At 68.2% G+C, this 227,882-nt stretch carries 206 protein-coding genes, 1 tRNA gene and 1 riboswitch (2 of these 208 running past the window's edge); of the genes, 117 read left to right on the forward strand and 90 right to left on the reverse strand.

The window, feature by feature from the left end; translation table 11 throughout:
* From M8A51_RS06160 to M8A51_RS06175, 4 genes are all read left to right on the forward strand, one after another.
* Positions 1–447, forward strand: partial view of a sensor histidine kinase gene (locus M8A51_RS06160; RefSeq protein ID WP_251777312.1) — the final stretch only. 1,092 nt of this gene lie to the left of the window's left edge; only the last 447 of its 1,539 coding nucleotides appear in the window; its start codon lies beyond the left edge, outside the window; it ends in the stop codon at positions 445–447.
* 231 nt (positions 448–678) lie between these two features.
* Entirely contained in the window at positions 679–1,617 is a 939-nt protein-coding gene (locus M8A51_RS06165; protein ID WP_251777313.1) for an esterase/lipase family protein, read from the forward strand.
* A 190-nt stretch (positions 1,618–1,807) separates the two neighbouring features.
* Positions 1,808–2,743: a lipase family alpha/beta hydrolase gene (locus M8A51_RS06170; RefSeq protein ID WP_251777314.1), complete on the forward strand. Its 936-nt coding sequence runs from the start codon at positions 1,808–1,810 to the stop codon at positions 2,741–2,743.
* Complete coding sequence (locus M8A51_RS06175; protein WP_251777316.1) at positions 2,743–3,696, forward strand: lipase secretion chaperone; 954 nt, start codon at positions 2,743–2,745, stop codon at positions 3,694–3,696. Before M8A51_RS06170 ends, M8A51_RS06175 begins: the two co-directional genes overlap by 1 nt.
* A gap of 48 nt (positions 3,697–3,744) precedes the next feature.
* Here M8A51_RS06175 and M8A51_RS06180 read toward each other — a convergent pair whose 3' ends face one another.
* Genes M8A51_RS06180 through M8A51_RS06190 form a run of 3 tightly spaced genes read right to left on the reverse strand, consistent with a single transcriptional unit; the run spans position 3,745 to position 6,540 of the window.
* Positions 3,745–5,046 (reverse strand): TRAP transporter large permease, encoded by a 1,302-nt coding sequence (locus tag M8A51_RS06180; protein ID WP_251777318.1) that lies wholly within the window; start codon positions 5,044–5,046, stop codon positions 3,745–3,747.
* Between the two features lie 10 nt (positions 5,047–5,056).
* A complete protein-coding gene (locus M8A51_RS06185) occupies positions 5,057–5,566 on the reverse strand; it encodes a TRAP transporter small permease (protein ID WP_251777320.1) in 510 nt (169 codons plus the stop codon).
* 2 nt (positions 5,567–5,568) lie between these two features.
* Positions 5,569–6,540, reverse strand: coding sequence for a TRAP transporter substrate-binding protein (locus tag M8A51_RS06190; RefSeq protein WP_251777323.1), 972 nt, complete (start codon positions 6,538–6,540; stop codon positions 5,569–5,571).
* Positions 6,541–6,794: 254 nt separating this feature from the next.
* Between M8A51_RS06190 and M8A51_RS06195 the strand changes: the two genes are divergently transcribed.
* Genes M8A51_RS06195 through M8A51_RS06210 form a run of 4 tightly spaced genes read left to right on the forward strand, consistent with a single transcriptional unit; the run spans position 6,795 to position 12,923 of the window.
* Positions 6,795–7,343, forward strand: a complete 549-nt coding sequence (locus M8A51_RS06195) for a winged helix DNA-binding protein (RefSeq protein ID WP_251777324.1) — start codon at positions 6,795–6,797, stop codon at positions 7,341–7,343.
* A gap of 49 nt (positions 7,344–7,392) precedes the next feature.
* Positions 7,393–11,040, forward strand: a complete 3,648-nt coding sequence (locus M8A51_RS06200) for a hydantoinase B/oxoprolinase family protein (protein ID WP_251777325.1) — start codon at positions 7,393–7,395, stop codon at positions 11,038–11,040.
* Positions 11,024–12,091, forward strand: coding sequence for a TRAP transporter substrate-binding protein (locus tag M8A51_RS06205; RefSeq protein WP_251777326.1), 1,068 nt, complete (start codon positions 11,024–11,026; stop codon positions 12,089–12,091). The genes M8A51_RS06200 and M8A51_RS06205 overlap by 17 nt, the downstream gene beginning before the upstream one ends.
* A 43-nt stretch (positions 12,092–12,134) precedes the next feature.
* Positions 12,135–12,923 carry a hypothetical protein gene (locus M8A51_RS06210; protein ID WP_251777327.1) on the forward strand — a complete coding sequence of 263 codons (789 nt, stop codon included), beginning with the start codon at positions 12,135–12,137 and terminating at the stop codon, positions 12,921–12,923.
* 100 nt (positions 12,924–13,023) lie between these two features.
* Here M8A51_RS06210 and M8A51_RS06215 read toward each other — a convergent pair whose 3' ends face one another.
* The 4 genes from M8A51_RS06215 to M8A51_RS06230 form a co-directional block, all read right to left on the reverse strand.
* Positions 13,024–13,401 carry a hypothetical protein gene (locus tag M8A51_RS06215; RefSeq protein ID WP_251777328.1) on the reverse strand — a complete coding sequence of 126 codons (378 nt, stop codon included), beginning with the start codon at positions 13,399–13,401 and terminating at the stop codon, positions 13,024–13,026.
* A 7-nt stretch (positions 13,402–13,408) separates the two neighbouring features.
* The gene (locus M8A51_RS06220) at positions 13,409–13,876 is read right to left on the reverse strand and encodes a penicillin-insensitive murein endopeptidase (RefSeq protein WP_251777329.1); all 468 of its coding nucleotides are present in this window, start codon (positions 13,874–13,876) and stop codon (positions 13,409–13,411) included.
* A 122-nt stretch (positions 13,877–13,998) separates the two neighbouring features.
* Positions 13,999–15,201, reverse strand: coding sequence for an ammonium transporter (locus tag M8A51_RS06225; RefSeq protein WP_251777330.1), 1,203 nt, complete (start codon positions 15,199–15,201; stop codon positions 13,999–14,001).
* Positions 15,202–15,445: 244 nt separating this feature from the next.
* Positions 15,446–15,850 carry a hypothetical protein gene (locus M8A51_RS06230; protein WP_251777331.1) on the reverse strand — a complete coding sequence of 135 codons (405 nt, stop codon included), beginning with the start codon at positions 15,848–15,850 and terminating at the stop codon, positions 15,446–15,448.
* Positions 15,851–16,150: 300 nt separating this feature from the next.
* Here M8A51_RS06230 and M8A51_RS06235 point away from each other — a divergent pair, with 300 nt between their 5' ends.
* From M8A51_RS06235 to M8A51_RS06255, 5 genes are all read left to right on the forward strand, one after another.
* Positions 16,151–16,603 carry an autoinducer binding domain-containing protein gene (locus M8A51_RS06235; protein WP_251777332.1) on the forward strand — a complete coding sequence of 151 codons (453 nt, stop codon included), beginning with the start codon at positions 16,151–16,153 and terminating at the stop codon, positions 16,601–16,603.
* Between the two features lie 24 nt (positions 16,604–16,627).
* Entirely contained in the window at positions 16,628–16,861 is a 234-nt protein-coding gene (locus tag M8A51_RS06240; RefSeq protein WP_251777333.1) for a helix-turn-helix domain-containing protein, read from the forward strand.
* 187 nt (positions 16,862–17,048) lie between these two features.
* On the forward strand, positions 17,049–18,155 hold the full coding sequence (locus tag M8A51_RS06245; protein WP_251777334.1) for a cytochrome P450 family protein: 1,107 nt from the start codon (positions 17,049–17,051) through the stop codon (positions 18,153–18,155).
* 112 nt (positions 18,156–18,267) lie between these two features.
* Positions 18,268–19,431, forward strand: a complete 1,164-nt coding sequence (locus tag M8A51_RS06250) for a patatin-like phospholipase family protein (RefSeq protein ID WP_251777335.1) — start codon at positions 18,268–18,270, stop codon at positions 19,429–19,431.
* Positions 19,432–19,701: 270 nt separating this feature from the next.
* Positions 19,702–21,093 (forward strand): MATE family efflux transporter, encoded by a 1,392-nt coding sequence (locus M8A51_RS06255; protein WP_251777336.1) that lies wholly within the window; start codon positions 19,702–19,704, stop codon positions 21,091–21,093.
* Here M8A51_RS06255 and M8A51_RS06260 read toward each other — a convergent pair.
* The 6 genes from M8A51_RS06260 to M8A51_RS06285 form a co-directional block, all read right to left on the reverse strand.
* Positions 21,090–21,965, reverse strand: a complete 876-nt coding sequence (locus M8A51_RS06260) for an NAD(P)-dependent oxidoreductase (protein ID WP_251777337.1) — start codon at positions 21,963–21,965, stop codon at positions 21,090–21,092. The genes M8A51_RS06255 and M8A51_RS06260 overlap by 4 nt on opposite strands.
* A gap of 14 nt (positions 21,966–21,979) precedes the next feature.
* Entirely contained in the window at positions 21,980–23,137 is a 1,158-nt protein-coding gene (gene rodA / locus M8A51_RS06265; RefSeq protein WP_251777338.1) for a rod shape-determining protein RodA, read from the reverse strand.
* A complete protein-coding gene (mrdA, locus tag M8A51_RS06270) occupies positions 23,134–25,209 on the reverse strand; it encodes a penicillin-binding protein 2 (RefSeq protein ID WP_251777339.1) in 2,076 nt (691 codons plus the stop codon). Before mrdA ends, rodA begins: the two co-directional genes overlap by 4 nt.
* 24 nt (positions 25,210–25,233) lie before the next feature.
* Entirely contained in the window at positions 25,234–25,752 is a 519-nt protein-coding gene (gene mreD / locus M8A51_RS06275) for a rod shape-determining protein MreD (RefSeq protein WP_251777340.1), read from the reverse strand.
* Positions 25,749–26,669, reverse strand: coding sequence for a rod shape-determining protein MreC (gene mreC / locus M8A51_RS06280; protein ID WP_251777341.1), 921 nt, complete (start codon positions 26,667–26,669; stop codon positions 25,749–25,751). Before mreC ends, mreD begins: the two co-directional genes overlap by 4 nt.
* Before the next feature lie 71 nt (positions 26,670–26,740).
* Positions 26,741–27,784 carry a rod shape-determining protein gene (locus tag M8A51_RS06285; RefSeq protein WP_251777342.1) on the reverse strand — a complete coding sequence of 348 codons (1,044 nt, stop codon included), beginning with the start codon at positions 27,782–27,784 and terminating at the stop codon, positions 26,741–26,743.
* A gap of 277 nt (positions 27,785–28,061) precedes the next feature.
* Between M8A51_RS06285 and gatC the strand changes: the two genes are divergently transcribed.
* The 3 genes from gatC to gatB are packed head-to-tail and all read left to right on the forward strand — an operon-like array spanning position 28,062 to position 31,306.
* On the forward strand, positions 28,062–28,361 hold the full coding sequence (gene gatC / locus M8A51_RS06290) for an Asp-tRNA(Asn)/Glu-tRNA(Gln) amidotransferase subunit GatC (RefSeq protein WP_251777343.1): 300 nt from the start codon (positions 28,062–28,064) through the stop codon (positions 28,359–28,361).
* A 10-nt stretch (positions 28,362–28,371) separates the two neighbouring features.
* Positions 28,372–29,853 (forward strand): Asp-tRNA(Asn)/Glu-tRNA(Gln) amidotransferase subunit GatA, encoded by a 1,482-nt coding sequence (gene gatA / locus M8A51_RS06295; protein WP_251777344.1) that lies wholly within the window; start codon positions 28,372–28,374, stop codon positions 29,851–29,853.
* 1 nt (position 29,854) lies between these two features.
* Positions 29,855–31,306, forward strand: a complete 1,452-nt coding sequence (gene gatB, locus M8A51_RS06300) for an Asp-tRNA(Asn)/Glu-tRNA(Gln) amidotransferase subunit GatB (protein WP_251777345.1) — start codon at positions 29,855–29,857, stop codon at positions 31,304–31,306.
* Between the two features lie 149 nt (positions 31,307–31,455).
* Here the strand turns inward: gatB and M8A51_RS06305 are convergent, their stop codons facing one another.
* The 7 genes from M8A51_RS06305 to M8A51_RS06335 are packed head-to-tail and all read right to left on the reverse strand — an operon-like array spanning position 31,456 to position 37,058.
* Positions 31,456–32,031, reverse strand: a complete 576-nt coding sequence (locus M8A51_RS06305) for a DUF3617 domain-containing protein (protein ID WP_251777346.1) — start codon at positions 32,029–32,031, stop codon at positions 31,456–31,458.
* Positions 32,032–32,065: 34 nt separating this feature from the next.
* Positions 32,066–32,548, reverse strand: coding sequence for a DUF2214 family protein (locus M8A51_RS06310; protein WP_251777347.1), 483 nt, complete (start codon positions 32,546–32,548; stop codon positions 32,066–32,068).
* Between the two features lie 21 nt (positions 32,549–32,569).
* A complete protein-coding gene (locus M8A51_RS06315; RefSeq protein ID WP_251777348.1) occupies positions 32,570–33,622 on the reverse strand; it encodes an AAA family ATPase in 1,053 nt (350 codons plus the stop codon).
* Positions 33,619–34,188: a nicotinamide riboside transporter PnuC gene (gene pnuC, locus M8A51_RS06320; RefSeq protein WP_251777349.1), complete on the reverse strand. Its 570-nt coding sequence runs from the start codon at positions 34,186–34,188 to the stop codon at positions 33,619–33,621. The genes M8A51_RS06315 and pnuC overlap by 4 nt, the downstream gene beginning before the upstream one ends.
* Positions 34,185–35,564 carry an AMP-binding protein gene (locus M8A51_RS26475; RefSeq protein ID WP_251777350.1) on the reverse strand — a complete coding sequence of 460 codons (1,380 nt, stop codon included), beginning with the start codon at positions 35,562–35,564 and terminating at the stop codon, positions 34,185–34,187. The genes pnuC and M8A51_RS26475 overlap by 4 nt, the downstream gene beginning before the upstream one ends.
* 4 nt (positions 35,565–35,568) lie before the next feature.
* Positions 35,569–36,132: a hypothetical protein gene (locus tag M8A51_RS06330; RefSeq protein WP_251777351.1), complete on the reverse strand. Its 564-nt coding sequence runs from the start codon at positions 36,130–36,132 to the stop codon at positions 35,569–35,571.
* On the reverse strand, positions 36,129–37,058 hold the full coding sequence (locus M8A51_RS06335) for a LysR family transcriptional regulator (RefSeq protein WP_251777352.1): 930 nt from the start codon (positions 37,056–37,058) through the stop codon (positions 36,129–36,131). Before M8A51_RS06335 ends, M8A51_RS06330 begins: the two co-directional genes overlap by 4 nt.
* A 95-nt stretch (positions 37,059–37,153) precedes the next feature.
* Here M8A51_RS06335 and M8A51_RS06340 point away from each other — a divergent pair, with 95 nt between their 5' ends.
* The 5 genes from M8A51_RS06340 to M8A51_RS06360 all read left to right on the forward strand — a co-directional run bounded on the left by M8A51_RS06340 (position 37,154) and on the right by M8A51_RS06360 (position 43,082).
* On the forward strand, positions 37,154–37,873 hold the full coding sequence (locus M8A51_RS06340) for a haloacid dehalogenase type II (protein WP_251777564.1): 720 nt from the start codon (positions 37,154–37,156) through the stop codon (positions 37,871–37,873).
* Entirely contained in the window at positions 37,870–38,646 is a 777-nt protein-coding gene (locus M8A51_RS06345) for a sulfite exporter TauE/SafE family protein (protein ID WP_251777353.1), read from the forward strand. The genes M8A51_RS06340 and M8A51_RS06345 overlap by 4 nt, the downstream gene beginning before the upstream one ends.
* 38 nt (positions 38,647–38,684) lie before the next feature.
* Positions 38,685–40,874 (forward strand): malate synthase G, encoded by a 2,190-nt coding sequence (locus tag M8A51_RS06350; protein WP_251777354.1) that lies wholly within the window; start codon positions 38,685–38,687, stop codon positions 40,872–40,874.
* A 102-nt stretch (positions 40,875–40,976) separates the two neighbouring features.
* On the forward strand, positions 40,977–41,735 hold the full coding sequence (locus M8A51_RS06355) for a class II glutamine amidotransferase (protein ID WP_251777355.1): 759 nt from the start codon (positions 40,977–40,979) through the stop codon (positions 41,733–41,735).
* Positions 41,736–41,918: 183 nt separating this feature from the next.
* On the forward strand, positions 41,919–43,082 hold the full coding sequence (locus M8A51_RS06360; protein WP_251777356.1) for a DUF4382 domain-containing protein: 1,164 nt from the start codon (positions 41,919–41,921) through the stop codon (positions 43,080–43,082).
* Positions 43,083–43,098: 16 nt separating this feature from the next.
* Here the strand turns inward: M8A51_RS06360 and M8A51_RS06365 are convergent, their stop codons facing one another.
* The 3 genes from M8A51_RS06365 to M8A51_RS06375 form a co-directional block, all read right to left on the reverse strand.
* Positions 43,099–45,024: a sensor histidine kinase gene (locus M8A51_RS06365; protein ID WP_251777357.1), complete on the reverse strand. Its 1,926-nt coding sequence runs from the start codon at positions 45,022–45,024 to the stop codon at positions 43,099–43,101.
* On the reverse strand, positions 44,990–45,655 hold the full coding sequence (locus M8A51_RS06370) for a response regulator transcription factor (protein WP_251777358.1): 666 nt from the start codon (positions 45,653–45,655) through the stop codon (positions 44,990–44,992). The genes M8A51_RS06365 and M8A51_RS06370 overlap by 35 nt, the downstream gene beginning before the upstream one ends.
* A gap of 94 nt (positions 45,656–45,749) precedes the next feature.
* The gene (locus M8A51_RS06375) at positions 45,750–46,760 is read right to left on the reverse strand and encodes a porin (RefSeq protein ID WP_251777359.1); all 1,011 of its coding nucleotides are present in this window, start codon (positions 46,758–46,760) and stop codon (positions 45,750–45,752) included.
* 199 nt (positions 46,761–46,959) lie between these two features.
* On the opposite strand from M8A51_RS06375, the gene M8A51_RS06380 reads away from it, so the two are divergent.
* The gene (locus M8A51_RS06380) at positions 46,960–47,457 is read left to right on the forward strand and encodes a (2Fe-2S)-binding protein (protein ID WP_259371881.1); all 498 of its coding nucleotides are present in this window, start codon (positions 46,960–46,962) and stop codon (positions 47,455–47,457) included.
* Positions 47,454–49,766: a xanthine dehydrogenase family protein molybdopterin-binding subunit gene (locus tag M8A51_RS06385; RefSeq protein WP_251777360.1), complete on the forward strand. Its 2,313-nt coding sequence runs from the start codon at positions 47,454–47,456 to the stop codon at positions 49,764–49,766. Before M8A51_RS06380 ends, M8A51_RS06385 begins: the two co-directional genes overlap by 4 nt.
* 3 nt (positions 49,767–49,769) lie before the next feature.
* Here the strand turns inward: M8A51_RS06385 and pyrF are convergent, their stop codons facing one another.
* On the reverse strand, positions 49,770–50,612 hold the full coding sequence (pyrF, locus tag M8A51_RS06390) for an orotidine-5'-phosphate decarboxylase (protein ID WP_251777361.1): 843 nt from the start codon (positions 50,610–50,612) through the stop codon (positions 49,770–49,772).
* 89 nt (positions 50,613–50,701) lie between these two features.
* Between pyrF and M8A51_RS06395 the strand changes: the two genes are divergently transcribed.
* Positions 50,702–51,424, forward strand: a complete 723-nt coding sequence (locus M8A51_RS06395; protein ID WP_251777362.1) for a FadR/GntR family transcriptional regulator — start codon at positions 50,702–50,704, stop codon at positions 51,422–51,424.
* Positions 51,425–51,437: 13 nt separating this feature from the next.
* On the opposite strand, the gene purB is transcribed toward M8A51_RS06395, so the two are convergent.
* The 3 genes from purB to M8A51_RS06410 all read right to left on the reverse strand — a co-directional run bounded on the left by purB (position 51,438) and on the right by M8A51_RS06410 (position 55,338).
* Entirely contained in the window at positions 51,438–52,811 is a 1,374-nt protein-coding gene (gene purB, locus M8A51_RS06400) for an adenylosuccinate lyase (protein ID WP_251777363.1), read from the reverse strand.
* Positions 52,812–53,005: 194 nt separating this feature from the next.
* A complete protein-coding gene (locus M8A51_RS06405; protein ID WP_251777364.1) occupies positions 53,006–54,052 on the reverse strand; it encodes a M48 family metallopeptidase in 1,047 nt (348 codons plus the stop codon).
* Complete coding sequence (locus tag M8A51_RS06410) at positions 54,049–55,338, reverse strand: YjgN family protein (RefSeq protein ID WP_251777365.1); 1,290 nt, start codon at positions 55,336–55,338, stop codon at positions 54,049–54,051. The genes M8A51_RS06405 and M8A51_RS06410 overlap by 4 nt, the downstream gene beginning before the upstream one ends.
* Positions 55,339–55,513: 175 nt before the next feature.
* On the opposite strand from M8A51_RS06410, the gene M8A51_RS06415 reads away from it, so the two are divergent.
* Positions 55,514–56,134, forward strand: coding sequence for a glutathione S-transferase N-terminal domain-containing protein (locus tag M8A51_RS06415; protein ID WP_251777366.1), 621 nt, complete (start codon positions 55,514–55,516; stop codon positions 56,132–56,134).
* 25 nt (positions 56,135–56,159) lie between these two features.
* Here the strand turns inward: M8A51_RS06415 and M8A51_RS06420 are convergent, their stop codons facing one another.
* The 3 genes from M8A51_RS06420 to M8A51_RS06430 form a co-directional block, all read right to left on the reverse strand.
* Positions 56,160–58,055 (reverse strand): sensor histidine kinase, encoded by a 1,896-nt coding sequence (locus tag M8A51_RS06420; protein WP_251777367.1) that lies wholly within the window; start codon positions 58,053–58,055, stop codon positions 56,160–56,162.
* Entirely contained in the window at positions 58,055–58,672 is a 618-nt protein-coding gene (locus M8A51_RS06425; RefSeq protein WP_251777368.1) for a response regulator, read from the reverse strand. The genes M8A51_RS06420 and M8A51_RS06425 overlap by 1 nt, the downstream gene beginning before the upstream one ends.
* Before the next feature lie 98 nt (positions 58,673–58,770).
* A complete protein-coding gene (locus M8A51_RS06430; RefSeq protein WP_251777369.1) occupies positions 58,771–60,402 on the reverse strand; it encodes an FMN-binding glutamate synthase family protein in 1,632 nt (543 codons plus the stop codon).
* Positions 60,403–60,538: 136 nt separating this feature from the next.
* Between M8A51_RS06430 and M8A51_RS06435 the strand changes: the two genes are divergently transcribed.
* The 12 genes from M8A51_RS06435 to metW all read left to right on the forward strand — a co-directional run bounded on the left by M8A51_RS06435 (position 60,539) and on the right by metW (position 70,615).
* Complete coding sequence (locus tag M8A51_RS06435) at positions 60,539–61,276, forward strand: UPF0149 family protein (protein ID WP_251777370.1); 738 nt, start codon at positions 60,539–60,541, stop codon at positions 61,274–61,276.
* Between the two features lie 142 nt (positions 61,277–61,418).
* Positions 61,419–62,354 (forward strand): dialkylrecorsinol condensing enzyme, encoded by a 936-nt coding sequence (locus M8A51_RS06440; RefSeq protein WP_251777371.1) that lies wholly within the window; start codon positions 61,419–61,421, stop codon positions 62,352–62,354.
* Entirely contained in the window at positions 62,347–63,477 is a 1,131-nt protein-coding gene (locus M8A51_RS06445) for a beta-ketoacyl-ACP synthase III (protein ID WP_251777372.1), read from the forward strand. The genes M8A51_RS06440 and M8A51_RS06445 overlap by 8 nt, the downstream gene beginning before the upstream one ends.
* Positions 63,477–63,872: a hypothetical protein gene (locus M8A51_RS06450; RefSeq protein WP_251777373.1), complete on the forward strand. Its 396-nt coding sequence runs from the start codon at positions 63,477–63,479 to the stop codon at positions 63,870–63,872. The genes M8A51_RS06445 and M8A51_RS06450 overlap by 1 nt, the downstream gene beginning before the upstream one ends.
* Positions 63,869–64,849 (forward strand): BtrH N-terminal domain-containing protein, encoded by a 981-nt coding sequence (locus M8A51_RS26480; protein WP_251777374.1) that lies wholly within the window; start codon positions 63,869–63,871, stop codon positions 64,847–64,849. The genes M8A51_RS06450 and M8A51_RS26480 overlap by 4 nt, the downstream gene beginning before the upstream one ends.
* Positions 64,849–65,772: an ABC transporter ATP-binding protein gene (locus M8A51_RS06460; protein ID WP_251777375.1), complete on the forward strand. Its 924-nt coding sequence runs from the start codon at positions 64,849–64,851 to the stop codon at positions 65,770–65,772. Before M8A51_RS26480 ends, M8A51_RS06460 begins: the two co-directional genes overlap by 1 nt.
* The gene (locus M8A51_RS06465; protein WP_251777376.1) at positions 65,772–66,926 is read left to right on the forward strand and encodes an ABC transporter permease; all 1,155 of its coding nucleotides are present in this window, start codon (positions 65,772–65,774) and stop codon (positions 66,924–66,926) included. Before M8A51_RS06460 ends, M8A51_RS06465 begins: the two co-directional genes overlap by 1 nt.
* On the forward strand, positions 66,923–67,198 hold the full coding sequence (locus tag M8A51_RS06470; protein WP_251777377.1) for an acyl carrier protein: 276 nt from the start codon (positions 66,923–66,925) through the stop codon (positions 67,196–67,198). Before M8A51_RS06465 ends, M8A51_RS06470 begins: the two co-directional genes overlap by 4 nt.
* The gene (locus tag M8A51_RS06475; protein WP_251777378.1) at positions 67,195–68,268 is read left to right on the forward strand and encodes a beta-ketoacyl synthase N-terminal-like domain-containing protein; all 1,074 of its coding nucleotides are present in this window, start codon (positions 67,195–67,197) and stop codon (positions 68,266–68,268) included. The genes M8A51_RS06470 and M8A51_RS06475 overlap by 4 nt, the downstream gene beginning before the upstream one ends.
* Positions 68,265–68,753, forward strand: a complete 489-nt coding sequence (locus tag M8A51_RS06480; protein WP_251777379.1) for a hypothetical protein — start codon at positions 68,265–68,267, stop codon at positions 68,751–68,753. The genes M8A51_RS06475 and M8A51_RS06480 overlap by 4 nt, the downstream gene beginning before the upstream one ends.
* Positions 68,754–68,778: 25 nt before the next feature.
* A riboswitch (SAM riboswitch) is annotated at positions 68,779–68,853 on the forward strand.
* Positions 68,854–68,891: 38 nt separating this feature from the next.
* Complete coding sequence (gene metX / locus M8A51_RS06485; protein ID WP_251777380.1) at positions 68,892–70,034, forward strand: homoserine O-succinyltransferase MetX; 1,143 nt, start codon at positions 68,892–68,894, stop codon at positions 70,032–70,034.
* Positions 70,031–70,615 (forward strand): methionine biosynthesis protein MetW, encoded by a 585-nt coding sequence (gene metW / locus M8A51_RS06490; protein ID WP_251777381.1) that lies wholly within the window; start codon positions 70,031–70,033, stop codon positions 70,613–70,615. Before metX ends, metW begins: the two co-directional genes overlap by 4 nt.
* A 97-nt stretch (positions 70,616–70,712) precedes the next feature.
* Here metW and M8A51_RS06495 read toward each other — a convergent pair whose 3' ends face one another.
* The gene (locus tag M8A51_RS06495; protein ID WP_251777382.1) at positions 70,713–71,384 is read right to left on the reverse strand and encodes a hypothetical protein; all 672 of its coding nucleotides are present in this window, start codon (positions 71,382–71,384) and stop codon (positions 70,713–70,715) included.
* A 243-nt stretch (positions 71,385–71,627) separates the two neighbouring features.
* Between M8A51_RS06495 and M8A51_RS06500 the strand changes: the two genes are divergently transcribed.
* Positions 71,628–73,346, forward strand: a complete 1,719-nt coding sequence (locus M8A51_RS06500) for a 7TM diverse intracellular signaling domain-containing protein (protein ID WP_251777383.1) — start codon at positions 71,628–71,630, stop codon at positions 73,344–73,346.
* Here M8A51_RS06500 and M8A51_RS06505 read toward each other — a convergent pair.
* A complete protein-coding gene (locus M8A51_RS06505) occupies positions 73,341–76,478 on the reverse strand; it encodes an NAD(P)-binding protein (RefSeq protein ID WP_251777384.1) in 3,138 nt (1,045 codons plus the stop codon). The genes M8A51_RS06500 and M8A51_RS06505 overlap by 6 nt on opposite strands.
* A 919-nt stretch (positions 76,479–77,397) precedes the next feature.
* On the opposite strand from M8A51_RS06505, the gene otnI reads away from it, so the two are divergent.
* The 4 genes from otnI to M8A51_RS06525 all read left to right on the forward strand — a co-directional run bounded on the left by otnI (position 77,398) and on the right by M8A51_RS06525 (position 81,567).
* Positions 77,398–78,192 (forward strand): 2-oxo-tetronate isomerase, encoded by a 795-nt coding sequence (gene otnI / locus M8A51_RS06510; RefSeq protein ID WP_251777385.1) that lies wholly within the window; start codon positions 77,398–77,400, stop codon positions 78,190–78,192.
* Between the two features lie 55 nt (positions 78,193–78,247).
* Positions 78,248–79,111 (forward strand): alpha/beta hydrolase, encoded by an 864-nt coding sequence (locus M8A51_RS06515; RefSeq protein ID WP_251777386.1) that lies wholly within the window; start codon positions 78,248–78,250, stop codon positions 79,109–79,111.
* Between the two features lie 82 nt (positions 79,112–79,193).
* Positions 79,194–80,669, forward strand: coding sequence for a M20 family metallopeptidase (locus M8A51_RS06520; protein ID WP_251777387.1), 1,476 nt, complete (start codon positions 79,194–79,196; stop codon positions 80,667–80,669).
* Positions 80,670–80,679: 10 nt separating this feature from the next.
* Positions 80,680–81,567 (forward strand): fumarylacetoacetate hydrolase family protein, encoded by an 888-nt coding sequence (locus M8A51_RS06525; protein WP_251777388.1) that lies wholly within the window; start codon positions 80,680–80,682, stop codon positions 81,565–81,567.
* A gap of 4 nt (positions 81,568–81,571) precedes the next feature.
* On the opposite strand, the gene M8A51_RS06530 is transcribed toward M8A51_RS06525, so the two are convergent.
* Both M8A51_RS06530 and M8A51_RS06535 read right to left on the reverse strand, forming a co-directional pair.
* Positions 81,572–82,744, reverse strand: coding sequence for an MFS transporter (locus tag M8A51_RS06530; RefSeq protein WP_251777389.1), 1,173 nt, complete (start codon positions 82,742–82,744; stop codon positions 81,572–81,574).
* A 54-nt stretch (positions 82,745–82,798) separates the two neighbouring features.
* The gene (locus M8A51_RS06535; RefSeq protein WP_251777390.1) at positions 82,799–83,527 is read right to left on the reverse strand and encodes a 16S rRNA (uracil(1498)-N(3))-methyltransferase; all 729 of its coding nucleotides are present in this window, start codon (positions 83,525–83,527) and stop codon (positions 82,799–82,801) included.
* An 83-nt stretch (positions 83,528–83,610) separates the two neighbouring features.
* Between M8A51_RS06535 and M8A51_RS06540 the strand changes: the two genes are divergently transcribed.
* Entirely contained in the window at positions 83,611–84,744 is a 1,134-nt protein-coding gene (locus tag M8A51_RS06540) for a DNA alkylation repair protein (protein WP_251777391.1), read from the forward strand.
* A gap of 111 nt (positions 84,745–84,855) precedes the next feature.
* Here M8A51_RS06540 and M8A51_RS06545 read toward each other — a convergent pair whose 3' ends face one another.
* Positions 84,856–85,179, reverse strand: coding sequence for a DUF4148 domain-containing protein (locus M8A51_RS06545; protein ID WP_251777392.1), 324 nt, complete (start codon positions 85,177–85,179; stop codon positions 84,856–84,858).
* A 186-nt stretch (positions 85,180–85,365) separates the two neighbouring features.
* On the opposite strand from M8A51_RS06545, the gene M8A51_RS06550 reads away from it, so the two are divergent.
* A complete protein-coding gene (locus M8A51_RS06550; protein ID WP_251777393.1) occupies positions 85,366–86,358 on the forward strand; it encodes a LysR family transcriptional regulator in 993 nt (330 codons plus the stop codon).
* Positions 86,359–86,415: 57 nt separating this feature from the next.
* Here M8A51_RS06550 and M8A51_RS06555 read toward each other — a convergent pair whose 3' ends face one another.
* Complete coding sequence (locus tag M8A51_RS06555; RefSeq protein ID WP_251777394.1) at positions 86,416–87,456, reverse strand: aminoglycoside phosphotransferase family protein; 1,041 nt, start codon at positions 87,454–87,456, stop codon at positions 86,416–86,418.
* Positions 87,457–87,613: 157 nt separating this feature from the next.
* Between M8A51_RS06555 and M8A51_RS06560 the strand changes: the two genes are divergently transcribed.
* Genes M8A51_RS06560 through rsmA form a run of 3 tightly spaced genes read left to right on the forward strand, consistent with a single transcriptional unit; the run spans position 87,614 to position 91,980 of the window.
* The gene (locus M8A51_RS06560) at positions 87,614–89,860 is read left to right on the forward strand and encodes an LPS-assembly protein LptD (RefSeq protein ID WP_251777395.1); all 2,247 of its coding nucleotides are present in this window, start codon (positions 87,614–87,616) and stop codon (positions 89,858–89,860) included.
* Between the two features lie 9 nt (positions 89,861–89,869).
* Positions 89,870–91,207, forward strand: coding sequence for a peptidylprolyl isomerase (locus tag M8A51_RS06565; protein ID WP_251777396.1), 1,338 nt, complete (start codon positions 89,870–89,872; stop codon positions 91,205–91,207).
* Positions 91,204–91,980, forward strand: a complete 777-nt coding sequence (gene rsmA / locus M8A51_RS06570; RefSeq protein WP_251777397.1) for a 16S rRNA (adenine(1518)-N(6)/adenine(1519)-N(6))-dimethyltransferase RsmA — start codon at positions 91,204–91,206, stop codon at positions 91,978–91,980. Before M8A51_RS06565 ends, rsmA begins: the two co-directional genes overlap by 4 nt.
* A gap of 687 nt (positions 91,981–92,667) precedes the next feature.
* On the opposite strand, the gene M8A51_RS06575 is transcribed toward rsmA, so the two are convergent.
* From M8A51_RS06575 to M8A51_RS06590, 4 genes are all read right to left on the reverse strand, one after another.
* Positions 92,668–92,811, reverse strand: coding sequence for a hypothetical protein (locus tag M8A51_RS06575; RefSeq protein ID WP_251777398.1), 144 nt, complete (start codon positions 92,809–92,811; stop codon positions 92,668–92,670).
* A 41-nt stretch (positions 92,812–92,852) separates the two neighbouring features.
* Positions 92,853–93,248, reverse strand: a complete 396-nt coding sequence (locus M8A51_RS06580) for a barstar family protein (protein ID WP_251777566.1) — start codon at positions 93,246–93,248, stop codon at positions 92,853–92,855.
* 27 nt (positions 93,249–93,275) lie between these two features.
* Positions 93,276–93,680, reverse strand: coding sequence for a ribonuclease domain-containing protein (locus M8A51_RS06585; RefSeq protein WP_407062212.1), 405 nt, complete (start codon positions 93,678–93,680; stop codon positions 93,276–93,278).
* A 240-nt stretch (positions 93,681–93,920) separates the two neighbouring features.
* On the reverse strand, positions 93,921–96,215 hold the full coding sequence (locus tag M8A51_RS06590; RefSeq protein ID WP_251777399.1) for an NADP-dependent malic enzyme: 2,295 nt from the start codon (positions 96,213–96,215) through the stop codon (positions 93,921–93,923).
* Between the two features lie 325 nt (positions 96,216–96,540).
* Between M8A51_RS06590 and M8A51_RS06595 the strand changes: the two genes are divergently transcribed.
* Genes M8A51_RS06595 through M8A51_RS06620 form a run of 6 tightly spaced genes read left to right on the forward strand, consistent with a single transcriptional unit; the run spans position 96,541 to position 102,344 of the window.
* Complete coding sequence (locus tag M8A51_RS06595; protein ID WP_251777400.1) at positions 96,541–98,625, forward strand: two-component system sensor histidine kinase NtrB; 2,085 nt, start codon at positions 96,541–96,543, stop codon at positions 98,623–98,625.
* Entirely contained in the window at positions 98,622–99,275 is a 654-nt protein-coding gene (locus M8A51_RS06600; protein WP_251777401.1) for a response regulator transcription factor, read from the forward strand. The genes M8A51_RS06595 and M8A51_RS06600 overlap by 4 nt, the downstream gene beginning before the upstream one ends.
* 34 nt (positions 99,276–99,309) lie before the next feature.
* Positions 99,310–100,269 (forward strand): thiamine-phosphate kinase, encoded by a 960-nt coding sequence (thiL, locus tag M8A51_RS06605; RefSeq protein ID WP_251777402.1) that lies wholly within the window; start codon positions 99,310–99,312, stop codon positions 100,267–100,269.
* Positions 100,266–100,832, forward strand: a complete 567-nt coding sequence (locus M8A51_RS06610; RefSeq protein WP_251777403.1) for a phosphatidylglycerophosphatase A family protein — start codon at positions 100,266–100,268, stop codon at positions 100,830–100,832. The genes thiL and M8A51_RS06610 overlap by 4 nt, the downstream gene beginning before the upstream one ends.
* Before the next feature lie 24 nt (positions 100,833–100,856).
* Positions 100,857–101,378, forward strand: a complete 522-nt coding sequence (locus M8A51_RS06615) for a CinA family protein (protein WP_251777404.1) — start codon at positions 100,857–100,859, stop codon at positions 101,376–101,378.
* 18 nt (positions 101,379–101,396) lie between these two features.
* On the forward strand, positions 101,397–102,344 hold the full coding sequence (locus tag M8A51_RS06620) for a 2-hydroxyacid dehydrogenase (protein ID WP_280926006.1): 948 nt from the start codon (positions 101,397–101,399) through the stop codon (positions 102,342–102,344).
* Positions 102,345–102,356: 12 nt separating this feature from the next.
* Here the strand turns inward: M8A51_RS06620 and holA are convergent, their stop codons facing one another.
* The 7 genes from holA to M8A51_RS06655 form a co-directional block, all read right to left on the reverse strand.
* Positions 102,357–103,445: a DNA polymerase III subunit delta gene (gene holA / locus M8A51_RS06625; protein ID WP_251777405.1), complete on the reverse strand. Its 1,089-nt coding sequence runs from the start codon at positions 103,443–103,445 to the stop codon at positions 102,357–102,359.
* A complete protein-coding gene (locus tag M8A51_RS06630) occupies positions 103,445–103,936 on the reverse strand; it encodes an LPS-assembly lipoprotein LptE (protein ID WP_251777406.1) in 492 nt (163 codons plus the stop codon). The genes holA and M8A51_RS06630 overlap by 1 nt, the downstream gene beginning before the upstream one ends.
* Before the next feature lie 5 nt (positions 103,937–103,941).
* Positions 103,942–106,614, reverse strand: a complete 2,673-nt coding sequence (leuS, locus tag M8A51_RS06635) for a leucine--tRNA ligase (protein WP_251777407.1) — start codon at positions 106,612–106,614, stop codon at positions 103,942–103,944.
* Positions 106,615–106,719: 105 nt separating this feature from the next.
* Entirely contained in the window at positions 106,720–107,148 is a 429-nt protein-coding gene (locus M8A51_RS06640; RefSeq protein WP_251777408.1) for an ExbD/TolR family protein, read from the reverse strand.
* A 1-nt stretch (position 107,149) separates the two neighbouring features.
* Positions 107,150–107,824 (reverse strand): MotA/TolQ/ExbB proton channel family protein, encoded by a 675-nt coding sequence (locus tag M8A51_RS06645; protein ID WP_251777409.1) that lies wholly within the window; start codon positions 107,822–107,824, stop codon positions 107,150–107,152.
* Positions 107,825–107,859: 35 nt separating this feature from the next.
* Positions 107,860–108,663: a 4-hydroxy-tetrahydrodipicolinate reductase gene (gene dapB / locus M8A51_RS06650; RefSeq protein ID WP_251777410.1), complete on the reverse strand. Its 804-nt coding sequence runs from the start codon at positions 108,661–108,663 to the stop codon at positions 107,860–107,862.
* Between the two features lie 42 nt (positions 108,664–108,705).
* Positions 108,706–109,245: an outer membrane protein assembly factor BamE gene (locus M8A51_RS06655; protein WP_251777411.1), complete on the reverse strand. Its 540-nt coding sequence runs from the start codon at positions 109,243–109,245 to the stop codon at positions 108,706–108,708.
* A gap of 110 nt (positions 109,246–109,355) precedes the next feature.
* On the opposite strand from M8A51_RS06655, the gene fur reads away from it, so the two are divergent.
* Positions 109,356–109,805 carry a ferric iron uptake transcriptional regulator gene (gene fur, locus M8A51_RS06660; protein WP_251777412.1) on the forward strand — a complete coding sequence of 150 codons (450 nt, stop codon included), beginning with the start codon at positions 109,356–109,358 and terminating at the stop codon, positions 109,803–109,805.
* Between the two features lie 244 nt (positions 109,806–110,049).
* On the opposite strand, the gene hprK is transcribed toward fur, so the two are convergent.
* The 7 genes from hprK to M8A51_RS06695 all read right to left on the reverse strand — a co-directional run bounded on the left by hprK (position 110,050) and on the right by M8A51_RS06695 (position 115,417).
* The gene (gene hprK / locus M8A51_RS06665) at positions 110,050–111,000 is read right to left on the reverse strand and encodes an HPr(Ser) kinase/phosphatase (RefSeq protein WP_251777413.1); all 951 of its coding nucleotides are present in this window, start codon (positions 110,998–111,000) and stop codon (positions 110,050–110,052) included.
* A gap of 37 nt (positions 111,001–111,037) precedes the next feature.
* Entirely contained in the window at positions 111,038–111,508 is a 471-nt protein-coding gene (locus M8A51_RS06670; protein WP_251777414.1) for a PTS sugar transporter subunit IIA, read from the reverse strand.
* A 238-nt stretch (positions 111,509–111,746) separates the two neighbouring features.
* On the reverse strand, positions 111,747–112,100 hold the full coding sequence (gene hpf / locus M8A51_RS06675; RefSeq protein ID WP_251777415.1) for a ribosome hibernation-promoting factor, HPF/YfiA family: 354 nt from the start codon (positions 112,098–112,100) through the stop codon (positions 111,747–111,749).
* A gap of 203 nt (positions 112,101–112,303) precedes the next feature.
* Positions 112,304–112,906: a PqiC family protein gene (locus tag M8A51_RS06680; RefSeq protein ID WP_251777416.1), complete on the reverse strand. Its 603-nt coding sequence runs from the start codon at positions 112,904–112,906 to the stop codon at positions 112,304–112,306.
* A 2-nt stretch (positions 112,907–112,908) separates the two neighbouring features.
* Entirely contained in the window at positions 112,909–113,868 is a 960-nt protein-coding gene (locus tag M8A51_RS06685) for an MlaD family protein (RefSeq protein WP_251777417.1), read from the reverse strand.
* Positions 113,865–114,635, reverse strand: a complete 771-nt coding sequence (locus M8A51_RS06690; protein WP_251777568.1) for an ABC transporter ATP-binding protein — start codon at positions 114,633–114,635, stop codon at positions 113,865–113,867. Before M8A51_RS06690 ends, M8A51_RS06685 begins: the two co-directional genes overlap by 4 nt.
* A 2-nt stretch (positions 114,636–114,637) precedes the next feature.
* Positions 114,638–115,417, reverse strand: coding sequence for an MlaE family ABC transporter permease (locus tag M8A51_RS06695; RefSeq protein WP_251777418.1), 780 nt, complete (start codon positions 115,415–115,417; stop codon positions 114,638–114,640).
* A 206-nt stretch (positions 115,418–115,623) separates the two neighbouring features.
* On the opposite strand from M8A51_RS06695, the gene M8A51_RS06700 reads away from it, so the two are divergent.
* From M8A51_RS06700 to M8A51_RS06710, 3 genes are read left to right on the forward strand one after another with little or no spacing between them, the layout of a single operon-like run.
* The gene (locus M8A51_RS06700; protein WP_251777419.1) at positions 115,624–116,001 is read left to right on the forward strand and encodes a hypothetical protein; all 378 of its coding nucleotides are present in this window, start codon (positions 115,624–115,626) and stop codon (positions 115,999–116,001) included.
* Between the two features lie 2 nt (positions 116,002–116,003).
* Positions 116,004–116,261, forward strand: coding sequence for a DUF5985 family protein (locus tag M8A51_RS06705; protein ID WP_251777420.1), 258 nt, complete (start codon positions 116,004–116,006; stop codon positions 116,259–116,261).
* A gap of 4 nt (positions 116,262–116,265) precedes the next feature.
* Positions 116,266–116,532, forward strand: coding sequence for a DUF5985 family protein (locus M8A51_RS06710; protein ID WP_251777421.1), 267 nt, complete (start codon positions 116,266–116,268; stop codon positions 116,530–116,532).
* A gap of 10 nt (positions 116,533–116,542) precedes the next feature.
* Here the strand turns inward: M8A51_RS06710 and M8A51_RS06715 are convergent, their stop codons facing one another.
* Positions 116,543–118,705: a response regulator gene (locus M8A51_RS06715; RefSeq protein WP_251777422.1), complete on the reverse strand. Its 2,163-nt coding sequence runs from the start codon at positions 118,703–118,705 to the stop codon at positions 116,543–116,545.
* The gene (locus M8A51_RS06720; RefSeq protein WP_251777423.1) at positions 118,696–124,956 is read right to left on the reverse strand and encodes a HAMP domain-containing protein; all 6,261 of its coding nucleotides are present in this window, start codon (positions 124,954–124,956) and stop codon (positions 118,696–118,698) included. Before M8A51_RS06720 ends, M8A51_RS06715 begins: the two co-directional genes overlap by 10 nt.
* A gap of 233 nt (positions 124,957–125,189) precedes the next feature.
* On the opposite strand from M8A51_RS06720, the gene serA reads away from it, so the two are divergent.
* The 7 genes from serA (at position 125,190) to M8A51_RS06755 (ending at position 132,646) form a co-directional block, all read left to right on the forward strand.
* Positions 125,190–126,419, forward strand: coding sequence for a phosphoglycerate dehydrogenase (serA, locus tag M8A51_RS06725; protein ID WP_251777424.1), 1,230 nt, complete (start codon positions 125,190–125,192; stop codon positions 126,417–126,419).
* A gap of 151 nt (positions 126,420–126,570) precedes the next feature.
* Entirely contained in the window at positions 126,571–127,305 is a 735-nt protein-coding gene (locus tag M8A51_RS06730) for a phosphatase PAP2 family protein (protein ID WP_251777425.1), read from the forward strand.
* Between the two features lie 147 nt (positions 127,306–127,452).
* Positions 127,453–127,671 (forward strand): hypothetical protein, encoded by a 219-nt coding sequence (locus M8A51_RS06735; RefSeq protein ID WP_251777426.1) that lies wholly within the window; start codon positions 127,453–127,455, stop codon positions 127,669–127,671.
* A gap of 16 nt (positions 127,672–127,687) precedes the next feature.
* A complete protein-coding gene (locus tag M8A51_RS06740; RefSeq protein ID WP_251777427.1) occupies positions 127,688–128,083 on the forward strand; it encodes a signal peptide prediction in 396 nt (131 codons plus the stop codon).
* A gap of 157 nt (positions 128,084–128,240) precedes the next feature.
* Positions 128,241–130,244, forward strand: a complete 2,004-nt coding sequence (locus M8A51_RS06745) for a TonB-dependent receptor plug domain-containing protein (protein WP_251777428.1) — start codon at positions 128,241–128,243, stop codon at positions 130,242–130,244.
* A gap of 11 nt (positions 130,245–130,255) precedes the next feature.
* Complete coding sequence (locus tag M8A51_RS06750) at positions 130,256–130,777, forward strand: YfiR family protein (RefSeq protein ID WP_251777429.1); 522 nt, start codon at positions 130,256–130,258, stop codon at positions 130,775–130,777.
* Between the two features lie 9 nt (positions 130,778–130,786).
* Positions 130,787–132,646: a putative bifunctional diguanylate cyclase/phosphodiesterase gene (locus tag M8A51_RS06755; RefSeq protein WP_251777430.1), complete on the forward strand. Its 1,860-nt coding sequence runs from the start codon at positions 130,787–130,789 to the stop codon at positions 132,644–132,646.
* Here the strand turns inward: M8A51_RS06755 and M8A51_RS06760 are convergent.
* The 3 genes from M8A51_RS06760 to M8A51_RS06770 form a co-directional block, all read right to left on the reverse strand.
* Positions 132,627–133,340 carry an RNA polymerase sigma factor FliA gene (locus M8A51_RS06760; protein WP_251777431.1) on the reverse strand — a complete coding sequence of 238 codons (714 nt, stop codon included), beginning with the start codon at positions 133,338–133,340 and terminating at the stop codon, positions 132,627–132,629. The genes M8A51_RS06755 and M8A51_RS06760 overlap by 20 nt on opposite strands.
* A 102-nt stretch (positions 133,341–133,442) precedes the next feature.
* Complete coding sequence (locus M8A51_RS06765) at positions 133,443–133,622, reverse strand: hypothetical protein (RefSeq protein ID WP_251777432.1); 180 nt, start codon at positions 133,620–133,622, stop codon at positions 133,443–133,445.
* Between the two features lie 336 nt (positions 133,623–133,958).
* Positions 133,959–135,773 (reverse strand): aminopeptidase P family protein, encoded by a 1,815-nt coding sequence (locus M8A51_RS06770; protein ID WP_251777433.1) that lies wholly within the window; start codon positions 135,771–135,773, stop codon positions 133,959–133,961.
* A 291-nt stretch (positions 135,774–136,064) separates the two neighbouring features.
* Here M8A51_RS06770 and corA point away from each other — a divergent pair, with 291 nt between their 5' ends.
* Positions 136,065–137,027, forward strand: coding sequence for a magnesium/cobalt transporter CorA (gene corA, locus M8A51_RS06775; RefSeq protein WP_251777434.1), 963 nt, complete (start codon positions 136,065–136,067; stop codon positions 137,025–137,027).
* A 19-nt stretch (positions 137,028–137,046) separates the two neighbouring features.
* On the forward strand, positions 137,047–137,514 hold the full coding sequence (locus M8A51_RS06780; RefSeq protein WP_251777435.1) for an HIT family protein: 468 nt from the start codon (positions 137,047–137,049) through the stop codon (positions 137,512–137,514).
* 18 nt (positions 137,515–137,532) lie between these two features.
* On the opposite strand, the gene M8A51_RS06785 is transcribed toward M8A51_RS06780, so the two are convergent.
* The 6 genes from M8A51_RS06785 to M8A51_RS06810 all read right to left on the reverse strand — a co-directional run bounded on the left by M8A51_RS06785 (position 137,533) and on the right by M8A51_RS06810 (position 142,615).
* Positions 137,533–138,516 carry an NAD(P)/FAD-dependent oxidoreductase gene (locus tag M8A51_RS06785; RefSeq protein WP_251777436.1) on the reverse strand — a complete coding sequence of 328 codons (984 nt, stop codon included), beginning with the start codon at positions 138,514–138,516 and terminating at the stop codon, positions 137,533–137,535.
* A complete protein-coding gene (locus M8A51_RS06790; RefSeq protein ID WP_251777437.1) occupies positions 138,513–138,968 on the reverse strand; it encodes a nuclear transport factor 2 family protein in 456 nt (151 codons plus the stop codon). The genes M8A51_RS06785 and M8A51_RS06790 overlap by 4 nt, the downstream gene beginning before the upstream one ends.
* 11 nt (positions 138,969–138,979) lie before the next feature.
* A complete protein-coding gene (locus M8A51_RS06795) occupies positions 138,980–139,213 on the reverse strand; it encodes a hypothetical protein (protein WP_368408528.1) in 234 nt (77 codons plus the stop codon).
* Between the two features lie 12 nt (positions 139,214–139,225).
* Positions 139,226–140,452 (reverse strand): SAM-dependent methyltransferase, encoded by a 1,227-nt coding sequence (locus M8A51_RS06800; RefSeq protein WP_251777438.1) that lies wholly within the window; start codon positions 140,450–140,452, stop codon positions 139,226–139,228.
* Positions 140,449–141,222, reverse strand: a complete 774-nt coding sequence (locus M8A51_RS06805; RefSeq protein WP_251777439.1) for a DUF1365 domain-containing protein — start codon at positions 141,220–141,222, stop codon at positions 140,449–140,451. Before M8A51_RS06805 ends, M8A51_RS06800 begins: the two co-directional genes overlap by 4 nt.
* A gap of 70 nt (positions 141,223–141,292) precedes the next feature.
* Positions 141,293–142,615: an NAD(P)/FAD-dependent oxidoreductase gene (locus M8A51_RS06810; RefSeq protein ID WP_251777440.1), complete on the reverse strand. Its 1,323-nt coding sequence runs from the start codon at positions 142,613–142,615 to the stop codon at positions 141,293–141,295.
* Between the two features lie 659 nt (positions 142,616–143,274).
* On the opposite strand from M8A51_RS06810, the gene M8A51_RS06815 reads away from it, so the two are divergent.
* From M8A51_RS06815 to sugE, 10 genes are all read left to right on the forward strand, one after another.
* Positions 143,275–144,147: a ferritin-like domain-containing protein gene (locus M8A51_RS06815; protein ID WP_251777441.1), complete on the forward strand. Its 873-nt coding sequence runs from the start codon at positions 143,275–143,277 to the stop codon at positions 144,145–144,147.
* Between the two features lie 163 nt (positions 144,148–144,310).
* A complete protein-coding gene (locus M8A51_RS06820; RefSeq protein WP_251777442.1) occupies positions 144,311–145,597 on the forward strand; it encodes a maltoporin in 1,287 nt (428 codons plus the stop codon).
* A gap of 106 nt (positions 145,598–145,703) precedes the next feature.
* A complete protein-coding gene (locus tag M8A51_RS06825; protein WP_251777443.1) occupies positions 145,704–147,374 on the forward strand; it encodes an alpha-glucosidase in 1,671 nt (556 codons plus the stop codon).
* Between the two features lie 31 nt (positions 147,375–147,405).
* Positions 147,406–148,683 (forward strand): ABC transporter substrate-binding protein, encoded by a 1,278-nt coding sequence (locus M8A51_RS06830; protein ID WP_251777444.1) that lies wholly within the window; start codon positions 147,406–147,408, stop codon positions 148,681–148,683.
* Between the two features lie 26 nt (positions 148,684–148,709).
* Positions 148,710–150,002, forward strand: a complete 1,293-nt coding sequence (locus M8A51_RS06835; protein ID WP_251777445.1) for an ABC transporter substrate-binding protein — start codon at positions 148,710–148,712, stop codon at positions 150,000–150,002.
* Positions 150,003–150,026: 24 nt separating this feature from the next.
* Entirely contained in the window at positions 150,027–150,989 is a 963-nt protein-coding gene (locus tag M8A51_RS06840; RefSeq protein WP_251777446.1) for a carbohydrate ABC transporter permease, read from the forward strand.
* A 5-nt stretch (positions 150,990–150,994) separates the two neighbouring features.
* Positions 150,995–151,864 (forward strand): carbohydrate ABC transporter permease, encoded by an 870-nt coding sequence (locus tag M8A51_RS06845; protein WP_251777447.1) that lies wholly within the window; start codon positions 150,995–150,997, stop codon positions 151,862–151,864.
* A gap of 22 nt (positions 151,865–151,886) precedes the next feature.
* A complete protein-coding gene (locus M8A51_RS06850) occupies positions 151,887–152,921 on the forward strand; it encodes an ABC transporter ATP-binding protein (protein ID WP_251777448.1) in 1,035 nt (344 codons plus the stop codon).
* Positions 152,922–152,985: 64 nt separating this feature from the next.
* Entirely contained in the window at positions 152,986–154,008 is a 1,023-nt protein-coding gene (locus tag M8A51_RS06855; protein WP_251777449.1) for a substrate-binding domain-containing protein, read from the forward strand.
* Between the two features lie 127 nt (positions 154,009–154,135).
* A complete protein-coding gene (sugE, locus tag M8A51_RS06860) occupies positions 154,136–154,450 on the forward strand; it encodes a quaternary ammonium compound efflux SMR transporter SugE (RefSeq protein ID WP_251777450.1) in 315 nt (104 codons plus the stop codon).
* Here sugE and M8A51_RS06865 read toward each other — a convergent pair.
* The gene (locus M8A51_RS06865) at positions 154,434–155,111 is read right to left on the reverse strand and encodes a glutathione S-transferase (RefSeq protein ID WP_251777451.1); all 678 of its coding nucleotides are present in this window, start codon (positions 155,109–155,111) and stop codon (positions 154,434–154,436) included. The genes sugE and M8A51_RS06865 overlap by 17 nt on opposite strands.
* Positions 155,112–155,231: 120 nt before the next feature.
* On the opposite strand from M8A51_RS06865, the gene M8A51_RS06870 reads away from it, so the two are divergent.
* Positions 155,232–155,636, forward strand: a complete 405-nt coding sequence (locus tag M8A51_RS06870) for a VOC family protein (protein ID WP_251777452.1) — start codon at positions 155,232–155,234, stop codon at positions 155,634–155,636.
* Positions 155,636–156,121 (forward strand): D-glycero-beta-D-manno-heptose 1-phosphate adenylyltransferase, encoded by a 486-nt coding sequence (gene rfaE2, locus M8A51_RS06875; protein WP_251777453.1) that lies wholly within the window; start codon positions 155,636–155,638, stop codon positions 156,119–156,121. Before M8A51_RS06870 ends, rfaE2 begins: the two co-directional genes overlap by 1 nt.
* On the opposite strand, the gene M8A51_RS06880 is transcribed toward rfaE2, so the two are convergent.
* The gene (locus M8A51_RS06880; RefSeq protein ID WP_251777454.1) at positions 156,102–156,692 is read right to left on the reverse strand and encodes a rhomboid family protein; all 591 of its coding nucleotides are present in this window, start codon (positions 156,690–156,692) and stop codon (positions 156,102–156,104) included. The two genes, rfaE2 and M8A51_RS06880, sit on opposite strands and share 20 nt — an antisense overlap.
* Positions 156,674–159,424, reverse strand: coding sequence for a bifunctional [glutamate--ammonia ligase]-adenylyl-L-tyrosine phosphorylase/[glutamate--ammonia-ligase] adenylyltransferase (gene glnE / locus M8A51_RS06885; RefSeq protein WP_251777455.1), 2,751 nt, complete (start codon positions 159,422–159,424; stop codon positions 156,674–156,676). The genes M8A51_RS06880 and glnE overlap by 19 nt, the downstream gene beginning before the upstream one ends.
* Positions 159,425–159,510: 86 nt before the next feature.
* On the opposite strand from glnE, the gene M8A51_RS06890 reads away from it, so the two are divergent.
* On the forward strand, positions 159,511–163,650 hold the full coding sequence (locus tag M8A51_RS06890) for a YhdP family protein (RefSeq protein ID WP_251777456.1): 4,140 nt from the start codon (positions 159,511–159,513) through the stop codon (positions 163,648–163,650).
* On the forward strand, positions 163,647–164,480 hold the full coding sequence (locus M8A51_RS06895) for a carbon-nitrogen hydrolase family protein (RefSeq protein ID WP_251777457.1): 834 nt from the start codon (positions 163,647–163,649) through the stop codon (positions 164,478–164,480). The genes M8A51_RS06890 and M8A51_RS06895 overlap by 4 nt, the downstream gene beginning before the upstream one ends.
* 4 nt (positions 164,481–164,484) lie before the next feature.
* On the opposite strand, the gene M8A51_RS06900 is transcribed toward M8A51_RS06895, so the two are convergent.
* From M8A51_RS06900 to M8A51_RS06920, 5 genes are all read right to left on the reverse strand, one after another.
* Positions 164,485–164,880, reverse strand: coding sequence for a DUF883 family protein (locus tag M8A51_RS06900; protein WP_251777458.1), 396 nt, complete (start codon positions 164,878–164,880; stop codon positions 164,485–164,487).
* A 110-nt stretch (positions 164,881–164,990) separates the two neighbouring features.
* Entirely contained in the window at positions 164,991–165,437 is a 447-nt protein-coding gene (locus tag M8A51_RS06905; RefSeq protein WP_251777459.1) for a response regulator, read from the reverse strand.
* Between the two features lie 130 nt (positions 165,438–165,567).
* Positions 165,568–166,206 (reverse strand): response regulator, encoded by a 639-nt coding sequence (locus M8A51_RS06910; RefSeq protein WP_251777569.1) that lies wholly within the window; start codon positions 166,204–166,206, stop codon positions 165,568–165,570.
* 177 nt (positions 166,207–166,383) lie between these two features.
* Positions 166,384–166,503 carry an entericidin A/B family lipoprotein gene (locus tag M8A51_RS06915; protein WP_251777570.1) on the reverse strand — a complete coding sequence of 40 codons (120 nt, stop codon included), beginning with the start codon at positions 166,501–166,503 and terminating at the stop codon, positions 166,384–166,386.
* A gap of 158 nt (positions 166,504–166,661) precedes the next feature.
* Positions 166,662–166,829: a DUF1328 domain-containing protein gene (locus tag M8A51_RS06920; protein WP_047197264.1), complete on the reverse strand. Its 168-nt coding sequence runs from the start codon at positions 166,827–166,829 to the stop codon at positions 166,662–166,664.
* A 147-nt stretch (positions 166,830–166,976) separates the two neighbouring features.
* Here M8A51_RS06920 and M8A51_RS06925 point away from each other — a divergent pair, with 147 nt between their 5' ends.
* Positions 166,977–168,485: a sensor histidine kinase gene (locus M8A51_RS06925; protein ID WP_251777460.1), complete on the forward strand. Its 1,509-nt coding sequence runs from the start codon at positions 166,977–166,979 to the stop codon at positions 168,483–168,485.
* A gap of 92 nt (positions 168,486–168,577) precedes the next feature.
* Here the strand turns inward: M8A51_RS06925 and M8A51_RS06930 are convergent, their stop codons facing one another.
* Positions 168,578–169,795: an FAD-dependent monooxygenase gene (locus M8A51_RS06930; protein WP_251777461.1), complete on the reverse strand. Its 1,218-nt coding sequence runs from the start codon at positions 169,793–169,795 to the stop codon at positions 168,578–168,580.
* 171 nt (positions 169,796–169,966) lie between these two features.
* On the opposite strand from M8A51_RS06930, the gene M8A51_RS06935 reads away from it, so the two are divergent.
* The 4 genes from M8A51_RS06935 to epsI all read left to right on the forward strand — a co-directional run bounded on the left by M8A51_RS06935 (position 169,967) and on the right by epsI (position 173,036).
* Entirely contained in the window at positions 169,967–170,467 is a 501-nt protein-coding gene (locus tag M8A51_RS06935) for an FxDxF family PEP-CTERM protein (RefSeq protein ID WP_251777462.1), read from the forward strand.
* A gap of 90 nt (positions 170,468–170,557) precedes the next feature.
* Positions 170,558–171,427, forward strand: a complete 870-nt coding sequence (locus M8A51_RS06940) for an EpsD family peptidyl-prolyl cis-trans isomerase (RefSeq protein WP_251777463.1) — start codon at positions 170,558–170,560, stop codon at positions 171,425–171,427.
* 20 nt (positions 171,428–171,447) lie between these two features.
* Entirely contained in the window at positions 171,448–172,347 is a 900-nt protein-coding gene (xrtB, locus tag M8A51_RS06945) for an exosortase B (RefSeq protein ID WP_251777464.1), read from the forward strand.
* A complete protein-coding gene (gene epsI, locus M8A51_RS06950; RefSeq protein ID WP_251777465.1) occupies positions 172,344–173,036 on the forward strand; it encodes an exosortase-associated protein EpsI, B-type in 693 nt (230 codons plus the stop codon). Before xrtB ends, epsI begins: the two co-directional genes overlap by 4 nt.
* A gap of 88 nt (positions 173,037–173,124) precedes the next feature.
* On the opposite strand, the gene M8A51_RS06955 is transcribed toward epsI, so the two are convergent.
* From M8A51_RS06955 to M8A51_RS06965, 3 genes are all read right to left on the reverse strand, one after another.
* Positions 173,125–174,585 (reverse strand): sensor domain-containing diguanylate cyclase, encoded by a 1,461-nt coding sequence (locus M8A51_RS06955; RefSeq protein ID WP_251777466.1) that lies wholly within the window; start codon positions 174,583–174,585, stop codon positions 173,125–173,127.
* A gap of 16 nt (positions 174,586–174,601) precedes the next feature.
* Entirely contained in the window at positions 174,602–175,993 is a 1,392-nt protein-coding gene (locus M8A51_RS06960) for an aminopeptidase P N-terminal domain-containing protein (RefSeq protein WP_251777467.1), read from the reverse strand.
* Between the two features lie 183 nt (positions 175,994–176,176).
* Positions 176,177–177,724, reverse strand: a complete 1,548-nt coding sequence (locus M8A51_RS06965; RefSeq protein ID WP_251777468.1) for a carboxypeptidase regulatory-like domain-containing protein — start codon at positions 177,722–177,724, stop codon at positions 176,177–176,179.
* A 291-nt stretch (positions 177,725–178,015) separates the two neighbouring features.
* Here M8A51_RS06965 and M8A51_RS06970 point away from each other — a divergent pair, with 291 nt between their 5' ends.
* Positions 178,016–178,987: a potassium channel beta subunit family protein gene (locus M8A51_RS06970; protein WP_251777469.1), complete on the forward strand. Its 972-nt coding sequence runs from the start codon at positions 178,016–178,018 to the stop codon at positions 178,985–178,987.
* A gap of 94 nt (positions 178,988–179,081) precedes the next feature.
* On the opposite strand, the gene M8A51_RS06975 is transcribed toward M8A51_RS06970, so the two are convergent.
* The gene (locus M8A51_RS06975; RefSeq protein ID WP_251777470.1) at positions 179,082–180,614 is read right to left on the reverse strand and encodes a carboxypeptidase regulatory-like domain-containing protein; all 1,533 of its coding nucleotides are present in this window, start codon (positions 180,612–180,614) and stop codon (positions 179,082–179,084) included.
* Between the two features lie 354 nt (positions 180,615–180,968).
* Here M8A51_RS06975 and M8A51_RS06980 point away from each other — a divergent pair, with 354 nt between their 5' ends.
* Positions 180,969–182,567 (forward strand): choice-of-anchor I family protein, encoded by a 1,599-nt coding sequence (locus tag M8A51_RS06980; RefSeq protein WP_251777471.1) that lies wholly within the window; start codon positions 180,969–180,971, stop codon positions 182,565–182,567.
* 29 nt (positions 182,568–182,596) lie between these two features.
* Here M8A51_RS06980 and M8A51_RS06985 read toward each other — a convergent pair whose 3' ends face one another.
* Together M8A51_RS06985 and murU are read right to left on the reverse strand one after the other, a co-directional pair.
* Complete coding sequence (locus M8A51_RS06985) at positions 182,597–183,295, reverse strand: hypothetical protein (RefSeq protein ID WP_251777472.1); 699 nt, start codon at positions 183,293–183,295, stop codon at positions 182,597–182,599.
* Positions 183,292–184,041, reverse strand: a complete 750-nt coding sequence (murU, locus tag M8A51_RS06990; RefSeq protein WP_280926011.1) for an N-acetylmuramate alpha-1-phosphate uridylyltransferase MurU — start codon at positions 184,039–184,041, stop codon at positions 183,292–183,294. Before murU ends, M8A51_RS06985 begins: the two co-directional genes overlap by 4 nt.
* A 175-nt stretch (positions 184,042–184,216) precedes the next feature.
* Between murU and tkt the strand changes: the two genes are divergently transcribed.
* The 3 genes from tkt to M8A51_RS07005 all read left to right on the forward strand — a co-directional run bounded on the left by tkt (position 184,217) and on the right by M8A51_RS07005 (position 189,286).
* Complete coding sequence (gene tkt / locus M8A51_RS06995) at positions 184,217–186,232, forward strand: transketolase (RefSeq protein WP_251777473.1); 2,016 nt, start codon at positions 184,217–184,219, stop codon at positions 186,230–186,232.
* An 81-nt stretch (positions 186,233–186,313) separates the two neighbouring features.
* Complete coding sequence (gene gap / locus M8A51_RS07000; protein WP_251777474.1) at positions 186,314–187,324, forward strand: type I glyceraldehyde-3-phosphate dehydrogenase; 1,011 nt, start codon at positions 186,314–186,316, stop codon at positions 187,322–187,324.
* Positions 187,325–187,528: 204 nt separating this feature from the next.
* On the forward strand, positions 187,529–189,286 hold the full coding sequence (locus tag M8A51_RS07005; protein ID WP_251777475.1) for a S8 family peptidase: 1,758 nt from the start codon (positions 187,529–187,531) through the stop codon (positions 189,284–189,286).
* Positions 189,287–189,311: 25 nt separating this feature from the next.
* Here the strand turns inward: M8A51_RS07005 and M8A51_RS07010 are convergent, their stop codons facing one another.
* The 3 genes from M8A51_RS07010 to M8A51_RS07020 form a co-directional block, all read right to left on the reverse strand.
* Positions 189,312–189,527 (reverse strand): hypothetical protein, encoded by a 216-nt coding sequence (locus tag M8A51_RS07010; protein WP_251777476.1) that lies wholly within the window; start codon positions 189,525–189,527, stop codon positions 189,312–189,314.
* Positions 189,521–190,309: a biotin--[acetyl-CoA-carboxylase] ligase gene (locus M8A51_RS07015; protein WP_251777477.1), complete on the reverse strand. Its 789-nt coding sequence runs from the start codon at positions 190,307–190,309 to the stop codon at positions 189,521–189,523. Before M8A51_RS07015 ends, M8A51_RS07010 begins: the two co-directional genes overlap by 7 nt.
* An 82-nt stretch (positions 190,310–190,391) precedes the next feature.
* Positions 190,392–190,943, reverse strand: coding sequence for an SET domain-containing protein (locus tag M8A51_RS07020; protein ID WP_251777478.1), 552 nt, complete (start codon positions 190,941–190,943; stop codon positions 190,392–190,394).
* Positions 190,944–191,043: 100 nt separating this feature from the next.
* Between M8A51_RS07020 and M8A51_RS07025 the strand changes: the two genes are divergently transcribed.
* The 3 genes from M8A51_RS07025 to M8A51_RS07035 all read left to right on the forward strand — a co-directional run bounded on the left by M8A51_RS07025 (position 191,044) and on the right by M8A51_RS07035 (position 195,282).
* Positions 191,044–191,592, forward strand: a complete 549-nt coding sequence (locus M8A51_RS07025; RefSeq protein ID WP_251777479.1) for a TlpA family protein disulfide reductase — start codon at positions 191,044–191,046, stop codon at positions 191,590–191,592.
* A 6-nt stretch (positions 191,593–191,598) separates the two neighbouring features.
* A complete protein-coding gene (locus M8A51_RS07030) occupies positions 191,599–194,187 on the forward strand; it encodes a DNA topoisomerase III (protein ID WP_251777480.1) in 2,589 nt (862 codons plus the stop codon).
* A 120-nt stretch (positions 194,188–194,307) separates the two neighbouring features.
* Positions 194,308–195,282, forward strand: coding sequence for an AEC family transporter (locus tag M8A51_RS07035; protein WP_251777481.1), 975 nt, complete (start codon positions 194,308–194,310; stop codon positions 195,280–195,282).
* 13 nt (positions 195,283–195,295) lie between these two features.
* Here M8A51_RS07035 and M8A51_RS07040 read toward each other — a convergent pair whose 3' ends face one another.
* The 6 genes from M8A51_RS07040 to M8A51_RS07065 all read right to left on the reverse strand — a co-directional run bounded on the left by M8A51_RS07040 (position 195,296) and on the right by M8A51_RS07065 (position 201,374).
* Complete coding sequence (locus tag M8A51_RS07040; RefSeq protein WP_251777482.1) at positions 195,296–195,772, reverse strand: GNAT family N-acetyltransferase; 477 nt, start codon at positions 195,770–195,772, stop codon at positions 195,296–195,298.
* 79 nt (positions 195,773–195,851) lie between these two features.
* Positions 195,852–198,026: a TonB-dependent siderophore receptor gene (locus tag M8A51_RS07045; protein WP_251777483.1), complete on the reverse strand. Its 2,175-nt coding sequence runs from the start codon at positions 198,024–198,026 to the stop codon at positions 195,852–195,854.
* A 173-nt stretch (positions 198,027–198,199) separates the two neighbouring features.
* Complete coding sequence (locus tag M8A51_RS07050) at positions 198,200–199,459, reverse strand: PepSY-associated TM helix domain-containing protein (protein ID WP_251777484.1); 1,260 nt, start codon at positions 199,457–199,459, stop codon at positions 198,200–198,202.
* A 4-nt stretch (positions 199,460–199,463) separates the two neighbouring features.
* Entirely contained in the window at positions 199,464–199,886 is a 423-nt protein-coding gene (locus M8A51_RS07055) for an ExbD/TolR family protein (protein WP_251777485.1), read from the reverse strand.
* Between the two features lie 13 nt (positions 199,887–199,899).
* Positions 199,900–200,631, reverse strand: a complete 732-nt coding sequence (locus M8A51_RS07060) for a MotA/TolQ/ExbB proton channel family protein (RefSeq protein ID WP_251777572.1) — start codon at positions 200,629–200,631, stop codon at positions 199,900–199,902.
* A 20-nt stretch (positions 200,632–200,651) separates the two neighbouring features.
* The gene (locus M8A51_RS07065) at positions 200,652–201,374 is read right to left on the reverse strand and encodes an energy transducer TonB (RefSeq protein ID WP_251777486.1); all 723 of its coding nucleotides are present in this window, start codon (positions 201,372–201,374) and stop codon (positions 200,652–200,654) included.
* 78 nt (positions 201,375–201,452) lie between these two features.
* Between M8A51_RS07065 and M8A51_RS07070 the strand changes: the two genes are divergently transcribed.
* From M8A51_RS07070 to M8A51_RS07140, 15 genes are all read left to right on the forward strand, one after another.
* The gene (locus tag M8A51_RS07070; RefSeq protein ID WP_407062210.1) at positions 201,453–202,649 is read left to right on the forward strand and encodes an imelysin family protein; all 1,197 of its coding nucleotides are present in this window, start codon (positions 201,453–201,455) and stop codon (positions 202,647–202,649) included.
* A gap of 5 nt (positions 202,650–202,654) precedes the next feature.
* Complete coding sequence (locus M8A51_RS07075) at positions 202,655–204,079, forward strand: di-heme oxidoreductase family protein (protein ID WP_251777488.1); 1,425 nt, start codon at positions 202,655–202,657, stop codon at positions 204,077–204,079.
* Positions 204,079–205,128, forward strand: a complete 1,050-nt coding sequence (locus M8A51_RS07080; RefSeq protein ID WP_251777489.1) for an imelysin family protein — start codon at positions 204,079–204,081, stop codon at positions 205,126–205,128. The genes M8A51_RS07075 and M8A51_RS07080 overlap by 1 nt, the downstream gene beginning before the upstream one ends.
* Positions 205,112–206,191: a DUF1513 domain-containing protein gene (locus M8A51_RS07085; protein ID WP_251777490.1), complete on the forward strand. Its 1,080-nt coding sequence runs from the start codon at positions 205,112–205,114 to the stop codon at positions 206,189–206,191. The genes M8A51_RS07080 and M8A51_RS07085 overlap by 17 nt, the downstream gene beginning before the upstream one ends.
* 42 nt (positions 206,192–206,233) lie before the next feature.
* Complete coding sequence (locus M8A51_RS07090; RefSeq protein WP_251777491.1) at positions 206,234–207,514, forward strand: glutamate-5-semialdehyde dehydrogenase; 1,281 nt, start codon at positions 206,234–206,236, stop codon at positions 207,512–207,514.
* A 2-nt stretch (positions 207,515–207,516) separates the two neighbouring features.
* Entirely contained in the window at positions 207,517–208,218 is a 702-nt protein-coding gene (gene queC / locus M8A51_RS07095; RefSeq protein WP_251777492.1) for a 7-cyano-7-deazaguanine synthase QueC, read from the forward strand.
* An 86-nt stretch (positions 208,219–208,304) separates the two neighbouring features.
* The gene (locus M8A51_RS07100; RefSeq protein WP_251777493.1) at positions 208,305–208,898 is read left to right on the forward strand and encodes a LemA family protein; all 594 of its coding nucleotides are present in this window, start codon (positions 208,305–208,307) and stop codon (positions 208,896–208,898) included.
* A gap of 29 nt (positions 208,899–208,927) precedes the next feature.
* Complete coding sequence (locus M8A51_RS07105; protein ID WP_251777494.1) at positions 208,928–210,850, forward strand: M48 family metalloprotease; 1,923 nt, start codon at positions 208,928–208,930, stop codon at positions 210,848–210,850.
* A 41-nt stretch (positions 210,851–210,891) separates the two neighbouring features.
* Positions 210,892–211,200: a c-type cytochrome gene (locus M8A51_RS07110; protein WP_251777495.1), complete on the forward strand. Its 309-nt coding sequence runs from the start codon at positions 210,892–210,894 to the stop codon at positions 211,198–211,200.
* Positions 211,201–211,211: 11 nt separating this feature from the next.
* Positions 211,212–212,483, forward strand: coding sequence for an NAD(P)/FAD-dependent oxidoreductase (locus M8A51_RS07115; RefSeq protein ID WP_251777496.1), 1,272 nt, complete (start codon positions 211,212–211,214; stop codon positions 212,481–212,483).
* 92 nt (positions 212,484–212,575) lie between these two features.
* A complete protein-coding gene (gene rsmB, locus M8A51_RS07120; RefSeq protein ID WP_251777497.1) occupies positions 212,576–213,919 on the forward strand; it encodes a 16S rRNA (cytosine(967)-C(5))-methyltransferase RsmB in 1,344 nt (447 codons plus the stop codon).
* A gap of 83 nt (positions 213,920–214,002) precedes the next feature.
* A complete protein-coding gene (locus tag M8A51_RS07125; RefSeq protein WP_251777498.1) occupies positions 214,003–214,557 on the forward strand; it encodes a DUF4390 domain-containing protein in 555 nt (184 codons plus the stop codon).
* Positions 214,558–214,704: 147 nt separating this feature from the next.
* Positions 214,705–216,996: a sensor histidine kinase gene (locus M8A51_RS07130; RefSeq protein WP_251777499.1), complete on the forward strand. Its 2,292-nt coding sequence runs from the start codon at positions 214,705–214,707 to the stop codon at positions 216,994–216,996.
* Between the two features lie 6 nt (positions 216,997–217,002).
* On the forward strand, positions 217,003–217,701 hold the full coding sequence (locus M8A51_RS07135) for a response regulator (protein WP_251777500.1): 699 nt from the start codon (positions 217,003–217,005) through the stop codon (positions 217,699–217,701).
* 18 nt (positions 217,702–217,719) lie between these two features.
* Positions 217,720–217,795, forward strand: a tRNA-Phe gene (locus M8A51_RS07140).
* 63 nt (positions 217,796–217,858) lie between these two features.
* Here M8A51_RS07140 and M8A51_RS07145 read toward each other — a convergent pair.
* On the reverse strand, positions 217,859–219,232 hold the full coding sequence (locus tag M8A51_RS07145; protein ID WP_251777501.1) for a putative glycoside hydrolase: 1,374 nt from the start codon (positions 219,230–219,232) through the stop codon (positions 217,859–217,861).
* A gap of 267 nt (positions 219,233–219,499) precedes the next feature.
* On the opposite strand from M8A51_RS07145, the gene M8A51_RS07150 reads away from it, so the two are divergent.
* From M8A51_RS07150 to secF, 9 genes are all read left to right on the forward strand, one after another.
* Complete coding sequence (locus tag M8A51_RS07150) at positions 219,500–219,967, forward strand: winged helix DNA-binding protein (protein WP_251777502.1); 468 nt, start codon at positions 219,500–219,502, stop codon at positions 219,965–219,967.
* A 278-nt stretch (positions 219,968–220,245) separates the two neighbouring features.
* The gene (locus M8A51_RS07155) at positions 220,246–221,238 is read left to right on the forward strand and encodes a TRAP transporter substrate-binding protein (protein ID WP_251777503.1); all 993 of its coding nucleotides are present in this window, start codon (positions 220,246–220,248) and stop codon (positions 221,236–221,238) included.
* 310 nt (positions 221,239–221,548) lie between these two features.
* Positions 221,549–222,520 carry a TRAP transporter substrate-binding protein gene (locus M8A51_RS07160; RefSeq protein WP_251777504.1) on the forward strand — a complete coding sequence of 324 codons (972 nt, stop codon included), beginning with the start codon at positions 221,549–221,551 and terminating at the stop codon, positions 222,518–222,520.
* A 268-nt stretch (positions 222,521–222,788) separates the two neighbouring features.
* Positions 222,789–223,250, forward strand: a complete 462-nt coding sequence (locus M8A51_RS07165) for a hypothetical protein (protein ID WP_251777505.1) — start codon at positions 222,789–222,791, stop codon at positions 223,248–223,250.
* Positions 223,217–223,954, forward strand: a complete 738-nt coding sequence (locus tag M8A51_RS07170; protein ID WP_251777506.1) for a GGDEF domain-containing protein — start codon at positions 223,217–223,219, stop codon at positions 223,952–223,954. Before M8A51_RS07165 ends, M8A51_RS07170 begins: the two co-directional genes overlap by 34 nt.
* Positions 223,955–223,965: 11 nt before the next feature.
* A complete protein-coding gene (locus tag M8A51_RS07175; protein WP_251777507.1) occupies positions 223,966–225,168 on the forward strand; it encodes a GGDEF domain-containing protein in 1,203 nt (400 codons plus the stop codon).
* 106 nt (positions 225,169–225,274) lie between these two features.
* Positions 225,275–225,598: a preprotein translocase subunit YajC gene (gene yajC, locus M8A51_RS07180; RefSeq protein WP_251777508.1), complete on the forward strand. Its 324-nt coding sequence runs from the start codon at positions 225,275–225,277 to the stop codon at positions 225,596–225,598.
* A 72-nt stretch (positions 225,599–225,670) separates the two neighbouring features.
* On the forward strand, positions 225,671–227,551 hold the full coding sequence (gene secD, locus M8A51_RS07185; RefSeq protein WP_251777509.1) for a protein translocase subunit SecD: 1,881 nt from the start codon (positions 225,671–225,673) through the stop codon (positions 227,549–227,551).
* 42 nt (positions 227,552–227,593) lie between these two features.
* A protein-coding gene (gene secF / locus M8A51_RS07190; protein WP_251777510.1) for a protein translocase subunit SecF crosses the window boundary here: on the forward strand, positions 227,594–227,882 show its 5' end (the start). Its footprint extends 743 nt past the window's final position; only the first 289 of its 1,032 coding nucleotides appear in the window; it begins with the start codon at positions 227,594–227,596; its stop codon lies beyond the right edge, outside the window.

Raw genomic sequence — 227,882 nt, forward strand, 5'->3', positions numbered from 1 at the left:
CCCGAGAGCGTCTCCGGTGCGCCGGGCACTCGCGTGCTTGGCAATCCGCTGCTGGTGAAGGAGCTGGCGCGCAACCTGGTCGACAACGCCATCCTTTACACCCCGGAAGGCGGGACCGTGACGGTGCGGGTGTTCAACGACCCGTTCGGCCAAGTCAGCGTGCTGCAGGTCGAAGACTCCGGCCCGGGCATTCCCGAGCAAGAGCGCGAGCTGGTGTTCCAGCCGTTCTATCGGGCTTTGGGCACCGATGTCGACGGCAGCGGGCTGGGGCTCGCGATCGTGCGCGAGATCGGACAGCAGCACGGGGCGGTGATCGCGATCGAGGACGCTCGCTGGGGCGGCGACGGCAGCCCGCGCGGCACGCGGGTGACGGTGCGCTTCCCGGCTGCGGCGCCGGGCCTGGAGCCTTCCGGCGAACCGGTTGCCGCGAACGAAGTGCACCCCTGAGCGCAACTCGTGCCCGCGGCGGGCCCTTCCCCCCGAGCTGAGGGGGAGCGGTGATCCCAGGCCCCTCTGATGGGCGGATGCCGGCGACCCGATCACTTTGCTGCGCCGCAGCTTTGGGTTATCCCCCGCATCGTCCTGACGTCTCACCGTCTTCAATGCCTCGACCGCGGTGGCGGGCGCTCACATCGCGCTCGGCCTGAACCGCGGCAACCGCGAGAAAAGGAGACCTTCGTGAAACGTCTGTTAGCCCGCGCGGCATGGGCCGCCGCCTGCCTGTGCGGCACGGCAGCGGCCCCGCTGGCCGCCCATGCGACCGACACCTACACGCAAACGCGCCATCCGATCGTGCTCGTGCACGGCCTGCTCGGGTTCGACAGTCTGGGGCCCGTCAATTACTTCTATGGCGTGCCCGACGCCCTGCGCAGCGGCGGCGCGACGGTCTACACGGCCAGTGTTTCGGCGTCCAACTCGTCGGAGGTGCGCGGTGAGCAACTGCTGCGCGAGCTGCGTGCATTGCACGCTGTCCACGGCCACCAGAGATTCAACCTGGTTGCACACAGTCATGGCGGCCACACCAGCCGCTACGTGGCGGCAGTGGCGCCGGAACTGGTCGCCTCGGTGACCACCGTGCACACGCCGCACGGTGGCAGCAAGACCGCCGACGGCGTCGAGGGACTGACGTCGTGGACCGGCACGACCGGGCCGGTGTCGGCGATCGCCGACGCGCTGTCGCGGCTGCTGAGCGCGCTGTCGGGCCGTCCCGAGCTGCCGCAGAACTCGCTGGCGGCGCTGCAGTCGCTCAGTACGCGGGGCGCGCAGGACTTCAACCGCCGCTTCCCACAGGGGCAGCCGGGCTCGGCCTGCGGGCAAGGGCCGGCCATCGTCAACGGCATCCGGTATTACTCGAGTGGCGGCACCTCAGTGCTGACCCACCTGCTCGACCCCGCCGACGGCTTCCTCGGTGCCACCAGCGTGTTCTTCGGCTTCGAGCCGAACGATGGGCTGGTCGGCCGGTGTTCGTCGCATTGGGGCGAAGTGCTGCGCGACGACTACCCATGGAATCACGTCGATGCGATCAACCACACCTTCGGGCTGAGGGCGTGGTTCACGCCCGATCCGGTGGCGTTCTATCGCGCTCAGGCCCATCGGCTGCGGCAGGCTGGGTTGTAAGCGGCGGTTCGTACTTGTGATCGCCGTGACGGCAGGCCGCGCCGCGCCGTCAGGCGCATCACTTTGCTGCGCCGCAGCTGCGGGCAAGTCCGCAGGGTCAAAAACGAACGATCGTTCTTTAATGCGCTCACCGCGCTCCTCGGACGCAGTAGCGCGAGGCGGCGCGGACATTCCACAAGGAGACATCGACGTGAAACGCTTGCTTGCGCGCACGGCCCTCGCGGCCGTCTGCCTCACCGCTCTCGGCACGACGGCGACGGCTCATGCCGCCGATACGTACACCCGGACCCGCCACCCGATCGTGCTGGTACACGGACTGTTCGGTTTCGATTCGGTCGGCATCGTCAACTATTGGTACCGCATACCGTCGTCGCTGCGTTCCGGAGGCGCCACCGTCTACGTGCCGCAGCAATCGGCCGCCAATGCCAGCGAGGTGCGCGGCGAGCAGCTGCTCGCCGAGTTGCGTCGGTTGAAGGCCGCCTACGGCCACGCAAAGTTCAACCTCGTCGGTCACAGCCATGGCGGGCAGACGGTGCGTTATGTGGCTGCCGTCGCACCCGAACTGGTCGCCTCGGTCACGACGGTCGGCACCCCGCACCAGGGCAGCCCCGTGGCTGACGCCGTCAAGCGCGGCACTGACGCGACCGGCAGCACGCAGGTGGTGGCCGGCATCGTCAATGGCTTCGCCGGCGTGATCAGCTTCCTGTCGGGCGCCTCGTCGCTGCCGCAGAACTCCGAGGCCGCAATGAATTCGCTGACGAGCGCCGGCGCCGCCAGCTTCAACGCACGCTTCCCGGCCGGTGCGCCGCCCACCTCCTGCGGCCAGGGGCCCTCGGCGGCAAACGGCGTGCGCTACTACTCTGCCGGCGGCACCGCGGTGCTGACCCACCTGCTCGACCCGACCGACGGCTTGCTCGGGGTCACGTCGCTGATGTTCAAGGGGGCGGCAAACGACGGCCTGGTCGGTCGCTGCTCATCGCACTGGGGCCAGGTGTTGCGTGACGACTATCCGTGGAACCACGTCGACCAGATGAACCACGCCTTCGGTCTGCGGGGGCTGTTCACGCCGGACCCGGTGGCGTTCTACCGGTCGCACGCGAACAGGCTGAAGCTGGCCGGGCTGTGATGCAGCACCTGCATGCGCGCACGGCGTGGTGGGCGCTGGGAGCCGCGGGTCTGGCGCTGCTCGGCGCGATCGGCTGGGAGCTGGCGTGCCCCGACGGCTGCACTGCTGCGGCGGCGCAGACCCAGGCCGAACCGGGCGGAGCACCGATCGGGCGCAGCGATGGCTTCAGCCTGATGGCCGCCGGCCCTGCAGGCCCTGCGCCATCACCGGCCGCCGGCCGTACACCGCAAGAGGTCGCCCACGCCGTGTTCTCCGAAGGCTCGTTGCGCGGCACCTTGCCGGACGGCGACTGGGGCGTCGATGCGAGCGGCCAGTTGCGTCCATCGATTGCGTTGCGCCGGCGCTTCGACTACTACCTCGGCGCGCTCGGCGAGGCCAGCGTCGACGAACTGGGCGCGCTGATGCTCGCCGACGCGACCCGTGATGTCGGCGTCGAGGCGGCCGGCCGCGTTCGCGAGATCTGGCAGCGTTATGTGCAACTGCAGCAGCAGCGCTATGACCATCAGGTCAGACTCGGCGATCGCAGCAGCTGGGAGCCGGCGCTCGCCGAACGCCAGCTGGCACGCCGGCGGATCCTGGGGCCTGAATGGGCCGAAGCCTTCTACCGCGAGGAAGAAGAAGCGCTGAGGCGCGAGATGGCGACGGCGGCGCCGGCGCCGGAACCGACCGCACATTCGCTGCTGCTCGGCGGCGCGCCGGGCACCGACCCCGAGGTGTTGCACCAGCAGCGGGTGGCTCAGTTCGGCCCTGAAGCCGCGCAGCGCCTGCGTGAGGAAGACGCCGAGTGGGCGCGCTGGCAGCAGCGCGTCGCCCAGGCATACCGCGAAGTGGAAGTGCTCCGGCGGGCACCGGAGCTGTCGGACCCGCAGCGCATGGCGGCCGTGGCGGCCTACCTCGAACGCCACTTCGACGAACGCGAACGCCTGCGCGTGCAGGCGTTGCTGGGGTTGTGAAAAATACTCGCGAGCAGCCGGCGGGCCGCTCGCGAGTTCCCCCCTCCCTTAGCCCATGATTTGTTTCGGCAACCAGGTGGCAATGCCCGGGAAGGCATAGAGCAGCCCGACGGCGCCGACCAGCAGCAGGAACATCGGTGCCGAGGCCCGCGCGATCCACGGCAGTTCCCTGCCTGTCATGCCTTGCAGCACGAACAGGTTGAAGCCGACCGGTGGCGTGATCTGCGCCATCTCGACGACGAGGACCAGGAAGATGCCGAACCAGATCGGGTCGATGCCGGCGGCATGCACGATCGGCAGCACCACGCCCATCGTCAGCACGATCACCGAGATGCCGTCGAGGAAGCAGCCGAGCACGATGTAGAACAGCATCAAAGCGAGCAGCAGCATCAGCGGCGACAGACCCAGCGAGCCGATCCACTCGGCCAGATGGCGCGGCAGGCCGATGTAGCCCATGGACAGCGTCAGGAAGGCTGCGCCTGCGAGAATCAGCGCGATCATGCAGTACAGGCGGGTTGCACCCATCAGCGAGTCGCGGAAGGTGCGCCAGTTCAACGAGCCCTGCACGCCGGACAGCATCAGGGAGCCGACCACGCCCAGGCCCGCGGCCTCGGTTGCCGTCGCCAGGCCGGTGTAGATCGAACCCAGCACCGCGACGATCAGCAGCACCACCGGGATCAGGCTGCGCGATGTCTTGATTTTCTCGAAGAAGCTCATCGAGCGGTCGGCCGTCGGCACTTTGTCCGGGTTCAGCAAGGCCCAGACCATCAGGTAGCCCATCAACAGTGCGGCGACCATCAGACCCGGAAAAACACCGGCGGCGAACAGGCGCGCAATCGACACGTCGGCGGTGACGCCGTAGACGATCATGATCAACGACGGCGGGATCAGCAGCCCCAGCGTGCCTGCTCCGGCCAGGGAGCCGATCACGATGCTGTCGGGGTAGCCGCGCGACTTGAGTTCGGGCAGCGCCATCTTCCCGACGGTGGCGCAGGTGGCGGCGCTGGAGCCCGAGACGGCGGCGAAGATCGTGCAGCCGATCACGTTGGTGTGCAGCAGGCGTCCGGGCAGCCGGTTCATCCACGGGGCCAGCCCCTTGAACATGTCTTCCGACAGCTTGGTGCGGAACAGGATCTCGCCCATCCAGACGAACAGCGGCAGCGCCGTCAAGGTCCACGACGAGGCCGAGCCCCAGATGGTGACCGCCATCGCGTCGCCGGCCGGCCGCGCACTGAACAGCTGCATGCCGATCCAGGCCACGCCGGTGAGCGTGAGCCCGATCCATACGCCGCTGCCCAGCAGTGCGAACAGGCTCGCGACCAGCAGCGTCATGATCAACAGGTCGTTCATGATGTACTTCTCATTCGTTGAGCTTCAGCTCGGCGGAAACCGGCGCGATGCGCTTGCCGCGTATTTCCTGCCACCACTCGTCGACAAAGGCGATGAAGAAGACCACGGTCCCGATCGCCATCGACAGCTGAGGGATCCACAGCGGCGTCGCGTCAAAGCCGGTGGAGATGTCGTTGAATGCGTGCGACTCCCACACCAGGCGCAGGCTGTAGAACGCTAGCGCGCCGCTGAGCAGCACCGCCGCGCTGAGGCTCCACAGCTCCAGCCCCCGGCGCCCCGTGGCGCCGAGGCTGTTGATCAACAGCGTGACGCGGATATGCTCGCCACGCTTGAGGGTGTGCGCCAGCGCCAGGAACCCGGCGCCGGCCATGCAGTAGCCGGCGTAAGCGTCGATGCCGCGCAGGGGCAGGGTCACGATACGGTCGAGCATGCTGGCCAGGACCATGACCAGCGTGCCGACCATCAGCAGCGCCGCCAGCCAGGCGGCGCCGTCATACAGGGCGTCGAGCAGCCGGCGCATGATCAGGGCTTCTGATAGGTGTCGACGATGGCCTTGCCCTCGGGGCCGGCCTTCTCGATCCACTCGGCCAGCATCGGCGTGCCGACCGTCTTGCGCAGCTCGGTCTTCAGTTGCGGGCTGGGCTCGGTGATCTCCATGCCGTTCTTCTTCAGCAGGCCCTGGTATTCGCGGTCCTTGGCTTCGGAGACTTTCCAGCCGCGGTCTTCGGCGGTGGCGGCGGCCTTCAGCACCGCGTCCTGCGTCGCCTTGTCGAGGCCGTCGAAAGCCTTCTTGTTGACGATCACCGCGTTCTTCGGGAGCCAGGCCTGGGCGTTGTAGTAGTACTTGATGTGCTCGTAGGTCTTGCTGTCGTAGCCGGTGGAGCTGGAGGTCATGAACGACTCCACCACGCCGGTGGCCATCGCCTGCGACAGCTCGGCAGCCTGCACCGTGACCGGCTGGGCGCCGATCAGCTCGGCGATGCGCGCAGTGGCGGGGCTGTACGCGCGCCACTTGCTGCCCTTCAGGTCGGACAACGAGGTGATGGGCTTCTTGGTGTACAGGCCCTGCGGCTGCCAGGGGACCGTGTACAGCAGCATCATGCCCTGCTCGCCCAGCTTCTTCTGCAGCGCGGGCTTCTGGGCCTGGTACAGGCGCTGCGCTTCCTTGTAGCTGCTGGCCAGGAAGGGGCGGCCGTCGAGGCCGAACACCGGCCATTCGTTCTCATAGGCGCTCAGCAGGATTTCGCCCAGCTGTGCCTGGTTGCCCTGTACGGCGCGTTTGATCTCGGGCGCCTTGAACAGCGAGGCGCCGGGGTGCACGGTGATCTGCAGCTTGCCGCCCGAAGCCTGTTCGACGTCCTTGGCGAACTGCATCAGATTCTCGGTGTGGAAGTTGGCGGCCGGGTAGGCCGAAGCGAGGTCCCACTTCGACTGGGCATAGGCATTGAGCGCCAGACCGCTGAGTGCGACGGCGGCAAGAGACGTCTTGAACATGGAAGCTCCTTGCAGGTGAAGGCGGCACTTGCCGCGGGTGTTGGCAAAGTTGCAAGATCGAGGCCAAGAACTTGCTGACTGAAATGTAAGGAACTGACGATGAAGTGATATCAGTGTTTTCCCGATACGTCGACATTTTGTTGGCATTTTGTTTTCAACTTGGGCTACAGTTCCACCCATCGCAGCGAGCTGATGATGCACCTCCAGGGTGCGAAATGCACAGCCGCAGTGCGATGAACCGAGAGGGTTCACACATGAATCGCAAGAGCAAGACGACCGCCGCAGACGAGACCGACGCCCCGCACCACGAGATCGTGTCGTCGGCGCATCTCGTGTCCCCGCGCAGCAAGGAGCTGAGCGAGTTCGAATTCGGCCTGATCGTCTCCAACAACGCGTTCTCGCGCTGGATCGTCCACTGCATGTCGGCTGCAGGCCTGCGCGAGCTGACGCCGCTGGACGTGCTGGTGCTGCACCACGTCAACCATCGTGCCCGCGACAAGCGTCTGTCCGACATCTGCTTCATCATGAATGTCGAGGACACGCACCTGATCAACTACTCGCTCAAGAAGCTGCAGGGCCTGGGTGTGGTGGCGTCGAGCCGCAACGGCAAGGACGTGACCTACGCCACCACCGAACTCGGCCGCAAGCATGTCGAGCGCTATCGCGAGATCCGCGAGAACTGCCTGATCAATGCGCTGAAGGCGGACGACGCGCTCAACCAACAGATCGGAGAGCTCGCACGCTTGCTGCGCGTGCTCTCCGGCGTGTACGACCAGGCGGCGAGAGCTGCCGCCTCGCTCTGATCCTCAACCTTTCTTCCCCCTACGGGAATCGCACCTCAGGGAGCCGCCCATGACCACTTCGACCCAACGTTGGCAGTTCTGGATCGACCGCGGAGGCACGTTCACCGACATCGTCGCCAAGCGGCCCGATGGCTCCTTGACGACCGCCAAGCTGTTATCCGAAAACCCCGAGCAGTACCGCGATGCCGCGGTGGAGGGCATTCGCCGCCTGCTGGGGCTGCAGCCGGACGAGCTGATCACGGCAGACAAGGTCGAGTGCGTCAAGATGGGCACGACGGTCGCCACCAACGCGCTGCTCGAGCGCAAGGGCGACCGCACGGTGCTGGTGACGACGCGCGGCTTCCGCGACGCGCTGCGCATCGCTTACCAGAACCGCCCGCGGCTGTTCGACCGCCACATCGTGTTGCCTGAACTGCTGTACGAGCGCGTGATCGAAGCCGACGAGCGCGTCGGCGCGCACGGCGACGAGGTGGAGGCCCTCGATGGTTCCGGACTGCGCCACGCGTTGCAGAAGGCCTACGACGAAGGCATCCGCGCTTGCGCGATCGTGTTCATGCACGGCTACCGCTACACGGAGCACGAGAAACTCGCCGCGGAGTTGGCGCACCACGTCGGCTACACGCAGGTGTCGGTCTCGCACGAGGTGAGCCCGCTGATGAAGTACGTCTCGCGCGGCGACACCACGGTGGTCGATGCCTACCTGTCGCCGATCCTGCGCCGCTACGTCGAGCAGGTCGCCAACGAGATGCCTGGCGTGCCGCTGTACTTCATGCAGTCGTCCGGCGGGCTGACGCAGGCCGACCGCTTCCAGGGCAAGGACGCGATCCTGTCCGGCCCGGCCGGCGGCATCGTCGGCATGGTGCGCACGGCGGTGTCCGGCGGCCACGAGAAGGTCATCGGTTTCGACATGGGCGGCACCTCCACCGACGTGTCGCACTACGCCGGCGAGTTCGAGCGTGCGTTCGAGACGCAGGTGGCCGGCGTGCGCATGCGCGCACCGATGATGAGCATCCACACGGTGGCGGCCGGCGGCGGCTCCATCCTCAGCTTCGACGGTGCGCGCTTGCGCGTGGGGCCCGAGTCGGCCGGCGCCAACCCCGGCCCGGCCTGCTACCGTCGAGGCGGGCCCCTGGCGACCACCGACGCCAACGTCATGCTCGGCAAGATCCAGCCCGAATACTTCCCGAAGGTGTTCGGCCCGCATGCAGAAGAGGCGCTGGACCGAGACGCCGTCGTCGAGAAGTTCCAGGCGATGGCCGACGACGTGCGGCGCAAGACCGCGCGCAAGGTGACTCCGGAAGAGCTGGCCCAGGGTTTCCTGCAGATCGCCGTGCAGAACATGGCGAATGCGGTGAAGAAGATCTCGGTCGCGCGCGGCTACGACGTCACGCAGTACACGCTGCAGTGCTTCGGCGGCGCCGGCGGTCAGCATGCGTGCCTTGTGGCCGATGCGCTCGGCATGAAGCGGGTGTTCGTGCATCCGCTGGCGGGCGTGCTGTCGGCCTACGGCATGGGCCTGGCCGACCAGATCGCGATGCGCGAGGCCGCGATCGAGCAGCCGTTGACGGCCGCCGGGCTGGCGGCGGCGCGCGGCACGCTCGACCGCATCGGCACCGAGGCGCAGGAAGAGATCGTGCGTCAGGGCTTCCAGCCGGTGCAGGTGCGCATGCTGCCGAAGGTGCATGTGCGCTACGAGGGCACCGACACCTCGCTGGTGGTGCCGCTGGGCAGCATCGACGAGATCCGTGCCGCGTTCGAGGCGGCCTACCGCACCCGCTTCGCCTTCCTGATGCCCGACAAGGCGCTGGTCATCGAATCGGTCTCGATCGAGGCCGTGGGCCCGGGCGAAACGCCCGAGGAGCTGGCGCAGAGCGCCGAGCGCCATCGTCCGACCGCCCACGCCGTGGTGCGCATGTACACCGACGAGGGCTGGCAGGACGCCACGCTCTACCGCCGCGACGACATGGCGCGCGGCGCGGTGATCGACGGCCCGGCCATCATCGCCGAGCGCACCGCGACCACGGTGGTGGAACCCGGCTGGCAGGCCGTGCTGACGGCACTCGACCACATCGAGTTGACCCGCGTGCTGCCGCGCAAGCAACTCAGCGCGGTCGGCACCGAGGTGGATCCGGTGATGCTGGAGGTGTTCAACAACCTGTTCATGAACATCGCCGAGCAGATGGGCCTGCGGCTGCAGAACACCGCTTACTCGGTGAACATCAAAGAGCGATTGGACTTCTCCTGCGCGCTGTTCGACGCGCAAGGCAACCTGATCGCGAACGCCCCGCACATGCCGGTGCACCTGGGCTCGATGAGCGAGTCGATCAAGACGGTGATCGAGCGCAACCCGGACATGTCGCCCGGCGACGTGTATGTGCTGAACGACCCGTACCACGGCGGCACCCACCTGCCCGACGTGACGGTCGTCACGCCGGTCTGGAACGACGGCGGCCAGCAGGTGCTGTTCTATGTGGCCTCGCGTGGCCACCATGCCGACATCGGCGGCATCACGCCGGGCTCGATGCCCCCGTTCTCGCGCACCATCGACGAAGAAGGTGTGCTGCTCGACAACATCAAGCTCGTCGAGGCCGGCCGCTTCCGTGAGGCCGAAATCATCGAACTGCTCGGCAGCGGTGCCTGGCCTGCGCGCAACCCTCAGCAGAACATCGCCGACCTGCGCGCGCAGATCGCCGCCAACGAGAAGGGCGTGCACGAGCTGCGCGCAATGGTCAAGCAGTTCGGCCTTGCCACGGTGCAGGCCTACATGAAGCACGTGCAGGACAACGCCGAGGAAAGCGTGCGCATGGCGATCACGCGCCTCGACCCGGCGTTGACGCGTGACGGCCGGTTCCTGCTGCCGCTGGACAACGGCTCGCAGATCCAGGTGGCCATCAAGATCGACCGCGAGAAGCGCTCGGCGGTGGTCGACTTCACCGGCACCTCGGAGCAGATGCCGAACAACTTCAACGCACCGCGCGCGGTGACGATGGCGGCGGTGCTCTACGTGTTCCGCACCTTGGTCGACGATGACATTCCGCTCAACGCGGGCTGCCTGAAGCCCATCGAGGTGATCGTGCCCGAAGGCTCGATGCTGAACCCGCGCCCGCCTGCCGCGGTGGTGGCCGGCAACGTCGAGGTGTCGACCTGCGTGACCAACGCGCTGTACGGCGCGCTGGGTGTGCTGGCCGGCAGCCAACCGACGATGAACAACTTCACCTTCGGCAATGACGAGTACCAGTACTACGAAACCATCGCCGGCGGCTCCGGTGCGGGCATCGATATCGGCGCCGACGGCCGTGCGGTGCGCGGCTTCGAAGGCACCAGCGTCGTGCAGACCCACATGACCAACTCGCGCCTCACCGACCCCGAGGTGCTGGAGTTCCGCTATCCGGTGCGGCTGGAGCGCTTCGAGATCCGCGCCGGCTCGGGCGGTGGCGGCCGCTTCCGCGGTGGTGACGGCGGCACGCGTGTCGTGCGCTTCCTCGAACCCATGACCGCCTCGATCCTTTCGAACGGCAGGTCGACGTCAGCCTACGGGTTGGCGGGGGGCGCTGCGGGCGAGCCCGGGCGCAACTATGTGCTGCGCGCGGACGGATCGACGCAGCAGCTCACGCACATCGGCTCCGTCGAAATGGCGGCCGATGATCAGTTCGTGATCGAAACGCCCGGAGGTGGCGGCTATGGAACAGCTGAATGAGGGAATTCGAGACCACATCATGAACCCCGGCCCCGGCGGCTCGGTGCGCCGCCGGGTGCTGCTGCAGGCGGCCTGCGCAGGGCCGCTTGCGGCCTGGTTGCCGCACTCGCGAGCGGCAGCCGCAGCCTCGTCGCGCACCTGGCGCCTGGCCACCGGTTACTCTGCCGACGGCTTGCATGCCCGCAACATCGAACTGTTCGCGCAAGAAGTGAAGGCCGCCACCGGCGGCACGCTGTCGATCGAGGTGCATGCGGGCGGCAAGCTCGCCAAGCTGCCGGACATCTTCCCCGGCGTGCAGGACGGCCGCTTCGAGGCGGGCGAGATCCTGCTCAGCGCGGTTGCCGGCACGCTGCCGATGGCCGGCGTCGATGCGATTCCGTTCGTGGTCTCGGGCTATGCCGATGCACAGCGCCTGGCCGAGCTGGCGCGCCGGCCGATCGACGACAAGGCGCGCGACTTCGGCCTGCGCATGCTGTTCGACGTGCCGTGGCCGCCCCAGGGCCTGTATTCGAACCGGCCGCTGCAGGCCATCGGTGACCTTCGGGGGTTGCGCATGCGCACCTACAACGACACCACGCGCCGTTTCGCGTCCTACGTGCAGGCCAAGGCCGTCGAGGTCAACGCGGTCGACCTGCCGGCGGCCCTCAGGTCGGGCCAGATCGACGCGATGATCACCTCTGCCGCTACCGGCGTCGAAAGCCAGGCCTGGACGGGCATGAAGCACTTCTACGACGTTCACGCATGGATCCCGAAAAACGCGGTGGCCGTCAGCCGGGCTGCGTTCGGCAGCCTGGCGCCCGAGCAGCAGCAGGCGGTGCTGGCGAGCGCCGAACAGGCCCAGCGGCGCGGATGGCAGATGAGCGAGGACGCCGCGCGGGCCGCCAAGCAGACGCTGGGTGGGCACGGCATGGCGGTCGAGCCGCCGGGGCCCATCCTGACGCGCGAGTTGAAGCGGCTCGGCGAGAAGTTCTCGCTCGAGTGGATCCGCGCCACCAACGGGCTGGGCAACGCGGTGTTCCTGCCGTACTTCACGCAGGCGGCCTCGCGTTGAGTCGCACAAGAGGGGCCCTCGTGGTCGGCATGCAGGAGCCCGATTGTTTCTTCTGAAGCTCGGGCTGGTCGCGACCTCGGTGCTGCTCGCGTCGCTGGCGGCGCGACGCTATGGCCATGGTGTCGCCGGTGCGCTGGCCGGCATGCCGGTGATCGCCGGGCCGATCATGCTGTTCGTGCTGGTGCAGCAGCCTGCTGGGCACGCGGCTGCCATTGCGCTGGCGACGCTGGTCTGCCTGCCGGCGACCATCGCGCATCTGGTGGTGTTCGCGCTGTGCGCAACTGTGGGTGCGCCCTGGTGGGCGGGCCTGGCCGCGGCCAACACGGCGATCGTCGGCGGCGGCTGGGCCTTGGCGCAGCTCACGCTGCCGGCCGAGGCGGTTTACGCGCTGGCGCTCATGGCACCGGCGGTCGGGCTGCTCGCGATGCGCCACTGCGCCCGCCGCGCGGGCTCGGGGCCGCCTGTGGGCGGGCCGGTGGCGATCCCGCGCAGCGAACTGGCCTGGCGCGTCGCCGCGGCGCTCGTGATGGCCGCAGCGATCATGCTCGGTGCCGACGTGCTGCCGGTGATGGTCAGCGGCTTGCTGCTCGCGATCCCTATCGCCGGGAACGTGCTGCCCTGCTTCACGCTGCCGCGTCATGGTGCGCAGGCCACGGTCGCCCTGCTGACGGGCTTCGTGCGGGGCCTGTTCGGCTTTGCCGCGTTTTTCGTCGTGCTGCATGCAACGCTACCCGGGGCCGGCAAGGCCATCGCCGCCTGTGCCGCGCTGGCAGCGGCCTTGTCGGCGGCGCTGGCGGTGCACCTGCTGCACCAACGCCTGGCGCGGCGTTAGCCGCTACCGTACCGGGCCTTTCACTCCGGCGATGAACAGGGCGTCGCAGTCGTCACAAGCGTAGTGCCAACGCTGCGAGCCGCACCGCAGCCAACGGGCCTCAACATACCGATCCGCCGACGCTGGCGCCTGTTTTCAGATCGAATCCGAAGTAGCAGGCGTACTCTCCTTTCGGCGAGCGCGTGCAGGTCAGCCGGTCGTCGTCGCGTGACCGGAACCGTTCCCCGGCCGTGCTGCTGCACGCGTCCGTCTTGTCTGGCCCCATCGCGTCGAACATCTCCCGAGCAGCTTGGCCACGAAGCTGGAACGCGATTCTGCTGTCTTGCTCAGAAGGCGGCACCGGGTCGCCCAGACCGCCGCCGAAGGTCGCAAAGCTCGCCTGCGCGGGTTTGTAAGAGAACTCCCACGCCGGGATGGCGGCAACAGACAAGCCCGTTGTAAGAGCGACAGACACGATGAGAGCTTTGCGCACGTGCATATCTGCCTCAGCCGATCACTTCGACGTGGAGATGATCGTCGTGGCCGCGCATCGGACTCACACGGGCGATCGACCCGTCATTGAAGAAAACACGGCGCACCATGCCGGTGGCGTACATCAGGTCGATGAGACGCTCGGTCGCGACGCGGTCGTAGGTCGACTCGGTATACCGCACCGGCAAGTGCTTGCGGTCCTTCCTGAGCGGGCGCATGTCCACTTCGAGGCCGCTGCGATGGCTTCTGTGCGGGGGAAATGACGCCCCATCGGCCAAGCTGATGTTGCCGATGCCGAACTTGCGATCGTCGATCGAACTCCAGGCGAACTCGAGCTGAAAGATGAAGGTCAGCATCTGGGGGTGGGCGTATTGCCCTGCTCCGCCCATGGGCGTCCCGTAGGTGTAGTAGCCGGCTTCCTCGGGCGCTTGGGGAAGCACGAAAAAGCTTCGGCGGTCGATGCCGACGACAGTGGTCTGCATGTGTTTTTCCTTCCTGTTGCTTGTTGTGGTGGGCGGTGTGCCTGCGGCGCAGGCAGGACGAAGCCGACCTGCTTGCGCCGCGGTAGCCTACAACGTGCTGTGCGGAAGGAGAAGGCCCGACCCTACCAGTTCACCTCCCGCTCCGGCGTGGCCGTGATGCGGTGGAGGCTCAGATCGGCGCCGTCGAATTCCTCCTCCTGGCTCAGGCGCAAGCCGAACAGCAGCTTGATCGCGCCATAGACCACCAGACCACCGAGCAGGGCCCAGCCGACGCCCATCAGCGTGCCGAGCAATTGCCCCAGGAAGCTGACGCCGCCGATGCCGCCGAGCGCGGTGCTGCCGAAGATGCCGGCTGCGATGCCGCCCCAGGCCCCGCACAGGCCGTGCAACGGCCACACGCCGAGCACGTCGTCGATCTTCCAGCGGTTCTGCGTGAGCGTGAAGGTGGTGACGAACAAGGCGCCGGCGATGGCGCCGGTGGCGAGCGCACCCGCCGGGTGCATCAGATCGGAGCCGGCGCACACGGCCACCAGCCCGGCCAGCGGCCCGTTGTGCACGAAGCCGGGGTCATTGCGGCCGGCGATCAGCGCGGCGAGGGTGCCGCCCACCATGGCCATCAGCGAATTGACGGCGACCAGGCCGGAGATCTTGTCGACCGTCTGCGCGCTCATCACATTGAAGCCGAACCAGCCCACGGTGAGCACCCAGGCGCCCAAGGCAAGGAAGGGGATGCTCGACGGCGGATGCGCCGAAATGGCCCCGTCCTTGCGGTAGCGGTTGCTGCGCGCGCCGAGCAGCAGCACGGCCGGCAGCGCGATCCACCCGCCCACCGCATGCACCACCACCGAGCCGGCGAAGTCGTGCAGCGGCGCGCCGGTGGCGGACTCGAGCCAGGCCTGGATGCCGAAGTTGCCGTTCCACACCACGCCCTCGAACAGCGGGTAGACCGCGCCGACGATCGCCGCGGTGGCGAGTAGCTGTGGGTAGAACCTGGCCCGTTCGGCGATGCCGCCCGAAACGATCGCGGGAATCGCCGCGGCGAAAGTCAGCAGGAAAAAGAACTTCACCAGGTCGTAGCCGTTGCGCTGTGCAAGCACGGTGGCGTCGCTGAAGAACTGCACGCCGTAGGCCACGGTGTAGCCGACGAAGAAGTAGGCGAGCGTGGACACCGAGAAGTCGACCAGGATCTTCACCAACGCATTGACCTGGTTCTTCTTGCGCACGGTGCCGAGTTCCAGGAAGGCGAAACCGGCATGCATGGCGAGCACCATGATGGCGCCCAGCAGGATGAAAAGGGCGTCACTGCCCTGTTTGAATGACTCCATGAGACCCTCTCGTTGTTGCCTGGCCGCTTGCAGACGACGCAACCCCCGCTGACTGCACCTGGATGGCGCGGCCAGCGGGGGCTGTCAGTAAAACGCACCAGTTCAAAGCAAGGTCTGTGCCTTTTTGGGGCGGAGCATTTCCCCGGAATGGGGCGTGGTGGGCACAAATTGAGGGCACCATGGAGAGGTGAACGCACGAAATGCGGGCGCGCGCGTGTGCGGCGCCCGGTCTTGGTGCCGCGCGTCAGGGGTTCGAGAACCGCGTCAGCACCTCGCGCAGTGCGGCGGGGTCATGTGCCTGGAGGCGGCGCAATGCAGTCGCAGCGGCCGCCGCCAGTGCCTCGCCGTGTTGAGCCTTGATGTGTTCGATCTCCTGGCACATGGTTTTCAATCCGGCCAGCCGTTGCTGTGCTTCGGCGTCCTCGGGCGGTGCCGATCGATCGGCCAGGTCGAGCAGCACGGCGGTCAGCATGCCCAGCTGGCGACCATAGGAGTGGGCCTCGAAGATCTTTTGCTCGATCGGGCCGACGCCGGCTTCGGGCGGAATGGCGTTGAAGAACCAGCGCGTGTCGGGGGCAATGTCCTGCGCGACGTCTCCGCTGAACGGCCAATGGACGTGTGGGGCCCACAGCCAGAACCATGGCAGCATGGCGCTTCCTCCAGAAGAATGACGAGGGGAGCCCGCAGTACCGCTCGACGGGGCAGGTTCAGCTTAGTCGGCTGCTCGATCGGGCGCATCGCCCTGTCGGGGGTGGCGCGCGTGCCGGCGACGTGACGTATGCGGCGCACCCGGCCACTTGATGCTGTTACATACGAGTGCAATCAGCAGCATCCCGACATAATCAGCGCTTTGCGAGTCGTCGGGCGCAAGCTCGAGAAGGTGAGCGTCTACACTCGGGCCCTGTTGCGGTGCTTGGTAGGAGTTCGCTTCGGTGGCACAGGAGAATCGATGAAGGCTTGGCAGGAGGAAGGCGTCCAGACCCTGCTGGCGGCCGGCTCGGAAACCGAGCGCTTCGAACGCCTGGTCGAGGCGGCGCAGGATCTCGGCTTCGAATTCTGCAGTTACTGGCTGCGCGTGGCTCTGCCTCTTTCCAACCCGCGCATGGCGATGTACAACAACTTCCCGGCCGCATGGCAGGAGCGCTACGAGCAGCGTGGCTACCTGGCGATCGACCCGACGGTGAAGCACGGCCTGTCGTCGTCCAAGATCCTGGTATGGGCCGACAGCGTCACCGCTGCCTCCAAGGAATTCTGGGACGAAGCCTCATCGTTCGGCCTGCGCGTGGGCTGTGGGGTGCCGGTGCGCGACACCCGGGGCCTCTTGAGCATGACGTCCTTTGCTCGCTCGGAAGGCGACATCACGAGCGAAGAACTCGTGGTGAACCTGCCGAAGATGTTTTGACTGGCGCAAGTGGCGCATGTTGGAATGAAAGACCTCATTGCTCCTCGGCTGTTGCCCGAGATCGACGTCAAGCTGAGCGAGCGCGAAGTCGAGGTGCTGCGCTGGACGGCCGATGGCAAGACGTCCAATGACGTCGCCGACATCCTTGGCATCTCGGAGCGGACCGTCAACTTCCACATCAACAACGCCATGATCAAGCTCGGCGCCAGCAATAAGACGGCCGCGGCGGTCCGGGCGGCCGTGCTGGGCCTGCTGTAGCGGCGTTCGCGTCGGGGGCCGCCGGGGTAGGCATGCACCGGACGGTTCGCCGCGGTCTGTGAACCCTGACAGTTGCCACTGCAGCGATGCTGCCTTGAAATCGCGGCTTTTCATCCGCCAAGCCCGTCCCGGCCGCGATCACCGGCCGGGGCAGGAAGCGACCCTTCGACGAAGGGTTCGCATCAGCATGCCGACGTCTCCACCCCACTTCCAGCTGGACCGCCCCTTGCAGTACGACCCCGGCTTGCGGCTCTGGGTCGTGCTGGGCGCCGACGCGGCAGATGACCTGCTTCGGCACCCCGCCTGCTGCCTGTGCGAATCGTCGCTGCTGGTGTCCACGCTCAGCTCGGTACCTGCGGCCGGGGGGACGTGCCTGCCGCGCGGTGAGCCGCATCGCGAGGTGGAACGCGTGGTCGCCGCGTTGCTGGACGGCGTGTCGCAACACCAGGTGCGCGAGGCGGCGCGCCGCGCCGGCACGTCACTCGCGGCGACCGGCCTGGCCCTCGGCCGCGCGGACGGCCTGCACGATCATGCCCGGCTGCTGCCGGGGCACGCGCTCGGGGCTCTGTTGGGCGCGAGCGACGATCAGCTTGCCGAGCTGGCGGCCCGGGCCGGGCGCTGCGGCCACGCCGGCGAACCGGAGGCCCCGCTCGGCTTGGCGCCGGCTGCCGCACGTGAACTGCTGGCGGTGATGCAGTCGATCGCCTGCCGGCCCGGGGGCCCGCTGCGCGGGACGGGCGTGCTCAGCCGGCTGGCCGACCTCGCCGCGCGCCGCCCGGAGGTGACGCTGGAACGGGCCGTGCTGCGGCTGGCCCAGCTGTTCTACCTGGTCCACAAGGCGGCGGCCGTGCTGATACGCAACACCGTCCGGGCCTTGTGTGCGGCGCCACGGGTGGCGGAACTTGCGGGCCGCGAGCCTGCGCTGCTGGCGTCCTTCGTGCGGGAGATGCGCCGGCGTGCGCCGCCGTTGAGGCATGCCTTTCGCGTGTGCGGGCGCGATCTGGCGGTCGGCAAGCAGACGCTCCGTGCGGGCGATGCGCTGGTCGCCGTGTGGGCCCCGGAGCCGGCTGCGTTCACGCAGGCGATACCGCCCGCCTTCCTGCCGGACCGCAAGAGCGCGAAGGTGTTCGCGTTCGGTGCCGAGCCGTTCGCGTCGGCCGGGCAGCTGCTGGCGGAGACCCTCGCCGTCGAAGCGGTCGCCGCATGGCTGCGCGCCGGCCTGGCGTTCGACGTCGGCCCGAGCCGCGAGACAGTGCGACCCGCCCAAGGCATCGCAACCCTCGGGCATTTTTGAGTTCTGCGGCCGGGCCACCCGGCGCTTCACTGAGAGCGTGTACCGTGTCGGCTGCAGGAAGGCGGCGCGGCGCGCGGCCGTCAGCTGATCCTGCGCCGACCCGGGAGTTTCAATGGATCAGGCTGTTTCCGCCGGCCGCGCGCGCCGGCGTATCGACCTCGCGCTGCAAGGCGGTGGCTCGCACGGGGCCTTCACCTGGGGCGTGCTCGATCGGCTGCTGGAGGAGGACGATCTCGAGATCAGCGGCATTTCCGGCACCAGTGCCGGCGCCCTGAATGCCGGCGTGCTGGTGACCGGCCTCGCTCGAGGCGGGCCGCCACAGGGACGGCAGGCCCTGCATGATTTCTGGCGCGACGTCAGCGTCAGCGGGCAGATCTTTTCGCCCTTTCCGGCGCACGGTCGCCCGCCCGGCGGCAACTTCAACTTCGACCAACTGCCCGCCTACCAGTGGATGAACGTGTTCTGGCGCTCGTTCAGCCCTTATGAATTCAACCCGCTGAATCTCAACCCGCTGCGTGACGTGGTGCGCCGGCACGTCGATGCGTCGGTGCTGAAGAACTGTCACCGAGCCGCACCCCGGGTGCACCTGTTCATCACCGCCACGTCGGTGCGTACCGGCCAGGCGCACGTGTTCACCGGCGACGAGCTGAGCGAGGACGCGCTACTGGCGTCGGCCTGCCTGCCCTTCATGTTCCAGGCCGTCGAGATCGACGGCGAGCCGTACTGGGACGGCGGCTACGTCGGCAATCCGGCCATCTTTCCGCTGATCTACCAGACCGACGCCCTGGACGTGCTGCTGGTCAAACTCAACCCGCTGCGGCGCGAAGGCACGCCGCGCCGCAGCGTGGAGATCATCGACCGACTCAGCGAGATCACCTTCAACACCAGCCTGATGGCGGAAATGCGTGCCATCGCGTTCGTCTCGCGCCTGTTGCGTGAGCACCGGCTGGACCCGGGGCGTTACAAGGACCTGCGCATGCACATGATTGCCGACGACGCCGGGCTGCTGCCCTTCAACGCGTCGAGCAAGTTCAACACCGACTGGGGTTTCCTGCAGAAGCTGTGCGAACTCGGCCGAAGCGCGGCGGACCGCTGGCTGCGCGAGCACAAGGCGGATCTGGGTGTGCGCTCCTCGCTGGATATCGAGCGTGAGTTCCTCGCCAAGCCGCTGCGCGAGGAAATGGCACCGGTGAAGGCTCGGCAGCAGCGCCCGCGCACCCGCTCGCGCCGTCTGATCGACGGGGTCAAGCGCCTGCTCGGCCGACGTCGCACCTGATCCATCAAAAAGAACCCCGGCCCTCCACGGGGAAGGACCGGGGGCGGGGACGCGCTCATGGCAGACGTCGTAACCCGTCGGTGCCGAGAGCGTTGCAATGAACCCCGTATACAACGCTCGCTCGCCGCGCTGCGGGACGCAAGGAACCGTCCTCTGCAAGCTCGGCCTGATTAGTGTACAAAGCGAACTAATTTCCGATATCCGGAATAACGAGAAGAACAGGTCGGCGACATTGCGCCGGTTCTCACCCGCCCCCCATCCGCTGACCTCATGCCCACCGCTCGCGTTGCGCGCGCCGGCGCGCCGCGCCCGGCCCTGTTCTCGATCACCTGGCCTTTGCTGGCCGAGCTGCTGCTGGGCATGCTGGTCGGCTTGGCGGGGCTGTGGATGGCATCGCGGATGTCCGACGAAGCCTCGGGCGCCTTCGCGCTGGTCAACCATCTGCAGGCCGCGTTCTTCATTCTCTTTCGCGTCATCAGCATGGGGGTCAGCGTCGTCATCACGCAGAACCTCGGCGCCGGCAACCGGCGCACGGCGGACGAGACGGCACGCGCCTCGCTCGGCGCTACTTCGTGGCTGGCGGGCATCACGGCGGCTGCCGTGGCAGTGGCGGCGCCGTGGCTGCTGCACTGGATGAATGCGCCGGACGGCGTGATGGCCCTGGCGGTGCCGTTCCTGACGATGGCGGCCGTTGCGCTCGCGCTCGATGCCTACAACGCAACGATGGCAGCGGTGATGCGCGCGCACCTGCATGCGCGCGACACGCTCTACAACATGCTGGCGATGCATGCGCTGCACCTGCTGCTGTGCGTGCCGCTGATGAGCGGCTTCGGGCCGTTGCCGCCCCTGGGGCTGGTCGGTTTCGCGCTCGCGATGGCGCTCAGCCGTGCCTTCGGCCTGGCCTGGCATTTGTGGCTGTGGCGTTGGCGGCTGCAACTGGTGCCCACCGCGCGCGACTGGTGGGCGCTGCGCTGGCGCCGGCTCGGGCCGGCCTTGCACATCGGCCTGCCGGGAGCCGCCGAGGCGGTCGCCTACCGGCTGGCGCTGATGGTCAGCATCGCGATGGTGGCCCGCATGGGCGCGGCGGAACTGGCCACGCACAGCTACACGATGCAGGTGATGTATTTCATCCTGCTGTTCGGCCTGGCGATCGGCTTTGCCAGCGAGATCCTGGTCGGTCACCTGGTCGGTGCCGGCGCATTGCACGAGGCGCACCGGCTCGTGCGCAAGAGCGTGCGGCTCGGTCTGGCGGTCTCGACGGGCGTCGCGTTGCTCGCGGCGATCGGCGCGCCGTGGTACCTGCGTCTGTTCACCAGCGACGCGCGCATCGTCGAGACGGCCACGCAGCTGCTGTGGCTGACGGTGCTGCTGGAGCCGGGGCGCACCTTCAACCTGGTCGTGATCAATGCGTTGCGGGCCACCGGCGATGCACGCTTTCCGGTATTGGCCGGCGCGCTGTCGATGGTGCTGGTGCTGGCTGGCGGCTCGTGGTTCCTGGGCGTGTATCTCGGCTGGGGCCTGGTGGGCGTGTGGATCGCGTATGCGGCCGACGAGTGGCTGCGCGGCTTGACGATGGCGGCGCGCTGGCACTGGCGGGGCTGGGTGCCGCATGCGCGCGAGACGCATCGGCGGGTGGGGCGTCAGCGGGCGGTGTCCGCCTAGCGCAGGAAGTCGAGCAGGCTGCTGTCGTCGAGCGACGCGTGGCCGGCGGCGCAGGCTTGCGCGAACAGGCTCGCCGCCGCGACGCCGAGCGTGGGCCGGACACCCGCTGCACCGGCGGCGTCCAGGGCCAGGCGCGTGTCCTTGGCCAGCAGCGCAGTGTGCGCGTGGACTGCGACGTCGCCCGCCAGTGCCCGGTGCATGCGGTCGCTGCCGATCCAGCTCTGCCCGCTCGATTGTTCGATCACCTCCAGCGTGCGCACGGCATCGAGTCCGAGCCGCTCGGCCAGCAGCACGGCCTGCGCGGCGGCCGCCAGGTTGATGCCGGCCAGCAGGTTGTTGACCAGCTTGGTGCGGGCGCCGTCGCCGATGCGTTCACCGAGCCGGAATACATGCCCCGACAACACGCCGAGCAGCGTGGCGTGCCGCTCGAAAACGGCCGTGCTGCACGCGACCATCAGGCTCATGCTGCCGTTGCGTGCTCGCGCGGGGCCGCCGGACATCGGCGCGTCGATGCAGTGGAGGCCCAGGGCGGTGAGCCGTTGCGCGCACGCCTCGGTGCAGTCAGGGGCGATCGTCGGGCACAGCATCACGCAGCGCTCCGGGGCCAGCGTGGTCGCGATGCCGTCCGGGCCGAACAGCACGGCCTCGGTCTGCGCGGCATCGACGACCGCGACGATCACGCAGTCGCTGCGCGCAGCCAGTTCGGCCGGTGTGGCGCAGACCACTGCACCGAGGGCCGCGAGGGCATGTTCCCGTGCGGCGTCGACATCGCGCACGGCGACCGGCCAGCCCTGCGACAGCAGCCGCTCGGCCATCGCGCCGCCCATGTTGCCGACCCCGACGATGCCGATGCGCTGCGCAGCTGCGGTCATCGCGACCTCCCGGTTCAGGACATCATCAGCCGCCGGCTCTTGGCGATCGACATCAGGATGCCGACGCCCAGGCCGAGCGTCACCATCGCGGTGCCGCCGTAGCTGATGAAGGGCAGCGGCACGCCCACCACCGGCAGAACCCCGCTGACCATGCCCATGTTCACGAAGGCATAGGTGAAGAAGATCAGCGTCACCGCGCCGGCGAGCAGCCGCGAGAACATGGTCGGCGCTTCGCCCGCGATGACCAGCCCGCGGAAGATCAGGAAGATGAAGCCGAGCAGCAGCGCCACGTTGCCGGCCAGGCCGAACTCTTCCGAGTAGGCGGCGAAGATGAAGTCGGTGGTGCGCTCGGGGATGAACTCCAGGTGCGTCTGCGTGCCCTTCATGAACCCCTTGCCGGTGAGCCCACCCGAGCCGATCGCGATCATGCCCTGCAGCGTGTGGAAGCCCTTGCCGAGCGGGTCCTTGCTGGGGTCGAGCAGCGTGCACACGCGGCCCTTCTGATAGTCGTGCAGCACCGGCCAGTCGACACCGGGCTGGCAGATGCGGTCCTCGGACAGCACCAGCGCCGAGATGGCAACCACGCCGGTGACGAGCACCGGAATGATCAGTTTCCACGACAGGCCGGCGAAAAAGATGACGTACAGCCCGCCCGACATCACCAGCAGCGAGGTGCCCAGGTCGGGCTGCTTCATGATGAAGCCGACCGGGACGGCGAGGATCATGACCGCGACGAGAAAGTCCGGCGTGCGCAACTGGCCTTCGCGCCGCTGGAACCACCAGGCCAGCATCAGCGGCACCGCGAACTTCAGCAGCTCGCTCGGCTGGATCACCGTGACGCCGACGTTGAGCCAGCGGGTCGCACCCTTGCGGGTGATGCCGAACAGCTCGACGCCGAGCAGGAGCGCGACGCCGACGATGTACAGCGGCACCGCGATGGCCATGAGTTTCTGCGGCGGGATCTGCGCGACGACGAAGACCACGGCCAGCGCGATCAGCATGTTGCGGCCGTGGTCGACGAAGCGGGTGCCGTGATCGAACCCGGCCGAATACATCGTCAGCAGCCCGGCCCCGCACAGCAGCAGTACCGCGAGCGCGAGCCAGCCGTCGAAGCCCAGGAAGATGGGCTTGGCGCGCTGCCACAGGGAGGGTCGTTCGAAGGCGACGTTCATCGGACGGCCTCGGGTGGCGTCGAAACGGGGGCGACCTGCGAGGCAGGCACCGGCGTGGCGGGGCTCGAAGCGGCGGGGTCGGGGTTGGACACCGGCAGCGCCGTCCCGCCCGCGGACGGCACGGCCGCGACGGGCAGAGGCAGCGGCACCTCGGACGCCACGCGCGGCGCGCCGACCGGGGCACCGGTCTCGCCGCGTTGTGTCGCGATGATGTCTTCCTCGCTGGGGTAGGTGCCGGTGAGCCAGTAGTCGAGCACCCGCCGCGCGATCGGTGCGGCGGCCTGCGCGCCGAAGCCGGCGTTCTCGACGATCACCGCCAGGGCGATCTTCGGGTCATCGACTGGCGCAAAGGCCACGTACAGCGAATGGTCGCGCAGGTATTCGGCCATCTTCGAGGCGTTGTACTTTTCGTTCTGGCGGATGCCGACGGCCTGCGCGGTGCCGGTCTTGCCGCCGCTCTGGTATTTGGCGCCCAGGAAGACCCGCGTCGACGTGCCTTCCTGGGTGACCGCATACATCGCGCGCTTGATCACGTCCACGTGCTCCGGCTTCAGGTCCAGCGGCTCGACCGGTTCGGAGCCGACCGGCCGGCGCTCGTGGGTGACGACATCGCGGATCTCGCGCACCAGGTGCGGCACGTGGCGCTCGCCTCCCGAGGCCAGCGTTGCCAGCGCATGCGACACCTGCAGCATCGTGAAGTTGTTGTAGCCCTGGCCGATGCCCAGCGAGATGGTCTCGCCGGCATACCAGCGCTGTTGTTCCGGCTTCTTGTAGGCCTTGCGCTTCCACTCGGTCGACGGCAGCACGCCGCGCACTTCGCCGTCGATGTCGATGCCGGTGATCTGCCCGAAACCGAACGGCGCGAGTTGCGAGTACATCAGGTCCACGCCCATCTCGTTGGCCAGCGAGTAGTAGTAGACGTTGCTCGACTTCACGATCGAGCGGTGCATGTCGACCATGCCGAGCCCGCCGTCGCCGTGGCTGCGGAAACGGTGATTGCCGAACATGAAAATGCCATTGTCGAGAACGGCCTCGTTGGGACCGCGCTTGCCGGAGTTCAGCGCTGCGATCGCCATGAAGGGCTTGAAGGTCGAGCCGGGAGGGTAGGTGCCGCGCAGCGCACGGTTCAGCAGCGGCTTGTCGGGCGACTCGTTCAGCGAGCGCCAGTTCTCGACGTCGATGCCCTCGACGAAAAGATTGGGGTCGAAGGTCGGCTTGCTGACGAAGGCCAGCACCTCGCCGCTTTTCGGATCGATCGCTACCAGCGCGCCGCGCCGTGCGCCGTACAGCTGCTCGACGAGCGCCTGCAGCTTGATGTCGATCGACAGCATCACGGTGTTGCCGGGGGTCGCCGGGCTGGAGCGCAGCCGGCGCACGGCGCGCCCGCCTGCGCTGGTCTCGACCTCCTCGAAGCCGGTGATGCCGTGCAGCTCGCGCTCGTAGCTCTGCTCGATGCCCAGCTTGCCGATGTAGTCGGTGCCGCGGTAGTTGGCAGCGTCTTCCGACTCGTCGATCTTCTCCTTCTCGGCCTGGTTGATGCGACCGATGTAGCCGATCACGTGCGCGCCGACCTCGCCGAGGGGATAGTTGCGGAACAGCCGTGCCTTGATGTCCACGCCTGTGAAGCGGTAGCGCTGCACCGAGAAGCGCGCCACCTCCTCGTCGGACAGCCGGGTGCGGATCGGCAGCGACTCGAAGCTCTTCGACTCGTCCATCAGCCGCTTGAAGCGGCGCCGGTCGTAGCTGGAGATCTGCACCACCTGCGCGAGCTCGTCGATGGTCGCGTCCAGGTCGTCGATCTTCGACGGGGTCAACTCCAGCGTGTAGGCCGAGTAGTTGTTGGCCAGCACCACGCCGTTGCGGTCGAGGATCAGCCCACGGTTCGGCACGATGGGCACCACCGCGATGCGGTTGTTCTCGGCGCGCGTGGACAGCTCGTCGTAGCGGATCACCTGCAGGTAGGCCAGCCGCGCGAAGATGAGACCGAAGCACACCAGCACCATCGCGCCGGCGAACAGCAGCCTCGCACGAAAGCGCGACAGCTCGAGTTCGACGTTCTTGAGTTCGGTCATCGTCAACGACCCACGGGGAGGGGTCTACAGCGGCCGGTTGGCGTCGGGGTCGGGCGGTCGACGCTGGGGCGCCAGCAGCATCCAGGTGGCCACCGGCCACAACATCGATTCGAACAGCGGCGCGAGCAGCAGTTCCCAGCCAGGAAACAGTCCTCCCGCAATCAGTCGAATGATCACGGAAACCGCGTGTGCCGCGAAGAACAGCGGCAGGATCTGGACCGCCTGCGACAGCACGGTAAACCACAGCAGGCGGCGGTGGATGGTGATGGCGAAGTACGACAGCAGCGTGTAGGCCAGGGCATGCTGGCCCAGCAGCGCGCCGTCATGCACGTCCATCATGACGCCGAAGGCGAAGGCCGCACCCACGCCGACGCGGCGCGGCTGGTGCACGTTCCAGAACACCAGCGTCAGCGCCAGCAGGTCGGGCATCGCGGTGGTCTTGCCGATCGGCACCAGGTTGACCGCGAAGGCGAACAGCAGCGAAAACCAGATGAAGACCGGGTTGACCGGCAGCAGCAGCTGGTCGGAACCGCGCGGCATCATCGGACGGCCCTCGCTTTCCGGGCCGGGCCGGGCTCCGCCGCGTCTTCGGGCGGGCGCTCAGGCAACTGTGCGCCGATAGGTTGCACGACCAGCACATGGCGCGCACTGACGGGCGAGGCGACCGGCACCAGCGCGATCTTCGCGAAGGCCGAATCGGCGCGGCGGTCGACCTTGGTCACGCGCGCCACCGCCAGGCCCGGCGGGTAGACGCCATCGACGCCCGAGGTGCTCAGCAGGTCGCCTTCCGCCACGTCGGCGTTGGTTGCCATGAAGCGCAACTCCATCGCGTCGCTGGCCGGGTCGCCGTAGGCGACGCCGCGCACCATCGTGCGGGTGTTCAGCACCGGGATCAGGGCGGCGCGGTCGGTCAGCAGCGTCACTTCGGACGTCAGCGGGTAGACGCGCGTCACCTGTCCCAGCACGCCGTTCTCGTTGATCACCGGCGAGCCGCGCGCGACGCCCTGGGTGCTGCCGATGTCGATCACCACCCGGCGGCTGAAGGGGTCGGGCGTGTCGTAGAGCACCTCGGCGGCCTGGGTACGGGCCTGCACGGCGGGGCGCAGCTGCAGCAGCGCGCGCAACCGGGAGTTTTCGCGTTCCAGTAGTTCGACCCGGCTGACACGGGCGGCCTGCTCGGTCAGCTGACGGCGTGCCGCTGCTTCGTGGGCGCGCGCTTCCTTGATGCCGTCGAAATAGGCACTGCCGGACACCGCCATTTCCACCGGCACCAGCAGCGCACGCTGGATCGGGTGCAGCACCGTCGCGACGACGGCGCGCAGCGGCTGGGTGATGTTGAGCCGTGTGTCGGCCACCATCAGGAAGAAGGCGAGCGCCGAGAAGAACATCAGGCGCGTCAGCGCCGACGGCCCTTGCTTGAAGAAGGGCGGTGGGGTCCGATCCAGGGTGCCGAGCGGCATGTCGGGACTCTACTGGCCTTGAGGGCGAACGTGTCCGGCCACGGGGGAGCGGACACGCTTCGAGTCTCGGCTCACTCCGAGGTGAAGATGGCGCCCAGACGCTCCATGCGTTCCAGTGCCATGCCGCAGCCGCGCACCACGCAGGTCAGAGGGTCTTCGGCCACCAGCACCGGCAGGCCGGTTTCCTCGGCCAGCAGGCGGTCGAGGTCGCGCAGCAGCGCGCCGCCACCGGTCAGCATCATGCCGCGCTCGGCGATGTCGGCGCCGAGTTCGGGCGGTGTCTGCTCCAGCGCGTTCTTCACCGAGGAGACGATCTGGTTCAGGGGGTCGGTCAGCGCTTCGAGGATCTCGTTGGAGCTGATCGTGAAGCTGCGGGGCACGCCCTCCGAGAGGTTGCGGCCCTTGACTTCCATCTCCTTGACCTCGGAGCCCGGGAAGGCGGAGCCGATTTCCTTCTTGATGGCTTCGGCGGTGGGTTCGCCGATCAGCATGCCGTAGTTGCGGCGGATGTAGTTGATGATGGCTTCATCGAACTTGTCGCCGCCGACGCGCACGCTGCCCTTGTAGACCATGCCGCCCAGCGAGATGACGCCCACTTCGGTGGTGCCGCCGCCGATGTCGACCACCATCGAGCCGGACGCCTCGGACACCGGCAGCCCGGCGCCGATGGCTGCGGCCATGGGCTCCTCGATCAGGTAGACCTCGGAGGCGCCGGCACCCAGCGCGGATTCGCGGATCGCGCGGCGCTCGACCTGGGTCGAGCCGCAGGGCACGCAGATGATGATCCGCGGGCTGGGCTTGAGCACCGAGCGCGGGTGGACCATCTTGATGAACTGCTTGAGCATCTGCTCGGTGACCGTGAAGTCGGCGATCACGCCGTCCTTCATCGGCCGGATGGCCTCGATGTTGCCGGGGACCTTGCCGAGCATGGCTTTCGCCTCGGCACCGACCGCCTGGATGGTTTTCTTGCCGTTGGGGCCGCCTTCGTGGCGGATCGCCACCACCGACGGTTCGTCGAGCACGATCCCCTTGCCGCGCACGTAGATCAGTGTGTTCGCGGTGCCCAGGTCGATGGCGAGGTCCGTCGAGAAGTAGCGACGAATGGATTCGAACATGTTGCGTGTCGAGCAGGTCGGGCCGGGGCTGTGAGCAACTGGCGTCGCAGCCGGGGCGACCAAGTGTTTTTCGGGTTTTCTCCGGAACCGCTCCGGGGCGCGTCCCATGCGCCCTTTTGCGCGCTTTTCAGCACGAAACCGGCGCAGATCGCTGGGTAGGAGGTGGTCCGGGACCACCGGCGCTCAGCAATCGGGCCGGCTGTGGATAACGGGCGATAATACCCGATCCACCCCGCGCCGATCGCTGCGGGAACCACCCAAAAACCAACTAATTTACATGGCCCTGACTTCAGATGACGTCAGCCGCATCGCCCATCTCGCCCGGCTGGAGCTGAGCGGCGAGGAACAGGCGGCGATGCTGCAGCAGCTCAACGGCTTTTTCTCCATCGTCGAACAGATGCGCGCGATCGACACCACCGGGGTCGAGCCGCTGTACACGCCGCTGTCGGCGGTGCAGGACGTGGCCTTGCGCCTGCGCGCTGACGCGGTGACCGAGGCCGACCAGCGCGAGGCCAACCAGCGCAGCGCCCCGGCCGTGGAAGACGGGCTCTTCCTCGTGCCCAAGGTCATCGAGTAAGGGGTCGGCGATGGATCTGCACCGCATGACGGTGGCCGAGATCGGCCGCCAACTCGAGGCGCGCGCCGTCTCGAGCGTTGAGCTGACGAAGCACTTCCTTGCGCGCGTTGCAGCGCATGAACAGCTCGGCGCCTTCCTGTGCACCGACGAAACCGTCGCGCTGCGGCAGGCCGAGGCCGCCGACGCGCGCCGCGCAAAGGGCGAGGCAGGGCCGCTGGTCGGCGTGCCGGTGGCCCACAAGGACATCTACGTCACGGCCGACTTCCCCAGCACGGCGGCGTCGAAGATGCTGGCCGGCTACCGCAGCCCGTTCGACGCGACGGTGGTGGCCAAGCTGGCCGTGGCCGGCACCGTGACGCTCGGCAAGCTCAACTGCGACGAGTTCGCGATGGGCGGCAGCAACGAGAACTCGGCCTACGGCGTGGCACGCAACCCATGGGACACCCGCCGCATCACCGGCGGGTCGTCGGGCGGCTCGGCTGCCGCGGTGGCCGCGGGCCTCGTGCCCGCAGCCACCGGCACCGACACCGGCGGCTCGGTGCGCCAGCCGGCCTCGCTGTGCAATGTCACCGGCATCAAGCCGACCTATGGCCGCTGCTCGCGCTACGGAATGATCGCGTTTGCGTCCAGCCTGGACCAGGCCGGGCCCATGGCACGCACCGCCGAAGATTGCGCGCTGCTGCTGACGGCGATGAGCGGCTTCGACGAGCGCGATGCCACGTCGGCGGACCAGCCCGTGGAAGATTTCACGGCGGCCGTTCGCGCCGCGCGCGCCGGCGCCACCGCCGCACAGCCGTTGAAGGGCTTGCGCATCGGCCTGCCGACGGAGTTCTTCGGCGCCGGCGTTGCGGCCGACGTGACGCAGGCGGTGCGCGCCTCGCTGGCTGAGTTCGAGAAGCTCGGCGCGACGCTGGTCGACGTGTCCTTGCCGCGGACCGAGCTGTCGATCCCGGTTTACTACATCATCGCGCCCGCCGAGGCGAGTTCGAACCTGAGCCGCTTCGACGGCGTGCGCTATGGGCACCGCGCGCAGGCGTACAAGGACCTGCTCGAGATGTACAAGAAGAGCCGGTCCGAGGGCTTCGGCCCGGAGGTCAAGCGTCGCATCATGATCGGCACCTATGTGCTGAGCCACGGCTACTACGACGCCTACTACCTGCAGGCGCAGAAGCTGCGCCGCATGATTGCCGACGACTTCCAGGCAGCGTTCAGGCAGTGCGACGTGATCGCCGGCCCTGTTTCTCCGACCGTGGCGTGGCAGATCGGCGGCAAGACGGACCCGGTCGCCAACTACCTGGCCGACATCTTCACGCTGCCCGCCAGCCTGGCCGGCCTGCCCGGCATGAGCGTGCCGGCCGGCTTCGGCGAAGGCGGCATGCCGGTGGGCCTGCAGCTGATCGGCAACTACTGGAAAGAGGGCGAGTTGCTGCACGCTGCGCATGCCTTCCAGCAGGCCACCGACTTCCACCTCTGCGCACCGGAGGGCTATTGAGATGAGCACGAAGAGCAAACTGGTGCGCGGCTACGAGGTGGTGATCGGCCTCGAAACGCACGCGCAGCTGTCGACGCAATCGAAGATTTTTTCCGGCGCCAGCACGCAGTTCGGCGCTGCGCCCAACACGCAGGCCTGCCCGGTGGACCTGGCGCTGCCCGGCACGCTGCCGGTGATGAACCGGGCCGCGGTCGAGCGGGCCATCCGTCTCGGCCTGGCGGTCGGTGCGCATGTGGCACCGTTGTCGATCTTCGCGCGCAAGAACTACTTCTACCCCGACCTGCCCAAGGGCTACCAGATCAGCCAGTACGAGATCCCGGTGGTGCAGGGCGGCACGATCGAGTTCTACGTCGGCGACGAGCCGCACACGGTGCGGCTGACCCGCGCTCACCTGGAAGAGGACGCCGGCAAGTCGCTGCACGAGGACTATCACGGCCAGACCGGCATCGATCTGAACCGCGCCGGCACGCCGCTGCTGGAGATCGTCTCCGAGCCCGACATGCGCTCGTCGGCCGAGGCGGTCGAGTACGCGAAGGCGCTGCACGCGCTGGTGGTGTGGCTGGGCATCTGCGATGGCAACATGCAGGAAGGCAGCTTCCGCTGCGACGCCAACGTCTCGGTGCGCCAGCCGGGCGCGCCGTTCGGCACCCGCCGCGAGATCAAGAACCTCAACAGCTTTCGCTTCCTGCAACAGGCGATCGACTACGAGATCCACTGGCAGATCGACCAGATCGAGGACGGCCTGGCGATCCAGCAGGCCACCGTGCTGTTCAACCCGGACACCGGCGAAACCCGCTCGATGCGCACCAAGGAAGACGCGCACGACTACCGCTACTTCCCCGACCCCGACCTGCCGCCGCTGGTGATCGCACCGGAGTGGATCGAGCGCGTGAAGGCCGAGATGCCCGAACTGCCGCGCGTGATGGCCGAGCGCTTCCAGCGCGACTATGGTTTGCCGGCCTACGACGCGACGATGATGACGCAGTCCAAGGACTTCGGCCGCTACTTCGAGACCGCTGCGCAGGCCTGTGAGCAGCCCAAGCTGGTGGCCAACTGGCTGATGGGCGAGGTGTCGCGCCGCTTGAACGCGGAAGGGCGCGAACTGGCCGCGAGCCCGGTCAGCGCCGGAACGCTTGCCAGGATGATCGGCCGCATCGCTGACGGCACCATCTCGAACAACGGCGCCAGGCAGGTGTTCGAGGCGCTGTGGACCGGCGAGGGCGCCGACGTCGACGCGGTGATCGAGGCCAAGGGCCTGAAGCAGATGTCCGACACCGGCGAGCTGGAAAAGATCCTCGACGAGGTGTTGGCCGCCAACGCCAAGTCGGTCGAGGAATTCCGCGCCGGCAAGGAAAAGGCCTTCAACGCGCTGGTCGGCCAGGCGATGAAAGCCACCAAGGGCAAGGCCAACCCCGCGCAGGTCAACGAGCTGCTGAAGAAGAAGCTCGGCTGACGCCGACGCACCAAGACAAAGGCCGGCGATCGCCGGCCTTTGTCGTTCCCCGCGCACCTTGCACCCCATCCGAGCGACGCCGCGGATCCGGCTCCGCCGGTCCGCTGGTGTCGCCCCTCGAGGGGCCGCCGCAGGCGGTAGGGGGGGTCTTACTTCATGGGTTTGATGCCCTTGCAGTCAGCGCCCAGCCACTTCGCCGCCTGTTCCATCTTCATGCTCATCGGCTGGCCATTCACCGTGCCTTGCATCGTCATCGACGTCCGGTAGCCCTCGGGCGTGATGTCCCAGCCGCGGCCTTCGCCTTTCACGCCGCCCTGCGGGCCAGTGCACGTGAAGGCGAACTTCGCCTCGCTCGACGACACCGGCGCCACCTCGTGCTCGCACTTCATGTTGGGGTCGGGAGCCTGTGCGGTCGGGTCGCGCTCGGCCATCTCCTTGGACAGGCAGTAGCGTGTGACATTGGGCTTGTCGGTCAGGCCCACGCCCTGCTCGCGCATGATCTTCTCCATCTGCGCACGCTGCGCCGGCGGCATCTGCGCCATCATGGCCTGCATCTCGGCCTGCGACGGCATCTTCTGGCCGGCGACCTGGCCGCTCTGGTGGGTCTGCTGCACTTCCCACAGGCCGGGCTTGCGCTTGGTGAGGGTTTGCGCCTGCACGCCGATGCACGCGGCGCACAGCGCGGCAAGGGCCAGGGACCGCGTCAGGGAGCGGAAGGTCTTCATCGGGGTGTCCTTTCTTCAAGGCCGTCAGGGGAGGTCACCGGGTCCAGATGCCGCGTGCGAGCATCGTCGCGGCCAGCGGGATCAGGATCAGCAGGTGCGCTTCGATCATCACCCACTTGCGTGCCTGCTTCACTTCGGATTCGGGCGGCAGCGTGCCGTTCGCGTCGACCGTCTTGCGCCAGCGCGCGAACATCAGCGTCGGCTTGATCGACAGCAGGCCGATCACGACGAACAGCGTGAACTTGAGGTGCAGCAGCGGCTGGCTCCAGTACCAGCCGAACCCCTTGATGCCCCACACCGTGCGGGCCAGCCCGGTGGCCAGCACGGCGAGCGCCGTCAGCATATAGACGAAGTCGATCTTCGCAAGCCGGCGGACGACCGCGGCGTTCATCCATTCGGTGCGGCACAGCGCGGCCTCGCTGGTGAGGAACACGACCAGCGAGAGGATGGCGACGATGTGCGCATAAGCGAGCAAGGATTCGAGCATGTCCAGTGCGACGTGGTGGCGACGGGGCATTGTGGAGGCCGCCGCCTTGCTTTACAACGCCGGCCGGTGGCGGGCCGGTTCGGGCGGCCCGAGCCGGTCGACCGCGAGAGCCATGCGTTCATCGAGAGAGCCGGTCAGACGCGTGTAGCGGACGCCCGCATCCGCCAATGCCGTCTCGTACCAACGCTGCTGCCAGGCACGGAAGGCGTCGTCGCGGCGCGTGCCGTCCTGCACGAAGTCGAAGTCGGGCTCGCAGAGCAACACCTGTGCGTAGCCGCGCGCGGCAGCCGCGACCAGCGCGGCGGGCTGCTCGCCGAACATCGCCACGCTGTAGCACAGGGTGGTCAGCGGCGAGGTGTCGCAGAACAGGAACTGGTGGGCCTCGGCAAGCAGATCCTGTTCCCGCTGGATCTGTGTCTCGGCGATGTGCAGCAGGTCTTGCGGCGTCAGTTGGCCGCCGCGTGCTTCCCAGTGCTCACGGCCGTATTCGGGCGCCCACACCGTGGCGTAGTGCTGCGCCAGCCGGGCGGCGAGCGTGGTCTTGCCGGTGGATTCTCCGCCCAGCAGGCACACGCGCTGGACAAAGCTGCGGTAGACGCACGCGGCCATGTCGTGGCGGTGGCGGTGAGGGTGGCGGCGCAGTTGCGTGCCGCAGATCGGAAACCGCACGCGGTGGAGGTCGAACAGCGCCGGCTCCACCGGCCCGCCCTGCCGGTGCGCGATGGCCTGCGCCGTCGGCTGCACGTAGGCTTCGCTGCCGAACAGCACGTCGATGCGCAACTGCAGCACGTCGGTGAGCAGCGCCGCCAGGTAGGGCTGGTGCAGCGAGTCGGCTGCACCATTGGGCAGCAGCGGCGCGAAGCCGGGTGCCAGTGCGTGCAGCGTGGCGTCGTCGAGCACGATGCTGCGTGCCTGCGGGAAGCGCTCGTGCAGCCACTGGCGGCGCCGTAGCGCGTCGCAGGGCTCGAACTCGGGCACGCTGTAGCCGAGCACGACGACCTCGTCGCACTGCGACAGCGCGTGGTGGATCAGCGCCTCGTGGCCCAGGTGCAGCGGCGAGAACTTGCCGACCACCAGGCCGGTGCGCCATCGGGCGGGGCTCATGCCTGCTGCTCCCGCTGCATCCGGCGATGCCAGTGCCACCACCCGTACCACGCATTGCACCAGTAGGCCGCATACAGCATCGCGGTCACGTGGAGGCCACGCGACAGGTACAGCGGCACGGCAAGGGTGTTGACCGCGAGCCAGCAGGGCCAGGTCTCGAGACGGCGCTGCATCAGCAGCAGTTGTGCGAGCACGCTGAAGGCGGTGACGGCCGAGTCGGCCAGCGGTGCTGCCGCATCGGTGTGGTGGCGCAGCAGTGCGGCATATGCCAGCGTGGCGAGCAGCGCGACCGACGCGGCCGCCGCGGTGTGTTGCCACCCGGCCCGGGTGACGGGCAGTGCCGGCCGTGTGCCCACCCGGCTCCATCGGTACCAGCCCCAGGCGCTGGTCGCGATGAAGAAGCCCTGCAGGCCGGATTCGGCGTACAACCGGGCACCGTGGAAGACGACCGCGAACAAGGCGCAACCGAGCATGCCGGTCCACCAGGTGTGCACGCTGTTGCGGGCCGCCAGCACGACGGAAACCGTGATCAGCAGATTGGCGGCGAGTTCGATGTCGAGGGTCACGAAGACTCCAGATCGCTGGTGTACTGCACCAGCTTGTCGCCGGGCGCCAGCGCAACGATATCGATGGGCAGCGCGGGGCCGAAGGGCCGGCACAGTGCGGCCCGCAGGGCATCGCGATCTGCCCGCGGCGGGTCGACCTTCAGCAGCAGGCTGCCGTCCCCGCGCTGATGGAGCGCCCAGCGCACCAGCGCGCAGCCTTTCAGGGCGTGGGTCACCTCGATGTTGTTGAGCCATTGTCCGTCGGGGCGTCGGAAGCGCACCGGCGGCCGGCCTTGCAGGTCGAACAGGGCCGGCCCGTGGCGCGTGCGCCCCAGACGGGCATGGTCGCCGGTGCGGTAGCGCAGCAGCGGCAGCCACGGGTTGAAGCCGCCTGTGAGCACGATCTCGCCGTGCTCGCCTTCAGGCAAGGCGCGCCCGTCGGCGTCGACGATCTCGACGAACAGCCGTGACTGCAGCAGCACGTGGGCTTCGCCGTCGGGGGCGCGCACGGCGATCGGGCCGGCCTCGTTCATCGAGTACAGGTCGAGTACCGGGGCTTGCAGTTGCGCCTCGAACTCGGCACGCAGTCCGTCGGACAAGGCCATCGACGTGGACAGCACCGCACGCGGACGGTGCGACAGACCCAGCCGGCACAGTTCGGCCAGCGACACCGGATCGCCGGAGATCAGCTCCGGCCGCAGGTCGTCGAGGTAGCGCCGGCGGTCGTCTGGCGAGCGCCAGTCGGCAGGATGCAGGTTGAGCTTGACGACGCCGCATTCGTCACTGAGCGGGTTGACCGAGACGTAGGTGAAACACCGCTGCTGGAAGCCCGCCAGCACGATGCCGATCTCGCCGCGGCCGGCCCGCGGCACGATGCCGTACAGCCGCAACGCCCGGCAATGGTGGCTGAAGTAGGCTGCAGCGACCCGGGGGTGAGACGGCACCTGGATCGGATGCCCGGTGGTCCCGCTGGTGGTGAAGCACAGCAGGCGCGAGAGTCTCGCGCCGCGGGGCACGAAACCGGCCACGTTCGCCGCGAGATCGGCACGGCTGGTCGTGGGTATGCCCTGCCACGAGGTCGGCAGCGAGCCGCGTGCAAGAAAAAAAGGCACGGTCGCGCCGCAGCGCCGGGCGTGGCGCCACGCCCAGCCCGGCGGGGTGCGGGGATCGGGCCCCGATGCGTGCAGGATGCGCAAGTGGTGCCAGCGCACCATCCAGCGGTCGGCGCGTGTGAGCCGATGTCCGCTGCGGTGACGGAACACCGGCGCGTGAGGGTGTTGCACCAGGCGCTGCAGCAAGGCAGCGGACGCCGGCGACAGCCCGGGCAGCCGCGCGGCGTCCCGCCAGGCGGCGTCGGCCCCCGGAGGCTGCTCGCAATGGGTGGGGCCGGGCGTCACGGTGTCACTCGCGGGTGTACTTGTCGGCGCCTTCCTGGGCCTCGTCGCTGTCGAGGCGGGCACGGATGGAGGCTTCGCGTTGCGCATCATCGTGCGGCGGAGGCACGGGGGCGCGATCCGTTCCGCGGCGCGTGACGATGCGTGTGGCGAGGGCGACCGCGAAGGCGGCCGTACCGGCCAGGAACAGCGCGTCGCTCACGGCCTGCGAGAGGTTGAAGCGGTCCAGGCCCGCATGCACGCCGGCCAGCAGCAGCAGGGCTGCGGCCCACACCAGCGTCAACGAGACGGCATGGCTGCGGGCGACCCAGCCGGCCAGCAGCGCGCAGGCGGCGATGGTGAATGCCCAGGCCGTCCACGCTTGTCCCGTGAGCCACCGTGCCAGCGACAGCGTCAAACCCGGCGCCGCGAGCCAGAAGGCCCACGCCGCGAGTTTCGCCGCCCGGTCTGCGCGCGCGCCGCCGATCATCGCCGCACCGAGCAGGACCGCCAGCGCCAGCACCCATTTCGCCGGGTGGTCGAGCGTCGAAAGGCCGCGCAATGCGTCCCAGGCGTCGAACATCGGTTTCATGCGCCGCCCGGCTCACTGCTGCTGCGCGACCAGTACCGTTCGTCGCCGTAAGTGTGTTTCAGGAAGTCGATCCACAGCCGCACGCGTAGCGGCAGGTGCTTGCGCTGCGGAAAGACCGCGAAGATGCCGTTCGGCGGCGCTGCGAACTCGTCCAGCAGGCTGACCAGGCGGCCAGCCGCCACCTCTCCTTCGACTTCCCAGGTCGACCGCCACGCGATGCCCATGCCCGCGAGGCACCAGTCGTGCAGCACCTGCCCATCGGAACAATCGAGCCGCCCGGGTGGCCGCAGATGCGTCAGCTCGCCGTCGATCATGAAGGCCCAGCCGCGCGTCTGGCTGGCGTCGGAACTCAGTGTCAGGCATTCGTGCTGGTTCAGCTCGCCCGGGTGCTGCGGCCGGCCGCGCCGCTTCAGGTAGGCCGGCGTCGCCACGCACATGCGCCGGTTGTCGGCCAGTCGCAGGCTGACGAGGCTGGAGTCGGGCAGGTCGCCGACGCGCACGGCGCAGTCGACGCCTTCGTTGACGATGTCGACCACGCGGTCGCTGAGGTTGAGCGACAGCGACACGTCCGGATGCAGCGACAGAAAGCGCGGCACCAGCGGCGCCACATGGCGGCGGCCGAAACCGGCCGGCGCGGTGATGCGCAGGTGGCCGCTGGCCTTGACGCCGCCTTCGGAGACGCTGGCCTCGGCGTTGGCCAGGTCGACCAGCAGGCGCGAGCAGTCCTCGAGGAAGGCGCTGCCTTCGTGGGTGAGCGTGATGCGGCGGGTCGTGCGCAGCAGCAGCTTGACGCCGAGCCGTGCCTCGAGCGCGTCGATGCGCCGGCCAATCACCGCGGGCGCCACGCCTTCGGCGTGGGCGGCGGCGGTCAGGCTGCCTTTGGTGGCGACGGCGACAAAGGATTCGATCTGCTTGAGCCGGTCCATGGTGCGGGCGAGATTAAGCCGCTAAAAGTAAAAAATCAAGCACGTTTCGTGTTCTGAATCGCTGCCCAGGTTCGGAATAAAGTGCGGGCATGAAGATGCCCCCGGTCCACGCCGTCCTGTTCGATGCCTACGGCACCTTGTTCGACGTCTACAGCGTCGGCTTGCTTGCCGAGCAGCTGTTCCCCGGGCAGGGACAGGTGCTCGCGGCGTTGTGGCGCGACAAGCAGATCGAATACACGCGGTTGGTCAGCATGGCGGACCCGGCCGGGGGCCGCTACCGGCCGTTCTGGGAACTGACACGTGCGGGACTGCGCCACGCCTGTGCGCGGCTCAAGCTCGACCTGACACGCGAGCGCGAAGACCAGCTGATGAACCAGTACCGCCACCTCAGTGCCTTTCCGGAAAACCGCGAGGTGCTGCAGCAGGTCCGCGCGCTCGGCCTCGTCACCGGCATCCTGAGCAACGGCGATCCGGCGATGCTCAAAGTGGCCGTGAAGAGCGCCGGGCTGCAGAACGTGCTCGACACGGTGATCAGTGTCGAGCCGCTGCGCTGCTACAAGCCCGACCCGCGCGTGTATGCCCTCGGCCTGCAGACGCTGTGCGCGGCGCGCCCCGACACCACCGCCAGGAACGTCCTGTTCGTCTCGAGCAACGGCTGGGACGCGGTCGGGGCGACCTGGTTCGGCTACACCACCTTCTGGCTGAACCGGGCGGGCCTGCCGCCCGAGGAACTGGACACCCGACCGAGCTTCGAGGGCCGCAGCCTGCACGAGTTGCTGCCACTGCTGCAGCGCGTGAACGGGGGCAGCGCATGACGCCCGTCGACGCGATGCTGATCGGTGCCGGCGCCTTCGCTGCCGGCGCGGTGAATTCGGTGGCCGGCGGCGGCACCTTCTTCTCCTTCCCCGCGCTGCTGGCTGTCGGCGTGCCACCGGTGGTTGCCAATGCCAGCAACTCGGTGTCCCTGTGGCCGGGCAGCCTGTCCGGCGCCTGGGCCTACAAACGCGAGCTGGCCCCGCTGTCGCGCTATCTGCTGCCGATGGGCGTGGCGTCGCTGGCCGGCGGCATCGCGGGCGGGCTGTTGCTGTTGCAGACGCAGGACGGCCAGTTCGCGCGGCTGATCCCGTGGTTGCTGGGCTTCGCGACGCTGTTGTTCGCCTTCAGCCCGCAGCTGGCCGCGTGGCTGGCGCGCTGGCGCGAGCGGCGAAGCGCGCCCGCGGGCGGAACACCGGCCGGCTGGTTCACGCAGCTGCTGGTGTCCGTCTACGGCGGCTTCTTCGGGGCCGGCATGGGCATCCTGATGATGGCCAGCCTGGCGATCTCGGGCCATGACGACGTGCAGGAAATCAACGCGATCAAGAACCTGCTGTCGGCCGTGATCTACAGCGTCACGGTCGTCACCTTCATCGCCGCCGGCGCTGTCAGCTGGCCGCACACGCTGCTGATGATCGCCACCGCCAGCGTCGGCGGCTACTGGGGCGCGAGCATGGCACGCAAGGTGCCCGCGCTGTGGTTGCGCCGGCTGGTCATCGCCGTGGGCGCCTTCCTGACCCTGTACTACTTTCATCGGGCGGCCGTCGCGGCCTGAACGCTTTCCACACTCCAGACCTTCAAGAGGACCCGACCATGACCCCACGCACGACCGTACACCGGCTCGAAGTCGCCCACGAGCTGTACCGCTTCATCGAAGATGAAGTCCTGCCCGCGACCGGTGTCGACGGTGCGGCTTTCTGGGCAGGGTTCGACGCGATCGTGCACGAGCTGGCGCCGAAGAACGTGGCGCTGCTGGCCGAGCGTGATCGCCTGCAGACCGAACTCGACGCGTGGCATCGGGCTCACCCGGGGCCGATCCGTGACATGGCCGGCTACCGTGCCTTCCTCGAGAACATCGGCTATCTGATGCCCGCGCCGCGCGGCGCGAAGGCGACGACCACGCAGGTGGACGCCGAACTCGCCCTGCAGGCCGGCCCGCAGCTGGTGGTGCCCATCCTCAACGCCCGCTATGCGTTGAACGCAGCCAATGCCCGTTGGGGTTCGCTGTACGACGCGCTGTACGGCACCGACGCCATTCCCGAGACCGGCGGTGCCGAGAAGGGGAGCAGCTACAACCCGGTGCGCGGCGCGAAGGTGATCGAGTTCGCGCGCAATTTCCTCGATGAAGCGGCGCCGCTGGCAAGCGGTTCGCACCGCGACAGCACCGGCTACCGGGTCGAAGGCGGCCAGCTGTCGGTCGCGCTGAAGGACGGCCGCACCACCGGTTTGAAGGATGTGTCGCAGTTCATCGGCCACCAGGGCGACGCCGCCCAGCCGAGCGGTGTGCTGCTGAAGCACCACGGCCTGCATGTCGATCTCCGCATCGATCGTCTATCGGCCATCGGCAAGACCGACCCGGCCGGTGTCGCGGACCTTGTGATCGAGTCCGCGCTGTCGACCATTCTCGACCTCGAGGACTCGGTGGCGGCCGTCGACGCCGCCGACAAGGTGCTGGCCTATCGCAACTGGCTCGGCATCCTGCAGGGCACGCTGACCGAGCAGGTCAACAAGGGCGGCAAGACCATCACGCGCACGATGAACCCCGACCGCGAGTACGTCGGCGCGGACGGCCGGCCGGTCGTGCTGCACGGCCGCTCGCTGCTGTTCGTGCGCAACGTCGGCCACCTGATGACCAACCCGGCCGTGCTGTACGGCGGCGGCAAGGAGATCCCGGAAGGCATCCTCGACGCGGTGGTCACGACGACCATCGCGCTGGTCGACCTGAAGCGGCAGAGCGGCCTGCGCAACTCTCGCACCGGCAGCGTCTACATCGTCAAGCCCAAGATGCACGGCCCGGCGGAAGTGGCGTTCGCCAGCGAGCTGTTCGGCCGCGTCGAGCAGCTGCTCGGCCTGCCCGACAGCACCGTGAAGCTCGGCATCATGGACGAGGAACGCCGCACGAGCGTCAACCTCAAGGCCTGCATCGCCGCCGCGGCGAGCCGGGTGGCCTTCATCAACACCGGCTTCCTGGACCGCACCGGCGACGAGATGCACACGGCCATGCAGGCCGGCCCGATGATCCGCAAGAACGACATGAAGGGCAGCAAGTGGATCGCCGCCTACGAGCGCAACAACGTGCTGGTGGGTCTGGGCATGGGCCTGCGCGGGCGTGCGCAGATCGGCAAGGGCATGTGGGCCATGCCCGACCTGATGGCCGCGATGCTGCAGCAGAAGTCGGTGCACCCGAAGGCCGGTGCCAACACCGCCTGGGTGCCGTCGCCGACCGCGGCCACGCTGCATGCGCTGCACTACCACCAGGTCGATGTCTTCGCGATCCAGCAGGAACTGGAGAAGACCGACGCGGACGCCGCGCGCGACGCGCTGCTGGGCGACCTGCTGACCGTGCCGGTGGCAGAGCAGCCGGACTGGTCCGATGCGGACAAGCAGCAGGAACTCGACAACAACGTGCAGGGCATCCTCGGCTACGTGGTGCGCTGGATCGACCAGGGGGTCGGCTGCTCCAAGGTGCCCGACATCCACAACGTCGGCCTGATGGAAGACCGCGCCACGCTGCGCATCTCCAGCCAGCACATCGCCAACTGGCTGCTGCACGGCGTGGTCAGCAAGGAGCAGGTGAACGCGACCTTCCAGCGCATGGCGGCGGTGGTCGACCAGCAGAACGCCGGTGACCCGCTGTACCGGCCGATGGCGGGGAATTTCGACACCTCGGCTGCCTATCGGGCCGCGCAGGACCTGGTGTTCAAGGGCGTCGAGCAGCCGAGCGGCTACACCGAGCCGCTGCTGCATGCGTGGCGGCTGAAGGTCAAGCAGACGCAGGGTTGATCCGGGCCCGGTCCTGACAAGAACGGCACTCTCGAGGTGCCGTTTTTCGTTTGGGGGCCACGAGTACGATGGAGCGTCTTTCGCACCGCGCCGCCCATCATCATGTGCCAGCTGCTTGCCATGAACTGCAACACCCCGACCGACATCGTGTTCAGTTTCACGGGGTTCGCGACGCGCTCGCAGGAGCATGCCGACGGCTTCGGCATCGCGTTCTTTGAGGGCGCGGGTGTCCGGCTTTTCGTCGACCACCAGGCCGCACTGCACTCGCCGGTGGCCGAGCTGGTGCGGCGCTATCCGATCAAGAGCACCAACGTCATCGCGCACATCCGCAAGGCCACGCAGGGGCCGGTGGTGCTGGAGAACTGCCACCCGTTCGTGCGCGAACTATGGGGGCGCTACTGGGTGTTCGCGCACAACGGCGATCTGAAGGGGTTCACGCCGAGATTGCATGCGGCGTTCCGCCCGGTGGGCACGACCGACAGCGAGCAGGCGTTCTGCTGGCTGATGCAGGAGCTGGCGAAGAACCACGCGTCGGTGCCGACGCCCGAGCAGCTGACTGAGACGCTGCGCGAACTGGTGCCGTTGGTGGCGCGGCACGGTACCTTCAACTTCATGCTCAGCAACGGGCATGCGCTGTGGGCGCACTGCTCCACGCGGCTGCACTACCTGGTGCGCCAGCACCCCTTCGGGGCGGCGAAGCTCCAGGACGAGGACATGTCGGTCAACTTCGCCGACGTGACGACGGCACGTGATCGCGTCGCCGTCGTCGTCACCGAGCCGCTGACGGCCAACGAGGATTGGGTGACCTTCGCTGCGGGCGAACTCAAGGTGTTTGTCGACGGCGAGCCTTTGCCCGTATAGATGGCCTACAGAAGTGGGCAGCCACCTGTTTGATCGCCGCTCCATCGGTTCGCGCACAACTCGATACATCTCTTGAATTGCTGTCGCGCCTCATGCATGGAATGATTTCCCATCTATTCCATTTCGATGAGGGTCCTCATGGCGTTCGGCTTTCCATTCATTGCCCGCTTGACGAGCGCTGCGATGCTCGTCGGCCTCGGGGTGCTGACCGCGTGCGGGGGCGGTGGCGGCGGTTCTTCGGGCGGTGGTGAAGGCACGGTGCGCATGTCGTTGACCGATGCGCCGGCCTGCTACGAGCACGTCTACGTCACGGTCGACCAGGTGCGGGTGCACGAAAGCGGCGCTGCCGATACGGACGACGGCGGATGGGTCGACATTCCGCTGGCCGCGCCTCAGCGCATCGACCTGCTGACGCTGACCAACGGCGTGCTCGCCGAACTCGGTCAGGCCAGCCTGCCGGCCGGCGCCTACAGCCAGATCCGGCTGGTGCTCGCCGACAACCCGGCCAGCGCTCCTTATGCCAACGCCATCGTGCGGGCCGGCGACATCACCGGCACCGAGATTCCGTTGAAGACACCCAGCGCCCAGCGGAGCGGGCTCAAACTGAACACGCACCTCCAGGTCGAGGCCGATCAGGTGCTCGACGTGGTGCTCGACTTCGATGCCTGCAAATCCATCGTGACGGCCGGGAACTCGGGCAACTACCTGCTGAAGCCGGTGATCGCGGTGATTCCGCTCGTCGGGACGGCCGGTGAGGCCGTCGAAGGGTACGTCGCGCCGGCGATGGCCGCCGATGCGACGGTTTCGGTCCAGCAAGGCAGCGTGGTGGTCAAATCCACGGCACCGGACGCCGCCACCGGCAAGTTCGTGCTGTCCCCGGTGCCGGCCGGCGATTACACGCTGGTCGTCAGTGCGCCGGGGCGGGCCACCGCCATCGTGACCGGCGTGCCGGTCACGACCGCAGCGCGCACCGCGCTCAATGCAGCGTCGGCGCCGATCGATCCGCCGATGTCGGCGATGGCGACGGCCGACGGCAGCGTCACGGTCGAGCCGGTGCCGGACGACGGCATCGATGCGACGGTGCGGGCGCTGCAGTTGCTGACGTCCGGCGTGACCCTCGAGATCGCCGCGCAGCCGGTTGACGCCGACACCGGTGCCTACGCCTTCGCGCTGCCGCTGGCGGCCCCTGTGACCGCAGGCTATGCGCCGACGCTGGCCTTCTCTGCCGACAGCGCTGTCGCGTCCGACTACCGGCTCGAAGCTTCGGTGCCCGGAGAGGCCCCGCAGACCGTCGACGTCACGCTCACCGCCGCCGGCGCCACCACGCCGTTCGGCTTCGGGCCCTGACGTCGGTCCCTTCCTTTCAGCCGCGCTGCACCGGCAGCACCAGCGTCACGCAGGTGCGGCCCGGCTGAGAAGCGAACACCACGTCCCCGCCCAGCGTCTGGGCACGCTTGCGCAGGTTGCGCAAGCCCTTGCTGGCGGTCGGCGCGTTGCCGACCGCGCTCGCATCGAAGCCGATGCCGTCGTCGTCGATGTGCACCTCGACCGCGTCGCCCGTCTTCCTCAGCGCGATCGTCACCTTGCGCGCCCTGGCGTGCTTGAGAATGTTGGTCAGTGCCTCCTGCACGATGCGCAGCACCTGCAGTGCGGCCGTCGCATCGAGCCAGGGCAGCGGCGGCAGGTCGTCGACCTGCCATTCCAGCTGCAGCCCGGCTGCCTCCAGCCGCTTGCCGAGCCGGTAGCGCAGCGTGGCCAGCAGCGTGACGAGATCGTGGCCGATCGGCTCCAGCGAGTCGATCACCAGCCGCAGGTCGTCGACGCACTCGCGCAGCACGGCGGCCACGGCCTGGATGTCGAGCTTGCCCTGCTCGACGAGCACCAGCGACGACATCAATGCCGAACCCATGCCGTCGTGCATGTCGCGCATCAGGCGCTGGCGTTCCAGCAGCATGGCCTGCTCGCGTTCGACGTCGCGCAACCTGCGGTGGTTCTCTTCCAGCTGCGCAGTGCGCTGGGCAAGCCGCTCCTCGAGCGATGCGTTGATCTGCTCCACTTCCTCGATCGCGCCGCTGTAGCGGCGCAGCACGGCATAGAGAAAGGCCGCGAACACCAGCAGCGTCGCGTACGGCATCAGGTACAGGCTCTCGGGCGAGATGCGCAGGCTCACGAGCAGGATGTCGTGCACGCCCATCGCGATGCAGACCCACATCGTCAGTGTCAGCACCCGCAGTTCTCGGCTCTTGTAGCGCACCGCGATCCAGGTGATGAAGGCGGTCACGAAGATGGACACCAGCGCATTGACCGACTGCTGCAGTACCAACGGGTCCCAGGGCGACGGCGGGATCGTCAGCAGTGCCGACAACGCCGTGAAACCGACCAGCAGCCATTCGATCAACGGATAGCGCCGGTAGTGAAAACGCAGCGCGAAGAGATAGGTCAGCACCATCACCCACGACATCGACGCGTTGGTCAGCCACCAGAACCAGTCGTGCACGATGCCGCCGCGCGGCAGGTCGGCGTGGTAGTGCAGGTTGCGCACCCACCAGGCGGCCGACACCAATGCGAACAGCAGGTACGCCGACTCGTTGCGTCGCCGCATCCACACGCCGAGCGAGAACAGGCCCAGCACCAGGATGGTCAGGCTGGTGACCTGCGGCCCGGTGACGTGCAGCAGCGTGCGGCGGTCGGCCATCGCGCGGATCTCGTCGGCGGGGCCGACCCACAGCGTCGACAGCGAATGGGTCATGTTGGCGCGCAATGGCACGCCGACGGTGACATCGACGTCGATGGCGACGCCGGGGCTGGTGAACACGACGTCGTGCGGGATCGGCACGTACAGCGGCCGGTTCCACTGCGAGCCCCAGTTGCGGCGGTTGGCCGACAGCAGCCGGCCGTTGACGTGCACCTCGACCGGGCCGCCCTGCACGCGCGCGCTGTACAGCGCCAGCGGCGGCGATGCGCCGCTCGGCGGCAAGCTGTAGCGCACGTTGTACCAATGCATGACCCAGTCCCGCGGGCCGTTGAACAGCGTGATGGCTCCGCGCGGCGTCGCGACCGGCAGCTTGACGACCTCCCAGCCGGGCTCGGACAGGTCGGGACGGACGATGCCAGCGTCCGGCAGTGCCGGGCCGAGCGGCACGATCTGGCGCTCGGCGAGGCGGAACTGCTGGGCAGGGGGAATTTCCTCGGGCCCGGTGTCCTGGGCAAGTGCCGCGCTGAGCAGCAGGCCCAGCACCAGGCCTACCAGCGTTCTAGTCGCGCAGCAGGCCCAGCTTGCGAGCTTCATACACCGCTTCGGACTTGGAATTGACCTGCAGCTTGCGATAGCTGCGTTTCACATAAGTCATCACCGTGTGCTTCGAGACGCTCATCATCTGGGCGATCTCTTCGTAGGTGAAACCCTTGGTGGCCAGCGTCAGCACGGCGAGTTCGCGGTCCGACAGTGCCGGTGCACCTTCGGCCGGGGCTGCACCGGCACCGGCACCAGCGCCGGCCGGCGCCAGGCGGCTCAGCAACTGGCGCGCGATGACCGGGCTGATCGGGCTGCCGCCGGCGTGCAGCGCACGGATCTGATCGGCGATGTCCTCGGGCAGCGTGTCCTTCAGCAGGTAGCCCGTCGCGCCGGCTTCCAGCGAACCGACCACGTGCTGCTCGTCGCCGAACACCGTGACGACCATCACGTCGCATTCCGGCAGATGACGCGCGCAGTAGCGGATCAATTCGATGCCGCCGATGTCCGGCAGCCCCAGGTCGACCAGCAGCACGTCGGGTCGTGTCGCTTTCAGCAAGGCGAGCCCGCCCGCGCCATCGGCGGCCGCCCCGGCCAGCTTCAGGTCGGGGGCCGACTCGATGGCCTGCACGAAGGCCTGACGGAAACGGGCGTCGTCCTCGACGACGGCCACGGAGAGTTGCCACATGTCCCCAGTGTAGGGGGACTGCAAAGCCGAGCCGGTCCCTCGTTGAAGGGACAGTGCGACAGGTGCTGCCCCGGGCTCGCCTGTCAATCGACTGTCAGTAACGGTGCCGGATACCGACCGCGAAGCTGTTGCCGGCGTCCTCGCCCTTGACCCTGTCGTGCATGTAGATGGCGTAAAGATCGGTGCGCTTGGACAGGAAGTGGTCATAGCCCAGCGAAGCGGTGTTGCGCTTGATGTCGTCGCCGGCCGTCGGCTCGCTGTTCGCGTGGCCCCACGACGCCAGCACCGAGCCGGCACCGACCGGGGCACTCGCACCGAGCTGGTACAGCTGGTTCTTCGGCACCGTGCTGCCGGTATCGTCCTCCTTGACCTGCGTGTATTGCCCGTAGGCCTTCGCGATGCCGAAATCGTACGAGCCGTTGAGCTGGTAGGTGGTTTCCTTGCCGGCGGCGAACGGCACCTTGACCTGTTGCGCAGCGAATGCCAGGCCGAGCGGGCCGGCGAAATAGGTCAGGCTGCCGCCGAAGTTCGCGCCCTGCGCGGCTTCCCTGATCGAATAGAGCAGGCTCGCGCTCAAGCCGCCGAATCTCGGCGACAGGTAGGCGACCGAGTTGCTCCAGCCGGTGTCACCGGCCACCTGGCCGGTGCCGCCACCGAAATGGTTGCGGATGGCGGGCGAGAAGCCGAACGAGTCGCCGAACGGGTTGAACACCAGCGTCGTGACGAAGGTCGGGTTGGTGTTGCGCCCGTAGCGCAGCGTGCCGAGGCTGCCGGCGAAGCCGACGTAGGCGCTGCGCGCCCAGAATGCGTCGGGCCCGAAGCGTCCGGCCTCGCCGGTGTCGGCCCGCAGGAAGGACTCGATCGCGAACTGCGCGCTCAGGCCACCGCCCAGGTCTTCCGCGCCCTTGATGCCGATGTAGCTGGTCGTCATGCCGCCGGAATCGACCTTGCTGAGCCTGCGGGTGCCGCTGTTCTCGAGCGAGCCGACGAACACATCCATGAGTCCGTAGAGCTGTGCGCTGGACTGGGCATGCGCGTCCCAGGCAGCCGCCGTGAGGCAGGCGACAACGGTGGCACGTACCGGCGTGGAAAGGCGGAACTTCATGAGGCATCTCCAATGCGTGTCAAGGGTCGGCCGACGTGTAAGCAAACGCTGGGCCACTCGCAGGTTCATGGCACGGATGTCAAAACTGCCATGCGTGTGCAGCATTTCTGTGCATGGGAAGATTCCGCGTCGAACGAGCGTGCGTCACGGGGCGACAATCGCCCAGGCACCTCGTTGGGGATACAGGAGAAGACACGCGATGGAACTCGACATCAACGGACAGCGCCGCACGGTGAGCGATGACGTGGTCGATCCCGCGATGCCGCTGTTGTGGGTGCTGCGCGACGTGCTCGAGATGACGGGCACCAAGTTCGGTTGCGGCATCGCCGCGTGCGGTGCGTGCACCGTGCGCGTCGACGGCGACGCCGTGCGTTCGTGCGTGACGCCGGTGTCGGCGGTGCAGGGCCGGGCGGTGCAGACGATCGAAGGCCTGGGCACGGTCGAGCAGCGCCACGTGCTGCAGCGTGCGTGGGTCGAGCATCAGGTGCCGCAGTGCGGCTACTGCCAGTCGGGCATGCTGATGGCCGCTGCGGCGCTGCTCGGGCGCAACCCGGATCCCAGCGACGCCGAGATCGACGCCGCCATGACCAACCTGTGCCGTTGCGGCACCTACCCGCGCGTGCGCGCCGCCATCAAGAGTGCCGCGCTCGAACTCGGCTCCCCGCTGCGCGGGCGGCGCACATCGAGGCGCGCATGAAGCGACGGACCTTCCTGCTCAGTGCCGCCGGTGCCGGCGGCGTTCTGCTCGTCGGCTGGGGGCTGCTGCCGCCGCGCAGCCGGGTCGGCAACCGCAGCAGTCTGCCGGTGCACGGCGAGCAGGTGGGCCTGAACGGCTGGATCAAGATCGATCCGAACGGACAGGTGGTGCTGGCGATGCACCGCAGCGAGATGGGCCAGGGCGTGCACACGGCGCTGCCCATGCTGGTCGCCGAAGAACTCGACGTGCCGCTCGACCGCGTGAAGCTGGAGCCGGCCGGCAGCGACACGATCTATGGCAACGTCGCGATGTTCGTTGGCAGCCTGCCGATCCACCCGGCTGACCGCGAGCCGGGAGACGACAACACTGGCGTGCTGATCACCGAGTGGATGGTGGCCAAGCTGGCCCGCGAGCTCGGCGTCAATGCGACCGGCGGTTCGAGCAGCGTGGCCGATGCATGGGACGTGCTGCGCACGGCCGCTGCCACCGCGCGCGCACAACTGCTGGGCGCAGCATCGCTGCAATGGCGGCTGCCGGTGTCCGAGCTGCGCATCGTCGAGGGCGTCGTGAGCCATGCGTCGGGCCCCAGCGCGCATTTCGGCGAACTGGTCAAGCAGGCTGCCGCGCTGTCGGTCTCCGAAGTTCGAGTGAAGCCGGCTCAGACGTGGAAGCTCATAGGCCGCAGTGCGCCGCGCACCGACGTGCCGGCCAAGACCAATGGCAGCGCGCGCTTCGGCATCGATGTGCGGCTGCCCGACATGCGCTATGCGGTGATGCGCATGAGCCCCATGCTCGGCGGCGGCTACGGCCGCGTCGGCGTCGACGAAGCCCTGCGCATGCCCGGCATCGAACGGGTGGTGAAACTCGGGCCCATCGCCGGCGCCACTGCCGGCGTGGCGGTCGTCGGCCGCACCTACTGGCACGCGAAGCAGGCCGCGATGGCGATGCCGATCGACTGGCATGCGCCGCCGCATGACCCCGAGCGCGGGCTGCTCGAGAGCCGTACGATCGAGCAGTCGCTCGAAGCTGCAGCGCGAGCGGCCCAGCGCGATGGCGAAGGCTTTGCGTTTCACCGGCGCGGGGACGTGCAGGAGGCCGAGCGTTCGGCGACGCGCGTGGTCGAGCAGGTCTACCGCGCGCCGTATCTGGCGCATGCCACGATGGAGCCGATCAACTGCACGGCGCGCGTGCACGACGGCAAGGTCGAGGTATGGGTCTCGACCCAGGCGCCGACGTTGGCAAGGGACGTTGCGGCGCGTGTCGCGGGCGTCGACTCCGCCGACGTGACGGTGCACGTGCTGCTGCTGGGCGGCGGCTTCGGCCGCCGGCTCGACGTCGACTTCGTCGGCCAGGCCGTACGCGTGGCGATGGAGATGGGCGGACGGCCGGTGCAGCTGATCTGGCCGCGCGAGGAAGACCTCACGCACGACTTCTATCGTCCCGCCGCCGTGGCAGTGATGCGCGCCGCACTCGACGCCAAGGGTCTGCCGCTGGCGCTGCAGATCGCCAGCGCCGGCGACGCCATCACCCCGCGATGGATGGAGCGAGGGCTGCCGGCCCTGACCGGCCCGTTCGATCTGCCGGACAAGACCACCAGCGAAGGCCTGTTCGACATTCCCTACCAGGTGCGCCATCAGCGCGTGGCCCATGCTGCGACGAAAAGCGGTGTGCCGATCGGCTACTGGCGCTCGGTCGGCCACTCGCACAACGCCTTTTTCAGCGAGGGCTTCATCGATGAACTCGCGTTCGAGGCCCGGCAGGATCCGGTGGCCTTTCGTCTGGCGCTGCTCGACGACAAGCCGCGCCACCAGGCCGTGTTGAAGCTGGCCGCTGAAAAGGCCGGCTGGGGCACGCCGCTGCCGGCCGGCCGGGCACGCGGCGTCGCGCTGCACGAAAGCTTCAACTCCATCGTTGCCGAGGTGCTGGAGGTCTCGCTCGAACAGGGCCGGCCGCGCGTGCACCGTGTGGTGTGCGCGATCGACTGCGGCGTGGTCGTGAACCCCGGCATCGTTGCGCAGCAGATGGAAGGCGGTGTGATCTTCGGCCTCACCGCAGCCATGCACGGGCGTATCGACATCCAGCGCGGCGCGGTCCGTCAGCAGAATTTTCCCGACTATCCGCTGTTGACGCTGGCCGACACGCCGGTGATCGAAACCTACATCGTGCGCAGCAGCCGTGCGCCGGGCGGCGTCGGCGAGCCGGGAACGCCGCCGGTGGCACCGGCCTTGGCAGCGGCGCTGTTCGCGCTGACGGGGCAGCGGTTGCGCAGCTTGCCCTTCCTGCCGCTGGCTGATCGGGCAACCGCCTGACTGTCAGGCGCCGCGCGCGGCGTTCAGCTCGTCCCGTGTCGCCAGTGCCGCCTGCCGCGCGGCCGCGGCAAAATCGTCCCCGCTGCTCGCATACAGCACCGCGCGCGACGAATTGACGATCACCAGCCCGGTGATGCCGTTTGCGTCGGCACGATAACCTGCCTGCACCGTGGCGCGCGCATCGCCGCCTTGTGCGCCGACGCCGGGGATCAGCAGCGGCACCGTCGGTGCCAGCTCGCGCACGCGGGCGATCTCTTCCGGGTAGGTTGCGCCGACCACCAGGCCGAGCTGGCCGTTGCGGTTCCAGTCTCCCTGCGCCAGCGACGCCAGGTGCTCGTAGACGCGCGGCTGGCCGTCGACGTCGGCCAAGCGCCGGTTCTGCAGATCGGAGCCGCCGGGGTTGGAGGTGCGGCACAACAGGATCGCGCCCTTGCCCGGGTGGCGCAGATAGGGCTCGACCGAGTCGTAGCCCATGAAGGGCGACAGCGTCACTGCGTCGGCGCCGTAGCGCACGAAGGCCTCCTTGGCGTACTGCTCGGCGGTCGAGCCGATGTCGCCGCGCTTGGCGTCGAGGATCACCGGCACCTGCGGCGCGACGGCACGCATGTGTGCCATCAGCTTCTCGAGCTGCGCCTCGGCGCTGTAGGCCGCGAAATACGCGATCTGCGGCTTGAACGCGATCACCAGGTCCTGGGTGGCATCGACGATGGCTGCGCAGAATTCATAGATGCGCGACGGATCGCCCTTCCACGCGCCGGGAAATCGGGCCGGCTCCGGGTCGAGCCCCACGCACAGCAGGGAGCGGTTGGTGCGCTCGGCGGCGCGCAGCATGTCGATGAAGTCCATGGGCCGCATTTTATGGACCTGCCCCCGGGGGCCGCGCAAGGCCCCTAGAATCATCCGATGTTTCTCTCACCCGCAGGAGGGCAGCAGGTATGAGCACCGGCATTGCTTCGTCTTCATCGCGCCGTTCCCTGGTCGACGTGGCGGTCGACAAGATGCGCGAGCGACTGGAGCGCGGCGAGTGGCGCGTCGGCGAGCGCATTCCGGTGGAAGCCGAGCTGGCGGCCCAGTTGGGCGTCAGCCGCAACACGGTGCGCGAGGCAGTGCGCGTGCTGGCCTTCAGCGGCGTGCTCGAGGTGCGCCAGGGCGACGGCACCTACATCCGCTCGGCGGTGGACGCCAGCGACGTGCCGCAGGACCTGAGCCGCGCAACGTTGCGCGAGCATCTGGAGGTGCGGGCCATGCTGGAGGTGGAGGCGGCGCGCCTGGCCGCGCGGCGGCGCACGCCGGAAGACCTGGAGCGCATCCGTGCGGCCTTGTCGCTGCGCGGCGAGCATCTGAACCGCCGCCGCCCCAGCGTGTTCGTCGAGCACGACCTGGCTTTTCACCGGGCGGTGGTCGACGCGGCGCACAACCCGGCGCTCGGCAAGCTGTATCACTTCTTCGAGCGTGCGGTGCGCTCCACGGTGCGGGCGACGCTGGAACTCGGCGGCCTGCCGGAGCCGGACTACCTCGCCCACGTGGCTGTGTGCGACGCGATTGCGCGGCGCAACGAGGCCGCGGCGGTGGATGCGGCGCGTGCGCTGCTGCAGCCGATACTCGAAGCGCTGGACCCCACGCCACCTCAGCCTGCAGCGCCCCGGCGGCCCCGCTGACACCGGAGCCGGCTCAACTGCCGATGCGGCCTGCGAGGCCAGCCGCCAGGCCGGTGTAGTTGGCCGGCGTCATGGCGGCCAGGCGGTCCTTCTCTGCTTGCGGCAACTCCAGCGTCTCGATGAACTGCTGGATCGCTGCACGCGTGATGGCCTTGCCGCGCGTCAACTCCTTCAACCGCTCGTACGGGTTGGGCAGGCCATAGCGGCGCATGACGGTCTGGATCGGCTCGGCCAGCACCTCCCAGGCCGCGTCCAGGTCGTCATGCAGCGCCTGCGCATTGACTTCCAGCTTGTCGAGCCCGCGCGCGAGCGAGTCGTAGCCCAGCAGCGCATAACCCAGCGCGACCCCCATGTTGCGCAGCACCGTCGAGTCGGTCAGGTCGCGCTGCCAACGGCTGATCGGCAGCTTCTGGCTCAGGTGTGTCAGCACCGCATTCGCGAGGCCGAAGTTGCCTTCGGCGTTCTCGAAGTCGATCGGATTGACCTTGTGCGGCATCGTCGACGAGCCGATCTCGCCGGCCTTGGTGCGCTGCTTGAAGTAGCCCAGGCTGATGTAGCCCCACACGTCGCGAGACCAATCGATCAGGATGGTGTTGGCGCGCGTGACCGCGTCGAACAGCTCGGCCATGTAGTCGTGCGGCTCGATCTGGATGGTGTACGGGTTGAAGGTCAGGCCCAGCTGCTGCTCGACGACCCGGCGCGAGAACGCCTCCCAGTCGAACGCCGGGTAGGCCGCCAGGTGTGCGTTGTAGTTGCCCACCGCACCGTTCATCTTCGCAAGCAGCTGCACGCCCGCAATGCGCTCGCGCGCGGTGGCCAGGCGCGCCACGACGTTGGCGATTTCCTTGCCGACGGTGGTCGGGCTGGCGGTCTGCCCGTGCGTGCGACTGAGCATCGGCATGGCGGCCAGGTCGTGCGCCAGGGCCGTCAGCTTCGCGATCAGCCGTTCGAGGGCGGGCAGCAGCACCTGCTCGCGGGCACTCTTGAGCATCAGTGCGTGCGAGGTGTTGTTGATGTCCTCGCTGGTGCAGGCGAAGTGCACGAATTCACCGGCCGACTGCAGTTCGGCGTGGCCTTCGAAGCGCGACTTGATCCAGTATTCGACCGCTTTGACGTCGTGGTTGGTGGTCTTCTCGATGTCCTTGATCGCCTGCGCGTCGGCAGCGGAGAAGCCGTCGACCAGACTCCGCAGGTGCGCACGGGCGGCCGGCGACAGCGGCGCGAGCTCGGCAAAGCCGGCGTCCGACAGCGCGATGAACCACTCGACCTCGACCTGCACCCGGCGGTGCATCAGGCCGAACTCGCTGAGCAGCGGGCGTAGCGCCGCGACTTTGGCGGCATAGCGGCCGTCGAGCGGCGACAGGGCGGTGAGGGGGGAGAAGTCCATGGCGGTGGGCGAGCCGGGCAGCTCGGCGAAGACGCGGAAAGAAGGCGTGATTTTAGGCGCTCCGCCTGCCCGGCCCCGGAGCGAGGCGCATCGGTGCCGCAGCCTCCTTCGCGCAGCCGCGCCGACGTCGATGCGTCGGCGGACAAGCAGCCCGCGCCGGTCCACGGCACCAGACCCCTGCGCAGGGCCGGGCCTCAAGGCGTCGCGGCCGCTTCGCGAAACATCGCCACCCGCTCCGCGTCGGGCGGATGGCTGGCGAACGCGATGCCCAGCGCCGAAGGCTCGCGGTCGCCGGTTTTTTCGGCCATCTTGTCGAAAAAGCGCACCATGGCCAACGGCGAGATGCCGGCGGCCTTCATCAGACGGATCGCGTCGCGGTCGGCTTCACGCTCGGCATGGCGCGAATAAGCCGCCTGGCCGAGCACCACCGGCGCGGTCGCGAGCCAGCCGCTGAAGTCGCCGAAGGCGACGCTCGCTACGGCCCCGAGGAGGGTGGCCTGGACCAGCGCGCGCATGCCGTGCCGGCGTTCGACGTGACCCAGTTCGTGCGCGAGCACGCCGACGATGGCGTCTGCGTCGCCATCGACCAGCTTGACCAGTTCGTCGGTCATGACCATCGTGCCGCCCGGCAGCGCGAAGGCGTTCGGGCCGATGCGGCTCTGGTGGAAGTGCAGTTGCCAATCGGGGGCGCCGCCGTCCGGGTAGGCTCGTTGCACCGCCTGTTGGAAGGCCTGGCGGTAACGCTGCTGATCGGCCTGCGGCAGTGCGCTGGGTTGCAGCAGGTGGGAGCCGATCGACGCGTAGGCCGATGCACCGATCGTCTCGTCGACGACGTGCGGCACGAAGCTCACCACTCCGCGCGCCGCCCACGGCAAGCCCCATTGGTAGCCCAGGGCCACCAGGCCGAGCAGCAGCACGACCGAGGCGAACACCCAGCGCCAGCTCTGCTGGACTTGCGACACCAGGCCGTCGTGCTGGCCGGCTGCCTGGACCCATGCGTCCCATGCGGCGGCATCTGGTGCGTGCAGCGAGGCACCGTCGTCCAGGTGTGCGATGCGCTTGCCGTGGCGCGTGCGCTCGGGCCACTGGACGTCGCGCAGAGGGACGCTGCGTTCGACGCCGTCGCCTCGCAGATGCAGCATCCCATCGCCGATGCAGGCCTGCACCCGCAGCGCGCGTGCGCGGCGCCCGTCGAAGTAATCGAGTGCCAGCGTCGGAGCGGAACGGTCGGACGCGTTCACAGGCCGATGTCGAAGCCGAGCAGTTCGTCGCCCATGTCGGCGGCGGCGTCGCCGGTGCGGGGCTTGAGCGCCATGTAAAGCTCATCGAGATCGATACGCGAGACCAGCGTCACGGCTTCCAGTCGCATGCGCCGGCTGGCGATCGTCGCCCACGGCCAGTACAGCCCCAGCGTGATCAGCACCAGCAGGTAGTTCTTGAGCTGCAGGCCCAGGTAGCGCGACAGCGCCAGCTCGCTGCGAAACCGCAGGTAGCGGTTGCCGGTCTTGGTCCACAACAGGTTCTGCAGCCGCACCGTGAAGTAGGGGCCGACGACGATGTAGAGGTACAGGCCGCCGAACAGGAACAACGCCCAGGCGAACGTGGCGAGCGCGACCATCAGTGCCGAGTACCAGCCCTTGTCGGCAAGGACCCCGCCGAGGGTCAGTGCCACGGCGATGCAGAACGCCACCGGCACCAGCAGCACCAGGCCCAGCGTGCGCAGGTAGATGCCGTAGATGGTGCCGGCCCCCACGCGCAACTCGCTCTGGAGCTGTGCGACGCGGTAGTGGTCGTGCTGGTATTTCTTCTGGCGCCAGTGAAAGTAGGGCAGGGCCAGCAGGCCGACGCCCAGCAGCGCGAGGATGGCCAGGCCGACCGTGGCGGCCGCCGCTGCATCGGCCTGGCCGCCCTCGGGGTCGGCCAGCATTCCGAGCGCCGACGGCAGCAGCAGGAAGATCAGCAGCGGCACCGCCAGCGCCTTGTACGCGTCGGCGGCAGAGCCGGCGAACGCGAAGCGCAAGCCGCGCCAGCTGGTGTGGCCGAGCCGGAACTGCAGCGCCGCGCGAAACAGCACCGGCCATAGCAGGCTCAGCGCCAGCGCAGCGACGAAGCCGGCGATCGGCGAGAACTCGCCGGCCTGGCCATAGGCCACCAGCAAGACCCCCGCGAGCAGCGTGCCGCGCAGCATGCGCCTGGGCTGTCCGTGGAAGTCGAGCGCATGGCCCGCGACCACCGTGTTGCCGTAGAAATAACGCAGCTTGCGCACCTTGGCCCAGGGGTAGTAAAGGCCCAGCGTCACCAGCGTGAGCAGCAGGTTGACGATCCAGATGCGGAAGTATTCGGAGCCGGAGCCGGTGAACTCCAGCGGGATGTGGTGCGCGTGTGCGGGGTGCAGCAGCCGCGAGAAGACGCTGTTGACCGGCGGCTCGGCACCGATGGAGCTCACCATGCCCGGCATGCCGCCGCTGTCGACGACCACGCCGAGGTCGGGCATCGCCTGCGGCCCGGATGCAATGCTCGTGTTCATTTTTTCGCTCCTCCCCGCGGGTTTTTCACCTCGATCCGGGCGACTGTAACACCGGGATTCCAGCGCCGGCGCCCTTCGTGTCGTGTTGACGACAGCCCCAAGAAGGGGGTGGCAGCTGCCCGGAAGCGAGGTCCAACACCCCCTAGAATCAGCTCCACACCATCGCAGTCACACCATGAAACTGATCGGATCGCTGACCAGCCCCTACGTGCGCAAGGTGCGCATCGTGATGGCGGAGAAGAGGCTGGACTACAAGCTCGAACTCGAAGACGTCTGGGCCGCCGGCTCCGGCATCACCGAGTCCAATCCGCTGGGCAAGGTGCCCTGCCTGGTGATGGAGGGTGGCGAGGCGGTGTTCGATTCGCGCGTGATCGTGGAATACCTCGACACGTTGTCGCCGGTGCAGCGGCTGATCCCGGCCTCCGGCCGCGAACGCGTCGAGGTGCGCACCTGGGAAGCGCTGGCCGACGGCCTGGTCGACGCCAGCATCCTCGCCCGGCTCGAACTGACCTGGCCGGGCCGCACCGAACTGCAGCGCAGCGCGGCCTGGGTCGACCGGCAGATGCACAAGGTGCACGCGAGCATCAAGGCGATGGGCCAGGGGCTCGGCGACCGGCCCTGGTGCGCCGGCATCCATTTCACGCTGGCCGACATCGCCGTCGGCTGCGCACTCGGGTATCTCGATTTCCGTTTCCCGCAGATCGACTGGCGGCGCGACCACCCCAACCTTGCGAAGCTGTACGACAAGCTGTCGCAACGCCAGAGCTTCGTCGACACGCAGCCTCCGCAGAGCTGAACCACCTTCCCCGGAAAACGCCGCGTCAAGCGGCGTTTTGCTTGGAGACCGCGGCAGGCACCGGTGCCGAGAAGCTCAAGCGCACGGACCAACCTTCCGGGTGTGGGCCGATCTCGATGTCGGCGCCGAGATGTTGCGCGCGCTGGCGCATGTTCGCGAGGCCGCGCTTGCCGCTGGGCATCGCCGGCAGGCGGCGCGTGCCCGGCGTCGAACGCTGCAGAAGGCCGTTGTCGAGCACGGTCAGCTCGATGCGGTGACCGGCGCGCGCGAGCGTCAGCCACACGACGGTGGCCTGCGCGTGCTTGATGACGTTGGTGAACGCTTCGCGCACGATGCGCAGCACCTGCAGCGTGTCGCCTGGCCGCAGCTCGGCGTCCACCGCCTCGTCGTCGACGTTCCAGACCAGCCGCACGCCGGCCGCGCGCAGCGACGGCTCGACCCGGAAGCGCATCTCGGCCAGCGCCTCGCCGATGCTGCACTGCTCGGCCTCGAGCGAGTCGAGTGACAGCCGCAGTTCGACCAGGCAGTCGTCAAGCGCCTGGCGCAACTGGTGCAAGGTGGGCGACTCGATGCCGTCGGCGCTCGGCGACAGTTGCTGTGACAGTGCGATCGCACCGACCAGCCTGCCGCCCAGGCCGTCGTGCATCTCGCGCAGGATGCGGTCGCGCTCGGCACTGGCCGCCTGGTGGCGCTCGACCTCGCGGCGACTTTCGAACGCCAGCTGCAGCTCGTTCTGCTTGCGCTCCACGGCGTCCTGCAGGTTGCGGTTGATGTCCCGCAGCCGGGCAAGCGTGGACGAATAGTCCTCGACCAGGCGCCAGGCCATCACGAACAGCAGAAAGAAGATCGCGTAGCGCGACCAGGTGTAGGCGTCGTAGTCCTGCTGCAGCCGGAACACGACCCAATCGCGTGCACCGAAGATCGCCCCGACCACCGCCGAGAAGCACAGCAGCGCGCCGGTGCGCGAGCGCTCGCGCACCGTGTAGTGCGCCAGGAACACTGCCATGCTGACCGTCACGACGAGTATCAGCAGCAGGTGCGCGGTGCGCAATAGCGGCAGGTTGAAGAGCGCATTGCCCAGCGACAGCAGCAGGGCCGACCCGACGAAGCCGGCCATCAGCCGCCGTGCGATCGGCGTGTCGCGCTGGATGACCGTGAGCAGCGACATCGAGATCGACGCCACAAAAACGCTGTAGCTCAACTCGAACGCCCAGTGCAGCGGGCCGGCCCAGATGCCGGGAGCGTGCACGTTCAAGGCACTGACGCGCCAGGCCCACACCAGGTTGGCCAGGGCGAACCAGCCATACATCGGCAGGCGCGTGCGCCAAGCCAGCAGCAGTGCCAGCATGCCCATCACGAGGCTGGCGCTGATCACGAACCAGCTGCCGCGCACCTGCGCGGTCATGGCCTGCTCGTACAGCGGTTCGAGTTCGCTGTCGTTGCCGACCCAGACGGTCGAGAGGCCGGCTTCGCGCTTCGGCTGCCCGATGACCTCGATCACCAGCGTGTTGCCGCTGGCACGCAGCAGCGTGCGCGGCAACCGGATCAGGTGCGGCTCGTTGTTGTAGTTCGGCAGCGGCAAGGTATCGCCGCCGACTTCGAGCACCGACTGGCCGTTGAAATGCACTCGGAAAGCGTTGCCGGCACGGCGCAGGAAAAGGGAAGGCCGGTCGACCTGCAGTGCCGAGTCGGGCACGCTGAGCCGGTAGCTGGCCCGCCCATTGCGGCGCGGCGCCGTGTGTTCCCAGCCATCCGGCAGGCGCACCGGGTGCTCGATGGCGCCGGGCTCGGTGAGATCGATCAACCAGGCCGAGCGCACGTGGACGGGGGCGGCACCGGCAGACGTGGCAGCGAGCAGCGCCAGGACCCACGCCAGGACCAGCGCGGCGACAAGCCGGCCCAACCCGAACAGGCGAATCATCAGCCTGCCAGGCGCATCGCGGCGGGCTGGTGGCGGATCTGCAGCTTCGCGTAGATGCCGCGCACGTGCGTGGCGACGCCATGCGCCGTCATCATCAGGCGTTCCGCCACTTCTTCGGGCACATAGCCCTGCGCCACCAGTTTCAGGACCGCTTGCTCGGCACCGGACAGCCGGTCGGCGCTTTGCCTCGCGCCGTCGAAGCGCTTGAGCAGGTAGCGGGCGATGGCCGGCGAGATCGGCGATTCGCCATGCGAGGCGCACTGCACGGCCTGCACCAGTTCGCGATCCGGGCACCCTTTCAGGAAATAACCGTCGGCCCCGGCCTCGATCGCGTGGATCACCCGGCTTTCGTCGCCAAACACCGAGAACACCAGGATATGCGGGTGCCAGCCGGCGTGCCGGTGTGCGTTCAACTCGCGGATCAGCTCGGTGCCGTCGCCATCGGGCAGGCCGAGATCGGACAGCAGCACGTCCGGCCGGCGCTCCGGCAGCTCGGCGCGCGCTTTCGACAGGCGGTCGGCATGGCCGACGCAACGGATGCCGGCTGCACCATTGAGCGCGTCGAGCACGTGGCGAGCCAGCAAAGGGTCGTCTTCGACCAGGTAGACCGAAAGCACGGGGAGGCTGTCCAGGGGGTGGTCCTGTAATGTAACGGCCATCCTAATCAAGCCTTCCCGCGCCGGCATCCCCATGGATTGGGGGATACCCGGTCTTTCTACAGCTGCGCCATCGGCTGGAACGAATGAGCCTGCGCCAAGGGCCAGTACCGCGCGAAGACCTGTTGTGGCAATTCCGCGACGAGCAGCGCGCCCGGCGCCACGAAGGGCAGCAGCCCTGCCAGCAGTTTGACCTCGTGGCGCGCGGTGCGGTGCACGATGTGCGCGGCGGTGATTTCGTTGGGATGGCCGAGCCCGGCCGCCTGCACCAGCTCCTTCAGCGCGATCAGCGTGTTCTGGTGGTAGCGGTGGACGCGTTCGGCCTTGTCCGGCACCACCAGCGCGCGCTGGCGCCGGGGGTCCTGCGTCGCCACGCCGCTCGGGCAGTGCCCGGTATGGCAGGCCTGCGCCTGGATGCAGCCGAGCGCGAACATGAAGCCGCGTGCCGAGTTGCACCAGTCCGCACCGAGCGCCATCATGCGGGCGATGTCGAAGGCGCTGATGACCTTGCCGGCGCAGCCGATGCGTATCTGCTGGCGCAGGTTCAGCCCGACCAGCGTGTTGTGAACCAGCAGCAACCCTTCCTGCAGCGGCGCGCCGACGTGGTCGGTGAACTCCAGCGGTGCGGCACCGGTGCCGCCTTCGGCGCCGTCCACCACGATGAAGTCGGGCGTGATGCGCGTTTCGACCATGGCCTTGGCGATGGCGAACCATTCCCACGGATGGCCGATGCACAGCTTGAAGCCGGTCGGCTTGCCGCCCGACAGCCGGCGCAGCCGCTCGACGAACTGCAGCAGCTCGATCGGGGTCGAAAACGCACTGTGAGCGGCCGGCGAGATGCAGTCCATGCCTTCCGGAACGCCGCGTGCGGCGGCGATCTCGGCGGTCACCTTCGCGCCTGGCAGCACGCCGCCGTGGCCCGGCTTGGCGCCCTGGCTCAGTTTGATCTCGATCAGCCTGACCTGCGGTTCGCGTGCAGCCTCGGCGAACTTGTCGGGATTGAAGCTGCCGTCCTCGTTGCGACAACCGAAATAACCGGAACCGATCTCCCAGATCAGGTCGCCGCCGTTCTCGCGGTGCCAGCGGCTGATCGAGCCTTCGCCGGTGTCGTGCGCGAAGTTGCCGCGCCGTGCACCTGCGTTCAGTGCCAGCACCGCGTGGGCGCTGACCGAGCCGAAGCTCATCGCCGAGATGTTGAACACGCTGGCCGAGTAAGGCTGCGCGCACTGCGGCCCGATGGTGATGCGGAAGTCGTGTGTCGGCAGTTGCGTCGGCACTGCCGAGTGGTTGATCCACTCGTAGCCATCGGCCCCCACATCGCGCTGCGTCCCGAAGGGCCGCTTGTCGGGCTCGCCCTTGGCGCGCTGATAGACCAGCGATCGCTGCTGGCGCGAGAACGGGGCGGCCTCGTTGTCGCTCTCGATGAAATACTGGCGGATCTCCGGCCGCACGAACTCGAGCAGGAAGCGCAGGTGTCCGATGACCGGGTAGTTGCGCAGCACGGAATGGCGGCCTTGCCGCACGTCGTGCAGGCCGGTGACGAGCAGCGCCGCGAACAGCAGCACCCACCAGCCGCCGGTGTCGAAGCCGACCCAGACGAAGGCGGCCAGCAGGAAGCCGATGGCGCTCGCGAGCCAGGCGAGGTAGCGGATCGGGAAATGCCGGTCGAGGGCGATCAGCCAGTACGGCATGGGGTGCTCCGAAGTCGCGACGCGGCATCGTATGCCGTGCAGCAAAAAGCTGGACGGTCAACGGGGCGAAGCGTTTCCGGCCCGGCGTGCTGAGACAATCCGGGATTGCCCGCTGGACACGCCGATGAAACCCAACATGCCCCCCCTGACCGACGCTGAACTCGACCAGCTCGAGGTCCTGCTTGCCGAAATGTCCGAACGCAGCGAGGCCGTGCCGGACCTCGAGCAGCTCGATGGCGTGCTGGCCGCGATGGCCTGCGGCCCGACGCCCAGCGCTCCGGCCGAAGCACTGCCGCAGGTGATCGGCGAGGCGCTGCCCTTTGCCGACGAATCGCAGCAGGTGCTGGTGATGGACCTGATCGAACGCCGCTGGCAGGACGTGCTGCGTGCTGTCGAGGCGCCGGTGCAGCGGCTCGACGATGACCGGGCGCTGAACCCGCTGCTGACCGACTGGGAGGCGGTGATCGCGCACACCCCCGAGGAAGAGCGCGCCGCCTTCGGAGAGGTGCCCGGACTGGGCGCCGTGTGGGCCAGCGGCTTCCTGCAGGCCGTCGATGCCTTCGAGGACGAATGGCTGCTGCCGGCCGACGACGAAGGCAACGAGTTCGTCGACGGCTGCCTGCAGTTGTTCGAAGTGCTGGCGAGCGACGAGGCCGAACTGGCCCCCGAGCAGCGCGAGATGAGCCGCGACGAGCGGCTGGCCGATGCGATGTGGGCCGTCTACGACCTGCGCGACTTCTGGCGCGAGCGCGCGTCGCGCCGGCCGGTGGCCCAGGTGCGCAAGGAAGCCGGCCCGGGCCGCAACGACCCCTGCCCCTGCGGCAGCGGCAAGAAGTACAAGAAGTGCCACGGAGACCCGACCAAGGCCTCCTGAGGGCGCTCGCTGCGGCGCGAGCACCCGAGTTGGGGAGGGTCGAAAGCAGGCCGAACGCCTATAGTCCTGGGCTTTGTATCCTGCTGTTGCGTTTCTCGTGAACCTTGAGCCTGCTTTCGCACCCGACTCCCGCAAGAAGCGAGTGCTTGTCGTTCGATACTCGCAAACCGGCCAGCTCGATGCTGTGGTCGAGAGCCTCCTTGCGCCGCTGCAGGCCGACCCGAAGGTCGAAGTGCATGTCGAAACCCTGAGGCCCGAACCGAGCTATCCGTTTCCCTGGTCCTTCTTCAGCTTCCTGGACGCTTTTCCCGAATCGGCCCACATGGCGCCGCCGGCGCTGGCGCCGCTGTCGCTGCATGGGGACGAGCATTTCGATCTCGTCATCCTGCCCTACCAGGTCTGGTTTCTCGCGCCTTCGCTTCCCGTCACGGCGTTTCTCAAGCACCCGATCACGCGTCGGCTCCTGAAAGGCAAGCCAGTCGTGACCGTGGTCGCCTGCCGCAACATGTGGCTGCTGGCGCAGGAAAAGATGAAGTCGCTGCTCGGCGCTGTGGACGCGCGGTTGATCGACAACGTCGTGCTGACGGACCCGGGCCCGACGCTGGCAACCTTCATCACCACGCCGCGCTGGCTGCTGAGTGGAAAGAAGAGCGGCTTCTGGGGACTGCCGCCGGCCGGTCTGAGCGACACACAGGTGCGTGGCGCCAGGCGTTTCGGACTCGCACTGCGCGATGCGCTGCACGAAGGGCGCGAGCAAGGGTCGCAGCCGCTGCTGCACGGCCTTGTGGCGGTGCGGGTCGAGCCTCGGCTGTACTTCAGCGAGAAGACCGGAACCCGGAGCTTCTTCCTCTGGGGCAAGTTGCTGCGGGCGGTCGGTGCACCGGGAAGCGCGCGACGGCGCCCTCTGCTGCTGCTCTACGTTGCCTTCCTGGTCACGATGATCGTGACCCTCGTTCCGGCGAGCCTGGCCTTGCAGGCCTTGCTGCGCCCTGCCTTGCAGGGGCGGCTGAATAGAATCCGCACCCAGTTCGAGCTGCCTTCCGGATCCGCCGACCATCGCATGGCCCAGTATGAATGACGTGTTCCTGACCCGCACGGGTGCCTTCCTGCCCTTTGCACCGGTTGACAATGAAGAAGTCGAGGGGGTGCTCGGCCAGGTCGGAAGCAGACCGTCGCGGGCGCGCCGCGTGGTCCTGCGCAGCAATGGCATCCAGTCGCGTCACTATGCAATCGACCGGGCGACGGGGGAGCCGGCAATGAGCAACGCCCAGCTCACGGCGAGCGCGATCCGCGCGCTGGGTGACATTGGTGCGGTCGACGTGCTGGCGACCGGCACCTCGCTGCCCGACCAGCTCATGCCCAATCACGCGGTCATGGTCCATGGCGAGCTGGGATGGCCACGGTTGGAACTGGTGTCGTGCGCAGGGATTTGTCTGGCCGGCACGGCGGCGCTGAAGCATGCCTGGCTCTCGGTGCGCGCAGGTGATGCGGTGCGGGCCGTAGCCACAGGGTCCGAACTGGCTTCTCCCATACTGCTTGCCCGCAATTTCGAAGCCGAAGTCGAGCACAAGGTGCAGGCATTGCATGACCGGCCCGAGATTGCGTTCGAGAAGGATTTCCTGCGCTGGATGCTGTCTGATGGTGCGGGGGCCGTGCTGCTGGAGCGTGAGCCGCAGGGGCCGTTGTCGTTGCGCGTCGAATGGATCGAGCTGTCGTCGGCTGCGCACGAACTGCCAGCCTGCATGTACGCCGGTGCCGACAAGAACGAGGATGAATCGCTGCGGGGCTGGCTCAGCTTCCCCTCCGAGCAATGGCGGTCGAGTTCGGTGTTTGCCGTCAAGCAGGACGTGCGCCTGCTCAACGACCACATCGCACGTGCCACGCTGCGCGACCCGTTGCAGCACATCGTTCGCAAACGGAGCCTCGAGGCGAGCCGGATCGACTGGTTCCTGCCCCACTTGTCGTCGTTCTACTTCATGCCGGCCATGGAGCGTACGCTGGCGGAGATCGGGCTGCCGATTCCGCGCGAGCGCTGGTTCACCAACCTGGCGAGCAAGGGCAACACCGGCTCTGCATCACCGTACATCATGCTCGACGAGTTGTTCCGTTCGGGCCGCATCCAGTCGGGGCATCGGTTGCTGATGTTCGTTCCCGAGAGCGGCCGCTTCTCCAGCGGGTTCGTCTTCATGGAGGCAGTCTGATGGACGTCGATGCCGTACCGCAGGATGGCAACGTGACGCTGGGTGGGCACCGAAAGGCGGTCTATGCACGAGATGCACGAGGCCGCATGGTGATCACCACCTCACGCGGGTGGGAAGCCGAAGAGATCGTCACGAGCCATGCCGTCGAAGTCATGAAGCAGCAGGCGCATGCCGCTCTCGAACGCGCCAGAGCCGGCGCGGCGTCGCCGTTGGAGTACTGGATGTACGCGCGACGCATGGATGTTGCTCTGCTCGCGCAGACCACCGGGTTCTGGCAGTGGCGCGTGCGCCGCCACATGCGCCCGGACCGATTCGCGCAGCTGCATGAGAAGCATCTGCAGCGCTATGCCCAGGCGCTCGGCCTGTCGGTGCAGGACCTGAGGAGCGTTCCGTGAGCTTTGCACACCAGCACGCGGCGCACTGCGAAAGCGGGGTGATTTCCAGCCTGTTGCGTCACCACGGCGTGCCGATGACGGAAAGCCTCGCCTTCGGACTGTCGTCCGCGCTGTCGTTCGCCTATCTGCCGTTCGTCAAGGTTTCGGGGCTGCCGTTGATCGCCTACCGCATGCCGCCGAAGTCCATCATCAAGGGGTTGCTGCGGCCGCTGGGCGCCGATTTTCGCTTCGAGGCCTTCCGCTCCGAGGCAGCCGGCCAGTTGAGGCTCGACGCATTGCTGGCGCAGGGGCACGTCGTGGGGTTGCAGACGTCGGTGTACTGGCTGCCGTATTTCCCTCAGGACATGCGTTTCCACTTCAACGCGCACAACCTGCTGGTGTACGGGAAGTCGGACGGCGACTATCTGATCAGCGACCCCGTCTTCGAGGAACCGGTGCGATGTGCCAGCGCGGACCTGCAGCGGGCCCGCTTCGCCAAGGGGGTGCTGGCGCCCAAGGGCTTGCTGTACTACCCGCGGACCCTCGGCGCGAAGTCGGTGGAGCCCGTCGCGGTCCGCTCGGCGATCCGCAAGACTTGCCGGATCATGCTCGCACCGGTGCCCATCGCCGGCGTGCGCGGCATGCGGATGTTGGCGAAAAAGCTGCGTCGCCTGCCGGCCGACCAGCCTGGCAGCGCCGACTTCATCGGGCACATCGTGCGCATGCAGGAGGAGATAGGCACGGGCGGGGCCGGTTTCCGCTTCATCTACGCCGCTTTTCTCCAGGAGGCGGCCGCACTGGCAGAGTTGCCCCGGCTTGCCGAGTTCTCGGAACGCTTGACGACGATCGGCGACGGCTGGCGCGCATTTGCGCTGACTGCGGCCCGGATGGTCAAGGGGCGCGAGCCGCTCGACCCTGGCAAGGTGGCCGACAAGCTGCTCGAGCTGTCGGCTCGGGAAGAGGCCTTCTTCCGCGCCCTCAAGGCCGAGCTCGGCTGATGCTGGCGCTCGATCGGCTCGCGTTCCGCTATGCCGCGGCGGCCCGACCTGCGCTGGACGGCATTTCGCTGCGGGCGCAGCGAGGTGAGGTTCTTGGCCTGCTCGGGCCCAACGGGGCCGGCAAGACGACACTGATCTCCCTGTTGGCGGGCCTGTTGACGGTTCAGCACGGCGAGATCCTGGTCGACGGCGAGCCGCTGGCGCTCGTTCGCAAGCGCCATCCCACGCGCATCGCCATCGCACCCCAGGAATACGCCTTCTATCCCATGCTGACGGTTCGCGAGAACCTATGCTGCTTTGCCGGCTCAGCCAGGCTGACAGGGGCGCGGCTCGGGGACCGTGTACGTGCCGGCCTTGCGTTTGCCCAGCTGGAGCGGTTCGCCGACGTTCGGGCGGAGCGGCTGTCAGGGGGGCTGAAGCGCCGGCTGAACCTCGCGATTGCATTGCTGGCGGAGCCGGAACTCGTACTGTTCGACGAACCCACCGTAGGAGTCGATCCGCAATCGCGCGCCTTCGTGCTGGAGTCGATCCGATCGCTGGCGTCGCAGGGCGTGGCAGTGATCTACGCCTCGCACTATATGGAGGAAATCGAGGCAATCGCCGAACGCGTCGCGATTCTCGACCATGGCAGGGTGCTGCGCGACGGCACGCTGGACGAGTTGCTGTCCGAGGGGGCCGCACACCTAGCCATCACGCTCGAAAGCGGTGGCGTCGAACAAGCCCGAGCGCTGCTGTCGCGTTTCGGCGAGCTGCTGGACGGCGACGCTCCATTGCGCCTGCGGCTCGCCGAGGCCCAGCGCGTGGCCCCCGTTTTCGCGGCACTGGAAGCTGCCGGTCTGCGCGTGCGCCACGCCCAGTTCGGTCGCTGCGACCTCGAGCAGCTTTTCATGTCGCTGACTCACCGTTCCCTGCGGGAGGCATGATGCTCGGTGCGCTCGTCAAGAAGGAATTGCTGGCGCTGTCGCGCGACCTGCATGGGCTGGCGGCACTGTTTCTGATGCCGGTGATCTTCATCGTCATCATGTCGCTGGCGCTCAAGGACGTGTACAACCCGCCGCTGCGCGAACTGGCCTACGCTGTCAAGGTGCACGACGAAGGAGAGCTGGCGCAGGCGCTGCTGGCCGTCTGGCAGGAACGGCATGGTGAGCCCCGCGCTTTGCCGGTCGACTGGGTTGGGCCGCTGCGATCCGGGCAACTGAAGTACGTGCTCGTGGTCGAACCCGGGCTGTCGGAGGAGCTGGGTCGTGCGGCGCTGCCGCGCCGGTCGGTGCTCCATCTGGTCACGGAACCCGGCATGGACAGCAATCTGTTCAATGCCTTGCGTGCGGAATTGACAGCAATCGCCGGAGAGATCAAGTTCCGCGCGGTGGTCTCCGCTGTCGACGCAGATGCACCCGATACCGCTTCGATGCAGGCCCTGGTGGACGCGCAGCGCCATGCGAGCACGGGGCCACGTCCGACGGCGGTACAGCAGAACGTGCCGGCATGGCTGGTCTTCGGCATGTTTTTTGTCGTCACTTCGGTCGCGGGGTTGTTCATCCAGGAACGCAGCAGCGGCACGCTCGCACGGCTGCACAGCCTGGGGGTCGGCCGCATCATGCTGCTCGCATCGAAAGCGGTGCCCTATCTCGGGATCAACGCCGTGCAGGCGGCTTTGATGCTCGCGGTGGGCGTATGGCTGATGCCGGTTCTCGGGGGCGATGCGCTGTCGCTGGCTGGCGTCGACTGGGCGGCGTTGACGCTTGCCGTGGCAGCAGTCAGTGCCGCTGCGGTGGGGCTGGCGCTGGCCTTGTCGTGCCTGGTCCGCACGCACGCGCAGGCGTCGGCCGTCGGCCCCATCCTCAACGTGCTGATGGGCGCGGTGGGCGGCATCATGGTTCCAAAGTTCGTCATGCCGGGCTTCATGCAGCAGCTGGCGGGGTTATCGCCGATGAACTGGGGACTGGAGGCGCTGCTGACCGTGCTGCTTCGAGGCGGTGACGTCTCGGCCACCTTGCCGCATGCGGCTCGTCTGGGCGCCTTTGCCGGCGCCATGCTGGTGCTGGCCCTGTTCCTGTTCCGACGGACTCTACGATGACGCCGACATCACGCGACGACTTGATCGCCGTTCTGAAGAAGCTGGTGCTGGAGGCAGCCGAGAAAGAGGCTCCGCGTGGCGGGCTCGGCGACCACGAAACGCTGTTCGGCCCGGAGTCCCGGTTGGCGCTCGACTCTCTGGACGCCTTGCAGGTTTCGATGGCCTTGCAGGAGCGCTTCGGCGTCCGCATGGCCGACAGCAAGGAGACCCGGCGCGCGCTGAACTCCATTGCGACGCTCGCCGACTATTTGCGCGAACGCGGCGCGGCATGAAGCCAGTCTATGTGCGTGGCCGAGCACTTTCGTGCTCGCTCGGGCTCGATCTGCGCGCCTGTGCCCGCGCGGTGCGCAGCGTGCCACCGTCACCCGCACGCGTCGAGGTGGCACCCGGCATGTCATGGCCGTTTCATGCCATCCCCGACGAAGGCGGCGACTGGCTCGAACGCGCGCGTCGCATCGTCTTGCGGACCGTCGCAGATTGCAGTGCCGCTGTCGATCCTTCGGGGGCGTTGTTCCTCGCATCGTCTTCCATCGACATCGGCGCACGCGAGCAAAGCGGTGACTATTCCCCCAACTTCCACGCTTTCGCCGAACAGGTGGCCGACTGGATCGATTGGCGGGGGCCGGTGTTTACCGTGTCGACGGCCTGTACGTCGGGCATCAATGCGCTGCTTGGCGCCGCCCGCTTCGTACAGGCGGGCCAGACGCCGACGGCGCTCGTGCTGGGCGTGGAACTGCGCAACCGGTTGACGCTGGCGGGTTTCGGTGCGATGCAGTTGCTGGCGCCTCGGCAGGCGCTGCCGTTCGGCTTGCAACGCGAGGGCTTGATGCTCGGCGAGTCCGTGGCGGCCGTCTCGCTCGGCACCGAGCCTTCGCGCTGGCGTGTGGCGGGCGGTGCCAACGTCGTCGACGGCAGTGATACCGCTGCGGCCGTACCGGCGGCGATTGCCGCCATGTGCCGGCAGGCTCTGGAGACCGCTGGCCTCCAGCCGTCCCAGATCGGCCTCATCAAGCTGCAGGCCGCCGGCAGCCCGGGCAACGACGCCATCGAGGCTGCAGCCTTGCTGCGGTTTTTCGAGACGATGCCGCCGCTGGTGTCGTTGAAAGCGCATCTCGGGCACACCCTTGGCGCTGCGGGCGTCGCCGAGACGGCCTTGCTGATGGCGTGCATCGAGGGCCGCGACTGGCCGCTGATCGGCTACCCGCTCGACCCCTCGCTCGGCGTCGGACTGGCCGAGCACGCCCCAGAGGCGGCGCGTCACATCCTCGCGTACATCCTGGGATTCGGTGGCGGACACGCGGCGGTGGTGCTCGAGGACTGCACTGCCCAGGAGGCCGTGTGAACCGCTGTCGCACCGCGGCGCACTTTGTCGCAGCTCCGCCGCCGGCGGGGTGGCAAGAATGGCTCACGCAGCGCCTGGGCCGGCGCCCTCGGCGCATCGGAGCCTGGAGCGAACTGGCGCTGTATGGCGCGGTGCAGTGTCTCGACCTCGCGGGCGAAAGCACCTTGCCGGCCGGCGTCGCGCTGCGGGTGGCAAGTTTGCGGGGCCCGATGCGGGCCGCACGCGCCTGCATAGAGCAAAGCACTTCCGGTCTGCCGATGCCGTTTACCTTTCTTCAGAGCCAGCCCAGCCAGTTGCTCGCGGCGTTGAGCCACTATCTCGACTGGCAGGGCGACGCCCGGCTGGTCGTGGCGCGGGAGCCGGCAGCCGTGCTCGCGCTGGCGCAACTCGAGGCCGGGCCATCCGGCGTGCTGCTCGGCTGGGTCGAAGAGGAACACCAGGGACACGGGATGCAGACGCAATGGTGGCGGCTGGTGCCGGAGTGACGCGTCTGTGGGGCAAGGCGATATACTGCCGCCCAGCGCCGATTTGTTCCGGCTTGCGGGCGCTCAAAAAATGCAGCTAAAGGGGGGCAGACGAGACCCGGCCTCACCTTCAGTGGCGCCGGGTTTTGTTTTGCAGTCATGACTTCCATCGGCCACGTCGCTCCCCTGTCGATGCGTTTCGACCAGCCGCTGCCGCTGCGCAGCGGCGCCAGCTTGCGCGATTACACCCTCGTCTACGAAACCTACGGGACGCTCGATGCCGATCGGGGCAACGCGGTGCTGGTGTGTCATGCGCTCAACGCGTCGCACCATGTCGCCGGCACCTACGAAGGCCAGCCGAAGAGCGAAGGCTGGTGGGACAACCTGGTAGGGCCCGGCAAGCCGCTGGACACCGACAAGTTCTTCGTGATCGGCGTCAACAACCTCGGCTCCTGTTTCGGCTCGACCGGGCCGATGCACGTCAACCCATCGACCGGCCAGCCCTACGGCGCCGATTTTCCCGTGGTCACGGTCGAGGATTGGGTGCTCGCGCAGTCGCGTCTGCTCGACGCGTTGGGCATCGAGCAACTGGCGGCAGTGATCGGGGGCAGCCTGGGCGGCATGCAGGCGCTGAGCTGGACGCTGCAATTTCCTGGGCGCGTGCGCCACTGCGTCGCCGTGGCGACGGCGCCCAACCTGTCGGCGCAGAACATCGCGTTCAACGAGGTCGCGCGGCGCGCGATCGTGACCGACCCGGACTTCCACGGCGGACACTACCAGGCGCATGACGCGATCCCGAAGCGTGGCCTGCGCGTCGCACGGATGATCGGCCACATCACCTACCTGAGCGACGACGTGATGGAGGAGAAGTTCGGCCGCGAGCTGCGGGCGGCCGAACTGGGCTACAGCACCCAGGACATCGAGTTCCAGATCGAGAGCTACCTGCGCTACCAGGCCGACAAGTTCAGCGAGTACTTCGACGCCAACACCTACCTGCTGATCACGCGCGCGCTCGACTACTTCGACCCGGCCGGACAACACGGCGGCGACCTGGCGCGCGCCATGTCGGTCGCCACCGCGAAGTTCCTGCTCGTCAGCTTCAGCACCGACTGGCGCTTCTCGCCGGCGCGTTCGCGCGAGATCGTCAAGGCGCTGCTCGACAACCGGCGCGACGTCAGCTATGCCGAGATCGACGCTCCGCACGGGCACGACGCGTTTCTGCTCGACGATCCGCGCTATCACGGCGTCGTGAGGGCCTACTTCGATCGCATCGCTGCGGAAAACGAAGGGGCACGGACATGAGCGAACGCAAGGACATGGAGCTCATCGCCGAGCTGGTCCCGGCGGGCTCGCGCGTGCTCGACCTCGGTTGCGGGCGCGGCGAGCTGCTGGCGCATTTGCGCGACCACAAGGGTTGCAGCGGCTACGGCATCGAGATCGACGACGCCAACGTGCTTGCTTGTACGCAGCGCGGCGTCAATGTGATCCAGCTGAACCTCGAAGAGGGTCTGGCGCTCTTCGGCGACCAGAGCTTCGACGTGGTGCTACAGCTCGACACGCTGCAACACCTGCGCAACACCGAATCGATGCTGCGCGAGACGGCCAGGGTGGGCCGTATCGGCATCGTGAGCTTCCCGAACTTCGCGCACTGGCCCAACCGATTCCGCGTGTTGTCAGGCCGCATGCCGGTCACCCGGGCGCTGCCGTACGAGTGGTACGACACGCCGAACATCCGCGTCGGCACCTACGCCGACTTCGAGGTACTGGCGCGCAAGAATGGGCTGCAGGTGCTGGACTCCTTCGGTATCCAGCGCGGCCGGCCGGTGCGGCTGCGGCCCAATCTGCTGGCCAGCGTGGCGGTGTTCAAGTTTGCGCGGGGCTGAATCGGGCGGGTGACAGGGCTGGTGTGCCGTCCCGCAAACTCGTTGCAACCCACTGCCCGCGCCCGACATTGATTCCGCCAACCTGCGGGACGGCACACTAGAAGCGCGCCTGCCAATAGGCCGCGAAACTGCTGCGCCGCACCTTCAGCAGCATGCGCGACTGATCGTCGAACTTGATGCGCAGCCCGCCGTGCGCGATGCCCAGGCGCGAGCCCTTGAACGGCGACCACTCGAAGCCCAGTCGCGCACGGCGCACCGAGATGACGCCGCCGTCGTTTCTGCGGTTCAGCGCCTCGGTGGCGGCGTAGACGCCGGCGTGGTCGGACAGGCGCCGGTACCAGCCCAGCTGCACCGAAGGCAGGACCGTGAGCGTCGCCTCACCGGCCGGCGCTTCGGCGTCCAGCGGGACCCGATATTCCGTCGCGCCGAGCGAGACGGTGATGCTGTTGTGCCCGCGCCGCAGCGTCCAGCCATAGCCGACGTGCCGTGCTCCCGCCGTGCCGGGGGTGCCGTCGTGCCAGTCCGCCGGTGCCGGCGGAAGCTCCACGGCGACCGGGCCGCTGCTCCAGCCCGAGCCGGCATCGGCCGAGGCGACCACCGCGTCAACCCCATCGAGGGGCGGCTCGTCGTCCGCCTGGGCCTGCAACGCGCCAGCCACGGCCAGCCCGGTCACGCAGCACCGCAGCACGCCTCGGAGCCCCTCCGCGGCGCGCTCGCCGCACCACTGCCGGGTCGGGGTGGGTTGGTGCCGTCGGCCTGAGGCTGCCATCACATCCTCCAATCGGTGCCACGCCTGCGCCGCCAGCGTCTCGCCTGTCGCCCCCCCGGTCTGTCGGACAAAGGAGGTCACCGGCTGTAGGAATGCAGGAAGGCCAGAGCTTCAGGCAGCCGCAGTCGAGGGCCGGCCAGCGCGTGCTTCCGGTGTTTTCGTGCGCTTACCCGCAGAAGTCCCCTCCAGCGCGCCAGGGTTCTGCGCAAAAATCAAGAATTCTTCGCGAACCTGCTGCTGCGCGTGTTTCCCTCTCCGCTGGGCCTCTGTGTCGTTGCCCTCCGCTCCCTGGCGGCCTGGCTGCTGCTCGCGCTGCTGGCCGGTGTCGCTGCGGCCCAACAGCCTGCGCCTGTCCCGATTTCGCCGCCCGCGCGCACCGACCTGCTGGAAGTCGGCCGGCTGTTCGTGGCCGGCCCCGGGGAGGTGTTCTCGCCGCAGGCCGAGGTGCGGGCCGAGCGGCTGCAGACCCTGCGGCGTGCCGAAGGCGTCGACCTGTTCGGCGGTGCGTACTGGTTGCACGCACGCGTGCGGCAGGACGTGGGGCCGCCGCAATGGGTGTTCGACCCCAACAACACCCTGATCGAGCACGTCGAGGCGCGGCTGTACGGCAGCGACGGCAGTCGGCAGGTGCTGCGCAGCGGCTACCGCGAGCAGAGGGAGTACGCGCTGCACTATGGCAAGGAAGTCGTGCTGGCGCCGGGGGTCGAGTACGAAGTACTGGTGCGGTTCGAGAGCCCCTACTTCGCGTCGGTGCCGCGCTTTCAGCTGCTGACCGAGACGGACTACCAGCGCAAGGTGCTGGAAGAGAACCTCGTCATCCTCGGCTCGCTCGGCGCGATGGTGGCACTCGCTGCCTTCAACTTGTTCGTCTTCGCGTTGACGCGCATCCGCAGCCACCTGTATTACGCGATGCAGCTGGTGATGGCCTGCATCGCATGGGCGCTGGTGTTCCAGTTGCCGGCCGAGCTGTTCGGCTGGCACGACCTGCGTGTGCACTACGTGCCGTTTTTCCTGCTGCCTGCGATCAGCGCGCTGTTCTGTATCGACTTCCTGGAGTTGCCGAAGCGGCACCCGAAGCTGCACCGCGCCCTACGTGCGCTGATCGCGGTGGCGTTGGTGCTGACCCCGCTGGCGGTGTTCGCCGTGCCGTACGCACACGCGACCGCTACGCTGCTGATCAGTGCCTGGCTGGTGCTGATGGTCACCAGCGGTGTCGTCTCGTGGTGGCATGGCTATCGGCCGGCGCGTTTCTTCGCGCTGGCGTTCGCGGCGATGTTCGTGCCGGCGTTGATCATCCTGCCCGGCAACATCGGCCTGATCCCCGACCTGGTCGAGAATGCCGAGATGCTGACCCTGTTCGGCGGCGTGATCGAGGCGCTGCTACAGGCCTTCGCGCTGGCGGACCGCATCCGCACGCTCAACCTCGAGAAGGACAGCTACGCGATGCAGCTCGGCCGGGCGCTGGAAGTCGCCCACACCGACGCGATGACCGGCATCGGCAACCGCTACGCCTTCGAGCGGGCCTTGAACGATCGCGGCACGCCGACGGAACACGAGCTGGTGCCGCACATGTTGCTGCTGATCGACCTCGACGGGCTGAAGCAGATCAACGACCGGCACGGCCACAGCCGAGGCGACGAGCTGCTGAAGGCGGTGGCGCGAGGCCTGAGCGAGCTGACGCAAGGCCGCGCCTCGTGCTTCCGGCTGGGCGGCGACGAGTTTGCGATCCTGGCACCGCATCACCTCGAGCACGAGCTGGAACGCAGCCTCGCGCTGCTGGAAACCGAACTCGTCGCACGCGGCTTCGAGGATGCGGGCATCAGCTACGGCATCGCACACTGGACCGCCAATGCGCGCGCGCTCGACCTGATCAACCTGGCCGACCAGAACATGTACCAGCACAAGGCGCGCCGCAAGCGCGCCCGTGCCGACCTGGTGGCAGGCGACTCGGCGGCGCTATAGATCCTTCTCGCCGCGGATGACCAGCGGCCACCCGCTGATCGCGCGCGAAGCCTGCATGCCGCCCATCACCGCGCCTTCGACGCAGCCCGCGTTCAGTCCGGTGCGCAGCCAGTCGCCGGCGAGGTAGAGGTTCGCGTAGCCCGAGCCGTCGGCCGGCAACCGCGCGGCGGTGCTGTCGACCACCGACAGCACGTAACGCTCCGAGGGATCGATGTTGGCGCGCCAGTACTGCGCGTCGAAGCGCTGTTCGCCGGTGCGCGATTGCGCATCGACCAGCACCGGCCACTCGAAGCTGCCGGCGGTGGCGATCGACGGCCACAGCGTATGGATACGCCGCGTCAGCTGGTCGATCGCGTTGTGCTTGACGGCGGCGCTGCAGCGTTCCGGGAAGGCGTGATCCGACGGCGGCGGGTAGTGCGCCATCGGCAATGCGCTGCAGAAGTACGAGACGTTCTTCGGCTGCAGCGCCGGAGGCCAGCTCTCGCGCACCAGCAACTGGTCCATCGGCGCCCAGGTGTCGAACGGTTCGCTGTAGCCGCTGAGCACCGGCGGCTGGCCGTCGCTGGCATAGCTGGCCCAGCCGATCTGGCGCAGGTCTTGGTTCAGCCACACCTGGTAGGCCTGCGTCGCGACGGTCTTCAGCGTGCGCGTCATGGTCTGCAGCGCCGGGCTGCGCTCGACGAGCCGGGAGCACAGTTGGGGCACGCCGTCGACCGAGATGCCGAAGACGACGAGATCGAAATCCTCACCGCGCTTGAGCGTCAGCTGTGGCAAAGGCCGGCCGAAGTGCTGTTCATAGCGCTGCGGCCAGTCGCTCCAGTTCGATTCGAGGTTGACGCGGCCCCGCTGCAGCAGCGCGGCCTGCTCGGGCACGATCTGCCCGTAGTTCGGCGTGCTGGGCCAGCAGGCCAGGCCCTCGACGTCGACCAGCGGGTCGTAGTGGTCGGCGCCGCGGGTCACGTCGACCTGGCGCGTCAGCCGGATCGTGTCGACCGTCATGGAACCGTCGGCCGCCGGCAGCAGCTCCTCGACCTTGTGGAAGAACTTGAACGTCACGCCACGCGCCTTCAGCAGTTGGTACAACGGCGTGAACACGGTGTCGCCCATGCCGGCCTGCATCTTCCACATCATGCCGCCGTGGTAGGCGATGGCAACCTTCATCATGCCGCGCAGCATCGTTCCGGCTTCGATGTTGGGGCGGTCGAAATCGCCGTCCTCGTAGGCGAACACCAGGTCGTAGAAGCCGCGCACCGGGGCCGAATGGACGGTGTACCGGGGATTCGCTCCGTGCTTCGTCAGCCAGTCGTAGAAGTCGATGTCGTTGATGACGTCGAAGCCGTGGACGAGCACGCCGTCCTCGATCATGCCGATCAGCGAAGTGACCGCGAGATCGATGCAGATATAGAGCCGGCGCAGCGTGTCGTTGCCGTCCAGTCGATGCAGCACCGCGTCCCACAGCCAGGCACGCAGCCCGCGCAGCGTCGCGTTCATCAGGTCGCGGTCGCCGCCGCCATGTTGTCCGAGGTCTTCGGGCAGCGACAGGGCCAGTGCGTGCAACGCCTCGGCGACGTGCTGGGCGTCAGCGGCCAGGTGCTCGACGTCGGTCTCCACGGCGGCCGCCAGCCGATGCAGCCAGTCGGGGTGCTCGCCGCTGGACATCGGCGGCGCCGGCAGCGCGGCCTCGTCGAGCGCGCCGCGCAACTGGTCGAACCACATGCGTACCCAGGCGTAGGCCGTGGTCGCCATCGCCCACAGCCCGAGGCTTTCGTTGCCATGGCCCGGTTCCCCCGGCTTGATCGGCGTGTCGATGGGCCAGGTCTTCCACTGGCCGTCGATCCATTCGGTCAGCGCGATGAAATGCTGCGGCTTGAAGGCGTCCTGCCAGGTGGCGAGCGGGGCGCCGGGCGGGCGGTCGAGCGCACCGTACGCCTTTTGCATCATCGCGAACGCGTTGTCGTAGAAGCCGAACCAGATGTGCAGGCCGTGCTCTTCGATGCGCTGGCCGTCCTCGGCATTGCGCCCGCTGGCGCCCTTGCCGCCCAGCCGCCAGCCCATCTGGTAGACGGTGATCTCGTAGCGGTTGCGCCAGCCGGGCTGCTCGGTCAGGTGGAAGGCGGCGGTCATTGCGCCGACCCCGCCGCCGAGGACGGCGACCTTCTGCGGGCGGACCTGCGAGTTGTCGACGAGCTCGGTGCCGGGCGGTACCTCGAAATCCATGTCCAGATGGAAGCCGAGCAGGGCCGGCTGCGTGCCGAGGGGCAGCCCGAGCGTGCGGTTCAGCGGGAAGCTGTCGTAGGGGTGCAGCGTGGCCTGGTAGGCCGGGCCGAGCAACTGCACCGAACGCAGCGCCGTCACCGTTGCGGGCGCGCTGACCACGGCCTGGTAGACGGCCTTCTCGCCGGCCGCGTCCGGGAACTGCTTCAGGAAGATCTGGTCGAGCTGCGGCGCGGTGAAGGTCTCGATGACCTGTTCCCAGCCCGCAGCGTCCAGGTCGAGCGCGTCCGCGTCGCTGGCCAGCACCTGCACCAGCTGCTTCACCAGGGAGCCGATGTCCGCCAGCGGTGTGTGCGCGGTGTTCCCCTGGCCGTGCACGTCGAGCAGCGGGTGCATCGCCAGTTGCGTCTGCGGTGAATAGGGTTGGAAGCCCTTGGCGGCCAGCGTGAAGCGCAGTGCCGGCTCGCCCGGCGCGGGCATGGTGTATTCGCAGCTGTACTTCGGGTAGCCGAACAGCTCGCGTCCGTTGATGAGTGCCATCGTGTCGTCGACCCAGATGTGCACCGGGTAAACGAACAGCCGGTTCACCCGGGACTGGCCCGGCAAGAGCTGCCCGACCAGCACCCAGGTAACGATGTCGGTTTCTTCGCCCCAGCCCTTGGCCTCGTCGACGGGGTTGGTGGAGTTGGCGTGCTGCACCTGGGTGAAGGTGAGCATCACGTAGGGCGACAGCACCTTGAAGCGCATGTGGCCGGCGGCCGGTGCGTTCAAGGTGATGTCGACGGTCTGTTGCAGCTGCTGCCGGTCTCCCTTCAGGAAGAAGCCGTACATGCGCGAGCTGCCCAAGCGCAGCGGCGGGTGCATCAGCACGTTGCCGCCGGAATAGATGTAGTCGGGCCGCTGTCGTGGCTCGGTCATGGTGGAGACCCTCATGCTTGTCGTTGTGTCGCGCGATGCTAAGGGCAGTCGTGACGTGCTGCCATAGGGTCAACAGCAGGCAGGGGCCCTTGCCCCACGGCCCAGCGGGATCGCCACGCAAGGAGCCTGGGAGGGCTGCATTCGGGTGGGTGCCGCGTCGGCAACGCGATCGGCACCCTGTTCATCGAGCCGGCGAAGCAGGACGCGATGCGCCGCGCGATCGAACCGCGGGGTCGGTGATCCGCAAGAACTTCCAGAGCGATCTGGAGGCGGTGAACTGCCTCCACGACTCCGTGCGGCAGGCGCATCACTTCAGCGAGGACAGGGAAGTGACGCGCAAACGAGGTCGTGCACCTGCTCGAGCAGTTGGTGTGCGTGCTGGGTGGGGGCGAGCCGGCCCGTTCACGGCCGGAGCGACCATCGAGCACACCCGTACGAATTTCAGGGTGATTCAGAACTTCTTGCCGGTGGGTCTCGATATCGGCGCCGTCGAGCCGGTGCATGCGAGTGCAGGCGTCCAGCGCCGTGAGCAGTCGCAACCTCGGCATGCGAATGTCTCAGGGACGGAACGTCGAGAGGCTCGGGCGTCAGCGTGGCGGAGTCGGAGAGCGGGGTTCGAGGCCGGCAGGAACGCACGAACGCGCGTTTGCGGCAAAAGAAAGCAGCTCCCGGTAATTGTTGCCTGCGGTGCTGAAAGAACCGCCAAGCTGCCGGGAGCTGCAATGTACAAAAGGCGCTCCGAACCGATACGCCCAAGCTAGGTGAGGGAGGGTCGGAGAGGGAGGAGCGAACCGGTGTTAGCTCGGAGCGCCATAAACCACTGAACATCCTTAAGCAACTCGTGTGCCCACTTTTTGAGGGCCGCTGCACCCGGCGTGGAGTACGCTGCCGGCTGCCAAGGACCACGCCCCGACACACGATGCCTCGCTACGCCGCCAACTTGTCGATGCTCTATCCGGAGCATGCTTTTCTGGACCGTTTTGCCGCTGCGGCGCGCGACGATTTTCGCGCGGTCGAGTGCCAGTTTCCCTACGAGTATTCGGTGTTGGCTTTGCGCGACCGGCTCGGCGCCTGCGGCCTGCAGCAGGTGCTGATCAATGCACCCGCGGGCAACCGGGCGGCAGGCGAACGCGGGCTGGCCTGCCTGCCGGGGCGCGAGGCCGAGTTCAGGGCGGGTGTCGAGCAGGCGCTCGAGTACGCGCAGGGGCTGCGCTGTCCCCTCGTTCACGTGATGGCCGGCGTCGTGCCGCCTGGCTGCGAGCGTGCCGACGTGCAGGCGCTCTACGTCGACAACCTCGCATGGGCCGCACAGCGTGCGCAGACGGCCGGAGTGCAGATCACCATCGAGCCGATCAACCTGCGCGACGTGCCCGGCTACTTTCTGAACCGGCAGGACCACGCCCACGAGATCATCGATCGCGTGGGCGCCGCGAACCTGAAAGTGCAGATGGACCTGTACCACTGCCAGATCGTCGAGGGCGACGTCGCGATGAAGCTGCAGCGCTACCTGCCCACCGGCCGCGTGGCACATCTGCAGATCGCCGGCGTGCCGCAACGCCACGAACCCGATCACGGTGAGCTGCACCACCCGTATCTCTTCGATCTGATCGACGCGCTGGGCTATGAAGGCTGGATCGGCTGCGAGTACCGCCCACGGCGCGGCGCGGCGCCGGGCGGCACGACTGCGGGGCTGGGGTGGCGTTCCGGGCCCTGAGGACGGGGGTCCAACCCCTGGTCTCGAACGACCGTGCTCTCTACACTGCGCCTTCATGAACCCGCTCGCCGTCACGCCGATCTCCAGCCTGGCTGAACTGACCGTCGCCGACGGCACGCAACTCGCGCTGCGCGCTTGGCCCGCTCCCGAAACGCCTGCCCGGGCCGCCGTGCTGATCGTGCACGGTCTCGGCGAGCACAGCGGGCGCTACGAGCATGTCGCGCAACGCCTGCGCAGTTGGGGCTTTGCCGTCACCGGCTACGACCATCGAGGCCATGGGCGGTCGCAGGGGCCTCGTGGCGGGCTCAGGCACCCGCACGACCTGCTGTCCGACCTGGCAGCCGTGGTGGACCACTTGCGTGCGCAAGGCGCGGCGCCGCTGCTCCTGCTCGGCCACAGCATGGGCGGGCTGGTCGTGGGACGGTTCGTGGCCGACGCGCTGCGGCCGGTCGACGGGCTGGTGATGTCATCGCCGGCACTCGACATCGGACTGTCTGCACTCAACCGCGGCCTGCTCGCCGCCTCGCATGCGCTGGCGCCCAACCTGCAGGTGCCGAACGGGTTGAACCCCACCTTCGTCTCGCATGACGAGGCGGTCGTGAAAGCCTATGTCGACGACCCGCTGGTGCACGACAAGGTGACGGCCCGGCTGGTCCGCTTCATGGTCGAAGGCGGTGTGCGCGTGCGCGAGCGTGCCGGGCAGTGGAGCGTGCCCACACTGCTGATCTGGGCGGGCGCCGACCGGTTGGTGGCGCCGGCCGGCAGCGCGGCGTTCGCCGAGCGGGCACCGGCGGGCGTGGCGCACTGCCACCGCTTCGATCACATGTACCACGAGATCTTCAACGAGCCCGACAACGAGGCCGTGTTCGACGTGCTGAAGCACTGGCTGGACCGGCGCTTCCCCGGGCAGGCGCGTTGAGCGCACGGTCTTGCCCGCTGCTTCGGTTCTCGTCGGCAAGCGAGGCCTAAACTCGACGTTCCTTTCTCCGCAGGAGCCCGCCGTGAACGCCCCCGACCGCCTGCCGCTCGATCCGCTGCAAGACCCGTCCGCGATGCAGACCTTCGTCGACGAGGTCTGGGACCGCGAGATCGTCCCCGCGCTGACCGATTACATCCGTGTCCCGGCCAAGTCGCCCGCGTTCGACGCCGACTGGGTGCAGCATGACCACATCGAGACGGTGGTGCGCCGCGCGGCCGAGTGGGTCGAAAGCAAGAAGCTGCCGGGCCTGAAGCTCGAGGTGGTGCGCCTGAAGGACGCGCAGGGCCGTCCGCGCACGCCGGTCATCTTTTTCGAGCTGCCCGCGACCAAGGCTGACAGCACGCAGACCGTGCTGATGTACGGCCACCTCGACAAGCAGCCCGAGTTCAGCGGCTGGCGCAGCGACCTGGGGCCGTGGACGCCCAAGTACGAGGATGGCAAGCTCTACGGACGCGGGGGCGCCGACGACGGCTATGCCGTCTATGCGTCGATCACCGCGCTGCTGGCGCTCGAGCGGCAAGGCACTCCACGCCCGCGTGTTGTCGGCCTGATCGAGACCTGCGAGGAAAGCGGCTCCTACGACCTGCCGGCCTACATCGACGCCCTGAAGGACAGGCTCGGCGACGTCAGCCTCGTGGTCTGCCTCGACTCCGGCGCCGGCAACTACGACCAGCTGTGGCTGACGAGTTCGTTGCGCGGCATGGTCAGCGGCGTGCTGAAGGTCGAGATCCTGACCGAGGGCGTGCACTCGGGCGACGCGAGTGGTCTGGTGCCGTCGAGCTTTCGCATCCTGCGCCAGCTGCTCGACCGGCTCGAAGACAGCAAGACCGGCCGGCTGCTGCCCGGCAGCTTCCATTGCGAGATTCCGGCCGAGCGTGTCGAGCAGGCCAAGGTGGCCGCTCGCATCCTCGGCGACGAAGTCTGGAAGCGGTATCCCTGGGCCTGCGGCGCCGACGGAGCGTTCGCGCTGCCCACCACCACCGACCCGGCCGAGGCGTTGCTGCGCCGCACCTGGCACCCGACGTTGAGCGTCACCGGCGCGCAGGGGTTTCCGTCGCTGCAGGACGCCGGCAACGTGCTGCGGCCCTACACCGCGTTCAAGCTGTCGCTGCGGCTGCCGCCGCTGGTCGACGGTGCGCAGGCCACGCAGGAGCTGAAGCGTTTGCTCGAGGTCGACCCGCCTTACCGTGCGAAGGTGACCTTCGAAGGCGACCACGGTGCGACCGGATGGAACGCGCCGGAGCTGTCGCCGTGGCTGCACCAGGCACTGGACCGCGCCTCGCAGGCTTTCTACGGCGCGCCGCTCGGCTTCATCGGCCAGGGCGGCACCATTCCGCTGATGAGCATGCTGCAGCAGGGCTTCCCGAAGGCCCAGATGATGGTGTGCGGTGTGCTGGGCCCGAAGAGCAACGCGCACGGTCCCAATGAGTTCCTGCATGTGCCCTACGGCAAGCGGCTGACCGCGGCCGTGGCCACGGTGATCGCCGCCCAACCCTGACAACCCGAGCATGAAGCTGTTGCGTCACGGCCCCCGCGGCCAGGAACGACCCGCACTGATCGACGAAGCCGGCCGGCTGCGCGACCTCACCGGCGTCGTCGCCGACATCACGCCCGAGACACTGACGCCACGAGGCCTGGCGGCCTTGCGCGCACTCGACACGGCCTACCTGCCGCTGGTGGGCGAGCCAGGGCGCCTCGCGCCGCCGTGGGCCGGCATTGGCAAGTTCGTCTGCGTCGGCCTCAACTATGCCGACCATGCCGCCGAGGCCGGCCTCGCGGTGCCGGCCGAGCCGGTGCTGTTCATGAAGGCGACCAGCGCGGTGATCGGCGCCAACGATCCGGTGGTGCTGCCGCAGGGCTCGGTCAAGGGCGACTGGGAGGTCGAGCTCGGCGTGGTGATCGGACAGCGGGCGCGCTACGTCAGCGAGGCCGAGGCGCTGCAGTACGTCGCCGGCTACTGCGTCGTCAACGACGTTTCCGAGCGCGCGTACCAGATCGAGCGGGGCGGCCAGTGGGACAAGGGCAAGGGCTGCGACACCTTCGGCCCGGTCGGGCCGTGGCTGGTGACCGCCGACGAGGTGCCCGACCCGCAGGCGCTCGAACTGTGGCTGGACCTCAACGGCGAACGTCGGCAGACCGGCAGCACGCGCACCATGGTGTTCGGCGTCGCGCAACTGGTCAGCTACATCAGCCGCTTCATGACACTGCACCCTGGCGACCTGATCAGCACCGGCACACCGCCGGGCGTCGGCATGGGCTGCAAGCCGGCACCGCGCTACCTGAAGCCGGGCGACGAGATGCGCCTGGGCATCGCAGGCCTCGGAGAGCAGCGCCAGCGCGTCCATGCCTGGGACCCGGTGTTGATCGACGAGCCGCCGCCGCGACCGGCGATGTAGGGTGTCAGGCGGCGACGGCCGCACGTCGGCGCCGCAGGGCCAGCCAGGCGATCGCCACGGTCAGCAAGGCCACCGGCAGCAACGAACCCCAGTTCAGCAGCTCCCAGCCCTGCGTCGTGATCAGCGCGCCCGAAGCGAACGACGTCACCGCGGTGGTCGTGTAGACCCAGAAGTCCATCGCCGCCTGCGCCGTGGTCTTTTCTTCCGGCCGGTAGGCCTCGGTCAGCAGCGTCGTGCCGCCGATGTAGAGGAAGTTCCAGCCCACGCCGAGCAGCAGCAAGGCCGTCAGGAACTGCATCAGGTCGACGCCCGACAGCGCGACCGCGATGCACGCCAGGTTGAGCACCACGCCGGCGGCCATGATCGGCAGCACGCCGAAGCGCTTGATCAGGTGCCCCGTGAAGAAACTGGGCACGAACATGCCCAGCACGTGCCATTCGATCACCAGTGCGGCGCTTTCGAAGGGGTGCTTGCACTGCGCCATCGCGATCGGTGTGGCCGACATCAGCAGGTTCATCACGCCGAAGCCGAGCGCGGCGGCAGCCACTGCGACGATGAACACCGGCTGGCGTGAGATCTCGCGCAGCGGTCGGCCCGGGCGCGTCGGGTCGGCCTTGGGCAACGGAGGAAAGTCGATGAAGCTCAACACCAAGAGCGACAGCAGCGCCACCCCCGCCAGCGCGGCATAGGCGCCGGCAAACGGCACGGCCAGCCAGTCCTTGGTGCGCGTGGCAAGGTTGGGGCCGATGATGGCACCGAGGATGCCACCGGCCAGCACCCAGGAGATCGCCTTCTCCTTGAGCGAGGGCGGCACCAGCTCCACGGCGGCGAAGCGATAGAGCGCTGCGTTCGCGTTGTAGTAGCCGGCCAGCGCGGTGGCGCCCACCAGCAGCCAGAAGTTGCTGGCGGCCGCCGCCGTTGCGCACAGCGCGGCCGTCAACACGGCCACCACCAAGCCGACCTGGAAAGAGCGCTTGCGGCCCCAGGCCCGCTGGGTGCGGGCCACCAGCGCAGTGGCCCCTGCGCTGCCGACCACATACGCGGTGACGGGCAGCGTCGCCATCCACATCGTCGGCGCCAGGGCCAGGCCCACCAGGCCGTTGATGGCGATGAAGGTGACGTTGTTCGTCATGAAGAGGCCGCTGCACAGGGTGAGCAGCCAGACGTTGCGGTTCATGCGAGCCTACTTTCGGAGCAGGCCTGCAGTGTGACGCAAGACGAGAGGTGGTGCTCAGCGCAGACCGAGCAACGCGAGCGCGGCCAGCGGTGCCGTCTCGGCGCGCAGCACGCGCGGCCCGAGGCTGGCGGCGCGAAAGCCGGCCTGCCGCGCCAGGGCTTCTTCGGCGGCCGTCAGCCCGCCTTCGGGTCCACTGAGGAACAGCGCTGCACCGGCGGCCGGCAGCGCGGCCAGCGGCTGTGCATGCTGCAGGCTCAGCACCGCACGCAGGCCGGCACCACCGGGCGGCAGCGCGGCACACCAGCCTGCCAGTGCGCGCACCGGTTCGACCCGCGGCACCCGCGTACGGCCGCATTGCTCGCTGGCACCGACCGCGACCGCGGTCCAGTGAGCGACCTTTTTCTGCGCGCGTTCGCCGGACAGCCTGAGCACCGAGCGCTCGCACACCAGCGGCTGGATCGCCGCGACGCCGAGTTCGGTGGCCTTCTCGACCAGCCAGTCCATGCGCTCGTTGGCCGGCATGCCGACCGCGAGCGTGACGTCGATCGGCAGTTCGCGGTCGACCGGTTCATGCCGTTCGACCTGCACGTCGACCTCGCTGCGGCCCATGCGCACGATGCGCGCCTCCCACTCTCCGCCGTCGCCGTTGAACAAGGTCACCGCGTCGCCCGGCTGCAGCCGCAACACCTGTGCATGGCGCGACGGCCCGGGCGGCAGGGGCAGGCTCGAGCCGGCGGCAAGGGGGGCGGACACGTGGAGGCGGGGCGTGGATCGGCTCGACATGGCGCGAGTGTGCCCGATGCTGACAGCTGCTGTCAGGGGGCTGCGCTACCCTGCAGGCATCGTCGACTCGCCTGCCGCCGACCATGAACGAAGACACCGCTGCTCCGTTGCTGAAAGACGGCTTCAACGTCGCCACGGTGGAGTGGATCGCCCGCTCGATCGCTGCGGTTCATCGCCCTTTCCCGTCGAAGCGCTTCGTCGCGGACTGCCTCGACGGCTTCGACGCCCTGAGCCTGATGGCGCGCGTCGGCCGCGTCGCCCAAGGCCTGGTGCGTCACCTGCCGGCGCCGTTCGAGCAGGCGGTTGCCGTGCTGCAGCAGGCGATGGGCGAGCCCGGCGCGCCGTCGCGCGAGGTGCAGGGCATGGCGGCGTTTCGCCATGCCCCGCATCTGCAGTTCGTCGCCGACGCCGGCATCGGGCACCCCGAGGCGGCACTCGACGCGCTGGCGTGGATGACGCGGCACTTCAGCGGTGAATTCGCCGTCCGCCCCTTTCTGCAGCGCGACCCGACGTCGACGCTGGCGTGCATGCAGCGCTGGTGCACCCACGACGACCCGCGCGTGCGGCGCCTGGCCAGCGAAGGATCGCGGCCGCTGCTGCCCTGGGCGCGGCGGGTGTCCCACCTGGTCGACGATCCGTCGCTGACGGTGCCGCTGATCGACGCCCTCGCGGGCGACGCCGACGAAGTGGTGCGTCGCTCGGCCGCCAACCATCTGAACGACATCAGCCGGCTCGACCCGGCGTTGGCGGTGGAGGTGGCGCGCGGCTGGATCGGGCGCGGCTGGCCGGACGGGGAGCGCACCGTGAACCGCGGCCTGCGCACATTGATCAAGCAGGGGCACCCGCAGGCGCTGGCGCTGCTCGGCTTTGCGGTCGACGACGCCTTCGTGATCGACGGGCCCGAGCTCGACCGCTGGCGTGTTCCGATCGGCGGCCGGCTGGCGCTGCGCTTTGCGTTGCGCCGTACCGATGCGACGCCGGCGGCGGCCTGCGTCGACTACGCGGTGTGCTATGCCAGCGCGAACGGCGCGGCGCGGCGCAAGGTGTTCAAGGGCGAGGTGCGGCAGGTCGAGCCGGGCCGCACCGAGAGCTTCGAGTTCGTGCGCGACTTCGTCGTGCGCACCACGCGCCGGCTTTATCCCGGCGCACACCGCGTCGAGGTGCTGGTCAATGGCCGCGTGCTCGGCGCAGCCGACTTCCAGCTCACCGAAACATAGTCCGTCGACGAGCGTGTCAGCTGGCGGCGCAGAAAAACGAAACCCGCCTCGCGGGCGGGTTTCGTCGGCATCCGGCCGGCCTCGTGGGCCGGCCGAACGGGGTGGGCTGCTTCAGCCGCCGATGTTGTGGTCGTCGCTCGACGGGAAGCGGTGCTCGCGCAGGTAGCTGATCGTTTCGTTGCGCACGTCGGCGCGGCTGCGCGTCACGCTGGTCGCTTGTTCCTGCGGGAACGCGGTGGCTTCGCCGCTGAACACCGACAGCCGGCCGTTCTGCGCACGGGCGGCAGCCAGCTCGGCCTTCACTTCAGCGCGCGTCTTGGTCGACGCGACGCTGGACGGGAATGCGAGTTCTTCCGCGGTGACTTCCTGGGCGAACGCGCCGGCGGCGGCAAAAGCAGACACGGCGGCGACAACGAGGGACTTCTTGACGTTCATTTCAGACTCCAAACACTGGGTTGACGGGGCGGGGAAGGAGGTCGTGCCGCCTGCCCGCGTCGGTGAGTCGCATCGCTTTGTTCGTTGGGCTCATCGATGGGGTGAACTTTAGGTATTAACCCTAGCCAGATAAACGGTCTTTCTTTCAATGAATAATTTCCGAATCCGCAACAAAGGGGGCGTCCCATGGACCGGCTGCATTCGATGCGCGTGTTCGCCAAGGTGATCGACGAAGGCAGCTTCGCAGCGGCGGCGCGTTCGCTGGACCTGTCTGCGGCGGTGGTGACCCGCCTCGTCGCCGACCTCGAGGCCCACCTGGGCGCGCGGCTGATCCAGCGCACCACGCGGCGCCTGGCGCTGACCGAAGTGGGCGAGACGTATCTGGAGCGGGTGCGCCAGATCCTCGGCGAGGTCGACGAGGCCGAAGCGCTGGCCAGTGCCGCGGTGGCCGAGCCGAAAGGGCATCTGCGGGTGCTGGTGCCGGGGGCGTTTGCGGTGCACCAGGTGGCCAAGCATCTGCCGAAATTTCGTGACCAGTGCCCCAAGGTCACCGTCGACCTGACCGCAGGCGGCCCGGTGGAGGCAGCCGACGAGGCCTACGACGTGTCCATCCTGATCGTCGGCCCCCGCCCGTTGAACGGCGAGTTCGTCGCACGCAAGCTGGCGCGCACCGAGGTGGTGGCCTGTGCGGCGCCGCAGTATCTCGACCGCTACGGGCGGCCCCATCATCCGAGCGAGCTGGCACACCACGAGTGCCTGGTCGCGAACTTGCCGAACGTGCCGCGCACCTGGCGCTTCGAGAGCTGCCCCTTCGGCGCGCCGACGCCTGGCGGCATCGAGATCGAGCCGCGCGCTGCATTGACGACCCACCACATCGACACGCTCTACGCCGCAGCGCTCGCCGGCCTCGGCATCGTCGGGCTGCCGTCGTTCATGGTCGAGGACGCTTTGCTCGAACACGCGCTGGAGCGGGTGCTGCCCGAGTGGCGCATCATGAGCTACACGATCTACGCCGCGATGCCGAGCCGCAAGTACGTGCCGGCCCGCACGCGGGCCTTCATGGATTTCCTGGTCAGCACCTTCGGCTCGGAAGACCGCGACCCGTGGCTGGCCGCAGCCGGCTGCGAGACGGCGACGCGCTCGCTCGATCACGTCGAGCTGCTGCCCGAGGTGGCCTGACGCCGCAGCCGGGGCAGTGCGGCGGTTCCCGCAAGTGCCACCGCCCCCTGGGAGCGCTCAGAAGGTGTAGCCGGCCTTGCGCTCTTCTCCGGCCAGGCGTTCGAGCAGCCGGGCCAGCGGGGTCAACGAGCTGTAGCGCGTGGTGACCCGGTGCGCGTAGCGCCACACCAGCGGCAGGTCCTTCAGGTAGCCGTCCTTGCCGTCCCGATGGGACAGGCGGCAGAAGATGCCGAGCACCTTCAGGTGCCGCTGCAGGCCCATCCACTCGAAGTCGCGCCAGAATTCGCCGAAGTCGGCCGCCACCGGCAACTGCGCCTTGCGCGCCTTCTCCCAGTAGCGCACGGCCCAGTCGATCTGCTGCTCCTCGTCCCACTCGATGTAGGCGTCGCGCAGCAGCGAGACCAGATCGTAGGTGACCGGGCCCCAGACGGCGTCCTGGAAGTCGATGATGCCGGGGTTGGCGGGCTCGCCGAGCCCGCCGCAGACCATCAGGTTGCGGGAGTGGTAGTCGCGGTGCACCAGCACGCGCGGCTGCGCCAGGGTGTTGCGCAGGATCAGCTCGAAGCTGCGCTCCAGCAGGATGCGTTCGTTGTCGTCCAGCACGACGCCGCTGTGCCGGGCGACGTACCAGTCGGGAAACAGTTGCAGTTCGCGCGTCAGCAGTTCGCGGTCATAGGGCGGCAGCGCATGCTCGGCGGCGATGCCCTGCATCTTGACCAGCGCGGCGGTCGCGTCGTCATAGAGCGCCGGTGCGCTGCCGGCATCCAGCTGTGCCAGGTAGGTCGTCGAGCCGAGGTCCGACAGCAGCATGAAGCCTTCGGCCTCGTCCCATTCGATCACCTCCGGGGCATTGAGGCCGGCGCCTCGCAGCAGACGCGCGACCTTGACGAACGGGCGGCAGTCTTCCTGCGCGGGTGGCGCATCCATCACGATCAGGCTGCCGTGCGCCGCATCGACCCGGAAATAGCGCCGGAAGCTGGCGTCGGCGCTGGCGCTGCGCACCGAGCGGGGGTCGATGCCATGGCGGCCCAGCCCGGCCAGCCAGCGTTCGAAAGCTACGCGGCGCCGGTCGTCGGCCCAGGTGATCGCAGGCGTCATGTGGGGAGTCAGGGAAGGTTGGCAGGGGTCACATCGCGCAACAAGCGGCGCAGTGCATGGCCTCGGCGGCACAGAAGGCTCATGGAATAATCGGCGATTCTACAAACCCGCCTCGCAGGCGGCCCGTCGTTCTCCCCACTTGGTCGTTGCCCGCGTCTTGGTCCGCCTGCCTCCCGCCCTGCCTGTTCTGCGGCCCGTTGCCGCTGCCTGCCTTCTGGCCGCCGCATGCTGCGCCCAGGCGCAGGCGCCTGCCAATCCCGTCGACGAAGAACAGCTGCCGGTCAACATCGAGGCGCGCGAACTCAAGGGCAGCCCCGACCGCGAAACCGTCGCCGAAGGCGATGTGCAGCTGACGCGCGGAGCGACCAGCATCCGCGCCGACCGCGTCGAGTACCGGCAGGCGGACGGCTCGGCGCGGGCCACCGGCAACGTGCGCATCAGCCGCGACGGCAACGTCTTCAGCGGTCCCGAACTGCAGTTGAAGCTCGACACCTATGAAGGCTATTTCGTCGAGCCGACCTATTTTTTCTCGGTGACCCAGGCGGGCGGCAAGGCCGACCGCATCGACTTCCTCGGCCGTCAGCGCCTGGCGGCCATCGGCGCCACCTACTCGAGCTGCACGCCCGACGACGAAGGCGACTACGCCTGGCTGCTGAGCGCGTCGCGCGTGACGCTCGACTTCGAGAACAACGAGGGCACGGCCGAAGGTGGCGTGCTGCGTTTCTACGGCGTCCCCGTCCTTGCGGCGCCTTATCTGAGCTTTCCGATTTCCGACCAGCGCAAATCGGGCTGGCTGCCGCCCAGCTTCAGCCTCGACAGCAAGAGCGGCTTCGAGCTGGCAGTACCGTACTACTGGAACCTCGCGCCCAACTACGACGTGACTCTGACGCCGTCGGTGATCACCAAACGGGGCGCGGCGCTCGGCACCGAGTTCCGCTACCTGCGGCCGAGCTTTTCCGGCGAGCTGACGACACACGTGGTGCCGGACGATCGCGTCTACGGCAGCAATCGCTGGTCGACACATCTGGATCATCGCGGGCAGTTGCCCGGCGACGGCCTGTATTCGATCGACGTGCAGCGCGTGTCCGACGACGACTACTGGAAGGATTTCGAGCGCAACATCTCGACGTTGACCGAGCGGCTGCTGCCCGGCGACGTGCGTGCCAACTGGTGGCGTGACGACTGGGAGTTGTACGCCCGCGTGCAGCGCTGGCAGGTGCTGCAGGACCCGACGGCCGAGATCGAGTCGCCGTACTCGCGCGAGCCGCAGGTCGGCGTGCGCCGGCAGCACGACTTCGGCTCCGGCCTGCGAGCGGCGTTCGTGGCCGAAGTGAACCGTTTTGTTCAGTACGACCCGGGCGATCTCGAGCAACGGCCGGATGCAACGCGTGCGCATGTGCTCGGCAGTCTCAGCTGGTCCATTGTCGACACCCCGGGGTGGTTCCTGACACCGCGCGTCAGCATCAATGCCGCGAGCTATCGCATCGACCGTGACGACGGCCGCCGCAACGTGTCGCGCGCGATCCCGACCTTCAGCATCGACAACGGCTGGGTCTTCGAACGGCCCAGCGAGTGGTTCGGCCGGCGCTATGTGCAGACACTCGAGCCGCGGCTGCTCTACGTCAACACGCCGTACCGCCGGCAGGACGACATCCCCACCTTCGACACCGCCGCGAAAGACCTGAACTTCACGTCGCTGTACACCGAGAACCCGTTCTCCGGTGTCGACCGCGTGGCCGACGCGCACCAGCTCACCGCCGGCGCCTACACCCGCTTCCTCGACGAGGCGACCGGTACCGAGGCACTGCGTCTGGGCCTGGCACAGCGCTACCTGTTCCGCGAGCAGACCCTCACCCCCGAGGGCACGCCGTCCAACGAACGCTTCGGCGACGTGCTGGTGGTCGGTTCGACGAACCTGATCCCGAACTGGACGCTGAGCGGCTCGGCGCAATACAACCCCGACATCGACCGCACGGTGCGCTCGACGCTGTCGGCGCGCTTTTCCCCCGGTCCGTTCCGCACCGTGGGCGGCAGCTACAGCCTGGTGCGCAACTCGAGCGAGCAGCTCGATGTCGGCTGGCAGTGGCCGGTGTACGAGGCCGACCGCTCGGCCTCCGGCGGCAGCGCCTGCGTCGGCTCGCTCTACAGCGTGGGCCGCGTCAACTACAGCATGCGCGACCGGCGCCTGACCGACACCTTGCTCGGTCTGGAGTACGACGCCGGCTGCTGGATCGGTCGCCTCGTCGTCGAGCGCCGCTCGATCAGCCGCAGCGATGCGACGACGCGCCTGATGTTCCAGCTCGAATTCGTCGGGTTGTCCCGCCTCGGCTCCAGCCCGCTGCGGGCCTTGAAGGACAATATCCCGGGCTACCAACTGCTGCGCGACGACCGCGCGCAGCCCTGAGACCGACTCATGACCTGTTTTCTCTTTTTCCGGCGCCGCGCCGCTTGCTGGGCGGCCGCCGTGCTGGCCGGCTGCCTGGCCCTGCCGCTCGCGGCCCAGGCACAGGCGGCCGCGCCGCCACCCACGACCGGCGACTACATCGTCGCGGTGGTCGACCAGGAGCTCGTCACCCACAGCGAGGTGCAGCAGCGCCTGGCTCGCGTCGAGCAGGACGCCACCCGCAACGGCACCCGGCTGCCCCCGCGCGAACAGTTGCGCCGCCAGATCATCGATGCGCTGATCGACGAGCGTGCGCAGCTGTCGCACGCCAAGATCGTGGGCCTGCGTGTCGACGAGGCCGAGGTCGACCGGGCGGTCGCGAACGTCGCGGCCCAGAACCAGCTGACGTTGCCGCAACTGCGCGACCGCCTGCGCGAGCAGGGCATCGACTTCGCGCGTTTTCGCAACAACGTGCGCGACGAGCTGCTGTTGACCCGGCTGCGCGAGCGTGAAGTGCAGCGCCGCATCAAGGTCACCGATGCCGAAATCGACGCCTACCTGCGCGAGCTGCGCGGCAACGCGGGGGCACAGACGGAGTACGACATCGCCCAGGTGCTGATCAGCGTGCCTGAAGGCGCCACGCCCCAGCAGGAAGCCGAGCGGCGTGCACGGGCCCAGGAAGTCCTCGACAAGGCCCGCGCCGGCACCCCGTTCGAGGAACTGGTGCGAGATCATTCCGAAGGTCCGAACCGCGAACAGGGTGGCCGCCTCGGCATGCGCCCGGCCGATCGCCTGCCCGACCTGTTCGTGCAGGCGGTCGCGGACCTGAAGGCGGGTGACGTGGCGCCGCAGCTGTTGCGCTCCGGCGCCGGCTTCCACGTGCTCAAGCTGGCCGACCGCAAGGACCGCCAGGGCCTGGCGATCACCCAGACGCGCGCCCGGCACATCCTGCTGCGCGTGTCGCCGCAGCTGTCGCAGCAGACCGCGCTGCGCCGGCTGGCCGACTACAAGCAGCGCATCGAGCGCGGCGAGGCCGGTTTTGCACAGCTGGCGCGCGAGGTCTCCGAAGACGGCAGCGCCCCCCAGGGCGGCGACCTCGGCTGGGCCAACCCGGGGCAGTTCGTGCCGGAGTTCGAGCAGGTGATGAACCAGCTCGCGGTCGGCAAGATCTCCGAACCCTTCGTGTCGCGTTTCGGCGTGCATCTGGTGCAGGTGACCGAGCGGCGCGACAGCCAGCTCGACGCACGCCAGCAGCGCGAGCTGGCCACCAACGCACTGCGCGAACGCAAGTTCGACCAGGCCTACGAAGAGTGGGCGCGCGAGATCCGGGCGCAGGCCTACGTCGAGATGCGCGAACCGCCCCAGTGAAGCACGTCCCGCGCAAGCGCTTCGGCCAGCACTTTCTTGCCGACACGGCGGTGCTCGACGCCATCGTGCGCGCCATCGCGCCGCAGCCCGGCGAAGCACTCGTCGAGATCGGCCCCGGCCTCGGCGCGCTGACCGACCCGCTGCTCGAGCGCTGCGAGCGGCTGACGGTGATCGAACTGGACCGCGACCTGGCCGCCCGGCTGCGCAAGCGCTCCGAACTCACGGTGATCGAGTCCGACGTGCTGCAGGTGGATTTTTGTGCGATTGGCGCGCAAGCGGGCCGCAAGCTGCGCGTGGTCGGCAACCTGCCCTACAACATCTCGTCGCCGATCGCCTTCCACCTGCTGGCCTACGTCGACGCGATCGAAGACCAGCACTTCATGCTGCAGAAGGAGGTGGTGGACCGCATGGCTGCCGCCCCTGGTCACAAGGACTACGGCCGACTGAGCGTGATGCTGCAGTGGCGCTACGACATCGAATCGCTGTTCGAAGTGCCGCCCGAGGCCTTCGAGCCGCCGCCGCGTGTCGATTCCGCCGTCGTGCGCATGGTGCCGCTGCCCGACCCACCCGCCATCGACCCCAAGCTGCTCGAGGAGATGGTCGCCGTCGCCTTCTCGCAGCGCCGCAAGCTGCTGCGCCACACCCTGGGCCGCTGGCTCGAAGCGCGCGGCCACGCCGAAGCCTTCGACGTGCAACGCCGCGCCGAGGAAGTCCCGGTCGCCGAATACATCGCGCTCGCGCAGCGCGTCTCAGGCTTCCTGCGAGCAAGCTGACCCAAAGGAAAAGCGGCCTCAAGGACCGCTCATCTCTCTTGCCGCCGCCGCGGCCCAACGTGCGCATATTGCGAGTGGTGCCACGGATCCGGCTCCGCCGGTCCGCCAGCACAGGCGCCCCATAACCAGCGGGCCAAAAGAAAAGCGGCCTCAAGGACCGCTCATCTCTCTTGCCGCCGCCGTGGGCCCAACCTGCGCATATTGCGAATGGTGCCGCGGATCCGGCTCCGCCGGTCCGCCAGCACAGGCGCCCCATAACCAGCGGGCCCAAAAGAAAAGCGGCCTCAAGGACCGCTCATCTCTCTTGCCGCCGCCGCGGCCCCAACCTGCGCATATTGCGAATGGTGCCGCGGATCCGGCTCCGCCGGTCCGCCAGCACAGGCGCCCCATAACCAGCGGACCAAAAGAAAAGCGGCCTCAAGGACCGCTCATCTCTCTTGCCGCCGCCGCGGCCCCAACCTGCGCATATTGCGAGTGGTGCCGCGGATCCGGCTCCGCCGGTCCGCCAGCACAGGCGCCCCATAACCAGCGGACCAAAAGAAAAGCGGCCTCAAGGACCGCTCATCTCTCTTGCCGCCGCCGCAGCCCCAACCTGCGCATATTGCGAGTGGTGCCGCGGATCCGGCTCCGCCGGTCCGCCAGCACCGCCCCCTGGGGGGCGCGCGCAGCGCGTAGGGGGGGACCCTTCTACGCCGCCGCCAGCCAGCAAGCGGTATCGAACGCGCTGCTCATCAGCGGCATGTTGGTGCCGAAAGCTGGATTGCTGCCGCTCTTCGAAGGCTTGGCGGCCGTCCCCGCCTTGCCGGCATTGATCTCGCTGTTCTGGGCCACTTCGTTGGCCCGCTCCCATGACCCGATTTCCTGGGAGCGGGCTACAGAAAAGAATAGAAGCACCTGAACGGTATCTTGCGGTCCGCCCAGTAGTCGGCGGCGTCGCGGAAGACGTCCAGCAACTGCTCGCGCGCCTCGCGGTCGAAGCGCGGGTTGTCGGGGATCTGTTCGAGCACGACGATGAAGCCCGGCTGCTGCCCGGCCTTGTGCACCAGGTCGGTCATGCAGTCGTACAGCGCGTCGAAGTTCTTGCCGAAGTGGGGCGGGAACAGGAACGACTGCGCGATGCTTTCCAGCACCTCCTGCTTGGTCTGGACGTTGCCCAGGTTCGCGTACAGGAAGTGCTGACCGGTGTCTTGCGCGGTCTGCATCAGGTCTTCCACGCGGAATGCGCGGATGGCCTGGACGATGTTCGGACGGACGGTCTGCAAAAGCATGGTCACGATCCCCTCTTTAGTCACGATTCATTCGACGATCCGGCGAAAGCTCGCATAGTGGTCGTCGGTGTAGTAGCAGTTGTCAGGGGATCGCCGGACTTCGCCGCCGCACACGATGCGCCGGGGCCCGCGGTGCCGAACACCGGGCGTCCTGACCGTGTACTCGCGGTAATAACCACGCGGATGGGCCGGCAGCAACCGCTCGCGGTTGAAGAAGACCGTTCCGTCCTTTTCGTAGGGGAAGGGGCCTCCCTTGCGAATGAGTCGGTGGGTTTCCTGTGCCTGCCTGGGCAGATCCGCGAACGCGACGGCTGGTAGACCGGCTGCTGCCTCCGGTGCCTCGCCCTTGGCGAGGGCGGGACACGGACCCAGTGCAACCAGGACCGCTGTGGCGGTAGTGACTCCTAACTTTTGGAGCGACTGCCACCGCAGTGACCGAGTAGCGGATGCCACGGGTTTTCCCTGAAAACTGAAGGCGAGATGGTACCGGTTCGGGGCTTAAACCACAAGGTCGTGCCTCATATTGCAGCAGTCTCCGAGCGCTGTGCAGGGATTTGTTGTGAGTGCTCGCTATCTGTTTTTGTTCTATTCTTCCTGGAAGCGAGGGGCGTTTCTCCGTTCCGAAACAAGGGCCGCAGCGCTGTTTGTGCGCTGCGGCACCCTGTTGGAACGTCAGCGCGCGGCGTTGGCGTCGGCGACCGTCAGCGCGGTCATGTTGACGATGCGGCGCACCGTGGCCGAGGGCGTCAGGATGTGCACCGGCTTCGCCGCGCCGAGCAGCACGGGGCCGATGGCGATGCCGCCGCCGGCGGCGGTTTTCAGCAGGTTGTAGCTGATGTTGGCCGCGTCGATGTTGGGCAGCACCAGCAGGTTGGCTTCGCCGGCCAGCGTGCTGTTGGGCATCAGTTCGCGCCGGTGCGCGGCGTCGAGCGCCACGTCGCCATGCATCTCGCCATCCGCTTCGAGCCAGGGGGCACGCTGGCGCACGATTTCCAGCGCCTGGCGCATCTTCAGCGCCGACGGCTGGTTGCTCGAGCCGAAGTTGGAGTGCGACAGCAGCGCCGCCTTGGGGTGCAGGCCGAAGCGCATCATTTCTTCGGCGGCCAGCACGGTGATCTCGGCGAGCTGTTCGGCGCTCGGGTCGTAGTTGATGTGCGTGTCGACCAGCATCACCTGCCGCGTCGGCAGGATCAGCATGTTCATGCACGCATAGACGTTCACGCCCTCGCGCCGGCCGATGACCTGGTCGATGTACGGCAGGTGCATCCCGGCAGTGCCCCACGTGCCGCACAGCATGCCGTCGACTTCGCCCTTGTGCAGCAGCATCGCGCCGATCAGCGTCAGGCGCCGTCGCATCTCGATCTTCGCCAACTGCGCAGTGACGCCCTTGCGCTCGGTCATGCGGTGGTAGGTTTGCCAGTAGTCGCGGTAGCGGTGGTCGAACTCGGTGTTGACGACGTCGTAGTCACGGCCTTCCTGCAGGCGCAGCCCGAAGCGCTCGGCGCGCTGCTGGATGATCTCGGGACGGCCAATCAGCGTCGGCCGTGCCAGGCCTTCGTCGACCACCACCTGCACCGCGCGCAGCACGCGCTCCTCCTCGCCTTCGCAGTAGGCAACGCGCTTGTGCTCGGCGCGTTTGGCCACCGCGAAGATCGGCTTCATCGTCGTACCGGAGGCATAGACGAAGCTTTGCAGCTTCTCGCGGTAGGCGTCCATGTCGGGCACCGGGCGCAGCGCGACGCCGGAATCGACCGCCGCCTGTGCGACCGCAGGCGCGATGCGCATCATCAGCCGCGGGTCGAAGGGTTTGGGGATCAGGTACTCGGGGCCGAAGCTCAAGGTGGCGCCGGCATACGCGGCTGCGACCACCTCGCTCTGTTCGGCCTGCGCGAGCTCGGCGATCGCGTGCACCGCGGCGACTTCCATCTCGTCGGTGATCGTGGTCGCGCCGGAATCCAGCGCGCCACGGAAGATGTACGGAAAACACAGGACGTTGTTGACCTGGTTCGGGTAGTCGGTGCGCCCGGTCGCCATGATGGCGTCGTCGCGCACCGCGGCCACGTCCTCGGGCAGGATCTCGGGCGTCGGGTTGGCCAGCGCGAAGATCAGCGGCTTGGCGGCCATGCGCTGCACCATCGCCGGCTTCAGCACGCCGCCGGCTGACAGGCCGAGGAAGATGTCGGCGCCGTCGATCACCTCGGCGAGCGTGCGCTGCTCGGTGACCTGTGCGAACTGGGCCTTGTCAGGATCCATCAGTTCGGTGCGGCCTTGGTAGACGACGCCGGCGAGGTCGGTCAGCCAGATGTTTTCGCGCGGCAGGCCCAGCTTGATGAGCAGGTTGACGCAGGCCAGCGCTGCGGCACCGGCGCCGGACGTGACGAGTTTCACGTTCCGGATGTCCTTGCCGACCACCTTCAGGCCGTTCAGCGCGGCGGCACCGACGACGATGGCCGTGCCGTGCTGGTCGTCGTGAAAGACCGGGATCTTCATGCGCTCGCGCAGCTTGCGCTCGACGTAGAAGCAGTCCGGCGCCTTGATGTCCTCGAGATTGATGCCGCCGAAGGTCGGCTCCAGTGCCGCGATCACGTCGACCAGCTTGTCGAGGTCGCGCTCGTTGATCTCGATGTCGAACACGTCGATGCCGGCGAACTTCTTGAACAGCACCCCCTTGCCTTCCATCACCGGCTTGGCCGCCAGCGGGCCGATGTCGCCCAGGCCCAGCACCGCGGTGCCGTTGGTGACGACCGCGACGAGGTTGCCGCGCGAGGTGTAGCGGAAGGCGTTGACGGGGTTGTCGACGATCTCTTCGCAGGCGGCAGCGACGCCCGGCGAGTACGCCAGCGCGAGGTCGCGCTGGTTCACCAGCGACTTGGTCGCGGCGATGGCGATCTTGCCCGGGGTCGGGAACTCGTGATATTCGAGCGCGGCGCGGCGCAGCTCGGCACGTTTTTCTTCGGGGCTGGGCATGAAGGTCCTTCGCGGTGATACGGGGCTGCCGGAGGCCACGCACGCGATGCGGATCGACAGCCGTTTGAAAGCTGGATGGACGCGCCCGGCGCGAGGCGGGGGAACGATTGTAGGAGTGCGCGGCGGCTGGCGTACATCGTGTGTCCGCCATTCGCGACATCGGTCCATGTGCGGTGTGCATGGCCCGTCCGGTCGCGCCGAGCAGTGTGGCAAACCGGCCGGCCGGGAGACATGCGCAAAAGTGCGTACGAGGGTTCGTGCTGCGGTTGGCAATAGTGGAGGGCGTGCGGTCGCCATCGAGGGCGCCGCGCGCCACAATCCCATGATGCCCGCCGAGCCTTTGCCGCCGCCCAAACCGCGCAGCCTGCGACGCGCCCTGCCATGGGTCGCGCTGGTCGGGCTGCTCGCGGTGGCGCAGACCGCCCTGGTGCGTCTGACCCTCGACTACGAATCGTCGCAGGCGCAGGAGCACGTCGAACGTACCGCGGCAGCGGCTGCCGCCGAGGTCAAGCAAAGCTTCGGGCGCGACTTGCAGAACCTGCAGGCGCTGCTGTGGAACGACCCGCCGTTGTCGCAGTGGCGCATCGACACCTCCGACCTGCTGCGCTCACGTCGCGAGCTGGTGCGCATCGAGCGGCGCGCGCTCGACTTCGAACTGCTGCACGCCGTCGACTCGCCCTACCGGCGCCCGGTGTTCACGCAGCTGCCGCGTGAAGACATCGACGTCGATGCCGAGGTGGCCTGCTCCACGGCCAAGCGGTTGTCGGGCCCGGCCTATTCGCGCAGCTACTTCGTGCCGCTGGCCGGCGGTCTCGGCGTCGAGCTGCTCGACGTGTGCCTGCCGATGCTCACGCGCGGCGAACTGAGCGGCTACATGGTCGCCTCCTATGCACTGCAGAGCGTGCTGGTCGAGGCCACCACCCCCGAAAACCGCAAGGGCCACGAACTGGCCTTCGTCGAGGGCGACGGCACCCGGCTGGCGCGCTCCGGCAGCATCGAGCGGGGGCGCGGCGTGTTCGTCGCACAGCGCATCATCGACCTGCCCGGCACGTCGTTGCAATTGCGACTCGACAGTGCCACCGGCGAGCCGGACCTGATCCCCAACCTCGCCACTGCGCTGGTGCTGGGCCTGTCGCTCGCGCTGAGCGCCGTCGTGCTGCTGCTGGTGCGCGACGTGCGCAAGCGCGCCGAGGCCGAAAGCAGCCTCGCCGAAGCACTGGCGTTTCGCAAGGCGATGGAAGACTCGCTGGTCACCGGCTTGCGCGCCCGCGACCTCGACGGCCGCATCACCTACGTCAACCCGGCCTTCTGCGAGATGGTCGGATTCTCGGCCCCTGAACTGATCGGCAAGATGACGGCGGAAGACCCACCGCCGTACTGGCCGCCGGAGATGGTCGCCGAGTACAGCCGCCGCCAGCAGGTGCGCCTGGCCGGGGAGGCGCCGCCGCGCGAAGGCTACGAGACCGTCTTCATGCGCCGCAGCGGCGAACGCTTCCCGGTGATGGTGTTCGAGGCGCCGCTGGTCGACGGGCAGGGCCGGCACACCGGCTGGATGGGGGCGATGCTCGACATCAGCGCGCAGCGGCGCGTCGAGGAGCTGTCGCGTCAGCAGCACGAGAAGCTGCAGGCCACCGCGCGGCTCGCCACCGTCGGCGAAATGGCGTCGATGCTGAGCCACGAGCTGAACCAGCCGCTGGCGGCGATCTCCAGCTATGCGACGGGCTCGATCAACCTGATGCAGGACGGCAGCGTCGACGCCGACACGCAGCGCATGATCCGCCAGGCCATCGAGCGCATCGCCGAGCAGGCCGAGCGCGCCGGCCGCGTGATCAAGAGCGTGCACGACTTCGTGCGACGGCGCGAACACCTGCGCGAAGCGATCCGTGCCGACCATCTGATCGAGACCGTGATGCCGCTGGTGGGCCTGCAGGCCCGCAAGAGCGGCACCCGCATCGAGATCGACGTGCCGCGGCCGCCGGCCGCCATGCCGCGCGTGGTGTGCGACCGCACGATGGTCGAGCAGGTGCTGCTCAACCTCGCGCGCAACGGCATCCAGGCGATGGAGGAGGTGCCGCGCGAGCACCGCGTGCTGCGCTTCCAGGTGCGCCAGCCGCATCCGCGCTGGGTAGAGTTCAGCGTGATCGACCACGGCGGCGGCGTTGCACCCGAGGTGGCCGAGCGCCTGTTCACGCCCTTTTTCACCACCAAGAGCGAAGGCATGGGCCTGGGCCTGAGCCTGTGCCGCACGGTGGTGGAGCAGCACGGCGGCGCTCTGGTGTTCGAGAACCTGCCGCAAACCCAGGGGGGCGGCACGCAATTTCGGTTTACGCTTGCAGCAGAAGCCAACAGCGCTGCCAGCCGCGAGGCGGCAGCCGCCGGTGTACGACCCGAGCCCCATCTGAACCCATGAGCCACGCGCCCCAAGCCATTCCCACCGTCTATCTGGTCGACGACGAGGACGTGCTGCGCGATGCCCTTGCGTGGCTGCTGCGCTCGCGTCGGCTGCTGTCAGAGGGCTACGCCTCGGCCGAGGCCTTCGAGGCCATGCTCGAGCAGCGCAGCACGCACGGCCCGTATGTGCCGCGCGACCCCTGCTGCCTGCTGCTCGACGTGCGCATGCCCGGCATGAGCGGGCTGGCGCTGTTTGACCGGCTGATCGAGCGTGGGCTCACCGAGGTGATGCCGGTGATCTTCCTGACCGGCCACGCTGACGTGCCGACCGCGGTGGCGGCGGTCAAGCGAGGGGCCTTCGACTTCGTCGAGAAGCCGTTTTCTGACAACGCGCTGGTCGACCGTGTCGAGCAGGCGCTGGCTCGCAGTGCCGAGGTGATCGCGCAGCGGCGCGACGCACAAAGCGTGCAGCGCAAGCTCGCCGACCTGACCGACCGTGAACGCGACGTGATGCGTCTGGTGATCGCCGGCCGGCCGAACAAGCTGATCGCCGATGACCTGGACATCAGCGTGCGCACGGTCGAAGTCCACCGGGCCCGCGTGTTCGAGAAGATGGACGTCAAGTCCGCAGTCGAACTGGCCAACCTGCTGCGCGACGCCAGGCTGTAAGGCCGCCTTGTCCCGGCCGGCGCGACAATGCGGCATGGCTCTCGGTGAATTCGAACTGATCGAACGCTATTTCACGCGCCCGGTGCGCCGCGCCGCGCTGGGCGTGGGCGACGACTGCGCGCTGCTGCAGCTGCGCCCCGGCATGCAGCTCGCCACCTCCACCGATCTGCTGATCGAGGGGCGCCATTTCCTGTCGACCGTCGCCCCCGAGCGGCTGGGCCACAAGGCGCTGGCGGTCAACCTGTCCGACCTCGCGGCGTGCGGCGCCGAGCCGCTCGGCTTCACGCTCAGCCTCGCGCTGCCGGTGGCCGATGCCGCCTGGCTCGAGCGCTTCTCTCAAGGCCTGTTCGCGCTGGCCGACGCACACGGCTGCGAACTGGTCGGCGGCGACACCACGCGCGGGCCGCTGGCCGTCAACGTCTCGATCTTCGGCGAGGTGCCGACCGGGCAGGCCTTGCTGCGCAGCGGGGCGCGTACCGGGGATGACGTCTATGTCAGCGGCACGCTGGGCGACGCGCGGCTGGCGCTCGAAGCCTTTCGTGGCGGCCTCGTGCTGCCCGGTGACGCGTTCCAGCGCGTGCGTGTCGCGCTCGAGCAGCCGCAGCCGAGGGTGGCGCTCGGGCTGGCGCTGCGCGGGCTGGCGACCAGTGCCATCGATGTGTCCGACGGGTTGGCCGGTGACCTGGCGCATGTGTTGCGCCGCTCCGGCGTGGGCGCAACCCTGCGGCTGGACGCACTGCCGCGCAGCGAGGTGCTCACGGCGCAGCCCGAGACGTGGCAGCGGCAGTGCCTGCTGTCCGGCGGCGACGACTACGAACTGCTCTTCACGGCACCGGCGCACCGGCGCGACGCGGTCCAGGCGGCCGCCGAGAGCGCCTGCGTGCCCGTCAGCCGCATCGGCGCGATCGAGCCCGAGCCCGGGCTGCGCCTCGTCGACGGGCGCGGCCACCCGGTCGAATGGCAGTTGTCCGGCTTCGACCATTTCCGCACATGAATCCGCACGTCTCCGATATCCCCTATGCCGACCTGGGCCCCGATGCACCCGTGCGGGTGACGGCTGCCTTCATGCGTTCCCATCCGGCGCACTGGCTCGCGCTCGGCTTCGGTAGCGGGCTCAGTCCCGCGGCTCCGGGCACCGTCGGCACGCTGTGGGCCTGGCTCAGCTTCATGGTGCTCGACCTGTGGCTCACCGACCTGCACTGGGCCGTGCTGTTGCCGCTGGCGTTCGTGATCGGCTGGTGGGCCTGCACCGTCACTGCCGCGCACCTGCAGGTGAACGACCCGGGCAGCATCGTGTGGGACGAGATCGTCTGTTTCTGGACGGTGTTGTGGTTCGTCACGCCGGCCGGCCCGGTGGGCGGGCTGTCGGTGCTGTGGACGCAGCTGTGCGCTTTCGCGTGGTTCCGCTATTTCGATGCCGTCAAGCCCGGTCCCATTCGCTGGGCCGACGCCCGGTTCAAGGGGGGCGGCTGGCGCGGCGGTTTCGGTATCCTGTTCGATGACGTGGTCGCCGCCTTCTGCACCTTGCTGGTGTTCGCGCTCTGGCGATTCTGGTAGCGACGCGGCTCGAAAGGAACAGCCATGGGCAGCCTCGGACTCGATCGCCTGGTGGAAGTGCAGGCGCTGGACACGCTGCTGACGCAGCTCGGTCTGGCGTTGAGCGCGCGCGGGCTCAAGCTGGTGACGGCCGAGTCGTGCACCGGCGGGCTGATCGCCGGCACCTGCACCTCGATCGCCGGTTCCAGCGACTGGTTCGAGCGCGGTTACGTGACCTACTCGAACGAGGCCAAGACCGAGCTGCTCGGCGTGCCGGCCGAAATGATCGAGCGTCATGGCGCCGTCAGCCGCGAAGTGGCGATGGCGATGGCGCTCGGCGCCTTGCAGCATTCGCGCGGGCAGGTGAGCGTCGCGGTCACCGGCATCGCCGGGCCCGGCGGGGGCTCCGAGGCCAAGCCGGTCGGCACCGTCTGGTTCGGCTTTGCACGCGGCCAGGACTTCGTGCAGACCGAGGTCTTGCTGTTCAAAGGCGACCGCACCAAGGTGCGGGCCGCCGCCGTCAGGCATGCGCTGGTGCGTGTGCTGTCCTTCGTCGGCAATGACTGAACGGCCGGCGGCACACCCATGAGCTTGTTGCTGGCAGGCCGCTTCGAGCCGGTGGAACGCGAGGCCTGGTGCACCGAGCTGCGGCGTGCATTGCCCGACGAGACGCTGACGGTGTGGCAGCCCGGCCTGCCGGCCGGGCTGCGTGTAGCGGTCGATGTCGCGGTCGTTGCCAACCCGCCGCCGGGCAGCCTGCAGGGTCTGCCGAAGTTGCGGCTGGTGCAGTCGCTGTGGGCCGGCGTCGAGCGGCTGCTGGCCGACCCCGAGTTGCCGGCTGCCGTGCCGCTCGCCCGCATGGTCGACCCGGCGATGAGCGAGGCGATGGCCGAGACGGCGCTGTGGGCGGTCCTGTCGCTGCACCGCTGCTGGTTCGAGCGTCTCGACGCTCAGCCGCGTGGGCAGTGGGCACCGCACTCTCCGCAGCGACGGGCCGACGAGGTCGTGATCGGGGTGCTGGGGCTGGGTGAACTCGGCCGTACCGTCGCGCTGCGGCTGCAGGCCAACGGCTACCGCGTGCTCGCGTGGAGCCGGCGCGCCAAGGTCCTCGAGGGCGTCGAGACGCTGCACGGCGACACGGGCTGCGACGCGCTGCTGGCGCAGGCCGAGATCGTCATCAACCTGCTGCCGCTGACGCCGCTGACACGCGACTTCTTCTGCGCACGCACCTTCGCGCGCATGCGACCGGGTGCCAGCCTGGTGAACCTCGCCCGCGGCGCGCACGTCGTCGACGAAGACCTGCTGGCGGCACTCGACCGCGGCGTGTTGCACCGGGCGGTGCTCGATGTCTTCCGCACGGAGCCGTTGCCGCCGGGCCACCCGTTCTGGCGCCATCCGCGCGTCACCGTGCTGCCGCACGTCGCCGCGCAGACCGACCCGCGCACGGCTGCGGCCGTGGTCGCCGACAACGTGCACGCCCTGCGCGCAGGCCGCCCGCTGCGCCACCTGGTGGACCGCGGCGCCGGATATTGAGGCCGCCGAGGCTCAGGCGCGCAGCGCGAGCCAGCGCGGCGACGCGGTGGCGTTCGGCGGCGTGGCGGTGGCGTCGACCACCATCAATGCCAGGCGGCGCAGCGCCGCCCAGGGGTCGAGCGGCCAGTCGGGGTGGCGCAAACCCTTGACCAACCCGTCGCAGATGGCGGCCGCATCCAGCAGCGCCAGCAGGCTGGTGTCGCCGACGCGTGGCAGCGCACGCTCGAACAACTTTTCCTTCACGCCCCAGACGCGCTGCTCGCGCAGCGCGATCGGCAACGGCCGTCCGGCGGCCATGGCGTCCTTCACGCGCTTCAGCGCGCGGATGTCCTCCGCCAGTGTCCAGTGCACCAGCACGGCGGCCTCGCCTTCGGCTTGCAGGCCGTCGAGCATGCGCAGCACCCGCGCCGTCTGGCCGGCGAGCACCGCTTCGGTGAACTTGAAGACGTCGTAGCGCGCGACGTTGAGCACCGCGGCTTCGACCTGCTCGAAGCTCAGCTCGCCGGCCGGATAAAGCAGGCCGAGCTTCTGGATCTCCTGGTGCGCGGCCAGCAGGTTGCCTTCGACGCGGTCGGCGAAGAAGGCCAGCGTGCGCTGGCCGGCCTCGCCGCCCTGCACGCGCTGCCCCTGGCTGCTCAGCCGCTGGGCGATCCATTGCGGCAGCACTTTGCGCTCGACGGGGTCGACGCGCAGCGTGACGCCGGCACCGTCCAACGCGGTGAACCAGGCACTCGACTGCGTGGCCCTGTCCAACCGCGGCAGCACGACGATGGTGACGAGGTCGTCGCCCAGCGTTCCGCAATAGCGCTGCAGCGCCTCGGAGCCGTCCTTGCCCGGCTTGCCGCCGGGAATGCGGATCTCGATCAGCCGCTTGTCGGCGAACAGGCTCAGTGCCTGTGCGGCGCCGAGCAGTTCGCCCCAATCGAAATGCGCGCCGGCCACGGTGTGCACGGTGCGCTCGGTGTGGCCGGCGGCACGTGCGGCGGCACGGATGGCATCGCAGGCTTCCTGCGCCAGCAGCGGCTCGTCGCCGTAGACCGTGTAGAGCGGGCGCAGCTCGCGCTGCAAATGGGCGCCGAGCTGGTCGAGCCGGACCTGCATTACAGCTCGACCGCAGCGAGTCGCCGCATCACCTGCGCGACGATGTCGCGCCGCATGTAGCGCACCAGTTCGGCCTCTTCGCTTTCCTTGCCGAGCGCGTCGGTCTCGTTGTAGCTGAAGGGCTGGCTGAGCACCAGTTCGGTCTCGGGGATCAGCTCGCGTCCCGACGGCGTGCGCAAGCGGAAGCGCAGCCGCGTGCGCACGGTGATTTCGCGCACCTGACCGGCGGCCGTGGTGGCGCTGGCCGAGCGGCTGATGCCGTCGTCCAGCACGTCGAGCACAACCTGCGCGTCCTTGGCGGCCTCGACCACCTGCACCGCCGGGGCCGCGGCCAGCTGACGCCGCAATTCGTCGCCGATCTCCGAGTGGCGGGCGAAACCGAGCTGGATGCTGCGGAAGGCGAATTGCTGTGCGCCGCGCAACTGAAAGCCGCAGCCGGCGGCCAACAGCACCGGCACGGCGGCGATGAGCAGGGCGCGTCGTGTGGTCATCCGGCTCACACCACCACGTTGACCAGCCGGCCCGGCACGACGATGACCTTCTTCGCCGTTCTGCCTTCCGAGAACTTCGCGAACTCAGGGCTGGCGAGCGCCGCCGCTTCGATCGCGGCCTTGTCGGCCGAGGCTGGCACCATCACCGAGCCGCGGTGCTTGCCGTTGACCTGCAGCACCAGCTCCACCTCGTCCTGCACCAACGCGCCTTCGTCGACACGCGGCCACGGGGCGTCAAGCAGGTCGCCGTACTGGCCGGCGTAGTCCAGCTCCTGCCACAGCGCGTGGGTGATGTGCGGGCAGGCAGGGTAGAGCACGCGCAGCAGGATGCCGAGCGCCTCGTGCACGGCCCACGATGCGTAGTGGCGGTCGGCGTGGCCTTGCGCGTCGAAGCCTTCCAGCGTGTTGAGCAGCTTCATGCAGGCCGACACCACCGTGTTGTACTGCATGCGCTCGTAGTCGTAGGTGGCCTGCTGCAGCAGGCGGTAGACCTCCAGCCGCAGCTTCTTGACGTCCGACGGCGCTGCCGCGTAGATCAGCTCGGCGGCCAGGCCTTCGGGCAGCGCTTCGGCCACCTGTTCGCGGTGCGCCTGCGCATAGGTCCACAGCCGTTTCAGGAAGCGGTGTGCGCCTTCGACGCCGGCGTCGTTCCACTCCAGCGTCTGCTCCGGAGGCGAGGCGAACATCACGAACAGGCGGGCGGTGTCGGCGCCGTAGCGGTCGATCAGGTCCTGCGGGTCGACGCCGTTGTTCTTGGACTTGCTCATCGTGCCCACGCCTTCGTAGGTCACGGACGAGCCGTCGCTCTTGAGCCTGGCGCCGACGATCTTGCCGTGTTCGTCGTGCACATTGTCGACGTCGTGCGGCCAGAAGTATTCGACGCCGCCCTTGTCGTTGCGGCGCGAGTAGATGTGGTTGAGCACCATGCCCTGCGTCAACAGCTTCACGAAGGGTTCGTCGACCTGCACCAGGCCCAGGTCGCGCATCACCTTGGTCCAGAAGCGCGCATACAGCAAGTGCAGGATGGCATGCTCGATGCCCCCGATGTACTGGTCCATCGGCATCCAGTACTGCGCGCCGCCGGCCACCATCTGCTGGTCGTTGGTCGGGTCGCAATAGCGCATGAAGTACCACGACGAATCGACGAAGGTGTCCATCGTGTCGGTTTCGCGCTGCGCCGGCTTGCCGCACTTGGGGCAGGCGACATTCAGGAAGTCGGCGCGCCTGTTCAGCGGGTTGCCGCTGCCGTCGGGCACGCAGTCGGGCGGCAGCACGACCGGCAGGTCCTGCTCGGGCACCGGCACCGAGCCGCAGTCGTCGCAGTGGATGATGGGGATCGGCGTGCCCCAGTAGCGCTGGCGGCTGACGCCCCAGTCGCGCAGGCGCCAGGTGGTCTTCTTCTCGCCCAGGCCCTGGGCTGCCAGGGCGTCGGCGACCGCGTTCACCGTGTCCTTGTAGCCCTGGCCGTCGAAGGCGCCTGAGTTGACGGTGATGCCGCGCTGCTTGTCGCCGTACCACTCGGCCCAGGCCTCGGTCGAGAAGGTCTCGCCCTCGACGGCGACCACCTGCCGGATCGGCAGGCCGTACTTCTTCGCGAACGCGAAATCGCGCTCGTCGTGCGCCGGCACACCCATCACCGCGCCGTCGCCGTAGCTCATCAACACGTAGTTGCCGACCCACACCTCGACCGGGTCGCCGGTCAGCGGGTGCGCGACGAACAGGCCGGTCGGCAGGCCTTCCTTTTCCTTCAGCGCGAGTTCGGCCTCGGTGGTGCCGCCCTTCTTGCATTCCTCGATGAAGGCGGCCAGCTTTTCGTTCGAGGCCGCGGCGTGCTGCGCGAGCGGGTGTTCAGGTGCCACGGCGCAGAAGGTCACGCCCATGATGGTGTCGGCGCGTGTCGTGAAGACGTACAGCCTGCCGTCCTGGATCGGCTGCCCGTCGGCAGCGCGGATGTCGTGCGGGAACGCGAAGCGCACGCCCTCGCTCTTGCCGATCCAGTTCTCCTGCATCAGGCGCACGCGTTCGGGCCAGCCGGGCAGGTGGTGGGCCACCTGGTCGAGCAGCTCCTCGGCGTAGTCGGTGATCTTCAGGTAGTAGCCCGGAATCTCGCGTTTTTCGACCAGGGCGCCGGTGCGCCAGCCGCGGCCGTCGATCACCTGCTCGTTCGCGAGCACGGTCTGGTCCACCGGGTCCCAGTTGACGACCTGGGTCTTGCGATAGGCGATGCCCTTTTCGAGCATCTTCAGGAACAGCCACTGGTTCCACTTGTAGTAGCTGGGATCGCAGGTCGCGATCTCGCGCGACCAGTCGATCGCCAAGCCCATCGCCTGCATCTGCTTCTTCATGTAGGCGATGTTGTCGTACGTCCACTGCGCCGGCGGCACGCCGTTCTTGAGCGCGGCGTTTTCGGCCGGCAGGCCGAACGCGTCCCAGCCCATCGGCATCAGCACGTTGTAGCCGCTCATGCGCAGGTAGCGCGTCAACATGTCGTTGATCGTGTAGTTGCGCACGTGGCCCATGTGCAGCTTGCCCGAGGGGTAAGGCAACATCGAGCACGCGTAGAACTTCTTGCGGCTCGTGTCTTCGGTCACGCGATAGGCATCGCGCGACTGCCAGAGGGCTTGCGCGTCGGCTTCCACCTGGCGGTGGTCGTAGGCGGGGAGTTGTCGGGTGTTCATGGGGCTGGGCACGCCTGTTCGAGGCGCGCCGGTCCTGCTTCGGGCAAGGAAAGGGTGGCCGATTATAGGAACCGGGGCGAAGGTGCGGCCATCGCCGCGACGGGCCTATCGTGTGGGCGCTGTCGCCGGCTCGGCGACGAAGGCGATGCGGTTGAGGCCGGCCTTCTGCACCGCGCCGATCAGCTCGGCGACCTGGCCGTACGGCACGGCGCGGTCGGCGCGCAAATGCACTTCGGTCTGCGGGTCCTGCTTCGCGCGCGAGGCGATGCGGGCTTCCAGCTCCTGCGGCGCCAGCTTCTGGTCATCCAGGTAGACGCTGCCGTCCGGCGTCATGGCCACGGTCACGAAGCGTGGCGCCTCATCGGGCGCGGCGGCGTCGGTCCGGGGCAGGTCGAGCTTCAGGCTGGAGGTCATCAGCGGCGCCGTGATCATGAAGATCACCAGCAGCACCAGCATCACGTCGATCAGCGGCGTCATGTTGATCTCGCTCATCGGCCGCGGGCCGGCCGTGCGTTCGAGGCGGCCGAAGGCCATCTCAGGCGGCCTCGGTGGTGCTGTCGCGCCCGCCGGGGCCCGCGACCATCTCGCGCAGGTCGTGCGCGTAGCCTTCGAGCTCGGCTTCGCATCCGCCCACCAGCTTGCCGAACACGTTGTAGGCCAGCACCGCGGGGATCGCCACTGCCAGGCCGGCGGCCGTCATGATCAGCGCCTCGCCGACCGGCCCCGCGATCTTCTCGATCGTGATCTGGCCTTCGGAGGCGATCGTCACCAGCGCATGGTAGATGCCCCACACGGTGCCGAACAGGCCGACGAAGGGGGCGGTGCTGCCGATGGACGCCAGCAGCACCTGGCCGAATTGCAGGTGGCGCAGGCTGGCGTGCAGCGCGTCGCGCAGGCGGCGCGTGAGCTGCGATTCGAGGTGGCCGCTCGATGCCAGCGTGCCGGCGGCCGGCGTGCGCAGCGCAGCGTCGAGCAGCGGGCTGAGCAAGCCCTCGCGGTCCAGGCCGGCCAGGCGTTGCCGGCCGTCGACCACCGAGCCGGCGGCCCAGAAAGCCGGCACGGCGCGCTCGATGTCGATGCGCGCGCGCCGCAGCAGCCAGCCCTTCCAGAAGATCACGACCCAGGCACTCACCGACATCGCGAGCAGCAGCAGCGCGACCGCCCGGGTGACCGCGTCTGCCTCGATCCAGAAGTGTTCGAAGCCGCCCATGCCGGTTTTCGGTGCCTGACGAAGCTGCAGCCGGCTCAGGCCATGCCCAGCACGTCGTCCATGCCGTACAGGCCGGTGGACCGGCCGGCCAGGAAGCGCACCGCGCGCAGGCTGCCTTGCGCATAGGTGGCGCGGCTGGACGACTTGTGCGTGATCTCGATGCGCTCGCCGGTGCCGGCGAACAGGACGGTGTGGTCACCGACGATGTCACCGCCGCGCACCGTCGCGAAACCGATCGTCGACGGGTCACGCTCGCCGGTCACGCCTTCGCGGCCGTAGACCGCGCACTGCTTCAGGTCGCGCCCGAGCGCAGCGGCCACCACCTCGCCCATCTTCAGCGCGGTGCCGCTCGGCGCATCGACCTTGTGGCGGTGGTGTGCCTCGATGATCTCGATGTCGTAGCCCTGGTCGAGTGCGCGCGCGGCCATGTCGAGCAGCTTCAGCACGACGTTGACACCCACGCTCATGTTGGGAGCCATCACGATCGCGATGTCGCGGGCGATCTCGGCAATCTGCGCCTTCTGCGCCTCGCTGAAGCCGGTGGTGCCGATGACGGCCTTCACGCCGCGTGCGCGGCAGGCCAGCAGGTGCGCCAGAGTGCCCTCCGGGCGGGTGAAGTCGATCAGATACTGCGCCTGCGTCAGGCCGGCCTCGACGTCTGCACCGATCGCGACACCGGACGCCTGCCCCAGGAAGGCGCCGGCGTCCTGCCCGAGCGCCGGGCTGTCCGGTTGGTCGAGCGCCGCGGCGAGCCGGCAGTCGTCGGCGGCGAGCACGGCTTCGATCAGCGTGCGGCCCATGCGGCCGGAACTCCCGGCAATGGCGATGCGGTGGGTCATGGCTTGCAGGTGTCGGGGAAAGAAGCGGTGGGCCGGCGAGCGTCAGCCGCCGGACGGTTCGAGCGGCGGGTAGGTGCGCGCGGGCGCCGCACGGGGCGCTTCTTCGGCCGGGCGCGGCGCCGGGGGCGGCAGCGCCTTGAGCTGCTCTTCGGTCAAGGCCAGCTTCGGCGGGTCGCCGCGGCGCTTGAACGTGTCGATCGAGTCGACGAACTCTTGCTCGCTCGGCAGTTCGTCGGCTTCGACCCGCGCCAGCTGCTCGCCGTCGAAGTAGGCCGTGACGCGACGCCGCTGAGGCTCGGCGCCCTGGCGCCGGATCGTGAACATGTAGTCCCAGCGATCGGCGTGGAAGATGTCGGTCAGCAGCGGCGAGCCGAGGATGTCGCGCACCTGCGTGCGGCTCATGCCGGGGCGGACGGCGGCGGCCATCTCGCGCGTGACGACATTGCCCTGCACCACTTCGATGCGGTAGGGGGTGATGACGCCGAGGAAGCTGTCGCTCGACTGCAGCGAACTGCACGCCGCGAGGGCCCCGAAGGCCGCGATCAGGCCGGTGCGGCCGGCCCAACGAATGATGAGGAACATAGGGGTATGTGCGGGGGAAGCACGGGAGTGGCCCGCAACCTCGATATGATGCGCGGATTCTACCGGGTGGGCCTTGCTGTGCCGCCCCTGGACGCGGACGGAGCCGCACCATGACCAACGTCGACGAACTGAAGAGCAGCGGCCTGAAGGCCACCTTGCCCCGCCTGAAGATCCTCGAGGTCTTTCAGACCGGCAAACAACGCCACATGACGGCCGAAGACGTCTACAAGACGCTGCTGGCCGAGGGTTCGGACATCGGCCTCGCCACGGTCTACCGCGTGCTGATGCAGTTCGAGCAGGCCGGCCTGCTGTCACGCAACCACTTCGAGGCCGGCAAGGCCGTCTTCGAACTCAACGAAGGCAAGCATCACGACCACCTGGTGTGCGTGGTGTGCGGGCGCGTCGAGGAGTTCTACGACGCCGAGATCGAACGCCGCCAGCAAGAGATCGCCAAGGAGCGCGGCTACGAGCTGCAGGACCATTCCCTGTCGCTGTATGTCGTCTGCACCGACTGCAAGGGCAAGGCCACCCTCGGTCACCACTACCACGCCGAACGCTAAGGGGGGCGGCCCACCCCCCTACGCGCTTCGCGCGCCCCCTCAGGGGGCGGCCCAAATGGACCGGCAAAGCCGGATCCGCGAGGCCACCGGGGCGATGACGCCTATGACGAGGCGACAGCGCATGCCTCACCGCCGGGATGTCAGCGCAGGCGCTTGCCGCCCGAGTGCCGCCGCGGATCCGGCTTTGCCGGTCCGCCAGCGGCGCCCCCTTGAGGGGGCGGCCGAAGGCCGTAGGGGGTGGCCCCTATTCACCCCGCAGCATCGCCTGCTGGTGCCGCTCGATGAATTCCTTGTAAGTGTCGATGCCTCGCAGCTGCAGGATGGTGTTGCGCACCGCTGCTTCCACCAGCACCGCGAGGTTGCGGCCGGCGTCCACCGCGATCACCACCTTGCGCACCGGCACGCCGAGGATGTCTTCGTAGAGCGGCTCATAGGGCAGGCGCTCGAAGTCCCGTTCGAGGGTTTCCTTGCGCACCAGGTGCACGATCAGCTTCAGGCGCATCTTCCGGCGCACTGCGGTCTCGCCGAAGATCGCCTTGATGTCGAGCAGGCCGATGCCGCGCACCTCGAGCAGATTCATCAGCAGTTCGGGGCAGCGGCCTTCGATCGCGCTTTGCGAAACGCGGTACAGGTCGACCGCATCGTCGGCCACCAGGCCATTGCCGCGCGAGATCAGCTCCAGCCCCAGCTCGCTCTTGCCCAGGCCCGATTCGCCGGTCAGCAACACGCCCAGCCCGAGGATGTCCATGAAGACGCCGTGGCGCGTGGTGCGCTCGGCGAAATGCATCGACAGATAGCTGCGCATCACGTCAATCACGAAGCCGGCGGACTCCTGGGTGACGAACAGCGGGATTTCGGCGCGCTCGCACATCGCCACCAGCTGGTCCGGTGGCGTCTGCCCGTCGGCGACGACCAGCACCGGCGGCTCCAGCGTCACGATGCGCGAGATGCGGCGAGCCTGGTCCTCGGCGTTGGCGTCGGCCAGGTATTCGACCTCCCGGCGGCCGACGATCTGGACGCGGTAGGGGTGGATGTAGTTGAGGTACCCGACCAGGTCGGCGGCGGACTGGGCGTCGCGCACCGCCACTTCATCGAACCGGCGTTCAGGGTGGGCATGGCCGGCGATCCACTGCCACTTCAGGGTGGGGCGCTGGGCTTCGAAAAGGGCCTCTGCGCTGATGACGGTGGGTTTCAATCGGCGCGCCCGGGCAGCAAGCGAAGCGAGGGTGGCGTCACGCCACCGACTTCAACGGCTCCCAGGAAGAGATCATTTCGTGCACCTTCACGGCGTCCTGTTCCGTCTTGAGGCGCTCGCGCAGGTCGCGGTCGGACAGCAGCTCGGCGATCTCGGAGAGGATCTCCAGGTGCCGTTGCGTAGCAGCCTCGGGGACCAGCAGGAAGATCAGCAGGCTGACGGGTTCGTCGTCCGGTGCGTCGAAGGGGATGGCTTGCTGTACTCGCAAGACCGCTGCTTGCGGGTTCTTCAGCCCCTTGATGCGCCCGTGCGGGATCGCGACGCCGTGGCCCAGCCCGGTGGAGCCCAGGCGCTCGCGTGCGAAGAGGTTGTCCGTCACGGTGGCCCGCGCAATGGCGTGATGGTTCTCGAACAGCAGGCCGGCGTGCTCAAAGGCCCGCTTCTTGCTGGTGGCGTCCACGTTCACCAGCACGTTGCTGGCGGGCAGGATGGCGGCGAGACGGTTCATCTGGGGTCACGGCGCACGGGCCTTCAACCTTGGATCAAGGCTTGGGCTGGCGCGGAGTCAGTGACAAAGCGTTGCATTATAGGAAGCTGAATGGCAGCTCTATCGGATAGAGGGCCGACCTCATGGCTTGGTTCCGATTGTGCTCTGCTTGTTGCGATGCAGCAAGCAGACGGTGTGGCAACTGTCACAAATGACAAGCGGCCCTGAGGCCGCCTGTCGGGAAAAGCGTGATCGAACCTTACTGCGGGGTTTCGGTGATGGCGCCGTCCATGCGCTTGGGCGACTCATGATGATGGTCTTGCAGGCGGCCCTTGTGCTTGACGACCTGGCGATCGAGCTTGTCCATCAACTGATCGATGGCCGCGTAGAGGTCCTCGTGAGAGGTTTCACAGAAAATGTCCTTGCCTTTCACGTGGACGTTGACCTCGGCCTTCTGCCGGCGTTCCTTCTCCTTCAGCTTCTCAACGCTCAATAGCACGTTGATGTCCACCACCTGATCGAAATGCCGGGTGACCCGGTCCAGTTTCGTGAGCACATACTCTCGCAGGGCAGGCGTGACTTCCAGGTGATGGCCGCTGATCGTCAGATTCATAAGTCCTCCTTTCCGAAGGGTTGAGGAAACGACGTGTCTTGCGGGACCAGTGTGCCGCCGCCTTCCGGACATGACAAGCGCGTGACGGGAATACCCGAAATAGGCTTGTTCCCAATCAACCTGCAGGTCAATTTGAGGGATGATGCGCAGTGCTCCGGCACGCCGCGAACCCGGTGGTCTTCCGGTTGCGATGCGCCTGTCGCTCAGGGCATGGCGCGCACGCGATCGGCAACTGTTCTTGCCAATGCTTGCAACAGCTGCGTGATCGACTGCGCGTGGGCCTCCGGTGTGTCCGAGGCTGCCGCCACCGTTTCGCGTTGCCGCCCCGATGCCATGACCCGCGGGCTGGGCTGCAGTTGCGAGACCGACCATCGCGCTTCGGCCTCGAGCTCGCGGCGCGAGCGCGAAAAATCGAGCGGGCGCAGGTGCAGCGACAGGCTGATCTCCGGTTGAGCCTCGGCGCAACTGGCTTCGCAGATCGTCCAACCCGGCAGTGCGTCGCGCAGTGCGGCGGCCAGTTCACGGGTGACGCCGACCTCCAGCCGCTCGGCCCACAGAACGCCGGGCCATGCCTCCAGCGTGCTGCTTTGCGCGCGGTAGCGGACGTGCCGCGTTTGCAAGTACTCGGGGATCTCCGTGCGGCGCACGACCAGTACTTTCGCGGAGGTGCCGGCCGCCGGCGCCGGTGACGCAGGTGCCGCCGCGGGCAGCGTCAGCAGGACCGCAGGCGGCGTCTTGTTGGCGCAGCCGGCCAATGTGACGGCAAGGAGGCCGGCCGCGACGGTTTGGAGGGCGCAGCGTTTCATGTTCAATCTTTGCCGAAGATCACGGCGTTCGGTTTTTCTTCCAGGACTTCGCTCCATTCGCGCAGCCCTCTCGCGGCGAGCGCCAGGTCGCGCACGGCAGAGTCGAGGTCGGCTCGCAGCGAGGTGCCCGGTGCGGTCAGCTCAGCGACACGATTCATTGCCAGACGTGCACTGTCGGCAGCGTCACGTGCACTGGCCAATGTCTGCTGAAGGTCCGGTCCGGCGCGGGTGACGGTTTCCCGGGCGCTGTCGGCCAGCCGGCTCACCGAGTCAAGCGTGCTGTCAGCGCGACTTTGCATCCGATCGAGGGCCGTGGACGCCGAGGCGAGCGTCTTGCGTGCCTCGGCGGCAGTGCCTGCGATCTCGGTGCTTGCGGTGTCGAGGGTCGTGCCGGTCTTGACGAGCGTCTCCTGCAACAGCTTCAGCGTGGCCCGCAAGTCCTGCACCGTCTCGCGCAGCGGCAGCTCGGCGACCTGGTCGATCAGCGCGTCGAAGCGGTCGCCGAGCGTGGGGATCTCCGGCACGGGGCCGGAGCTGACGAACACTGCCGGGGTGTTCGGAGCGAAATCGAGTTCGATGTACTTCTGGCCGGTGACGAAACTCTGTGCCAGCAGGCGGGCGCGCAGGCCGCGCTGCACCAAGGCGGGCAGGTCGGGCGGTGCGGCGTCCGCGCTGCCCGAGAACTGCACCGCGTCGGCGCGAATCGACACAAGCACCGGGATGCGGGCGTTCAGCGTCTGGTCGTCCACTTCGATGCCGATCGACTCGACGCGGCCGACCGGCACACCGCGGAAGGTGACGGGCGCACCGACGTACAGGCCGTTGACGCTGCCCTTGAAGTAGACGGCGGCGCGCAGTTCCTGCTGGAACAGCGCGTTGCCGCTCAACCAGATGATGCCGATCACCAGCAGCACCAGGGCGCCGATGACGAAGCTGCCGACAAACAAGGCGTGACGTTTCATGAGGCGGTCGCAATCTCCGGCTGGGGCTCGGGCTCCTCGCGGTGCAGGAACGCACGCACCGTCGGGTGTGGCGCATGATCGCGCAATTCCTTCGGGCTGCCCCGGGCGATCGGGTGGCGGCTGTCGGCGTCGAGAAAGATGCCGTCATCGGCCACCGCGAGCAGGCTGGGCAGCTCGTGGCTGACCATCACGACGGCGGCACCGGTGCGCTCGCGCACGTCGAGAATCAGGTCGTCGAGGCGCTTCGAGCTGATCGGGTCGAGCCCGGCCGATGGTTCGTCGAGGAACAGCAGTGGCGGCTCGGTGGCGAGCGCACGCGCCAACCCCGCGCGCTTCTTCATGCCGCCGCTGATGTCGGCCGGCCGGTAGTCGGCGAACTTCTCCAGCTCGACCCACTCGAGCACTTCACGCGCGCGTGCGTCGCGCTGCTTCGCATCGAGGCCGGTGTGCTGCTCCAGCGGCAAGCAGACGTTCTCGAGCAGCGTCATCGACGACCACAGGGCGCCGCTCTGGAACAGCATGCCGAAGCCCCTGCGCATCTTCGCGCGCGTGGCTTCGTCTGCGCTCCAGAAATCGACGCCGTCGTATTCGACACGGCCGGCTGCCGGGTGCAACAGGCCCACCAGGTGCTTGAGGAGCGTGCTCTTGCCGCAACCGCTGCCGCCCATCACCGCGAAGACGGTGCCGCGCTCGACGTCGAACGAGACGTCGCGTTGGATCAGCCGGTCGCCGAATCGCATCTCGAGGTCCCGTACCGCCAGCAGCATGTTCACACTCCCAGCGCGTTGGCGCACACCGCGAACACCGCGTCGAGCGAGATGATGCCGACGATGCTGAAAACCACCGCCCGCGTCGTGGCCGTGCCGACGCCGGCGGCGTTGCGCTGCGCGTACAGCCCGAAATAGCAGCCGGTCATGGCGACCAGCGCGCCGAACACGAAAGACTTGATCAACCCGAGACCGACGTGGGCCCATGACAGGGCCTGGAACGTCCGCTCGAAGTAGGCGGCCGGCGCGAGGTCGAGCATGCCGACGCCCACCAGCATGCCGCCGACCAGGCCGGTGGCGCAGCCGTAGACGTACAGCAGCGGCATCAGTAGCAGCAGCGCGAGCACACGCGGCAGCACGAGATAGTCCACCGCCGGCAGCCCCAGTACTTCCAGTGCGTCGATTTCCTCGTTGGTCTGCATCGTCGCCAGCTCGGCAGCAAACGACGCGCCGGTGCGACCGGCCATCACGACGGCGGTGATGACGGCAGCCATCTCGCGCGATACCGCGATGCCGACCAGGTCGGCGACGTAGATCCCGGCGCCGAACTTGACCAGCTGCACCGCACCGACGAAGGCGAGGATGGCGCCCACCAGCACGTTCACGACCGTGACGATGGGCAGCGCTGCGGCGCTGCAGTCGGCCGCCACGCGTGCGAAATCGCGCGCCGGAAAGCGCCAGCGGCCGCGCAGACCCGCCGCCGCGGTGAGCAGTACCTGCCCGAGGAAGGCCACTGCGCGCAGCGGCAGCAAGGCGGGGGCGGTGGCAACGGCGTGACGCATGGGCTCGGATTGTGAGGGGATCGTGGGCTGTGTGTCGATGCGGCAGCAGGGGCCGCCATCCATCGGGCGGTGCGATAACGACCTCGAGAAGCAAGAGAAATTCGATGCAGTTCGTTACGGATGCTTGCTTCTCGCCGTGTGAACGGTATAACTCGGTGCCGCGAACTCCGCCTCGTCAGCCGGTCTGCCGGGGTCCGCGCTTTCCGATGCAAGACCCGATCCCACCCGACATCCAGGATTTCGTGCTACGGCACATCGACTCCATCGCGCACATGGAGGCGCTGCTGATGCTATGGCGCGAAGCCTCTCAAGGCTGGCAGTCGGATGCGGTGGCGGCCCGCCTGTACATCCCCGTGAGCGACGCCGACGAGGTCCTGGAGCGGCTCGCGGGACTGGGGCTGCTGCGCAAGGAGTCCGGCAGTTTTCACTACGACTGCGACTCGCCGCAGACGCACGAGATGGTCGGCCGCCTGGCGGGCCTGTATGCGAGCCATCTGATCCCGATCACCAACCTCATCCACGCCAAGCGCGAAAACCGCATCCAGCAATTCGCCGATGCCTTCAAGCTGAGAAAGGGCGATTGACGATGGCCAGTGTCATCTACTTCCTGTGTGCGCTGACGGCGGCACTGTGCGCAGGATTCCTGCTGCAGGCCTACGGCCGCGGGCGCTACCGTCTGCTGCTGTGGAGCGGCCTGTGCTTCGTCGGTCTGGCGATCAACAATTTCCTGCTGGTGCTCGACAAGCTGGTGTTTCCCACCACCGACCTGTCGCTGTTGCGCAGCGCGACAGCCCTGGCCGCGATGCTCGTGCTGCTGTACGGGCTGATCCTCGATTCGGAGTGATGCAATGAACTCACTGCTGCTCGGCGCGATCGCGATGGCCTCGGTGGTGGCCTCGTTGTTCTTTCTGCGCTTCTGGCGCCAGACGCGCGATCGCTTCTTCCTGTTGTTCGCGCTGGCCTTTCTGGTCGACGCGGTCAACCGGGTCGCGCTCGGCCTTCAGCACGGCACCGAGGAACAGGAGCCGCTGTTCTACGGCGTGCGCCTGCTCAGCTTCAGCCTGATCCTCATCGCGATCATCGACAAGAACCTACGCGCGCGGCGCAAGCCCTGAACACCTCGCTTCAGGGAGACGCTGCGCGCGTGTCTGCGCCGGGTGCCGCACGCCGCTTCCACTGCATGATCTCGCGTCCGATGTCCATCGGGTTCGCCGGCTTCACCAGGTGGCGATCGAATCCCGACTGCAGCGCCATCTCGCGGTCTTCCTGCTGGCCGTAGCCGGTCAGCGCGATCAGCAGGGCCGACCGCGTCGACGGCATCTGGCGCAGCCGGCGCGCGACCTCGTAGCCGTCCAGCCCCGGCAATCCGATGTCGAGCAGCACCACGTGCGGCTGGTAGACCGGTGCGCAGGCCAGCGCCTGCAGGCCGTCGGTGACGGTCTTCACTTCGTGCCCGTCGAGCGACAGCACCACGGCGACACTGTCGGCCGCGTCCTGGTTGTCGTCGACGATCAGCACGCGCACGCCGTCGCCCTGAACGCCGTGCACCTCGAGGGCGGGAGGGCGGTGCGCCTCGACCACACTCAGACAGGGCAGGAAGACGCGGAACTCGGAGCCGGCGCCGAGCCCCGCGCTGTGCGCCTCGACCCGGCCCTGGTGCAATGCCACGAGCCGCTGTACCAGCGTCAGGCCGATGCCCAGCCCGCCCTGACTGCGGTCCAGCGTCTGCTCGCCTTGCTCGAACAGGTCGAACACCCTCGGCAACAACCGCGCATCGATGCCGACGCCGTTGTCGCGTACCGAGAGGCACAGCTCGCCGGCGTCTATGGCGGCCCGCAACTCGATGCTGCCGCCTTCCTCGGTGTACTTCGCGGCGTTGTTGAGCAAGTTGGCGACGATCTGGGACAGGCGGGCGAAGTCGCCCTGCAGCCACACGGGCTGCGGCGGCAACGACACCTCCAGCACGTGCCGGCGGGCCTCGATCAAGGGGCGCGTCGTCTCGACCGCATGCGCGACCACTGCAGCCAGCTCGGTCGGTTCGCGGTGCAGCGCGATCTTGCCCTGGTTGATGCGTGCCACGTCGAGCAGTTCCTCGACCAGCCGCGTCAGGTGCCGCACCTGGCGATCCATCACGTCGCCGGCCCAGACGATCTTCGGGTCGGGCGGGGCCACGCGGCGGACCAGCTCGATCGCATTGCGGATCGGTGCCAGCGGGTTGCGCAGCTCGTGCGACAGCATCGCGAGGAACTCGTCCTTGCGCCGGTTGACCTCCAGCAGCTCCGCCTGAGCCTGGCGGCGTTCCTCGATCTCGTTCTCCAGGCTGCGGTACAGCCGGGCGTTTTCCAAGGCGATGGCCGCACGGCCCGCCAACTCCTCGAGCGCTGTGACATGCCAGCGGCCCGCCTGCGACGTGACGGCCAGCAGCGCGCCGCGCATCTCGCGGCCCACCATCATCGGCACGGCAGCGGCGCCGAGCCCTGCAGCCGGCGTGTCGGCGAGCCAGTGCGGCAGCCATGGTGCTTCGTCCGCCTGCACCAGGCCTTGAGCCTGCATGCAGCGGTCGACCAGCGCCCGCGCGGCGGCCGGCACGGCCTCGTAGTCGCATTCCTGCGCGGGCGCGTCGTCCATTTGCACCAACGCATGACGCAAAGCACCGTGGTCGTCGGTGCGCACCAGCAGCGCCAGCCTGGCCGGCTCGGGCACCAGCAGCCGCAGCAGTTCGCGCGCGGCGACCTCGGCATCGAGCGAGCCGCCGAGCACGCGGCTGGCCTGCGCCAGGAAGGACAGGCGCCGCGACTGCTCCTCGGCGGCATGACGCGCCGCTTCGGCGGCGGCCAGCGCCACCCGTTCCTCGGCCTGGCGGCGCGCGCGCTGCTGCATCGCGTACAGCTCGACGAACACCTTGACCTTGCTGCGCAGCACCTCCGGCACCACCGGCGACAGGATGTAGTCGACGGCGCCGAGCGAGTAGCCGCGGGCGGTCTGCATCTCGTCGGCATACGCGGTGATGAAGATGATCGGCGTGTGTGCGGAGCGCTTGTAGCTGCGGATCAGACGGGCCGTTTCCAGGCCGTCGATGTCCGGCATGTTGACGTCGAGCAGGATCACCGCGAATTCACGCTGCAGCACCTCGCGCAGTGCGTCGCTGCCCGAACGCGCGAACACCAGGTGCTGCCCGAGGTCTTCGAGCACGGTGTGCAGCACCAGCAGCTTGTCGGGCAGGTCGTCGACGATGAGGATGCTGCCCGGCGGGTCGTCCCGCTCGTCCACCGCGGGTGTCAGCGGCACAGCCAGCTCCGCAGCACGGCCAGCAGATGCGGGGTGTCGACCGGCTTGGACAGGTAGTCCCAGGCGCCTGCCTGCAGGCACTTCTCGCGGTCGCCCTTCATCGCTTTCGCGGTCACTGCAACGATCGGCAGTTCGCGCCCGCCGGGGAGCTTGCGAATCTCCTGGATGGTCGCGATGCCGTCCATCTCCGGCATCATGATGTCCATCAACACGATGTCGATGTCGCGCTGTTCCTGCACCAGCCGGATCGCGTCGCGCCCGTTCTCGGCCGAGACGATCCGCATGCCATGGTCATCGAGCACGGTCGCGAGCGCGAAGATGTTGCGCATGTCGTCATCGACGATCAGCGCTTTGCGTCCGTGCAGCACCTGGTTGTCGCGGTGCAGTTCCTCGAGCGCGTGACGCTCGGGCTCCGGCATCGACGCCAGGTCGCGGTGCAGGAAGAACGCGGTGTGGTCGAACAGCCGGATCACCGAGTCGGCCACGCGCGAGGCGGGCGGCAGGCGCCAGACCGGCGCGGCATGCGCGGCCTCGTGGGCGGGCGCATGCAAGACGAGCGGCAGCCCGGGGCCGCCCGCTTCGATCGTTTCACGCAGAGCGCCGGGGTCGAGCCCGCCGAGCCGGGCGTCCACCACCACCATGTCCGGGTCGCTCGACGCCAGCGCCTGCGCCAGCGCTGCGGCCTGCTCGACCAGCGTGACGTCCACGTCGCGCAGGCAGGCGAGGAACTCCTGCCGCTCGCGCGAAGCCGGCATCGCGACGACCACCCGTTGCGGGCGCCCGGCGTGGCGTTGCAGTCCGCCGACCGCCTGGTCGACCAGGTCCTTCGACTGCAGCGGCTTCGACAGGAAGGCAGAGGCCCCGGCGGCGTAGGCTCGTTCGCGCGATTCGTCGGTCGACGCGACGACGACCGGCACGTGGCGCAATCGGAGGTCGGCCTTGAGCCGGTCAAGGATGCGCCAGCCCTGCATGTCGGGCAGGAAGATGTCGAGGGTGACCGCGCTGGGCGTGTACTGCAGCGTCATGGCCAGCGCTTGCGCGCCGGTGCTCGCGACGATGCCCTTGTAGCCGTGCTGGCGGGCCGACTCGAGCAGCACTTTCGCGAACGTGAGGTCGTTCTCGACGATCAGCAGCAGGCGGTCGTCGGGGCCGGTGTCTTCCCGGTCGTCGTCGGCCTCGTTGGGGAACAGCGGCTCGTCGGCGGCGGACACGGGCTCGAGCGCCAGCTCCAGCGGCGTCGGGCGGAACGCCTCCGGCGCGGGCGCCGCGGACAGCCGCTGAGGCCGCGACGTGCGCTGCGGCATGTGGCTTTGAGGCAGGAACAGCGTGAATGCGCTGCCCTTGCCCGGCGCGCTGACGAGACGGATCTCGCCACCGAGCAGGCGCGACAGTTCTCGGCTGATCGCGAGGCCCAGCCCGGTCCCCCCGTACTTGCGGCTGGTCGAGCCGTCGGCCTGCTGGAAGGCCTCGAAGATGATCTGCTGCTTGTCGGGCGAGATGCCGATGCCGGTGTCGGCCACCTCGAAGGCGATCACCTGTGCCGCGCGGTTCAGTTCCTCGTGGTCGGCCGACCAGCCGCTGCGCGCGGCCGTCAGCGTGAACGACACCTGCCCCTGATGCGTGAACTTGAACGCGTTCGACAGCAGATTCTTGATGATCTGCTGCAGCCGCTTCACGTCGGTGACGATGCTCTTGGGCACCGGCGGCTCCAGGCGCACGAAGAAGTCGACCTGCTTCGATTCGGCGAAGTGGCGGAAGCTGCGCTCGATGTAACGCTGCAGTTCGTCGAGCCGCAGCTCGCTGACATCCACCGCCACGGTGCCCGACTCGATCTTCGACAGGTCCAGGATGTCGTTGATCAGCATCAGCAGGTCGTTGCCCGACGAGTGGATCGTCTTGGCGAAGTCGACCTGCTTGGTGCTCAGGTTGCCGTCGGGGTTCTTGCACAGCTGGTCGGACAGGATCAGCAAGCTGTTCAGCGGCGTGCGCAGCTCGTGCGACATGTTCGCGAGGAACTCGGACTTGTACTTCGACGTCAGCGCCAGCTGCTCGGCTTTCTCTTCCAGCGCTTGCCGGGCCTGCTCCACTTCCTGATTCTTGCGTTCGACCTCATGGTTCTGGTGCGCCAGCAAGCGGGCCTTCTCCTGCAGCTCCTGGTTGGTCTGCTGCAGCTCCTGCTGCCGGCTCTGCAGTTCCTCGGCCAGCGACTGCGACTGTTTCAGCAGGTCTTCGGTGCGGCTGTTGGCCTCGATCGTGTTGATCACGATGCCGATCGACTCGGTCAGCTGGTCGAGGAAGGCTTCGTGCACCGGGTTGAAGCGCTCCAGCGACGCGAGTTCAAGCACGCCGCGCACCTGTCCCTCGAAGACCACCGGCAGCACCAGCACGTCCATCGCGGCGCTTTCCGACAGGCCCGATGCGATGCGAAAGGCCTGTGACGGTACGTTGGTCAGCAGGATCTTTTCCTTGTCGAGCGCGCACTGCCCGACCAGGCCCTGGCCCAGCTCGATCTCCTTGCCGTGGGTGTGCTGGCCGCCCGATGCATAGCTTGCCAGCAGCTTCAGCTTGGAGGCGTCGGCCGCGCTGCCTCTGACGTAGAACTCGGCCTGCTGCGCGCCGACCACCGGTGCCAGCTCGGAGAGGATCAGCTGGCCCACCGTGACCAGGTCTTTCTGGCCCTGCAGCATGCGGCTGAACTTCGCGAGGTTGGTTTTCAGCCAGTCCTGCTCGGTGTTCTTCTGCGTGGTGTCCTTCAGGTTGCGGATCATCTCGTTGATCGTGTCCTTCAGGGCTGCGACCTCGCCTTGCGACTCCACCGTGATCGAGCGTGCCAGGTCGCCCTGCGTCACCGCGGTCGCCACCTCGGCGATCGCGCGCACCTGGGTCGTCAGGTTTGCGGCGAGTTCGTTGACGTTCTCGGTCAGGCCCTTCCAGATGCCCGCGGCACCCGGCACCTTGGCCTGCCCGCCGAGCTTGCCTTCGACGCCCACCTCGCGCGCCACGGTGGTCACCTGGTCGGCGAAGGTCGCCAGCGTGTCGGTCATCGAGTTGATGGTCTCGGCGAGTGCGGCGATCTCGCCCTTGGCTTCCACCGTGAGCTTCTGCTTCAGGTCGCCGTTGGCCACCGCGGTCACCACTTTCGCAATGCCGCGCACCTGCGAGGTCAGGTTGCCGGCCATGAAGTTCACGTTGTCGGTCAGGTCCTTCCAGGTGCCCGAGACGCCTCGCACCTGCGCCTGCCCGCCGAGCCGGCCTTCGGTGCCCACCTCGCGCGCGACGCGCGTCACCTCGGCGGCAAACGACGACAACTGGTCGACCATGGTGTTGATCACGTTCTTGATCTGCAGGATCTCGCCGCGCACGTCGACCGTGATCTTCTGCGTCAGGTCGCCCATTGCGATGGCCGTCGCCACCTTCGACACGTCGCGCAGCTGCACCGTCAGGTTGGAGGCCATCGAGTTGACCGAATCGGTCAGGTCCTTCCAGGTGCCGGCGACGCCCTGCACGTCGGCCTGGCCGCCCAGCTTGCCTTCGGTGCCCACTTCGCGTGCCACGCGCGTCACCTCGGCGGCGAAGGAGCGCAACTGGTCGACCATCGTGTTGATGGTGTTTTTCAGCTCGAGGATCTCGCCCTTGACGTCGACGGTGATCTTCTTCGACAGGTCGCCGGCCGCGACGGCCGTGGTCACTTCGGCGATGTTGCGCACCTGGGAGGTCAGGTTGCCCGCCATGAAGTTGACCGACTCGGTCAGGTCCTTCCACGTGCCCGCCACGCCCTGCACGTCGGCCTGTCCGCCGAGTTTTCCTTCGGTGCCCACCTCTCGTGCAACGCGAGTCACTTCAGCCGCAAAGGACCGCAGCTGGTCGACCATGGTGTTGACGGTGTTCTTCAGCTCGAGGATCTCGCCCTTGACGTCGACGGTGATCTTCTTGGAGAGGTCGCCGGCCGCGACGGCCTTGGTCACGTCGGCGATGTTGCGCACCTGCGAGGTCAGGTTGGAGGCCATCGAGTTGACCGACTCGGTCAGGTCCTTCCAGGTCCCGGCCACCCCCTGCACGTCGGCCTGTCCGCCGAGCTTGCCCTCGCTGCCGACCTCCCGCGCGACGCGCGTCACCTCGGCGGCGAACGACGAGAGCTGGTCGACCATGGTGTTGATGGTGTTCTTGAGTTCCGAGATCTCGCCCTTGACGTCGACGGTGATCTTCTTGGACAGGTCGCCGGCGGCGACGGCCGTGGTCACCTCGGCGATGTTGCGCACCTGCGAAGTCAGGTTGCCGGCCATGAAGTTGACGGATTCGGTGAGGTCCTTCCAGGTGCCGGCGACGCCCTGCACGTCGGCCTGGCCGCCCAGCTTGCCTTCGGTGCCGACTTCGCGCGCCACACGCGTGACTTCGGCGGCGAAGGATCGCAACTGGTCGACCATGGTGTTGATCGTCGCCTTCAGTTCGAGGATCTCGCCCTTGACGTCGACGGTGATCTTCTTGGAGAGGTCGCCGGCAGCGACGGCCTTGGTCACGTCGGCGATGTTGCGCACCTGGGACGTCAGGTTGCCGGCCATCGAGTTGACCGAGTCGGTCAGGTCCTTCCACGTGCCCGAGACGCCGCGCACCTCGGCCTGCCCGCCGAGCCGGCCTTCGGTGCCCACCTCGCGTGCCACGCGCGTCACCTCGGCCGCGAACGACGACAGCTGGTCGACCATGGTGTTGATCGTCGCCTTCAGTTCGAGGATCTCGCCCTTGACGTCGACGGTGATCTTCTTGGACAGGTCGCCGGCGGCGACGGCCTTGGTCACGTCGGCGATGTTGCGCACCTGCGAAGTCAGGTTGGAGGCCATCGAGTTGACCGAGTCGGTCAGGTCCTTCCAGGTGCCGGCGACGCCCTGCACGTCGGCCTGGCCACCCAGCTTGCCCTCGGTGCCGACTTCACGAGCGACCCGCGTCACTTCTGCCGCGAACGAGCGCAGCTGGTCGACCATCGTGTTGATGGTGTTCTTGAGTTCCGAGATCTCGCCCTTGACGTCGACGGTGATCTTCTTGGACAGGTCGCCGGCGGCGACGGCCGTGGTCACTTCGGCGATGTTGCGCACCTGCGAAGTCAGGTTGGAGGCCATCGAGTTGACCGACTCGGTCAGGTCCTTCCAGGTGCCGGCGACGCCCTGCACGTCGGCCTGGCCGCCGAGTTTGCCTTCGCTGCCGACCTCGCGGGCGACCCGCGTCACTTCGGCGGCAAAGGACCGCAGCTGGTCGACCATGGTGTTGACCGTGTTCTTCAGCTCGAGGATCTCGCCCTTGACGTCGACGGTGATCTTCTTGGAGAGGTCGCCGGCGGCGACGGCCTTGGTCACGTCGGCGATGTTGCGCACCTGGGACGTCAGGTTGCCGGCCATCGAGTTGACCGAGTCGGTCAGGTCCTTCCACGTGCCCGAGACGCCTTCCACACGTGCCTGGCCGCCCAGGCTGCCCTCGGTGCCGACTTCGCGCGCGACCCGCGTCACCTCGGACGCAAAGGAGCGCAACTGGTCCACCATCGTGTTGATCGTGTTCTTCAGGGTGAGGAATTCGCCCTTCACATCCACATCGATCTTTTTCGACAAGTCACCTTTGGCGACCGCGGTCGTCACGTCGGCGATGTTGCGCACCTGGTCGGTCAGGTTGCCGGCCATCGAGTTGACCGAGTCGGTCAAGTCCTTCCAGGTGCCCGCGACGCCCTTGACCTTGGCCTGGCCGCCGAGCTTGCCTTCGGTGCCGACCTCTCGCGCGACGCGCGTGACCTCGGCCGAAAAATTGCCGAGCTGCTCGACCATCTTGTTGATCGTTTTCGCGGTCCGCAGGAACTCGCCCTCCAGTGGGCGGCCTTCGACTTCGAGCGCCATGCTCTTGGACAGATCGCCTTGCGCCACCGCGCCGATCACGCGCGCCACCTCGCTGGTCGGGTGCACCAGGTCGTCGATCAGCGAGTTGATGCAGTCGATCGAGTCGCGCCAGAAGCCGTGCGCACCGTCCAGGGCGGCACGCTGCTTGAGCTTGCCTTCCTTGCCGACCACCTGGCGCAAGCGCGCGATCTCGTGCGCCATCTCGGCATTGCGCTCGACCACGTCGTTGAAGACCTCGGCGACCCGCCCGTGCAGCCCGCTCCAGTCGGACGGCAAACGCACGCTCGCGTCCCCTCGTCGCAAGGCGGTCAATGCGGACAGCAGTGACGCCAGTTCCTCGGAACCGCTCCCCACTGCAACGGCCTCGGGTGCGTTCATGACTTCTCCTTGCGACAAAACAGCGGTCCAACCCCTGCAAGCGGGTACTCTCGACGAGGGTTTCCTTGTGTCGTGTAACTATTTGTGTTTATTGCGCTGCCGATCGCACCGGTTGGCGGCTCGGTAAGCACGCCGCCGTCAGGGCGACGGCGGCGGCCCGCAACGGCGAGGGCGCCCGTTCGGCACACTGTGTGCCTGCCTATCACGCTTAACAACAGTAGGAGTCCGTGCGCATGCGCCTGTCGGTCGAGAAGGACAAGTTGAAATTCGTGCTGCTGGAGGGCATCCACCCGTCTGCCGTGGAAGCGTTGAACCGCGATGGCTACCAGCAAGTGGCGGCGTATCCGAAGGCGCTCGCCGGCGAAGCGCTGCTCGAGGCAATCGGCGATGCGCATTTCGTCGGCATCCGCTCGCGCACCCACCTCACCGAAGAGGTCTTTGCCCGTGCGCCCAAGCTGGTGGCGGTCGGCGCTTTCTGCATCGGTACCAACCAGATCGAGCTGGCGGCCGCCGCGAAGCGCGGCGTGCCGGTGTTCAACGCGCCGTTCTCCAACACGCGCAGCGTGGCCGAACTGGTGCTGGCCGAGATCGTGATGCTGCTGCGCGGCATTCCGCACAAGAACGCCGTGCTGCACCGGGGCGGCTGGGTCAAGAGTGCCGCCAACTCGTATGAGGTGCGCGGCAAGACGCTCGGCATCGTCGGCTACGGCCACATCGGCACCCAGATCGGCGTGCTGGCCGAGCACCTCGGCATGCGTGTCGTGTTCCACGACGTCGAGGCCAAGCTGCCCCTGGGCAATGCGCGCCCGCTCCCGACGCTCGACGATCTGCTCGAAGCGGCCGACGTGGTCAGCCTGCATGTGCCCGAGACGCCGGCCACGCAGAACCTGATCGGTGCTGCCCAACTGGCGAAGATGAAGCCGGGCAGCTACCTGATCAACGCTTCGCGCGGCACCGTGGTCGACATCGACGCGCTGGTCGACGCCTTGGATCGCGAGCACCTGCTCGGCGCTGCCATCGACGTCTTCCCGGTGGAACCGCAGGGCAACGATGCGGCGTTCGTGTCCCCGCTGACCCGGTTCGAGAACGTGATCCTGACGCCGCACATCGGCGGCTCCACGTCGGAGGCGCAGGAAAGCATCGGCCGCGAAGTGGCGGCCAAGCTGATCCGCTACAGCAACAACGGCTCGACCGTGTCTGCCGTGAACTTCCCTGAGGTGTCGCTGCCCGAGCAGCACGGCGGGACGTGCCGGTTGCTGCACATCCACCACAACGTGCCGGGTGTGATGGCCCGCGTGAACGAGCGGTTCTCGGCGGCGGGGATCAATATCGCGGCCCAGTATCTTCAGACCACCGAGCATGTGGGGTACGTGGTGGTGGATATCGATGCGGCGGCGAGCCAGGTGGCGCTCAATGAGTTGTGTGCGGTGGAGGGGACGATACGGTGCCGGATCTTGTATTGACGGGGTGGGGTTCGGGCCGCGAGGCCCTCCGGTTTGCTGCGTGCGCCGGTGTGCTTCATTGCGCTGCCGCGCCGGGAGTCCGCCCCGGCACGTAGCCACGCAGCCGTACCGAAGAAGCGACCAACCGCAACCACGCACCATGCGAGCCCACATGCGCAAGTTCCCCGCCACGGCGTGGCGCTCTGCCCAGTCCGTCCGGCAAGCGCTCGAGCGTCGCGCCCTGCTGGCGCCTCTGCTGCTGGCCCTGCTGGCGGCCTTTTCCGCCTGGGCCTTCATCGAACTCGCCGACGAGGTCATCGACGGCGAGACCGATACGCTCGACCGCAAGTTGCTGCTGGCCCTGCGGCACGCCGACGACCCCGGCGACCCGTGGGGGCCCTGGTGGCTCGAACTGACGATGCGCGACCTCACGGCGCTCGGCAGCACCGCCGTGCTCGCCCTCGTGACCCTGGCCGCGGCGGGCTACCTCGTGCTGATGCGCAAATGGGGCACCGCACTGATGGTCGCGTGCGCCGTCGGCGGCGGGCTGGCGGCGAGCCACGGGCTGAAATGGCTGATCGAACGGCCCCGCCCGGATCTGGTGCCGCATGGAGTGCCGGTGCTCACTCTCAGCTTCCCCAGCGGCCATGCAACGATGTCGGCGGTGGTCTACCTGACCCTCGGCGCCTTGCTCGCGAGCTTGCAGCCGAGCCGTCGCGCGGCGTTCTACCTGCTCGGCGTGGCCGTGTTGTTGACCATGCTGGTCGGCTTCAGCCGGGTCTACCTGGGCGTCCACTGGCCCAGCGACGTGCTGGCCGGCTGGTCGCTGGGTGCCGCCTGGGCAGCGGCTTGCCTGCTGGCGTCACAGTGGTGGCGGCGCCGGTCGGGGCAGGCCGGCGGGGCGTGAAAACATGGCAATTCGGTGCTTTTCGAGCCTGCAACCTGCGGCGCCGATGACCCCCGGCGGCCGTCCGGTTTGGCGTGAAGGGCCTCCAGGCTGGAAAATCACGCTTTAGTCCTCAATTGCACAGGTCTCCCTGGAGGCAACTCATTCATGACCAAGACTGTCACCACCCGCATCAACGACGATGGCCTGCGCTACCGCTCGAAGACGGTCGGTTCGCCGTTCGCGAGCAAGGCCAACACCCGTTCGTGCTTCAAGTGTGGCAAACACCGCACCCCTGACCAGTTGCAGTCCAAGAAGCTGCTCGGCAAGACCGAGATGGTCTGCAAGCCTTCCTGCAAGGAACTCGCCGAGGTCCTCGGCGAGTGATCGACACGGGGCTGCCATGACGCCGGCCGGGTTCGCGCGTTATGCCTGGGCAGCCCCTTCCACTGCCCTCGGCCTGCTGCTGGCGGCCGCCTTCTATGCGGGCGGTGCCCATGCGAGAGTGGTCCAGGGCGCGCTGGAAGTCGGTGGCGGCCGCATGGGCCGTCTGGCGGGCCGCCTGCCGCCGGCCGTGCGATTTTCGGCGCTCACCCTCGGCCACGTGATCCTCGGGCTCGACCGGGCCTCGCTCGACGCGTGCCGGCGGCACGAGCACGTGCACGTCCGCCAGTACGAGCGCTATGGTCCGTTCTTCCTGCCGCTGTATGCGGCCTCCAGCGCCTGGCAGTGGCTGCGCGGACGGCACCCGTACCTCGACAACCACTTCGAGCGCCAGGCGTTCCGGGAGACGCCTTGAGGCCGTGAAACCCGCCGGCCGCGCAGCGGCGGCGCGCCCGCGGGCCGCAAACGTGAGGGACAGCACACTGCGGCATGCCGGCGGCTCAAGTACGACCGTGCGATGCCGATACCGGGACAGGCGATCGCGGATCGTCGGCCACTTGCTGTCCCACGCCATGCGCTTGCAGTCCTTCGCGCCAGTTTCCTTTCTTCCCGAGCTGTCCGTTGTCTGCGTCGCGGCCCTGCTGGCGTGCGCGGCGACGCGCACCCATGCCCAACCTCGAGCGGCCGAGGACGACCTGTCCGTGCTCGAGCAATTGGTGACGCAGGAGGTGGACTCCGTCTCGAAGTACTCGCAGAACACGCTCGACGCTCCGGCGCACGTCACCATGGTGCGGCGCCGGGAGATCGAGGCGCGGGGGCACGAGACGCTGGCCGATGTGCTGAAGGTGGTGCCGGGGCTGTACGTGACGCACGATCGCGCGTACTCGGCGCTCGGCGTGCGCGGCTTCAACCGACCGGGGGATTTCAGCGCCCGCATGCTGACGCTGGTCGACGGCTACCGGGTCAACGATGTCATCTTCGACCAGGCGCTGCCCGACTACGAGTTCCCCATCGTGGCCGAATGGATCAAGCGCGTCGAGTTCATCGCCGGGCCCTCGTCGTCGGTGTATGGCGGCAACGCGCTGTTCGGCATCGCCAATGTCGTCACGCTCGACGGTGCCGACGCACCGGGCGCCAGCGTCAAGCTCGGGACCGGCTCGCGCGGCACGCGCCGCGCGGTGGGCCACTATGGAGCGGTGCTGGAGGGCGGGCAGGATGTTTTCGTCGGCGTGGCCCTGTACGGCACTGATGGCGACACCTTGCGCCTGCCGGCGTATGCGAGCGCCGGCAATCCCTCGGGACGCGTCTCGGGTCTCGACGGCATGGAGTACGGCAGCCTGCTCGGCAAGTACCGCGATGGCCCGTGGCAGTTCAAGTTCTCGGCGATGGAACGGCGCAAGGACCTGGCCACGGCAGCCTACGGCACGGCGTTCGGCCGCTCGGGTACGGATCACGTCGACCGCAATGCATTCATCGAGGCGGCTTGGAGTCCCGGCAGCATGGGCAACTGGCATCCCGAAGCCCGCGTCTCGTTGGGGCACTACGTGTTCAAGGGGCGCTACGTCTACGAAGACCCCGAGGTGCGCAATGTCGACGACCTGCGGGCCACCTGGCTGGCCAGCGAGTACCGGACAACGTGGCGTGGCTGGCTGAACCACACGATCGTGATGGGCGTCGAGGGCCGCAAGGCCCTGAGCGCCCGCCTGCACAACTTCGACGTCGACCCGAACGAGACCTACCTGTCGCACCACAGCCGTCCGTACACCGTCGGCGCGTTCGTACAGGACCAGTACCGGCTGTCCGAGCGCTGGTCGCTGACCACCGGGTTGCGGCTGGACGTGACCGAGGACTTCTCGCCGGAGCTGTCGCCGCGGGCGGCGCTGGTGTACCGGCCCGATGGTCACCGTGCGTGGAAACTGCTGGTCGGCCGGGCGTTCCGCACGCCCAATCTGAGCGAGCGCTACTACGAGGACGGCGGCTTCTCGCAGATCGCCAACCCGGACCTCGAGCGTGAACATATCGTGACGGTCGAACTGGCGATGGAGCAGGCGCTCGACGAGCGCACCCGGCTGTCTGCCAGCCTCTATCGCTATGAACTGCGCGACCTGATCGAGATGCAGCCGGTCGACGGCGAGGACTACGAGCAATACCGCAACGTCGGCTCGGCGCGCGCCGTCGGCGTGGAAGTGGAGGTCGAGCACGCGCGCCCGGGTTCGATCGAAGTCCGCGCCAGCGCGGTTTTGCAGGAAGCACGCGCCGGCGGGGAGCGCTTGAGCAATGCCCCGCGCTGGCTGCTGAAGGCTGGCACCGGCGTGCCGTTTGCCGGCAGGTGGCTGCTGGGCGTCGAGTTGAATGCCATGGGGTCGCGTCGCACGCGGGGTGGCGAGCGGCTGGATGCCCGCGTCCTGGCAGACGCCATGCTGCGCTGCCACATCTCGCCGCACGCAGAATGGCAGCTGCGCGTGACCAATCTCGGCGACGTGCACTACGACGACCCGGCGACGCCGGGCCTGGCCTTCGAACGCGTGCCTCAATCCGGTCGCCGGCTGCAGCTGAGCTGGCAGGGGCGCTTCTGAAGGCCGCCGCGATGAAGCCCTCCAGCCTGCTGATCTCTCTCGGTCTGCTGGCCGCGCTCGCCGGCCGTCCGGCAAGCGCGCAGACGGCCGGCAGCGAACCCGACGTCAAAGCCCAGATCGTCTACCGGGTGCTGCTGTTCGTGAGCTGGCCGCCGCAGCGGCTGCCGGCCGCCCAGCCGTTCGATCTGTGCTATTTCGATGATGACGCCTTGTCGGCGGCGCTGCTGCGTCTTGCCGGGCAGTCCGTGCACGGACGTGCACTGCGGGTGCGCAAAGTGCTTCCTCAACAGGCGGCGCAATGCCATGCCGCCTACGTCGGCGTGCAGGCGCCGGCCGCGGTCGCCGCACAAGGCGGTACGGCGGTGCTGCTGGTCGGCGACCGACTGGGGCTCATCGAGGAGGGAGTGATGCTGAACCTGCAGACCGATGGCGGACGGGTCGCCTTCGATATCGGTCTGTCTGCGGCGCGCCGGGCCGGTCTTCAATTCAGCGCCAAGCTGCTGCGTCTGGCGCGTTTCGTCAAGGACGATTGAGGACGCAGGATGGGTGCACGTTCGTTCATTGCCTACCACCGCGACGTGTGGATCGCCTGCGGCGCCATGCTGCTGGCGGTGTTCCTGCTGACCGCCGTTCAATACGTCGAGCTGGACAGGCGCTTTCGCACCGAGATGCGCACCCAGGCGCAGATCGTCGGGCAGAACACGAGCGCGGCCCTGATCTTCAATGCCGCGCCGGACGCCTTCGAAGCTCTGGCCAGCCTGCAGGTGGCGCGACAGGTGCTCAGCGCCGAGTTGCTGCGGCCGGACGGCACGGTGTTCGCGACCTACCGGCACGCGCGGCCCGACCATGGCTGGCTGCAGCGCTGGGCCGGCGTCGAGACCGTGCAGCACGCCATCACCGTCGGCGGCCAGACGGTCGGCCGGCTCGTCGTGCATGCCGACCGCAGCGGCATCCTGCGCGACCTGGCGAAGTTCTGGGCCGGCGGCGTGGCTGTGATGGCGATCGCGCTGGGGCTGTCGAGTTTCGTCTCGCGTGGCCTGCGGGCGACGGTGCGCGCCGCGCAGGAGCGCAACCGGTACCTCGCGCTGCACGACGCGCTGACCGGCCTGCCCAACCGCGCGGCGTTCCAGGACGCGCTGAGCGCGGCCGTCGAGCGTGCCAACCGGCAGGGGCGTCTGCAGGTGCTGATGTTCATCGACGTCGACAACTTCAAGCAGATCAACGACGCCACCGGTCACGGCGGCGGCGACCGCGTGCTGCGGGAGGTCGGCGAGCGCCTGCGGCGCATCGTGCGTCCGGGCGACATGGTCGCACGCATCGGCGGCGACGAATTCGGGCTGCTGATCGAGGCATCGTCGCATCCCGGCGAGGCGGCGTCGCGCATCGCGGCCGATCTGGTCGAGCAGGTGCCGCGGGCGATCGATTTCGAGGGCGAGACGCTGCGCGTCAGCATTTCGATCGGCATCGCGTTGCTGCCCCGCGATGCACGCACGGCTGACGACGCGATGCAGTGTGCGGATGCGGCGATGTACCAGGCCAAGCGCGAGGGCAAGGACGCGTTCCGCTTCTTCTCGGCGCAGCTCGGCGAGGAGATTCGCCGCCGTTCGGTGATGGAGGCCGAACTGCGCGCGGGCCTGGCCGCCGGGCAACTGCAGTTGCATTACCAGCCGGTGTACGACCCGGCCGGCCGCATTGCCGGGATGGAGGCGCTGGCGCGATGGCAGCATCCGGTGCGCGGCATGGTGCCGCCGAGCGAGTTCATCGCGCTGGCCGAGAGTACCGGTTTGATCGTCGAACTCGGGCTCGAGGCGCTGCGCGTGCTGCGCGCCGACATCGACGCCTGGAAGGCGCAGGGCCTTGCCGTGCCACGCGTCGCGTTGAACCTCGCGTCGACGCAGTTCCGGCGCGACGCCCACCGGCGTCGTTTCATGCAGGCGCTGGACACCCTGCAATTGACGCCGGAAGACGTGGAGTTCGAGCTGACCGAAACGGCAGTGTTCGAAGACATCGCCGACCCCGACTCGGTGCTGCGCGCGTTACGTCGCGGCGGCTACCTGCTGGCGATCGACGACTTCGGTACGGGTTACAGCTCGCTGAGCTTCCTGCGTCGGCTGAAGTGTCCGAAGCTGAAGATCGACCGCTCGTTCGTGCGCGACATCGAGCGTTCGGAAGAGGCGGTGCTGCTGATCGGCTCCATCATCGATGTGGCCCATGCGCTCAGCATGCAGGTGGTGGCCGAGGGGGTGGAGACCGAGGCCGAGCGTGAGCGTCTGCTGTCGCTCGGCTGCGATCTGCTGCAAGGGTTCCTGATGTCGCGCCCCCTGCCTGCGCAGGCCGTGCCTGCGGCGCTGCGCGCTGCGCCGGTTCAGCCGCAACAGCGGCTCACCACTCCCGCAGCTTGACGCGCAGGCGCCGGATGGCTTGCGCGTGCAGGTGGCACACGCGCGATTCCGTCACGCCCATCACCGCGCCGATGTCTCTCAGGCTCATGTCGTGCTCGTAGTACATGCTGAGGGCCTGGCGCTCGCGCTCGGGCAAATCCTCGATCGCGCGCACCAGCGCTTGCCGGCGGCGGTATTCGTTGACATGGCGCACCGGGTCGGCGTCGGGGTCGGCGACGTGTTCTTCCAGCGCGTTGCCATCGGAGTCCTCGTCGCCCATCACATCCTCGAGCGAGACGAACTGCGTATCACGCAGCGCCGCACGCAAGGACTGGTAGTCCGCGAGCGTCACGCCGAGCTCGTTCGCCACTTCCGAAGATTGCGGTGCGCGGCCGAGCCGCTGCTCGAGCCGCTGCACCGCGACGCTCGCGCCGCGCTGCTGGCGCCGCATGTCGCGGCTGGCCCAGTCGCCGGCGCGCAGCTCATCGAGCATCGCGCCATTGATGCGTTGTGCCGCGAAGGCTTCGAACTGCGGCCCTGCCAGGGTCTCCGTGCGCGACAGCGCATCGGCCAGGCCGATCATGCCGGCTTGCAGCAGGTCGTCGAGTTCCACGTTCGCCGGCAGGCGAGACATCAACCGCTGCGCGAGGCGGCGCACCATCGGGCGGTGCTGCCGCAGCAGCGTGTCGATCGTCGGGCGTACTTCGGTCAGCATGGCGGTCAGGCTCCGGGCAAAGCCTCGCCCTCGCGCGTCAGCGCGATGCTCGGCAGATCAGGTCGTCAGTAGGGGGTCAGGGCTGCCCCGAAGGGCGGCGCGTCACGCAATCGCGTCTTCGGAATCGCGCTCGAGCGGGTGGCCCAGCGGCGTCTGGTCCAGCGGACGGTAGACGCGGCTTTGCAAACGGGCCAGACGGTCGGAGCGCTGGACGGCTTGCAGCACGGCTTGCGGATCAGTCATCAACGCGAACGGGTTGGCGGCGGAATCGAGCGGCTGCATATCGAGGTCTCCTGGCATCGTCTGGGGCATGTCGAGAACTGTAGTCACTGGTCGTGGGATTCCACAGTGGCCGGGCACTAGACCGAATGTCAGGAATTTTCCGACAGGATGACAGCGTGATTGCGACGGCGAGGGCGTGCGGGTATGCGCGCATCGCGGTGAGGTGTGACGTGCTTCGCGGCCGGAAGTCGCGAATGGCGCGGGCGCGAGCTCCCCGTGCGGCAGTGCCATGGAGCTCGCCGCGACAGGAAACGCACCACTCGTTTCCCAACCATCCGCCGCTGCGGCAGGCACAGCCCCCGCGGGGCTGCAGTCCCTGGATGCGGCGCAGCGCCGTCAGCCGGCCAGCGGCTGCGTGCGCTCCACGAGCCAGGCCAGCGCCTCGCCGCCGACCAGCGGTGCCACCCTCTCTCTCACCGTTGCGTGGTACCCATCCAACCACGCCACCTCGTCGGCCCGCAACAGCGTCCGCTCCACGCACCGCGTGTCGATCGGGCACAGCGTCAGCGTCTCGAACCCGAGGTACTCGCCGAACTCGGTGTGGAGCGCCGGCACATTGAGCGCGAGGTTCTCGATCCGCACGCCCCACTGCCCCGGCCGGTACAGCCCCGGCTCGATCGAGGTCACCATCCCGGGCTCCATCGCCGTGTGAGGCTCCGGCGCCGCGTGATACGAGATCACTTGCGGCCCTTCATGCACGTTGAGGAAGTAGCCGACGCCATGCCCGGTGCCATGACCGTAATCCAGCCCGTGCTCCCACAAAGGCGCCCGCGCGATCGCGTCGATCAGCGGTGAGCGCAGGCCGCGCGGAAAGCGCGCACGCGACAAGGCGATCATCGCCTTCAGCACCAGCGTGAAGTCCCGCCGTTGTGCCGCGCTCGGCATGCCGACCGGCACCACCCGTGTGATGTCGGTGGTGCCGCCCAGGTACTGCCCGCCGGAGTCGATCAGCAGCAGTCCGTCGCCTTCGATCACCGCATGCGAAGCGGGTGTGGCGCGGTAGTGCGGCATCGCGCCGTTGGCATTGAACCCGGCTATGGTCGAGAAGCTAGGGCTCACGTAGCCCGGCCGTTGTGCCCGGGCCGCGGTGATGCGCTCGTCGACGTCCAGCTCGGTCAGCCGCTCGCCGCGTTGCAGCGCCTGCTCGAAGGCGGCGAAGAACGCCGCCAGCGCCGCGCCGTCCTGCGCCATCGTCGCGCGGATGTGCTCGGCTTCGGCGTGCGTCTTGCGGGACTTGGCGAACGTGGTCGGATTCACGGCCTCGACCACCCGCACTGCGGCAGGCACCGCCTGCCGCAAACCGAGCGTGATGCGGCGCGGATCGAGCAGCAGCGTGCCTTGAAGCTGTTGCAAGCGCAGCCGTGCCTGCTCATACGGCGAGAGGCGCACGCCGTCGCGGCCCAGCGCCTCGCGCACCGAGGGCGGCACCTTGGCCTCCTGCAAGAACAGCGTGGCCTCGTCGAGCCCGACCAGGGCGTGCGCGACGAACACCGGGTTGTAGGAAACGTCTGCTCCGCGCAGGTTGAACAGCCAGGCGATGTCATCGAGCGTGGAGATCAGGTGCCACTGCGCGCCTTCGCTCCGCATCGCCTCGCGCAACGACGCGAGCTTGTCCGCCCGCGACAGCGGCGCATGCGGCGGCAGGTGTTCGCGCACCGGCGGCGCGGGCAGCCCCGGTCGTTCGGGCCACACCTCGTCGAGCAGGTCGAGGTCGGTGCGCAACCGCACCCCTTTGGCGTCCAGCGCTCCCTGGAGCGCACGTGCGGCGGCCAGCCCGAGCACCTGGCCGTCGACGCCGACCAACTGGCCCGGTGGCAGGTTGGCGGCCAACCAGTCGACGTGCAGCAAACTGTTGCCGGCGGGGATCTTCATCAGCTCGATCCCGCTGCCGGCGAGTTCGGCTTCGGCCTGCACCCAGTAGCGGCTGTCGGCCCACAGGCCGGCGAACTGCGGCGTGACGACCAGCGTGGCCATCGAGCCGGTGAACCCGCTCAGCCATTCGCGCGCCTTCCAGCGCTCGGGCAAGTACTCGGACAGATGCGGGTCGGCCGACGGCACCAGCCAGGCGGACAGGCCGTGGCGTTGCAGGGCGGCACGCAACGCGGCAAGGCGTTGCCGGACGGCGGCGGGGCGGGCTTCGAGGGTGTCCATCGCGGTGTTGATCGGTGCAATGCAAACGATGACGCCAGCCTACTCCTTCCGGCCGCGCCCCGTGAGCCCTGGGGCCGGCGCACGGATTGCTGTTCGTCACGGGGCGATGACATAATCCGCGGTTGTTTCGAATCCCGGAGACTTCCTTGGACAGTTGTCACCCTCGGTGACCGTCCGCTCCAGCCAGCGCAGTGGCGCAGCGGTCGGGGCGAGACGGTTCGTTCCCAACGCCCTGATCCGCAGATCCCAGCCGGCTGCATGCTCTTGCGGCCGGCCTTGGTTGGAGATTCCATGCTCAACGTCTTCACGCTGTCCAACGGACGGCTCTACCAGGAAGAGATCGACCGCCCCGAATCGCTGGCACGCGTGCAGCCGGTGTGGGTCGACCTGGAGTCGCCGACGCCCGAGGAGAAAGGCTGGATATCCGGCCGCTTCGGGCTGCAGATCCCCGAGGACGTGACCAGCGAAGACCTCGAGGAATCGGCCCGCTTCTACGAAGAAGACAACGGCGAGCTGCACATCCGCTCCGACTTCCTGATCGAGGACGACGACGGCGCGCGCAACGTGCGCGCCGCGTTCATCCTGCGCGACAACGTGCTGTTCTCGATCCACAACGAGGACCTGCCGGTGTTCCGTCTGCTGCGCTTGCGCGGGCGGCGCATGCCGGGGCTGATCGAAGGCGCGAAAGACGTGCTGCTGAAGCTTTACGACATGGATGCGGAGTACTCGGCCGACTCGCTCGAAGGCATCTACGACGACCTCGAAGCGGTGAGCACGCGGGTGTTGAAGGCGGACGTCAGCGACACCGAAGCCGGCGAGGTGCTGGCCGCCATCGCGAGGTCGGAAGACTTGAACGGCCGCATCCGCCGCAACGTGATGGAAACGCGCCGAGCGGTGAGCTTCCTGATGCGCAGTCGGCTGCTGAACGCCGAGCAGTTCGAAGATGCACGCCAGATCATGCGCGACATCGACTCGCTCGACTCGCACACCGCTTTCCTGTTCGACAAGATCAACTTCCTGATGGACGCCACGGTCGGCTTCATCAACATCAATCAGAACAAGATCATCCGCATCTTCTCGGTGGCCAGCGTCGCGCTGCTGCCGCCGACGCTGATCGCCAGCGTCTACGGCATGAACTTCCAGCACATGCCCGAGCTGAGCTGGCGCTTCGGCTACCCGTTCTCGATCGCACTGATGGCCGTCTCGGTGATCGCGCCGTTCTGGTATTTCCGCCGCAAGGGCTGGCTGAAGTAGCCCGCGGGCACGGCACAGCGTGAACGTCTTCCAGCGCATCTTCGCCGGCGAACTGCGCGCCAGCTTCGTCCATGAAGGCGAGCATTGTGTCGCCTTCATGGACATCCGCCCGATGAGCCGTGGCCATGTGCTCGTGGTGCCGCGCCAGGCGGTGCGCACGCTGGCGGAACTCGACGCCGCCACGCGCGACGACCTGTGGCAGCTGGCCTACCGCGTCGCCGCCGCTCAGCAGCGCGCGCTCGGCAGCCGGGCGCAGCACTTCCTCGTCAACGACGGCGAAGGCGCCAGCCAGACCGTGCCGCATGTGCATGTGCATGTCGTTCCGCGCTACGGCGGCGACACGTTGCGAGCGATCGGCGGCCTGCTGTGGCACCTGACGACGCTGGCGCTGCCGCGACCCGATACCGCGGGGTTCCGACGCAGGCTGGACGAGCAGGCAGCCGCGTTGCGGGGCGCGCTGGCATCGATGCCCCCCGCAGCGCCCTGAGCTGCAGGCTGCCGATGCTCAGGCGCCGGCGGCGATGTGCTCGCCGAGCGACCTGCCGCTGAGCCACGCCCGCTCAGCACCTTGCGCGCCTTCTCGGGCGTGCCACGCATCTCCGCACGCGCCCAGCTGCAGTTCGGCGTTCCAGCCGTAAGGCGTTGTGTGCGGCAGCGCAACCTCGGCATGACGCCACAGTTGCGCCGCGGCGTATGAAGGGCGTGCGAGGCGCACCCCGACGGCGCGGGCAAAGGCATCCAGCAGCCGCTTCACGACGTCGGGCTCGCGCACGTCGAGGTTGTTCGCGCTCCAGTAGGCGTTCGCATGCAGCACCCAGCGCGTGCCGTCGAGGCGCGGCCGTCCCGGGCGTCGATCGTCGCGACGGGCCCGCTGCAGCACGTCATCGGGACTGTGAAGCTCGTCGTCGCGGATCGGCAGCGCGACCGGCCAGGCGGCGGTGACGGTCCAGCAGGGCTCGCTTCTGACCGTGCGCATCGCGTCGGCCAGCGCCGGGTCGCCACCGAGCAGCGGGACGCTCTGCTCGGCGGGCATCGCCACGACGACGGCGTCGAAACTCAGGTCCAACCCGAACGGCGCCGCCTGGTGTGGCCGCAGCAACCAGTGCGGGCCGTCGCGTTCGAGGGCCGCGATCTCCAGGCTGCCGGCGAACAGCAGCCCGTCGGCCAGGCGTGCGGGGAGCGATTGCATCGTGGGCTGGGCGATCCAGCGCCCCGGCGCCGACGGGTCCGGCGCCAGCCATCCGGCGTCCGACCAGGCGCGCAACTGCCCGGCGTAGCGTTCGGTGCCCGCGGCGAGCCACGGCAGCCCGTGGTCGAACGGGCCGGCCGGGCTGCGCAGCGTCGCGCAACGGCCGCCTGGCTCGGCGTGCCGGTCGAACAGCGTGACGGCGACGCCTGCCTCGTGCAGGGCGCGCGCGCAGGCCAGGCCGGCCAGCCCGGCACCGACGACGGCAATGCGACGTGTCGCGGACAGGGGGGCGGCGCTCATGCCGACTGCACCTTGCGCCGGAGCCAGCGCATCAGGCCGCCAACGAGCGGCAGCTTCTCGTAGAACTCGCCGGCGGCATCCCAGTAGTCCCGATGGTCGGCAATGCGGCCGTCGGCATCGAGCACGAGATGCGACGTGCCGTGCACCGTCTGCACCTCGGCACGGCGGCGGAAGCGGAACCGGAAGTTCCAGGTCAGCACGCAGTTGCGATCCTGCGTCATGGCATGCGTCACCTCGAACCGAGGCTCGTCGAGGGTCGTGTACATGTGGGAATAGATGCGACGGACGGCATCGAGGCCCCGCACCTCGTTGAACGGGTCCTTGAAGCGGCAATCGGTCGTGTAGATCTCGCTGAGCCGGTCGAGCGCAGCAGGGGTCATGGTTTCGAAGAAGTGGACGAGCCGCGCGGCGTGCGGTTCGTGCTGGGCGGGCGCGGGTGCGGGGGCTTGCATGACGCGAGAGCTTAACTCCCTGTCGCCCACTTCACCGCGGCGAAGTACAGGCGATCATGCAGGTGTTGCAGCGCCTTCAATCCGAGCGTGAAACGCTTCGGGAAGTGGATCTCGAATTGGCCGTCCTCCCACCCACGCAGCATCTCTCGCGCGGCGTCGGACGGCCGCATCAAGGCAGGCAGGCGGAACCGGTTCTGGGCGGTCAGCGGGGTGGCGTCGAGCGCCGAACAACGGATGCCGAGCATGGCCTGGGCGATTCAGGCGCGCAGCAGCGTGAACTGCATGACGCTGGTGTTGCGCTGTGCGAAGGCGGCCTCGCAGTAGGCGAGGTAGAACTCCCAGGTGCGCATGAAGCGGGTGTCGAAGCCGAGTTTGCGCACGCGCACGTCCTCGCTCAGAAAGCGCTCTCGCCAGCGGCGCAGCGTCTCGGCATAGTCGAAACCGAAGTCGAGTTCCTCGATCACCTGCAGACCCGCCACGCGCGCTTGCTGCCGGAAGGCCGACGGGCTGGGGAGCAAGCCGCCGGGAAAGATGTACTGCTGGATGAAGTCGGTCGACCTCACGTAGCGCTCGAACAGGTCGTCCCGGATCGTGATGGTTTGCAGGCAGGCCCGCCCGCCGGGCTTGAGCTGGCGCCGAAGCATCGCAAAGTAGCCGTCCCAGTACTCACGGCCGACCGCCTCGAACATCTCGATCGAGCAGACCGCGTCGTAGGGGCCGTCATCGATGTCTCGATAGTCCTGCAGCCGCAGCTCGACGCGCGATGCCAGACCAGCCTGTTGCAATCGCGCGCGGCCGTAGGCGAGTTGCTCCGGCGACAGCGTCACGCCGACCACCTGCGCACCGAACTCGCGCGCCGCCATCTCGGCCAACCCGCCCCAGCCGCAGCCGATCTCCAGCAGGCGCTGGCCCGGCTGCACATTGCACTCGGTCAGCGCACGGTGGTTCTTGGCTCGCTGCGCGCCTTCCATCGGCTGCTGCAGGCCGCCGTCGAACCAGGCGCTCGAGTACGACATCGTGTCGTCCAGCCACAGCCGGTAGAACTCGTTGCCGAGGTCGTAGTGCGCATGAATGTTCTTCCGCGCCTGCCGTCTGGAATTGCGGTTCAGCAGGTGGCGCAGCCGATACAGTGCGCGACCCCACCAACTGCCGTAGACGACCGATTCGAACTCCTCGCGATTCATGATGAAGAGATCGAGCAGGGCCTTCAGGTCGGGCGACGTCCATTCGCTGTCGATATAGCTCTCGGCAAATCCGATGTCGCCCGCCTTCAGGGCGCGCGCACACACGCCCCAGCCGTGCAGGCGGATGGCCGCGCATGGCGCATCGCCGCTGCCGAAGCGAGCGCTGCTGCCGTCGGGCAACTGGACGTCGAGCGTGCCGTGTCGCAGCCTTCGCATCAGCTGAAACACCATGCGCGCACTGCCGGGCGCAGAGTCGGGCAGCGGGGGACTGTCGAGCGAGAGGGTGGGGCTGTGATTCATCGCGAAACGAAGGCTCGAGGCGCCTTGGGCTTGCTGAAGAACGGCACGCGGCGCAGCCAGAGCCGGAGTGCCTGCCAGTGAATGCGAGCGATCAGGCCGAAGCTGGTGAGCGAAGTGCCCCACAACGCGTGCCGGATGCTGCTTGCGGTCAATGGCTGCAGCTCGCCGCTGACGCTGGTCTGCAGCAGCGGCCCGTGTGCATCGTCGTGGTCGATACGCACCACGGTGCGGTTCGGATGCACGGCAGCATCGGCGGCGGTACGCAAGAAGCGGAAGCGGTAGCGCCCCTCGACGCGGCAGAAGGGCGAGACGTGGAACATCTTCCGGGCCTCGAGCTCCACGCCATAGACCAGGCGAGGGCCGCTCAGCAGATAGCAGTGCCGTTCGCCGAAGGTGTTGTTGACCTCGACGACGATCGCCGACAGCGAGCCGTCCGCCCGGTGGCAGTACCAGAAGCTGACGGGCTTGAAGGCGTAGCCGAGCAGGCGTGGATAGGTATGCAGCCACACTTCGCCGTCGGCGTCCGCCACGCCTTCGGCCTGCAAGAGCGATTCCAACCACGTGAGACTGTCGGCGCGTCCGTCGCCATGGTCGCGGTCGTGGAACGACAGCAGCCCGAAACGGTTGCGCGCGAGCGCCGGGCACGGGGTGCGGCGCAGCGTACGCATCGGCAGCATCAGGAAGGCGCTCGGGTAGGCGAAGGCATGCCGCACCGGCCGCAGCCGCGTGTGCCGCACCTGGCCGAAGCCGATCAGCGGCACGTCGGTCATGGGCGCGCCCTGGATGTCCGGCGTCCCTCTCTCAGAGAGAGAGTCCCCCCTTCGCAGAGCCGGGAGCGGCTCATGCGGCGTTCCGCCGAGACCGTGCTGCGCCGTCCGCATCGATGCGATCCAGCAGGCGACGGGCGGCGTCGAGCCCGGACTTCAACCCGTCCTCATGGAAGCCGTAGCCGGTCCAGGCCCCGCAGTACCAACTGCGCAACACGCCTTGCAGGCGCGGCACCTCCTGCTGCGCGCGGATGGCGTCGAGGTCGAACACCGGGTGTCGGTAGTCGAACTCGCCCAGCACGTCCTGAGGCCGCGGCTCGCGGGCCGGATTCAGGCTGACGATCACCGGCCGTTCGAACGGCAAGGGTTGCAGCCGGTTCAGCAGGTAGTGCAGGCAGACCGCGGTGCGCTCGCGCGAGTCGTCGAGCGCACGTTCGTAGTTCCAGGCTGCCCAGGCGCGGCGACGCTGCGGCAGCAAGCTGGTGTCGGTGTGCAGCACCGCGCGGTTCGGCTGGTAGCGAATGCGGCCCAGCACCGCGCGCTCCTCGTCGGTGGGGCGCTCGAGCAGCGCCAGCGCCTGGTCGGCATGGCAGGCGAACACCACGTCGTCGAAGTGCTCGGCGCCGCCGTCGGTGGCAACCTGCGCACCGGTGTCGTTGCCGGGCAGGTGCCGGCGCACCTGATGCACCGGCGTTGCCAGCCGGGCGTCGCCGACAAGCGCGAGCATCTTGTCGACGTAGTGGCGCGCGCCGCCGGTCACCGTGTACCACTGCGGCCGGTGGGCGATCTGGATCAGCCCGTGGTTGTGGCAGAACCGGATCATGGTCGCCACCGGAAAGCGCAGCATCTGGTCGGTCGGGCAGGACCAGATGCAGCCGAGCATCGGCAGGAAGTACCAGTCGCGGAACGCGGCGCCGAACCGGTGCCGCTGCAGGAAGTCGCCGATCGGCTCGTGCAGCTCGCTTTCTGCGTCGCGCAGTGCGATGCCCTGCGTCAGCCGGTTGAAGCGCAGCAGGTCGACCAGCAGCCGCCAGAAAGCAGGCCGCAGCAGGTTGCGCCGTTGCGCAAATACCCCGCCGAGGTCGCTGCCGCTCCACTCCAGCCCGTGGCCCGGCACCTGCACCGAGAACGACATCTCGGACGGCGTGGTGTGGATGTCCAGTCCCTCGAACAGGGCGACCAAGTTGGGGTAGGTACGGGGGTTGAAGACCAGGAAGCCGGTGTCGACACCGTGTGTGACCGGGCCGCGCGGACCGTCGAGCGTCACGTCCACGGTGTGCGTGTGGCCGCCGAAGTACCGGCCGGCTTCGAACAGCGTGACGTCCGCATGCGGTTGAAGCCGCCAGGCGGCAGCCAGCCCCGAGATGCCCGATCCGATGACCGCAATGCGACGCATCGGCCGCCTCTCAACCGCGGTCGCCATGCGGGCGAAAAAAAAGCGGCACCGTCAGTGCGGTGCCGCCGGGAGAGAAAAACGCTGCGAAGCGCCCCAGAGCGAAGGAGGGAGGGAGGGAGGAGGAGGAAAAACGCTCTGGGATTGCATCCGGGTGATCCGGAAGGCTCCGCAGCTGTAAGGGGTACACGGTAGCGGCTGCCGTCCAGAGACGACCGCGGCTGCCGTTGGTGCGGCGCTCGAAGCGCCAAAGGGACTCCCGCCCTAGCCTGACCCGCATTGGAAGTGCCCTTCGCAGCGAAGTTCCGTGAATTGATTGCGATGTGAACAAACGGTTGCGATTTTCGCCGCCCCTGGCCACGCGGGGCGGCCCGGGGAGATCTTCGCGCAGGACGCGGTGCGATCTGCGGCCATCGAAGAGCGTTCGCCGATAGAGCCGCTCCGTCTAATTGAGACTGATCAGTTTAATAAATGCCCCATTCGGTTTTGTTTTCCTTTTTGGTCGTGTGGTTTCTCCAATGGGTCGCCATTTGCGTGAAAACCGGACCAGCAGTCCGCCCTTTTCATCAGCAGCTGGTCGACTTCCGGGACAATAAGGGGTTGCCCTGCAGTCAGGCTGTGGGGCTTGTGTGGAACATTGCTTTTCGTCAACAGGAACCGTCATGCTGTATCCCGAGCTTTTCAAGCAACTGGAAGCCGTCCGCTGGAACATGGACCGGGACATTCCGTGGGATCGCTTCGATGCGAGCAAGCTCAGCGAAGAGCAGGCTCAAACCATCAAGATGAACGCGATCACCGAGTGGGCGGCGCTGCCGGCCACCGAGATGTTCCTGCGCGACAACCGCGACGACAGCGACTTCTCTGCCTTCATGAGCGTGTGGTTCTTCGAGGAGCAGAAACACTCGCTGGTGCTGATGGAATACCTCAAGCGCTTCCAGCCCGACCTGGTCCCGAGCGAAGAGGAGTTGCACGAGATCCGCTTCGAGTTCGACCCGGCGCCTGCGCTGGAGACGCTGATGCTGCATTTCTGCGGCGAGATCCGGCTGAACCACTGGTACCGCCGCGCCTCCGAATGGCACACCGAGCCGGTCATCAAGTCCATCTATGAAACGCTCGCACGCGACGAGGCCCGCCACGGCGGCGCTTACCTGCGCTACATGAAGCGCGCGATCGGCCGCTTCGGCAACGAGGCCAAGGCCGCGTTCGCGAAGGTCGGCGTGCTGATGGCCAGTGCCCGCCGCACGGCGCAGGCCTTGCACCCGACCAACCTGCACGTGAACGAAAAGCTGTTCCCGCGCGACACCATCCAGAGCCGCTTGCCCAACCCCGAGTGGCTGGAGCACTGGCTCGACAAGCAGATCCAGTTCGACGCCGTGTGGGAAAACAAGGTGGTCGAGCGCATCCTGCACAACATGAGCCTGTTGATGGAGCGCAGCTTCCAGAGCGTGCAGGAACTCAATCGCTTCCGCAAGGAGCTGACCACGCAGCTGGCCGCGGCCGCGCGCGGCGCCGGCCCGCAGGCGCAGCCCACCTGACGCAGCAGCCTCACTGCCGTCATCCGAAGGGCGCTGCAGGCGCCCTTTTTCTCGCACTCTTTCTTCGCTCGGGTTAACCCCAATCAAATCCAAAGCGCTTTGAATTTACAGTCCAAACCGTTTTGAATGACTCCAAAGCGATTTGAATGGGCGAGGAGACAACATGAGCGCAAAGAGGAAGGCTGTCTGTGCAGCCGCACTGATCGGGGTGGCGGGGTCGGCCGCCGCGGTTCCGCTGGACTTCACCGGGTACTTCCGCAGCGGCGGGGGCACCAGTTCCAAGGGCGGCAAGGAGGTGTGCTTCCGCCTGCCCGGCGCCGAGATCGGCTTCTTCCGCCTGGGCAATGAATGCGACACCTACGCCAGCCTGAACTTCGGAGCCAACCTGGGCGAAGTGGACGGCACAGGCTTCAAGGCCGCGTTCACCATGGCCTACGGTACGCAGCAATTGGCCAACTGGGAGCAGAGCGCGCCGGCCTGGCGGCAGGCATACGTGGAGGCGAGCGACATCGGTGCCAGCCTGGGCACGCCCGTGCTCAAGGGCGCCTCGCTGTGGGCCGGCAAGCGCTTCTACAAGAATCCTGACATCCACATGCTCGACTACACCTACTGGGAGCCGGCGCAGGGCCCCGGGGGCGGCGTCGACGGCATCGACGCGGGCTTCGGCAAGTTCTCGTATGCGATGTTCCGCGTCGGTGACTTCGAAGGCTACGGCGCGGCGGGCGGCTACAACCCGGGTATCGTCAATGGCGGCGACCAGACGGCCACCGTGCACGACTTCCGCATCTCCGAGATGCCGGTCAACCCGGGCGGCGCACTGACGGTCGGCATCGACCTCATCCGCAAGAACAACCATTCCGGTGCGGCCGGCCGCCATGGCTACGGTTTGACCGTGAGCCACACGCAGAGCAACCTGTTCGGTCTGCCTGGCTCCAACAACGCGGTGTTGCAGGTGGCGCGCAATGCGGCCGCGCTGAAGGGCTTCGGCTTTGCCGGCAGCACCGCTAGGCGCAACGAGTGGTTGCTGTTCGATCACTGGACGATCGACTCCAAGGATCTGCCGGTCTCCGCGGCGCTCGTCGCTGGCATCCACCACAAGGAAGTCGAAGGTGTGACCACCAAGTCGTTCTTCGCCGGTGCGCGCCCCCAGTACCACTTCAACAACGTGCTCAGCATTGCCGGCGAGCTGGGGTACCAGCAGCTGAAGGAAGAGGGCGAACCGGCGCTCCGCCTGACCAAGTTCACCATCGCGCCGCAGTTCTCGATGGGCCGCAGCCTGTGGGCACGCCCGGCGCTGCGGCTGTACTACACCTATGCCAAATGGAACGACGCCGCACGCGACGCCGGCAGCGTGGTGTGCACCGGCCGCGATTGCGGCACGCCGGTCGACGCGTTCAGCCAGTCGACCAGCGGCGGCTCGTACGGCGTTCAGGTCGAGGCCTGGTTCTGATCGCTTTGCTTGGGGGCCGGGAAGGACTCCTCATCGCCTGGCCTTCTTCCGACAGGGCGCCGCCCGCGGCCCCTGTCCTTTTACAACCCACTCGACCGGTTCATCCGTGCCATCCCATATCGTCAGCCCCGCAGCCCCGACCGACGACGCCGAATGGTGGCGTGGCGCGGTGATCTACCAGATCTACCCGCGCAGCTTCCAGGACACCAACGGCGACGGCCTCGGCGACCTGGCCGGTGTCACGACGCGGCTCGGCTACATCGCCTCGCTGGGCGTCGACGCCATCTGGATCTGCCCGTTCTATCCGTCGCCGATGAAGGACTTCGGCTACGACGTGGCGAACCACTGCGACGTCGATCCGCGCTTCGGCACGCTGGCTGACTTCGACGTGCTAGTGCAGGTGGCACACCGCCTGGGATTGCGCGTGCTGATCGACCTGGTGCTCAGCCATACGTCCGACCAGCACCCGTGGTTCGAGCAGAGCCGTGCCAGCCGCACCGGCCCGATGGCCGACTGGTACGTGTGGGCCGACCCGATCGGCAGCATCGACGAGCAGCCGCAGCCGCCCAACAACTGGGTGTCGCTGTTCGGTGGCTCGGCCTGGCAGTGGGACGTGCAGCGCCAGCAGTTCTATCTGCACAACTTCCTCGGGAGCCAGCCCGACCTCAACTACCACCACCCGGCGGTGCAGCAGGCAGCGGCCCAGGTGGTGCGCTTCTGGCTCGACCGCGGCGTGGACGGGTTCCGGATCGATACCGCCAATTACTACTTCCACGACGCGCAGCTGCGTAGCAACCCGCCGGCCACGCACGTCGAGTTGCGCGCAGACGGGCTGCCGGAAGGAACCGCCTACGCCATGCAGCGGCATCTGCACGACAAGTCGCAACCGGAGAATCTCGCCTTCATGGAAAAGCTGCGCGCCGTGGTCGACCGCTACCCCGGTCGCTGCCTGCTCGCCGAGATCGGCGACGACGACGCGCTGGCGTGCATGGCCGAGTACACACGACCCGGACGCTTGCACATGGCGTACTCGTTCCACCTGCTCGGGCCACGTTTCAGCGCCGGCATGCTCGCCGGCATCCTCAACGATGTCGAAGGCCGGATGGGCGACGGCTGGCCCTGCTGGTCCATCGGCAACCACGACGTTCCGCGCGTCGCGAGCCGTTGGGGACTGCAGGCGCACGGCGGCGCGCCGTTGCGTGTGCTGATGGCGATGCTGCTGTGCCTGCGCGGCACGGCCTGCATCTACCAGGGCGAGGAACTCGGATTGTCCGAAGTCGACGTGGCGTACGACAACCTGCAAGACCCCTTCGGTCTCACGCACTGGCCCGAGCACAAGGGCCGTGACGGATGCCGCACGCCGATGCCATGGGATGCGCGTCAGCGCCTGGGCGGCTTCACGCAAGGCGAGCGCACGTGGCTGCCGACGCCGCCCGAGCACCTGGAGCGATGCGCCACGCGGCAGGAGGTCGACCCGGGCTCGCTGCTCCACGCCTACCGCCGCTTCCTTTCATGGCGAGGGCGGCAACCGGCACTCGTGCGGGGCAACCTGCAACTGCTGACACAGCAGGGCAACGTGATCGGCTGGATGCGCTCGCACGGCGAACAGCGGATCGTTGCGGCCTTCAATCTGGGGCCCGAGGCCGCGCATGTGCCGTGGCATCGGATCGGCGTGCGCGTGCACCCGCTCGTGGGACACGGCTTCGAGACCACCACGGACGACGAGGGCATACGCCTGCCGCCGTGGGGCGCGTACTTCGGGGCCGCCGGCCTCTGAACCACTTTCACCGACAACAATGGAGACAGACATGACCCACCAGCACCGTTCCTGCAGCCGCCACGCGGTGGCCGCTGCCGCACTGCTTGCCTGCGGTGCTGCGTCGGCACAGACCCTCACGATGTGGGTGCACGCCGGGCCCGGCCCCGAGCGTGACGCGTACATCGAATCGGTCAAGGCCTTCAACCAGGCCCACTCCGGTCTGAAGCTCGAACTGGTGGCGCTGCCTGAGGGCAGCTACAGCGACCAGGTCAACGCCGCTGCGTTGGCGAAGAAGCTGCCGTGCGTGCTCGACTTCGACGGGCCCAACGTCTACAACTACGCGTGGAGCGGCAAAATCGTTCCGCTCGACGGTTACACCGTGGGCGGCGCGATGAAGCTGGAGATGCTGCCCACGCTGGTGAAGCAGGGCACCTACAACGGCAAGCTTTACAGCGTGGGTCAGTACGACTCGGGCCTTGCGATCTGGGGCAACCGCAAGCTGCTCGAAAAGGCCGGCGTGCGCGTGCCGACAAAGGTCGAGGACGCCTGGACGCTGGCCGAGTTCGAGGAAGCGCTGAAGAAGCTCAAGGCCGCGGGCGTACCGACGCCGCTGGACATGAAGTTCAACTACGGCATCGGCGAGTGGCTGACCTATGGCTTTTCGCCGATCGTGCAGAGCTTCGGCGGCGATCTGATCGACCGCAAGGGCTACAAGTCGGCCGACGGTGTGCTCAACGGCTCCGCAGCGGTGAAGGCGCTCACTGCGGTGCAGGGGTGGGCCAAGAACGGCTGGATCAACCCGGCCACGCGGGACGATGGCGACTTCGCCAACAGCCGCGCTGCGCTGTCTTACGTCGGCCACTGGACCTACAACGACTACAAGAAGGCGCTGGGCGATGATCTCGTGTTGATCCCCTCGCCTAAGTTCGGCGCCAAGGCCGCCACCGGGGCCGGTTCGTGGAACTTCGGCATCTCGTCCGACTGCAAGCATCCACGCGAAGCGGCCAAGGTGCTGGAGCACCTGATGTCGCAGCGAGAAATCGAGCGCGTCACGTCGCTGAACGGCGCCGTGCCGGGCACGCGCAGCGCCCTGGTCAAGAGCGCCAACTACGGCGAGGCGGGACCGCTGCGCCTGTATGTGCAGCAGATCCTCGGCGGCGTGGCGGGGGTGAGGCCACAGACGCCGGCCTACCCCGCGATCAGCTCCGCGTTTGCAGAAGCCGTCAACAACATCGTCGGCGGGCGCGATGTGAAGCGCGAACTCGACCGCGCCGTCAAGAAGATCGATGAGACGATCGAGGACAACAAGGGCTACCCGGTGATGTGACGGCCGCCTCAGTGCTCGAGACGACGATGGACCGATCGAAAAACCGGCACGCCATGGTTGCGGCCCTGCTGTGGATGGCCGCCGGCGTCGCGGCCGCAGCTGACGAAGTGACGCTGTGGCTGCATGTCGGGGCCGGCCCCGAGCGCCGCGTCTACGAGGCGTCCATCGCCGCCTTCCATGCGCAGCAGAAGGACGTGCGGGTCACGATGGTGCCGCTGCCCGAAGGCAGTTACGCCGAGCAGGTAAAGCAGGCCGCCGATCAGCGCCGCCTGCCGTGCCTGCTCGACCTCGATGGTCCGCTCGTTTCGTATTACGCCTGGGCGACGCGGCTGGTGCCGCTCGATGACCAACCCTTCGTGCAGCGCCTGCGCAAGCAGATGCTGCGCACGCTCGAAAGCCAGGGCAGCCACCGTGGCCGCCTCTACAGCCTCGCGCAGTTCGACTCCGGCCTCGCACTGTGGGGCAACCGTCGCCTGCTCGAAGCGGCGGGCATCCGCATCCCGGCCCAGACCCGGTCCGCCTGGACGCACGAGGAGTTCGAGTCCGTGCTGCAGCGGCTGAAGGCGCAAGGCGTGCCGTGGCCGCTCGACATGAAGCTCAACTACGGCATCGGCGAATGGCTGACCTACGGCTTCTCCCCGATCGTGCAAAGCTTCGGCGGCGACCTGATCGACCGGCGCACCTATCGCTCGGCGCAGGGCGTGCTCAACTCGCCCGCCTCGGTGCGGGCCTTGCAGACCGTGCAGAAGTGGGTGCGTGCCGGCTACCTGAACCCCAAGCCCGTCGGCGACTCCGACTTCGTCGAAGGCCGTTCGGCGCTGTCGCACGTGGGGCACTGGGTCTACCAGGACTACCGGCGGGCTTTGGGCGACGACCTCGTGCTGATCCCGATGCCGCGCTTCGGCAGCCGCGCCGTCACGGGTGCCGGCTCGTGGAGCTGGGCAGTCACGCGCGACTGCGCGCGCCCCGACGCGGCCATGAAGGTGCTCGAACACCTGATGTCGCACGCCGAGGTGCTGCGGGTCACGCAGGCCAACGGCGCGGTACCGGGCACTGTCAATGCGATCGCGTTCTCGCCGCAGTACGGGCTCGGCGGCCCGTTGCGGCTCTATGTCGACCAGATCGTCGAGGGCACCGCCCGCGTGCGACCGCCCACACCCGCCTACCCGGTGATCACGCAGGCCTTTGCCAGGGCGGTGGCGCGCATCATCGAAGGGGCCGACGTGCAACGCGAACTCGATGAAGCCGTGCGCGTGATCGACGAAGAGATCACGCGGCATGAGGGTTATCCCAGCGATAGCCCCCTTCTGACCCACTGACCTGCCGCCATGCTCGAAAACCGGATGTCCATACGTCAACCCGCCGTCTCCATCGAACTGCCGCAGCGTGCCCGTCGGCGCCGACCGTCGCGAGACTCCGACGCACTCGTCGCGTGGGCCTTCGCCGCGCCAGCCGTGGTGTTGCTCGCGGCCTTCCTGGTGCTGCCGTTCCTGCTCGCGCTCGGGTTGTCGTTCACCGACCAACGGCTCATCACCAGCGATGCGATGGGCACCGAGTTCGTGGCTGCGCGCAACTACCTGCGGCTGTGGGACGACGAGTCGTTCTGGGCCGCGCTGCGCAACAACTTCTACTTCGTCGCGGTGGTGGTGCCGGTGCAGTCGGGCTTCGCGCTGCTGCTGGCCGTGCTGGTCAACCGCCGCATGGCCGGTTCGCGCTTCTTCCGTTCGGTGTACTTCCTGCCGGTGGCCACCACGATGGCGGTGGTGGCCGTGATTTGGTCGCTGATGTTCAGTGCCGACCAGGGCGTGATCAACCGCATGGTGCAATTGCTCGGCTTCGGGCAGGTGGGGCCGCAAGACTGGCTGCGCGACCCCGACCTGGTGCTGCCGGCGGTGATGCTGTTGTCCGTGTGGCAGGGCGTGGGCTTCCAGATGCTGGTGTTCCTGGCCGGGTTGCAGTCGATTCCGCCGGACCTCTATGAGGCAGCCACGCTCGACGGCGCAACGCCGTCGAAGCAGTTTCGCCACATCACGTTGCCGCTGCTGAAGAACACGACGATCTTCGTGATGGTCACCACCACGATCCATGCGTTCCAGCTCTACACGCAGGTCCAGATCATCGCCAACAGCGGCTCGGCGGCACCCATCGACCACTTCCGTACCGTCGTGATGTTGATGGTCCACGAGGGCTTTCGCAACGGCAAGATCGGCTATGCCTCCGCGCTGTCGGTGGTGTTCTTCGTGATCGTGCTTGCCGTCTCGTTGCTGCAGCGGGCACTGGTGAAGGAAGAGAGGGCCGTGGCGTGAACGGTGTGTCGACCCCTGTCGCCAGACATCGCGCCGCAGCGGCGCACTACGCGCTGAACGCCGTCCTGGCCGTGTTCTTCCTGTTTCCGCTCGTGTTCATGGTCGCATCGGCCTTCAAGGGCGACGAAGCGCAACTGCTGGCCGACATGGGCAGCCTCAAGGCCTTCGTGCCCTACGGAGATCTGTCGCTGCAGAACTTCCGCGACGTGTTCGAGCGCACGCCCTTCCTGCAGGCGCTCGGCAACTCGCTGCTGACCGTGAGCGTCACGGTGACGATGGGCCTGCTGGTCAACAGCATGCTCGCCTACGCGCTGGCGCGCTTCCGGTTCGCGGGGCGCAACCTGCTGCTGTCGGCCATCGTCGCGCTGATCATCATCCCGTTCGAGGCGATCGCGGTGCCGCTGCTGCTGCTCGTAAACCAGCTGCCGTGGTGGGACGGAAGCGTCGGCTGGCTCGACAGCTATCGCGTGCAGATCATTCCCTTCGTCGCGCATGCGTTCTCGGTCTACCTCTTCTACCAGTTCTTCATCGCGCTACCGAAGGACCTGGAAGAGGCTGCGGTGATGGACGGCGCCAGCCGCTGGCGCATCTACTGGAGCATCGTGATGCCGCTGTCCAGGCCGGTGATCGCGACTGTGGCCGTGCTGCAGTTTCTCGCGCGCTGGGGCGACCTGCTGTGGCCGGTGATGGCGGTGCGAGGCGACCAGTTCGCGACGCTGCCGCTGGCCATGCAGACGTTCTTCGGGCAGTTTCCCAGGCAGTGGGGCGACGTGATGGCATTCGCAGCAATGACGACCTTGCCGACGCTGCTGCTGTTCATCGTGTTTCAGCGCTGGTTCGTGCGCAGCGCGATCTCCAGCGCGATCAAGGGCTGACGGCCTGCAATCAATCACTCACATGGCAAACGTTTCACTCAGCGGTATCCGCAAGCAGTACGAGTCCGGCCCCGAAATCATCCGCGGCGTGGATCTGGACATACGCGACGGCGAGTTCATGGTGTTTGTCGGGCCCTCGGGATGCGGCAAGTCGACTCTGATGCGCATGATTGCCGGCCTCGAAGAGGTCACAGCCGGCGAGATCCACATCGGCGACCGTGTCGTCAACGACGTGCCGCCGGCCAAGCGAGGGGCGGCGATGGTGTTCCAGAGCTACGCGTTGTATCCGCACATGAGCGTGGCTGAGAACATGGGTTTTGCTCTCAAGCTGGCCGGCCGGCCCAAGCGCGAAGTGGCCGAAAGCGTACACCGGGCGGCGGAGATCCTGCAGATCACCCATCTGCTCGATCGCAAGCCCAAGGCCTTGTCGGGCGGGCAGCGCCAGCGGGTCGCCATCGGTCGCGCTATCGTGCGCAAGCCGGCGGTGTTCCTTTTCGACGAGCCCTTGTCCAACCTGGATGCTGCGTTGCGAGTGCAGATGCGTGTCGAGCTGACGCGCCTGCACCGCGAGCTGGGCAGCACGATGATCTACGTCACGCACGACCAGACCGAGGCGATGACGATGGGTGACCGCATCGCCGTCTTCAACCACGGAAGGGTGGAGCAGGTCGGCGAACCGATCGCGTTGTACCGCGAACCTGGCAACCGTTTCGTCGCCGGGTTTCTGGGCTCGCCGGCCATGAACTTCCTGCAGGCCACGCTGGCGCTGCCCGATGCGCCTCGTCCGCCCGGTGTCGCGTCCTGGGGCGTACGGCCCGAGTCCTGGGAACTGGTGGGCGAGGGGCAGGGCCTGGCGGCGCGGGTCGAACTGGTCGAGCACCTGGGTGACGTGAGCGTGCTGTACGCGAGCGTTGCGGGCCAGGAGGCGCACTTGACCGTCAAGCTGCCGCAAGGAGCCTTGCGCCACGACACCGGCCAGCCGCTGTGGCTGCGAGCCCGGCCCGACGAGGTGCATGCTTTCGACGCGCAGGGCCGCAGCATCGATGGCGCCGCGTGACGGTGCCTGCAGGCAAACCAGGGCGGGCTTTGCGACAATCGTGCGGGAGCCTTCCGCATCGCACATGGATCTCAAGCAACTTTCTGCCCGCCTCGGCCTGTCTCCTACCACGGTCAGCCGGGCGCTGAACGGCTACTCGGACGTCAGCGAGCGCACGCGCCAGCGGGTGATCGAGGCGGCACGCGAGGCTGGCTACCAGCCCAACCTCATGGCGCGTCGCCTCGCGCTCGGCAAGACCGATGCGATCGGCATCGTTCATCCCACGGGTGCTGGCCATCTCGGAGATCCGCGGTTCCTGGAAGTCGTCGATGGCCTCACTGAGCGCTTCGCGGCCGAGCAGATCGACCTCTTGATCGCCTCGGCGAGGCCGGCAGATGAAATCGCGACCTACGAGCGCCTGTCGCGCGGCCGTCGCGTCGACGGGTTCATCGTTCCCCACACACGATGCCGCGATCCGCGCATCGATTACCTGGGGCAGTGCGGCGCGCCCTTCGTGGCCTATGGGCGCACCGCGGACTCGAGCGGCTATGCGTGGTTCGACTTCGACAACGAGGCCGGCAGCCGCCTCGCGGTCGAGCGCCTGCACCGACTTGGCCATCGGCGCATCGGGTATGTCCATGCGCCGCTGGAACTGAACTTCGCATGGCAGCGTCACCAGGGTTTCGTCGCCGGCATGGAGCAAGCGGGTCTCAGCATAGAGTCTCGCTGGGTCGTGCCAGCGGGCTTCGGGCGGCGCGGCGGGTACGAGGCGATGCAGACCATGATGGCCGGCAGCGACACGCCGACCGCAGTGATCGTCGACAACAACTTGAGCGGCGTGGGCGTGGTGCGCTGCGTGCTCGATGCCGGGCAGGTGCTGGGGCGCGACATCTCGGTGATCGTCTACGACGGCACGCCTGCCGATTCCACCGTGCTCGAACTCGAGGTGACCGCGATCGAGCAACCGACGCCTCACGGTGCCGGCGTCAAGCTTGCCGAGCTGATGCTGGGCGTGACGCAGGGCCAGCCTTTGCAGGAACTGCAGGTGCTGTGGGCGCCCCGGATCGCACCGGGCAACTCCGATGGCCCGGCGCCTGGGACTCGATGACGGTTCGAGTTTCGGCTTACAGGCCCCAAGCCCCCTGCCGGCCTGGGTGGTTGGCACGCCACAGCCGTCGTCGCGGAAAGGGGCCGGCTAGACTGCCGCGCTCTGACTTTTCTCGAGAAAGCGCTGCATGCCCTGGACGCTCCTCTTCCTGGCCGGCCTGCTTGAAATTGGATGGGCCGTCGGCTTGAAGTACACGGAGGGGTTCAGCCGCCTCTGGCCCACGACGCTGACAGTCGCCGCGATGGTCGGCAGCGTCGTGTTGCTGGGCCTGGCCGTGAAACAGATTCCGCTCGGGACCGCCTATGCGGTATGGACCGGCATCGGTGCGGTGGGCACGGCGGTGTTCGGCATCCTGTTGTTCGGCGACGCTGCCACGCCGGCACGCCTGGCGTGTCTGGCGCTGGTGGCCTGCGGCATCATCGGGCTCAAGCTGGTGGGGTGATGCCGGCCCGGGCCTTGGCGGCTTGCGCGGCGCGTTCCTCGTCGGCCTTGCGGTCGGCGCTGACCTGCAGGGCGGCGGGCCGCTGGCCGATGAAGCGGGTGTAGGTCTTCCAGTCGACCCCGTGCTCCAGCAGCAGGTCGCTGCCGTAGACGATCTTCGTGGCCAGGCCGACCAGCGGCAGGTGCACGAAGGCCGCGCAGTCGGCCTGCGTGAACTGCTCGCCGCCCACATGCGGCGCGAACTTCGCGAGCCGTTTGAAGCCCGGGATGTGCTTGTCGAGCAGTTTGCGCACGCGGGCCTGATGGCTTGCGCTGACGCTGCCGCCGAAGAAGGCCTGCGGGTAGAGTTCGCGCGCGACCAGTTCGAGATGCAGTTCGATGAAGGTGATCAGCTCGCGCACCTTGGCGGCTTGCCACGGGTCGGCCGGCATCAAGGCCGGGACGGGCCAACGTGCCTCGATGTAGTCCAGGGTGGCCTGGCTCTCGCACAGACCGCCGTGCTCGGTGCGTATGAAGGGCACCTTGCCGAGCGGCGAGTCGCCCAGGATCTCGGGCCGGCCGGTACCCACCCGCTCCTCGGTGAAGGGCACGCCTTTTTCCAGCAACGCGAGCTTGACCTTGTTGTAGTAATTGGACAGCGCGAACCCGCACAGCACCAGCATCGTCGTCTCCTGCGATCGGGGAATCGATGCAGTCTAGAAGCCGCATGACGCGGCCGGTGTAGCGAAGGTGACACCGGCGATGCTGCCGATAATGGACGCATCCCCAGCCTGGAGCCCTGCATGAAACCGAAACTCAGCCTGGTCACCCTCGGTGTCGCGGATTTCGCTCGCTCGGTGGCCTTCTATCGCGACGGCCTCGGATGGGCGTTGCACGAAGCGAGCAATGACAGCGTCGCCTTCTTCGTCGTCGGCGAGCGGGTGATGTTCGGCCTGTTCGGTCGCGATGCGCTGGCCGAGGATGCCGGCGTCGATGCCGCGGGCGAGGGCTTCCGTGGCGTCGCGCTGGCGCACAACGTCGGCTCGCCGGCCGAGGTGGACGCCACGCTGGCCGAGGCGGTGCGCGCAGGCGCCACACTGGTCAAGGCCGGCGAGCCGGTCTTCTGGGGCGGCTACCGTGGCTATTTCGCGGACCCCGAAGGCCTGCTCTGGGAAGTGGCGCACAACCCCTACATGGATCTCACCTGATGTCTGCCGCTGCGCTCACGTTCCTCGACAAGCTGTGCCCGCCCGAGGAACTGGTGCAGGCCCTGGCGCGCCTGCCCCGACCGCTGGTCTTCACGAACGGCGTGTTCGACATCCTGCACCGTGGGCACGTGACCTACCTCGCGCAGGCGCGTGGACTGGGCGGCAGCCTGGTGCTCGGCCTGAACAGCGACGCCTCGGCCCGAGGGCTGGGCAAGGGGCCCGACCGGCCGCTGAACCCCGAAGCCGACCGAGCCTGCGTACTCGCCGCGCTCGAAAGCGTGAACCTCGTGACGCTGTTCGACGAGCCGACACCGCTCGGGCTGCTGCGGCGGGTGCGACCCGACGTGTATGTGAAGGGCGGCGACTATGACATCGAGTCGCTGGCCGAAACGGCGTTGGTGCGCTCGTGGGGGGGGCAAGCCTGCGCCATCCCGTTTGTCGACGGCTATTCGACCACGGCGCTGGTCAAGCGGATCCGCGGTTGACTCCGAGCGCGATGACCGCGCAGGCCAGGCCGGTCAGCGCACCGGTGGCATGCGCGATCACCGCGACCGGAAACCCCCATGCGGCGTCGGCCTGCAGCGGCACCTGCCACGGCGCTTCGAGCCACAGCTTCAATGCCACGCCGGCAAGCACGCCGAGGCCGATGCAGCGAGGCGCGCCGCGACTGCGACAGAGCATGTACGTTGCGGCGATCACGGCGCCGGCATGCAGCACGCCGGAGAGCCCGCCGTAGGCGCGGAGCTCGCCCACGAGCATCAGCGGCGCTTGCGTGAGCGGCCACGCGGCGCACCACGCCCAGGCGGCACCGGACGGCAACCGCGCCGATGCGCCCAGCCATGCGAGCAACGCCAGACCCGCCAGGTTCGCACCCAGGTGCAACGCCGTCCAGTGAACCGCCACCGCTGTGAACCATCGCCAGACCGACCATGGCGCGTCCGCCCGCCATGCCAGCGCGCCGCTCGGCAGCCCGTAGCCGGCCAGTGCCGCCACCGCGAGACCGGCTGAGAGCCCCAGCCAGGCGCGGGCCGGCGGCGTCACCCTTCGAAGACGCAACGCCACAGCGCGAGCACCGCATCACGCTGCGACGCCAGCGCCTCAGGCGCGAAATGCGTGTCCTGTTCGTCGAGTCGCGCCTTGTGCTGGGCGCGACGCAACTCGCGGTAGGCATCGGCGGCAGCGACACCGAGGCCGCCCGGCAGCAGCCCGGCGGCTTCGGCGCGTTGCAGCAGCGCGATGTTGCCGACGTTGTCGCGCAGCTCGGGATGGGCCGCGCCATGCGCAAGCACGAGGTACTGCACCGCGAACTCCACGTCCATCATCGCGCCGGGGCTGTGCTTGACGTCGAACCGCCCTCCCTTCACCGTGTGGGCTTCGCGCACCTTGTGGCGCATCGAGGTGATCTCGGCCTTCAGGGCAGTGTGGTCGCGGGGCGCAGCGATCACCGTGCGTCGCACGGCCTCGAAGCGCGGGCCGATGCTGGCATCGCCGGCGCAAAAGCGCGCCCGCGTGATGGCCTGGTGCTCCCAGGTCCATGCGGTGTTGCTGCCGCGGCCCGCCTGGTAGGCCTCGAAGGCCTTCAGCGACGTGACCAGCAGGCCCGAGTTGCCGTTGGGTCGCAGCGCGGTATCGATCTCGAACAGTTCGCCTGCGCTGGTGCGCAGGGTCAGCCAGGTGATCAGCTTGCGGGCGAAGGCGGCGTACGCCTCCGGCGCGCGCTCGTCGTCGTCGTCGAACAGGAACACCACGTCGAGGTCGCTGCCGTAGCCGAGCTCCTTGCCACCCAGCTTGCCGTAGGCGATCACCGCGAAGCGCGGCTGGTCGATATGACGCTGCTTCAGGTGCTGCCAGGCCCAGCGCATCGTGCATTCCACGGTGGCGTCGGCCAGCAAGGAAAGGTCGTCGGCCACCTGCTCGACGGTGATGTGGCCTTCGACGTCACGCACCAGCGTGCGAAACACTTCGGCATGGTGGGCGCGGCGCAGCGTGTCGAGCAGCGCTTCCTCGTCGGCCTGGCCGGAGCGTGCCCAGGCGTCGTGGCGCTGCTCCAGGTCGCGCACGAAGCCTTCCGGCTCGAAGCGCGTATAGATCAGCCGCGGGTCTGCCAACTCGTCGATGACGCCCGGGTGACGCATCAGGTAGCGCATCGGCCAGCGCGCCAGCCCCAGCAGGCGCAGCAGGCGCTGGTGCACTTCCTGCCGCTCGACCAGCAGCGCGACATAGCTGTCGCGCCGCAGCAGCGGCTCGATCCAGTCGACGAAGCGCACCGCGGCATCCATCGGGCAGTCGCCCTGCTGCACGGCATGGGCCGAGCGCAGGATCAGCTTGCCCAGGCGCTGCTTGGTCTCGTCGCGCAGCGCCCGCACGCGCGGCTGCTCGATCCAGGGACGTACGCGAGCGGCCAGTTCGGACGGCAGGCGCTCGAGGAAACTCTCGCTGTCCAGCGGCGGGGGGGGCACGCCGCAGCTGCCCTTGCAGCCGCCGTTCTTCGGCGCCTGGCCGTCGTGCAGCAGCGCATCGAATTCCATGGCGACGAACTCGCGCGTCTCGCACAACGTGTCGAGCAGCTCGCAGGTCTCCGCGTTGCAGATGAAACCCATGCTGCGCGCGATCCACGAGAGGTCGCCGTCGCCGGTGGGCAGCACGTGGGTCTGCTGGTCATCGAGGTACTGGATGCGGTGCTCGACACGACGCAGGAAGACATAGCCCGCGGCGAGCCGCTGCGCAGTCTCGGCCTTCATCACGCCGACGGCCGTCAGCCGCTCGAGCGCCTTGACGGTCGAGCGGGTGCGGATCTCCGGGAACTGCCCGCCGCGCACGACCTGCAGCAGCTGCACGATGAACTCGATCTCGCGGATGCCGCCGCGCGACAGCTTGACGTCGTTGGCACGCTCGGGGCGGCCGGCGGCGCGGCGCTGCGCCTCGTCACGGATCTTGCGATGCAGGCCGCGCAGGCCCTCGAACACGCCGTAGTCGAGGTAGCGGCGGAACACGAAGGGCACGACCACGTCGCGCAGCTGCGTCGCCCGCCCGGAGGCGACCGACTCGCGCGGCGCGACGACGCGGCTCTTCAGCCACGCAAAGCGCTCCCATTCACGGCCCTGGACAAGGAAGTACTCCTCCAGCATCGCCAGGCTGACGACCGGTGGGCCGGAGTTGCCGTTCGGCCGCAGCGCGAGGTCGACGCGGAACACGAAGCCGTCGTCGGTGGTGTCGCCGATCAGCGCGTACAGGCTGCGGGCGACCTGGGAGAAATACTCGTGGGCGCTGACCTTACCGCCGCCGTCCGGGCGGCCGGTGGTGTGGCCCTCTTCCTCATAGACGTAGACGAGGTCGATGTCCGACGACACGTTGAGCTCGCGCCCGCCGAGCTTGCCCATGCCGACGACCCAGAAGTCGATGCGTTCGCCTGCTTCGTTGACGGGCTGGCCGTAGCGCTCGTCCTGCTCGGCGCGGGCGGCGGCCAGGGCGCGGTCGAGCGTCACCTCGGCCAGCTCGGTCATCGAGCGGGCGATGTCGGCCATTTCGGCCGATTGCTCGACGTCGAGCACCGCCAGGCGCTCGAGCGTCAGCTGGCGCGCGACCCGCAGAGCCGACGGTAGCGGGCGGCCCTGCGTCAGCAGCGTGTCGATCAGCGCCTCCAGCGTCTCGCGCAGGGGCAGCCCGGGCGGCAGCAAGGGCTGCTCGGCCGCGTAGCGGCGGCGGATGCGCTGGACGAAGCGCGAGTGCTCGGCGGCGGTGGTCGGCCCGGGCGGGACCGCCGCGCTCGGTTGTTCGTTGAAACCCATCGGTGCTGCTCCGGGTCTATGCTAGATTGGCCGCGCCTCGTCCACGGGTACGCGGCGAGCAACACCCTTGCCGTTGCCGAGTCTTCATGTCCCTGTTTCCCTCACCGGCCCTGTTGGCGCCCACATGGCGCATTCTGCGCATCGTTCTACGGGTGGCCGGAAGTCTTGTGCTGTTGGCGTGGACGCTCATCCTGGTCGCATGGTTGACGCTCCACTGGGCGATTCTGCCGCGAATCGACCATTGGCGCCCGAGCATCGAGCGCGCCGCCACGCGGGCCGTGGGGCAGACGGTACAGATCGGCGCCATCCGTGTCGAATCTCACGGCTGGGTGCCCACGCTGGAGATGCTCGACGTGGTCGTGCACGATTCCGCCGGGCGCGAGGCGCTGCGGCTGGCGCGCGTGCGTGCCGCGGTGTCGGCGGCGTCGGTGCTGCACCTCGAACCGCGCTTTCGCCAGTTGCTGATCGACGCGCCCACGCTGGAAGCTCGTCGCGATGCGCAGGGCCGGGTGTTCGTCGCGGGCATCGAGCTGCGCGGCGAAGCCGGCCGTGCAAGCAGCCCGGCCGCCGACTGGTTCTTCAGCCAGGAAGAATTCGCGATCCGCAACGGCGTGGTGCGCTGGCTCGACGAGCAGCGCGAAGCCCCGGTGCTGGAGTTGCGTGCGGTCGACTTCGTGCTGCGCAACGGCTCCCGCATCGGATCGCGTCGTCACGACTGGCGGCTCGACGCGACGCCGCCCGAAGACTGGGGGGCCCGCTTCTCGTTGCGCGGCCGCTTCACGCAGCCGCTGCTGGCGCGGCCCGGCGAGATGCAGCGTTGGAGCGGCAGCGGCTACGCCGACCTGGCCCGTGCCGACGTGCAGAAGCTGCGCCGGTATGTCGACCTGCCGTTCGAGCTGAGCGAAGGCGACGGCGGGCTCCGCGTCTGGGCCGATGTGCGTGATGGTGCGCTGGTCGGCGCTACCGCCGACCTGGCGCTGCGTGCGGTCAACGTGCGCCTCGCGCCGGACGTCGAGCCGCTGGTGCTGGAGCAACTGCGCGGGCGTGTCCGGGGCGACGTTGACGGCGACACCTATACCGTGACGGCCAGCCACCTGGCCTTCCGCACCGGCGAAGGGCTGGACTGGCCCGCCGGCGATTGGCGCCTGCGCTGGCGCCGCCCGGGCGAAGGCAGCGCCGGCGACGGAGAATTCCAGGCCGAACGACTCGACCTGGCCATCCTGGCCCAGCTGGCCGGGCGGCTTCCGCTCGGTACCGCACTGCGTGACGAGCTGGCCGAGTTGCGGCCCCAGGGGCAGGTGCAGCGCCTGCAGGCGCGCTGGCAGGGGCCGCTCGACCGGCCCACCGGCTACCGTCTGCAGGCGCGGGTGCAAGGCTTGCATCTGGCCGCGCAGCAGCGGCCCGGGAATGCGCCGGAGCGCTGGGTGGGCCGGCCCGGCGTGGCCGGGGCCGACATCGAGTTCACCGCGAGCGATAGCGGCGGCGAGGCGGCGCTGCAACTGCACGACGGCGCGCTGGAGTTTCCCGGGGTGTTCGACGAGGCGCTCATTCCCCTCGACCGCTTGGAAGCGCGTCTGACGTGGGGCGTGCAGCGCGAGGGCCGTGCGGTGGGCGACCGCGGCTTGATGCCGAACGTCCAGCTCCAGGTGCGCGACGCCCGCTTTGCCAATGACGACGTCGAGGGCACGCTCACGGCCGGCTGGCAGACCGGCCAGGAACCGGGCATCGGCCCGAATGCGCGCCTGCCCGGCGTGCTCGACCTGCAGGGACGGCTCAGCCGGGCGGACGCGACACGCACCTGGCGCTACCTGCCGTCGGGCATCCCGGCGCATGTGCGCGATTACGTGCGGCGTGCGGTGATCGAAGGCACGTCGCGTCACGTCGACTTCGCGGTGCGCGGCGACCTGTCGCATTTTCCGTTCGCCGATCGCAAGCAGGGCACGTTCCGCATCGCATCGCAGATCGAGAACGCGCGCTTCGCCTACGCACCGGCGGCCGACGGTGCCAGCGCGGATTGGCCGGCCTTCGCAGGGGTGCACGGCCAACTGGTGTTCGAGGGCACGTCGATGCAGATCCGCGATGCCCGGGCCCAGCTGTTCGGATTCCAGTTGCAGCAGGTGCAGGGCGGCATCGCGGATCTGGCGCATGCCGCCGAGCTGGTGCTCGACGGCCACGGTCGCGGGCCGCTGGGCGACGCGCTGCGCTTCGTGCGCGAAACGCCGGTCAACGGCTGGACCCAGCGCGCGCTGGAACAGGCCAGCGGCAGCGGCGACGCCCAGCTCAAGCTGGGTGTGCGCATCCCGCTCGACGACGTCCGCCGCGCCCGCGTCAGCGGAGAACTCGGCTTGCTGGGCAACGAGGTGCAGGTGACGCCGGCCACGCCGCGCATGAGCCAGGCACGAGGCATGGTGCAGTTCTCGGACAGCGGCTTCTCCGTCAAGGGGGCGTCGGCGCGGGTGCTGGGCGGCGGCGCGAGCTTCGAAGGCGGCACCCAGAAGGACGGCGTGCTGCGATTCACCGGCCGCGGCGTCGCGAGTGCCGAAGGGCTGCGCCAGGCGCGCGAGCTGGGCGTGCTGCCTTATCTCGGCGAACACCTGAACGGCCAGGCGGCCTACCGGATCGGGCTCGCCGTCGTGCATGGGTATCCCGAGCTGTCGATCACGAGCGATCTGGTGGGTTTGGGCACGACGCTGCCGGCGCCGCTGGCCAAGCCCGCCGAGGCCGCCTGGCCCCTGGCGATACGCACGACGGTGGACGGCACGTCGCTTGCGGCGGGCCAGCCGGGGCGCGACCGCGTCGCGATGCTGCTGGGCGACGTGCTGGAGCTGCGCTACGAGCGCGAGTTGCGCGACGGCGCGGCGCAGGTGGTGGCCGGCAGCATCGGCGTCAACCGGCCGGCACCCGAGCCGGTTGCCGGCACCGCGGCGGCGGTGCGTCAGTCGCGGCTCGATCTCGACGCCTGGCGTGCGGTGGCGCAGTCGTTCGAAGGCAGTGGCGCGGCGGCCGGTGGCGACGGCGGCGATGCGGGCGGCTCGGGCTACGTGCCGTCGACGATCGCCCTGCAGGCCGACGAACTGACGGTCGACCAGCGCCGGCTCACCCGTGTGGTGGCCGGGCTGTCGCAGCAGGCCGGGCTGTGGCGCGTCAACCTCGACGCCGACCAGCTGAACGGTTATGTCGAATACCGTCCGCCGGGCGGCTCACGTTCGAGCGAGGGGGGGCGCGTGTACGCGCGGCTGTCTCGGCTGTCGCTGCCGGAAAGCGCAATACAAGGCATCGAGTCGCTGCTCGACAAGGAGCCGCAGGCGGTGCCTGCGCTCGACATCGTGGTCGACGACTTCCAGCTGCGCGGCATGAAGCTCGGGCGTATCGAGGCCGAGGCCAGCAACTGGCGCACCGCCGAGATCCGCGAATGGCGGCTCGACAAGTTCCGGCTGACCAACGCGGATGCGCGGCTGGAGGCCACCGGCCACTGGCGCGGCGTGGCCGGTGGCAGCACGGCCCGGCGTGCGGTGATGGACTTCGAACTCGACGTGGCCGACAGCGGGCAGTTGCTCGAACGCCTGTCGTTGGGCCCTGTCGCACGGGCCGGCAAGGGCCGTCTGCAGGGACAGGTCAGCTGGCTGGGCTCGCCGCTGTCGCTCGACTTCCCCACCATGGACGGCAGCTTCAACGTCGACATCCACCAGGGCCAGTTCCTGAAGGCCGACCCCGGCATCGCGAAGCTCGCGGGCGTGCTGAGCCTGCAGTCGCTGCCGCGGCGCCTGACGCTCGACTTCCGCGACGTCTTCCAGGAGGGCTTCGCGTTCGATGCCTTCACCGGCGACGTAAAGATCGAACGCGGGGTCGCCTACACCAACAACCTGCGGCTGCGCGGCGTGACGGCTGCGGTGCTGATGGAAGGGCGCGCCGATATCGCGCACGAGACACAGGACCTGCGGGTGGTCGTGGTGCCGGAAATCAATGCCGGCACCGCGTCGCTGGCGTATGCCGCCATCAACCCGGCGATCGGGCTCGGCACCTTTCTTGCGCAGTGGTTCCTGCGCAAGCCGCTGATGGAAGCCGGCACCCGCGAGTTTCACGTCACGGGCCGCTGGGACGACCCCAAGATCGAGCAGGTGCCGCGGAAGCGGGCGCAAAGCGCCGTTCCCGAGCGCGAACCCGACGCGGTGGTCGTTGTCGTCGGCCGCCATCCGCCGCTGGCCGAAGGAAAAACGCCCCGATGAAGATCGCCGCCGTGCAAATGGTCACCTCGTGTTCGGTACAGGGCAACCTGGAGCGCGCCCAGGAACTGATCGCCGAGGCGGCCGCTGCGGGCGCCGAGCTGGTGGCGCTGCCCGAGAACTTCGCTTTCATGGGCCGGGCCGATCGCGACAAGCTGGCGCTGGCCGAGCCGCTCGACCAGGGGCCGATCCAGGGCATGCTGAGCGGTGCCGCACGGGCGCACCGGATATGGCTGATCGGCGGCTCTCTCCCGCTGGCGACGGACGACCCCGAGCGGGTCGGGAACACCACGATCGTGTACGGCCCGCGCGGCGAGCGCGTTGCGCGCTACGACAAGATCCATCTGTTCCGCTATGACGAGCCGACCGTTGGTGGCGGCTCACGCGCCTACGACGAAGGTGTGGTGCTGCGCGCCGGGTCGCGGCCGGTGGCCTTCGCGGTACCGCGCGACGAGCACGACTGGCGCGTGGGCTTGAGCATCTGCTACGACCTGCGGTTTCCCGAGCTGTACCGCGCGCTGATGCAGCCGCCCTGCGATCTGATCGCGGTGCCTTCGGCCTTCACCTACACCACCGGACGGGCGCACTGGGAGCTGCTGTTGCGCGCCCGCGCCGTCGAAAACCAGTGCTACGTGATGGCGCCCGCGCAGGGCGGCGTGCACGAGAACGGCCGCCGCACCTGGGGTCACACGATGATCGTCGACCCCTGGGGCGAGGTCGTGGGGCTGCAGGACGAAGGCGAGGGGATCGTGCTGGCCGAGCTGGACACCGCGCGGCTGGCCGACGTGCGCGCCCGGCTGCCGGCGCTCGGGCACCGGTGCCTGGGCACCTGACGCATCAGCGCCGGCCGAGCATGTAGCCGACCGCGAGGCCGGCCAGTGCGGCCAGGCCGGCCACCTTCCACGGTTCTTCGTGGACGTAATCGTTGGTTGCGCTGGCGGTGTAGCGCACGCGCCGGCCGATGCCGTGGCTGGCCTCGGCCACCGCCTCGCTGGCTCGGTGCAGTGAGTCCTGCAGCCGGTCCTTCAGCGCCCGCAGCTCGGGCAGTTCGGCCATCGCCGGGTTGGCCACCAGCTCGGTGACATCGGCTTCGAGGTCGGCCCATTCACGTTGCAGCAGTGCAGCCGTGTCGTCGGCCGGAGGACGCGGGTAGCGGCGGGTGGATCGCTGAGCAGTGCCTTCGGAACGCGGCAGCGGCTGGACGGTCGAGTCCTTGGAAGTGTCGGTGGGCATGGGTGGGGCTCCTCTCGTCTGGAATGGCAATGATGCGGGCTGGGCCCGGGCAAGATCAAGCGGGTGAATGCGCGAGGCTGCACCGGCAGGCGGCGTGCCCAAGCGGGCCGTCACGCCAGGCGCGAGGCCACACGCAGTGCGTCGAGCGCCTGCGCGACGCCGTCGAATTCGTTGGACTTGTCGAAGAAGTGGTGTGCGCCGAGCGACAGGCAACGCTCCCGGACCAGGCGGGTGCTGGTGTTGGTGAGCACCATCGTCAGCGGGCGCCGATCTTGCTTATGCAATGCGGACAGCACGCCGAAGCCGCTGCCCTCACGCAACTGCAGGTCGACCACGACGGCGTCGAACTGACGGCGCGAGAGTTCCGACAACGCGTCCGCTTCGGTCTCGGCCTGTGCGGTCACCTCGAAGCCGTCGCACGTGGAGATGAGGTCGAGCAGGCGTTCGCGGATCAGCCGCGAGTCCTCGATCACCATCACCCGCAGCGGTGGTTGCGCTACACGCGCGGTGTCGTGGAACGACAGCGGAGCATCGGCGGTGACGGCGTGCGGATTCATCGGGACTCCCTCATTCGGCGGCCGGGGAGGCTGCCGTACAGCGGTCTGCGCAAAAGAACGGTAGATGCGAGACTACGCGGCCCGAAGGGTCTCGTCTGTAGGCCGGATGCCGACGCTTGCAGTTACGAGTTCATTGGATCAGGCCGTTCTTGACGGCGTAGTACGTCAGTTCGGCATTGCTGCCGAGCTGCAGTTTTTCCAGCAGGCGGCTGCGATAGGTGCTGACGGTCTTCACGCTGATGAACAGCTCGTCCGCGATCTGCGTGACCGACATTCCGCTGGCCAGCTTGCACAGCACCTGGAACTCGCGTTCGGACAGGTCCTGGTGCGCCGGCCCCGCGCCGGGCTGGTCGAGCCGGCTCGCAACCAGGTCGGCCGCGGTGGCACTGAGATAGCGGCGGCCCTGCAGCACCACCCGGATCGCACGCAGGATCTCATCGACGTCGGAGTCCTTCTTCAGGTAGCCGTTGGCCCCGGCGCGCAGCAGGTTGATCGCATACTGCTCCTCGGGGAAGGCGCTGACGATCAGCACCGGAATGTCTCCCAGGTGGTTGCGGATCAGGCGCAGCGTGTCGACGCCGGTGCGGTCGGGCAGCGAGATGTCCAGCAGCACCAGGTCCCACTCGCCTTCGCGCAGCAGCGTCAGCGTTTCGGCGCTGGTGGCGGCCTCGCCGGCGACGCAGAGGTCGGGCTCGGCGTCTATCAGTTGCTTGAGCCCGGCGCGAACGATCTGATGATCGTCCGCCAGCAGAATGCGTTTGCGGTCCACGGCGAGGCTGGGGGTGTGACGTGAGGCAGTCTGGCACAGCGCCTCGGACGGCGTCAAAGCCGTGCCGTCGGAGCTGCCTTTGATCGGGTGTTGCATGGAGCGTGTCGCAGTGGGTTGAACGACAAAAAGGAAGGCTGCGCGAGCGAGCCTTCCCCGAGTGGCGGCCGCACGGCCGGCTTACATCTTCTTCTTGGTGCTCTCGGCAGCGTCCTGCACCTTCTCGCCGCCGCGTTCCACGTCCTTGCCCATGCCCTCCACGGTGTTGCAGGCACTGAGCGCGAACATTGACGCCATCATGGCGGACACCAAGACAAACAAGCGATTCTTCACGGCATTTCCTCCTTCAAGGTGCGGCAACGGAAAGGGGCGGGCTGCGCCGCCCCGTGATATCCGGCAAACGGCGTGCCCGCTTCCTGGGAGCGCCGATTGCTTCAGCGAAGACCCGTCCGGCAAGGCTAGCCGCCCCGCTTGAACAGCCCGATCAGGAACGAGATCACCGTCAGCGCGACGAAGACGAAAAACAGGATCTTCGCGATGCCGGCGGCACCGGCGGCAATGCCGCCGAAGCCGAACAGGGCGGCGACGAGCGCGATCACGAAGAACACGGCGGCGTAATAAAGCATGGACATCTCCTGGGTGGCTCCGGCTGGCAGGAGCGCCGGCCCGCCGGGAAAACACAAGATTGATGGCTGAATCGTAGGAAGGGAAGACCCTGCGCGCTGTAGGTTTGCTTTGTCTCGAACTGTCGGAAGCCTCTTACACCTGCACCGATGTCCACCACACCACAACGATCAGCCCCCGCTGCACCGACACGGTGGCAAACCATCGCGGCGCATCTGAAGGCTGCTCGACACGAGGTCGAGGCGGCTGCCGCTCGCTCGGGCCAGGTGCCCGTCACGCTGCTGCGCCGCCTGGCGGTGCTGCGGCTGGCCGTGCCGATCACGCTGCTGCTGGGCGGTTCCATGTTGTGGGTCAACGAGCAAGGCTACCAGCGGCTGGAGGACATGTATGGCGACCTGAAGCGTGCGCGCAGCGTGGCGCAGGAACTGAACAACCTGTCTTTCCTGGCCGCGCGCGTCGACGCGACGCAGGCGGGCTACCTGCTGGCGCGCTCATCCGACAGCTTGGAGCGCCACCGCGCCACGTTGCGCGAGATCGTCTCGGCGCGTGAACGGCTGACCGGTGCCGATGGCGACGGACCGGTGCAGCCCGAGATGGAGGTCGTGCTGCGCTATATCGACGCCGAGCGGGCCGAGTTGCAGCGGCTGGACGCCTTGCCGCCGGTGACCGGCCTGACCGACGTGGACGCACGGATCCAGCCCAACCCGGTGTCGGACGGCACGCTGCGCGAGGCGCTCGGACGTCTGGTGCAGCAGGAGCGCGAACGGCTCGAGCAGGCCGAGACCGCCGCGGCCGCCGAGGTGCAACGCCAGCGCTGGTGGTCGCTGATCTCGATCGCCTTCGGTGTGTTGCTGCTGATCCTGCTGTTCCAGACCTATCGCACCGAACTCGACGAAGAGCAGCGCATGGCGCAAAGGCTGCAGCACGAGCGCGACCGGCTCGAGCGCGCGGTGCGGCAGCGCACGCGCGAGCTGTCGGAGCTGGCGACGCACCTGCAGCATGTGGCCGAGCAGGAGAAGATGCACCTGGCCCGGGAGCTGCATGACGAACTGGGCGCCATCCTGACTGCGAGCAAGATGGACGTCGGCATGCTGCTGCGCCGGCGGCTGGAGCCAAAAGAGACCGCCCTGCAGACGTTGATCCGGCTGCAGGAGACGCTGGAGCGGGGCGTACAGATCAAGCGCCGCGTGATCGAGGGGCTGGTGCCGACCACGCTGCGCAACCTCGGGCTCGCTGCGGCACTGGACGTCTTGGCCGAAGAGGTCGAGGCGAGCAGCGGGCTGGTGATCCAGCGTCGCCTGCCCGACGAACTGGCGCTGGACAGCGAGCGCAGCATCGCGGTTTACCGACTCGTGCAGGAAGCCTTGACCAACGTGCAGAAACACGCGAAGGCCTCCAGGGTCGAGCTGTCGATCGAATTGGACGACGACCTGCTGTCCCTGCGGCTGCGTGACGATGGCATCGGCATCGGCAGCGCGCGCGCGCAGAAAGTTAAGCTGAAGAGCCACGGGCTGCGCGGCATGAAACACCGCGTCGACGCCTTCCACGGCCGCTTCGAACTGGTGCCGGCTGCGGGAGGCGGCACCGAACTGCGCGTCGAACTGCCGCTGCAGGACGTGAACGAGGACGACCCGGACGTCACCGAGGAGGCCGCGTGAGACAGGATGCTTGTCTCGGCGCCGCATGAACCGAGTGATGCCGCTGAACCGGTTTCGCCCCGTGAGAGGCGGCCGGAGGCCGTGGGGGAGGCCTATCGCTTGCCGAACATCATCTGGCGTGCGAGCAGGGACTTGGCCGGCCCGAGCCGTTGCAGCGCTGCCAACCCCAGGCCGCGTGCCGTGCCGAACCCCGGCAACTGCCACGTGAAGCTGCGAGCGAGGAAGTCGGTCGCAGCGATCGTTCCCCAGCGGTCCGGCGCGCGGCGCAGCTCGAGGTTGCGCAATGCGGCGTCGATGCCCGCTTCGCGCCCCAGCAGTCTCACCAGCTCGAAGGCGTCGCGCAGGCCGAGATTCAGGCCCTGGCCGGCGACCGGGTGCAGGGTCTGCGCGGCGTTGCCGATGCGCACGGTGCGTCCCTGCACCAGCGTGCGCTCGGCATTGAGACCGAGCGCGAACTGCTTCAGCGGCGTGATGCCGGTGATGCGGCCGACGCGAGGGTGGAACACGTGGTTCAGTACCGCGACACGCTGGCTGTCGTCCAACTCTCGCACCGGGTCGTCGTCGCGGGGAACACACCACACCAGTGCAGCGCGGGGACCACCAGCGCCTGCGGGCAGCGGCAGCAGCGCCGCCGGCCCATGGGCCGTGAAGCGCTCGAAGGCCATGCCGGGCGGCGGGCCGTCGACGTTCACCTGCCCGACCCAGGCGGTCTGGCGATAGTCGTGCGTCAGCGACTTGCGCGCCTGGTCGGCGAACACGCCGCCTTCCGCCACCACCACGAGGTCGAAGCGTTCGGCGATGCCGGCATCGACCTCGACGCCGCCGTCGACGGCCTTCAGGTCGGCGACCTTGACACCGAAGCGTGTCGTCAGCCGGGCGGGCTGCAGGGCTGACGCGTCCAGCCAGGCCTGCTGCATCGGTGCCACCAGACTGCCATAGGTCAAAACGGCGCCCAGCATCGGCACGCCCTCGCGAGCGGCTTCGATCGTCACTTCCGGTTCGCCCCAGCGCGCCAGCAGCGGCGCCGGTTGCTGCTGCGAGACGTGCACGGCGAGGATAGGCTGGGCGTCGGCGGCCGGCCAGCAGCCGAGCCGCCGAAGTAGCTGCACACTGCCAAGCGACAGCGCCAGCGTGCGGGGGTCGCGGCCGATGTCGACCTCATGCGTACGCGCGTCGAAGAGAGTGATGCAAGCCTCGGGCAGTTCGCGGCTGGCAATCAGAGCGAGCGCCAGGCCGGCGGGGCCGGCGCCGACGACGGCGATGCGCGGCCCGTTGACGGCTGAAGAGGGAGGCAGGTCAAGTGTGGCCATGCCTGTGAGCATAGCGCCGCCGTACTTGCAGGCCGAGCGCTCGCAGATCGCACGGGGCCGCTGGAGGGGGGATGCGCCCCCCTTAACCCGGGGGGCGCTACGAAAGGGGAAGGCATTTACTATCCGTTGCACATTCACCGCCCTCGTTCGTTCCTCAAAGGGAGAGGCTTCATGAAGTTCAAATCGATCGTTGCGTCCACCGTGGTCGCGTTTGCGGGCGTCGGTCTCGCGCCTGCGGCGCATGCCGACGACCTCGGCCTGATTGGCTCGGCCTGGACCTGGTTCGGCAACTCGTTCGGCCGCACCCTGGCGAGCTTTACCGACTACTACACCTTCGAGGTAGATGGGACGTCGGGAGTCGTGGGCGGCACGCTCGAGCTCGATTTGGGCAAGCTCTACAACGTCAACGTGGCCTCGGTCAGCCTGAGCGGTGAAAGCCTGTCCGGCGATCTGGTCGACTTCGACCCGTCCAACGGCTTCACTTTCAGCAATCTGCTGGCCGGGTCCTACACCATGACCGTGAGCGGGAGCGCGCCCGGCGCCTTCGGCGGCTCCTATGTGGGTGCACTGCACGCCATCGCTTCGCCCGCACCCGAGCCAGAGGTCTACGCCATGGCCGCACTCGGCCTGCTCGGTGTCGGCTTCGCCGCCCGGCGTCGCAAGTCGCGCTGATCCTCGGTTTCGCGCCACTTCGTTCCACGCGGCCGCGACTGGGCACTGCGCTCAGTCCCGGCCGTTCGTCTTTCCACGGATCCGCTGCCCATGCCTGCCATCGCACGCGTCGTTTCCCGCCCGGTATTGACGGGCCTGATGTTGCTGAGCCTGGCCCTGCTCGCCGCCTGCGGCGGCGGCACCAAGCCCGCTCAGCCGACGCAGGTCGCGGCCAAGGTGAACGACGGCGAGATCTCGGTGCACCAGGTGCAACTGGTGCTCAGGCGCAACCCGCGGCTGGTGGCCGAGCACCGCGAAGCGGCCGGGCGCAAGGCGCTGGACAACCTCGTCGAGCAGGAACTCGCGGCGCAGGCGGCCCGTGAGGCGGGGCTGGAAACGGCGCCCGACGTGATCCAGTCCATCGAGGCGGCCAAGCGCGAGGCGCTTGCCCGTGCCTGGCAGGACCGGCTGGCCGAACGGGCCACGGCGGCCAGCACGGACGAGGTCGAGCGCTACTACGACGAGCATCCCGCACTGTTCGCGAAGCGGCAGATCTACAGCGTGCAGGAGTACGCCGTGCAAGTGGCCGGCGAGCAGCAGGCCGCAGTGGTCGCCGCGATCGATGCGACCCGCAGCCCACAGGAACTGCGTGACGTGCTGAACGCACGCGGACTGCGCTTCAACGCCCGCCCGCTGGTGCTGCCGGCAGAAGGCGTGCCGCTGCCGGTGCTCGACAAGTTGGCGGCAGCGTCGCCCGGCCTGTCGGTGGTCGATGTTCGGCCCGCGGCTCTGCAGATCCTGCATCTGGTCGCAGCGCAACCAGCGCCGCTCGAGCGTGCGCAGGCACGCAGCGCGATCGAGGCCTTTCTGCTCAACGAGCGCCGGCGCCAGCAGGTCGAACAGGGCATGACCCGTCTGCGCCAGGCCGCGCGCGTCGAATACGTCGGCAGCTTTGCGGCTGCCGCGTCTGCGGCGCAGTGAGGCCGGGGCGAGAGCCCGAAATGCAACCGGCTGCCGACTCCACCCTCGAACACCGTGCGGCCTTGCGGCCGTCTCGGCTGGCGGGCGGCATGGACGCGCCCTCGCTGTGGCTCGTCGTCGCCGGGCTGGGCGCGCTGTTCGGGCCCACGTACTGGGACCTGGCCTACGGCCGCTATGCCGGCTACAGCCAGGGCTACGAATTCCTCGCGCTGATCGTCAGCGGCTGGCTGCTGTTTCGCCGCCGTGAAGATGTCGCCGCGTTGCCCACCGTCGGCTCGCGCGGCGCGGCGGTGGCCCTCGGCATCGCGCTCGTGGTCTACGCATTTGCTCGCAGCCAGCAACTGCTGCGCATCGAAATGGCGGCGCTCGTGTTCGCGTTCGCGAGCCTGCTCGTGTGCGTCAAGGGCTGGGCGGCGCTGCGCCGGCTGTGGTTTCCGGTGTTCTTCCTGCTGTTCACGATCCCGCTGCCGTACTCGCTGGTGCTGCAGCTGACCGGCCCGATGAAAACGGCCGTTTCGGTGATCGCGACCTGGCTGTTGCAGGCGGCCGGTTACCCGGTGGGTCGCTCGGGCGTGGTCATCACCGCCGGGCAATACCAGTTGCTGGTGGCGGAAGCCTGCGCCGGCCTGCAGACGATGTTCACGCTCGAAGCGATGGGCTTGCTCTACGCGAACCTGATGGGCTACGGCGCCTGGCTGCGCAACGTGCTGTTGAGCGTTGCGGTGGTGCCGATGGCCTTTTTCGCGAATGTCGTGCGGGTGCTGCTGATCGTGCTGATCACCTACCACTTCGGCGACGAGGCCGGGCAGGGCTTCATCCACGGCTTCGCCGGGCTGGCGCTGTTCGCGGCGGCGCTGGCGGCGATCGTCGGCGTCGACGCGTTGTTCGGCCGCGTGTTGCCGGATCGGCAGGTGCGATGAGCCGGTCGCGCCGCCTGGCCCTGGGACTGGCCGCCGCCATGGCAGGCGCAGCGCTGCTGGCGGCAGTTGCACGGCCCACCGCGCGCATCGACGAGGCCCGCGCGTCGCAGCGGCTCGAAGACCTGTTTCCGCGCACCGTCGGCGCGTGGCGTGTCGACGAGCTTCATCGTGCGCTGGTGCGACCGGCCGAAGGCGGCGACAAGGCGTACGGCGTGTACGACCAGGTGCTCGAGCGAACGTATGTCGACCCCGCAGGACAGCGTGTGATGCTGTCGGCTGCCTATGGGGGAGAACAGTCGGTCGGCCTCGAGATACACCGGCCCGACGCCTGCTATCCGTCCAATGGATTTCATATCGACGGCCGGCACGTCGTCGAGCTGGCGGTGGCCGGTCAGGTCATTCCGGTCACCCGGTTGCACGCGCACAAGGTCGGTCGCTCGGAACCTCTGACCTATTGGGTCGTGCTCGGCGACGCCGTCGTGGCCGACGGCTGGGAGTTCAGGCTGCGGCAGCTGCAAACCGGTCTGCGAGGCCGTTTGCTCGACGGCATGCTGGTGCGGCTGTCGTCGATCGACACCGATGTCGAGCGTGCGTACGAATTGCAGGCACGCTTTGCCGCGGAACTGGCTGCCGCATTGCCGGCACCCGCGCGGCAGCGTGTCGTCGGCGACGCCTCGCCGCAGCGTTGAATCCCGTCAACACGAGGCTTCGGCCCTGTTCAGCGCCCGGAACGTCAGCGGCGCGGCCGCCTTGATTCAAGGTCTGCGGTGAGGTCTGTCAGCGCCTTTTGCGGCGGTCCTGCCCGGTGGAAAGGTAGTAGGCGCGCTTGGCCTCGTACATGCGTGCGTCGGCCAGCGCCACGGCACTTTCGAGCCGGTCGCCGCTTTCGCAGGTGGCCGTCCCGATCGAGAAGCTGAGTGGGGCGCCGGGGTAGAACTGGTTGTTCAACTCGACCAGCTTGAGCACGTTGTCGATCGCGTGCTGCGCGGCGCGCTCGTCGGTGCCGGGCAGCAGCATCGCGAACTCGTCGCCGCCGATGCGCGCCGCGCAGACGGGGCGGTCGGCCGCCTTTGCCAGGACCTCGCCGGCCCGGCGCAACAACGCGTCCCCGGCGCCATGACCGAGCTGGTCGTTGACGGGCTTCAGGCCGTTGAGGTCGAGGATGACCACCGTGACCGGGAAGGGCCCCTTGCGTTCCAGCCGGTTCAGCTCGTCGCTGTAGTAAGAGCGGTTGCGCAGCTTGGTCAGCACGTCGTGCTTGCCGAGGAACTCGAGATAGGCCTCGGCCTTCTTGCGTGCGGTGATGTCGGTCAGCGACACCAGCGCCAGCTCCCAGGTGGCCTCATGGCCCGGCAGCACCGAGAACTGCATGTACACGTTGACCGTCTCGCCGGCCAGCGTGTAGTTGACCGTCTCGCGCTGCTGGAACAGTTTGCCGTTCCACAGGTCGATCAGCTGTTCGGCGAAGTGTGCCTGCATGTCGTCCCGGAAGACCTCGTCGAGCCGCTTCAGGAGCGTCGGCTTGTCGGCGACAGCGAACATCGAGAGCGTCTGCTGGTTGACGTCGACGACACGGATCTCCTGCATGCAGCGCGTGACGAACTCGGGATGCACGTCGATGAAGGTGCGGAAGTCGGTGATGCCCTGGCGGCGCACGTCGTCCAGCAGGTGTTTCACGCTGCTGAAGTCCTCGACCCACAAGGACACCGGCGAATGCTCGAACAGCCCCCGCGCGTACTGTTCGCTGTGCAGCAACTCGCGCTGCGCCTGCATGCGGCTGGTGATGTCCTCGATCGACAGCAGCACGCGGTCCCAGGTGTGTTCGTGCCCGGGCAGCAGGGTCGCATTGAGCAGGATGTCGAGCCGCTGGCCCGACAGCGTGTAGTTGACCGTCTGGCTGCGAAAGCGCGTGGCGCCGTCCCATAGCGCTGCGAGCTCCTCGACGTGCTGCTCGAACATGTCGTCACGGAACACGCTGTCGAGCTGCGACACCAGGTGATCGACGTCGTCGGCGCCGAACAGCTCGAGCGTGCGGCGGTTGACCTTCAGCACGCGCAGGCAGCGCGAACATTCGGCGACCTTGTCGCGGTGGGTGTACAGATGCTCGCGCAGGTCGGTCACGCCGTCGGCGCGCCAGCGCTCGAACAGTCGCTTCAGCTCGCTGTAGTCCTCGAGCCACAGCGAAACGGGCGCCAGCTCGAACATGTCGGCGAATTCGCCGCCGGCCATTGCAGTCATCACCACCCTCCCTGCGTCAGGCCGCGCGCATCAGCGCCTCGATCTCGTCGGCATGCACCGGCACGCCCCGTGTGATCAGCTCGCAGCCCCCGGGCGTCACGACCGCGTCGTCCTCGATGCGGATGCCGATGTGCCAGTAGCGTTCCGGCACGTCCTCGGCCGGGCGCACATACAGGCCGGGCTCGAGCGTCACGACCATGCCCGGCTGCAGCACGCGCGACGGTTTCTTGACGACACGCCCGCCCAGGCCGTCGGGCTGCTCGACGGGCGCTTCGTCTTCCTGCACGTAGCTGCCCACGTCGTGCACGTCCATGCCGAGCCAGTGGCCGGTGCCATGCATGTAGAACTGGCGGTAGGCGGCCTGTTCGATCACGTCGTCGACGCTGCCGTGCTTGTCGGCGTCGAGCAGCCCGGTGTCGAGCATCCCCTGCGACAGCACGCGCACGGCCGCATGGTGGGCATCGCGCTGGCGCGCGCCGGGCCGCGTCGCGGCGACGGCGGCCTGCTGCGCGGCGAGCACGATGTCGTAGAGCTCGCGCTGCGGCGCGGTGTAGCGGCCGTCGAGCGGGAAGGTGCGCGTGATGTCGCTGGCGTAGCCGTCGAACTCGCAGCCGGCGTCGATCAGGCACAGCTGGCCGGAGCGCAGCTCGGCGTTGCCGGCGGGGTAGTGCAGGATGCACGCGTTGGCGCCGGCCGCGACGATGCTCGGATAGGCCGGCGACTGGGCGCCGCGGCGGCGGAATTCATGCAGCAGTTCCGCCTCGAGGTGGTACTCGTACCAGCGGCCGTCGAAGGCACTGCGCAGCCAGCGCGCGCTCTGCTGCATGGCCCGCACGTGCGCGGCAGCCGAGATGCCCGCCGCATGGCGCATCGTCGCCAGCTCGCCGGCGTCCTTGATCACGCGCATCTCGTCGAGCACGTGGCACAGGTCGAGCAGTGCGCGCGGCGGCTCCTGCCCCTGGCGCTCGCGCGAGCGCACGGTGGCGATCCAGTGCTCGATGCGGGTGTCCAGGCCCTCATGGACCCCGAACGGGAACCACACGGCGCCCTGGTTGGCCAGCAGCTGGGGCATCTGATCGTCCAGCGCTTCGACGGCGAAAGCCTGGTCGACGCCGAGCACCGCCGGGGCGGCGCCTGGCCCCAGGCGCACGCCGTCCCAGATCTCGCGTTCGGTGTCCTTCGCGCGGCAGAACAGCGTGGTGCGCCCGTGCTCGTCGATCACCAGCCAGCTTTCGGGCTCGCCGAAGCCGCTCAGGTAATGGAAATGGCTGTCGTACCGGTACGGGTAGTGAGAGTCGCGGTTGCGCGTGCGTTCGGCCGCGGTGGGCAGCACCGCGATGCCGCCGCCGTGCTGGCGCATCGTGTCGGCCACTCGCTGGCGGCGTGCAATGTAGGTTGTGCGGTCCATGGGATGTGCAGAGCCGATGTAGCGTCAGTCTAGTGTGCTGCCTTGCAAAAAAGCTGCGCAGCAGACGTCATTTTCTTTGGCGGCTTTTCTCCTGCAGGCGGCACCCGCTCGGGAAGCGTCTTTTCAGCAAAAGAAAAGCGGAGCCCGCAGGCTCCGCTTCGTGGGCACGTCGCAGGAGGCGGATCAGCCTGCCTCGCAATACCGCGGTTCGGACGTGGCCGCAGGCGCCGGCGGCGTTGCGCTCCAGCTCTGAACCGGCGTCACCGTGATGTTGCAGCGCTCGTCGACGGTGAAGTCGAACGCGCTCCACCAGCCGGTGATGTTGGTTTCACCGGCCGCCGGCGTGAACACCTGGCGTTCGCCTGCCGCGTTCAACTCCACACGCACCGGCGAGCCGGTCATGCCGGGCGTGTGCGTGCCGTCGTAGTTGTGCACCAGGTAGCGATAGGTGCCGACCATCAGGCGGCGCACGGTCACCACCTCGGGCCCGTAGCTCGTGACGTCGTCCACGTCCAGGTTGGCCCAGGGCGCGGCCGTCAGCGACCCTTCGTTCTCGAAGTACACGTGAGCGCCGTTCGGCAGGTACAGGTGGGAGTCCACGTCTTCCGGCTGCTGGCCCCAGGTCAGCTTCACGCTCACGTTGGACTCGGCGCTGCCGAGCACCAGGCAGTCTTCCAGGGTCACCGCCGCGGCGTGCGGGCCCACGGTCAGCGTGTTGCTCATGCGCGACTCCAGCGTCGAGGTCAGGATGGCGCGAGCGTTCGGCTTGATCGGGATCGTGAAGTTGCCTTGCGCATCGGTCAGCACGCTCGAGGTGCCGCTGTAGTCGATGCCCTCGGACGCCACGCGCGCGCCCTCGACCGGCTCGCCGCTTTCATTGCGCAGGCAGCCGGTCACCTCGATGGCGTCGTAGAGGCTGTCGGCGTTCCAGACGCTGAAGTGGCTCACGGTGCCTTCATAGTAGGTGCCGTCTCCCGACAGCACGGCAGTGCCTTCCTCGACCCAGTAGCCGGTGTCTTCGTCGAAGTGGAACAGCGGCACGGTGGCAGGGGGGGCCGGCGCGCGTGTCGCCACCGGGATGCGCACCGTGGCGGTCTGCCCCTCGGCCAGTTGCAGCTGGCGGCCCTCGGCATCGCGAATGTCGACCGACATCGCACCGAAGCTTTCCATCGGGCGCACGCCGTCATCGGTGCGGGCGGTGAAGTCGCCCGGCATCAACTCGACGTTGGCGGCCGGGTCGATCGGCGTCAAGCGCACCGTCGCCTGCCCGGTGGCAGCGCGCCCGGCTGGGTCGACCAGCGCGTTCGCCGCAAGCACCACCTGCGCCGGGCTGCCGGCCACGGTCGCCGTGCCGCCGGTGGCCACGGTGATCAGGCTCTCGCCGGCCACCGGCAGCAACTCGGCGTCCACCGTGCTGGTCTCGCCGTCGTCGACCGCCGTGACGCGCATCGCTTCGGCAAAGCCTGCCGCCTCGACGTGCACGACGGCGCGCTCGGTTTCGTCCACGTCGGTGAGGCGGTAGCGCCCGTCGGCACCGGTGAAGGTGCGCTTGTCGCCGACGCTGACGCGTGCGTCGCTCACCGGCTGCCCGGTGCCGGCATGCGTCACGCGCCCGCTGACGGTGCCCTCGTCATCGCCGCCCCCGCCGCCGCAGCCCGCCAGTCCGGCGGACAGCACCAGCCATCCCGCCCACCGCGTCCACGGCGAGCGCGCGCTCGAAATTCGATTCATGTGTTGACCCTGAGTTTTTTGGTTGATCCGGCCGGCAGATGCGCAGCCGCGCCATTGGCAAAGCTGCCATGGCGGACAAGAATATAAAAGAGATGAGCGAGTGCTTGCTCCCCCTCATGGGTACGTTGTGCGGGCATCTTGCACGTGCTACGCGCCCTGTGAGCGGGCGATCCAAGCCGAGACGACGATTGGGGGATTGGGCAGCCGTTAGCCTGTGCGAGGCGCCCGCTTCTGCCCAGCCGGCCGCACGGCTTGCGGGGAGCGGTTTTCCTTTGCACTGGAGATACACGCATGCAATACCGACGATTGGGGCGCAGCGGCCTGCAGGTCAGCGAGCTGTCCTACGGTTCCTGGGTCACCTATGCCAACCAGATCGACACGGCCGCTGCGCGCGAATGCATGGCCGCCGCGTACGACGCCGGCGTCAACTTCTTCGACAACGCCGAGGTCTATGCCGCCGGCCGCAGCGAGGTCGTGATGGGCGAAGCGCTCAAGGCGCTGGGTTGGCCGCGCATGAGCTATATCGTCTCGACCAAGTTCTACTGGGGCCTGGCCGAGGGGCCGAACCAGAAGAACACGCTCAATCGCAAGTACCTGATGCAGGCCATCGACGGCTCGCTGCAGCGGCTGCAACTTGATCACGTCGACCTGGTGTTCTGTCACCGCCCGGACCCCGGCACGCCGGTCGAGGAGACAGTGTGGGCGATGAGCGACATGATTCGCCAGGGCAAGGCGCTGTACTGGGGCACCAGCGAATGGAGCGCCGACGAGATCCGCGCCGCCTGGGAGATTGCCGAGCGTCATCACCTGCACAAGCCGGTGATGGAACAGCCGCAGTACCACTTGTTCCACCGCCTTCGCGTCGAACAGGAGTACGCCCGGCTGTACGAGGACATCGGCCTGGGCCTGACCACCTGGAGCCCGCTCGCCTCGGGCCTGCTGACGGGCAAGTACCGCGGCGGCATCCCGGCCGACAGCCGCGGCGCGATGGAGCACATGGGCTTTCTGCGCGAGCAACTGACCGACCCGGCGAAGAACGAGGCGGTCGCCGGGCTTGACGCGCTGGCGCGCGAGATCGGCGGTACCGTGACGCAGCTCGCGATCGCCTGGTGCGCGAAGAACCCGCGCGTCAGCACCGTGATCACCGGCGCATCCCGGCTGACGCAGCTGCGCGACAACCTGAAGGCTGCCGAGCTGCTGCCGCGGTTGGCGCCGGAGGTGCTCGCCCGCATCGACGAGCTGACGCTGGCGCTGGCCCGGTGACGCCCGCGCCGGACAAAAAAATGCGGGGCCGTGGGGCCCCGCTTGTCTTGCCTGACCTTCGGCCAGGAGCCGGGTCAGAAGCGCACGCTCGAGATCAGGGTGCCGTGCAGTAGGTCGGCGTCGACGAGCCCGACGGCGCGGGTGCCGAGGGGCTCCACGTGTTGACCGGCGTGATCGAGATGCGGCACTGGGCGTCGACCGTGAACGAGAACACCGTCCACCAGTCGTTGCCGGCGGCCTCGCCGCTCGGCGGCGTGAACACGCGCCGGGTCCCGTTGGCATTGAACTCGACACGTACCGGCGACTGCGTCATGCCCGGGTCGTAGGTCTCGGAGTAGTTGTTCACGGCGTAGCGGTAGGTGCCGACCATCAGGCGGCGCACCGTGACGACTTCCGGCCCGAAGCTGGTGGTGTCGTCGACGTCGAGGTTGGCCCACGGGGCAGCGGTCAGCGTGCCTTCGTCCTGGTACCAGATGTGCGAGCCGTCGGGCAGGTAGAGGTGCGAGTCGACGTCGTCGGGCTCGGCGCCCCAGGTCAGCTTGACGCTGACGGCCGAGGCGGTGCTGCTGAGGGTCAGGCAGGTGCCGAGCGTCGTGGCCGCCGTGTAGGGGCCGACCGACACCGTATTGGTCACACGTGTGCCGGCCAGCGAAGACAGTGTGGCGCGGCCGTTGTGCTTGATCGCGATCGTGAACTCGCCATTGGCGTTGGTGGTTGCGCTGGACGTGCCGCTGTAGTCGATGCCGTCGGAGACGATCCGGATGCCGGAGACCGGCTGGTTGTCCTCGTCGCGCACGCAGCCGGTCACGTTCACCGACGCATAGAGCCGGTCGGCGTTCCAGGTGCTGAAGTGCGACACGGTCCCCTCGTAATAGGTGCCGTTGCCGCCCAGCGTCGCGCTGCCTTCTTCTTCCCAGCGCCCGGTGCTCTCGTTGAAATGGAACAGCGGAATGGTGTTCGGCGACGTGGCCGAACGGGTGGCGACCGGGATGCGGATGGTCGCGGTCTGGCCCTGCGCCAGGTTCAGGCGGTCGCCGGCACTGGAGCGGATGTCCACCCGCATCGCGCCGAAGCTTTCCAGCGGCTGCACGCCGTTGGGCGTGCTGGCGGTGAAGTCGCCGGGCATCAGGTCGACGTTCACGGCCGGGTCGATCGGCGTCAGCTCGACGCTGGCTTGCCCGGTGGCCGGCGTGCCGTCGGCGGCCACCAGCGCGTTGGCCGGCAGCACCACCCGGGCCGGGGTGCCGGGCACCGTCGCCGTGCCGCCGGTGGACACCGTGATGACGCTCTCATGGGCGACGGGCAGCAGTTCGGCGGTGATCGAGCGCGATGCGCCGTCCACCACCGGCGTGATCCGGAAAGTGGCTGCGTAGCCCGGTGCTTCCACCTGAGCGACGGCACGATCGGCAGCCGCCACCTCGGGCAGCGTGAAGCTGCCGTCGGCACCGGTCTGCGTGCTGTACTCGCCGATCGTGACCGAGGCATTGGCCAGCGGGTTGCCGGTGGCCGCGTTGATGACAGTGCCCGTCACCGTGCCAACCGAAGCCGGGGGGTCGACGGGATCGCCGCCGTCGTCATCGTCATTGCCGCCGCCACCGCCGCCGCAGGCGGCAAGGCCGATCGTCATGGCTGCCGCCAGGGCCCACAGCCGCCACGGCTTGTGTGTCTTCTGTGCTGTTCGCATTCGTTTGCCTTGCTGAATCCGGGTTGAAGCTGCCGCTGCGGTCGTCGCTGCCCGTCGAGCGGCCGGGAAGATAGGCAGGTAACTTATGGTTACCCGCCGCTCGCGGACGATAGCGAATTGCGTGTCCTGCGGCTTCGACCATTTGGCCGAAGCAACGGCGTAGCGGAACCGTGGTAGCTCACGGGGACGGCGCGCCACACGCTGCGCAGGTTCGACCCGGACCCGCGCTCGGGTTCATCGCACTGTCACGAGGCCTTCCAACAATCGGGCGCTTTTGGGCCGGATACAGGAAGAAACATGAACACCACGTGGAAGCGCTGGGGCGCGGGTTGCCTGACGCTCGTGATGACCGCCGCCTTGCTCGCCTGCGGCGGTGGCGGCGATGATGATGACGACGCAGGCGAGGCGACACCCACCGCGCTGGCGCTCAGCGAGCTGGGGCGCTACACCTCGCCGCAAGGCGAAACAGCGGCTGAGATCCCCGCCTATGACGCCGCCAGCCGTCGCGTGTTCGTGGTCAACGGTGCGCTCGGTTCGCTCGACGTCCTCGACCTGAGCGACCCGGCCGCGCCGGCCCTGGTCCAGACGCTCGGCGTCGACGCGGTCGGCGCGGGTCTGGGCGGCATCAACAGTGTGGCAGTGCGCGGCGGCATCGTCGCGGTGGCCATAGAAGCCGCCGACAAGCAGCAGCCTGGCACGGTCGCCTTCTTGCGCGCTTCCGATCTGGCGTTGCTCGGCCAGGTCCAGGTCGGCGCGCTGCCCGACATGGTCGTCTTCTCGGCAGACGGCAGGACGGCGCTGGTGGCCAACGAAGGCGAACCCAATGCCGACTACAGCGTCGACCCGGAGGGCTCGATCAGCGTGATCGACGCCAGCGACCCGGCTGCCCCCGTTGCGCGCACGGCGGGTTTCGCGGCCTTCAACGGGCAGCTCGACGCGCTGCGTGCCGCCGGTGTGCGCATCTACGGCCCCGGTGCCACGGTGGCGCAGGACGTCGAGCCCGAGTACATCGCGGTGTCGTCCGACGGCAAGACCGCGTGGGTCACGCTGCAGGAGAACAACGCGCTGGCCATCGTCGACGTCGAGTCGGCCACGGTGCAGTCCATCGAGCCGCTGGGCTACAAGGACCACCGCGTCGCCGGCAACGGCCTCGACCCGAGCGACCGCGACGCTGGCGTCGACATCCGGGCCTGGCCGCTGCTCGGCATGTACCAGCCGGATGCGATCGCGGCTTTTCGCGTCGGCGGCCAGACCTACCTGGTCACGGCCAACGAAGGCGACGCGCGTGAATACGACACCTTCGCCGAAGAGACGCGCGTCAAGGACCTCACGCTCGACCCGGCCGTCTTCACCGATGCGCTGTGCGGCGGCCCGTGTGCCGACGACGACCGCCTCGGCCGCCTGAACGTGACAGCGGCGCTCGGTGCAGGCGCCGACGGCCACACCGCGCTGTATGCCTTCGGGGCTCGTTCGTTCTCGATCTGGGATGCGGCCGGCACGCTGGTGTACGACTCGGGCGACGATCTCGAGCAGCGCACCCGGGCGCTGCCCAACGTGCTGTTCAACGCCGGCAACGACGAGAACGCGCTCGACAACCGCAGCGACAACAAGGGGCCGGAACCCGAGGGCGTGGCAGTCGCGCGCTTCGGCGCGAAGACCTACGCCTTCATCGGGCTGGAGCGCGTCGGCGGCGTCGCGGTCTACGACATCAGCACGCCGGCGGCGCCGGTGTTCGCGACCTACCTCAACACGCGCGACGGCGACGCCGGCGACCTGGGCCCCGAGGGCCTGGTGGTGGTGCCGGCGGCGGACTCGCCCAACGGCAAGCCGCTGCTGATCGTCGGGCACGAGGTGAGCGGCACGACGGCGGTCTATCAGATCGACTTGGCGTACTGAAGGGGTGAAGGCCGGCGCACCGGCCGCGTTCAACGGGGCTCGGCGTCCGGCACGCGCGCCTGTCTGAGCGCCTTCAGGCGCTCGCGCAACTCGCGCTCGGACGGGTCGATCGGCGGCTTGCCGGCGCGCTTGCGTTCGTTGGCGACGCGATGGCGCAGGTCTTCGACTTGCTGCATCTGCAGCCGCACGAAGTTAGCGACGTTCTCGACCTTGCCCAAGCCGCCCGGCACGCCGGTGCGGGGCAGCTTGACGGCCTTGCCGTCGTCCGTTTCCAGTGCCAGATAGCAGGCGCCGAAGGGGCCGAACATGGCCTTTTCGTGGACGTGCACCTCCGCCAGGTGCGAAACCGGCACGCGGCGAGCCGACTGCTGCCAGCCACGCCGCCAGGTGACGAACTTGACGCTGGCGGCCACCCGCTCCCAGGTCCACAGGTCCCAGCCGATCGCCGCCAGCCAGGCCAGCGCCGCCAGCCCCGACAGCCACCCGAGGTCGAAGCTCCAGGCGGCCCAGGCCAGGCCGCCGGCCGCGGCCAGCGCAAGCCACAACGGAATCAGGTCCTTCTCGCCCGGCGTCCAGATCGAGCGCTCGTAGAGGAAGGAGTCGGTGTGCTCGCCCGACAGCGGCGTTGCCGCCAGCATCACCGCCTTGGCGATGCGCACGATCAGCTGCTCGAGCAGCGCCGCTGCAGCGACGTACGCCAGCAGGGCCCCCAGGGTCGCGAGGTTCATGGCGCCTCCTTCGGTTCGGGCGGTGGCCGGGAGCCTTCGCCGGCAGCGGCGTTCAGCGCTTCCAGTTGTGCGGGCGTGCCGACGTTCTCCCAGCGGCCCGGGTAGGCCTCGACGCCGATGCGGCGCTGCCGCATGCCTTCGTAGAGCAAAGGCCCCAGTTGCGCACGCGCACCCGGCTCGATGCCCGCACACAATTCGGCGCGCAGCAGGGCCAGGTTGCTGTACGTCCAGCGTTTGCCGTCCAGGCCGGAACCATCGGCCATGCCCAGACCGCCAGCGCCGATGCCGAAGTCCCCGCGAGGATGGAACGGCGGGTTGGGCACCAGCCACAGATGCGCCAGCCGTTCGCTGGCGGCAAAGTGTTGCGCGACCTGTGCGTCGAAGCGGAAATCGGGTGCGTAAATGTCGCCCGAGATCACCCAGAAACAGTCGCCGAGCCACGGCAGGGCCTTCGCGATGCCGCCGGCGGTCTCCAGCGCGCCGCCGTGATCACGGCCTTCCATCGAGTAGTGCAGCTTCAGGCCCCAACGCGAGCCGTCGCCGAGGGTGGCGGGAATCTGCTCTTCGAGCCAGGCTGTGTTGATGACGACCTCCTCGACCCCGTCGCGCGCCAGGGCTTCTAGATGCCAGACGATCAAGGGCTTGCCGGCCACCGGCAGCAGCGGCTTGGGGGTGTGGTCGGTCAGGGGACGCATGCGTTCGCCGCGCCCGGCCGCCAGCACGATGGCCTTCAGGTTCTTGCTCATGGAGCTTTCATCAGGCGTCGCGGCCGTGCCGCCACGCCTCAGGTTTCAATCGGGTTCCCATTCGCTGGCGATTATCGGGGCGCATTTACAATCCGGGATTCCTCTCAACCCCTACGCACCCCCGTTCAACCGGCTCGAATGAGACTTTTTTGGGGGTGCTTCTGACAGGTTCCGCATGGCCGACACGACCCTGATGGCCAACGCAATCCGTGCGTTGGCGATGGATGCAGTACAACAAGCCAACTCCGGACACCCGGGCGCCCCGATGGGCATGGCCGACATCGCGGTGGCCCTGTGGAGCCGCCACCTGCGCCACAACCCGGCCAACCCGCACTGGATGGATCGCGACCGCTTCGTGCTGTCGAACGGTCATGGCTCCATGCTGATTTACGCCTTGTTGCATTTGACCGGCTATGCGCTGCCGATCGAGGAGATCAAGGCTTTCCGCCAGATGCACAGCAAGACGCCGGGCCACCCCGAAGTCGGCATCACGCCGGGCGTCGAGACCACCACCGGCCCGCTCGGGCAAGGTATCACCAACGGTGTCGGCATGGCGCTGGCCGAGAAGCTGTTGGCGCAGGAATACAACCGCCCCGGCTACGAAGTGGTCAACCACCACACCTATGTCTTTCTCGGCGACGGCTGCCTGATGGAAGGCATCAGCCACGAAGCCTGTGCGCTGGCCGGTGCCTGGAAGCTGAACAAGCTCATCGCGCTGTACGACGACAACGGCATCTCGATCGACGGCCAGGTCACGCCTTGGTTCATCGACGACACGCCCAAGCGCTTCGAAGCCTATGGCTGGAACGTGATCGGCCCCATCGACGGCCATGACGTGCAGGCGGTGGACGATGCCATCGCCCGCGCCAAGCACAGCGCTGACAAGCCGACGCTGATCGTCTGCAAGACCATCATCGGCAAGGGCGCGCCGACGCGCGCCGGTACCGCGAAGGCGCATGGCGAGGCGCTGGGCTCGGAAGAGATCCGCGGCACGCGTGAAGCGCTGGGTTGGCCGCACGAGCCCTTCGTCGTGCCGCAGGCCGCCTATGACGCCTGGGACGGCAAAGGCCGCGGTGCCACGCACGAGCAGGCCTGGAACACGCTGTTCGAAGGCTACCGGCGCGAGCACCCGGAGCTGGCCGCAGAGCTGGAGCGCCGCATGCAGGGCGATCTGCCGAAGCACTACGCGCAGGTCGCGGTCGACACGGCCGTCAGCGCACACACCAAGGCCGAAACCGTCGCCAGCCGCAAGGCCAGCCAGATGGCACTTGAGGCCTTCACCGCCGAGTTGCCCGAGCTGCTCGGCGGCTCGGCCGACCTGACCGGCTCCAACCTGACCAACACCAAGTCGACGCCGGCGCTGCGCTTCGACGAGGACGGCCAGTCCAACGGCGGCCGCCACATCAACTATGGTGTGCGCGAGTTCGGCATGGCCGCGATCATGAACGGCATCGCGCTGCATGGCGGCTTCATCCCCTACGGCGGCACCTTCCTGACGTTCAGCGACTATTCGCGCAACGCCATCCGCATGGCCGCGCTGATGAAGCTGCGCGTCGTTCACGTCTTCACGCACGACTCCATCGGCCTCGGCGAAGACGGTCCGACACACCAGTCGATCGAGCATGCCTCGTCGCTGCGGCTGATTCCCAACCTGGACGTCTGGCGCCCGGCCGACACCGCCGAGACCGCCGTGGCCTGGGCCTGCGCGATCGAGAGCCGCGACCGCCCGACCGCCCTGCTGCTCAGCCGGCAGAACCTGCCGTACGCGCCGAAGACGGGCCTCGAAGACATCGCCAAGGGGGCCTACGTGCTGGCCGAGCCGGCCGAAGTCGGCCTGAAGAAGAAGGCGCAGGCCGTGATCATTGCCACCGGCTCCGAAGTGCAGCTGGCGCTGCATGCCCAGGCGCAATTGGCGGTCGAGGGCATTGCGGTGCGGGTGGTGTCGATGCCGTCGACCACGGTGTTCGACCGCCAGGGTGCCGACTACAAGCGCTCGGTGCTGCCCGACGGCGTGCCGCGCGTCGTGGTCGAGGCGGGCGTCACCGGCTTCTGGTGGAAATACCGCGTCGAGGCCGTGGTCGGTATCGACACCTATGGCGAATCGGCCCCGGCGGGGGTGCTGTTCAAGCACTTCGGCTTCACCGCCGAGAACGTCGCCGACACCGTCCGCGTGGTTCTGCGCCAGCGTTAAGGGATTGCCGCTCGGCTTGCGGCCGGCGCCGCGAGCCGTGGCGGCCGAGCGAGTTGACTGTCATCACAGGAGAAACGAGACATGACCATCAAAGTTGCCATCAACGGGTACGGTCGCATCGGCCGCAACGTGCTGCGCGCCCACTATGAAGGCGGCAAGAAGCACGACATTCAGATCGTCGCGATCAACGATCTCGGCGACCCGAAGACCAACGCGCACCTGACCAAGTACGACACCGCACACGGCCCCTTCCCCGGCGAGGTCAGCGTCGACGGCGACTACATGATCGTCAATGGCGACAAGATCCGCGTGCTGGCCAACCGCAACCCGGCTGAGCTGCCGTGGGGCGAACTCGGCGTCGACGTGGTGATGGAATGCACCGGATTCTTCACCACCAAGGAAAAGGCCGGCGCCCACCTGAAGGGTGGCGCGAAGAAGGTCATCATCTCTGCGCCGGGCGGCAAGGACGTCGACGCCACCATCGTCTACGGCGTCAACCACAACACGCTGAAGGGCAGCGACACCGTCATCTCCAATGCCAGCTGCACCACCAACTGCCTGGCCCCGCTGGTCAAGCCGCTGCACGACAAGATCGGCGTCGAGACCGGCCTGATGACGACCATCCACGCCTACACCAACGACCAGGTGCTGACGGACGTCTACCACGAGGACCTGCGCCGCGCCCGCAGTGCCACGCAGAGCATGATCCCGACCAAGACCGGCGCTGCCGCCGCGGTGGGCCTGGTGCTGCCGGAGCTGAACGGCAAGCTTGACGGCTTCGCGATCCGCGTGCCGACCATCAACGTGTCCATCGTCGACCTGAGCTTCATCGCCAAGCGCGACACCACGGTCGAAGAGGTCAACCAGATCCTGAAGGCGGCTGCCGAAGGTGAGCTGAAGGGCATCCTGGGCTACAACACGGCGCCGCTGGTCAGCGTCGACTTCAATCACAACCCGGCCTCGTCGACCTTCGACGCGACGCTGACCAAGGTCAGTGGCCGGCTGGTCAAGGTGTCGAGCTGGTACGACAACGAGTGGGGCTTCAGCAACCGCATGCTGGACACCACGATGGCCCTGATGGCGGCCAAGTAACGTATCGCTTGCGCCTCACGTCCATGAAAAAGGCCCGTTCGGGCCTTTTTCCCTTTTGGAGCAGGTCGAAGGCAAGCGGTTTGCTGCACAGTGACCGGTTGCCCTGCAGGCTTTTGTCGCGGGGTTGGTATCCGTGCGCAACAACCCCGGTGCACGCTCCCTTACTGGACGAACCTGCCGGTCGAGGTCCGGATAATGCCGTTCATGTCTGCTGCTGCCCGCCGTTGTCTGGCCCTGGCCGTTCTGGCCCTGTCGGCCGCCCCCTGGACCGCCCTTCAGGCCGCGCCGCCCGACGGCCCGTCGTTCGGCCTCATCGTCAAGCTGCGCGACGACCCGGCGCACGAGCAGGCCAAGGCGCTGGGCGCGCCGGCCGCGGCCGATGAGCCGGTACGGCGCGAACGCCTGAGCCGGGTGCTCGGTGCGCAGGCCGCCCAGCTTGCCCGTGCCGCCCCGGCCGGCGCGCGTATCGAACGTCCGGTCGGACGGGCGCATCTGGTGGGCTGGGACCGGCCGTTGAGCCCGCAGCAGGCCGAACAGGCCGCCGAGGCGCTGACGGCGAGCGGCGACGTCGAGTGGGTCGAGTACAACACCCTGGAGCGACGGCTGCTGGTTCCGAACGATCCTCGCTACAGCGAGCAATGGTGGTTGAGGGCCGTGGCGACCGGGCGCAACGGCGTGCCCGGCATGCCGACGGCATGGGATCGCAGCGTCGGCGACCCGGTGGGAGGCACGCCGTATGTGGCGGTCGCGGTGCTCGACACCGGCGCATTGTTCGGTCATCCCGACCTCTCCAGCGTGTGGCTGGGCGGCTACGATTTCGTCTCCGAAGTCGGGTACTCGGGCGACGGCAACGGCCGGGATGCCGATGCGTCGGACCCTGGTGACTACGTGACGCAGGCCGACCGCGATGGCAACCCGTCGCTCTTCAGCAACTGCGCGGTGGAAGAAAGCTCCTGGCACGGCAGCAAGATCGCCGGCCAGATCGCCGCTCAAACCAACAACCTGGTGGGCGTGGCCGGCCTCAACTGGCGCGGGCGCGTCGTGCCGGTACGCGTGGCCGGCAAGTGCGGCGCGACGGTCGCCGACATCGCGGACGCCATCCGCTGGGCGGCCGGCGCCACCGTCAGCGGCGTGCCGGCCAACCCGAATCCGGTCAAGGTGATCAACCTGAGCTTCGGCGGCACCGGCTCGTGCAGCGCCACCTACCAGGACGCGATCGACGCGGCACGCGCACGCGGCGCAGTGCTGGTGGCCGCTGCCGGCAACGAAAGCGGTGCCGTCACACGCCCTGCGAACTGCCGGGGCGTGGTTGCCGTGGCGGCGTTGAACCAGGACGGCTTCAAGACCAACTACTCGAACTTCGGGTCCGCGGTCACCGTGTCGACCGTCGGCGGCGATCCGCGCGATCTCGGAATCTGCGGCCCCTATCTTGGCGACGACGGACTGCTGACGACGTCGAACGCCGGAGCGCGCAGTCCGTCCACGCACGACTACGACGCCGTGGCCGGCACCAGCTTTTCGGCGCCGGTGGTGGCGGGTGTGATCTCCTTGATGCAGGCCGAGGCCTCCACCGCACTGACGCCCGATCAGGTCATCGACGGGCTCGAGCGCTCGGCGCGCCCGCACGTGCTCGCGCCCGATCTGGGCACCTGCGCGTCGGGCAATGCGGGCCGTTGCCAATGCACGACCAGCACCTGCGGGGCCGGCATCCTCGATGCCGAGCAGGCGCTGGTGTTTGCCGCCGACCCGACCAACTACACCGCGCCGAGCCGGCAGGCGGTGACGGTCGACAACGAGGACACCCAGGCTTGCGCCGATGCCGTCGACGACAACGGCGGCGGCGATCCGCCGGACGACGATGACGACGGAGGCGGTGGTGCCTTGGGCTGGGAATGGCTGGCGGCCCTGGGCTTGGCTGCCGCCTTGACCGCACGCAGCCGGCGCCGCGAAGCAGCTCGCTGAGAGCCCGGACCGATCGTCCCGGGCGTCAGGGAGGGGTGGTCGTCGTGCCGGTGGGGCGCTGCACCCGCTGCGAGGCGCTGGGAGGGCCGAGTTGTATCGCTTCCGGCCTGACCTGCTGCAGCAGCCGCTCGGGCTCGCGCTGGTGCGGCGGCGCCGAGACGATGCCGGTCAGCTGGCCTTGCGTCCACGCGTAGTAGCCGACGTTGGCCAGCAGCAGCACCAGCACCAGGAGCCTCAGCATGGCCTCACGCTCACTTCCCCGCTTTCGATCCGGCGTATCCCGGCGGCAGTATGCACGAGCAATGCACCATGAGGGTCGACGCCTGCCGCGATGCCGTCCGGCACGTCGACCTGCGTGGTGTGCACGGCACGACCGCACAACAGGTCGCGGGCTGCGTAGCGTTGAACGAACGGTCCGAAACCATCGATTTCAAACGCTTGCAGGGCTTGCCACAGAGGCAACGCCAGGCGTGCCAGTGCCGTCGGTGCGGTGAGCTGCCCGTCGAGTTCGCACAGCGCCGCTGTCCGATTGCGGCCATCGTCGGGCGAGGCCGGCTGGCCGACGTTCAGCCCGATGCCGATCACCGCATAGCGGTCCGGCGCGCCGGAAGGCAGCGCCAGCGTCTCGATCAGGATGCCACCCAGCTTGCGCCCGTTGCCGTGGTCGTCGACCAGCCACAGGTCGTTGGGCCACTTCAACTTCACCTGCTCGTGCAGCGCTTCTGCCACCGCGACGCCGACCGCCAGCGACAGGCCCGACCATTCTCGCGGCGCATAGGGCCGCCCGAGCGAGAGCGTCAGCGAGTCGCCGGGGGCCGACTGCCAGCCGCGCCCTTGCCGGCCACGGCCAGCCGTCTGGTGCTCGGCCACCAGCAGGCAAGGCGCCGTATCACCGCGCCGGGCGCGCTCCAGCAGATCGGTGTTGGTCGAGCCCGTCCGAGCGACCACCTCGACACTGATCGTCGGGGCCAAGGGCGACAGTTGCTCCCACAGGCGCTCTGCGGGCCAATGCGGCTGGGTCATGGGTGTTCGATGAGGGCTTGACCGCGGGGTGGCCGGCCTGCCGCCGCCGTGCTCCAGCGGTGGCCGAAGGCGGCCGGGGGCGTCAGCGCTTCGGGGCGAGCATGGTGCGGCGGCACTTCGGGCTGCCGCAGCGGCATTCATACTCCTTCTTCAGCTTGGGCGTGTAGCGCTCGTCGATGATCAGCCCGTAGTCGTAGAAGAGTTCCTCGCCCGGGGCGATCGCGCGCAGCGCCTTGATGAAGACGCGCCCCTCGACCTCGTCGGCTTCGCAGTTCGGGTCGCAGGCGTGGTTGATCCATCGCGCTGCATTGCCGCCGTACTTCGCGTCGATGACATGCTTGTCGTCGATGTGGAAGTAGAAGGTGTGGTGCGGGTCGGACGGGTCGTGCGGGTGGCGCCGCAGGGCTTCGGGCCAGGTGATCACCTCGCCCTTGTACTCGATGATCGTCTCGCCCTCGGCGATCGGCATGACTGCGAACACGCCCTTGCCGTGCACGCCGGAGCGCCGCACCTGGATGCGCCGGCCGGCGCTGTCGGTGCCATTCGCCTGGTCGGTTTTCGCCGCAGCGGGTGTGGCGGACTTGCGGCGTGTTGGAGCAGGAGACGACCGTGCTTGCGTCCGGGCTTGCGTCATAAGGGACTTTGGGTACATTGAAATTGAGCGCGCACGTGCGTGCGTGCGCGTGCGCGAGAGCCGGCATTGTAGGCGGGCCTCGCGACAACGGAAGCCAGCCATGAAGATCGACGCGTCCTCCACCGAACCGCTACCATGCGCGACGCCGCCCGACCCGATGCGGCGCGCGTGGCTGGGCAGCGGGTTGGCGTGTCTCGGCTTGCTGGCGGCGGGCCGGGCGGTGGCACAGCCCATGCCTGGTGTGGGCGCAACGCTGCGGTTGCCCGACCTGCATCTGGTCGGCGGCGGGCAATACGGCGAGGCGCAGGCGGCAGGCAAGGTGCTGGTGGTGTACTGGTGGGCGACGTGGTGCCCGTTCTGCGCGGTGCAGACGCCACGCATCGATGCACTGTGGCGCCGGCACCGCGAGCGTGGGCTGGAATTGCTGACGCTGTCGGTCGACAAGCAGGAGTCCACGGTGCGGGAGTACCTGGCGGCCAGGGGTTACCGCTTCCCGGTCGCCATGCTGGCGCCGGCCCTGGCATCCTCCTTGCCGAAGCCGAAAGGGTTGCCGGTCACGCTGGTGCGCGGCCGGAATGGAAAGATCGTGTTTGCCGAAGCCGGAGAGCTGTTTCCGGAAGACATCGAAGGCTTCGAGAAATTTCTTTGAGAGACGATGAGCAAGACACTGGTGATTGCCGAGAAGCCCTCCGTCGCGCAGGACATCGTCCGCGCCTTGACGCCGGTGGCCGGCAAGTTCGACAAGCACGACGAGTACTTCGAGAGCGAGAAGTACGTCGTGAGTTCCGCGGTGGGCCACCTGGTCGAGATCAAGGCCCCTGAGGAATACGACGTCAAGCGCGGCAAGTGGAGCTTCGCCCACCTGCCGGTGATCCCGCCGCACTTCGATCTCAACCCGATCGACAAGAGCAAGGGCCGGCTCAACGCGCTGGTCAAGCTGATCAAGCGCAAGGACGTGACCGACCTCGTCAACGCCTGCGACGCCGGGCGCGAGGGCGAGCTGATCTTCCGGCTCATCGTGCAATACGCGACACCGGCCAAGGGTGGCCTGAACAAGTCGATTCGCCGGCTGTGGCTGCAATCGATGACGCCGCAGGCGATCCGCGACGGCTTTGCGCAGCTGCGCAGCGACGAGCAGATGCTGCCCCTGGCCAGCGCGGCGCGCTGCCGCTCCGAGGCCGACTGGCTGGTCGGCATCAACGGCACGCGTGCAATGACCGCGTTCAACTCGCGCGACGGCGGCTTCTTCCTGACCACCGTCGGCCGTGTGCAGACACCGACGTTGTCGATCGTCGTCGAGCGCGAGGAGAAGATCCGCAAGTTCGTCTCGCGCGACTACTGGGAGGTGCGTGCCACCTTCGAGGCACAGGCCGGGCCCTACGACGGCAAGTGGTTCGACACGAAGTGGAAAAAAACCGAGGGCGACCCCGAGATGCGGGCCGACCGGCTGTGGGACGTGAAGACCGCGGAGGCCATCGCCAAGGCGGTGCGCAACAAGACTGGCACCGTCACCGAGGAATCGAAGCCCAGCTCCCAGGCGAGCCCGCTGCTCTACGACCTGACCTCGCTGCAACGCGAGGCCAACTCGCGCTTCGGCTTCTCGGCCAAGACGACGCTGTCGCTCGCGCAGGCGCTGTACGAAAAGCACAAGGTGCTGACCTATCCCCGGACCGACTCGCGCGCGCTGCCCGAGGACTACATCCCGGTGGTGCGCCAGACGATGGAGATGCTGGCCGACGACGAGTCCACCCGCACTTATGCGCCGCATGCAAAGAAGGCGCTGGCCGACGGCTACGTGAAGGCCAACAAGCGCATCTTCGACAACGCCAAGGTGTCGGATCACTTCGCCATCATTCCGACGCTGCAGGCGCCGAAAAACCTGACCGAGGCCGAGCAGAAGCTCTACGACATGGTCGTCAAGCGCTTTCTGGCGGTGTTCTACCCGGCGGCCGAGTACCTGGTGACCACGCGCATCACCACCGTCAAGCATGAAGGCTCCGAGTACAGCTTCCAGACCAACGGCAAGGTGCTGGTGAAGCCGGGCTGGCTGGCGGTGTACGGCAAGGAGGTGCAGGAAGACGACGCGACCCTGGTGCCGGTGAGCGCCGGCGAGACCGTGCGCAACACCGACATCAAGGTCAACGCGCTGAAGACCCGGCCGCCGGCACGCTATTCGGAAGCGACGCTGCTGTCGGCCATGGAAGGCGCTGGCAAGCTGATCGACGACGACGAGCTGCGCGAGGCGATGCAGGAAAAAGGCCTGGGCACGCCGGCCACGCGCGCGGCCATCATCGAAGGCCTGATCCTCGAGAAGTACATGGTGCGCGAAGGCCGCGAGCTGATCCCCACCGCGAAGGCCTTCCAGCTGATGACGCTGCTGCGCGGCCTGGGCGTCGAGGACCTGACCAAGCCCGAGCTGACCGGCAACTGGGAATACCAGCTCTCCCAGATGGAGCGCGGGCGCCTGAGCCGCGAGGCCTTCATGGACGAAATCGCGCGCATGACCGAGCGCATCGTCCAGAAGGCCAAGGAATACGACCGCGACACCATCCCCGGCGACTACGCGACCCTGAAGACGCCGTGCCCCACCTGCGGCGGGGTGGTCAAGGAGAACTACCGCCGCTTCACCTGCACCGGCAAGAGCGGCAACGAAGAGGGCTGCGGCTTCTCGATCAGCAAGATCCCCGGGGGACGCAGCTTCGAGCTGCACGAGGTCGAGCAGTTCCTGAGCGACCGGAAGATCGGCCCGCTGGAGGGCTTCCGCTCCAAGGCCGGCTGGCCGTTCACCGCCGAGCTCAAGCTCGCCTACGACGACGAGCTGAAGAACCACAAGCTCGAGTTCGATTTCGGCGAGGACGCGCGCAAGGAATCAGAGTCCGGCGAGGCGGTCGACTTCAGCGGTCAGCAGTCGCTGGGTGCCTGTCCCAAGTGCCATTCCCACGTGTACGAGCACGGCACCAGCTACGTCTGCGAGAAGAGCGTCGGCCCGCATGCCACCTGCGACTTCAAGAGCGGCAAGATCATCCTGCAGCAGCCCGTGGCGCGCGAGGAAATGAGCAAGCTGCTCGAAACCGGCAAGACCAGCCTGCTGGAGAACTTCGTCTCCAACAAGACGCGCCGCAAGTTCAAGGCCTTCCTGGCTTGGGACAAGAAGGAGGGCAAGGTGGCGTTCGAGTTCGAGCCGCGGGCGGCCAAGGCCCCGGCGAAGAAGGCGGCGGCGAAGAAGGCCACGGCGAAACCCTGAGCCGTCGGTGAGCCACTGAGCCGGTCGGTTTGATGCTGCATGCAAACCGGCTGGGCAGCGCAAGCTTGCAGCGGGCTGAGCGCCTGCTGCGGCAGGAGGGCTCATGCATACTGCGCCGCCATGACCCCGGCCGTCTTCCTCAAGCTGCTCGCCATCTTCGTCGTGATCGCGATCGGCTGGACCGCCGGGCGGGCGAAGTTCTTCGGCGGCGGCGAGGCGGCGCGGGCACTGTCGAACACCGCTTTCTATCTGTTCGCGCCGGCGCTGCTGTTTCGCACGACGGCGCGCATCGACTTCGGCACCATGCCGTGGTCGGCGCTGGCCGCCTTTTTCGTGCCAGCGGTCGGTTGGATGCTGGCGATCTACGCGTGGCGCAAGTGGCGACAGCGTCGCGGCAGCGGCATGGTGGCGGCCGAGCCGAGCGTGCGCGCGATCAGCTCGACCTTCGGCAACACTGCCCAGCTCGGCATACCGCTGGCGGCGGCGTTGTTCGGCGAGCACGGGCTGTCGATCCACCTGGCGATCGTCAGCGTGCACGCCCTGACGCTGCTGAGTGTGCTGACCCTGCTGGTCGAACTGGATGTCGCGCGTTCGGGCGCGGCGCCCGCCAGCCTGTGGCGCACGCTGTTCAACACGGCGCGCAACACGGTGATCCATCCCATCGTGCTGCCGGTGATGGTCGGCATCGCCTGGAATCTGCTCGACGTGCCGATCCCTGCCGCGATGGACGAGATCCTGGTGATGCTGGGCCAGGCCGTGGTGCCGGTGTGCCTGATCGCGATCGGCATGTCGCTGGCCCACTACGGCATCCGCGGTTCCGCGCAGGCAGCGGTCTGGATATCGGCCGCGAAGCTGCTCGCGATGCCGGCGTGGGTGCTGCTGGCCGGCTACTTCGTGTTCGGGCTGCGCGGCCTGCCGCTGACGGTGATCGTCACCGCCGCGGCTTTGCCGACCGGCGCCAATGCACTGATGTTCTCGCAGCGCTATGCGGCGCAGGAAGCCGAGACGACCGCGGTGCTGGTGATCTCGACGGTGGTGTTCGTCGCAACGGCGCCGCTGTGGCTGTCGCTGCTGCACCTGATTCCCGGCGGGTGAATTCGCCCGATGGTCATGGTGGGCCGGGGCGGCTGAGCATGTCGATGTGCGCGATGCCATCCTCCTCGTACGGGCCGCTTACCGTCTCGAACCCCAGGCTGCGGTAGAAGCTCTGCAGGTGCGCCTGCGCCGAGATGCGGATCGCCGCACCGGGATAGGCATGCCGCGTCGCTGCGATCGCCTCGCGCATCAGCACACCGCCGAGCGAGCGTCCCCGCCATGCCGGCGCGACGATCACGCGGCCGATGGCCGGTTCGTCGAATTTCAGCCCTGGCGGCACCACGCGTGCATAGGCGGCCAGCATGCCGTCGGCCGACTGCCCCAGCCCGTGCAGGCACTGCGGGTCCAGCCCGTCGATGTCGGCATACAGGCAGGCCTGCTCGACGACGAACACGTCTTGTCGCAGGCGCAGCAGCGCGTGCAGGTCGTGGACCGACAGCTGATCGAAGCGCAGCCAGCGCCAGTTCGGGGAATCGGAGGAAAAAGACATGAGGCGCAATGTCGCGGGACGCGGGACCTCCATTCTCCCTCGCTCCTGTGGAGCTCCCTTCCCGTTCCGCCTCTGACGCTCAGTACTTCCAGTTGAGCGAAAGCGTTGCGTGACGCGGTGCACCGTAGAAGTTCTGCGCCCAGTACAGGCTGGAGATGTACTTCTTGTTGGTGACGTTGTTGACCTTCAGCACCGCGCTGAGATTGCGCGTGAAGTCGTAGCGCGCCATCACGTCGAGCAGCGCGTACGCCGACTGCTCGGCTTCGGCGCGCTCGGTGCGGCTTTGCCAGTTCACACTCATGCCAAACTTCAACGCGTCGAGGGTGGGCACTCGGTAGGTGGTGGACACACGCAGCGTACGGCGCGGGACGAAGGTGCGCGCGTTGTCGCCGGTGTCGTCGTCCTTCAAGCGCAGCTGCGTGTAGCCTGCGCTGATGTCCCAGCCCGGCGTGACCCGGCCCGCCATGTCGAGTTCGAACCCCGTCGAGGTGGCATCGACGGTCGGGTAGTAGAAATAGCCCCCGGTATCCGGGTCGTCGTTGAACAACGAGTCACCCACGGTGTTCTGCTGCTTCACCTGGAAGACCGACAACGAACCCGTCAGGCGCTGGTCGAACCATTCGCCCTTGATGCCCACTTCGGCGTTGCTGCCCTCGACCGGCGGTACCACCTGGCGATCGAAGTCGGTCTTGGACTGCGGATTGAAGATCTTGGTGTAGCTGGCATAGAGCGAGTGCTGAGCGTCGAGGTCATAGACGACGCCCAGGTAAGGCGTGAGCTTGGTCTTGCGGTAGTTGTGCGGTTCGCCGTACTGCATGCCGCTGCTGGTCACGCGGGTGAGGTTGGCCCCCGTGAAGAGCTTCCACTGATCGGTCAAGTTGAAGCGCATGACACCGTAGAGACTGCGCCGGTAGTCCGTGAAGTCCGCGCTGCCGTCGACATCGTCGCCGAAGTCGGGCTTTGGAAAGTTGCCATCCAGCACGTCTTCATCGGAGATCGGCAGACCCACGTCAGCATAGGTCGAGCGCAACCTGTTGGCGCTGCGCGACCAGTTCACGCCCACCACCGCCTGGTGCTCGCGCCCGGCCAGCGAGAACGGACCGGTCAGATGCAGGTCCGCGAGCCACTGACGTTCGTTGTGTTCGTACTTCGAAGGGTAGGTGAACAGGGCGCCGGAACTGCCATAGATGTAGAGCATCTCCGCATCCGAACTCAGCTCACGGTGGGTGACAGTTCCTTTCACCTGCCAGCCGCTGTTCAGCGCGTGCGACAGCTCGGCGAAGGCGATGCTGTCGTTGGTGTTCCAGTAGGCCCAGTCCGCGCCGGTGCTGGATGAGCGGGGCAGCCCGTCCGCCACCATGTCGAGCGGGACGGCGCCCCACATCACCCCGTCCGGCCGGTTGCGTTGCTGTGTCACGCCAGCCGTGAGCACCGTGTCGGTGCCGAGGTCGGCTTCGATCACGCCGTGCAGCACCGTCTTGTCGATCGAGTAGCGGTCGAGGTAGGAGTCGCGCTGCTGGCCGGCGAGCACCAGCCGGCCGCGCACGGTGCCGGCTTTGTTCAACGCGCCGGAAACGTCGCCGTCCAGCCGGCGGTTGTCCCACGAGCCGACGGTGAGCCCGGCCGAGGCCTGGAACGTTGCCGTCGGGCGCTTGCGCACGAAATTCACGGTCGCCGACGGGTTGCCGGTCGACGACAGCAAGCCGTTCGCTCCCCGCAGCACCTCCACGCGGTCATAGGCCGCCGTGTCCACGTCACCCATCTGATCGCCCGTCGCGAACGGCAGACCCAGCCCGTCGACCTGGAAGTTGGAGATGTCGAAGCCGCGGGCGCTGAAATAGGTGCGGTCGGTCTCGACCCGCTCCACGCGCACGCCGGTCGTGTTCGAGAGCACGTCGTTGGCGCTGTGCAGCGAGAAGTCTTCGATCTGCGCTCGCGTGATCACGCTGATCGATTGCGGCGTCTCGCGGTTCGACAAGTCCAGCTTCGTCGCCGTGGTGCTGGCGCGTGTCTTGTACTCGCCTGTGCCTTCGCTCGGTGCAGCGATCGGTGCGCTGCCCTTGACCGTCAGTGTGGGCAGCACGCCGCCTTCCGCAGGGGCAGCCGGTGCCGGCGCGTCCTGCGCGTAGGCCGCAGACCCGGCAAGCAGGGCCAGCAGCATCCGGGCGGCCCGCGACAGCGGGGTGTGCGCAAGCGATGAGCGGGCAAGAGGGCGCGTCGACGGACGGGCGCGATGGTTGGCGCGTGCAGACAAGACAACTCCTTCAAACATCAAGAAAAGCGTCGAGAAAAACAAGGGCGGGCGCGAACACGCCGCGCGGTGCCGCGCGGCGTTCGGCATGGCTGGCAGGGACGCCCCTCGCGGGTTCCTGGCTGGCCTGAGTGCAGGCGCCGTGCGGCGTCTGCATGGATGGTGCGGGAACCCCCTCAGGCCACGTCTTCGGCGACCACGTTGCGCGACGATGGCCGGTCTTGCGCGGTGGTGCGTTCGGCACTGACCAAGCGCCGGCCCTGGCGCTTGCGCAGCCAGATCACGACCCCGGTGACGCACAGCAGTGCGGTGACCACGCCGAGCACGACGACCAGCAGCCGGTACGGCAACCCGAACACCTTGCCGGTGTGCAGTGCGGCCAGCCAACTGGTGAAGGTGTTGCCGGGGGCGATCGTCGGGTGCTCGAAGACGATCTCCTCGCCGTGTGCGTCTTGTGCCGAGAAGTACACCGAGGTGGCACCGTGATCGGACGAGAAGTCATGCGAGCTGCGCACCGCGTAGCGCCAGGCGCCGTGATCGCGCTCGAAAAACAGCGAGTCCTCGTGCTCGATCGTGAACCCGTCGCGATGCGCGTGTGCGGCCATCAGCTCGCGGCCACGCGCGCGCGCCTGCTCCCACGGCATGTTGGCCTGCATCACCGGATTGGCGGCCAGGTCGGGCAGCTTGTCGTGCGCATCCACCGTCGGCACCAGGCGCTTGAGCACCGGCATGTACAGCTCATGGCCCAGGTTCAGACTCACGCTGGAAACCGCGTACATCAGCAGCATGCCCCACAGCCACAGGCTGGCCGCGCGGTGCAGATCGAAGTTGATCCGATAGGCACTGCCGGACCATTTCACCAGCCAGGCCGGCTTCCAGCCTTTGAAGAAGCCCTGGCGCCGCCGCGGGAAGGTCAGGTAAGCGCCGACGAAGCAGTCGAACATCCACACGAACGAGACCACGCCGAACAGCCACATGCCCCAGGGGTAGGGAATCGTCAACGCGTAATGCAGCTGATAGACCAGCGGCATGAAGTGGACGCGGTCGAACACCCAGGCGCCGCGGTTGCGCATGCCAAGCACTGCGCCGGTGTAGGGGTCGGCGAAGATTTCGTACCAGACCGGCGCCTGGCTCGTGGCCGGGCCTTCCATGCGCCACGCATACAGCGCGGCGGTACGCCCCTCGTCACGGTGCAGCGGGTGGTAGTCGAAATGTGCACCGGGGACCTGCTGGCCGACGCGTTCGCGCAGCACCAGCGCGTCCAGCGGCGTCTCGTTCGGGCGCTCGTCGATCAACCGCAGGCCCGGGTTGAGGGCCGTGTCGATTTCGTCGTTGAAGGCCAGCAGCGCGCCGGTCAACCCGGCGATCAGCAGAAAGAAGGCGATTGCCAGCCCTGCATAGCGGTGCGCAAGCACCCAGAACGAGCGCTGGTTCATCGCCTTACTTTTCCGTTTCGGGTTCGCTGACGAAGCCCACCTTGGTGAGTCCGGCCTTGGAGGCGTCGGCCAGCGTTTCCGCGACGAAGCGGTAGGCCACCTCCTGATCGGCCTTCAGGTGCAGCTCGGGCTGTACCGGCTTGGCGCTTTCGGCAGCGAAGCGCGTGGCGGCTTCTTCGCGGGTGACGGGCTCCCCGTTCCAGTAGCGCGTGCCGGCCGCGTCGATCGCGAACTCCACCTTCTCGGGTTGCGGCGGGTTGACCTGCGCGCTGGCCTTGGGCAGCTCCAGCTTCACCGAGTGGGTGAGCAGCGGCGCGGTGACGATGAAGATCACCAGCAGCACCAGCATCACGTCGATCAGCGGGACCATGTTGATCTCCGCCATCGGCGCGCTGGCGGACTTGTTGTCGAAGCTTGCGAATGCCATGGCCGCTTCCTCGTCAGGCCGCGGCGGGGCGGTTGCGTTGTGCGCCGCCGGTGCTCAGCGGGCGCACGTTGTCACCCTGCAGCGACTGGCCCAGCGACAGGAAGGTGAACAGCTCGAAGGCGAACGCGTCGAGCTTGGCGGTGAGCACGCGGTTGCTGCGCGTGAGCCAGTTGTAGCCCATCACCGCCGGAATCGCGACGGCCAGACCGATGCCGGTCATGATCAGCGCTTCGCCCACCGGCCCGGCCACCTTGTCGAGCGTGCCGGCGCCGCTCATGCCGATCGCGATCAGCGCGTGGTACACGCCCCACACCGTGCCGAACAGCCCGACGAAGGGCGCGGTCGCGCCGATGGTGGCCAGCACGGTCAAGCCGTTCTCGAGCCGGGTGGTCTCTTCGTCCAGCACCTTCTTGATGGTGCGTGTCAGGAAGTCCTGGGCACCGCCGGCCTCTTCGAGCTTGGCCGCGCCGTACTTCGCATGGTGGGCCTGCGCATGCATCGCGTGCGAGGTCAGGTGGGCGAACGGGTCGTGCACGCCGTGCGTCGAGATCTCGTCGCGCACCGCATCGAGCGAGCTGGCGTTCCAGAAGAAGGTGAGGAACTGCTCGCTGCGCCGCTTGCGCACGTACTGGGTGATGCCCTTCAGGACGATCAGGTACCAGGACACGGCCGACATCAGCACCAGAATGGCCAGCAAGGTCTTGCCGACGACATCGGACTGCGCGATGAAGTGGGCGAAGCCCATCGGTTCGTTCGGGGTCACGTTCAATTCTCCAGGTCAAATCGAATGGGGGTCTGCACCCACACGGCCATGGCCTGGCCGTTTTCCTTGTAGGGCTTGAAGCGGGCGGTGCGCATTGCCGAGACGGCGGCGTCGTCGAGCCGCCTGAATCCGGACGAGGCGTGCACGTTGATCTGGGACGGTCGGCCGTCCGCCTCGATCAGGACGTTCAACGTCACCTGCCCGGACTCGCGCAGCCGCTTGGACTGCAACGGATAGTTCAACACCGGCTGGGTCAGATATTGCACGGCGCTGGCCGACACCGTCTTGGGCACCGCTGGGGGGGGCGGTACCGGAACGGGGGCAGGCACGGGCGCCGGCGGGGCCGCTTCCACCGGCGGAGCAGGCGGCTCGGGTAAGGGCGGCGGCGGCGGCACGACGAAGGGGGCCGGCGCAGGCGACGGCGGCGCGGCGACGACGGCCGGCGGCGGTTTCTTGGGCTGCACCTTGGGAGCGGGTGCCGGCGGGGGCGGCACTGGAGCCGGCGGCGGGGGCACCGGCGCCGCAGGGATGATGTCGACGAACAGCGGCACCGCGGCACCCAGCGCCTGGCGCACGGGCTCGAGTTGCAGCAGCGCCCAGCCGGCGGCCAGATGGGCCGCGACGATCACGCCGGCAGCAGCGGCCCTGGCGGCCGGTGGCAACTCGCTGCTCCCCGATGCCTCGCGTCGCGGCATGCCGCTGCCCGGCAGCGGGGGGGACGACAAGCTGGCTGGCATATGTGTATACAAATGAGAACGATTCTTATTATATTATCTTGTTTTTTGCGATCCAAGGGAAGCCCAATGACACTCCGCCTGTTGCACGTATTCGCATGGGCAGCTGCTGCCGTGGCAGCACCTGCCATGGCCCAGCACGCGGCGCCGGCCGGCACGCAGCAGTCGGTGCGCGCCGTCGACGCGCAAGCCGTCGTTCGTCATCACGCCCAGCTCGTGCACGCGGGCTACGAAGACAGCCTGAACGGCGCCGTCGCACTGCAGCGTGCGCTGCGCAGCTTCACCTCGGCACCGTCGTCGGCCACGCTGGAGGCCGCGCGCAAGGCCTGGCTCCAGGCTCGTGAGGTCTATGGCCAGACCGAGGCCTTCCGCTTCTACGGCGGCCCGATCGACGATGAGAACGGCCCCGAGGGCCGCATCAACGCCTGGCCGATGGACGAGTCCTTCGTCGACAGCGTGAAAGACCGGCTGGATGCCGGGCTGATCAACGACCGCAAGCAGCCGATCACCAAGAAGAACCTGGCAGCGCACAACGAGCGTGGCGGCGAAGAGAACATTGCGACCGGTTGGCACGCGATCGAATTCCTGCTGTGGGGTCAGGACTTCAACGACGACGGCCCCGGTCAGCGCACCCACGAGGATTTCGTCGACGGCAAGGCGCCGAACGCCGACCGCCGGCGGCAGTACCTGACGGTTGCGGCCGATCTGCTGGTCGACGATCTGCGCTCCGTCCTGCAGGCCTGGAAGCCGGGTGCCAAGAACAACTACCGGGCGGCTTTCGAGCGTGGCGGCAACGAGTCGCTGCGCAAGGTCTTCGTCGGCATCGGTACGCTGTCGCGTGGCGAGCTGGCCGGTGAGCGGCTCGAGGTGGCGCTCGCCAGCCAGGACCAGGAGGACGAGCACTCCTGCTTCTCCGACAACACGCATCGCGACGTGGTGGCCAATGCGCTCGGCATCCAGAACGTCTGGCTCGGCCACTACAAGCGGACCGACGGCACGGTCGTCTCCGGCCCCGGGCTGCGCGAGCTGGTCGCGGCGAGCGATGCGACGCTGGCCGAGCGCACCACGCGGCAGATCGCCGCCTCGCTCGCCGCGGCTGAAGCGATCCGGGCGCCGTTCGACCGTGAGATCGTCGGCGGCAAGGACGCGCCCGGCCGCGCGCGCGTACAGAAGACCGTCGACAGCCTGACGCAGCAGAGCAAGGACCTGGTGGAAGCCGCCAACGCGGTGGGCATCGCCCGCCTGACCGTGACGCTGCCGGAGTGAGCGCGATGATCCTGAGGCGCCTGGGACTCGGCGCGGCTTTCGCCAGCGCGGCAGCGGTGCTGGTGGTATCGCAGGCTGCGCCCGACGACGATCCGCTCGGCGAACGCACCGGCGGCGCGACCACCGTGTTCGCCGACGGGCGCAACGCCTTCTCGTTTCCGGCTGCCAACCTGCCGGACGACGAGCGCACGCGTTTCGTGATCGGCAATTCGTTCTTCCGCCGCAACTGGGTCGAGGCACCATCGTCGACCTCGGCGCGTGACGGGCTGGGGCCGCATTTCATCGCGCGCTCATGCGGCGGCTGCCATGTGCAGGACGGCCGCGGCGCCCCGCCCGACTTTCGCAACGGCCTGAGCGAGCCGCCGGTGGCGCTGCTGATGCGCCTGTCGGTGCCCGGCGTCAACGAGCATGGCGGGCCGGTGCCCGAGCCGGTCTACGGCGACCAGCTGAACAACGCCGCCGTGCAGGGCGTGAGGCCCGAGGCGCAGATCGACATGCGCTACACGCCGGTGCATGGCCGCTTTGCCGACGGCGCCCCCTACACGCTGCAGAAACCGGCCTACATCCTGCGCGATCACGCCTATGGTCCGATGCGCAAGGACATGATGATGAGCCCGCGCATCGCGCCGCAAGTCATCGGCGTCGGGCTGCTCGAAGCGATCCCCGAGCGCGAGATCCTGGCCAATGCCGAGCGGCAGGCGCGCGACGGCGGGCCGATCCGCGGCGTACCCAATCGGGTCTGGGATGCGCCGTCGCAACGCACGATGCTCGGCCGCTTCGGCTGGAAGGCGAACGTCGCCACGTTGGCACATCAGACGGCCGGCGCCTTTGCGGGCGACATCGGCATCACGTCGTCGCACTTTCCCGACGAGGCCTGCACGCAGTCGCAGACCGACTGCCGCGACGCGCCGCGCGGTGCCAAGGGCGAGGGGCCCGAGATCGACGACGAGACCTTCGCCAACGTGGTCTTCTACCAGGCCGTGCTCGCGCCGCCGGCGCGCCGAAAGCCGAACGACGCGCAGGTGCTGCGCGGTCAGAAGATCTTCCAGGACGCGCAGTGCGCAGTGTGTCACCGTCCGAGCTACACCACGGCGGAAGGCCCCTTCCCGCGGTTGACCAGTTCGGTCCTGAGCGGCCAGCGCATCTGGCCCTACACCGACCTGCTGCTGCACGACATGGGCGAGGGCCTGGCGGACGGTCGGCCGGATTTCCTGGCGAACGGCCGGCAGTGGAAGACCCCGCCGCTGTGGGGCGTCGGCCTGATCCGCGATGTCAACGGCCACCAGCGCCTGCTGCACGATGGCCGCGCGCGCGGGGTGCTGGAGGCCATTCTGTGGCACGGCGGCGAGGCGCAGGCCAGCCGCGACCGGGTGCTGAAGCTGTCGCGTGAAGACCGTGAAGCGCTCGTCAAGTTCGTGGAGTCGCTGTGATGCACGATGCGTATTCGTGGCGCACGATGATGGCTGCCTGCGCGATGTGGGCCGCCGGAGCGGTTCAAGCGGTGACCGCGGTGCCGTACTACACGCCGGCGCATTTTGCCGAAGGCCTGTACGCGCACTGGTACGTGCCGCGCTCGGCTGAACTGGCCCAGCGCAGCGGGGAGATGCAGCGGGCCGTGCAGCAGTGGTGCGAAGCGGCGCCTGCCACCGAGCGCCCGGCACGTGCCGCCGCGCGCACCGCCTGGCAGGCGGCGGCGCAGGCCTGGGACCGCTTGTCGGCCGTGGCCGTCGGCCCGCTCGTGCAGCGTCGCTCCGCGCGGCAGATCGACTTCCACCCGACGCGGCCCAAGCTCATCGAGCGCGGCATTGCCGCCGCACCGGCGGACGCGAAGGACATGGAGCGCGTCGGCACGCCGGGCAAAGGCTTTCCGGCACTGGAGTGGCTGCTGTGGCGCGAGCAGGTGGCCGCTCGCACGCCAGCTTGCCGCTACGCCGTGCAGGTCGCTGCCGAGATCGACCGCGAAGCGGTGGCGCTGCGCGATGCCTTCGCCGAAGCGGCGCAGCGCGGCTGGGAAGACGAGCAGGCGTCGCAGGTCATGGCGGAGGCCGTGAATCAGTGGGTGGGCGCCGTTGAACGGCTGCGCTGGGCCGACATCGGCCGCCCAGCCGCGAGCGCACACGGCCATGCGCCGGAATTTCCCCGGGCTGCGAGCGGCAGCAGCGGTGCGGCGTGGACCGCACGCTGGGCCGGCATCGAGGCGTTGACGGTGCAGGGCACCGAGGCGCCGCCCGCGCCCGGCAAAGGGCTGGTGCCGGTCGAGACCTATCTGCGCGGCCGGGGTCTCAACCCGCTGGCCGACCGGCTGCGTGCCTCGGTGCAGGGTGTGAAGGCCCCGTTGCAGGCGTTGGTGCAGTCGGCGGCGCCCGCTCAGGTGCCGGCGGCGACAGCCGCGCTCGGCGAGCTCAAGCGGGTGGCCGAAGGCGACGTGGCGGCCGCATTGAACGTGAACATCGGCTTTTCGGATGCGGACGGCGATTGATCTGCATTGGAATCGTCGCCACTGGCTGGCGGCCGTGGCCGCTGCCGCGCTCGGCGCGCGTGCGCCGCTGCTGGCAGCCAGGCCGAGCGGCGGCCGCTTTGCCGCTGCCTGGCAGGCCGCAGCCGGCTACCAGGTCGGCGTGCTCGAAGCGAACGAGCGGGCGTTGTCGATCCGGTCGGCGGTCGACGTCCCGACCCGCGCACACGCGCTGGCCGCCGAACCCGACGGCACGCTGCTCACGGTCGCACGCCGGCCGGGCGACTGGTTGCTGCGCTGGCGTCCCGACGGCAGCCTGCTGCAGTGGGCATGGATCGAGCCGGACCGCGCCTTCAACGGCCACGCGTTGGTCAGCGCCGACGGCAAACGGCTCTACACCACCGAAGCCGACCTGGACAGCGGCGACGGCCTGGTCGGCGTGCGCGACCGCGCCACGCTGCGCAAGCTGGCCGAGTGGCCGACCCACGGTGCCGACCCGCATGCGCTGCTGCTCGACGCCAGCGGCGACCTGATGGTCGCCAACGGCGGCATCCGCACCCGGCCCGAAACCGGACGCGCCAAGCTCGACCTCGATCGCATGGATGCATCGGTGGTCCGGCTCGACGCCGGCGACGGCCGGCTGCGCGGACAGTGGCGCATCGACGACGCGCGGCTGAGCCTGCGGCATCTCGCCTGGTCGGGCCGCACCTTGGCCATCGCGATGCAGGCGGAGCATTCCGATCCGGCTGCCAAGGCCGCTGCGCCGGTCCTCGCGCTGTGGGATGGGCGCTCGATACGCGCGGCGCAAGCGGCGGATGTCCCGCTGCTCGGCTATGGCGGCGACGTCGCGTGCGCCGGGCGTGCGGTGGCCGTCAGTTGCCCGCGCGCCGATGGCGTCGCCGTCTGGCACGCCGACGGCCGCTGGCACCGGCGCGTCCCGCTCGACGAGGCCTGTGCCTTGGCAGCCGACGTCGCCGGCGGCTGGTGGGCCGGCGGCGCGTCGTTGGCCATGGACGCGCCGAACGGCGTGCAGCGCGCCACGCCTGCCGGCATTCGGCTCGACAACCACTGGTTGCGGCTGGGTTGAGCCAGCGAGCGCGGGACGGCGCTGTTTGAGACAATCCGACCCATGACTGCCACCGACATCCAGGCCTACATGGCTCACGTGGGCACTGCGGCGCGCGCCGCGGCCAGCCGCATGGCCGCCGCCTCCACCGCCTCGAAGAACGACACGCTGCTGCGCCTGGCGGCGCTGATCCGGGCGCAGGCCGAGCCGCTGCAGGCCGAGAACGCCAAGGACGTCGCCGCGGCCGAGCGCAACGGCCTCGCCGCGCCGATGGTCGACCGGCTGCGCATCACGCCCAAGGTCGTCGAGCAGATGGCTCAGAACTGCGAGCAGGTCGCGGCGCTGCCCGACCCGGTCGGCGAGATGACCCACCTGCGCCGCCGGCCGACCGGCATCACGGTGGGCCAGATGCGCGTGCCGATCGGCGTGTTCGGCATGATCTACGAGAGCCGGCCGAACGTGACCGTCGAAGCGTCGGCGCTGGGCATCAAGAGCGGCAACGCCTGCGTGCTACGCGGCGGCTCCGAGGCGATCCACTCCAACCTCGCGCTCGCGAGGCTGGTGCAGCAGGCGCTGCGATCCACCGGGCTGCCGTCCGAAGGCGTACAACTGGTCGAGACCACCGACCGCGAAGCCGTCGGCCGGCTGATCGCGATGCCCGAATACGTCGACGTGATCATCCCGCGCGGCGGCAAGTCGCTGATCGAGCGCATCAGCCGCGAGGCCACCGTGCCGGTCATCAAGCACCTGGACGGCAACTGCCACGTCTATGTCGACGAAACGGTCGATCTCGACCTCGCCGTCAGCGTGACCGACAACGCCAAGACGCAGAAGTACAGCCCGTGCAACGCGGCCGAGTCGCTGCTGGTGCATCGCGGCGCCGCGGCCGCCTTCCTGCCGCGCATCGGCGCGATCTTCGCTGCCAAGGGCGTCGAGATGCGCTGCGATGCGGCCTCGAAGACGTTGCTGCAGGCGGTCGACAGCGCGAAGATCGTCGACGCGGCCGAGCAGGACTGGTACGAGGAATACCTGGCACCCGTCATCAGCATCAAGCTCGTGGACAGCCTCGACGAAGCCATCGAGCACATCAACCGCTACGGCTCGCACCACACCGACGCGATCCTGACCAACCACCACCCGAACGCGATGCGCTTCCTGCGCGAGGTCGATTCGGCCAGTGTGATGGTCAATGCGTCGACGCGTTTCGCCGACGGCTTCGAATACGGCCTGGGCGCCGAGATCGGCATCTCCACCGACAAGTTCCACGCTCGCGGCCCGGTCGGCCTCGAAGGCCTCACGTCGATGAAATACGTCGTGCTGGGCCAGGGCGAAATCCGGACGTGACCATGCACGATCCGCGCACCGCGCTCGTGCTGTTCTCGGGCGGGCAGGATTCGACCGTTTGCCTCGCCTGGGCGCTGGACCGCTATGCGCGCGTCGAGACCATCGGCTTCGACTACGGCCAGCGCCATCGTGTCGAGCTGGAATGTCGCCCCCGGGTCCTGGCCGAGGTGCGGCATGCCTTTCCGGCGTGGGCCGAGAAACTCGGCGCCGACCACCTGCTCGACCTTGCCTTGCTCGGCCAGATCTCCGACACCGCCCTCACGTCGGCACGCGCGATCGAGATGGCCGGCAACGGTCTGCCCACCACCTTCGTGCCGGGGCGCAACCTGCTGTTCCTGAGCTTCGCCGCGACGGTGGCCTACCGCCGCAGCGCCGGCGTGCTGGTGGGCGGCATGTGCGAGACCGACTACTCCGGCTACCCCGACTGTCGCGACAACACGCTGAAGGCGCTGCAGGTCGCGTTGAGCCTGGGGCTGGACCAGCCGCTCGTCATCGAGACGCCGTTGATGTGGCGCGACAAGGCGCAGACCTGGGCGCTGTCGAACGAACTGGGCGGCGGCACGCTGAACGACCTGATCGTCGAGCACACCCACACCTGCTATCTCGGCGACCGGTCGCAACGCCACCCCTGGGGCTATGGCTGCGGCCAGTGCCCGGCGTGCGACTTGCGGCGGCGCGGCTACGAAATCTACAACGCGGGCTGAGCCGCCCGATGGGGCGGCTTTGATCCCGGCTGCGGCTGTCGTAGAGTCGCGGGATAACGTCCATGCTGAGGAAGGAGAGCGGGTTCATGAGCACCACACAGATCGTCACCCTGGCCGTCATCGCCGTGCTGCTGTTCTGGGCGGTCGGCGCCTACAACCGACTGGTGCGGCTGCGCAATACCATCGGCAATGCCTTCGCGCAGATCGACGTGCAGCTGAAGCGGCGCTACGACCTGATCCCCAACCTGGTCGAGACAGCCAAGAAATACGTCACGCACGAGCGCGAGACGCTCGAAGCGGTGATCGCCGCACGTAACCAGGCCAGCACGGCGGCCGACCACGTGCGGGCCAGGCCGACCGACGCCGGTGCCATCGGCGCGCTGGCGATGGCCGAGCAGGCGCTCGGCGGCACGCTGGGACGGCTGATGGCCGTGGTCGAGAACTACCCCGAGCTGAAAGCCGACGAGACCCTGCGCGAGCTGTCCGAAGAGCTGACCAGCACCGAGAACAAGGTGGCCTTCGCGCGGCAGGCCTTCAACGACTCCGCGCTCGACTACAACAACGCGGCGCAGCAGTTCCCCACCAGCATCGTTGCCAGTGTGTTCGGCTTCAAGGAGGCGGGCATGCTGCAGTCGACCACGCAGGACGTCGAACGCCAGGCCGTGCGCGTGCAGTTTTGACGCCCGGGCCGGCCGTCCGCTGACCCGCCATGGCGATGCGCTTTCGCGATCATCAGGACGCCGCACGCACGGCCACGCGGCGCCTGCTGCTGCTGTTCGTCGGCGTGCTGTTGCTGCTGGTGCTGGCGGTCAACGGCGTGCTGGCGCTGATCTACCGGCTCAGCTTCCCCTGGACGATCGACTACCCGAATCTCTTCTTCGAGACCAACACCGCGCTGGTGCTGCTGTTCGTGCTTGGCGGCAGCTGGTTCGAGATGCTGCGGCTGCGCGAAGGCGGCGTGCACGTGGCCCGGCTCGCGGGCGGGCGCGGCATTTGCGAGCCGCACGGCAAGCCGCAGGACCTGTACGAGAAGCGGCTGGTCAATATCGTCGACGAGGTCGCCATTGCCTGCAACGTGAAGCCGCCGCAGGTGTTCGTGCTGCCGCGCGAGGACGCCATCAATGCCTTCGCGGCCGGGTGGGATCTCGACGATGCGGTGGTGGCGGTCACGCGTGGCGCATTGGAAAAACTCACGCGCGATGAACTGCAAGGGGTCGTGGCGCACGAGTTCAGCCACTTGGTGCACGGTGACACCCGCCTCAACATGCGGTTGATCGGCCTGGTGTGGGGCCTGCAGATGCTCTACAACTTCGGCCACTCGCTCGTCGAGCCCGACGAGGATGGCCGCCACCACCCCGGCTTCCTGTTCGGTCTCGGGCTGATGGCGGTGGGCTCGCTCGGCTGGATCGCCGGGCGGCTGCTGAAGGCGGCGGTGTCGCGCCAGCGCGAGTTCCTCGCCGACGCGTCGGCCGTCAAGTTCACCCGCAGCATGACGGGCATCGGCGGCGCCCTGCGCAAGATCGCCGACCAGGCGTGGCGGCGGCAGGACGCCTGGCACAACGCGCATGCCGAAAGCCTGTCGCACCTGTTTTTCGTCTCGCGACTGCGCTGGGCCCGGTTTGCGACACACCCTCCGCTGGGCGAGCGCATTCAGCGCATCTACGGCCATACGATGGGGCCGCTGCCGGCACGTGCGCTGCCGGCCGAAGACGACGACTCGCCCGATACCGAGCCGATGGGTGGCGCGATGGCCTTCGCCTCCGGCGTGCCGGGCGGGCCGAGCGCGGCGATGACGCCCGACGCCGAAGCTTTGCGCCACGACGCGCTGCAGCAGCCGGCGCTCGACGGGCCGGCTGCCCGCGAGCGCGAAGCCATCGCACGCATCCGGCGCTGGCAGGGCCCGGGCGAGCGCAAGGCGGCGGTGCTGGCGCTGCTGATGTCCCCCGCCAACCCGCGCGAGCAGAAGGCCTGGGAAACGGAAACCGACGGCATCGTCGTGGCCAACGCGGTGCGGGCGGACGTGGCCGACCTGACGCACGCGGCGCGCTTGCCGGTGCTCGAACTGCTGTGGCGGCGCACGGCCCGCACGCCCATGCCGGAGCGCCGATCGATGGTCGAAGCCGCTCGCCGCATGATGGGCGCCGATGGTCACGTCAGCCCGCTCGACCGGCTGCTGTGGCTGGCGATGCGCCATGTGCTCAGCGGCACGAAGACCGACCAGCCGGCGGCGACCGGCCGCAACGACATCGGGTCGCTGTCGCAAGAGGTTGCAGCGCTGACGGCGTTTCTCGCGAGAATCGTCGAGGCCCGCTCCACCGAAGGCCCGCGAGCGGACCAGGAACCGCTGTGGTACCGCGCCGTGATGCGTGCGCTGCTCGGTGATCGCGCCGTGCCGGCATGGCGCGCGCCCGATGCCAACGCACTGGTCGCGGCGCTGCGAGGGGTGGCGGCGCTGTCGTCGATGCAGCGGCCGGTGCTGCTGCGCACGTGGGTGGAAGCGGCGCTGCAACTGGCGCCGGACGGGCAACTGGGCCATGGCGCTGCCGATGCGTTCCGGCTCGTCGCGCTGTTGCTGGATACCCCTAGCCCCAAGGCGCTGGCCGACCAATACATTGAAATCGGCGAACCGTGACCTGCGTTTCTGGCGGGGCGCGAGAACAAGGAGAACCCACGATGAAAGCTCTACCCGTCATGGCTGCCATGACCATGGCCTGCGGCGCGGTGCACGCCGCCGACGCCCAGGCGCTGTACGTGCGCAGCCTGGCCGCTACCTGCGCCAACTGCCACGGCACCGACGGCCGCACGGTCGACGGCTCGGCAGTGCCTGCGCTGGCCGGCATGCCGGCGACATATCTCGTCGAGCAGATGAAAGCGTTCAAGGCAGGCACCCGCCAGGCAACGGTGATGCACCAGATCGCCAAGGGTTACGACGACCGGCAGATCGACCAGATCGCGGCGTACTTCGCCGCCCAGAAGAAGTGAGGAGGCACCCCATGCAACGACGTTCCCTCCTGCAAGGCGCGGCTGCGCTCGGCGTGCTCGGGCTCGGCGCCTGCGCCACCTCGTCCGCACCGTCGAAAGCCAAGGTGCTGGTCATCGGCGGCGGCTATGGCGGCGCCACCGCTGCGAAATACGTGCGCCTGCTGTCCGACTACAAGATCGACGTGGTGCTGGTCGAGCCGCAAAGCGCCTTCGTCTCGTGCCCGGTCTCCAACCTGGTGCTCGGCGGCAGCAAGACCCTGGCCGACATCACGACGCCCTACGACCATCTGCGCAGGCGCCACGGCATCACCATCGTCAAGGACAGCGTCGCGCGCATCGACCCGGCAAAGAAGGTCGCGGTGCTCGCGTCCGGCGCCAGCATCGGTTACGACAAGCTGGTGCTCTCGCCCGGCATCGAGCTGATGTTCGACAGCATCCAGGGCCTGAAGGCAGCCAACGAGTCGGGCCGTATCCTGCAAGCCTGGAAGGCCGGTCCCGAGACCGTCGCATTGCGCAGGCAACTTGAGGCCATGCCCGACGGCGGCGTCTATGCGCTGACCATCCCCGAGGCACCCTACCGCTGCCCGCCCGGGCCTTACGAGCGCGCCTGCCAGGTCGCCAGCTACTTCAAGGCCGCCAAGCCGCGCTCCAAGGTGCTGGTGCTCGACGCCAACCAGGACGTCACCTCCAAGGGGCCGCTGTTCAAGAAGATCTGGGCCGAGCAATACAAGGGCATCGTCGAATACCGTCCGCAGCACAAGGCGGTGGCGGTCGACGAGCAGGCCGGCCTTGTCAAGTTCGAAATCAACGACGACGTCAAGGCCGACGTGCTCAACGTGCTGCCGACCATGCGTGCCGGCGCCATCGCGGTGCAGACCGGCCTCGCCAACGCCAACGCGCGCTGGTGCCACGTGAATTACCTGAACTTCGAGTCCACCGCGGCGAAGGACATCCATGTGCTCGGCGACTCGATCCAGATCGCGCCCGGCATGCCGAAGTCCGGCCACATGGCGAACTCGCACGCGAAGGTCGCGGCTGCCGCCATCGTTGCCGAGCTGAGCGGCTGGCCCGTGAACCCGGCACCGATGCTGACCAACACCTGCTACAGCTTCACCGATGCCAGGAACGTGATCCACGTCGCCAGCGTGCACGAGTACGTTGCGGCCGAAAAAACCTTCAAGGCGGTGGCCGGCTCGGGCGGCGTCTCGCCGGGGCCGACCGAACTCGAAGGCGTCTACGGCTGGAACTGGGCACAGAACATCTGGGCCGACAGCCTGGGCTGACGTCCTTCTCGCCCGTTTGCAAGGCCGCTGTCCGCAGCGGCCTTTTCCGTTTGAAATGGGGCCGTTGCCAAGGTCGCCTAGACTGCCGGCCTGTGAATCGACCTTCCCCTCCTTCCGCGCCGGCCGCGTTGCCGCTGTCGCGCCTGCTGGCCCACACCGCCGACGCCGTGCAGGCCGTACGGGCCGGGCAGTCGCTCAATGACGCGCTGGCGGCCTGTCCTGCCGAGGCGCGCCCCGGCACGCAGGCTCTGAGCTTCCAGGTGTTGCGCTCGCTGGGCCGCGCACAGGCCTTGCGGGAGCGCCTTGCCAAGCGGGCGCCCGCGGCGTGGGTCGATGCCTTGCTGCTGTCCGCGCTGGGGCTGGCCTGGGACGCCGAGGCAGCGCCGTATGCCGAACACACCTTGGTCGACCAGGCTGTCGAAGCCGTCAAGCAGCGCGAACGCGCCCAGGCACCGTTCGTCAATGCGGTGCTGCGGCGCTTTCTGCGCGAGCGGGACGATCTGGTGCGTGCAACGGACGGCGATGCGGTGGCGCGCTGGAATCATCCCGGCTGGTGGATCAAGCGCCTCCGGCGAGACTGGCCGCCGCACTGGCAGACGCTGCTGGCCGTCAACAACGAGCGTCCGCCGATGACCCTGCGCGTGCACGCCCGGCGCGGCACACCTCAGGGCTACCAGCACCGGCTGCAGGAGGCCGGGTTGGGGGGCCGCATCGTCGGCCCGCACGCGATCCGGCTCGACGCACCGGTGGCCGTGAACCGGCTGCCGGGTTTTGCCGACGGCGACGTGTCGGTGCAGGATCTCGCCGCGCAGTGGGCGGCACCGCTGCTGGTCGGTTCGGGGGCGCAGGCCCTGCCTGCGGGTGCGCGCGTGCTCGATGCCTGCGCCGCGCCCGGGGGCAAGACGGCCCACCTGCTCGAACTGGCGGACCTCGACGTGCTGGCGCTCGACAGCGATGCGGCCCGTCTGGCCCGGGTCGGCGAAACGCTTGCACGCATCGGGCTGCAGGCCGAACTCAAGACAGCAGACGCGCGCGACCCTGCGAGCTTCTGGGACGGGCGGCTGTTCGACGCGATCCTGATGGATGCGCCCTGCAGCGCCTCCGGCATCGTGCGCCGCCATCCCGACGTGCGCTGGCTGCGGCGCGACAGCGACATCGAGGCCCTCGCGACCATCCAGCGTGACATGCTTCACGCGCTGTGGCCGTTGCTCAAGCCGGGAGGGCGCCTGCTGTACTGCACCTGTTCGGTGTTCCGGGCTGAAGGTGAGCAACAGATCGACGCTTTTTTGCAACGAGCATCCGACGCGCACGGCCTGCCGTCGCCCGGCCATGCGCTGCCCGTGCCCCACAATGGAACGGCGGCCGTCGTTTCGGGGACAGAGACGGCTGCGCACGACGGCTTCTTCTACGCCGTGCTGCACAAGCGCCCCGCCTAGAAAACGACTTCTCCATCGTGCATCGCGCTCACCGGGTCACCCACCAAGACAGCCTCGCTGCCGGCCCGGCAGCAGTTGCAGGGGTGCCACGCGTCCGGTGCTGGGTGGTGGCGGCGCTGTTCGCCCTGCTGTGGTGCGGATGGGCGTCGGCGGCCGGCATCAATCTGCGCGACGTCGAGCTGGGCCGCAGCGACGATGGCGTGCTGCTCAGCTTCACGGCCGGATTCGAGCTGCCCAAAACCGTCGAGGAGGCGCTGCTCAAGGGGGTGCCGCTGCATTTCGAGGCCGAGGCGCAGATCTACCGTTCGCGCTGGTACTGGCGCGACCAGCGGGTGGCCCGCGCCGGCCGCACCTGGAGGCTCGCCTACCAGCCGCTGACACGGCGCTACCGCGTCACCTTCGGCAGCCTGAATCAGAACTACGACACGCTGGACGAGGCGCTCGCTGCGATCCAGCGCACGACACGTTGGCGCATCGCCGACCTGTCCCGTTTCGAGCCCGGTGAACGGCACTACATCGAGCTCGATTTCCGGCTCGACACCTCGCAGCTGCCGCGTCCGTTCCAGATCGGCATCGGCGGTGAGGACGAATGGGACCTGTCGGCCGAGAGCACGCTGGTGATGGACGACCCGAATTGATGGCCCACCCCCTACGCGCTTCGCGCGCCCCCTCCAGGGGGCGACGCTGGCGGACCGGCGGAGCCGGATCCGCGGCGTCACTCGGCCGCACATGCGGGGTGCCGAGACAGCGCGCCTGGTTGTTCGTACGTTTTCGATGATGACGCTGTGACCAAAGCGACCCGCTGGGCCTGGATCATCTCGCTTGTCGCCATCTCCGGCGCAGGCCTGGTGCTGGTGTTCCTGCTCGCGCTGTCGACCAACAACCGGCGGCTGTACGAGCAGCACTTCGAATGGCTGCTGTGGCTCAACGTCGCGGTGGCTACCGTACTGGCGCTGGTCATCATGATTGCCGGCGTGCGGCTGACGCTGCGCATGCGGCGACGCAAGTTCGGCAGCCGGCTGCTGTTCAAGCTGGCCGGGATCTTCGCGCTCGTGGGCGTGATCCCGGGGCTGGTGATCTACACCGTGTCCTACCAGTTCGTCACGCGCAGCATCGAGAGCTGGTTCGATGTCGAAGTGGAGGCGGCGCTCGATGCCGGCCTCAACCTCGGGCGCGTCACGCTCGACACGCTGGTCGAGGACCTCGCCAGCAAGACGCGAGCGGCCGCCGACCGCCTCTCGAGCGAAGGTCGGGAGGCGGCGCTGGCGCTGGCGATCGAGCGTGTGCGCGATCAGCTGTCGGCACAGGATGCGGCACTGATCGGCGCCAGCGGCCAGCCCATCGTCAGTGCCGGCATCCAGCGCGACGTGCTTGCGTTGGCGCCCGACCGGCCGTCCGTCGCGCGGCTGCGGCAGGTTCGCAGCCAGCGCGTGATCGCCCAGCTCGAGGGCCTGGACGACGACACCGGCCCGCCACGCATCCGCGCACTGGCGCATGTGCCGTCGAGCAGCTTCAACCTGTCCGACGGCGACCGCTACCTGCTCGTCACGCAGCTGATTCCCGAGACCTTGGCGGCCAACGCGCAAGCGGTGCAGTCGGCCTACCGCGAATACCAACAGCGCGCTCTCGCTCGCGAAGGCCTGCGGCGCATGTACATCGGCACGCTGACGCTGTCGCTGTTCCTTGCGGTGTTCGGCGCCGTGCTGCTGGCCGTCACGCTCGGCAACCAGCTGGCTCGGCCGCTGCTGCTGCTGGCCGAAGGCGTGCGCCAGGTTGCGCACGGCGACCTGACGCCCAAACAGGTGTTCGCGTCGCGTGACGAGCTTGGCGGCCTGACGCGCTCGTTCGCCGACATGACGCAGCAGTTGTCGGATGCGCGCTCGCTGGTCCAGCGCAGCCTGAGCGAGCTCGAGTCCGCCAAGACCAACTTGCAGACCATCCTCGACAACATGACCGCCGGCGTGATCGTGCTGGACGCCGAAGGCCGCATCGACACCGTCAACCCCGGCGCGACCCGCATCCTGCGACTGCCGGTGGCCGCCTACCGCGGCCGTGCTCTGGCCGACGTGCCCAAGCTGCAGGACTTCGCGGCCGAGGTGGCACGTCTGTTCGAGCTGCACATGGCGGGCAACGAATCCGGCGAGCGCGACCACTGGCAGCAGTCCTTCGAGCTGCAGCCCGCGCCCGATGCCTTGCCCGAGCGCGGCTCGATCACGCTGCTGGTGCGCGGTGCCTGGCTGCCGCTGCAGGCGCGGCTGCTGGTGTTCGACGACATCTCCGAGGTCGTGTCGGCGCAGCGCTCGATCGCCTGGGGCGAGGTCGCGCGCCGCCTGGCACATGAAATCAAGAACCCGCTGACACCGATCCAGTTGTCGGCGGAGCGGCTGCAGCACAAACTCGAAGCCAAGCTCGAGGGCACCGACCGGCAGATGCTCGCCAAGTCGGTGGGCACCATCGTCAACCAGGTCAGCGCGATGAAACAGCTGGTCAACGAGTTCCGCGACTACGCGCGGCTGCCGTCGGCCGACCTGAGGCCGCTCGACCTCAACGCCATGGTGGCCGAAGTGATCGGCCTGTACGGTTCGGCGCTCGAGTCCGGGCATCTGCATGCCGACCTGGCGCCGGACCTGCCGCCTATCCTCGGCGACGCCAGCCAGCTGCGGCAGGTGGTGCACAACCTGCTGCAGAACGGACTGGACGCCATCGTCGAGCAACCGGACGGGCTGGTGCGGGTTTACACCGAAGTGCAGCGCGGCGACGATGGCGGGCTGCGTGCCGTGCGGCTCGTGGTCGCCGACAATGGGCCTGGTTTCTCCGAGAAGGTGCTCAATCGGGCGTTCGAGCCCTATGTGACCACCAAATCAAAGGGCACCGGGCTCGGGCTGGCGGTCGTCAAGAAGATCGCCGACGAACACGCCGCGCGCATCCGCCTGAAGAACCTCGGCGCGCAAACAGCCGCTTCGGAAGGCGCCGCCGTGAAGGGCGCGCAAGTTTCGATATCATTTTCAAAGATCGCTCCACCCAGCCCTGCCTCCCCGGACGGCCTTCCGCCTGTCGCCGTGGGCCCAGGGAGTTGAGACTGCATGGCCACCATTCTTGTTGTTGACGACGAACTCGGCATCCGCGCATTGCTGTCGGAAATCCTGAGCGACGAGGGCCACAACGTCGAACTCGCGGAGAACGCGGCGCAGGCCCGGGCCTTCCGCGAGACCCGCCGACCCGACCTCGTGCTGCTCGACATCTGGATGCCCGATGTCGACGGCATCACGCTGCTGAAGGAGTGGAGCGCCAGCGCCCAGCTGACGATGCCGGTGATCATGATGTCCGGCCACGGCACCATCGACACCGCGGTCGAGGCGACCAAGTTCGGCGCGATGGCCTTCCTCGAGAAACCGATCACGCTGCAGAAACTGCTGCGCGCCGTGGAGCAGGGCCTCGCCCGGCAGGCGCCACGCCCGGCGCAGCCCGCCCCGGTGCTGCATCAGCACGCGGCCCATCCGGTGCGAGACTTCGGCATCGACCCTGCGACGACCGGCGTGCCGCTGGCAACCGCGCCGCTGATGCTCGGGCCGCAACCCGAGCAGGTCTTCGTGCTCGACCGGCCGCTGCGCGAAGCGCGCGACGCGTTCGAGAAGGCGTACTTCGAGTTCCACCTCGCAAAGGAAAACGGCAGCATGACCCGCGTGGCCGAAAAGACCGGCCTCGAGCGCACCCACCTGTACCGCAAGCTCAAGCAGCTGGGCGTCGACCTCACGCGCAACAAGCGGTCCGGCGGAAACTGATATACTGCTCGACTTTCTGGCCTGGTAGCTCAGTTGGTAGAGCAGCGGATTGAAAATCCGCGTGTCGGTGGTTCGATTCCGCCCTAGGCCACCAAAGAAATTCGAAGCCCCGTGCAGCTGCCAAGCGCACGGGGCTTTTTCGTGGGGCGTGCGCGGATCACTCGCGCACCAGCACCAGCCCTTCCTTGGGCCCCAGGGTGAGCTGTGACACCGGGGTGCCGTTGTTGACGGCCGGGTCCTGGCGGGCCAGCAGGCGCCGCCAGCCCGGCTCGAGCTGCACGCTGCGGGCATCGTCGTTCGGGTTCACCAGCACCATCGCATGCTCGAAGCGGCGGCGGTGCACGCCGTTGGACCAGGCGGTGAGCGTGGGGGCATCGAGCGGCGCACCGAAGGCGACCTCGTACTCGTCGAACCATGGCACCGAGCTGTAGCCGACGGCCGGGTCGGTGAACGAGAACTGGCCGTCGCCGAGCAGGCACGAGGTGAAGGCGTAGCGGAAGAAGCGCCAGTCGCCGGGGCTGCCGTGCACGTTGAAGCCGACCAGCGCGGGCGGGCGCAGGTGGGCGGCGGCGGAGAAGTAGCGCTGCATCATCAGCCGCCAGCCGTCGGGGCGCCCTTCGAGCGAGTAGCTGGCCCCCATCATGCCTTCGAGAAACGCCGCCGACAGCCGGCCCTTGAACTCCGGGTACGACAGGTCGTTGTCGACGTTGCCCATCTGGATGCGCCCCGGCGCGTGGGCCTCGGCGGCGGCCCAGTGCAGGGCATGGCCCTGGCGGTAGGCGGCGGCGACGGCCGGGTCCTGGCTGCTGACGTTGTGGCCGTCCAGGCGCCAGTTGGCCTGTCTGACGCGCGAATGCTTCATCACGTTGTCGAAGTACCAGATGTCGAACTCGGGCACGCGCAGGAAATAGGTCTGGGCGTTGCGCCGGGCCAGCCATTGGGGGTAGCGCTCGCCGTGGGCGTCGGGGGCGCTCCAGTTGGTGAAGTTGATGTCGTAGGCCCCGTACGAGGTAGACCACTGCGTCTGGGCGCCGGTGACGGCGTCGCGCAGCCACCAGTCGGTGGCGGCGAGCTTGGCGAGAGTGTCATGGTTGGAGGTCTTGCTCGGGTCGTCGGTGTGCTCGTTGAGGATGGTGTACTGGCCGACCTTGAGTGACGGGTTGAGGGTTTTCAGTGCGACGACGGCGCTGCGGATCTTGGAGCCGTCGGTGTCGCCGCGCCAGCCGGGGTGGAAGCCGAGGATGACGGTGTCCAGGCGCGCGAGCTGCTGCTGGTAGGCCGGGTCGTCGTAATGCTTGGCGCCGATGTTGGCGCCCAGCAGCGGTGCGGCACCCGGTGGGCGCACGTAGGTGCCACCGACCGGGGTGGGGGCCGGTGCAGATGCAGGCGAGGGCATGGCGGGGGCCGATGGCGTTTCCGTGTTCGTGTCGGCATGCCTGCCACCGCAAGCGGCCAGAGCCGCCACGCCGAGTTGCAGGGCGATCAGCGTCAGTCGGCGCTGTCCCCCGGGATGCAATGCACAAATCCCCATGTCCCCTCCACGCGTTTGGATCGATGCCAGCCCTGGTGGGCGCCGTGGGCCGATCGGCGCGACGGCGACGTCGCCACATCGGTTCTTTTTCTTTACTTCCACGAATTGACGACTATATATGGACAAATTAGCTGTCTGTGCATTTATAAATTGAACGCAACATAACAACAAATCGGAATCGACATGCGGGTCGGAAATCTTGTTCGAGAAGTCGGCGCACACCTTCTGCACGGTGTGCGCCGCTTCGATGATCGACGGAGCTTGAACATGGACCGCCGCCCCAAGACCTTGCCGCTGGAACTCGCCCTCGCCGTTCTGCACAGCGCCTTTTCGCGCTGGACCGTCCATTGCATGTCGGCCGCCGGGCTGCCGGAACTGACGCCGCTCGACGTGCTGGTGCTCCATCACGTCCACCACCGCGGGCGGGGCAAGCACTTGTCCGACATCTGCTTCGTCCTCAACGTCGAGGACACCCACGTCGTCAACTATTCGCTCAAGAAGCTGCAAGGCCTGGGCGTGGTGCGGTCCGACCGCAAGAAGAAGGAAGTGGCCTACGCCACCACCGAGGTCGGCCGCAGCCTGGTCGAGCGCTATCGCGAGATCCGCGAACGCTGCCTGGTCGACGCGCTGGCCTCGGACCGCGAACTGAACGGCAAGGTCGGCGACCAGGCCCCGCTGCTGCGTGCGCTGTCCAGCGTGTTTGACCGGGCGGCACGAACTGTCGCGATGCTGTGATGCCCAGCCCTGTCCGAAGCGCTGCCTCCTGGTGCCGGTACGTCTGCCGCCACCGCTGCACGCCCGTCAGACGCCTCTCGCGCCGTGTGTGCAATCTCACGCTCGCGTTTCCGGGGGGACGGGCGGCATCAAGCGTGGCAGGTTGCTGTCGCATATACAAGGAAGCACCGTGAAGCCCCGGCCGACGAGTGCGCTCGGGGTTCGCCGCGCCGGCTTGGCCGGTGCTCCGCAAAGGTTGCCGCCACGGCAGGTCATTTCGGGTCGAGAGGAGTCGGATCATGAAACTCACACGCCGTCGCGCGCTGTCCACGCTGGGGGGATGGGGCCTGCTGCCCCTGCACGCCTGGGCGCTCGCCCAGCGCCATCAACTGTCGGGCGCCTACGGAGAAGCGGTGTTCCACACGCAGAACCTGCAGACGTTCGTGCGCCAGATCGCTGACCGCACCTCGGGGGGCCTGGAGATCGAGGTGGTCCCGAACTCCAAGCTCAAACCGATGGCCGAGGTGATCCCCGCGCTCGAGCGCAAGGAGATTGCCTTCGGCGAGGTGCTGATGTCGGCGTACGGCGCCCAGCATCCCGTGCTGGGCATGGACGCGTTGCCGTTCATCGTCCGGGGCTTCGAGGATGCGGCTCGCATGTGGGACGTGACGCGGCCGACCGTCCGCGACTACCTGGCTGCGCGCGGCGTGCGCCTGCTGTATGCCGTTCCGTGGCCGCCGCAAGGCCTGTACAGCCGCATGCCAGTGAACAAGCTGGCCGACTTGAAGGGGCTGAAGTTCCGGGTCTACAACGCGGCCACGCAACGTCTGGCCGAGCTGTCGGGAGCGCAACCGGTCACCATCGCGGCCAACAATCTGCAGAAGGCGATCGAGGAAGGCGGCGTCGACGCGATGCTCACGTCCAGCACCACCGGGGTCGACAGCCAGGCATGGAAGGCCATGAAGGTGTTCGTGGACATGCGCGCCTGGATCCCCAAGAACATGTTGTGCATGAGCGAGGCGGTGTGGACGGGGCTCGACGATGCCGGGCGGCAGGCGATCGTGCAGGCCTCGACACAGGCGGAAGCCAATGGCTGGCGTCTGGCCCGAGAAGCCGACGACAGCGCCAAGAAGACGCTGACCGACCACAAGATGGAGGTGAACCTGCCATCGGTCGACTTGCGCCGCACGCTCGACCTGCTCGGCGAACGCTTCGGCCGCGAATGGGTGGGCAAGGCCGGCATGGGTCACGCCGGCGCGCTGGTGGACTACTACACGAAGCGCAATCGATAGTTGCCAACGGTCAGGACGTTGTTTCCTGATGCGCACCGACACGACCTGTCGACGCTTCACCTCGCTGTCCCGCAAGACCGTGGAACGAGCCCAGGTGGGAAACGGCCGGCGCACGTTGTTGCCGTGATCGTCGGGTGGCCGCACTCCGCTGCAGCTCGCCGTCAGCCGTTTTCGCGGAACTGTGCGACGTACGGCCTGCGCTCGACATTTGCTCCACGAACTTGCGGGACCAGCACACCGGCAGCGCGCTTGTCCCCGCTTCTTCCGGCGGCAACGGCCGCCCTCCACTTCCAAGCAAGGAGCTCCTTTCATGCACAAGTCTTCTCTCGCCGCTTTGGCGCTCGGCGGCCTGGCACTCACCGCCCACGCGCAAACCAAGTGGGATTTCGCCACGGCCTACCCCACGACCAACTTCCATACCGAGAACCTGACACGCTTCGCCAAGGAGGCGGAAGAGGCTGCGGGCGGCAAGCTGGCCATCGCCGTGCATCCCAACGCTTCGCTGTTCAAGGCGCCCGAGATCAAGCGTGCGGTGCAGGGCAACCAGGCTCAGGTCGGCGAGATCCTGCTGAGTGCCTACCAGAACGAATGGCAGGTGTTCGGGCTCGACGGGCTGCCGTTTCTGGCATCGAGCTATGGCGAGGCCCGCAAGCTGTACCGGGCCCAGAAGCCGGTGCTGGAGAAAAAGCTCGGCGAGCAGGGCATGATGCTGCTGTACGCCGTGCCGTGGCAGCCGCAAGGGCTGTACTCCAGGAAGCCGCTCAACACGCTGACCGACCTGAAGGGCAGCAAGTGGCGTGCATACAACCCGGCGACGAGCCGGATCGCCGAGTTGATCGGCGCGCAGCCGGTCACGGTGCAGGCGGCCGAGCTGTCGCAGGCGTTGGCCACCGGCGTCGTCGACTCTTTCATGACGTCGAGCGCCACCGGCTACGACAGCAAGACCTACGAGCACATCAAGTACTACTACAACGCCCAGGCCTGGCTCCCGAAGAACGCGGTGATCGTCAACAAGAAGGCTTTCGAGGGCCTCGACAAGGCGGCCCAGGATGGTGTGCTGAAGGCCGCAGCAGCGGCCGAGGAGCGCGGCTGGAAGATGTCGGAGGCGAAGGATCGCGAGTACCAGGGGCTGCTCAGGAAAAACGGCATGGAGATTGCCGAGCCTTCGCCCCAGATGAAGACCGACTTGCGCAAGCTGGTCGGCACCACCATGCTCAATGAGTGGGTCGAAAAAGCCGGTCCCGAGGGCAAGGCAATCGTGGAGGCTTACCAGAAGATGTGACGCACCCCGGCTCGCGCTGTGCGGGGGCCGGGCCTTGTGCGCCATCACACAGGAGCGCAGCACGGCGGGCCGGTTCCCCGCACTGCCGCTGCGCCCCCGTTTTCTGCTGCGACATCCGCTGGCGGGCGTGCAAGTTGCCACGTTCGTCGCGCCTGTCCCGACGCTTGCCTCTCGGTGTCGCAGAGACGACGCCTGCTACGTGCCGCCCGGCAGGTCCTGCACCGATAGCTACAAACGACGCGCCGTGCGATGACGGCCAAGGAGATGCATGGACGCTGGCACCCTACTCATCGTTGCGCTGTGCCTGAACGGCACGGTCGCGGTCGTGTGGGCGGTCATCGGGTGGGTCCTGAAGGTGATGCCCCATGCGGTGCTGCATTGGGCCTTCTCCAATATGGCCATTGGCACGGGTGTGCTGCTGCTGTATCACCGTGGCACCTGGCCGGATACGCTGGCGTTTTTCGGCAGCGATATTGCGCTGCTCTCCGGCTTCTTTGCGCTGTGCCGCGGCGTGCAGTGTTTCGCCGGGCTGCGCCGCACGGACCTCGAGTACGCCATCGTCCTCGGCGTGGGCGCCGTTGTCCTCGCCTACTACCGTGGTTGCCGGGCGGGGCGGGGTATCCGATGTCCGTCGTTGCGACCTGCTCGCTGGGTGCCTATGCCCTGCTGCGCACAAGCGGCGAAGCCTACGGGTACATGCGACGTGAGTTCGAGCGTCTGCCCAGTCTGATCACCGTTGCGCCAATGGTTCTCAGCGGGGTGCTGTTCCTGTTGCGTGCGCTGCGTGCAGCGTGGGGCATGCTCATGGGACAGGAGAACCCCGGAGACCTGAGCCGCACGGCGGCGTTCGGGACCTTCCTGATGGGCATGGTGTTCATGCAACTGCTGCAGAACGTGTCGCTGGGCGGCGTGGTGGTCACCCGGCTGATGGCCCGCATCAGGCATCTCAGCGACACCGACGCATTGACCGGCCTCGCCAACCGCCTGCGCCTGCAGGAGACGCTGAAGGGCGAAGCCCTGCGCCATCGGCGCAACGGTCATGCTTACTCGGTGGCGCTGCTCGACGTGGACCATTTCAAATCGGTCAACGACACCCACGGACACGCAGCAGGCGACCAGGCCCTGCGCGCCGTCGCAGAGGTGCTCAAGCGCACGGCGCGCACGAGCGACACGGTCGGCCGCCTCGGAGGCGAGGAGTTCTGCGTGGTGTTGCCGGAAACCGCCGAGACCGGCGCGCGGGCGCTGGCCGAGCGTGCCCGCGTGGCGCTAAAGGACGAAGCGATCGTCTTCGAGCAGCGGCAGATCCGGCTGACGGCCAGTTTCGGCGTTGCCACCTGCACCGACCCCCAGGAAGACTGGGCGGCCCTGCTCAAGCGGGCCGACGTCGCGCTGTACCGGGCCAAATCGGGCGGCCGCAACCGGATCGAGAGCTGAGGGGCAGTGCCATGCACAACCCGACATTGCTCATGGTCGCGCTGTCGTTGGGGGCGCTGCTCGCGGCAATCTGGCTGATCGGCGGCCTGGTGCTCAAGGTGGCGCGCAAGGCGACGCTGCACTGGGCGGTCTCCAACGCGGTCCTCGGGGGGGCCGTCACGCTGCTGTATCAGCGCGGTCACTGGCATGACAGCTTGGCCTTCTTCGGCAGCGACGTCGCGGTGCTGCTCGGCTACCTGGCGGTGCGCCGCGGCGTGCAGGTGTTCACCTCGCAGCGGCCCTCGGACCTCGAACACGCTGTCCTGCTGGTCGCCGGCATCCCGGCACTGGGGTGGCTGCGCGCCATGCCGGCGGTCCCGGCCCAGCAGGCCGCCGTGCTGCTGACGGCGCTGCTGTCGAGCTATGCGATGTGGCGCGCGACGCAAGAGGCGTACCACTGCATGCGCCAGGACTTCGACCGCACCACCAGCATCGCGACGGTGCTGCCGATCTTCGTGATCGGGCTGTTGCTGCTGGGCCGGGCCGTGCTGAACTGGGCCTTTCCCTCCGGTGGCGACGCGGTGCGCGATGCGACCCGTGGTGCCGAATTCGGCCTGTTCCTGCTGGCGGCCATCCTGGCCCAGATGCTGCAGAGCCTCTCGCTGGCGGGCCTCGTGATCGCCCGGCTGATCGCCCGGATCCGGCGGCTGTCCGTCAGCGACGTGTTGACCGGCGCCGCCAACCGGCGACGCCTGGAGGACGTGCTCGGCGCCGAGATGGCACGCCGGCGTCGTACCGGCCGGCCGTTGTCGCTGGCGGTGCTCGACATCGACCACTTCAAGCATGTCAACGACGCGCATGGGCATGCCGCCGGCGACGCGGCGCTGGCGGCCACGGCGGCACTGATGCGGCGCCTGTCGCGCACCGGCGACCTGGTCGCTCGCCTCGGCGGCGAGGAGTTCTGCGTGGTGCTGCCGGACACCGACCTGGCCGGCGCCGCCATCGCTGTCGAGCGCCTGCGCCGGGCATTGGAACAGGAGATGATCGTCTTCGAAGGGAAGCGCCTGCATCTGAGTGCCAGTTTCGGCGTGGCGGTCTGCGGGCCGCGGGAAGAGGGATGGTCCGACCTGCTGAAGCGCGCCGATGCCGCGCTGTACCGGGCCAAGGCACGCGGTCGAAACTGCGTTGAAACGGCACCCGCTGAACCCGAGCGGGTGGGCGCCGAGGCTTCCTGAGCCGGCGCGCCCGGGTGCCGGTGGGGGCGGGCGGGCGCTCGGGTCACCGCCTGAAGCCCGGCGCATACAATCAACCGTTTGTCTTTCGACCCCAGGAGAGTCTCCCGTGTTTATCTCTGAAGCATACGCACAAGCCCCTGCCGCGCAGGGCGGCGCCGAGTCCACCCTCGTGAGTCTGCTGCCCCTGGTGCTGATGTTCGTGGTGCTGTACTTCATCATGATCCGTCCCCAGATGAAGCGTCAGAAGGAACACAAGGCCATGATCGAGGCCCTTGCCAAGGGCGACGAGGTGGTCACTGCCGGCGGCGTGCTCGGCAAGGTGTCCAAGATCGGTGAAACCTATGTGCACGTCGAGGTATCCAACGGCGTCGAGCTCCAGATCCAGCGCAGCGCCGTGGTGCAAGTCCTGCCCAAGGGCACGGTCAAGTAAGCCGACACGCTGCCTTCCTCGTGCGGGCGCGCGTTGGTCGCGCCCGCTGTCGTCAGTGGCACAAGAGTCCTCATGAACCGTTATCCGTGGTGGAAATACGCGATCCTGGCGATCGCCGTGGTGGTCGGGTTGCTGTACACCCTGCCCAACTTCTTCGGCGAGGCGCCGGCCGTGCAGGTTTCCAGCGGCAAGGCGACGGTCAAGGTCGATACCTCGATGGTCGCGCGCGTCGAGCAGGCGCTGCAACAGGCGAACGTCAGGCCCGACTTCGTGCAGATGGACGGCAATTCGGTCAAGGCGCGCTTTGCCGACACCGACACGCAGATCCGTGCGCGCGACGTCCTCGAGCGCTCGCTGAACCCGAACCGCGAGGACCCGGCCTACATCGTCGCGCTGAACCTGCTGCCGCGTTCGCCGCAGTGGCTCGCGTCGATCAATGCGCTGCCGATGTACCTCGGCCTCGACCTGCGCGGCGGCGTGCACTTCCTGATGCAGGTCGACATGAAGGCGGCGCTGACCAAACGCGCCGAAGCGCTGACGGGTGACATCCGCAGCTTGCTGCGCGAGAAGGATTTGCGGCACGGCGGCGTGAGCCGCGTCGGCGGCGACGTCGAGATCCGTTTCCGCGACGCGCAGACGCTGGCCACGGCCCGCAACCTGCTGACCGACCAGCTGCCCGACCTGCAGTGGACCGACAGCGCCGAGGGCGACACGTTCAGGCTTGCCGGCACGCTGAAGCCCGAGGCCGCCCGTCGCGTACAGGACCAGGCCCTCAAGCAGAACATCACGACGCTGCACAACCGCGTCAACGAGCTCGGCACCAGCGAGCCGGTGATCCAGCAGCAGGGACTCGACCGCGTGGTGGTGCAGCTGCCGGGCGTGCAGGACACCGCCCGCGCCAAGGACATCATCGGCCGCACCGCCACGCTGGAGGTCCGCCTGGTCGACGACAGCGCCGAAGCGCAGGCGGCCGCCAGCGGCGCCGGACCGGTGCCCTTCGGCACCGAACGCTACGTCGAGCGCGGCGGCGGCCCGGTGATCGTCAAGCGGCAGGTGATCCTGACCGGCGAGAACCTCACCGACGCCCAGGCCGGCTTCGACGAGCAGCAGCAGCCGGCGGTGCACCTCACCCTCGATGCGAAAGGCGCGCGCATCTTCCGCGACGTGACGCGCGAGAACATCAACAAGCGCATGGCCATCCTGCTGTTCGAAAAGGGCAAGGGCGAGGTCGTCACCGCGCCGGTGATCCGCACCGAGATCGGCGGCGGCCGCGTGCAGATCTCGGGCAGCATGACCACCCAGGAGGCCAACGACGTCGCGCTGCTCCTGCGCGCCGGCTCGCTCGCCGCGCCGATGGAAATCATCGAGGAACGCACCATCGGCCCGACGCTGGGCGCCGAGAACATCGCCAAGGGCTTCAACAGCGTGCTGTGGGGCTTCGTCGCGATCGCCGTGTTCATGATGGCCTACTACCTGCTGTTCGGCGTGTTCTCGACGCTGGCGTTGTCGGTCAACCTGCTGCTGCTGGTGGCGCTGCTGTCGATGCTGCAGGCCACGCTGACGCTGCCCGGCATCGCGGCCATCGCGCTGACGCTCGGCATGGCGATCGACGCCAACGTGCTCATCAACGAACGCGTGCGCGAAGAACTGCGCAACGGCAACGCGCCGCAGACGGCCATCCATGTCGGCTACGAACGTGCCTGGGCGACGATCCTCGATTCCAACGTCACCACGCTGATCGCCGGCGTCGCGCTGCTTGCCTTCGGCTCCGGCCCGGTGCGCGGATTTGCGGTCGTGCACGTGCTCGGCATCCTGACGTCGATGTTCTCTGCGGTGTTCTTCTCGCGCGGCCTGGTCAATCTCTGGTACGGCCGGCAGAAGAAGCTGAAGTCCGTCTCGATCGGCCAGGTGTGGCGTCCGGACGGCGCCGCTGCTGCGAAGAGCGAGGGCTGAGCGCCTCGATCGACCCACCCGAATCACGCAAAGACCGAAGCGATGGAATTCTTCCGAATCAAGCGCGACATCCCGTTCATGCGGCACGCGCTGGTGCTCAACGCCATTTCGCTGCTCACCTTCCTGGCGGCGGTGTTCTTCCTGACGACACGCGGCCTGCACTTGTCCATCGAATTCACCGGCGGCACGGTGCTCGAGGTGCAGTACGCCGACGCGGCCGATCTGCCGCGCGTGCGCTCGACGGTCGAGACGCTGCAGTTGGGCGACGTGCAGGTGCAGAACTTCGGTACCTCGCGGGACGTGCTGATCCGCATCCCGTTGCGCGGCGCGG

This window comes from Caldimonas mangrovi, assembly GCF_023721835.1.
Lineage (GTDB): Bacteria > Pseudomonadota > Gammaproteobacteria > Burkholderiales > Burkholderiaceae_C > Caldimonas > Caldimonas mangrovi.

Bases quoted from the DNA above. Each gene is read 5' to 3' on its own strand.
- M8A51_RS06695 (WP_251777418.1), bottom strand. From the start codon at position 115,417: ATGCGTCACGCCGTTGCCACCGCCCCCGCCTTGCTGCCGCTGCGCGCA.
- M8A51_RS06540 (WP_251777391.1), top strand. From the start codon at position 83,611: ATGAACGAAGACACCGCTGCTCCGTTGCTGAAAGACGGCTTCAACGTC.
- M8A51_RS07100 (WP_251777493.1), top strand. From the start codon at position 208,305: ATGAGCACCACACAGATCGTCACCCTGGCCGTCATCGCCGTGCTGCTG.
- M8A51_RS06800 (WP_251777438.1), bottom strand. From the start codon at position 140,452: ATGAATCACAGCCCCACCCTCTCGCTCGACAGTCCCCCGCTGCCCGAC.
- M8A51_RS06815 (WP_251777441.1), top strand. From the start codon at position 143,275: ATGCTGTATCCCGAGCTTTTCAAGCAACTGGAAGCCGTCCGCTGGAAC.
- M8A51_RS06790 (WP_251777437.1), bottom strand. From the start codon at position 138,968: ATGCAAGCCCCCGCACCCGCGCCCGCCCAGCACGAACCGCACGCCGCG.
- M8A51_RS06895 (WP_251777457.1), top strand. From the start codon at position 163,647: ATGAAGATCGCCGCCGTGCAAATGGTCACCTCGTGTTCGGTACAGGGC.
- M8A51_RS07175 (WP_251777507.1), top strand. From the start codon at position 223,966: ATGCACAACCCGACATTGCTCATGGTCGCGCTGTCGTTGGGGGCGCTG.
- M8A51_RS06305 (WP_251777346.1), bottom strand. From the start codon at position 32,031: ATGAAGACCTTCCGCTCCCTGACGCGGTCCCTGGCCCTTGCCGCGCTG.
- M8A51_RS06315 (WP_251777348.1), bottom strand. From the start codon at position 33,622: ATGAGCCCCGCCCGATGGCGCACCGGCCTGGTGGTCGGCAAGTTCTCG.
- fur (WP_251777412.1), top strand. From the start codon at position 109,356: ATGACCAACGTCGACGAACTGAAGAGCAGCGGCCTGAAGGCCACCTTG.
- M8A51_RS06765 (WP_251777432.1), bottom strand. From the start codon at position 133,622: ATGCAGCCGCTCGATTCCGCCGCCAACCCGTTCGCGTTGATGACTGAT.
- M8A51_RS06470 (WP_251777377.1), top strand. From the start codon at position 66,923: ATGACGCCGACATCACGCGACGACTTGATCGCCGTTCTGAAGAAGCTG.
- M8A51_RS06555 (WP_251777394.1), bottom strand. From the start codon at position 87,456: ATGACGCCTGCGATCACCTGGGCCGACGACCGGCGCCGCGTAGCTTTC.
- M8A51_RS07010 (WP_251777476.1), bottom strand. From the start codon at position 189,527: ATGCTGAGGCTCCTGGTGCTGGTGCTGCTGCTGGCCAACGTCGGCTAC.
- M8A51_RS06890 (WP_251777456.1), top strand. From the start codon at position 159,511: ATGTCCCTGTTTCCCTCACCGGCCCTGTTGGCGCCCACATGGCGCATT.
- gatC (WP_251777343.1), top strand. From the start codon at position 28,062: ATGGCCCTGACTTCAGATGACGTCAGCCGCATCGCCCATCTCGCCCGG.
- M8A51_RS07040 (WP_251777482.1), bottom strand. From the start codon at position 195,772: ATGTCTTTTTCCTCCGATTCCCCGAACTGGCGCTGGCTGCGCTTCGAT.
- M8A51_RS06745 (WP_251777428.1), top strand. From the start codon at position 128,241: ATGCGCTTGCAGTCCTTCGCGCCAGTTTCCTTTCTTCCCGAGCTGTCC.
- otnI (WP_251777385.1), top strand. From the start codon at position 77,398: ATGCCTCGCTACGCCGCCAACTTGTCGATGCTCTATCCGGAGCATGCT.
- glnE (WP_251777455.1), bottom strand. From the start codon at position 159,424: ATGGGTTTCAACGAACAACCGAGCGCGGCGGTCCCGCCCGGGCCGACC.
- M8A51_RS07170 (WP_251777506.1), top strand. From the start codon at position 223,217: ATGCGACGTGAGTTCGAGCGTCTGCCCAGTCTGATCACCGTTGCGCCA.
- M8A51_RS07030 (WP_251777480.1), top strand. From the start codon at position 191,599: ATGAGCAAGACACTGGTGATTGCCGAGAAGCCCTCCGTCGCGCAGGAC.
- M8A51_RS06185 (WP_251777320.1), bottom strand. From the start codon at position 5,566: ATGCGCCGGCTGCTCGACGCCCTGTATGACGGCGCCGCCTGGCTGGCG.
- M8A51_RS07085 (WP_251777490.1), top strand. From the start codon at position 205,112: ATGCGGACGGCGATTGATCTGCATTGGAATCGTCGCCACTGGCTGGCG.
- M8A51_RS06200 (WP_251777325.1), top strand. From the start codon at position 7,393: ATGACCACTTCGACCCAACGTTGGCAGTTCTGGATCGACCGCGGAGGC.
- M8A51_RS06420 (WP_251777367.1), bottom strand. From the start codon at position 58,055: ATGATTCGCCTGTTCGGGTTGGGCCGGCTTGTCGCCGCGCTGGTCCTG.
- M8A51_RS07035 (WP_251777481.1), top strand. From the start codon at position 194,308: ATGACCCCGGCCGTCTTCCTCAAGCTGCTCGCCATCTTCGTCGTGATC.
- M8A51_RS07020 (WP_251777478.1), bottom strand. From the start codon at position 190,943: ATGACGCAAGCCCGGACGCAAGCACGGTCGTCTCCTGCTCCAACACGC.
- M8A51_RS07050 (WP_251777484.1), bottom strand. From the start codon at position 199,459: ATGAACCAGCGCTCGTTCTGGGTGCTTGCGCACCGCTATGCAGGGCTG.
- M8A51_RS07115 (WP_251777496.1), top strand. From the start codon at position 211,212: ATGCAACGACGTTCCCTCCTGCAAGGCGCGGCTGCGCTCGGCGTGCTC.
- M8A51_RS06340 (WP_251777564.1), top strand. From the start codon at position 37,154: ATGCCCCCGGTCCACGCCGTCCTGTTCGATGCCTACGGCACCTTGTTC.
- M8A51_RS06260 (WP_251777337.1), bottom strand. From the start codon at position 21,965: ATGACCGCAGCTGCGCAGCGCATCGGCATCGTCGGGGTCGGCAACATG.
- M8A51_RS06755 (WP_251777430.1), top strand. From the start codon at position 130,787: ATGGGTGCACGTTCGTTCATTGCCTACCACCGCGACGTGTGGATCGCC.
- M8A51_RS06925 (WP_251777460.1), top strand. From the start codon at position 166,977: ATGTCCACCACACCACAACGATCAGCCCCCGCTGCACCGACACGGTGG.
- M8A51_RS07060 (WP_251777572.1), bottom strand. From the start codon at position 200,631: ATGGGCTTCGCCCACTTCATCGCGCAGTCCGATGTCGTCGGCAAGACC.
- M8A51_RS06335 (WP_251777352.1), bottom strand. From the start codon at position 37,058: ATGGACCGGCTCAAGCAGATCGAATCCTTTGTCGCCGTCGCCACCAAA.
- metX (WP_251777380.1), top strand. From the start codon at position 68,892: ATGACTTCCATCGGCCACGTCGCTCCCCTGTCGATGCGTTTCGACCAG.
- M8A51_RS06240 (WP_251777333.1), top strand. From the start codon at position 16,628: ATGAAAGACCTCATTGCTCCTCGGCTGTTGCCCGAGATCGACGTCAAG.
- M8A51_RS06970 (WP_251777469.1), top strand. From the start codon at position 178,016: ATGCAATACCGACGATTGGGGCGCAGCGGCCTGCAGGTCAGCGAGCTG.
- M8A51_RS06810 (WP_251777440.1), bottom strand. From the start codon at position 142,615: ATGCGTCGCATTGCGGTCATCGGATCGGGCATCTCGGGGCTGGCTGCC.
- M8A51_RS07145 (WP_251777501.1), bottom strand. From the start codon at position 219,232: ATGGGGATTTGTGCATTGCATCCCGGGGGACAGCGCCGACTGACGCTG.
- M8A51_RS06330 (WP_251777351.1), bottom strand. From the start codon at position 36,132: ATGAAACCGATGTTCGACGCCTGGGACGCATTGCGCGGCCTTTCGACG.
- M8A51_RS06900 (WP_251777458.1), bottom strand. From the start codon at position 164,880: ATGCCCACCGACACTTCCAAGGACTCGACCGTCCAGCCGCTGCCGCGT.
- metW (WP_251777381.1), top strand. From the start codon at position 70,031: ATGAGCGAACGCAAGGACATGGAGCTCATCGCCGAGCTGGTCCCGGCG.
- mreD (WP_251777340.1), bottom strand. From the start codon at position 25,752: ATGATGCCGCGCGGTTCCGACCAGCTGCTGCTGCCGGTCAACCCGGTC.
- M8A51_RS06905 (WP_251777459.1), bottom strand. From the start codon at position 165,437: ATGAATCCGCACGCCGTCACCGCCGATGCTCCGCTGTCGTTCCACGAC.
- M8A51_RS06445 (WP_251777372.1), top strand. From the start codon at position 62,347: ATGAATGACGTGTTCCTGACCCGCACGGGTGCCTTCCTGCCCTTTGCA.
- M8A51_RS06785 (WP_251777436.1), bottom strand. From the start codon at position 138,516: ATGAGCGCCGCCCCCCTGTCCGCGACACGTCGCATTGCCGTCGTCGGT.
- M8A51_RS06580 (WP_251777566.1), bottom strand. From the start codon at position 93,248: ATGCTTTTGCAGACCGTCCGTCCGAACATCGTCCAGGCCATCCGCGCA.
- purB (WP_251777363.1), bottom strand. From the start codon at position 52,811: ATGGACTTCTCCCCCCTCACCGCCCTGTCGCCGCTCGACGGCCGCTAT.
- M8A51_RS06930 (WP_251777461.1), bottom strand. From the start codon at position 169,795: ATGGCCACACTTGACCTGCCTCCCTCTTCAGCCGTCAACGGGCCGCGC.
- serA (WP_251777424.1), top strand. From the start codon at position 125,190: ATGCGCCTGTCGGTCGAGAAGGACAAGTTGAAATTCGTGCTGCTGGAG.
- M8A51_RS06360 (WP_251777356.1), top strand. From the start codon at position 41,919: ATGCTCGTCGGCCTCGGGGTGCTGACCGCGTGCGGGGGCGGTGGCGGC.
- M8A51_RS06840 (WP_251777446.1), top strand. From the start codon at position 150,027: ATGTCCATACGTCAACCCGCCGTCTCCATCGAACTGCCGCAGCGTGCC.
- M8A51_RS06920 (WP_047197264.1), bottom strand. From the start codon at position 166,829: ATGCTTTATTACGCCGCCGTGTTCTTCGTGATCGCGCTCGTCGCCGCC.
- M8A51_RS06205 (WP_251777326.1), top strand. From the start codon at position 11,024: ATGGAACAGCTGAATGAGGGAATTCGAGACCACATCATGAACCCCGGC.
- M8A51_RS06225 (WP_251777330.1), bottom strand. From the start codon at position 15,201: ATGGAGTCATTCAAACAGGGCAGTGACGCCCTTTTCATCCTGCTGGGC.
- M8A51_RS06175 (WP_251777316.1), top strand. From the start codon at position 2,743: ATGCAGCACCTGCATGCGCGCACGGCGTGGTGGGCGCTGGGAGCCGCG.
- M8A51_RS06365 (WP_251777357.1), bottom strand. From the start codon at position 45,024: ATGAAGCTCGCAAGCTGGGCCTGCTGCGCGACTAGAACGCTGGTAGGC.
- M8A51_RS06195 (WP_251777324.1), top strand. From the start codon at position 6,795: ATGAATCGCAAGAGCAAGACGACCGCCGCAGACGAGACCGACGCCCCG.
- M8A51_RS07135 (WP_251777500.1), top strand. From the start codon at position 217,003: ATGGCCACCATTCTTGTTGTTGACGACGAACTCGGCATCCGCGCATTG.
- M8A51_RS06805 (WP_251777439.1), bottom strand. From the start codon at position 141,222: ATGACCGACGTGCCGCTGATCGGCTTCGGCCAGGTGCGGCACACGCGG.
- M8A51_RS06415 (WP_251777366.1), top strand. From the start codon at position 55,514: ATGAAACTGATCGGATCGCTGACCAGCCCCTACGTGCGCAAGGTGCGC.
- M8A51_RS06595 (WP_251777400.1), top strand. From the start codon at position 96,541: ATGCCCGCCGAGCCTTTGCCGCCGCCCAAACCGCGCAGCCTGCGACGC.
- M8A51_RS06740 (WP_251777427.1), top strand. From the start codon at position 127,688: ATGACGCCGGCCGGGTTCGCGCGTTATGCCTGGGCAGCCCCTTCCACT.
- M8A51_RS06495 (WP_251777382.1), bottom strand. From the start codon at position 71,384: ATGGCAGCCTCAGGCCGACGGCACCAACCCACCCCGACCCGGCAGTGG.
- M8A51_RS07090 (WP_251777491.1), top strand. From the start codon at position 206,234: ATGACTGCCACCGACATCCAGGCCTACATGGCTCACGTGGGCACTGCG.
- M8A51_RS06590 (WP_251777399.1), bottom strand. From the start codon at position 96,215: ATGCCCAGCCCCGAAGAAAAACGTGCCGAGCTGCGCCGCGCCGCGCTC.
- M8A51_RS06430 (WP_251777369.1), bottom strand. From the start codon at position 60,402: ATGCCGTACTGGCTGATCGCCCTCGACCGGCATTTCCCGATCCGCTAC.
- M8A51_RS06450 (WP_251777373.1), top strand. From the start codon at position 63,477: ATGGACGTCGATGCCGTACCGCAGGATGGCAACGTGACGCTGGGTGGG.
- M8A51_RS06760 (WP_251777431.1), bottom strand. From the start codon at position 133,340: ATGCTGACCGAAGTACGCCCGACGATCGACACGCTGCTGCGGCAGCAC.
- corA (WP_251777434.1), top strand. From the start codon at position 136,065: ATGCTCAACGTCTTCACGCTGTCCAACGGACGGCTCTACCAGGAAGAG.
- M8A51_RS06220 (WP_251777329.1), bottom strand. From the start codon at position 13,876: ATGCAGACCACTGTCGTCGGCATCGACCGCCGAAGCTTTTTCGTGCTT.
- gatB (WP_251777345.1), top strand. From the start codon at position 29,855: ATGAGCACGAAGAGCAAACTGGTGCGCGGCTACGAGGTGGTGATCGGC.
- M8A51_RS06685 (WP_251777417.1), bottom strand. From the start codon at position 113,868: ATGAAACGTCACGCCTTGTTTGTCGGCAGCTTCGTCATCGGCGCCCTG.
- M8A51_RS07110 (WP_251777495.1), top strand. From the start codon at position 210,892: ATGAAAGCTCTACCCGTCATGGCTGCCATGACCATGGCCTGCGGCGCG.
- M8A51_RS06670 (WP_251777414.1), bottom strand. From the start codon at position 111,508: ATGAACCGTCTCGCCGCCATCCTGCCCGCCAGCAACGTGCTGGTGAAC.
- M8A51_RS06965 (WP_251777468.1), bottom strand. From the start codon at position 177,724: ATGAATCGAATTTCGAGCGCGCGCTCGCCGTGGACGCGGTGGGCGGGA.
- M8A51_RS07070 (WP_407062210.1), top strand. From the start codon at position 201,453: ATGACACTCCGCCTGTTGCACGTATTCGCATGGGCAGCTGCTGCCGTG.
- mrdA (WP_251777339.1), bottom strand. From the start codon at position 25,209: ATGACCGAACTCAAGAACGTCGAACTCGAGCTGTCGCGCTTTCGTGCG.
- M8A51_RS06820 (WP_251777442.1), top strand. From the start codon at position 144,311: ATGAGCGCAAAGAGGAAGGCTGTCTGTGCAGCCGCACTGATCGGGGTG.
- M8A51_RS06640 (WP_251777408.1), bottom strand. From the start codon at position 107,148: ATGGCCTTCGGCCGCCTCGAACGCACGGCCGGCCCGCGGCCGATGAGC.
- M8A51_RS06435 (WP_251777370.1), top strand. From the start codon at position 60,539: ATGCCCCCCCTGACCGACGCTGAACTCGACCAGCTCGAGGTCCTGCTT.
- M8A51_RS06355 (WP_251777355.1), top strand. From the start codon at position 40,977: ATGTGCCAGCTGCTTGCCATGAACTGCAACACCCCGACCGACATCGTG.
- secD (WP_251777509.1), top strand. From the start codon at position 225,671: ATGAACCGTTATCCGTGGTGGAAATACGCGATCCTGGCGATCGCCGTG.
- M8A51_RS07005 (WP_251777475.1), top strand. From the start codon at position 187,529: ATGTCTGCTGCTGCCCGCCGTTGTCTGGCCCTGGCCGTTCTGGCCCTG.
- M8A51_RS06250 (WP_251777335.1), top strand. From the start codon at position 18,268: ATGGATCAGGCTGTTTCCGCCGGCCGCGCGCGCCGGCGTATCGACCTC.
- M8A51_RS06750 (WP_251777429.1), top strand. From the start codon at position 130,256: ATGAAGCCCTCCAGCCTGCTGATCTCTCTCGGTCTGCTGGCCGCGCTC.
- hpf (WP_251777415.1), bottom strand. From the start codon at position 112,100: ATGAATCTGACGATCAGCGGCCATCACCTGGAAGTCACGCCTGCCCTG.
- M8A51_RS06545 (WP_251777392.1), bottom strand. From the start codon at position 85,179: ATGAACGTCAAGAAGTCCCTCGTTGTCGCCGCCGTGTCTGCTTTTGCC.
- M8A51_RS06180 (WP_251777318.1), bottom strand. From the start codon at position 5,046: ATGAACGACCTGTTGATCATGACGCTGCTGGTCGCGAGCCTGTTCGCA.
- M8A51_RS06345 (WP_251777353.1), top strand. From the start codon at position 37,870: ATGACGCCCGTCGACGCGATGCTGATCGGTGCCGGCGCCTTCGCTGCC.
- M8A51_RS06310 (WP_251777347.1), bottom strand. From the start codon at position 32,548: ATGCCCCGTCGCCACCACGTCGCACTGGACATGCTCGAATCCTTGCTC.
- M8A51_RS07105 (WP_251777494.1), top strand. From the start codon at position 208,928: ATGGCGATGCGCTTTCGCGATCATCAGGACGCCGCACGCACGGCCACG.
- M8A51_RS06610 (WP_251777403.1), top strand. From the start codon at position 100,266: ATGAATCCGCACGTCTCCGATATCCCCTATGCCGACCTGGGCCCCGAT.
- M8A51_RS06285 (WP_251777342.1), bottom strand. From the start codon at position 27,784: ATGTTCGAATCCATTCGTCGCTACTTCTCGACGGACCTCGCCATCGAC.
- thiL (WP_251777402.1), top strand. From the start codon at position 99,310: ATGGCTCTCGGTGAATTCGAACTGATCGAACGCTATTTCACGCGCCCG.
- M8A51_RS07080 (WP_251777489.1), top strand. From the start codon at position 204,079: ATGCACGATGCGTATTCGTGGCGCACGATGATGGCTGCCTGCGCGATG.
- M8A51_RS06645 (WP_251777409.1), bottom strand. From the start codon at position 107,824: ATGGGCGGCTTCGAACACTTCTGGATCGAGGCAGACGCGGTCACCCGG.
- M8A51_RS06600 (WP_251777401.1), top strand. From the start codon at position 98,622: ATGAGCCACGCGCCCCAAGCCATTCCCACCGTCTATCTGGTCGACGAC.
- M8A51_RS06460 (WP_251777375.1), top strand. From the start codon at position 64,849: ATGCTGGCGCTCGATCGGCTCGCGTTCCGCTATGCCGCGGCGGCCCGA.
- M8A51_RS07075 (WP_251777488.1), top strand. From the start codon at position 202,655: ATGATCCTGAGGCGCCTGGGACTCGGCGCGGCTTTCGCCAGCGCGGCA.
- M8A51_RS06960 (WP_251777467.1), bottom strand. From the start codon at position 175,993: ATGGACCGCACAACCTACATTGCACGCCGCCAGCGAGTGGCCGACACG.
- M8A51_RS06515 (WP_251777386.1), top strand. From the start codon at position 78,248: ATGAACCCGCTCGCCGTCACGCCGATCTCCAGCCTGGCTGAACTGACC.
- M8A51_RS06190 (WP_251777323.1), bottom strand. From the start codon at position 6,540: ATGTTCAAGACGTCTCTTGCCGCCGTCGCACTCAGCGGTCTGGCGCTC.
- M8A51_RS06795 (WP_368408528.1), bottom strand. From the start codon at position 139,213: ATGCTCGGCATCCGTTGTTCGGCGCTCGACGCCACCCCGCTGACCGCC.
- M8A51_RS06375 (WP_251777359.1), bottom strand. From the start codon at position 46,760: ATGAAGTTCCGCCTTTCCACGCCGGTACGTGCCACCGTTGTCGCCTGC.
- M8A51_RS06565 (WP_251777396.1), top strand. From the start codon at position 89,870: ATGACCTGTTTTCTCTTTTTCCGGCGCCGCGCCGCTTGCTGGGCGGCC.
- M8A51_RS06935 (WP_251777462.1), top strand. From the start codon at position 169,967: ATGAAGTTCAAATCGATCGTTGCGTCCACCGTGGTCGCGTTTGCGGGC.
- M8A51_RS07155 (WP_251777503.1), top strand. From the start codon at position 220,246: ATGAAACTCACACGCCGTCGCGCGCTGTCCACGCTGGGGGGATGGGGC.
- M8A51_RS07015 (WP_251777477.1), bottom strand. From the start codon at position 190,309: ATGACCCAGCCGCATTGGCCCGCAGAGCGCCTGTGGGAGCAACTGTCG.
- M8A51_RS07160 (WP_251777504.1), top strand. From the start codon at position 221,549: ATGCACAAGTCTTCTCTCGCCGCTTTGGCGCTCGGCGGCCTGGCACTC.
- M8A51_RS06235 (WP_251777332.1), top strand. From the start codon at position 16,151: ATGAAGGCTTGGCAGGAGGAAGGCGTCCAGACCCTGCTGGCGGCCGGC.
- M8A51_RS06975 (WP_251777470.1), bottom strand. From the start codon at position 180,614: ATGACGATCGGCCTTGCCGCCTGCGGCGGCGGTGGCGGCGGCAATGAC.
- M8A51_RS06630 (WP_251777406.1), bottom strand. From the start codon at position 103,936: ATGACCACACGACGCGCCCTGCTCATCGCCGCCGTGCCGGTGCTGTTG.
- sugE (WP_251777450.1), top strand. From the start codon at position 154,136: ATGCCCTGGACGCTCCTCTTCCTGGCCGGCCTGCTTGAAATTGGATGG.
- M8A51_RS06385 (WP_251777360.1), top strand. From the start codon at position 47,454: ATGAAGCGACGGACCTTCCTGCTCAGTGCCGCCGGTGCCGGCGGCGTT.
- epsI (WP_251777465.1), top strand. From the start codon at position 172,344: ATGAGCCGGTCGCGCCGCCTGGCCCTGGGACTGGCCGCCGCCATGGCA.
- M8A51_RS06955 (WP_251777466.1), bottom strand. From the start codon at position 174,585: ATGACTGCAATGGCCGGCGGCGAATTCGCCGACATGTTCGAGCTGGCG.
- rfaE2 (WP_251777453.1), top strand. From the start codon at position 155,636: ATGTCTGCCGCTGCGCTCACGTTCCTCGACAAGCTGTGCCCGCCCGAG.
- M8A51_RS06380 (WP_259371881.1), top strand. From the start codon at position 46,960: ATGGAACTCGACATCAACGGACAGCGCCGCACGGTGAGCGATGACGTG.
- M8A51_RS06615 (WP_251777404.1), top strand. From the start codon at position 100,857: ATGGGCAGCCTCGGACTCGATCGCCTGGTGGAAGTGCAGGCGCTGGAC.
- queC (WP_251777492.1), top strand. From the start codon at position 207,517: ATGCACGATCCGCGCACCGCGCTCGTGCTGTTCTCGGGCGGGCAGGAT.
- M8A51_RS06830 (WP_251777444.1), top strand. From the start codon at position 147,406: ATGACCCACCAGCACCGTTCCTGCAGCCGCCACGCGGTGGCCGCTGCC.
- M8A51_RS06690 (WP_251777568.1), bottom strand. From the start codon at position 114,635: ATGCTGCTGGCGGTACGGGACCTCGAGATGCGATTCGGCGACCGGCTG.
- M8A51_RS06255 (WP_251777336.1), top strand. From the start codon at position 19,702: ATGCCCACCGCTCGCGTTGCGCGCGCCGGCGCGCCGCGCCCGGCCCTG.
- gap (WP_251777474.1), top strand. From the start codon at position 186,314: ATGACCATCAAAGTTGCCATCAACGGGTACGGTCGCATCGGCCGCAAC.
- M8A51_RS07150 (WP_251777502.1), top strand. From the start codon at position 219,500: ATGGACCGCCGCCCCAAGACCTTGCCGCTGGAACTCGCCCTCGCCGTT.
- M8A51_RS06835 (WP_251777445.1), top strand. From the start codon at position 148,710: ATGGACCGATCGAAAAACCGGCACGCCATGGTTGCGGCCCTGCTGTGG.
- M8A51_RS06735 (WP_251777426.1), top strand. From the start codon at position 127,453: ATGACCAAGACTGTCACCACCCGCATCAACGACGATGGCCTGCGCTAC.
- M8A51_RS06980 (WP_251777471.1), top strand. From the start codon at position 180,969: ATGAACACCACGTGGAAGCGCTGGGGCGCGGGTTGCCTGACGCTCGTG.
- dapB (WP_251777410.1), bottom strand. From the start codon at position 108,663: ATGACCCACCGCATCGCCATTGCCGGGAGTTCCGGCCGCATGGGCCGC.
- M8A51_RS06410 (WP_251777365.1), bottom strand. From the start codon at position 55,338: ATGAACACGAGCATTGCATCCGGGCCGCAGGCGATGCCCGACCTCGGC.
- M8A51_RS06475 (WP_251777378.1), top strand. From the start codon at position 67,195: ATGAAGCCAGTCTATGTGCGTGGCCGAGCACTTTCGTGCTCGCTCGGG.
- M8A51_RS06985 (WP_251777472.1), bottom strand. From the start codon at position 183,295: ATGAACCTCGCGACCCTGGGGGCCCTGCTGGCGTACGTCGCTGCAGCG.
- M8A51_RS06245 (WP_251777334.1), top strand. From the start codon at position 17,049: ATGCCGACGTCTCCACCCCACTTCCAGCTGGACCGCCCCTTGCAGTAC.
- M8A51_RS06700 (WP_251777419.1), top strand. From the start codon at position 115,624: ATGCAAGACCCGATCCCACCCGACATCCAGGATTTCGTGCTACGGCAC.
- M8A51_RS06395 (WP_251777362.1), top strand. From the start codon at position 50,702: ATGAGCACCGGCATTGCTTCGTCTTCATCGCGCCGTTCCCTGGTCGAC.
- M8A51_RS06525 (WP_251777388.1), top strand. From the start codon at position 80,680: ATGAAGCTGTTGCGTCACGGCCCCCGCGGCCAGGAACGACCCGCACTG.
- M8A51_RS06465 (WP_251777376.1), top strand. From the start codon at position 65,772: ATGCTCGGTGCGCTCGTCAAGAAGGAATTGCTGGCGCTGTCGCGCGAC.
- M8A51_RS06705 (WP_251777420.1), top strand. From the start codon at position 116,004: ATGGCCAGTGTCATCTACTTCCTGTGTGCGCTGACGGCGGCACTGTGC.
- tkt (WP_251777473.1), top strand. From the start codon at position 184,217: ATGGCCGACACGACCCTGATGGCCAACGCAATCCGTGCGTTGGCGATG.
- M8A51_RS06720 (WP_251777423.1), bottom strand. From the start codon at position 124,956: ATGAACGCACCCGAGGCCGTTGCAGTGGGGAGCGGTTCCGAGGAACTG.
- M8A51_RS06370 (WP_251777358.1), bottom strand. From the start codon at position 45,655: ATGTGGCAACTCTCCGTGGCCGTCGTCGAGGACGACGCCCGTTTCCGT.
- M8A51_RS07055 (WP_251777485.1), bottom strand. From the start codon at position 199,886: ATGGCATTCGCAAGCTTCGACAACAAGTCCGCCAGCGCGCCGATGGCG.
- M8A51_RS06730 (WP_251777425.1), top strand. From the start codon at position 126,571: ATGCGCAAGTTCCCCGCCACGGCGTGGCGCTCTGCCCAGTCCGTCCGG.
- xrtB (WP_251777464.1), top strand. From the start codon at position 171,448: ATGCAACCGGCTGCCGACTCCACCCTCGAACACCGTGCGGCCTTGCGG.
- M8A51_RS06915 (WP_251777570.1), bottom strand. From the start codon at position 166,503: ATGATGGCGTCAATGTTCGCGCTCAGTGCCTGCAACACCGTGGAGGGC.
- rodA (WP_251777338.1), bottom strand. From the start codon at position 23,137: ATGAACGTCGCCTTCGAACGACCCTCCCTGTGGCAGCGCGCCAAGCCC.
- M8A51_RS06710 (WP_251777421.1), top strand. From the start codon at position 116,266: ATGAACTCACTGCTGCTCGGCGCGATCGCGATGGCCTCGGTGGTGGCC.
- M8A51_RS06850 (WP_251777448.1), top strand. From the start codon at position 151,887: ATGGCAAACGTTTCACTCAGCGGTATCCGCAAGCAGTACGAGTCCGGC.
- M8A51_RS06865 (WP_251777451.1), bottom strand. From the start codon at position 155,111: ATGCTGGTGCTGTGCGGGTTCGCGCTGTCCAATTACTACAACAAGGTC.
- M8A51_RS06550 (WP_251777393.1), top strand. From the start codon at position 85,366: ATGGACCGGCTGCATTCGATGCGCGTGTTCGCCAAGGTGATCGACGAA.
- M8A51_RS07165 (WP_251777505.1), top strand. From the start codon at position 222,789: ATGGACGCTGGCACCCTACTCATCGTTGCGCTGTGCCTGAACGGCACG.
- M8A51_RS06215 (WP_251777328.1), bottom strand. From the start codon at position 13,401: ATGCACGTGCGCAAAGCTCTCATCGTGTCTGTCGCTCTTACAACGGGC.
- M8A51_RS06940 (WP_251777463.1), top strand. From the start codon at position 170,558: ATGCCTGCCATCGCACGCGTCGTTTCCCGCCCGGTATTGACGGGCCTG.
- M8A51_RS06770 (WP_251777433.1), bottom strand. From the start codon at position 135,773: ATGGACACCCTCGAAGCCCGCCCCGCCGCCGTCCGGCAACGCCTTGCC.
- M8A51_RS06870 (WP_251777452.1), top strand. From the start codon at position 155,232: ATGAAACCGAAACTCAGCCTGGTCACCCTCGGTGTCGCGGATTTCGCT.
- holA (WP_251777405.1), bottom strand. From the start codon at position 103,445: ATGCAGGTCCGGCTCGACCAGCTCGGCGCCCATTTGCAGCGCGAGCTG.
- pyrF (WP_251777361.1), bottom strand. From the start codon at position 50,612: ATGGACTTCATCGACATGCTGCGCGCCGCCGAGCGCACCAACCGCTCC.
- M8A51_RS06530 (WP_251777389.1), bottom strand. From the start codon at position 82,744: ATGAACCGCAACGTCTGGCTGCTCACCCTGTGCAGCGGCCTCTTCATG.
- mreC (WP_251777341.1), bottom strand. From the start codon at position 26,669: ATGCCGCTCGGCACCCTGGATCGGACCCCACCGCCCTTCTTCAAGCAA.
- M8A51_RS06535 (WP_251777390.1), bottom strand. From the start codon at position 83,527: ATGTCGAGCCGATCCACGCCCCGCCTCCACGTGTCCGCCCCCCTTGCC.
- M8A51_RS06855 (WP_251777449.1), top strand. From the start codon at position 152,986: ATGGATCTCAAGCAACTTTCTGCCCGCCTCGGCCTGTCTCCTACCACG.
- murU (WP_280926011.1), bottom strand. From the start codon at position 184,041: ATGAGCAAGAACCTGAAGGCCATCGTGCTGGCGGCCGGGCGCGGCGAA.
- M8A51_RS06230 (WP_251777331.1), bottom strand. From the start codon at position 15,850: ATGCTGCCATGGTTCTGGCTGTGGGCCCCACACGTCCATTGGCCGTTC.
- M8A51_RS06620 (WP_280926006.1), top strand. From the start codon at position 101,397: ATGAGCTTGTTGCTGGCAGGCCGCTTCGAGCCGGTGGAACGCGAGGCC.
- gatA (WP_251777344.1), top strand. From the start codon at position 28,372: ATGGATCTGCACCGCATGACGGTGGCCGAGATCGGCCGCCAACTCGAG.
- leuS (WP_251777407.1), bottom strand. From the start codon at position 106,614: ATGAACACCCGACAACTCCCCGCCTACGACCACCGCCAGGTGGAAGCC.
- M8A51_RS06505 (WP_251777384.1), bottom strand. From the start codon at position 76,478: ATGACCGAGCCACGACAGCGGCCCGACTACATCTATTCCGGCGGCAAC.
- M8A51_RS06350 (WP_251777354.1), top strand. From the start codon at position 38,685: ATGACCCCACGCACGACCGTACACCGGCTCGAAGTCGCCCACGAGCTG.
- M8A51_RS06680 (WP_251777416.1), bottom strand. From the start codon at position 112,906: ATGAAACGCTGCGCCCTCCAAACCGTCGCGGCCGGCCTCCTTGCCGTC.
- M8A51_RS06655 (WP_251777411.1), bottom strand. From the start codon at position 109,245: ATGTTCCTCATCATTCGTTGGGCCGGCCGCACCGGCCTGATCGCGGCC.
- M8A51_RS07025 (WP_251777479.1), top strand. From the start codon at position 191,044: ATGAAGATCGACGCGTCCTCCACCGAACCGCTACCATGCGCGACGCCG.